214 protein-coding genes, 5 tRNA genes, 1 other RNA gene and 3 pseudogenes (1 of these 223 only partly in view) are annotated in these 226,680 nt (G+C 67.7%); 120 read left to right on the top strand and 103 right to left on the bottom strand.

The genetic code is table 11. The features are described from left to right. Window positions 1-393, top strand: partial view of a peptide-methionine (S)-S-oxide reductase MsrA gene (msrA, locus tag ACFWAY_RS04085; protein WP_378509860.1) — the 3' portion only. Its footprint begins 318 nt before the window's first position; the window shows 393 of its 711 coding nt (coding positions 319-711); its start codon lies beyond the left edge, outside the window; the stop codon is at window positions 391-393. Window positions 394-402: 9 nt separating this feature from the next. Here the strand turns inward: msrA and ACFWAY_RS04080 are convergent, their stop codons facing one another. Further along, the gene (locus tag ACFWAY_RS04080) at window positions 403-870 is read right to left on the bottom strand and encodes a DUF1772 domain-containing protein (protein WP_378509859.1); all 468 of its coding nucleotides are present in this window, start codon (window positions 868-870) and stop codon (window positions 403-405) included. A gap of 2 nt (window positions 871-872) precedes the next feature. After that, a complete protein-coding gene (locus ACFWAY_RS04075; protein WP_378509858.1) occupies window positions 873-1,703 on the bottom strand; it encodes an NmrA family transcriptional regulator in 831 nt (276 codons plus the stop codon). Window positions 1,704-1,783: 80 nt separating this feature from the next. On the opposite strand from ACFWAY_RS04075, the gene ACFWAY_RS04070 reads away from it, so the two are divergent. Both ACFWAY_RS04070 and ACFWAY_RS04065 read left to right on the top strand, forming a co-directional pair. Next, the gene (locus tag ACFWAY_RS04070; RefSeq protein WP_378509857.1) at window positions 1,784-2,725 is read left to right on the top strand and encodes an AraC family transcriptional regulator; all 942 of its coding nucleotides are present in this window, start codon (window positions 1,784-1,786) and stop codon (window positions 2,723-2,725) included. Window positions 2,726-2,833: 108 nt separating this feature from the next. Then, window positions 2,834-3,427 (top strand): hypothetical protein, encoded by a 594-nt coding sequence (locus tag ACFWAY_RS04065; RefSeq protein ID WP_009477090.1) that lies wholly within the window; start codon window positions 2,834-2,836, stop codon window positions 3,425-3,427. Window positions 3,428-3,433: 6 nt separating this feature from the next. Here the strand turns inward: ACFWAY_RS04065 and ACFWAY_RS04060 are convergent, their stop codons facing one another. Together ACFWAY_RS04060 and ACFWAY_RS04055 are read right to left on the bottom strand one after the other, a co-directional pair. Continuing rightward, complete coding sequence (locus ACFWAY_RS04060) at window positions 3,434-3,745, bottom strand: DUF3303 domain-containing protein (RefSeq protein ID WP_378454457.1); 312 nt, start codon at window positions 3,743-3,745, stop codon at window positions 3,434-3,436. Between the two features lie 26 nt (window positions 3,746-3,771). After that, window positions 3,772-4,185 (bottom strand): ester cyclase, encoded by a 414-nt coding sequence (locus ACFWAY_RS04055; protein ID WP_378509856.1) that lies wholly within the window; start codon window positions 4,183-4,185, stop codon window positions 3,772-3,774. A 180-nt stretch (window positions 4,186-4,365) separates the two neighbouring features. Between ACFWAY_RS04055 and ACFWAY_RS04050 the strand changes: the two are divergent. Continuing rightward, a pseudogene (locus ACFWAY_RS04050) lies at window positions 4,366-4,599 on the top strand (RidA family protein); the annotation flags it as partial. Here ACFWAY_RS04050 and ACFWAY_RS04045 read toward each other — a convergent pair. After that, a complete protein-coding gene (locus ACFWAY_RS04045; RefSeq protein WP_378454455.1) occupies window positions 4,596-5,525 on the bottom strand; it encodes an LLM class F420-dependent oxidoreductase in 930 nt (309 codons plus the stop codon). The pseudogene ACFWAY_RS04050 and the gene ACFWAY_RS04045 sit on opposite strands and share 4 nt — an antisense overlap. 41 nt (window positions 5,526-5,566) lie before the next feature. On the opposite strand from ACFWAY_RS04045, the gene ACFWAY_RS04040 reads away from it, so the two are divergent. Continuing rightward, window positions 5,567-6,433 (top strand): S49 family peptidase, encoded by an 867-nt coding sequence (locus ACFWAY_RS04040; protein ID WP_378509855.1) that lies wholly within the window; start codon window positions 5,567-5,569, stop codon window positions 6,431-6,433. Here ACFWAY_RS04040 and ACFWAY_RS04035 read toward each other — a convergent pair whose 3' ends face one another. Further along, entirely contained in the window at window positions 6,434-8,215 is a 1,782-nt protein-coding gene (locus ACFWAY_RS04035) for a hypothetical protein (protein ID WP_378509854.1), read from the bottom strand. A 456-nt stretch (window positions 8,216-8,671) separates the two neighbouring features. Here ACFWAY_RS04035 and ACFWAY_RS04030 point away from each other — a divergent pair, with 456 nt between their 5' ends. Genes ACFWAY_RS04030 through ACFWAY_RS04020 form a run of 3 tightly spaced genes read left to right on the top strand, consistent with a single transcriptional unit; the run spans window position 8,672 to window position 11,376 of the window. Next, window positions 8,672-9,667, top strand: a complete 996-nt coding sequence (locus ACFWAY_RS04030) for a DUF4328 domain-containing protein (RefSeq protein ID WP_378509853.1) — start codon at window positions 8,672-8,674, stop codon at window positions 9,665-9,667. Continuing rightward, window positions 9,664-10,428 carry a glycerophosphodiester phosphodiesterase gene (locus ACFWAY_RS04025; RefSeq protein WP_378454451.1) on the top strand — a complete coding sequence of 255 codons (765 nt, stop codon included), beginning with the start codon at window positions 9,664-9,666 and terminating at the stop codon, window positions 10,426-10,428. The genes ACFWAY_RS04030 and ACFWAY_RS04025 overlap by 4 nt, the downstream gene beginning before the upstream one ends. A gap of 33 nt (window positions 10,429-10,461) precedes the next feature. Continuing rightward, on the top strand, window positions 10,462-11,376 hold the full coding sequence (locus ACFWAY_RS04020) for a DUF5926 family protein (protein ID WP_378509852.1): 915 nt from the start codon (window positions 10,462-10,464) through the stop codon (window positions 11,374-11,376). Window positions 11,377-11,445: 69 nt separating this feature from the next. Here ACFWAY_RS04020 and ACFWAY_RS04015 read toward each other — a convergent pair whose 3' ends face one another. Then, window positions 11,446-11,991 (bottom strand): ferritin, encoded by a 546-nt coding sequence (locus ACFWAY_RS04015; protein ID WP_378454449.1) that lies wholly within the window; start codon window positions 11,989-11,991, stop codon window positions 11,446-11,448. A gap of 228 nt (window positions 11,992-12,219) precedes the next feature. On the opposite strand from ACFWAY_RS04015, the gene ACFWAY_RS04010 reads away from it, so the two are divergent. Then, a complete protein-coding gene (locus ACFWAY_RS04010; protein ID WP_378454448.1) occupies window positions 12,220-13,410 on the top strand; it encodes a lipase family protein in 1,191 nt (396 codons plus the stop codon). 9 nt (window positions 13,411-13,419) lie between these two features. Here ACFWAY_RS04010 and ACFWAY_RS04005 read toward each other — a convergent pair whose 3' ends face one another. The 4 genes from ACFWAY_RS04005 to ACFWAY_RS03990 all read right to left on the bottom strand — a co-directional run bounded on the left by ACFWAY_RS04005 (window position 13,420) and on the right by ACFWAY_RS03990 (window position 17,088). Then, on the bottom strand, window positions 13,420-13,971 hold the full coding sequence (locus tag ACFWAY_RS04005; protein WP_378454447.1) for a ferritin: 552 nt from the start codon (window positions 13,969-13,971) through the stop codon (window positions 13,420-13,422). A gap of 23 nt (window positions 13,972-13,994) precedes the next feature. Next, window positions 13,995-15,203, bottom strand: a complete 1,209-nt coding sequence (locus ACFWAY_RS04000; RefSeq protein ID WP_378509876.1) for an LCP family protein — start codon at window positions 15,201-15,203, stop codon at window positions 13,995-13,997. Window positions 15,204-15,467: 264 nt separating this feature from the next. Continuing rightward, window positions 15,468-16,286: a CPBP family intramembrane glutamic endopeptidase gene (locus ACFWAY_RS03995; protein ID WP_378454446.1), complete on the bottom strand. Its 819-nt coding sequence runs from the start codon at window positions 16,284-16,286 to the stop codon at window positions 15,468-15,470. Between the two features lie 37 nt (window positions 16,287-16,323). After that, window positions 16,324-17,088, bottom strand: a complete 765-nt coding sequence (locus ACFWAY_RS03990) for a DUF2470 domain-containing protein (protein WP_378454445.1) — start codon at window positions 17,086-17,088, stop codon at window positions 16,324-16,326. 116 nt (window positions 17,089-17,204) lie between these two features. On the opposite strand from ACFWAY_RS03990, the gene ACFWAY_RS03985 reads away from it, so the two are divergent. Genes ACFWAY_RS03985 through ACFWAY_RS03970 form a run of 4 tightly spaced genes read left to right on the top strand, consistent with a single transcriptional unit; the run spans window position 17,205 to window position 20,996 of the window. Next, window positions 17,205-17,897, top strand: coding sequence for a hypothetical protein (locus ACFWAY_RS03985; protein WP_378454444.1), 693 nt, complete (start codon window positions 17,205-17,207; stop codon window positions 17,895-17,897). A gap of 36 nt (window positions 17,898-17,933) precedes the next feature. After that, window positions 17,934-18,869, top strand: a complete 936-nt coding sequence (gene pheA / locus ACFWAY_RS03980; RefSeq protein WP_378509851.1) for a prephenate dehydratase — start codon at window positions 17,934-17,936, stop codon at window positions 18,867-18,869. Further along, window positions 18,866-19,537, top strand: a complete 672-nt coding sequence (locus ACFWAY_RS03975) for a histidine phosphatase family protein (RefSeq protein ID WP_378454442.1) — start codon at window positions 18,866-18,868, stop codon at window positions 19,535-19,537. Before pheA ends, ACFWAY_RS03975 begins: the two co-directional genes overlap by 4 nt. Window positions 19,538-19,592: 55 nt before the next feature. After that, window positions 19,593-20,996: a lipase maturation factor family protein gene (locus ACFWAY_RS03970; protein ID WP_378454441.1), complete on the top strand. Its 1,404-nt coding sequence runs from the start codon at window positions 19,593-19,595 to the stop codon at window positions 20,994-20,996. Window position 20,997: 1 nt separating this feature from the next. Here ACFWAY_RS03970 and ACFWAY_RS03965 read toward each other — a convergent pair whose 3' ends face one another. The 5 genes from ACFWAY_RS03965 to ACFWAY_RS03945 all read right to left on the bottom strand — a co-directional run bounded on the left by ACFWAY_RS03965 (window position 20,998) and on the right by ACFWAY_RS03945 (window position 24,960). Then, window positions 20,998-21,792 (bottom strand): ESX secretion-associated protein EspG, encoded by a 795-nt coding sequence (locus ACFWAY_RS03965; protein ID WP_378509850.1) that lies wholly within the window; start codon window positions 21,790-21,792, stop codon window positions 20,998-21,000. Then, window positions 21,789-23,012 carry a PPE family protein gene (locus ACFWAY_RS03960; RefSeq protein ID WP_378509849.1) on the bottom strand — a complete coding sequence of 408 codons (1,224 nt, stop codon included), beginning with the start codon at window positions 23,010-23,012 and terminating at the stop codon, window positions 21,789-21,791. Before ACFWAY_RS03960 ends, ACFWAY_RS03965 begins: the two co-directional genes overlap by 4 nt. Window positions 23,013-23,046: 34 nt before the next feature. Further along, the gene (locus ACFWAY_RS03955; protein WP_378509848.1) at window positions 23,047-23,352 is read right to left on the bottom strand and encodes a PE family protein; all 306 of its coding nucleotides are present in this window, start codon (window positions 23,350-23,352) and stop codon (window positions 23,047-23,049) included. A 149-nt stretch (window positions 23,353-23,501) separates the two neighbouring features. Continuing rightward, window positions 23,502-23,852, bottom strand: a complete 351-nt coding sequence (locus ACFWAY_RS03950; protein WP_378454437.1) for a metallopeptidase family protein — start codon at window positions 23,850-23,852, stop codon at window positions 23,502-23,504. A gap of 1 nt (window position 23,853) precedes the next feature. Continuing rightward, window positions 23,854-24,960 carry a septum formation family protein gene (locus ACFWAY_RS03945; protein WP_378454436.1) on the bottom strand — a complete coding sequence of 369 codons (1,107 nt, stop codon included), beginning with the start codon at window positions 24,958-24,960 and terminating at the stop codon, window positions 23,854-23,856. Window positions 24,961-25,041: 81 nt separating this feature from the next. Between ACFWAY_RS03945 and ACFWAY_RS03940 the strand changes: the two genes are divergently transcribed. The 4 genes from ACFWAY_RS03940 (at window position 25,042) to bfr (ending at window position 27,598) form a co-directional block, all read left to right on the top strand. After that, entirely contained in the window at window positions 25,042-25,461 is a 420-nt protein-coding gene (locus tag ACFWAY_RS03940; RefSeq protein ID WP_005260455.1) for an ankyrin repeat domain-containing protein, read from the top strand. 33 nt (window positions 25,462-25,494) lie between these two features. Next, window positions 25,495-26,751 (top strand): serine--tRNA ligase, encoded by a 1,257-nt coding sequence (gene serS / locus ACFWAY_RS03935; protein WP_378509847.1) that lies wholly within the window; start codon window positions 25,495-25,497, stop codon window positions 26,749-26,751. 90 nt (window positions 26,752-26,841) lie between these two features. Beyond that, window positions 26,842-27,021, top strand: coding sequence for a bacterioferritin-associated ferredoxin (locus ACFWAY_RS03930; protein WP_378454434.1), 180 nt, complete (start codon window positions 26,842-26,844; stop codon window positions 27,019-27,021). Between the two features lie 91 nt (window positions 27,022-27,112). Beyond that, a complete protein-coding gene (gene bfr, locus ACFWAY_RS03925; protein ID WP_072938629.1) occupies window positions 27,113-27,598 on the top strand; it encodes a bacterioferritin in 486 nt (161 codons plus the stop codon). A gap of 79 nt (window positions 27,599-27,677) precedes the next feature. Here the strand turns inward: bfr and ACFWAY_RS03920 are convergent, their stop codons facing one another. Both ACFWAY_RS03920 and ACFWAY_RS03915 read right to left on the bottom strand, forming a co-directional pair. Next, entirely contained in the window at window positions 27,678-29,258 is a 1,581-nt protein-coding gene (locus ACFWAY_RS03920) for a Rieske 2Fe-2S domain-containing protein (protein ID WP_378509846.1), read from the bottom strand. A gap of 99 nt (window positions 29,259-29,357) precedes the next feature. Then, the gene (locus tag ACFWAY_RS03915; RefSeq protein WP_378454432.1) at window positions 29,358-30,185 is read right to left on the bottom strand and encodes a hypothetical protein; all 828 of its coding nucleotides are present in this window, start codon (window positions 30,183-30,185) and stop codon (window positions 29,358-29,360) included. Window positions 30,186-30,274: 89 nt separating this feature from the next. Between ACFWAY_RS03915 and ACFWAY_RS03910 the strand changes: the two genes are divergently transcribed. From ACFWAY_RS03910 to ACFWAY_RS03900, 3 genes are read left to right on the top strand one after another with little or no spacing between them, the layout of a single operon-like run. Next, window positions 30,275-31,030: a lysophospholipid acyltransferase family protein gene (locus ACFWAY_RS03910; protein ID WP_378454431.1), complete on the top strand. Its 756-nt coding sequence runs from the start codon at window positions 30,275-30,277 to the stop codon at window positions 31,028-31,030. Between the two features lie 11 nt (window positions 31,031-31,041). Beyond that, window positions 31,042-31,773 (top strand): lysophospholipid acyltransferase family protein, encoded by a 732-nt coding sequence (locus tag ACFWAY_RS03905; protein ID WP_378509845.1) that lies wholly within the window; start codon window positions 31,042-31,044, stop codon window positions 31,771-31,773. Between the two features lie 44 nt (window positions 31,774-31,817). Beyond that, a complete protein-coding gene (locus ACFWAY_RS03900) occupies window positions 31,818-32,639 on the top strand; it encodes an HAD family hydrolase (protein WP_378454430.1) in 822 nt (273 codons plus the stop codon). Window positions 32,640-32,670: 31 nt separating this feature from the next. On the opposite strand, the gene ACFWAY_RS03895 is transcribed toward ACFWAY_RS03900, so the two are convergent. Further along, window positions 32,671-34,782, bottom strand: a complete 2,112-nt coding sequence (locus ACFWAY_RS03895) for an N-acetylmuramoyl-L-alanine amidase (RefSeq protein WP_378509844.1) — start codon at window positions 34,780-34,782, stop codon at window positions 32,671-32,673. Between the two features lie 236 nt (window positions 34,783-35,018). Here ACFWAY_RS03895 and ACFWAY_RS03890 point away from each other — a divergent pair, with 236 nt between their 5' ends. After that, window positions 35,019-36,593: a SpoIID/LytB domain-containing protein gene (locus ACFWAY_RS03890; protein WP_378509843.1), complete on the top strand. Its 1,575-nt coding sequence runs from the start codon at window positions 35,019-35,021 to the stop codon at window positions 36,591-36,593. On the opposite strand, the gene ACFWAY_RS03885 is transcribed toward ACFWAY_RS03890, so the two are convergent. Then, window positions 36,590-37,714, bottom strand: coding sequence for a glycosyltransferase (locus ACFWAY_RS03885; protein WP_378454427.1), 1,125 nt, complete (start codon window positions 37,712-37,714; stop codon window positions 36,590-36,592). The genes ACFWAY_RS03890 and ACFWAY_RS03885 overlap by 4 nt on opposite strands. A 147-nt stretch (window positions 37,715-37,861) precedes the next feature. Here ACFWAY_RS03885 and glf point away from each other — a divergent pair, with 147 nt between their 5' ends. The 14 genes from glf to ACFWAY_RS03815 all read left to right on the top strand — a co-directional run bounded on the left by glf (window position 37,862) and on the right by ACFWAY_RS03815 (window position 60,593). Beyond that, window positions 37,862-39,079: a UDP-galactopyranose mutase gene (gene glf, locus ACFWAY_RS03880; protein ID WP_378454426.1), complete on the top strand. Its 1,218-nt coding sequence runs from the start codon at window positions 37,862-37,864 to the stop codon at window positions 39,077-39,079. After that, on the top strand, window positions 39,076-40,992 hold the full coding sequence (locus ACFWAY_RS03875) for a glycosyltransferase (RefSeq protein WP_378454425.1): 1,917 nt from the start codon (window positions 39,076-39,078) through the stop codon (window positions 40,990-40,992). Before glf ends, ACFWAY_RS03875 begins: the two co-directional genes overlap by 4 nt. After that, window positions 40,973-41,491 (top strand): phosphatase PAP2 family protein, encoded by a 519-nt coding sequence (locus ACFWAY_RS03870; RefSeq protein ID WP_378454424.1) that lies wholly within the window; start codon window positions 40,973-40,975, stop codon window positions 41,489-41,491. The genes ACFWAY_RS03875 and ACFWAY_RS03870 overlap by 20 nt, the downstream gene beginning before the upstream one ends. Then, on the top strand, window positions 41,488-42,393 hold the full coding sequence (locus tag ACFWAY_RS03865; RefSeq protein WP_378454423.1) for a decaprenyl-phosphate phosphoribosyltransferase: 906 nt from the start codon (window positions 41,488-41,490) through the stop codon (window positions 42,391-42,393). Before ACFWAY_RS03870 ends, ACFWAY_RS03865 begins: the two co-directional genes overlap by 4 nt. Window position 42,394: 1 nt before the next feature. Then, window positions 42,395-44,314: a flagellar motor control protein ZomB gene (gene zomB, locus ACFWAY_RS03860; protein WP_378509875.1), complete on the top strand. Its 1,920-nt coding sequence runs from the start codon at window positions 42,395-42,397 to the stop codon at window positions 44,312-44,314. A 339-nt stretch (window positions 44,315-44,653) separates the two neighbouring features. Next, a complete protein-coding gene (locus ACFWAY_RS03855) occupies window positions 44,654-45,664 on the top strand; it encodes an alpha/beta hydrolase (RefSeq protein WP_378454422.1) in 1,011 nt (336 codons plus the stop codon). Between the two features lie 286 nt (window positions 45,665-45,950). Continuing rightward, window positions 45,951-46,946, top strand: a complete 996-nt coding sequence (locus ACFWAY_RS03850; RefSeq protein ID WP_378454421.1) for an alpha/beta hydrolase — start codon at window positions 45,951-45,953, stop codon at window positions 46,944-46,946. Window positions 46,947-47,077: 131 nt separating this feature from the next. After that, a complete protein-coding gene (locus ACFWAY_RS03845) occupies window positions 47,078-48,982 on the top strand; it encodes an alpha/beta hydrolase-fold protein (protein ID WP_378509842.1) in 1,905 nt (634 codons plus the stop codon). Between the two features lie 126 nt (window positions 48,983-49,108). Beyond that, window positions 49,109-49,684, top strand: a complete 576-nt coding sequence (locus ACFWAY_RS03840) for a DUF732 domain-containing protein (protein WP_378454419.1) — start codon at window positions 49,109-49,111, stop codon at window positions 49,682-49,684. Between the two features lie 6 nt (window positions 49,685-49,690). Further along, window positions 49,691-50,671 (top strand): cutinase family protein, encoded by a 981-nt coding sequence (locus ACFWAY_RS03835; protein WP_378454418.1) that lies wholly within the window; start codon window positions 49,691-49,693, stop codon window positions 50,669-50,671. Between the two features lie 193 nt (window positions 50,672-50,864). Further along, complete coding sequence (locus ACFWAY_RS03830) at window positions 50,865-51,854, top strand: LLM class F420-dependent oxidoreductase (protein WP_378454417.1); 990 nt, start codon at window positions 50,865-50,867, stop codon at window positions 51,852-51,854. 186 nt (window positions 51,855-52,040) lie between these two features. Beyond that, window positions 52,041-53,936 carry a long-chain-fatty-acid--AMP ligase FadD32 gene (fadD32, locus tag ACFWAY_RS03825; protein WP_378454416.1) on the top strand — a complete coding sequence of 632 codons (1,896 nt, stop codon included), beginning with the start codon at window positions 52,041-52,043 and terminating at the stop codon, window positions 53,934-53,936. 103 nt (window positions 53,937-54,039) lie between these two features. Then, window positions 54,040-59,052 (top strand): polyketide synthase Pks13, encoded by a 5,013-nt coding sequence (gene pks13, locus ACFWAY_RS03820; protein WP_378509874.1) that lies wholly within the window; start codon window positions 54,040-54,042, stop codon window positions 59,050-59,052. Next, on the top strand, window positions 59,049-60,593 hold the full coding sequence (locus tag ACFWAY_RS03815) for an acyl-CoA carboxylase subunit beta (protein WP_005248832.1): 1,545 nt from the start codon (window positions 59,049-59,051) through the stop codon (window positions 60,591-60,593). Before pks13 ends, ACFWAY_RS03815 begins: the two co-directional genes overlap by 4 nt. 71 nt (window positions 60,594-60,664) lie before the next feature. Here ACFWAY_RS03815 and ACFWAY_RS03810 read toward each other — a convergent pair whose 3' ends face one another. The 4 genes from ACFWAY_RS03810 to ACFWAY_RS03795 all read right to left on the bottom strand — a co-directional run bounded on the left by ACFWAY_RS03810 (window position 60,665) and on the right by ACFWAY_RS03795 (window position 68,703). Next, window positions 60,665-61,639, bottom strand: coding sequence for a hypothetical protein (locus ACFWAY_RS03810; RefSeq protein WP_378509841.1), 975 nt, complete (start codon window positions 61,637-61,639; stop codon window positions 60,665-60,667). Window positions 61,640-61,756: 117 nt separating this feature from the next. Next, the gene (locus ACFWAY_RS03805; RefSeq protein ID WP_378509840.1) at window positions 61,757-65,080 is read right to left on the bottom strand and encodes an arabinosyltransferase domain-containing protein; all 3,324 of its coding nucleotides are present in this window, start codon (window positions 65,078-65,080) and stop codon (window positions 61,757-61,759) included. A gap of 66 nt (window positions 65,081-65,146) precedes the next feature. After that, a complete protein-coding gene (locus ACFWAY_RS03800; RefSeq protein ID WP_378509839.1) occupies window positions 65,147-68,383 on the bottom strand; it encodes an arabinosyltransferase domain-containing protein in 3,237 nt (1,078 codons plus the stop codon). 59 nt (window positions 68,384-68,442) lie between these two features. Beyond that, window positions 68,443-68,703 carry a helix-turn-helix domain-containing protein gene (locus tag ACFWAY_RS03795; protein ID WP_378454412.1) on the bottom strand — a complete coding sequence of 87 codons (261 nt, stop codon included), beginning with the start codon at window positions 68,701-68,703 and terminating at the stop codon, window positions 68,443-68,445. A 54-nt stretch (window positions 68,704-68,757) separates the two neighbouring features. Between ACFWAY_RS03795 and map the strand changes: the two are divergent. Then, window positions 68,758-69,520 (top strand): annotated as a pseudogene (gene map, locus ACFWAY_RS03790) (type I methionyl aminopeptidase). A 7-nt stretch (window positions 69,521-69,527) separates the two neighbouring features. On the opposite strand, the gene ACFWAY_RS03785 reads toward map, so the two are convergent. Beyond that, entirely contained in the window at window positions 69,528-71,318 is a 1,791-nt protein-coding gene (locus ACFWAY_RS03785; protein ID WP_378509838.1) for a glycosyl transferase, read from the bottom strand. A 214-nt stretch (window positions 71,319-71,532) separates the two neighbouring features. Between ACFWAY_RS03785 and ACFWAY_RS03780 the strand changes: the two genes are divergently transcribed. Next, on the top strand, window positions 71,533-72,234 hold the full coding sequence (locus ACFWAY_RS03780; RefSeq protein ID WP_378454409.1) for an MspA family porin: 702 nt from the start codon (window positions 71,533-71,535) through the stop codon (window positions 72,232-72,234). Here ACFWAY_RS03780 and ACFWAY_RS03775 read toward each other — a convergent pair. The 4 genes from ACFWAY_RS03775 to ACFWAY_RS03760 all read right to left on the bottom strand — a co-directional run bounded on the left by ACFWAY_RS03775 (window position 72,231) and on the right by ACFWAY_RS03760 (window position 76,716). Further along, window positions 72,231-72,506, bottom strand: a complete 276-nt coding sequence (locus ACFWAY_RS03775; RefSeq protein WP_378454408.1) for a hypothetical protein — start codon at window positions 72,504-72,506, stop codon at window positions 72,231-72,233. The two genes, ACFWAY_RS03780 and ACFWAY_RS03775, sit on opposite strands and share 4 nt — an antisense overlap. A 111-nt stretch (window positions 72,507-72,617) precedes the next feature. Next, window positions 72,618-74,510, bottom strand: a complete 1,893-nt coding sequence (locus tag ACFWAY_RS03770; protein ID WP_378509837.1) for a galactan 5-O-arabinofuranosyltransferase — start codon at window positions 74,508-74,510, stop codon at window positions 72,618-72,620. An 11-nt stretch (window positions 74,511-74,521) separates the two neighbouring features. After that, window positions 74,522-75,283 (bottom strand): decaprenylphospho-beta-D-erythro-pentofuranosid-2-ulose 2-reductase, encoded by a 762-nt coding sequence (locus tag ACFWAY_RS03765; RefSeq protein WP_378454406.1) that lies wholly within the window; start codon window positions 75,281-75,283, stop codon window positions 74,522-74,524. Continuing rightward, on the bottom strand, window positions 75,283-76,716 hold the full coding sequence (locus ACFWAY_RS03760) for an FAD-binding oxidoreductase (protein ID WP_005248821.1): 1,434 nt from the start codon (window positions 76,714-76,716) through the stop codon (window positions 75,283-75,285). The genes ACFWAY_RS03765 and ACFWAY_RS03760 overlap by 1 nt, the downstream gene beginning before the upstream one ends. A 98-nt stretch (window positions 76,717-76,814) precedes the next feature. Between ACFWAY_RS03760 and ACFWAY_RS03755 the strand changes: the two genes are divergently transcribed. The 3 genes from ACFWAY_RS03755 (at window position 76,815) to ACFWAY_RS03745 (ending at window position 79,526) form a co-directional block, all read left to right on the top strand. Beyond that, window positions 76,815-77,291 carry a GtrA family protein gene (locus ACFWAY_RS03755; protein WP_112301596.1) on the top strand — a complete coding sequence of 159 codons (477 nt, stop codon included), beginning with the start codon at window positions 76,815-76,817 and terminating at the stop codon, window positions 77,289-77,291. Between the two features lie 123 nt (window positions 77,292-77,414). Further along, window positions 77,415-78,317 carry a PIN domain-containing protein gene (locus tag ACFWAY_RS03750; protein ID WP_378509836.1) on the top strand — a complete coding sequence of 301 codons (903 nt, stop codon included), beginning with the start codon at window positions 77,415-77,417 and terminating at the stop codon, window positions 78,315-78,317. A 171-nt stretch (window positions 78,318-78,488) separates the two neighbouring features. Then, window positions 78,489-79,526, top strand: a complete 1,038-nt coding sequence (locus ACFWAY_RS03745; protein ID WP_378454404.1) for an alpha/beta hydrolase — start codon at window positions 78,489-78,491, stop codon at window positions 79,524-79,526. Here the strand turns inward: ACFWAY_RS03745 and ACFWAY_RS03740 are convergent, their stop codons facing one another. The 3 genes from ACFWAY_RS03740 to ACFWAY_RS03730 are packed head-to-tail and all read right to left on the bottom strand — an operon-like array spanning window position 79,527 to window position 82,119. Then, entirely contained in the window at window positions 79,527-80,603 is a 1,077-nt protein-coding gene (locus ACFWAY_RS03740) for a S1C family serine protease (RefSeq protein ID WP_378509835.1), read from the bottom strand. Between the two features lie 28 nt (window positions 80,604-80,631). Further along, window positions 80,632-81,039: a PPOX class F420-dependent oxidoreductase gene (locus ACFWAY_RS03735; RefSeq protein ID WP_378454402.1), complete on the bottom strand. Its 408-nt coding sequence runs from the start codon at window positions 81,037-81,039 to the stop codon at window positions 80,632-80,634. Window positions 81,040-81,099: 60 nt separating this feature from the next. Then, window positions 81,100-82,119, bottom strand: coding sequence for a LacI family DNA-binding transcriptional regulator (locus ACFWAY_RS03730; protein ID WP_378454401.1), 1,020 nt, complete (start codon window positions 82,117-82,119; stop codon window positions 81,100-81,102). Between the two features lie 352 nt (window positions 82,120-82,471). Here ACFWAY_RS03730 and ACFWAY_RS03725 point away from each other — a divergent pair, with 352 nt between their 5' ends. The 9 genes from ACFWAY_RS03725 to ACFWAY_RS03685 all read left to right on the top strand — a co-directional run bounded on the left by ACFWAY_RS03725 (window position 82,472) and on the right by ACFWAY_RS03685 (window position 93,751). Continuing rightward, on the top strand, window positions 82,472-83,983 hold the full coding sequence (locus ACFWAY_RS03725; RefSeq protein WP_378454400.1) for a sugar ABC transporter ATP-binding protein: 1,512 nt from the start codon (window positions 82,472-82,474) through the stop codon (window positions 83,981-83,983). Next, complete coding sequence (locus tag ACFWAY_RS03720) at window positions 83,980-85,035, top strand: ABC transporter permease (protein WP_378509834.1); 1,056 nt, start codon at window positions 83,980-83,982, stop codon at window positions 85,033-85,035. Before ACFWAY_RS03725 ends, ACFWAY_RS03720 begins: the two co-directional genes overlap by 4 nt. Next, window positions 85,025-86,074, top strand: coding sequence for an ABC transporter permease (locus tag ACFWAY_RS03715; protein WP_378509833.1), 1,050 nt, complete (start codon window positions 85,025-85,027; stop codon window positions 86,072-86,074). The genes ACFWAY_RS03720 and ACFWAY_RS03715 overlap by 11 nt, the downstream gene beginning before the upstream one ends. 70 nt (window positions 86,075-86,144) lie before the next feature. Then, window positions 86,145-87,221 (top strand): rhamnose ABC transporter substrate-binding protein, encoded by a 1,077-nt coding sequence (gene rhaS, locus ACFWAY_RS03710; RefSeq protein ID WP_378450861.1) that lies wholly within the window; start codon window positions 86,145-86,147, stop codon window positions 87,219-87,221. 8 nt (window positions 87,222-87,229) lie between these two features. Next, window positions 87,230-87,592, top strand: a complete 363-nt coding sequence (locus ACFWAY_RS03705) for an L-rhamnose mutarotase (RefSeq protein WP_378450860.1) — start codon at window positions 87,230-87,232, stop codon at window positions 87,590-87,592. Window positions 87,593-87,598: 6 nt separating this feature from the next. Next, window positions 87,599-88,780, top strand: a complete 1,182-nt coding sequence (gene rhaI, locus ACFWAY_RS03700; RefSeq protein WP_378450859.1) for an L-rhamnose isomerase — start codon at window positions 87,599-87,601, stop codon at window positions 88,778-88,780. Further along, a complete protein-coding gene (locus ACFWAY_RS03695) occupies window positions 88,780-90,225 on the top strand; it encodes an arabinose isomerase (protein ID WP_378450858.1) in 1,446 nt (481 codons plus the stop codon). Before rhaI ends, ACFWAY_RS03695 begins: the two co-directional genes overlap by 1 nt. A 29-nt stretch (window positions 90,226-90,254) precedes the next feature. Next, on the top strand, window positions 90,255-92,294 hold the full coding sequence (locus ACFWAY_RS03690) for a bifunctional aldolase/short-chain dehydrogenase (protein WP_378509832.1): 2,040 nt from the start codon (window positions 90,255-90,257) through the stop codon (window positions 92,292-92,294). Continuing rightward, a complete protein-coding gene (locus tag ACFWAY_RS03685; RefSeq protein ID WP_378509831.1) occupies window positions 92,294-93,751 on the top strand; it encodes a rhamnulokinase family protein in 1,458 nt (485 codons plus the stop codon). The genes ACFWAY_RS03690 and ACFWAY_RS03685 overlap by 1 nt, the downstream gene beginning before the upstream one ends. A 14-nt stretch (window positions 93,752-93,765) precedes the next feature. Here the strand turns inward: ACFWAY_RS03685 and ACFWAY_RS03680 are convergent, their stop codons facing one another. The 4 genes from ACFWAY_RS03680 to rfbA are packed head-to-tail and all read right to left on the bottom strand — an operon-like array spanning window position 93,766 to window position 96,628. Then, the gene (locus tag ACFWAY_RS03680) at window positions 93,766-94,575 is read right to left on the bottom strand and encodes an enoyl-CoA hydratase (RefSeq protein ID WP_378509830.1); all 810 of its coding nucleotides are present in this window, start codon (window positions 94,573-94,575) and stop codon (window positions 93,766-93,768) included. A gap of 22 nt (window positions 94,576-94,597) precedes the next feature. After that, window positions 94,598-95,104 carry a polyketide cyclase gene (locus ACFWAY_RS03675; protein WP_378450854.1) on the bottom strand — a complete coding sequence of 169 codons (507 nt, stop codon included), beginning with the start codon at window positions 95,102-95,104 and terminating at the stop codon, window positions 94,598-94,600. Between the two features lie 58 nt (window positions 95,105-95,162). Beyond that, the gene (locus ACFWAY_RS03670) at window positions 95,163-95,750 is read right to left on the bottom strand and encodes a dTDP-4-dehydrorhamnose 3,5-epimerase family protein (RefSeq protein ID WP_378509873.1); all 588 of its coding nucleotides are present in this window, start codon (window positions 95,748-95,750) and stop codon (window positions 95,163-95,165) included. Between the two features lie 2 nt (window positions 95,751-95,752). Further along, window positions 95,753-96,628, bottom strand: coding sequence for a glucose-1-phosphate thymidylyltransferase RfbA (rfbA, locus tag ACFWAY_RS03665; protein WP_378509829.1), 876 nt, complete (start codon window positions 96,626-96,628; stop codon window positions 95,753-95,755). 63 nt (window positions 96,629-96,691) lie between these two features. Here rfbA and rfbB point away from each other — a divergent pair, with 63 nt between their 5' ends. Next, window positions 96,692-97,696 carry a dTDP-glucose 4,6-dehydratase gene (gene rfbB, locus ACFWAY_RS03660; RefSeq protein ID WP_378450852.1) on the top strand — a complete coding sequence of 335 codons (1,005 nt, stop codon included), beginning with the start codon at window positions 96,692-96,694 and terminating at the stop codon, window positions 97,694-97,696. Here rfbB and ACFWAY_RS03655 read toward each other — a convergent pair. The 3 genes from ACFWAY_RS03655 to ACFWAY_RS03645 form a co-directional block, all read right to left on the bottom strand. Next, window positions 97,686-98,477: a class I SAM-dependent methyltransferase gene (locus ACFWAY_RS03655; protein ID WP_378509828.1), complete on the bottom strand. Its 792-nt coding sequence runs from the start codon at window positions 98,475-98,477 to the stop codon at window positions 97,686-97,688. The two genes, rfbB and ACFWAY_RS03655, sit on opposite strands and share 11 nt — an antisense overlap. A 10-nt stretch (window positions 98,478-98,487) precedes the next feature. Then, on the bottom strand, window positions 98,488-99,480 hold the full coding sequence (locus ACFWAY_RS03650; RefSeq protein WP_378509827.1) for a YbhN family protein: 993 nt from the start codon (window positions 99,478-99,480) through the stop codon (window positions 98,488-98,490). A 69-nt stretch (window positions 99,481-99,549) separates the two neighbouring features. Continuing rightward, window positions 99,550-100,269 (bottom strand): DapH/DapD/GlmU-related protein, encoded by a 720-nt coding sequence (locus tag ACFWAY_RS03645; protein WP_378450849.1) that lies wholly within the window; start codon window positions 100,267-100,269, stop codon window positions 99,550-99,552. Window positions 100,270-100,373: 104 nt separating this feature from the next. Here ACFWAY_RS03645 and ACFWAY_RS03640 point away from each other — a divergent pair, with 104 nt between their 5' ends. Together ACFWAY_RS03640 and ACFWAY_RS03635 are read left to right on the top strand one after the other, a co-directional pair. Then, window positions 100,374-101,474: a DegT/DnrJ/EryC1/StrS family aminotransferase gene (locus tag ACFWAY_RS03640; protein WP_378450848.1), complete on the top strand. Its 1,101-nt coding sequence runs from the start codon at window positions 100,374-100,376 to the stop codon at window positions 101,472-101,474. After that, window positions 101,474-102,439, top strand: a complete 966-nt coding sequence (locus tag ACFWAY_RS03635) for a Gfo/Idh/MocA family protein (RefSeq protein WP_378509826.1) — start codon at window positions 101,474-101,476, stop codon at window positions 102,437-102,439. The genes ACFWAY_RS03640 and ACFWAY_RS03635 overlap by 1 nt, the downstream gene beginning before the upstream one ends. Here ACFWAY_RS03635 and ACFWAY_RS03630 read toward each other — a convergent pair. Beyond that, window positions 102,429-103,385 (bottom strand): NAD(P)/FAD-dependent oxidoreductase, encoded by a 957-nt coding sequence (locus ACFWAY_RS03630; protein WP_378450846.1) that lies wholly within the window; start codon window positions 103,383-103,385, stop codon window positions 102,429-102,431. The two genes, ACFWAY_RS03635 and ACFWAY_RS03630, sit on opposite strands and share 11 nt — an antisense overlap. 86 nt (window positions 103,386-103,471) lie before the next feature. Between ACFWAY_RS03630 and ACFWAY_RS03625 the strand changes: the two genes are divergently transcribed. Continuing rightward, window positions 103,472-104,095 (top strand): helix-turn-helix domain-containing protein, encoded by a 624-nt coding sequence (locus ACFWAY_RS03625; RefSeq protein WP_378450845.1) that lies wholly within the window; start codon window positions 103,472-103,474, stop codon window positions 104,093-104,095. A 61-nt stretch (window positions 104,096-104,156) separates the two neighbouring features. Then, window positions 104,157-105,008 (top strand): SGNH/GDSL hydrolase family protein, encoded by an 852-nt coding sequence (locus ACFWAY_RS03620; protein ID WP_378450844.1) that lies wholly within the window; start codon window positions 104,157-104,159, stop codon window positions 105,006-105,008. On the opposite strand, the gene ACFWAY_RS03615 is transcribed toward ACFWAY_RS03620, so the two are convergent. Beyond that, window positions 104,980-107,163: a hypothetical protein gene (locus tag ACFWAY_RS03615; protein WP_378509872.1), complete on the bottom strand. Its 2,184-nt coding sequence runs from the start codon at window positions 107,161-107,163 to the stop codon at window positions 104,980-104,982. The two genes, ACFWAY_RS03620 and ACFWAY_RS03615, sit on opposite strands and share 29 nt — an antisense overlap. Before the next feature lie 82 nt (window positions 107,164-107,245). Here ACFWAY_RS03615 and ACFWAY_RS03610 point away from each other — a divergent pair, with 82 nt between their 5' ends. From ACFWAY_RS03610 to ACFWAY_RS03600, 3 genes are all read left to right on the top strand, one after another. Continuing rightward, complete coding sequence (locus ACFWAY_RS03610) at window positions 107,246-108,043, top strand: glycosyltransferase (protein WP_378450843.1); 798 nt, start codon at window positions 107,246-107,248, stop codon at window positions 108,041-108,043. A gap of 87 nt (window positions 108,044-108,130) precedes the next feature. Then, a complete protein-coding gene (locus tag ACFWAY_RS03605) occupies window positions 108,131-110,020 on the top strand; it encodes a glycosyltransferase (RefSeq protein WP_378509825.1) in 1,890 nt (629 codons plus the stop codon). Continuing rightward, complete coding sequence (locus ACFWAY_RS03600) at window positions 110,017-111,540, top strand: mannosyltransferase (RefSeq protein ID WP_378509824.1); 1,524 nt, start codon at window positions 110,017-110,019, stop codon at window positions 111,538-111,540. Before ACFWAY_RS03605 ends, ACFWAY_RS03600 begins: the two co-directional genes overlap by 4 nt. Here the strand turns inward: ACFWAY_RS03600 and ACFWAY_RS03595 are convergent. From ACFWAY_RS03595 to ACFWAY_RS03570, 6 genes are all read right to left on the bottom strand, one after another. Continuing rightward, window positions 111,512-112,387 (bottom strand): class I SAM-dependent methyltransferase, encoded by an 876-nt coding sequence (locus ACFWAY_RS03595; RefSeq protein WP_378509823.1) that lies wholly within the window; start codon window positions 112,385-112,387, stop codon window positions 111,512-111,514. The genes ACFWAY_RS03600 and ACFWAY_RS03595 overlap by 29 nt on opposite strands. Window positions 112,388-112,451: 64 nt before the next feature. Continuing rightward, window positions 112,452-113,534 (bottom strand): ribosome small subunit-dependent GTPase A, encoded by a 1,083-nt coding sequence (gene rsgA, locus ACFWAY_RS03590; protein ID WP_378509822.1) that lies wholly within the window; start codon window positions 113,532-113,534, stop codon window positions 112,452-112,454. Between the two features lie 158 nt (window positions 113,535-113,692). Further along, entirely contained in the window at window positions 113,693-114,604 is a 912-nt protein-coding gene (locus ACFWAY_RS03585) for a glycosyltransferase (protein WP_037228110.1), read from the bottom strand. Then, entirely contained in the window at window positions 114,601-115,497 is an 897-nt protein-coding gene (locus tag ACFWAY_RS03580; RefSeq protein WP_378450838.1) for an ABC transporter ATP-binding protein, read from the bottom strand. Before ACFWAY_RS03580 ends, ACFWAY_RS03585 begins: the two co-directional genes overlap by 4 nt. Before the next feature lie 11 nt (window positions 115,498-115,508). Then, a complete protein-coding gene (locus ACFWAY_RS03575) occupies window positions 115,509-116,381 on the bottom strand; it encodes an ABC transporter permease (protein ID WP_378450837.1) in 873 nt (290 codons plus the stop codon). 48 nt (window positions 116,382-116,429) lie between these two features. Further along, window positions 116,430-117,014, bottom strand: a complete 585-nt coding sequence (locus tag ACFWAY_RS03570) for a bacterial proteasome activator family protein (protein ID WP_378450836.1) — start codon at window positions 117,012-117,014, stop codon at window positions 116,430-116,432. Window positions 117,015-117,146: 132 nt separating this feature from the next. Between ACFWAY_RS03570 and ACFWAY_RS03565 the strand changes: the two genes are divergently transcribed. After that, window positions 117,147-118,349 (top strand): cysteine desulfurase-like protein, encoded by a 1,203-nt coding sequence (locus ACFWAY_RS03565; RefSeq protein WP_378450835.1) that lies wholly within the window; start codon window positions 117,147-117,149, stop codon window positions 118,347-118,349. Window positions 118,350-118,442: 93 nt separating this feature from the next. Here the strand turns inward: ACFWAY_RS03565 and ACFWAY_RS03560 are convergent, their stop codons facing one another. Then, entirely contained in the window at window positions 118,443-119,438 is a 996-nt protein-coding gene (locus ACFWAY_RS03560; protein WP_378450834.1) for an NAD(P)H-quinone oxidoreductase, read from the bottom strand. A gap of 123 nt (window positions 119,439-119,561) precedes the next feature. On the opposite strand from ACFWAY_RS03560, the gene ACFWAY_RS03555 reads away from it, so the two are divergent. Together ACFWAY_RS03555 and ACFWAY_RS03550 are read left to right on the top strand one after the other, a co-directional pair. Next, entirely contained in the window at window positions 119,562-120,044 is a 483-nt protein-coding gene (locus ACFWAY_RS03555) for a MarR family winged helix-turn-helix transcriptional regulator (protein ID WP_378450833.1), read from the top strand. 42 nt (window positions 120,045-120,086) lie between these two features. Then, window positions 120,087-120,174 (top strand) — tRNA-Ser (locus ACFWAY_RS03550). A 54-nt stretch (window positions 120,175-120,228) separates the two neighbouring features. Here ACFWAY_RS03550 and ACFWAY_RS03545 read toward each other — a convergent pair. Genes ACFWAY_RS03545 through ACFWAY_RS03530 form a run of 4 tightly spaced genes read right to left on the bottom strand, consistent with a single transcriptional unit; the run spans window position 120,229 to window position 122,708 of the window. Continuing rightward, window positions 120,229-120,591, bottom strand: a complete 363-nt coding sequence (locus ACFWAY_RS03545) for a TfoX/Sxy family protein (RefSeq protein WP_378450832.1) — start codon at window positions 120,589-120,591, stop codon at window positions 120,229-120,231. A gap of 3 nt (window positions 120,592-120,594) precedes the next feature. Then, complete coding sequence (locus tag ACFWAY_RS03540; RefSeq protein ID WP_378450831.1) at window positions 120,595-121,386, bottom strand: VOC family protein; 792 nt, start codon at window positions 121,384-121,386, stop codon at window positions 120,595-120,597. Window positions 121,387-121,410: 24 nt separating this feature from the next. Continuing rightward, the gene (locus ACFWAY_RS03535) at window positions 121,411-122,394 is read right to left on the bottom strand and encodes a TIGR03086 family metal-binding protein (protein ID WP_378509821.1); all 984 of its coding nucleotides are present in this window, start codon (window positions 122,392-122,394) and stop codon (window positions 121,411-121,413) included. After that, window positions 122,394-122,708, bottom strand: a complete 315-nt coding sequence (locus tag ACFWAY_RS03530; RefSeq protein WP_378450829.1) for an ArsR/SmtB family transcription factor — start codon at window positions 122,706-122,708, stop codon at window positions 122,394-122,396. The genes ACFWAY_RS03535 and ACFWAY_RS03530 overlap by 1 nt, the downstream gene beginning before the upstream one ends. A gap of 94 nt (window positions 122,709-122,802) precedes the next feature. On the opposite strand from ACFWAY_RS03530, the gene ACFWAY_RS03525 reads away from it, so the two are divergent. After that, window positions 122,803-123,435, top strand: coding sequence for a maleylpyruvate isomerase family mycothiol-dependent enzyme (locus ACFWAY_RS03525; protein ID WP_378450828.1), 633 nt, complete (start codon window positions 122,803-122,805; stop codon window positions 123,433-123,435). Between the two features lie 302 nt (window positions 123,436-123,737). After that, window positions 123,738-124,739 (top strand): alpha/beta hydrolase, encoded by a 1,002-nt coding sequence (locus ACFWAY_RS03520; protein ID WP_378450827.1) that lies wholly within the window; start codon window positions 123,738-123,740, stop codon window positions 124,737-124,739. Window positions 124,740-124,748: 9 nt separating this feature from the next. Here the strand turns inward: ACFWAY_RS03520 and ACFWAY_RS03515 are convergent, their stop codons facing one another. Both ACFWAY_RS03515 and hisC read right to left on the bottom strand, forming a co-directional pair. Further along, window positions 124,749-126,452, bottom strand: coding sequence for a bifunctional metallophosphatase/5'-nucleotidase (locus ACFWAY_RS03515; protein ID WP_378509820.1), 1,704 nt, complete (start codon window positions 126,450-126,452; stop codon window positions 124,749-124,751). 89 nt (window positions 126,453-126,541) lie between these two features. Further along, window positions 126,542-127,618, bottom strand: coding sequence for a histidinol-phosphate transaminase (gene hisC / locus ACFWAY_RS03510; RefSeq protein WP_378509819.1), 1,077 nt, complete (start codon window positions 127,616-127,618; stop codon window positions 126,542-126,544). 61 nt (window positions 127,619-127,679) lie between these two features. Between hisC and ACFWAY_RS03505 the strand changes: the two genes are divergently transcribed. The 3 genes from ACFWAY_RS03505 to ACFWAY_RS03495 all read left to right on the top strand — a co-directional run bounded on the left by ACFWAY_RS03505 (window position 127,680) and on the right by ACFWAY_RS03495 (window position 128,714). Beyond that, on the top strand, window positions 127,680-128,405 hold the full coding sequence (locus ACFWAY_RS03505; RefSeq protein ID WP_378450824.1) for a dienelactone hydrolase family protein: 726 nt from the start codon (window positions 127,680-127,682) through the stop codon (window positions 128,403-128,405). Between the two features lie 99 nt (window positions 128,406-128,504). Beyond that, window positions 128,505-128,596 (top strand) — tRNA-Ser (locus ACFWAY_RS03500). A gap of 45 nt (window positions 128,597-128,641) precedes the next feature. After that, window positions 128,642-128,714: transfer RNA gene (locus ACFWAY_RS03495), tRNA-Arg, on the top strand. 59 nt (window positions 128,715-128,773) lie between these two features. Here ACFWAY_RS03495 and ACFWAY_RS03490 read toward each other — a convergent pair. After that, window positions 128,774-129,247: an ArsI/CadI family heavy metal resistance metalloenzyme gene (locus tag ACFWAY_RS03490; RefSeq protein ID WP_378450823.1), complete on the bottom strand. Its 474-nt coding sequence runs from the start codon at window positions 129,245-129,247 to the stop codon at window positions 128,774-128,776. A gap of 93 nt (window positions 129,248-129,340) precedes the next feature. Between ACFWAY_RS03490 and ACFWAY_RS03485 the strand changes: the two genes are divergently transcribed. Continuing rightward, window positions 129,341-129,700, top strand: a complete 360-nt coding sequence (locus tag ACFWAY_RS03485; RefSeq protein WP_378509818.1) for an Rv2640c family ArsR-like transcriptional regulator — start codon at window positions 129,341-129,343, stop codon at window positions 129,698-129,700. Between the two features lie 16 nt (window positions 129,701-129,716). On the opposite strand, the gene ACFWAY_RS03480 is transcribed toward ACFWAY_RS03485, so the two are convergent. Further along, window positions 129,717-130,190: a hypothetical protein gene (locus tag ACFWAY_RS03480; RefSeq protein ID WP_378450821.1), complete on the bottom strand. Its 474-nt coding sequence runs from the start codon at window positions 130,188-130,190 to the stop codon at window positions 129,717-129,719. 86 nt (window positions 130,191-130,276) lie between these two features. Next, the gene (locus ACFWAY_RS03475; protein ID WP_378450820.1) at window positions 130,277-130,642 is read right to left on the bottom strand and encodes a YybH family protein; all 366 of its coding nucleotides are present in this window, start codon (window positions 130,640-130,642) and stop codon (window positions 130,277-130,279) included. 100 nt (window positions 130,643-130,742) lie between these two features. Here ACFWAY_RS03475 and ACFWAY_RS03470 point away from each other — a divergent pair, with 100 nt between their 5' ends. Beyond that, entirely contained in the window at window positions 130,743-131,654 is a 912-nt protein-coding gene (locus ACFWAY_RS03470; protein ID WP_378509817.1) for a LysR family transcriptional regulator, read from the top strand. Between the two features lie 3 nt (window positions 131,655-131,657). On the opposite strand, the gene ACFWAY_RS03465 is transcribed toward ACFWAY_RS03470, so the two are convergent. Next, window positions 131,658-131,900, bottom strand: coding sequence for an SDR family oxidoreductase (locus tag ACFWAY_RS03465; RefSeq protein ID WP_378509816.1), 243 nt, complete (start codon window positions 131,898-131,900; stop codon window positions 131,658-131,660). Here ACFWAY_RS03465 and ACFWAY_RS03460 point away from each other — a divergent pair. Then, window positions 131,869-132,910 (top strand): annotated as a pseudogene (locus ACFWAY_RS03460) (RNA-guided endonuclease TnpB family protein). The gene ACFWAY_RS03465 and the pseudogene ACFWAY_RS03460 overlap by 32 nt on opposite strands. Before the next feature lie 69 nt (window positions 132,911-132,979). Here ACFWAY_RS03460 and ACFWAY_RS03455 read toward each other — a convergent pair. From ACFWAY_RS03455 to ACFWAY_RS03440, 4 genes are read right to left on the bottom strand one after another with little or no spacing between them, the layout of a single operon-like run. Next, window positions 132,980-133,306, bottom strand: a complete 327-nt coding sequence (locus tag ACFWAY_RS03455) for an SDR family NAD(P)-dependent oxidoreductase (RefSeq protein ID WP_378509815.1) — start codon at window positions 133,304-133,306, stop codon at window positions 132,980-132,982. After that, on the bottom strand, window positions 133,275-133,424 hold the full coding sequence (locus ACFWAY_RS03450; RefSeq protein ID WP_378509814.1) for a hypothetical protein: 150 nt from the start codon (window positions 133,422-133,424) through the stop codon (window positions 133,275-133,277). The genes ACFWAY_RS03455 and ACFWAY_RS03450 overlap by 32 nt, the downstream gene beginning before the upstream one ends. Continuing rightward, the gene (locus tag ACFWAY_RS03445; RefSeq protein ID WP_378450817.1) at window positions 133,421-134,161 is read right to left on the bottom strand and encodes a fumarylacetoacetate hydrolase family protein; all 741 of its coding nucleotides are present in this window, start codon (window positions 134,159-134,161) and stop codon (window positions 133,421-133,423) included. The genes ACFWAY_RS03450 and ACFWAY_RS03445 overlap by 4 nt, the downstream gene beginning before the upstream one ends. Further along, window positions 134,158-135,609, bottom strand: a complete 1,452-nt coding sequence (locus ACFWAY_RS03440; protein WP_378509813.1) for an MFS transporter — start codon at window positions 135,607-135,609, stop codon at window positions 134,158-134,160. The genes ACFWAY_RS03445 and ACFWAY_RS03440 overlap by 4 nt, the downstream gene beginning before the upstream one ends. Before the next feature lie 208 nt (window positions 135,610-135,817). Here ACFWAY_RS03440 and ACFWAY_RS03435 point away from each other — a divergent pair, with 208 nt between their 5' ends. Next, the gene (locus ACFWAY_RS03435; RefSeq protein WP_378509812.1) at window positions 135,818-136,891 is read left to right on the top strand and encodes a D-2-hydroxyacid dehydrogenase; all 1,074 of its coding nucleotides are present in this window, start codon (window positions 135,818-135,820) and stop codon (window positions 136,889-136,891) included. Between the two features lie 21 nt (window positions 136,892-136,912). Here the strand turns inward: ACFWAY_RS03435 and ACFWAY_RS03430 are convergent, their stop codons facing one another. Then, the gene (locus ACFWAY_RS03430) at window positions 136,913-137,260 is read right to left on the bottom strand and encodes an SHOCT domain-containing protein (protein WP_378509811.1); all 348 of its coding nucleotides are present in this window, start codon (window positions 137,258-137,260) and stop codon (window positions 136,913-136,915) included. 28 nt (window positions 137,261-137,288) lie between these two features. Next, on the bottom strand, window positions 137,289-137,717 hold the full coding sequence (locus ACFWAY_RS03425; RefSeq protein ID WP_378450813.1) for a DUF6325 family protein: 429 nt from the start codon (window positions 137,715-137,717) through the stop codon (window positions 137,289-137,291). 183 nt (window positions 137,718-137,900) lie between these two features. Here ACFWAY_RS03425 and ACFWAY_RS03420 point away from each other — a divergent pair, with 183 nt between their 5' ends. The 4 genes from ACFWAY_RS03420 to ACFWAY_RS03405 all read left to right on the top strand — a co-directional run bounded on the left by ACFWAY_RS03420 (window position 137,901) and on the right by ACFWAY_RS03405 (window position 143,012). After that, window positions 137,901-139,139 carry a cation:proton antiporter gene (locus ACFWAY_RS03420; RefSeq protein ID WP_378509810.1) on the top strand — a complete coding sequence of 413 codons (1,239 nt, stop codon included), beginning with the start codon at window positions 137,901-137,903 and terminating at the stop codon, window positions 139,137-139,139. Continuing rightward, entirely contained in the window at window positions 139,136-140,704 is a 1,569-nt protein-coding gene (locus ACFWAY_RS03415) for an MFS transporter (protein WP_378509809.1), read from the top strand. Before ACFWAY_RS03420 ends, ACFWAY_RS03415 begins: the two co-directional genes overlap by 4 nt. 102 nt (window positions 140,705-140,806) lie before the next feature. Further along, window positions 140,807-142,120, top strand: coding sequence for a serine hydrolase domain-containing protein (locus ACFWAY_RS03410; protein ID WP_378450810.1), 1,314 nt, complete (start codon window positions 140,807-140,809; stop codon window positions 142,118-142,120). A gap of 88 nt (window positions 142,121-142,208) precedes the next feature. Next, complete coding sequence (locus ACFWAY_RS03405) at window positions 142,209-143,012, top strand: NAD(P)H-binding protein (protein ID WP_378450809.1); 804 nt, start codon at window positions 142,209-142,211, stop codon at window positions 143,010-143,012. A 15-nt stretch (window positions 143,013-143,027) separates the two neighbouring features. Here ACFWAY_RS03405 and ACFWAY_RS03400 read toward each other — a convergent pair whose 3' ends face one another. The 5 genes from ACFWAY_RS03400 to ACFWAY_RS03380 all read right to left on the bottom strand — a co-directional run bounded on the left by ACFWAY_RS03400 (window position 143,028) and on the right by ACFWAY_RS03380 (window position 146,188). Then, window positions 143,028-143,459, bottom strand: a complete 432-nt coding sequence (locus tag ACFWAY_RS03400) for a nitroreductase family deazaflavin-dependent oxidoreductase (protein WP_378450875.1) — start codon at window positions 143,457-143,459, stop codon at window positions 143,028-143,030. 53 nt (window positions 143,460-143,512) lie between these two features. After that, the gene (locus ACFWAY_RS03395) at window positions 143,513-144,169 is read right to left on the bottom strand and encodes a methyltransferase domain-containing protein (RefSeq protein WP_378509808.1); all 657 of its coding nucleotides are present in this window, start codon (window positions 144,167-144,169) and stop codon (window positions 143,513-143,515) included. Between the two features lie 61 nt (window positions 144,170-144,230). After that, a complete protein-coding gene (locus ACFWAY_RS03390; RefSeq protein WP_378509807.1) occupies window positions 144,231-144,497 on the bottom strand; it encodes a hypothetical protein in 267 nt (88 codons plus the stop codon). A gap of 126 nt (window positions 144,498-144,623) precedes the next feature. After that, the gene (locus ACFWAY_RS03385; protein WP_378450806.1) at window positions 144,624-145,028 is read right to left on the bottom strand and encodes a very short patch repair endonuclease; all 405 of its coding nucleotides are present in this window, start codon (window positions 145,026-145,028) and stop codon (window positions 144,624-144,626) included. Window positions 145,029-145,042: 14 nt separating this feature from the next. Then, window positions 145,043-146,188, bottom strand: a complete 1,146-nt coding sequence (locus tag ACFWAY_RS03380; RefSeq protein WP_378509871.1) for a DNA cytosine methyltransferase — start codon at window positions 146,186-146,188, stop codon at window positions 145,043-145,045. Window positions 146,189-146,368: 180 nt separating this feature from the next. On the opposite strand from ACFWAY_RS03380, the gene ACFWAY_RS03375 reads away from it, so the two are divergent. Together ACFWAY_RS03375 and ACFWAY_RS03370 are read left to right on the top strand one after the other, a co-directional pair. Then, entirely contained in the window at window positions 146,369-147,466 is a 1,098-nt protein-coding gene (locus ACFWAY_RS03375; RefSeq protein WP_378509870.1) for a hypothetical protein, read from the top strand. Continuing rightward, window positions 147,463-148,050 (top strand): putative glycolipid-binding domain-containing protein, encoded by a 588-nt coding sequence (locus tag ACFWAY_RS03370; RefSeq protein ID WP_005248751.1) that lies wholly within the window; start codon window positions 147,463-147,465, stop codon window positions 148,048-148,050. The genes ACFWAY_RS03375 and ACFWAY_RS03370 overlap by 4 nt, the downstream gene beginning before the upstream one ends. Before the next feature lie 48 nt (window positions 148,051-148,098). Here ACFWAY_RS03370 and ACFWAY_RS03365 read toward each other — a convergent pair whose 3' ends face one another. Next, complete coding sequence (locus ACFWAY_RS03365) at window positions 148,099-149,067, bottom strand: prephenate dehydrogenase (RefSeq protein ID WP_378509869.1); 969 nt, start codon at window positions 149,065-149,067, stop codon at window positions 148,099-148,101. Between the two features lie 49 nt (window positions 149,068-149,116). Here ACFWAY_RS03365 and ACFWAY_RS03360 point away from each other — a divergent pair, with 49 nt between their 5' ends. The 4 genes from ACFWAY_RS03360 (at window position 149,117) to ACFWAY_RS03345 (ending at window position 150,602) form a co-directional block, all read left to right on the top strand. Next, window positions 149,117-149,656, top strand: coding sequence for a tRNA adenosine deaminase-associated protein (locus ACFWAY_RS03360; RefSeq protein WP_378450804.1), 540 nt, complete (start codon window positions 149,117-149,119; stop codon window positions 149,654-149,656). An 11-nt stretch (window positions 149,657-149,667) separates the two neighbouring features. Next, window positions 149,668-150,126, top strand: a complete 459-nt coding sequence (locus tag ACFWAY_RS03355; RefSeq protein WP_005561213.1) for a nucleoside deaminase — start codon at window positions 149,668-149,670, stop codon at window positions 150,124-150,126. Between the two features lie 138 nt (window positions 150,127-150,264). After that, entirely contained in the window at window positions 150,265-150,456 is a 192-nt protein-coding gene (locus ACFWAY_RS03350) for a CsbD family protein (RefSeq protein ID WP_378450803.1), read from the top strand. 55 nt (window positions 150,457-150,511) lie between these two features. Continuing rightward, window positions 150,512-150,602, top strand: a tRNA-Ser gene (locus tag ACFWAY_RS03345). 135 nt (window positions 150,603-150,737) lie between these two features. Here the strand turns inward: ACFWAY_RS03345 and ACFWAY_RS03340 are convergent. After that, window positions 150,738-152,201 carry an FAD-dependent monooxygenase gene (locus ACFWAY_RS03340; RefSeq protein ID WP_378509806.1) on the bottom strand — a complete coding sequence of 488 codons (1,464 nt, stop codon included), beginning with the start codon at window positions 152,199-152,201 and terminating at the stop codon, window positions 150,738-150,740. Between the two features lie 220 nt (window positions 152,202-152,421). On the opposite strand from ACFWAY_RS03340, the gene ACFWAY_RS03335 reads away from it, so the two are divergent. Beyond that, window positions 152,422-153,105, top strand: coding sequence for a YceI family protein (locus ACFWAY_RS03335; protein ID WP_378450785.1), 684 nt, complete (start codon window positions 152,422-152,424; stop codon window positions 153,103-153,105). Here the strand turns inward: ACFWAY_RS03335 and ACFWAY_RS03330 are convergent. After that, on the bottom strand, window positions 153,037-154,005 hold the full coding sequence (locus tag ACFWAY_RS03330; RefSeq protein ID WP_378509805.1) for a sterol desaturase family protein: 969 nt from the start codon (window positions 154,003-154,005) through the stop codon (window positions 153,037-153,039). The two genes, ACFWAY_RS03335 and ACFWAY_RS03330, sit on opposite strands and share 69 nt — an antisense overlap. Before the next feature lie 134 nt (window positions 154,006-154,139). Between ACFWAY_RS03330 and ACFWAY_RS03325 the strand changes: the two genes are divergently transcribed. Continuing rightward, window positions 154,140-154,637, top strand: a complete 498-nt coding sequence (locus tag ACFWAY_RS03325) for an RrF2 family transcriptional regulator (protein WP_378450784.1) — start codon at window positions 154,140-154,142, stop codon at window positions 154,635-154,637. On the opposite strand, the gene ACFWAY_RS03320 is transcribed toward ACFWAY_RS03325, so the two are convergent. The 5 genes from ACFWAY_RS03320 to ACFWAY_RS03300 all read right to left on the bottom strand — a co-directional run bounded on the left by ACFWAY_RS03320 (window position 154,603) and on the right by ACFWAY_RS03300 (window position 158,607). Continuing rightward, window positions 154,603-155,355, bottom strand: coding sequence for an IclR family transcriptional regulator (locus ACFWAY_RS03320; protein WP_378450783.1), 753 nt, complete (start codon window positions 155,353-155,355; stop codon window positions 154,603-154,605). The two genes, ACFWAY_RS03325 and ACFWAY_RS03320, sit on opposite strands and share 35 nt — an antisense overlap. A gap of 16 nt (window positions 155,356-155,371) precedes the next feature. Then, entirely contained in the window at window positions 155,372-156,331 is a 960-nt protein-coding gene (locus tag ACFWAY_RS03315; protein WP_378450782.1) for a PDR/VanB family oxidoreductase, read from the bottom strand. A gap of 16 nt (window positions 156,332-156,347) precedes the next feature. Continuing rightward, entirely contained in the window at window positions 156,348-156,563 is a 216-nt protein-coding gene (locus tag ACFWAY_RS03310; RefSeq protein ID WP_378450872.1) for a hypothetical protein, read from the bottom strand. 18 nt (window positions 156,564-156,581) lie between these two features. Continuing rightward, the gene (locus tag ACFWAY_RS03305; RefSeq protein WP_378450781.1) at window positions 156,582-157,655 is read right to left on the bottom strand and encodes an aromatic ring-hydroxylating dioxygenase subunit alpha; all 1,074 of its coding nucleotides are present in this window, start codon (window positions 157,653-157,655) and stop codon (window positions 156,582-156,584) included. A 136-nt stretch (window positions 157,656-157,791) separates the two neighbouring features. Then, on the bottom strand, window positions 157,792-158,607 hold the full coding sequence (locus ACFWAY_RS03300; protein ID WP_378509804.1) for a class I SAM-dependent methyltransferase: 816 nt from the start codon (window positions 158,605-158,607) through the stop codon (window positions 157,792-157,794). 121 nt (window positions 158,608-158,728) lie between these two features. Here ACFWAY_RS03300 and ACFWAY_RS03295 point away from each other — a divergent pair, with 121 nt between their 5' ends. The 5 genes from ACFWAY_RS03295 to ACFWAY_RS03275 all read left to right on the top strand — a co-directional run bounded on the left by ACFWAY_RS03295 (window position 158,729) and on the right by ACFWAY_RS03275 (window position 166,342). Further along, on the top strand, window positions 158,729-159,331 hold the full coding sequence (locus ACFWAY_RS03295) for a TetR/AcrR family transcriptional regulator (RefSeq protein WP_378509803.1): 603 nt from the start codon (window positions 158,729-158,731) through the stop codon (window positions 159,329-159,331). A gap of 50 nt (window positions 159,332-159,381) precedes the next feature. After that, window positions 159,382-161,730: an MMPL family transporter gene (locus ACFWAY_RS03290; RefSeq protein ID WP_378450778.1), complete on the top strand. Its 2,349-nt coding sequence runs from the start codon at window positions 159,382-159,384 to the stop codon at window positions 161,728-161,730. 116 nt (window positions 161,731-161,846) lie between these two features. Then, window positions 161,847-163,580 carry an ABC transporter ATP-binding protein gene (locus ACFWAY_RS03285; protein WP_378450777.1) on the top strand — a complete coding sequence of 578 codons (1,734 nt, stop codon included), beginning with the start codon at window positions 161,847-161,849 and terminating at the stop codon, window positions 163,578-163,580. Continuing rightward, window positions 163,577-165,526, top strand: coding sequence for an ABC transporter ATP-binding protein (locus tag ACFWAY_RS03280; RefSeq protein WP_378450776.1), 1,950 nt, complete (start codon window positions 163,577-163,579; stop codon window positions 165,524-165,526). Before ACFWAY_RS03285 ends, ACFWAY_RS03280 begins: the two co-directional genes overlap by 4 nt. A 75-nt stretch (window positions 165,527-165,601) precedes the next feature. Continuing rightward, complete coding sequence (locus ACFWAY_RS03275) at window positions 165,602-166,342, top strand: IclR family transcriptional regulator (RefSeq protein ID WP_378509802.1); 741 nt, start codon at window positions 165,602-165,604, stop codon at window positions 166,340-166,342. Here ACFWAY_RS03275 and ACFWAY_RS03270 read toward each other — a convergent pair. Continuing rightward, entirely contained in the window at window positions 166,305-167,570 is a 1,266-nt protein-coding gene (locus tag ACFWAY_RS03270; RefSeq protein WP_378509801.1) for a multidrug effflux MFS transporter, read from the bottom strand. The genes ACFWAY_RS03275 and ACFWAY_RS03270 overlap by 38 nt on opposite strands. Continuing rightward, window positions 167,551-168,402, bottom strand: a complete 852-nt coding sequence (locus tag ACFWAY_RS03265; protein WP_378509800.1) for an alpha/beta fold hydrolase — start codon at window positions 168,400-168,402, stop codon at window positions 167,551-167,553. The genes ACFWAY_RS03270 and ACFWAY_RS03265 overlap by 20 nt, the downstream gene beginning before the upstream one ends. Before the next feature lie 102 nt (window positions 168,403-168,504). Here ACFWAY_RS03265 and ACFWAY_RS03260 point away from each other — a divergent pair, with 102 nt between their 5' ends. The 16 genes from ACFWAY_RS03260 to ACFWAY_RS03185 all read left to right on the top strand — a co-directional run bounded on the left by ACFWAY_RS03260 (window position 168,505) and on the right by ACFWAY_RS03185 (window position 181,896). After that, on the top strand, window positions 168,505-168,990 hold the full coding sequence (locus ACFWAY_RS03260) for a MaoC family dehydratase N-terminal domain-containing protein (RefSeq protein WP_378450772.1): 486 nt from the start codon (window positions 168,505-168,507) through the stop codon (window positions 168,988-168,990). Beyond that, a complete protein-coding gene (locus ACFWAY_RS03255; protein ID WP_378509799.1) occupies window positions 168,987-169,409 on the top strand; it encodes an acyl dehydratase in 423 nt (140 codons plus the stop codon). Before ACFWAY_RS03260 ends, ACFWAY_RS03255 begins: the two co-directional genes overlap by 4 nt. 79 nt (window positions 169,410-169,488) lie before the next feature. Then, window positions 169,489-170,778 (top strand): Rieske 2Fe-2S domain-containing protein, encoded by a 1,290-nt coding sequence (locus ACFWAY_RS03250; RefSeq protein ID WP_378509798.1) that lies wholly within the window; start codon window positions 169,489-169,491, stop codon window positions 170,776-170,778. A 123-nt stretch (window positions 170,779-170,901) separates the two neighbouring features. Further along, complete coding sequence (locus ACFWAY_RS03245; RefSeq protein ID WP_378509797.1) at window positions 170,902-172,248, top strand: M20 family metallopeptidase; 1,347 nt, start codon at window positions 170,902-170,904, stop codon at window positions 172,246-172,248. Next, window positions 172,248-173,198, top strand: a complete 951-nt coding sequence (locus ACFWAY_RS03240; protein WP_378509796.1) for a catechol 1,2-dioxygenase — start codon at window positions 172,248-172,250, stop codon at window positions 173,196-173,198. Before ACFWAY_RS03245 ends, ACFWAY_RS03240 begins: the two co-directional genes overlap by 1 nt. Window positions 173,199-173,212: 14 nt before the next feature. After that, window positions 173,213-174,085, top strand: coding sequence for an alpha/beta fold hydrolase (locus tag ACFWAY_RS03235; RefSeq protein ID WP_378450767.1), 873 nt, complete (start codon window positions 173,213-173,215; stop codon window positions 174,083-174,085). 86 nt (window positions 174,086-174,171) lie between these two features. Then, window positions 174,172-174,489, top strand: coding sequence for a hypothetical protein (locus tag ACFWAY_RS03230; protein ID WP_378509795.1), 318 nt, complete (start codon window positions 174,172-174,174; stop codon window positions 174,487-174,489). Further along, on the top strand, window positions 174,423-174,917 hold the full coding sequence (locus ACFWAY_RS03225; protein ID WP_378509868.1) for an NAD(P)-dependent oxidoreductase: 495 nt from the start codon (window positions 174,423-174,425) through the stop codon (window positions 174,915-174,917). The genes ACFWAY_RS03230 and ACFWAY_RS03225 overlap by 67 nt, the downstream gene beginning before the upstream one ends. 199 nt (window positions 174,918-175,116) lie before the next feature. Then, window positions 175,117-176,100 carry an ABC transporter substrate-binding protein gene (locus ACFWAY_RS03220; RefSeq protein ID WP_378450765.1) on the top strand — a complete coding sequence of 328 codons (984 nt, stop codon included), beginning with the start codon at window positions 175,117-175,119 and terminating at the stop codon, window positions 176,098-176,100. Next, entirely contained in the window at window positions 176,097-176,903 is an 807-nt protein-coding gene (locus ACFWAY_RS03215; RefSeq protein WP_378509794.1) for an ABC transporter ATP-binding protein, read from the top strand. The genes ACFWAY_RS03220 and ACFWAY_RS03215 overlap by 4 nt, the downstream gene beginning before the upstream one ends. Beyond that, window positions 176,900-177,736, top strand: coding sequence for an ABC transporter permease (locus ACFWAY_RS03210; protein WP_378450763.1), 837 nt, complete (start codon window positions 176,900-176,902; stop codon window positions 177,734-177,736). The genes ACFWAY_RS03215 and ACFWAY_RS03210 overlap by 4 nt, the downstream gene beginning before the upstream one ends. Window positions 177,737-177,747: 11 nt before the next feature. Then, complete coding sequence (locus tag ACFWAY_RS03205) at window positions 177,748-178,533, top strand: class II aldolase/adducin family protein (protein WP_378509867.1); 786 nt, start codon at window positions 177,748-177,750, stop codon at window positions 178,531-178,533. A gap of 163 nt (window positions 178,534-178,696) precedes the next feature. Further along, window positions 178,697-179,707 (top strand): NAD(P)/FAD-dependent oxidoreductase, encoded by a 1,011-nt coding sequence (locus tag ACFWAY_RS03200; protein WP_378450761.1) that lies wholly within the window; start codon window positions 178,697-178,699, stop codon window positions 179,705-179,707. 3 nt (window positions 179,708-179,710) lie between these two features. Continuing rightward, complete coding sequence (locus ACFWAY_RS03195; RefSeq protein ID WP_378450760.1) at window positions 179,711-180,031, top strand: ferredoxin family protein; 321 nt, start codon at window positions 179,711-179,713, stop codon at window positions 180,029-180,031. Further along, window positions 180,031-180,879: an alpha/beta fold hydrolase gene (locus ACFWAY_RS03190; RefSeq protein ID WP_378509793.1), complete on the top strand. Its 849-nt coding sequence runs from the start codon at window positions 180,031-180,033 to the stop codon at window positions 180,877-180,879. Before ACFWAY_RS03195 ends, ACFWAY_RS03190 begins: the two co-directional genes overlap by 1 nt. 120 nt (window positions 180,880-180,999) lie before the next feature. Beyond that, window positions 181,000-181,896, top strand: a complete 897-nt coding sequence (locus ACFWAY_RS03185; protein ID WP_378509792.1) for an IclR family transcriptional regulator — start codon at window positions 181,000-181,002, stop codon at window positions 181,894-181,896. 15 nt (window positions 181,897-181,911) lie between these two features. On the opposite strand, the gene ACFWAY_RS03180 is transcribed toward ACFWAY_RS03185, so the two are convergent. The 5 genes from ACFWAY_RS03180 to ACFWAY_RS03160 form a co-directional block, all read right to left on the bottom strand. After that, window positions 181,912-183,468: an AMP-binding protein gene (locus ACFWAY_RS03180; protein WP_378509791.1), complete on the bottom strand. Its 1,557-nt coding sequence runs from the start codon at window positions 183,466-183,468 to the stop codon at window positions 181,912-181,914. A gap of 4 nt (window positions 183,469-183,472) precedes the next feature. Then, entirely contained in the window at window positions 183,473-184,420 is a 948-nt protein-coding gene (locus ACFWAY_RS03175) for a zinc-binding alcohol dehydrogenase family protein (protein ID WP_378450756.1), read from the bottom strand. Window positions 184,421-184,448: 28 nt separating this feature from the next. Further along, window positions 184,449-186,794: a CoA transferase gene (locus ACFWAY_RS03170; protein WP_378509790.1), complete on the bottom strand. Its 2,346-nt coding sequence runs from the start codon at window positions 186,792-186,794 to the stop codon at window positions 184,449-184,451. 141 nt (window positions 186,795-186,935) lie between these two features. Continuing rightward, window positions 186,936-187,907, bottom strand: coding sequence for an ABC transporter substrate-binding protein (locus ACFWAY_RS03165; protein WP_378509789.1), 972 nt, complete (start codon window positions 187,905-187,907; stop codon window positions 186,936-186,938). 39 nt (window positions 187,908-187,946) lie between these two features. Then, window positions 187,947-188,738 carry an enoyl-CoA hydratase/isomerase family protein gene (locus tag ACFWAY_RS03160; protein ID WP_378450753.1) on the bottom strand — a complete coding sequence of 264 codons (792 nt, stop codon included), beginning with the start codon at window positions 188,736-188,738 and terminating at the stop codon, window positions 187,947-187,949. 255 nt (window positions 188,739-188,993) lie between these two features. Between ACFWAY_RS03160 and ACFWAY_RS03155 the strand changes: the two genes are divergently transcribed. From ACFWAY_RS03155 to dmpG, 3 genes are read left to right on the top strand one after another with little or no spacing between them, the layout of a single operon-like run. Beyond that, on the top strand, window positions 188,994-189,806 hold the full coding sequence (locus ACFWAY_RS03155; protein ID WP_378509788.1) for a 2-keto-4-pentenoate hydratase: 813 nt from the start codon (window positions 188,994-188,996) through the stop codon (window positions 189,804-189,806). After that, the gene (locus tag ACFWAY_RS03150) at window positions 189,803-190,735 is read left to right on the top strand and encodes an acetaldehyde dehydrogenase (acetylating) (RefSeq protein ID WP_378509787.1); all 933 of its coding nucleotides are present in this window, start codon (window positions 189,803-189,805) and stop codon (window positions 190,733-190,735) included. The genes ACFWAY_RS03155 and ACFWAY_RS03150 overlap by 4 nt, the downstream gene beginning before the upstream one ends. Further along, window positions 190,732-191,772: a 4-hydroxy-2-oxovalerate aldolase gene (dmpG, locus tag ACFWAY_RS03145; RefSeq protein WP_378509786.1), complete on the top strand. Its 1,041-nt coding sequence runs from the start codon at window positions 190,732-190,734 to the stop codon at window positions 191,770-191,772. The genes ACFWAY_RS03150 and dmpG overlap by 4 nt, the downstream gene beginning before the upstream one ends. A 32-nt stretch (window positions 191,773-191,804) precedes the next feature. On the opposite strand, the gene ACFWAY_RS03140 is transcribed toward dmpG, so the two are convergent. Continuing rightward, window positions 191,805-193,046, bottom strand: coding sequence for a hypothetical protein (locus tag ACFWAY_RS03140; protein WP_378509785.1), 1,242 nt, complete (start codon window positions 193,044-193,046; stop codon window positions 191,805-191,807). 5 nt (window positions 193,047-193,051) lie between these two features. After that, window positions 193,052-194,935: a sulfatase-like hydrolase/transferase gene (locus tag ACFWAY_RS03135; protein ID WP_378509784.1), complete on the bottom strand. Its 1,884-nt coding sequence runs from the start codon at window positions 194,933-194,935 to the stop codon at window positions 193,052-193,054. A gap of 106 nt (window positions 194,936-195,041) precedes the next feature. Between ACFWAY_RS03135 and tgt the strand changes: the two genes are divergently transcribed. Then, on the top strand, window positions 195,042-196,286 hold the full coding sequence (gene tgt, locus ACFWAY_RS03130) for a tRNA guanosine(34) transglycosylase Tgt (RefSeq protein WP_378509783.1): 1,245 nt from the start codon (window positions 195,042-195,044) through the stop codon (window positions 196,284-196,286). A gap of 43 nt (window positions 196,287-196,329) precedes the next feature. On the opposite strand, the gene ACFWAY_RS03125 is transcribed toward tgt, so the two are convergent. The 3 genes from ACFWAY_RS03125 to ACFWAY_RS03115 all read right to left on the bottom strand — a co-directional run bounded on the left by ACFWAY_RS03125 (window position 196,330) and on the right by ACFWAY_RS03115 (window position 198,986). Then, on the bottom strand, window positions 196,330-197,058 hold the full coding sequence (locus ACFWAY_RS03125) for a queuosine precursor transporter (protein ID WP_378450746.1): 729 nt from the start codon (window positions 197,056-197,058) through the stop codon (window positions 196,330-196,332). 129 nt (window positions 197,059-197,187) lie between these two features. Beyond that, window positions 197,188-197,823, bottom strand: coding sequence for an RDD family protein (locus tag ACFWAY_RS03120; protein WP_378450745.1), 636 nt, complete (start codon window positions 197,821-197,823; stop codon window positions 197,188-197,190). A gap of 158 nt (window positions 197,824-197,981) precedes the next feature. Then, complete coding sequence (locus ACFWAY_RS03115) at window positions 197,982-198,986, bottom strand: hypothetical protein (RefSeq protein WP_378450744.1); 1,005 nt, start codon at window positions 198,984-198,986, stop codon at window positions 197,982-197,984. 207 nt (window positions 198,987-199,193) lie between these two features. Between ACFWAY_RS03115 and ACFWAY_RS03110 the strand changes: the two genes are divergently transcribed. Beyond that, on the top strand, window positions 199,194-199,742 hold the full coding sequence (locus tag ACFWAY_RS03110; protein WP_378509866.1) for a DUF4190 domain-containing protein: 549 nt from the start codon (window positions 199,194-199,196) through the stop codon (window positions 199,740-199,742). On the opposite strand, the gene gluQRS is transcribed toward ACFWAY_RS03110, so the two are convergent. From gluQRS to ACFWAY_RS03095, 3 genes are all read right to left on the bottom strand, one after another. Continuing rightward, on the bottom strand, window positions 199,711-200,667 hold the full coding sequence (gluQRS, locus tag ACFWAY_RS03105) for a tRNA glutamyl-Q(34) synthetase GluQRS (RefSeq protein ID WP_378509782.1): 957 nt from the start codon (window positions 200,665-200,667) through the stop codon (window positions 199,711-199,713). The two genes, ACFWAY_RS03110 and gluQRS, sit on opposite strands and share 32 nt — an antisense overlap. Window positions 200,668-200,678: 11 nt before the next feature. Then, window positions 200,679-201,290 (bottom strand): TetR/AcrR family transcriptional regulator, encoded by a 612-nt coding sequence (locus ACFWAY_RS03100; protein WP_378450742.1) that lies wholly within the window; start codon window positions 201,288-201,290, stop codon window positions 200,679-200,681. 79 nt (window positions 201,291-201,369) lie between these two features. Beyond that, window positions 201,370-201,948, bottom strand: coding sequence for a dihydrofolate reductase family protein (locus ACFWAY_RS03095; RefSeq protein ID WP_378509781.1), 579 nt, complete (start codon window positions 201,946-201,948; stop codon window positions 201,370-201,372). An 83-nt stretch (window positions 201,949-202,031) separates the two neighbouring features. On the opposite strand from ACFWAY_RS03095, the gene ACFWAY_RS03090 reads away from it, so the two are divergent. Then, window positions 202,032-202,613 (top strand): TetR/AcrR family transcriptional regulator, encoded by a 582-nt coding sequence (locus ACFWAY_RS03090; RefSeq protein WP_378509780.1) that lies wholly within the window; start codon window positions 202,032-202,034, stop codon window positions 202,611-202,613. Here ACFWAY_RS03090 and ACFWAY_RS03085 read toward each other — a convergent pair. After that, window positions 202,597-203,265, bottom strand: a complete 669-nt coding sequence (locus ACFWAY_RS03085; RefSeq protein WP_378450870.1) for a lysophospholipid acyltransferase family protein — start codon at window positions 203,263-203,265, stop codon at window positions 202,597-202,599. The two genes, ACFWAY_RS03090 and ACFWAY_RS03085, sit on opposite strands and share 17 nt — an antisense overlap. A 53-nt stretch (window positions 203,266-203,318) precedes the next feature. Between ACFWAY_RS03085 and ACFWAY_RS03080 the strand changes: the two genes are divergently transcribed. Beyond that, window positions 203,319-203,906 carry a TetR/AcrR family transcriptional regulator gene (locus ACFWAY_RS03080; protein ID WP_378509779.1) on the top strand — a complete coding sequence of 196 codons (588 nt, stop codon included), beginning with the start codon at window positions 203,319-203,321 and terminating at the stop codon, window positions 203,904-203,906. Here the strand turns inward: ACFWAY_RS03080 and ACFWAY_RS03075 are convergent. Genes ACFWAY_RS03075 through ACFWAY_RS03065 form a run of 3 tightly spaced genes read right to left on the bottom strand, consistent with a single transcriptional unit; the run spans window position 203,890 to window position 206,833 of the window. Then, on the bottom strand, window positions 203,890-205,428 hold the full coding sequence (locus ACFWAY_RS03075) for a metallophosphoesterase (RefSeq protein WP_378509778.1): 1,539 nt from the start codon (window positions 205,426-205,428) through the stop codon (window positions 203,890-203,892). The two genes, ACFWAY_RS03080 and ACFWAY_RS03075, sit on opposite strands and share 17 nt — an antisense overlap. 38 nt (window positions 205,429-205,466) lie before the next feature. Further along, on the bottom strand, window positions 205,467-206,027 hold the full coding sequence (locus tag ACFWAY_RS03070) for a TIGR03086 family metal-binding protein (RefSeq protein ID WP_378450737.1): 561 nt from the start codon (window positions 206,025-206,027) through the stop codon (window positions 205,467-205,469). Continuing rightward, complete coding sequence (locus ACFWAY_RS03065) at window positions 206,024-206,833, bottom strand: helix-turn-helix domain-containing protein (RefSeq protein ID WP_378450736.1); 810 nt, start codon at window positions 206,831-206,833, stop codon at window positions 206,024-206,026. Before ACFWAY_RS03065 ends, ACFWAY_RS03070 begins: the two co-directional genes overlap by 4 nt. A gap of 154 nt (window positions 206,834-206,987) precedes the next feature. Between ACFWAY_RS03065 and ACFWAY_RS03060 the strand changes: the two genes are divergently transcribed. After that, a complete protein-coding gene (locus ACFWAY_RS03060) occupies window positions 206,988-207,503 on the top strand; it encodes a hypothetical protein (RefSeq protein ID WP_378450735.1) in 516 nt (171 codons plus the stop codon). Here the strand turns inward: ACFWAY_RS03060 and ACFWAY_RS03055 are convergent. From ACFWAY_RS03055 to ACFWAY_RS03040, 4 genes are all read right to left on the bottom strand, one after another. Further along, a complete protein-coding gene (locus tag ACFWAY_RS03055) occupies window positions 207,478-208,161 on the bottom strand; it encodes a YoaK family protein (protein ID WP_378450734.1) in 684 nt (227 codons plus the stop codon). The two genes, ACFWAY_RS03060 and ACFWAY_RS03055, sit on opposite strands and share 26 nt — an antisense overlap. 84 nt (window positions 208,162-208,245) lie before the next feature. Further along, on the bottom strand, window positions 208,246-209,205 hold the full coding sequence (locus tag ACFWAY_RS03050; RefSeq protein ID WP_378450733.1) for an alpha/beta hydrolase: 960 nt from the start codon (window positions 209,203-209,205) through the stop codon (window positions 208,246-208,248). A 189-nt stretch (window positions 209,206-209,394) separates the two neighbouring features. After that, window positions 209,395-209,482 (bottom strand) — tRNA-Ser (locus tag ACFWAY_RS03045). 59 nt (window positions 209,483-209,541) lie between these two features. Beyond that, a complete protein-coding gene (locus ACFWAY_RS03040; protein ID WP_378450732.1) occupies window positions 209,542-210,036 on the bottom strand; it encodes a DUF3558 family protein in 495 nt (164 codons plus the stop codon). Between the two features lie 124 nt (window positions 210,037-210,160). Between ACFWAY_RS03040 and ffs the strand changes: the two genes are divergently transcribed. Together ffs and ACFWAY_RS03030 are read left to right on the top strand one after the other, a co-directional pair. Next, an RNA gene (ffs, locus tag ACFWAY_RS03035) (signal recognition particle sRNA small type) lies at window positions 210,161-210,255 on the top strand. Window positions 210,256-210,298: 43 nt separating this feature from the next. Continuing rightward, window positions 210,299-211,597 carry an aminotransferase class I/II-fold pyridoxal phosphate-dependent enzyme gene (locus tag ACFWAY_RS03030; protein ID WP_378509777.1) on the top strand — a complete coding sequence of 433 codons (1,299 nt, stop codon included), beginning with the start codon at window positions 210,299-210,301 and terminating at the stop codon, window positions 211,595-211,597. 51 nt (window positions 211,598-211,648) lie between these two features. On the opposite strand, the gene ACFWAY_RS03025 is transcribed toward ACFWAY_RS03030, so the two are convergent. Together ACFWAY_RS03025 and fepB are read right to left on the bottom strand one after the other, a co-directional pair. Further along, entirely contained in the window at window positions 211,649-212,485 is an 837-nt protein-coding gene (locus tag ACFWAY_RS03025) for a DUF1206 domain-containing protein (protein WP_378450730.1), read from the bottom strand. Between the two features lie 86 nt (window positions 212,486-212,571). Then, on the bottom strand, window positions 212,572-213,582 hold the full coding sequence (gene fepB, locus ACFWAY_RS03020) for a Fe2+-enterobactin ABC transporter substrate-binding protein (RefSeq protein ID WP_378450729.1): 1,011 nt from the start codon (window positions 213,580-213,582) through the stop codon (window positions 212,572-212,574). A gap of 73 nt (window positions 213,583-213,655) precedes the next feature. Here fepB and fes point away from each other — a divergent pair, with 73 nt between their 5' ends. Then, the gene (gene fes / locus ACFWAY_RS03015; protein WP_378509776.1) at window positions 213,656-214,879 is read left to right on the top strand and encodes an enterochelin esterase; all 1,224 of its coding nucleotides are present in this window, start codon (window positions 213,656-213,658) and stop codon (window positions 214,877-214,879) included. 86 nt (window positions 214,880-214,965) lie between these two features. Continuing rightward, window positions 214,966-215,559 carry an HhH-GPD-type base excision DNA repair protein gene (locus ACFWAY_RS03010; protein WP_378509775.1) on the top strand — a complete coding sequence of 198 codons (594 nt, stop codon included), beginning with the start codon at window positions 214,966-214,968 and terminating at the stop codon, window positions 215,557-215,559. Between the two features lie 6 nt (window positions 215,560-215,565). On the opposite strand, the gene ACFWAY_RS03005 is transcribed toward ACFWAY_RS03010, so the two are convergent. Then, window positions 215,566-216,912 carry an ammonium transporter gene (locus ACFWAY_RS03005; protein WP_378450726.1) on the bottom strand — a complete coding sequence of 449 codons (1,347 nt, stop codon included), beginning with the start codon at window positions 216,910-216,912 and terminating at the stop codon, window positions 215,566-215,568. A gap of 210 nt (window positions 216,913-217,122) precedes the next feature. Between ACFWAY_RS03005 and ACFWAY_RS03000 the strand changes: the two genes are divergently transcribed. From ACFWAY_RS03000 to ACFWAY_RS02975, 6 genes are all read left to right on the top strand, one after another. Further along, the gene (locus ACFWAY_RS03000) at window positions 217,123-219,393 is read left to right on the top strand and encodes a DNA polymerase III subunit gamma and tau (RefSeq protein WP_378509774.1); all 2,271 of its coding nucleotides are present in this window, start codon (window positions 217,123-217,125) and stop codon (window positions 219,391-219,393) included. 85 nt (window positions 219,394-219,478) lie between these two features. Beyond that, entirely contained in the window at window positions 219,479-220,177 is a 699-nt protein-coding gene (locus tag ACFWAY_RS02995; RefSeq protein WP_378509773.1) for a hypothetical protein, read from the top strand. A 44-nt stretch (window positions 220,178-220,221) separates the two neighbouring features. Beyond that, complete coding sequence (locus ACFWAY_RS02990) at window positions 220,222-222,165, top strand: sensor histidine kinase (RefSeq protein ID WP_378509772.1); 1,944 nt, start codon at window positions 220,222-220,224, stop codon at window positions 222,163-222,165. Continuing rightward, on the top strand, window positions 222,162-222,836 hold the full coding sequence (locus tag ACFWAY_RS02985; protein WP_378450722.1) for a response regulator: 675 nt from the start codon (window positions 222,162-222,164) through the stop codon (window positions 222,834-222,836). The genes ACFWAY_RS02990 and ACFWAY_RS02985 overlap by 4 nt, the downstream gene beginning before the upstream one ends. A 339-nt stretch (window positions 222,837-223,175) precedes the next feature. Beyond that, on the top strand, window positions 223,176-224,390 hold the full coding sequence (locus ACFWAY_RS02980) for an acetyl-CoA C-acetyltransferase (protein ID WP_378450721.1): 1,215 nt from the start codon (window positions 223,176-223,178) through the stop codon (window positions 224,388-224,390). Between the two features lie 29 nt (window positions 224,391-224,419). Next, on the top strand, window positions 224,420-226,558 hold the full coding sequence (locus tag ACFWAY_RS02975) for a 3-hydroxyacyl-CoA dehydrogenase NAD-binding domain-containing protein (RefSeq protein ID WP_378509771.1): 2,139 nt from the start codon (window positions 224,420-224,422) through the stop codon (window positions 226,556-226,558). The last annotated feature ends 122 nt before the right edge of the window (window positions 226,559-226,680 follow it).

The following is a 226,680-nucleotide window of genomic DNA, read 5'->3' as shown; positions in this document are numbered from 1 at the left end:
CTCGTGGTCTTCGATCCCAAGGTGATCTCGTACGCCGAGATCCTCAAGGAATTCTGGGAGAACCACGACCCCACGCAGGGCATGCGGCAGGGCAACGACCAGGGAACGCAGTACCGTTCGGCGATCTACACGATCGACGAACAGCAGGTGGAGATCGCCGAAGCCACCGGTGAGGCCTTCGAGAAGAGGCTCGCCGACGCCGGATACGGGGCGATCACCACGGAGATCGCCCCGCTCACGCAGTTCTACTACGCCGAGGACTACCACCAGCAGTACCTCGCGAAGAACCCGGGCGGTTACTGCCCCGTGCACGCCACCGGCATCAGCTGCCCCGTCGGTCTGCTGAAGCAGGACGAGGTCCCGGCGCAGACCGACATCCTGCCGCCCTCGTAGCCTCCGGTCTCAACCGCGGGTCGCGGACCACGTGAGCACAGCGGACGCCGCGATGGCGCTGACGGTGCGCACGTGGTTCCACCCGGTCCAGCCCGACACGTAGTCGCGCCAGTACACCGCCGAGTCGGCGGCGGTGGGATCGATCGCGTCCAGCGCGTTGTTGTGCGGCACGTGGTAGACGATGGTCAGGACGATCCCCACGAGATACAGCGCGCAGGCGATCACCGCGTAGACGGCCGAACTGTCGTGCCGCACTATGCTGACGACCGCGAGCACGATCGACGTCAATGCGGTGCCGAACACCGCCGTCATGAACCAGAAGTTCGGCGCCTCGCGGTTGATCGCCTGCATTGCCGAGATGCCCTGAGCCGGTTCCAGGCGACCGAGCCCGGTCATGATGAACGTGGAGAACGCGAACATCACGCCGCCCACCACGCCGGCGCCCACCGCCGTGACGATCGTCAGATAACGCTCCATGGTCAGACCCTCCAGACACCGGCCGCTGCTGCGGCGCGGACGTAGTCGGTGAAGTCGCGGGGCGCGCGCCCGAGTGCGCGTTCGACCCCGTCGGTGAGCGATGCGTTGCGCCCGTCCAGCACTTCGTCGAACAGGTAGGTGAGCAGGCCGATCGCGTCGGACGGTACCCCCTGCCCGCCCAGGGCCGTCGAATACTCTTCCGAAGTGACTGGTGTGTACCGGATTTCGCGACCCGTTGCCTCCGAGATCGCGGCGACGGCGTCACCGAACGACAACAACCGCGGCCCGGTCAGCTCGTACAGTTCGCCGGCGTGGCCGTCCCCGGTCAGTGCGGCGACGGCGATCTCCGCGAGATCGTCCGCGTCGACGAAGGGTTCGAGCACGCGTCCGTCGACGGGTAGCGCGAGGTCGCCTGCGAGCAGTGAGTCGAGCATGAAGCTCTCGCTGAAATTCTGGCTGAACCAACTCGACCGGAGGATCGTCCACTCGGCTCCCGCCTTGCGGACGGCGAGTTCGCTGCGCTCGGCCTCGGTTTCACCGCGACCGGAGAGCAGGACGAGTCGCCGGGCCCCGTTCGCGACGGCCAGGCCCGCGAACTCCTCGACGACCTCCGCCGCTCCCGGTACCGCGAGATCCGGGTAGTAGGCGATGTACACCGAGGTGATTCCTTCGAGCGCCGGCCGCCACGTGTCCCTGTTCTCCCAGTCGAACGGGGGACGGCCGGAGCGGGAGCCGCCCCGAGCGGGCACGTCTGCGGCGGCGAGCCGGGCGAGGACGCGGCTGCCGACCTTGCCGGTGCCGGTGAGGACGAGTGTGTGCGGTGTCGTTGTCATGTCTTCAGTCAAGACGGCGTCGTCGAGACTTTCCATGGTTGAAACGCGCTGATACATACGCGAGCGTCTACGCTGGACTTGTGGATCCCCTCGCCGGTCTCATCAGTGGTCCCCGTGCCGCAGGAGCGTTCGTGCTCCGCTCGATCATGGAACCGCCATGGTCGCTGCAGATCGACGACCACGCACCGCTCAGCCTCGTCGCGATGGGCCGGGGCGAAGCGTGGGTCCTTCCGCACACCGGCGACCCGGTTCAGCTCACCGAGGGTGACGTCGCGATCGTCCGCGGACCCGAGCGGTACGTCGTCGCCGACCATCCGGACACCCCGCCGCACGTGATCATCAACCCCGACCAGAGCTGCACAACGCTCCGTGGGGAGCCGCTCGCCGAGGCGATGGACCTCGGGGTGCGAACCTGGGGAAACAGTGCGGACGGCCGCACGGTCATGCTGACCGGGACGTACCAGACCCCGGGCGAGATCAGCATGCGACTGCTGACCGCGCTCCCGGAACTCGTCGTGCAGCGCCGCGCCGACTGGGACTCGCGGCTGGTCACCCTCATGCACGACGAAGTGGTGCGCGACGAACCCGGACAGGAAGCGGTGCTCGACCGCCTGCTCGACCTGCTGCTGATCGCGGTGCTGCGCGCCTGGTTCGCGCGGCCGGCGGCCGAGGCGCCGTCGTGGGTACGGGCGCAGAGCGACCCGGTGGTGGGCAAGGCAATGCGCATCCTGCAGAACAACCCGTCCCGCCGGTGGACCGTGGAGTCGCTCGCCGCGGAAACCGGTATGTCGCGGGCTGCCCTCGCACGGCGGTTCACGGACCTCGTCGGCGAACCGCCCATGACGTTCCTCGCCGGCTGGCGGCTCTCCCTGGCCGCGGATCTGCTCCGCGAACCCGACGCCACGGTCGCGTCGGTGGCCCAGCGAGTGGGGTACGGGAGCGGATTCGCGCTGAGTGCGGCGTTCAAACGCGTGCGCGGAGTGAGCCCCAAGGAGCATCGTGAGATGGCGGGGAGCAGATGAGTGTATTACGGCACAGTGCCCAAAGACACACCGGATTAACTTGATCTTGTTTGCCTTGCGTACGACCCTGGATGGTAGGGAATTGTCGGCGAGAGGACCGGATCCGGAATGTGGAACAACTCTCAAGCGCGGGGGCTGCGTAAGCGGTCGGCCCGTCAGCGGCACAACCCGCTACTCCGGCGCTCGGACCGGATCGAGAACATGCTCACCCTCGCGGTCGTGGTGCTCGCGTTCGCGATGCTGCCCCTGGCCATCCTCGTGGGCGCCCGGACCATCGACAGTCAGCTGACGCTGGCGGAGAAGCAGGTCGCGGACTACCGCACCGTCTCCGCCACCACGCTCGCCGACTCCACCGGCGTGTCCGTCACCTCCGACGTCGCACCGTCGGGCGTCGACACCGCCCCCGCCAAGTGGACGTGGGGTAACGAAACCCGCCACGCCGACATCACCGTCGACCCCGCCACGCCGTCGGGAACGAAGGAAGACATCTGGGTCAACGCCGACGGCAACCTCACCACCGAACCGATGTCGCCGTCCGCGGCACGAGTGGCCGGCGTGATCGCCGGGCTGTTCACCTGGTTCGCGGTGATGATGATCGCGCTGTCCGGCTTCCTCATCTGCCGCGCCTCCCTGAACCGCGCCCGCGACGCGCAGTGGGACCGCGACCTCCGCCAGTTCCTGGATTCGACCACCAGGCACTGAGCCTGCTCAGCTGATCGAGCCCCTGAATTCGACCGCCTGCTGCGCAGCCTGCGTGGTGACGGCGATGTCGGCGACAGGGTAGACGTGGAACTCGAAGAAAGGTCCGAATTTCGTCGGGCCGTCCAAGACGTCGTTCGGGTCGTCCGCCTCGACGAAGGCGAATCCCCCGGTTCCGTCCAGGCGACCGAGGAAATGATGGAAGTTCGCCCCTTCCGCCGGCGTCCATCTCGCGAACACTTCGAGGCTCCGCCGCGCAGCTTCCTCGTTCTCGGCGGCGGACCCACCATTACGCAGCGTCCAGGTAATCACGTACTTCATCGCACCCTCCCGAGGGTGTGCCGGGATCAGCTCGCGGGGACCGCGCCGAGCTGCTGAAGGAATCCGAGCGTGTCCCACACCTGCCAGGTCTCGGCGATCTTGCCGTCGGCCAGCCGATGGATCGAGATCGCGTCCACTCGGATCTTGTTGCCGGTCGGCGCAATCCCGTTCATCTCACCGACGTGCGTTCCCGTGCCCGTCCAGCGCACGACGACGCGGTCACCGGCCGAGAACATCTCCTCGATGGTCCAGTGCCCGTCCACCCCGTCCTGGTAGGCCGAGATCGCCGCCACCATTCCCGCGGGACCCGGCCCACCCGGGACCTGGGGATCGTGCATCTCGTGGTCGCTGCTGAACAGCTCCTCCGCTATCTCGTTCTTTCGATCGTTGTTCATCTCCTCGTAGAATCGACGCACTACCGCCTCTTCCGCAGAACCCATGACAACCTCCGGCGTACTCGAGAGTCCACACGGCCGTTCCGGTCGTACTTCGAGCATTCCACCGGCGGAAAGGGAACGGAATGTTGCTGAGCGCGCCGAAAGACCCGAGCCGTCGTCGAGTGGAGGTGTGATGGGCGCGGAGTCCCGACTACGTGAACTGGGCCTGGTGCTGCCCCGAGAGTCCGTCGCGCGGTGGGCGATCTCGACCGCATCGGTGCGTGGCTCACCGTCACGGGGTTCGTCAACGCCGAGCCGGGCTACGACCAGACGACAGCGGTGCTCAACGGATTCTCCGAGGTGGTACTCGACGTGTTCGGCCCGGAAATCGGCGACCACGCCCGGACGGCGATCGGGGTGGCCGCGCTGCCCCTGAATCTTCCGGTCGTCGTGGCCGCCGAACTCGAGCTTGCCTAGCTCAGTTGCGGAACGACTTCGCTCGCGACCAGTTCAAGGTGGTCGAGGTCGCCGAGATCGAGGGTCTGCAGGTAGATCCGCTGCGATCCGGCCTCGGCGTAGCGGCCGATCTTGTCGACGAGCTCGGCGGGCGACCCGGCGAGGCCGTTCTCCCGCAGCTCGCTCACCTCGCGTCCGATGCTCGTGGCGCGTTTCGCGATCTCCTCCTCGGTGCGCCCGCAGCACAGGACGAGCGCGTTGGAATACACCAACTCGGTGGGGTCGCGATCGATCGCCTTGCACGCGAGCCGGACCCGTTCGATCACGTCCCGCGTCTCGTCGACGGACTGGAACGGGACGTTGAACTCGTCCGCGTACTTCGCGGCCAGCGCAGGGGTCTTCTTCTTGCCGGTGCCGCCGATCAGGACGGGCGGACCCTGCGGCTGCCGCGGCTTCGGGAGTGCGGGCGAATCCTTGACCGTCAGGTGCGTCCCGTCGTAGGAGAAGGTCTCACCGAGCGGAGTGCGCCACAGCCCCGTGATCACCGCGAGGGATTCCTCGAGCCGCTCGAACCGCTCCTTCAGCGGCGGAAACGGGATGCCGTACGCCTGGTGCTCCCCCTCGTACCAGCCGGCGCCGATGCCGAGGTCGACGCGGCCGCCGCTCATCTGATCGACCTGCGCCACCGAGATCGCCAGCGGTCCGGGATACCGGAACGTCGCGGACGTGACGAGGGTGCCGAGCCGGATCGTGGACGTCTCCCGGGCGAGACCCGCCAGCGTGATCCACGCATCGGTCGGTCCGGGAAGACCCTCGGTGTTCATGGCGAGGTAGTGATCCGACCGGAAGAACGCGCCGTACCCGAAACGTTCGGCGGCCTGCGCCACCGCCAGAAGATCGTCGTAGGTGGCACCCTGCTGGGGTTCGGTAAAGATTCGCAACTCCATGTGAACCACTCTGCCCGATCCGTGATCGGTACGCTGATTTCATGGCCAAGATCCCACTGAACCTGCCGAAACCGCTGGCCGACAAGCTGCCCGACGCGTTCGGAGGCTCCAGCGCCGGCGTGGTGCCGGTGGTGCGGCTGCAGGGGATGATCGCATCCGGCGGCGCGGGTTTCGGGCGGGCGCTGAGCGCGGAATCCGTCGAGGAACCGTTGCGACGCGCGTTCACCACCCACGGTGCGAAAGCGGTGGCGCTGCTGATCAACAGTCCCGGCGGGTCGCCGACGCAGAGTGAATACATCGCCGCCCGCATCCGGCAGCTCGCCACCGAACACGAACTGCCCGTGCTCGCGTTCTGCGAGGACGTCGTCGCGTCCGGCGGCTACTGGCTGGCCTGCGCGGCCGACGAGATCTACGCGACCGCCACGTCGGTGGTCGGCTCCGTCGGCGTCATCTCGGCGGGCTTCGGGTTCTCCGAACTGATCGACCGGCTGGGCATCGAACGGCGGCTGCACTCGGCCGGCGAGGCGAAGGCCCGCCTCGACCCGTTCTTCGCGGAGAAGTCCGAGGACGTGCAGTGGCTCGAACAGATCCAGGAAGGCATCCACGACGAGTTCCGCGACTGGGTGGTGGGTCGCCGAGGGGACAAGCTGAAGGCGGACGGGACCGAGCTGTTCAACGGCGACGTCTGGCTGGGGCGCCGCGCCGTCGAGCTCGGCATCATCGACGGGATCGGCACACTGCGCGAGGTGGTGGAGAAGCGGTTCCCCGACGCCACCCTCGAGATGACCGGACCGCGCCGCTCCCTCTTCGCGAAGCTCGGGCTGCCCGCTGCGAGCTGGGACGAGGTGGCCGCCGCGATCGTCGGTGCGGCCAGTGCCCGCGTCGCGTGGTCGCGGTACGGGCGGTAACTACTTCGGCACGACGACCCCGACCGGGCCCGCGCCGATGCACAGCGACAGGTCCGGGGTCAGGGCGCTCACCCGCACGCTCCGACCGCTGCCGGTGAGCCGCACGAACACCGAATTCGGGCCGCGTTGCACCGGCACCCGCACCGGGCTGCCGACCTCCATCGCGACGGCGATCTCCCCGTCCGCAGTGGCCATGTAGTTGAGCTGCGCAGTCCACTCCCAGCCGGTCAGCGGTCCGTCGAGGGGAAGCGGGACGAAACTGCGCTGCTCCACCAGGTTCCCGCAGTCCGGGACGGGTCCGGGCTCGATCGCGCGCACCCACGTGACCTGGGCGTCGACCACCGAACCCGCGTCGTCGATCATCCGGAGGTCGGGGGTGCTGTCGGAGAACTCGGGGCGGTCCCGCAGCGGGGCGAGGACCCGGCTCACCAGGTTGTTCGGGTACGCGACCGGCAACAGCACCCAGATGGACGCGGGCTGCTGGAGGATCGGCGCGTCATCCCGCTCGGCGAGCGACGCACGCGCGGTCGCGAGGTAGGCGGTAGTCGGGTTCTCCTCCCAGCTGCGGGTGAACGTGTACGTCGACCACAGGCTGCTCGCGACGAACGCGACGACGGCGGTCACGGCCACCAGCGGCCGCACCCGAACCGGGTCGGCGCGTCGGCGGGGTGCCCGGGCGATCACCGCGACGGCGATCGCGAGAATCACCGCGGTGTCCGTGAAGTAGCGCAGGGTCTGCGCGAGTTCGTAGGTGGTGTCCGCGCCCCATCGGGTGACGACCATCGCGGTCACCGACAGCAGGAAGTACCCGGCCGTGAGGATCCACACCCAGCCGATGCGGCGCTTCAGCCGGACCGTCGTGACGACCGCCGCCATGAGGACCACCCAGCCGACCACCTCCAGCGCCGTCGACGGGGAGGCCCACGGGGGACTCGGAATCCACCGTTCCCACGTCCACGGACCACCCACGAACGTGGGCAGCAGCCCGAGCGACGTACCGTGGTGGAACAGTTCGAACGCGCGCGACGCACCCGCCCACTCCCACTGCGACGCGACGGTGGAGAAGTAGAACGCCGCCCACACCGCGAGCACCGCCGCCGACGGGATCCAGAGGGCCGCGCCTCGCCGCAGCGTCGACCGCACAGGCCGCTCCCGCCCGCCGACGTGCGCGAGCAGGGCCACGGTCGCGAACGCGGCGAACGGGACCACGACGGACTTCTCGAAGAACAGCAGCGACGCGATCAGCACCAGCGTGCCCGAGACCGCGTACCGCCGCCGTCCGGTGCGGCACACCTCGAGGGCGTCGCGCGCCACCCACGCCAGCGCGATCTGCAGGGGCAGTGCGTTGAGCGCCGCCGCCCACCAGGCGAACGCCGGCACAGTCAGCGGAGAGAACAGATAGATCGCCAGCGGAACCAACAGGACGGGTCGTGGACCGAGGATCGTGCGAAGTAACCGGAAGACCGCATACGACGCCACCGCCTGCAGCGCGATCATCGTCAGCATCGGCAGGATCCACTCATACGGCGCGACGCGCGTCGCGATACCCGCCACCAGGAAAGCTCCCGGCATCAGGTGACCGTCGTGGTCGTAGAGCAGCAGGTCGGCCGAGAGCAGCGGGAGGCTTCCGCCGCGTCCGGCGAGGATCAGATCGTCCCAGTAGAAATCGCTGTTGGCGGCTACCCACGTCCGCACGAGAAGTTGCACCACGACGAGGGCTGCCGCCACCTGGAGGACACGGGCGGGCCCGAGGTGCCACCGCGATCCGACGTCGTCCGTCATCGTTTTCCGAGATTACAGATCGGGTGGAACCAAACCGCGCCGGGCTGCGTCAGATCAAGTGTCGGGGCATTTTCGCCCGGCACAGGTGGGGGAGACGACGGCCGGTCCGGAGTTCTCGGGTCGCTTCGCGGGCGATCCGAACTGGAGGGGTAATTCCGGGCCGAGCCGTCGGTCACCGAGTCCGATTGTTCACCGAGCTGCGATGTCAAATTCATCCACCGTTGTGGACCGTTCATCCGAGGCTGTCAACAAACACGGATTCGCATGCGCTCTGACCTGTGTATAGGGACTACTCGCACTGTCCATAACTGTGTATGAACCTGTGGAAACTGTGGATAACTCCGCATTTCACGTGGTGCAGCTCACACATTCTCCCCAAAAAGGACGATTCGGTCGTGGGCTGCCCGCATTCGCGGGTCGTGACAGAATCGGCAATGTGAAGTGGGTGCGGAGGGCATGAGCGTCGTCGTTCAGGTGTGCGCGCGATGCGCGGCTCGGTGGCCGGTCCTCGGCTCCCCGGCGCAGTGGTGTCCCCGTTGCCACGGTGTGCTGCTCGCCCCCGTCCGCACCGACCAGCACCAGCCACCCGCGAGTCGGGGGTTCCGCTGGATCGCGCGATCCCCGCTGCGACGTAGCGGTCTCGCGGCCGAGCCGCCGACGACGAGCCCCACCCCGCACTACACCGAGATCCCCCGCTGGGGACTCCACGATCACGTCGAATCACCCTCCACGCGACGCGACTGGCCGGAACTGCTCGCCGGCAAGGCGGCCTTCTTCCTCACCCTCACCGCAGGCCTGTACGCGTTCGCCGTGATCGCCGAACTGGGCCGGTACGCCGTCCTCCTCCGCAACCGGACCCGGCTGATCGACCCCACCCTGCTCGCCGTGTCCGACATCGCGGTGTTCCTCGGCCAGGCCGGCGGGATGCTCCTCGCGCTGCTGTCGGGGATCGGCGGAGTGTGCTGGCTGCTGCGGATGCGTCGGCGCACGTTCGCCCGGGCCAAGACGTCCGACCCGCGCACCCCCACCGAGGTGATCGTCGGTTGCGCGGTGCCGGGCCTGAACCTGGTGATGCCGGGTGTGTACCTGCTCGAGGTGATCCGCCGCGATCCCCGCGCGGTCCTGCTGGTCCGAGCCTGGTGGAGCCTGTGGGTCTTCGGCGCCGTGCTCGTCGTCTTCAACTGGTTCTGGCGGTCCAGGCCGGGACTGCAGGCCATGGCGGACGGTGTCCTGCTGGCCGCGTTCACGGCGCTGGTCGCCTCCGCGACCGCCGTCCTCGCACTGATGGTGCTCCGGCGGCTCGAGGGCCGGACGCTCAAGGGGGCGAAGGAGCCCGTTACCCGCTGGGTGATCGCCACCGGGCCGCCGCCGCAGAAGGACGCCGAGAAGGCTGCGGAGAAGTCCGCCGAGAAGACGCCCGAGATCAGCGACCGGGAAGCCGTCGCGTCGTGAGCCCCGACCGGCGCGGACCCCTGGTAGTGGCGCACCGCGGCGCATCCGCAGCGATGCCGGAACACACGCTCGCCGCGTACGAGCTGGCGCTGGAAGAGGGCGCGGACGGGCTCGAATGCGACGTGCGGCTCACCCGCGACGGCCACCTCGTGTGCGTCCACGACCGCACTGTCGACCGGACGTCCACCGGGACGGGCGTCGTCAGCGAGATGACCCTCGAGGAGCTGGCGGAGTTCAATTACGGCACGGAAGACGAGCCGGCCGAACTCCTCGAGCTGAGCGCGCTGATCGCACTCACCCTGGACTGGACGGCGCGCCCGGTGAAGCTCTTCATCGAAACCAAGCATCCCGTGCGTTTCGGCGGTCTCGTCGAGAGCAAGGTGCTCGCCGAACTGCAACGCTTCGGCATCGCCGCACCCCCGTCCGCCGACCACTCCCGCGCCGTCGTGATGTCGTTCTCCGCCGGAGCGGTGTGGCGGATCCGCCGGTCGGCGCCGATGCTCCCGACCGTGCTGCTCGGCGAATCCGCCCGGTACCTCGGCGGGGGCGCCGCGACCACCGTCGGCGCCACCGCGGTCGGTCCCTCGGTGAAGACGCTGCACGAACACCCGGACATCGTCGACAAGGCCGCCGCCGCAGGGCGCGCCACGTACTGCTGGACCGTCGACAACCGCAGCGACGTCGAACTGTGCCGCGAACTCGGGGTCAGCTGGGTGGCCACCAACCACCCCGGCCGCACCAAGAAGTGGCTGGCGTCCTGACCGGACCGGCGTCGGCGTGTAGGTTTTGGCGTCGTGGCAAAGAAGAGCAAGAGAAACAGTGGTCCGAAGCCCGACAGTGCCCGCGCCGAGAAGCTCGCGCAGCGGCAGGCGGAACGGGAGAGCGCCGCAGCGGCCGTGACCCGGCCGTTCGAAGGCCTCGCCGCCGAATGCGATCTGGTGGCGCTGCGCGAGTTCGTCCCGTCGGCGACCGCCCCGCTTCCCGTCAAGGATTCGTCCCGTCCGGTGACGCTCGCGACCGTGCTGCCCGGTGCCGTCGCGGCGCTGGTCCGCGACGAGGGTGAAAGTGCCACCGGGTTCGTCGGTGTGCAGGTCCAGGCGCATTCCGCGGATCTCGGCGCCGATCTGGCCGCGTCCGTCGACTGGGTCCGTGACGCCGCGGCCGGCGAATCGCTGGCCTCAGCCAACCCCGGATCCGAGACCCCGGCACTGGCCGACGTGATCGACGCGGACGCACCGCTCGACATCACCGTGCACCAGGATTTCAACTGGTGGATTCCCGAAGGCGTCGAGCCGGCCCCCGAGGTCGCGACCACCGTGCAGCACGCGAATGCGGCGATCATGCCATCCGCACGAGTCGAGGCCGAGGGTGTCGTCGCGGCGTGGTGGGTCGATGCGGGCCAGAAGGCGCACATCCGCTGGGTGCGCCCGGAAAACGAGGACGATCTGATGCTGGCCCTGGCACGCGTGCACGCGACCGGCGGCCTGCACCTCGGTGAGGGTTCCCGCTACGCCGGGTCGTTCCGGACACACGGTCTGCTGGTCCCGGTGTTCGACCTGGACCGCGAAAAGCATGCGAACGAGTGGGCCGCCGCCACCGTCGAACTCGGTCAGCGTCTGGCCGAGGCGCTCGCCGTCGACGCGCCGCTCACCACCGAGGAGCGACGCGCCCGCGACGGACTGCGTGGCCGCCAGGTCACCCTGCGATAGGGCCCTTCGCGCCCGTGCGCCTTTCTGGTAGCTACCACAACCAGAAAGGCGCACGGGCGGCGGAGCCGCCTAAATGGAGCCGCCGGCTGCGTGCGGTGCCCCGGACGTGTCTGCGACGCCGCTCATCTCGCGTGCGACGAACTCCTCGAGATCGAACAGGTTGCTGCCCGCGCGGTCGGCGATGGTCAGCAGCGTCGTCATGCTCGCGACCTCCTCGACCTGCTCCTTGAGGAACCACTGCATGAACTGCTCGCCGAGGTAGTCGCCCTCCTCGCGGGCGGTGCTCGCCAGCTGCACGATCTGCTCGGTGACCGACTGCTCCTGAGTCAGGGCGAGTGCGATCGGCTCGCGTGCGTTGTCGAACTGGCCCTTCGCCGCGTCGACACCCGACAATTCCACGGAGATGTCGCGATCGAGGAAGTACTGGACGATCATCATGGCGTGGTTGCGCTCTTCGACGGCCTGCTTGTAGAAATGCTTGGCCAACTGCGGCAGGTCCGCATTGTCGAAATAGACGGCAGTCGCGATGTACTGGTGTGACGCGTTGAATTCGTTGCGAATCTGGTCGTGAAGCAGAGCGTGGAATTTCGTCTTGTGCGCGTCAGTGGAAGTCATGAAATGGATAATATCGCTGGTCAGAGCGGGTGTCATCCAAGTTCAACCTAATTTTGGGAAGCGTTCCCAAACTAAAGTCAACCTAATTTCGGGACCATTTTGATGTCATTTTCCTAACCTGAACTGGCGACGGATCCCCGACGGGAACGGGGCAAACCACGTCGGCGGGCACCCGTCCGTGTATAAAATTCACAGCGTTCTGACGGCGCGGCCCGGAGGGGCAGGCACATGTTGAGACGACCCGGTGCATGGATAGCGTTGATCCTCGGTGCCCTTTTCCTGGGGGCGACGATTCCCGCCCCGGCGCAGGCCGACCCGCTGTATCCCTGGCCGGATCCCGACTCCTTCTATCTCGCTCCGGCCGACCTCGGGGTCCTTCGTCCCGGCGACGTCGTGCGGACGCGGCGGATCGACACCTGGATGTACGCGAATTCGGACGGGTGGCAGATCGCGTTCCGGTCGACGAACTCGACGGGGCATCCGATCCTGGCCGTCACGACGGTTCTGCTTCCCCGCGGTGTCGCGAATCCTCCGCTCGTGTCGTATCAGGCGATCGTGAATTCGCTCGGAACCAAATGTGCCCCGTCACACTCGTTGTTCAATCTGGAACTGCAGGAGTCGCCGGGCCTGTATCTGGGTCTGCAACGCGGCTGGGCGGTCTCGGTGCCCGATCATCTCGGCCCGACCGGCGCCTACGGTGCCGCGAAGCTCGGGGGAATGATCACCCTCGACAGCGTCCGGGCGGTGCAGCGGGTGGCCGAACTGGGGTTGTCGCACAGCCCGGTGGCGCTGGCCGGATATTCGGGTGGGGGAATGGCCAGCGCGTGGGCCGCGGCGCTGGCACCGAGTTACGCGCCGGAGCTGAAACTCGACGCGGTGGTGGCGGGTGGGATTCCCGCGGACCTCGAGCAGATGGCCCAGGGCCTGGGATTCAATCCGCACCCGGGGTTCGGGCTCGCGTTCGCTGCCGCGATCGGCTTGGAACGTGAATACCCGGACCAGCTACCGATCTCGTCGCAGCTGAACGCGACCGGGCTGTGGCTGCGCGAGTGGATGTCGAACGAATGCCGCCGGTTCCTTCTGTTCCACGGCGCCTTCCGCAGCGCCGGACAGCTGGCTGCCACCACCAGCCTCATGGCGAGTTCGGGCGCGCACCAGGTACTGCGCGACAACAGCCTGCGGTACTTCGAGGGTGTCCCGACCGCGCCCCTCTACCTGTGGCACGGAACCCTCGACGGGTTGACGCCATTCGATTCGGTTGCCGAGACCGCGCACCGCTACTGCGCCGCCGGCGCCCGACTGACGTTCGTCCCGTACGAGATATCCGAGCACATGACGACGGCAGTGGTGGGCTTTCCGGACGCGTACGAATACGTGGCCGCGCGGTTCCGCGGCGAACCGGCGCCCACCCGCTGCTGACCCGAAGGGTCAGACGCCGCCGCCTGCGCTCTTCGGCGCACCCGGCCGGATCGGTGAGTTCCCGCTCATCTCGCGGGCGATGAAATCCTCGATGTCGAACAGATTGTCGCCGGCACGTTCGACGATCGTCAGGAGCGTGTGCATGCTTGCGACCTCCTCGACCTGTTCCTCGAGGAACCACTGGACGAACCGCTCACCCAGGTAGTCGCCGGTGTCGCGGGCCGTCCGGGCGAGCTTGGTGATCTGTTCCGTGACGACGCGTTCCCGTTCCACCGCCAGTGCGACGGGGGCGCGCACCGAATCGAAATCGGTGACCACGTCGTCGATGCCGGGGACTGTCACTTGGAGGTTGTTGTCGATCAGGTACTGGATCATCATCAGCGCGTGGCCGCGTTCCTCGGCGGCCTGGGAATAGAACCGGCGAGCGAGTTGCGGGAGATCGTGCGAGTCGAAGTAGACGGCCACCGCGATGTATTGCTGGGATGCGGTGAACTCGTTGCGGATCTGCTGCTGCAGAAGGGCATGGAACTCGCTGGGTGCTTTCGGCGCCGGTTGCGTCATGGGTGTCAGTTTACGGCCGTGCGTCACGGTCCGGTGGTGACCAGTTCGGCCGGGACCTGACGGTCGTTCGCCAGCGCGTCGAAGAACTGGGACGCCCGGTCGTGATCCCAGAGCAGCACGTTTCCGGCTCCGTCCACGTCCTCGAACCCGCCGACGGGGACGGTCGTGGTGATCATGTCGCCGCGTACCGCCCAGGCGAGTGCGGCGAGGTTCCAGATGTGGTCGCTCTCGTCGACGCGCAGCGATGCGGCGGTGTCGGTGACGAGGGGCCAGACGCGGAACGGGTTGAGCCACGTCGCGGGACTGGTGGCCTTCGACATCAGGGCCGCCATGAACATCCGCTGATGGTTCATCCGGTCGATGTCGGCGAGCGCGGTCGCGCGGCTGCGGACGAAGCCGAGGGCCTGCGCCCCCGACAGTTCCTGGCAGCCGGGCGCGAGGTTGATCCCCGCGAGCGGGTCGTCGATGGCGGTGTCCAGGCACATGTCGACGCCGCCGACCGCGTCGACGATGCCGGCGAAACCGCCGAACCCGATCTCGGCGTAGTGGTCGATGTGCAGACTGGACGCCTCCTCGACCGTCTGGGTCAGCAGTTGCGGACCACCGAACGCGAACGATGCGTTGATCTTGTCCTCGCCGTAGCCGGGGATCGACACGTACGAGTCGCGCGGGATGCTCACCATGGTCGCCGGGCCGCCGCCGCTGGGGACGTGCACCACGATGATGGTGTCGGTGCGGTCGGGGCCGCTGTTGCCGCCGGTCGACAGTTGCTGTTCCTGCTCGGGGGTCAGCCCGGTGCGGCTGTCCGAACCGACGAGCAGCCAGTTCGTGCCGGGGGTGTCGTCGATCCGGCCGGGGTAGTCGGCCAGCGCGTCGATCCGGTTCAGCGAACTGTCGAGGTAGTAGGTCATGCCCGCGAGCGCCAGGACCAGCACCAGGAACAGGATGCCGATGCGTCGGCCCCAGTTCTGCTTGCGTTTGGGGCGTCGCTGTTGCGGGGGCTCCGGGGTCCGCGGCGGCGCGAGCGGCGGCGGTGGTGGTGGCGTGCGAGGGGGAAGCCGGTCGGGCACCCGTGACGGCGGTGGCGGCGCGTCACGGTAGGGCTGCGGCGTCTGGGTGGGCGCGTAGCCGCGCGGACCCTGCGGCGGCGCCGACCGGGACAACTGCGGTTCGGGGGCCTGCGACCACGCCTGCTGGGGCGGCGGGCCGCCCCGTCCGTCGCGGCGGATCACCTGGGTGCCCTCCGGCGGCTGCGCCGGGGGACCCTGCCGGGGAGCGGGGTGTCGCGGGCGGGGCGCAGGAGGTCCCTGTTGCGGGGGACCCTGCGGTGGCACCCGCCGCGTCTGCGGAGGAACCCGCTGGTCGGGCGGTGGCATTCGGCGGTTCGGGGGCGGCGGCACCTGCTGCCCGCCCTGCGTCCGCCGGGGCGGACGGGGCGGCAGCGGAGGATAGGGGGCGTCGCCGGTCACCCGCACGACTTTACTGGTCCGGCCGGATTACGGAATCCAGCCGACGTGCCCGCGCAGGGCGGCGTAGCCGACGAACGCGACCGAATCGATGGTGGCGTGGGCGATCACGAGAGGCCACAACCGTCCAGTCTTCTGCCAGTACCGGCCGAACACCAGACCCATGGCGACGTTGCCCAGCCCGCCGCCGAAACCCTGGTAGAGGTGGTATGTCCCCCGGAGCACCGCCGACGCGAGGAGTGACGAATTCTCGCTCCACCCGAGCTGCCGCAGCCGGGTGATCAGATATGCGACGACGAGCACTTCCTCCGCGCCGGAGTTCGCGATTGCCCACAGGATCAGGGCCGGCAGCCGCCACCAGTGATCTCCGATCGTGCTGGGCACGACGGTGAGGTTGGCGCCGATCGCGCGGGCCAGCAGGTAGAAGCCGAGCCCGGGCAGACCGATCAGTGCGGCGAGCCCGACACCCTGCGTCGCGTCGGGACGCCAGCGGAATCGGCCGAGCCCGACGGCGCGCGGGCCGAGGCCGCTGCGCCACAGGAGATACAGACCCAGGGCGCCCCAGGCGAGGAGTTTCACGACGCCGAGCAACTGCCGGGCCACATCGATGATCTGGTTCTCAGCGCGGGCGAGGTTGAGGGCGACGGCCTGATCGGCGAGGTTGCCCGGGGTCAGCAGCGATTCGGACAGTGACAGCAGCCCCGACAGTCCGCTCGTCCCGAACGTGACGAGCAGGACGATCGTGATCTCGATCCACAGGGCCCGGCGCTCGCTCCCGGTGACCGGCGGAGCGGCCGGTTCGGGTGAGGCAGGCCGTATCCAGGAGGCGAGCGTTGCACGCGAGATCACGCGGCACACGCTAGCGTGCGCCGAACCGGAATGCCGATCAGCCGCGCGCGCGGAGTCCGTTCACGAACGGGCATCCCACCAGCAGCCGGATCGCCCTGCTCAGTGCGACGGCGTCGTCGACCGGCGCGGAGAACGGCATCCAGATGTCGCGGTCGCCGTGGTCGTTCTCGACACGCAGTCGCAGTCCGTACCGGTCGATGCCCAGGGGGCGGACGCGTCCGCGTCGCATGTGGGGCGGCAGTTTGCGGGACAGCATGTCGATGAGGTCGCGGTGGTCCTCGTCGAGATGCTGGAGCCACGCGGTCTCCATTTCCCAGAACGGGTCGGGCCGGGCGGCGAGCAGATCGTCGAGGGCTACGGGTTCGGCGCCACTGGTATCGGCGACCACCGCCGATTCGAGGCGGAGTTGCAGCAGCGTCGCATCGTGCCCGACGTCGAGAAGTCCGGGGTGCGGGTATTCGGACGCCACCTCGTCGGCCAGTGTGCGGGTGTGTGCCTCGCACAGCGCGTGGAGGTTGCCGCGCAGCCAGACGAGCGATCGCACGGGCTCACGCAGGGCGAGCGGCGAGTTGTCGGTCAGCTCCAGCACGGCGGGGATTCCGCCGCCGCCGGCGAGCCAGGACAGCGTGGCGGCCGCCGATTCGGTGGGCACCGCGACGACGACGTCGCCGCTGGACCGCAGGTGGTGAACCGACGTGACGGTCGGTGCGCTGCCTTCGACGGCGAGTACCGCGTCCTGGGTCCGTGCGCACGAGCTACGCACACGCTCGGCGGTGGACGGACCGGTGGTCGTGACGGGCATGGAGCCTCCTTCAGGGTTCCGCGATACTGAGGTAACCCTAACCTAATGTGACCGCGTCGGCGATGGCAAGACCCCGAGACGAATCCGGTCCACGAGGTGGGCATTACGGTGGGGAGGTGGCTATACCCCTCTCCCTCGGCGTCCCGCGTTCCCGCGGACCGCAGTCGTTGCTCGCGGAACTTCTCAGCGGGAACCAGGACACGAGCCCGGCCGCAGGCGGCGCACTCGGACCGCGGGTGGTCCCGGCGTCGGCACTGCTCGACGCCGTCGGGACCGACGCCGGCCGCGTCATCGTGCATCTCGACGTCGACCCGTCCGTTCTCCGCACCACCGAGCAGGCGTCCTACGAGGCGGTCCGGTTCCACCTCGACTGCCCCGCGGACCAGCTCGGCGACGCGGTAGTGCTGCGGCTGCCCTCTCCGCTCGCGGTGTTCGTCACCGCAGACGGAAGCGACGACCCCGGTCTCGCCGAGACGGCGCAGCAACTCGCGGACGCCGGCCGCATCCCGGGCCTCGCGAGCGGACACTCGATCGGCGAGGTCGCCGACTTCCTGGCCGTCCTCGCGCACGCGGACGTCGGATACGTGGCGAGGGCCCGTGACACGGGCGAGGTGCTCGCGCTCCTGTCCGGGACCGTTGCGTCCCTTCGCGGCGACGACGTGCGGGCCGCGCTCGCGGCACCGGATCCGACGAGGCTCACCTCGCTGATCCCCGAGGCCGCGGAGGCCGTCCGCGAAGTCCTGCTGGGGGTCGAGGTGCACGACCCGGCGCTCGTCGCCCGTGAGCTGGCGGACGCGGGTCTGCGGTAAACATTCACCGTCAATGCGCCGGAGCGTCGACGCTCGGTGCGTAATCTCGTAGGCGTGCCAAAGATCGCGTATTTCGGACCCTCGGGAACCTTCACGGAGATGGCGCTCGCCCAGATCGAGGCCGCGGGTGCCTTCGACGGCCCGGTCGAGCGGGTGGCCGCGACGAGTCCGCCCGCCAGCCTGGCCAAGGTGCGCGACGGTGTCGTCGACGGTGCCGTCGTTCCCATCGAGAGCTCCGTCGAGGGGGCCGTGGTGCCCACCCTCGACTCCCTCGCCCTGGGCGACCGCCTGCAGATCGTGGCCGAGACCGAACTCGACGTGGCGTTCACGATCCTCGGCAGGGCGGGCATCGAACGGCTCGACCAGGTGCGCACCGTGCGGGCGTACCCGGTGGCGGCCGGTCAGGTGCGAATCTGGCTGGAGGAGAACTGCCCCGGCGCCGAACTCCAGACGGCGTCCTCCAACGCAGGCGCCGCCGAGGACGTGGCGAACGGCCTCGCCGACGCCGCAGTGTCCACCGCGCTCGCGGGCGAACGGCTCAGGCTGCGCAGCCTCGCCGACGGGGTCGCGGACGAGAAGAGCGCCCGCACCCGATTCGTTCTCGTCACCGCCCCGACCCGGGTGCCCGCACGCACCGGCGGCGACCGCACCTCGGCCGTCCTCGAACCCCACAACACCCCCGGCTCCCTCGTCGGTGTGCTCTCCGAATTCGCAACGCGCGGAATCGATCTCATCCGGATCGAATCGCGCCCGGTGCGCACCACCCCCGGCTTGTACCGCTTCTTCGTCGACTGCATCGGGCACATCGACGACCCCCTCGTCGCCGAGGCGTTCCGTGCCCTGCACCGCAAGTCGCACGTGCGGTTCCTCGGGTCCTGGCCCGCGGCGAACCCCAGCGGCCCGCCGCCGCCGTCCGACGAAGACGCAGCGGACTGGATCGAACGAATCCGTCAGGGAGAGAGGGAATCGTGAGCGGCAAGCTGATCCTGGTCCGGCACGGGCAGACCGAGGCCAACGTCGAGCGCAGGCTCGACACCCGGCTGCCCGGTGCCCGGCTGACACCCGAAGGGCTCTCCCAGGCCGAACGGCTGGGCACCGAACTCGCCGCCAGGGCGACGACGGCCGCCCTCGTGTCCTCGCAGGCACTGCGCGCCCGGCAGACGGCGCGCTTCGTCGAACTCGCGTCGGGCATCGCCGTCCAGGTACGGGAGGGATTGCACGAGGCCCAGGCCGGTGAACTCGAGGACCGCAGCGACGAGGAGTCGCACAAGCTGTTCATGAAGACGTTCCACCTGTGGCACACCGGCGAGCTGGACGCCCGGGTTCCCGGCGGGGAATCCGCTCAGGACATCCTCGAACGGTATGTGCCGGTCGTGGACTCCCTGCGGGAGCAATACCTCGACGACCCTGCGGAATCGGGAGACGTCGTGCTGGTCAGCCACGGCGCCGCCATCCGGCTCGTGGCGGCGCAACTCGCCGGGGTGCCCGGGCTGTTCGCCGCCAACAATCATCTGGCGAACACACAGTCGGTGGAGCTGACGCCGCTCGCGGGCGGCGGCTGGGAGTGTGTGCGCTGGGGAACCGTCGAGCCACCGTTCGAGCACCGGGTGATCCCCGGCGCCGACGACCCGATGGGGTGACGTCGTTGCGCGCACCCTGGGGTTGCGCGACGATGGAGGAAACCGTCCTCGAGGAGTGACGGCGGTGGATTGGTTCGTTGGCGATGACTACTCGCTCGGTCGGCTGCTCGTCACCGAGGGGCTCGCCGCGATCTACCTCGTCGCGTTCGTGGCCGCGAGAAACCAGTTCAGGCCGCTCGTCGGAAGCAACGGGATGCTGCCCATCCCGGTCTTTCTCCGCGCCGTCACGTTCGGACGTTCACCGAGCATCTTCCATTTCCACTACTCGGACAGATTCTTCGAGGCGATCTGCTGGACCGGTGCCGGACTGTCCCTCACCGCGCTGCTCGGTCTGACGCAGGTCATCCCGCTCGCGGCGTGCATGCTCGTGTGGTTCGCCCTGTGGGTGCTCTACCTCTCAATCGTCAACGTCTCCCAGATCTGGTACAGCTTCGGCTGGGAGTCGTTGCTGCTCGAAGCGGGTTTTCTCGCGATCTTCCTGGGCAATGCCTCGGTCGGTCCGCCGATACTCGTGCTGCTCGTGCTGAGGTGGTTGCTGTTCCGCCTCGAATTCGGGGCCGGGCTGATCAAGATGCGCGGCGACCGATGCTGGAAAGACCTCACCTGCCTGTACTACCACCACGAAACCCAGCCCATGCCCGGACCGTTCAGCTGGTACTTCCACCGGCTGCCGAAGCCGCTGCACAAGGTGGAGGTGCTCGGCAACCACGTCGCTCAGCTGGTGGTGCCGTTCGGGCTGTTCGCGCCGCAACCGGTCGCGGCCGTCGCCGCGACGGTCATGATCGTCACCCAGCTGTGGCTGGTGGCGAGCGGTAACTTCTCGTGGCTGAACTGGACGACCATCGTGCTGGGACTGTCCGTCATCCCGGACAGCGTGTACGCGAAGGTGCTGCCCTTCGACGTCCCGGCCGCCGGCGACTCGGCGCCGATGCCCTTCGTCGTGCTGGTGATCGCGGTGACCGCGCTCGTCGTCGTGTTGAGCTACTGGCCGATTCGCAACATGATCTCCCATGGACAGCGCATGAATGCGTCGTTCAACAAGTGGCACTTCGTCAACACGTACGGCGCGTTCGGCAGCATCACCCGGGTGCGTTACGAGGTGATCGTGGAGGGCACGTCGGACGCACACGCCAGTGTGCGTTCCGAGTGGAAGGAGTACGGCTTCAAGGGGAAACCGGGAGACGTTCGCCGGCGGCCGCGCCAGTTCGCGCCGTATCACCTGCGGCTCGACTGGTTGTTCTGGTTCACGGCGATCTCGCCCGGCTACGCCGAACCGTGGTTCCGGGGTTTCGTCGAGAGGCTGCTGCGGAACGATCGCGACACGCTGAAGCTGTTGCAGTACAACCCGTTCCCCGAGGAGCCGCCGAAACACGTGCGTGCGCGCATGTACCGGTACGAATTCACCACCTGGAAGGAGCGCCGCGAGACCGGCGCATGGTGGAAGCGGCAACCGGTGTAGGTCAGTGGAGCCGGTCGGCCAGCGACTCCAGCGCCTGCCGCAGGCGCTGCGGGGTGCCGGGGCTGAGCGACGACCACGCCACCCCGTGCGCGGAGACACTGGACGTGCCGACGATACGCCCGGCGCGGGTGTCGAAGACCGTGACGGGTCCGCCCACGGGATCGTATCGTCCGTCGCCGTAGACGATTCCGACGATCTCGGCGTAGGTGGTGCAGCCGGCCATCGCGTTGCCGAGGACGATCGCGTCGCTCGCGGTCACCCCGAGTGCGGTGAGGGCGGCCGCGAGCGACTTGCCGTCCCCGCCTTGATCGAAGGCTTCGCCGAGCTGGACCGTGGGTGCGTTGACGACGCCGACGTTCATCGGGTCCGCGACCCCCAGCGCTCCGATCACAGAGGCGAAGATGTCGGCGCCCGCATCCTGGACGACGTACGTGTCGCCGGCGCGCAGGGTCAGCACCGCGAGGGCATCGCCCTGGGAGATGCACAGTCTCGAGATGCTGCCGTCGACGTACCAGCGCAGGGCGATCTCCCACAGCGGTCGGGCGAGAACCCGCAGGCGGTCGGCGAGTTCGGGGTGAACCCCGCCGCCCGAGAGCAGATCCCGGGCGGCGAGGGTGTCGACGGCGCCGCGGAACGCTGCGTCCCTGGCGTTGTACGTGTCGTACCGCGGGGTGGCGTCGACCACCACCGGCAGCACGTCGAGTGCGAGCGTGTCGACGAGATAATCCATTTCGTCGAGGCTCAGGGTCACCGCCGGGAGGGTCGGTACGCCCGGCTGGGTGCCCAGATCGATCACCGTCCGGACTCCCGGTGGTCGGGGTTCGCGCCGATGACCGAGGGAATGACGGTGCGTCCGTCGGAGAAGTGTTCGAAGTTCTTCAGGTAGTCGGGGGTCTCCCGCTCGTCCTCGTCCTGCGAACCCGCCCCGGCCGCGCCCGCTCCGCGCCCGACCGTCATCGGTCCGCTACCGGTGGCGCCGCGCGCCGCCGCAGCCGGGTTCACGTCGGCGCGAACGTCTCCGATCACCCCGCCGGGTGCGGTTGCCGGTGCGCCGGGTGCGGTTGCCGGTGCGCCGGGCCGTGCGCCCTGGCTGCCGTCCGTCTTGCCCCAGCCCTCGGGCAGTGTCGCCCCGCCCGCGGCGCCCGCACCGATCGCACCGACCGAGGTGCGGGCTGCCGCAGCGCTGGTCGAGGCAGAGCCGCCGCCGTACGCGCCTCCCGACATCATCGGCGCACCGCCCACCATCGGGGTGACGCCGCCACCGGTGACCGCGGACAACGCCGCGCCGCCGATGTTGCTCGCCGCCGACGTGGCGGTGGAGACGGTGGTGCCCGCGATGCTGCCGACCTGGGACGCGGCCGTGGTGACGGCCGGGTTCTGGCCGGCGGCCATCAGTGCGGCAGCGGCGGCACGCGTCGGATCGAACTCTCCGTCGGACGGGATTTCGTCGAAACTCCCGACCTCCTTCGAATCGGCCTTGGTGACGATACGAGGGGGCTGCCTGTACGCGCGTGTGAGCGCCAGGATGTTCGACGCGGCCTCGTAACCCTCCATCACGAGCCCGGCGCGAATATCCATCGCGCGGTCCGCGGCTTCGGCGGCCGCGGCGGTGCCGTTGAGCGCACCGCCTGTCGAATACGCCGTGGCCTTCGCGGTCTTCACGGCGACGATCTCGGGGATGCTGGGCATGATGAGCGCGGCCGTGGTGTAGGCGCCCGCTTCGAGCCCCGCCTTCACGGCGGTGTCCGCGGCGAGTTCGGCACATTCGGCCGTCCACACCGTGAACGGCGTGATCTTCGCGAGCGCCGCGACCGCGGACACACCCTGCCAGCCGGCCGCGAGTTCGGCCATCACGCGGACCAGCGTGAGGTTGGCGTCGACGAAGCTCGTGGACAGTGCCGCCCACGCCGCGCTCGCCACGCTGAGCGGCACCGGGCCCGCGCCCGCGGCGAGGGTGGTCGAGTTGACGGTTGCCCCTCGGGGCAACCAGATGACACCTGTCAGTCCCATGGTCATGTCTGGTCTCCTAGTGGTCTCGAGGCGCCGGCCATCACATGCCCGCAGCGAGGGACGCGCCGAGCGCAAGGTCCTCGGCGGCATACAGCGCAGCCTGGGTGCGGAGCGTGTTCGCGGTCTCGCGCATCTCGAGAATGCCCTGGGCGACAGCAGGAGTGAACGTGTTGGCAACGGTGCCGAAGTAACCGGCCGCGTGCAGCGAGACCTCTTCGCTCCCGGACGGGAGCACGCGGATGGCCGCGGAGTTGAGAGCGACCGCTGCCTCGAGACGCGCGGCGAGCGCGTCGAGTTCCACGGCTGCGGCGACAAGAGCTTCAGGTGCGACGTGCAGAGCTGGCATAGCGTCGAACTCCTTCTTGACCTAGGCAGGCGGAAGGCAGTTGCCCCCCGGCAAACGAACTGCATGTGCAGCTGTCCCTACACACTTGGACGCTGCACCGCGCTCTTCGGTTCCCCCCGATCCCGAGAAATTCTTCTCGGGAAAACCGTTCATCCCCAGCCGAGCTCGTGCAAGCGATCTTCTTCTATCCCGAAGTAGTGCGCAACCTCGTGTATCACGGTGACGGCCACCTCGTGGACGACTTCCTCCTCCGAACTGCAGATTTCGAGGAGGGCGTCGCGATAGACGGTAATCGTATCGGGCAGCGATCCGCCGTAATGGCTGTCCCGTTCCGTCAGCGCGATGCCGTGGTAGAGGCCCAGAAGAAACGGGTCCTCGTCGTTGCGGTCGTCGACGAGGACGACGACGTTGTCGATCGCGGCCGCGAGCTGGGGTGGGATCAGATCGAGTGCGTCGCCCACCAATTCCTCGAATCGGTCGGGCGTCATGCTCACCGCCACATCAGTTCCCGGGGACCGGAGCTGCGCCGGGAAGCGGCGTCGGCATCGACCTGCCATCCGGGACCGGCGGCGGCGGCACGGGTGCCGCGCCGTTGATGAGGATCTCGCCCTTCGCCGAACCGGTGATGGTCGAGAAGCCGCCGGCGTCGGTCTCCTTGCCCACCGAGCAGTTCACCCGCCTGCTGCCCGCGAGCCAGCTGTCGAGTTCCAGGTTGTCCCAGAACAGCGTGAGCGTCTTGTTCCGCAGCGCGTCGGCGGAACCGAGGTACTCGTTGGCGGCCTGCGTGCACACGCCTTCGAGATACTTGTCCTGGTCTTCGACGGACGGCATCGAGGCGGGGAACTGGGTGGCCAGATCGACGACGGAGATCACTTCGAAGGCGTGGGGTTGCGCGCAGTCGACGGGATCGGTGGGCACGTTCTGGTTGATTCCGATGCAGGTGCCCGGATCCCAGATGTTGGATTGGTCCTGCTCGGCCACCCTGCCGGTGAACGGCAGCAACGTCCCTGCGGTGCTGGAGAATTGGAGGCCGCACCGCAGTGTGCGCTCGCCCGCCGCCCAGCCGGACTCGCTGGGGAACATGAGACCGACGCTGAACTTGCCGTACGGATCGAACTTCGCGCCGAGGTAGGTGTCGACGGCGGGCACGCAGTGTTCGTCGCGCAGCGCGGCGAACCGCAGCGCACCCGGGTAACGCGAACCCGGACCGAACTCGGCGCCCGGATACACGCTGAGATCCAGCGGCGCCGCCACCTCGAACCGGTGCTCCTCCGAGCAGTCGACCTTCGCGACGTCCTTCCGGTCTTCCTGCGGATCGTTCGACGGAGTCCAGTCGAGGCAGTCGCCTGCCGCCGCCGACGCGAACGCGTCGCCCTCCACCGAACCCGTCGCCTGCGGTCCGGAACCGGGCGAGTGCGTGGGGAGGTTCTCGCTGCGGTTGAAACCGCCGGCGATCGCGAACGTGGCGATCGCCGCCACCACGGCACCTGCCGCGACGGCCGCGAGCGCGCGACGCGTCGTGGTCGCGGACATGCTGCGGGGCGCCTTCTCCGGTTGCCCGGCGTTCTTCGGCTGGGGGTCGGCGCCGTTCGACTGATCTGAGGACATCGATTTCCATAATGCCTGTTCCGATCGTGGAAGCAGAACAACTCCCGCAATCGGCTCGAACCTGGCGTAACTTCGACGACCATGAGTGACGATCCTCAGCACTCCGCCGAGCCGGTGGATCCTGAACTGCAAGAGCTCGCCGGGCGTGTGTTCGACACGGCACGATCCGGCGACGCCGTGTCCTTGGCCACGTACCTCGACGCGGGTGTCCCGGTGAACCTGGCCAATCAGAACGGCGACACTCTGGTGATGCTGGCCGCCTACCACGGTCACGCCGTGGCCGTTCAGGTTCTGATCGACCGCGGCGCCGACGTCGACCGGCTCAACGACAAGGGACAGTCTCCGCTGGCAGGGGCGCTGTTCAAGGGTGAGGACGCCGTTGTGCGGACCCTCGTCGCCGGTGGTGCCGACGCCACGACCGGCCACCCGACCGCCGTCGACGCCGCCCGCATGTTCGGCCGCGAGGACCTTCTGAGCCTGCTGGAACCGAAACCGGAGTGAGCCGCTCCGCGGCGCCCGGTAGGGTTTGAAGCCGTGATTGACCTGAAGTTCCTCCGCGAGAACCCCGACGCCGTCCGCGAGTCGCAGCGCACCCGTGGCGAAGATCCCGCCCTGGTCGACGCATTGCTCGAGGCCGACGCCTCCCGTCGCGCCGCCGTTCTCGCCGGCGACAATCTGCGTGCCGAGCAGAAGGCGTTCGGCAAGAAGGTCGGGCAGGCGTCCCCGGAGGAGCGTCCGGCGCTGCTCGAGGGGTCCAAGGAACTCGCGGCCAAGGTCAAGCAGGCCGAGGCCGAGCAGCACGAGGCGCAGGCCGCGCTCGACGCCGCGCACCGGGCGATCTCCAACGTCGTCCAGGAGGGCGCCCCCGCGGGCGGCGAGGACGACTTCGTCACCCTCGAGACGGTCGGCGACATTCCCACGTTCGACTTCGAACCCAAGGACCACCTCGAGCTGGGTGAGTCGCTGGGGCTGATCGACATGGAGCGTGGCGCGAAGGTCTCCGGCGCCCGCTTCTACTTCCTCACCGGCTTCGGCGCGATGCTGCAGTTGGGAATGCTGCAGCTGGCCGCGCAGAAAGCGATGGCCAACGGCTTCCAGATGATGATCCCGCCGGTGCTGGTGCGACCGGAGATCATGGCGGGAACCGGGTTCCTCGGCGCCCACGCGGACGAGATCTACCACCTCGCCGACGACGATCTATACCTCGTCGGCACGTCCGAGGTCCCGCTGGCCGGGTACCACTCGGGAGAGATCCTCGACCTCGCCGACGGCGCCAAGCGGTACGCAGGCTGGTCGACGTGCTTCCGCCGCGAGGCCGGCAGCTACGGCAAGGACACCCGCGGCATCATCCGGGTCCACCAGTTCGACAAGGTGGAGATGTTCACCTACTGCAAGCCCGAGGACGCCGACGCCGAGCACCAGCGCCTGCTCGCCTGGGAGCGCGACATGCTCGCCGCCATCGACGTGCCCTACCGCGTGATCGACGTGGCCGGCGGCGACCTGGGGTCGTCGGCGGCCCGCAAGTTCGACTGTGAGGCCTGGGTGCCCACGCAGCAGGCGTACCGCGAGCTCACCTCGACGTCCAACTGCACGACGTTCCAGGCGCGTCGTCTCGGTGTCCGCTACCGCGACGAGAACGGGAAGCCGCAGACGGCCGCGACCCTCAACGGCACCCTCGCCACCACCCGGTGGATCGTCGCCATCCTGGAGAACCATCAGCAGTCCGACGGCACCGTGCGGGTGCCCGAGGCGCTCGTGCCGTTCGTAGGTACGGATGTTCTGAAACCGTAATGCGCTGCACCGAGATTTTGGGAAGGCTACCCTTGCGCGAACGCTGGAATGATGTAACCCTTACCTAATCGAGTTGGTAAGGAGCTCCACATGTTCGTGTGCATCTGCAAGGCAGTGACGGAAGATGAAGTGCATGAGCACTGCGCCGCCGGAGCTGACAGTGCGGATGCGATCGGTGAGCGTTGCGGCGCCGGGTGGGGATGTGGAACCTGCGTCGATCGGTTGAAGGAGATTCTGGAGCGATCAGCCGTCAGCAGCGCGGCCGCGTGACGAAACTGCAGCACAACTGAATCCCGCGATCCACTACATCGCAGATACTGCCAGTGGTACGTTCGCCTCAACCGGGGCGAACGGAGAAGTCATGCGTGGCGACGACGAGATCATTGCTCTTCTCAACGAACAGCTGACCAGTGAGCTGACCGCGATCAATCAGTACTTCCTGCACTCCAAGATGCAGGCGAATTGGGGATTCACCAAACTGGCGGACAAGACGCGGGCGGAATCCATCGAAGAGATGACGCACGCCGAGATCCTGACCGACCGGATCCTGTTCCTCGAGGCGCTGCCGAACTATCAGAAGCTGCTGCCGCTGCGTATCGGTCAGGACCTGCGTGAGCAGTTCCATTCCGACCTCTCCATCGAGGTCGAGGTGGTCGAGCGCCTGCGTCCGGGAATCCAGATGTGCCGGGAAAAGGGCGATGCCACGTCGGCGAAGCTCCTCGAGGGGATCCTCAAGGAAGAAGAGGATCACATCGACTACCTGGAGACGCAGATCGAACTGATGGACAAGATGGGCGACCAGCTCTACATGGCCCAGCTCGTCGATCAGCCGCCGACCGTCGGCTAGGCCGAAAACCGGATCACTGCCGGGTGAACGTATCCTTCGACGCCGCAGATGCGCCGACGGGTACATTCGCCCGCCGCGGTCAGAGCTTCGTGGACCGCAGCTCGTGTCCCTTGGACGTCTTGCAGCGCCCCGATTCGAGGTCCCACTGCCAGCCGTGCAGGTTGCAGGTGAGGTTGGTGCCGTCGACGACGCCGAACTTCGACAGGTCGGCCTTCAGGTGCGGGCAGCGTCGCTGGATCTCGTACCCGCCGAGTTCGATCGACGCGGAGTCGTCGTGGGCCTCGGCGAACCAGCCGTCGGCGTACGCGATCCGCTCGTCGGTCAGGCACTTGAAGAACGTGTAGAGGAATTCGTTGTACCCGCCGACGCGCCACGCCTCGAAGCGGGTGGACAGGAAGATGGTGTTCACCCAGTCGGGCTCGTCGTCGCGCAGCACCGTGCGCACCAGCTCGGGGGCGATGCGGAAGCCGTAGCGGTACTTGCCGTCCTTCTCGCCGCGCGGACGAACGGTGCGCTGCGGGAAGTCGAGGACGACGGTCTCGTCGCCCATCACCAGCCCGACCGGGTAGCCGATACCGTCGCAGATCAGGTCGGACTGCTTCATGATCGGCTCGAACTTCGCCTTCAGCGCCTCCAGCAGCGGCTCACCCTCGGCGGGGGCCCACGTCGCCTTCTCGGCAGCGAGGACCGGCGCCATGCGCTTCGCCATGTCCTCGATGTACGCGGCCTTGCCGGAGAAGATCTTGTCGACCTCGGCGTCCGGGATCGGGTGCGTCAGCGTCAGCTCGCCACCCTTCAGGTCAGCGGTCGACCCCGGGATCATCAGGATGCCGCCGTCGTTGCCGTGGATCCGCATCTGCTCGAGGAACGTGATCTGGTCGGGGAAGATGTTGCCCTCGTCACCCCGATCGTCGTTCAGGTAGCGCAGCGCGTCGTCGAGGAACACCGGCGGTCCGGCGGACGGCACCACCCAGGTGGCCGCGACCTGCTCGATGTAGCTGCGGCAGCGGTCCATGCCGCGCTGACGCTTCTGCTTGCCGAAGTTGGCCTTCGTCTTGGTGGGGATGTCGTAGACCATCGGGTACCAGATGGCGCCCGAGTACTGCAGCAGGTGGATGTCGATCTTGCCGAACTCGTCGTGCAGGACGTCCATGTCGACGGGGCGTGCGTCGTTCATGTTGAAACACGTGGTCTCACCGTCGGACACCACGAGACCCGAGTCGCCGATCGGACCGTCGGCGGGGGCGCGCAGGGCGATGATCATGATGTCCAGGTCACCCGGCGCGAGCGGAGCCTGCGGAGCGACCTCGATTCCAGCGCCGTTGATCCTGTGCTTGACGGAATCCTCGGTCTCGAAGAACTTGTGGAAGCCCAGCGCCTCGAGCTCCCGCTTGAGGTCCGGCACCGGGTAGTCGGGGAGCAGCACCGTCGCGTCCTTGTTGACGTGCTTGCTCAGGTTCTCCGGGTCGAAGTGGTCCTTGTGCAGGTGCGACACGTACAGGTAGTCGCAGTTGCCCAGGGCGTCCCAGTCGAGCTGGGTGTTGTCCGGGAACGGGAACCAGGACCCGAAGTACGCGGGGTTCACCCAGGGGTCGCACAGGATCGAGCCTGCCTCGGTCTGGATGTGGAATCCGGCGTGTCCGACGCTGGTGACCTGCACTGGTATGCCTCCTGGGAGCTGAGCGACTGTTCCAGAGTAGGCGTTCCCCCCAGGTGAGTGACAATGCGCGCTCCAGCACACATCGCCACTCACGTGCTGTCAGGTCACTTCGCCCAGGCAGTAGCCGTCGGGGCCGATGGACAGCGTGACCTGCCTGGTGCTCGTCGCACCGGACACGTCGGTGACGGGAACGGCCACTTCCAGGTAGTCGCCGCGGACCGGTGTGGCGGTCATCGCGTCGGCGGCGAACGCCGTGGTCCCGGCCAGGACGTCGGGGTCGAGCTGGAGCGGCGGCCGGCCGCCGTTGCCGGTGCCGGACGGGTCCCACGGGCTGAAGCCGGGGCAGATCAGCGGGTAGGCGGTCTCGGTGTCCGCCCTGTTCACCGGCGCGCCCGATTCCCGCGACAGGAATCGGGTGACGGCGTACTCGGCGTCGGTGGGCGTGTAGAAGTCGACGGTCCCGGCGGGGTGGACGTGCGGGCAGGCGTAGCCGGACGCGATCTCGCTGCGTTTGGCGGACACCGTGGTGCCGCCGCCGGTCCACGACACGGCGAACTGTCCGTCGACGCCGGGTTGCGCGAGCGCCTCGAGGATCGCGGACGTGTCGGCGTACTGGTCGGCGGCCTGGGCGGGCGGCAGCGTCCAGCATTTCGCGGGGACGGTGTCGGGCCGGGTGACCAGGTCGGCGGCCCAGGCACGGACGGCGTCGACCGCTGCGGGGTTGCCGGGCACCTCACCGACGATCACCTGCGGCACCGGGGCAGGCGGTGCGGTGGTCGTGGGCTCTGCCGCGGTCGTGGGCGCGGAAACGGTGTCGGCCGGGGGCTCCTCCGTCGGGATGCCGGACTGCGAATCGCACGCCACCCCCGCGCCGAGGATCACCGCGACGACCGGCGCGATGAGCGCCCTCCTGCCCCTGCCACCCATCTCCAGCGCGCCCTTTCTCTCGACTCCCCACCGAATGTCCGTCCCCGACGGCGGGCCAGATCGCGGATACCCGGCTACGCTAGCCGATTGTGGAACCCGTCTACCGAACCGTCATCGGCATTGCCCGCACCGTATTCGCCCTCGAGGGGCTGAAGTTCACGGTCAAGGGCGATCAGCACATTCCGTCGACGGGTGGGGCGGTGATCGCGATCAATCACACCGGCTACATGGACTTCACCTACGCCGGACTTCCGGCCCGCAGGGTGAAGCGGTACGTCCGCTTCATGGCGAAGAAGGAAGTGTTCGACAACAAGATCTCAGGCCCGATCATGCGCGCGCTCAAGCACATTCCGGTCGACCGGGCCGCCGGTTCGGATTCGTACAAGGCGGCCGTCGACTTCCTGCGCCGCGGCGAACTGGTGGGCGTCTACCCGGAGGCCACCATCAGCCGGAGCTTCGAGATCAAGGAATTCAAGTCGGGTGCCGCGCGCATGGCGATCGAGGCGAATGTGCCGATCGTCCCGGTGGTCATCTGGGGTGCGCAGCGGGTGTGGACCAAGGGGTTCCCGAAGCGGCTGGGCCGCACGAACACTCCCATCTCGATCGCCGTCGGCGAGCCGATCCAGCCGTTCGAACCCGCATCCGAGCTGACCGAGAAGCTGCACGCCACGATGACGACGATGCTCGCCGACCTCCAGCAGGGCTACGACCACCCGGCCGGCGAGTACTGGGTGCCCGCGCGCCTCGGTGGCAGTGCGCCGACGCTCGACGAAGCGAACAAAATGGACGCTGCCGACGCCGAGGCGAAGGCGCAGTCCCGTCGGGCCCGGGAGACCGGTAGCTAGAGAAGGTGGCGGTGGAGCCTGTCTACACGGCTGTCGAGTCGACGGCCAAGGCGTTGTCCCTGTTCCAGGGGTTGAGGGTGACGCGAGTAGGCCTCGACAACATCCCCACCGAGGGTGGTGCGGTGCTCGCGGTCAATCACACCGGATACCTGGACTTCGTGCAGTTGGCACTGGCGGTCGGTGCGGTGGACCGCAAACTGCGGCTCATGGCCAAGGCTGAACTCGCGAACAACAGGGTGATGGCGTTCCTGATGCGCGGGTGCGGGGTCATCCCGGTCGACCGGACCGCCGGCGCCGGTGCCTACCTCGCCGCGGTGGAGCGGCTGCGCGAGGGCGAACTGGTGGGCGTCTACCCGGAGGCGACCATCAGCCGGAGCTTCGAGATCAAGGAACTGAAGTCGGGTGCGGCGCGCATGGCGATCGACGCCCGGGTGCCGATCGTGCCCGTCATCGTGTGGGGCGCTCAGCGAATCGCCACCAAGGGGCAGCCGAGACAACCTGGGCGGCATCGTTTCCCGGTGACCGTCGAGGTCGGCAGGCCGATCGAGCCGCGGGAACCGGCGGAGGCCCTCACCGACACCCTGCACACGGAGATGGACGCGATCCTGCGCCGGGTGCAGGACGGATTCGACCATCCGGCGGGCGCCTACTGGGTGCCCCGGCGACTCGGCGGCAGTGCGCCGACGATCGAGGAGGCCACCGAGATGGACCGCCGCGAAGCCGAGGAACGCCGGGCCCGGTAACGGCCGCCGGTCGGCGTCGCGGACCCGGCAGGCAGAATGGCTGGGTGAGCCCAGACCGACCGAGCCTTGTAGCGTCCGATGTCGACGGCACCCTGATCGGGGAGGACGAGCGCATCAGCGCCCGCACCCGCGACGCCGTCGCGTCGGTGGTCGCGTCGGGAACTCCCTTCGTGCTGGCCACCGGCCGGCCCCCGCGCTGGATCCATCCCGTGGTCGAGGGCCTCGGTTACGCGCCGCTCGCCGTCTGCGCGAACGGCGCCGTCATCTACGACAGCGACAGCGACCGCGTGCTCAGCGCCGCGACCCTCGACGTGGAGACTCTCACCTGGCTGTCGGAGATCGCGCTCCGCGTGCTGCCCGGCGCCGGGCTCGCGGCGGAGCGCGTCGGGGTCAGCGCGCACGACGCCGCGACACCGCAGTTCGTGAGCTCGCCCGGGTACCAGCACGCCTGGCTCAACCCCGACAACACCGAGATGTCCGAGAACGAGGTCGTCGCGGCCCCCGCGGTGAAGCTGCTGATCCGGGTGCCGGAAATGTCCAGTCAGGCGATGGTCGACGCGCTGGCGCCGCACATCGGTCGCCGGGCCGACGTCACGTTCTCCACCGACAACGGGCTGATCGAGCTGTCGGCGTCGGGAATCACGAAGGCGTCGGGTCTCGCGCTGGTAGCGGAACGACTCGGCGTGACGGCGTCGCGGATCGTGGCCTTCGGTGACATGCCCAACGACATTCCGATGCTGAACCTCGCGGGCCGGGGTGTCGCCGTCGAGAACGCGCACCCCGACGCCAAGGCCGCCGCCGACGAGGTAACGGCCACCAACTGGGACGACGGGGTCGCGAAAGTACTCGAACGCTGGTGGTCCTGAGACCACCAGCGCCCGAGAGGGTGAAACCCGATCAGCCGGCCGGTACCGGTGCCGGCTCGACGGGAGCAGGAGCGGGCTCGGCTGGAGCCGGCGGAACCAATGCCGGGTCCGCGGGCGGTGCGACCGGAGCTGCGGCATCGACCGGGGCACCGTTCGCGTAGGCCTCCGCGTAGGTGTCGTTGTAGGTCTTCAACACCTTGGTGACGATGCCGGTGATCTCGTTGAAGATCAGCGAACCGTTCTCGAAGTCGGTGCGCAGACCGCCCGGGATCGCGTACTCGTCACTGGTCGGCAGGCCCAGTTCGCCGTTGTCGGCTCCGAGGTTCTGCCACGTCTTGAAGATCTGTCCGAGGACCGCCCACACACCGCCGTTGGGCGAGGTGAAGATGGCGCCGTTGGCGAACTGTGCGCCCGAGTTCCCGGCCTTCGCCTGCAGCAGTCCGCTGAGGGCCTGGCCGAGCCGGCCGGTGTCGCCGCCTTCCGCCACCCACTTCTGGGCGACCGGCGACGGGTCGGTGAGCCGCAGCAGTTCGTTGACCAGGGCGGGGAGTCCGGCGCCGAGGCTGGAGCTGGCGTCCGTGCCGGGTCCGCCGGAGGGCGCCGGAGCCTCACCCGAGGGTGCGTCCGAGGCCGGCGACGCGTTGCCGCCACCGAGGCTGGCCGCCGCGATCTGCCTGATCTCGTCCATGTGTGAGTACGCCGCGTCGCCCGGGCAGGACGTGTTGCCGACATCGCGGTGCGCGAAGATCACCGGAAGATCGACCGCCTCACCCTCCGCGTAGGGAGTGAATTCGGTGCCCTCGGAGTACATCGTCGTCTCACCGAGCGGGTCGAGTCCGGCCTTGCCGAGCTTCCAGCCCAGGAACTTGCCGACGGCGTCGAGGGTGGCCTGCGGCGGATCCTCGGACGAGAAGTCGCCCATCATCGCGACTCCGGTGGTGTTCTCGTTGAACCCGCCGGCGTGCGCGCCCTGGACCGGACGGTCGAGACCGCCCGCGCGACCCTCGAAGATCTGGCCGTACTTGTCGACCAGGGCGTTGTAACCGATGTCGCACCAGCCGAGCGTCTGCGCGTGATAGGCGTAGATCGCGCGGACGATCTCCGCCGATTCGGCCTTCGAGTAGTCGTTGGCTCCCGCGGTGTGATGCACGGTGGCACCGCCGATGAAGTCGTCGTAGTCGGGATCCTGGCACCGGATGGACTCGTCGGCGCCCCACTGCTGGCGGCTGATGACCTTGGGACCGCCGCTGTCGAGCGGGCTCGCGATGTCGCCGAGCGTCGCGTCGCCGGGGCCGCTGCCCGGTTCGATGAGTACGGCCGTGACGTCGTCGGCGCCCGCGCGTGCGGGCTGCTGCCGCAACGGCGTGTTGACGGCGGCGGGGGTGTAACCGAGCGGTGCGGCCCCGGGGGCGGGAGCCGGCGCGGGAGCAGGGGCTTCGGGTGCCGGGGCGGGAGCGGGAACCGGGCCGGGCGCGGGTGCGCCTGCCGGTGCGGGCGTCGAGGTGGGGGTCAGGATCTGGATCGCCTTGGTCAGCCCGACGTAGACGGGTTCGGTGGCGACCCTGCCGTCCGACGCCGCCTTGTCGGTGCGGCGCGTGTCGATCATGTCGGGGGAGACCCATTGCCCCCACGTTCCGTCGGCCTGCAGCGCACGGACCTTCGACTCCGCGGACGCGAGGGTTTCGGAGGTGAGCGCCACCATGCTGAACGGGGTGTCGCGGGACAGTTCCTTGACGATCGCGCCGGGCTGCTGATCGGCCGGGGGCAGGATCGCGGGGTCGGAGACGTCACCCGGGGCGGGGATCTTCAGTGGGATCTGCAGGTTCGGTATCTGGATTCCGCCGGGGAGCTGCACGTTGCTGGGGATGTGGAGGTACGGCGGGATCTTCAGGTTCCGGAGGTCGCCGATGTTGACGTCGGGCAGGGGCAGCCCGGTCAGTTCCTTCAGCGGAATCACGATGTCGGGGATCTGCGACAGCACTACCTGGGCGATCTCGGTGGACACTGCGGAGTTGGAGGTTTCGTTCGTGGATTTGACGTCGGAGGGTGCGCTACTGATGCCGTAGACCGCAACGGGACTTGCGACAGCCAGAGCGGCGACAGCCCCGAGGACGATCGAGGGCTTCGGTCGACGGTGCGGCAAGGGGGACTCTCCTCAGTTGTAGTTTCCTGCGAGCGACCTCGCGTGTCTGCAACTCGTGATACTCGTGTGACTGAAGAGGCTGTTGTTGCTAACTCCAACCACTCTTGCCACACTAGTCCCACAGGTCCATAACGCTCAACCTTACATTGAGACTTTATCCCGAATTCCCCGGACCCGCTGAGACGAGGTGCACGCCCCGTCTCAGCGCTCGTTGTTCAGCGATGAGGAGTGCAGTGATGGCGAAGACCGAATTCGGGGTTCGTGCAGGTAGACCTGCCTGGACCCGCAGGAGGCGGTACATCGCGGGCCCTCCCGCCCCGCGCGGATTCAAGGCAAGAGTCCTGCGCGCGTCGGCGCTCGGCATCGCACCCGTCCTCGTCGTCGGCGCCGTCACCGGCGTCGTCGTGCATCTGCGCTCCTCCAGCCAGGACATCCGGGCAACCGTCGCCTCCGACACGCCGTTCACGCTGTCCGGGCACGGCAACGGCCACGGCCGCGGAATGGGCCAGTGGGGCGCCTACGGATACGCGAAGGATCAGGGATGGGCGGCCGAACGCATCCTCGGCCACTACTACGGCGGCACCACACTCGGCACCCTCGCCGACGCACAGATCAGCGTCCGGCTGCAGGCGCGTGACGATCAGCCACTCGACGTCTACTCCGACGCCGGCGCCGTCGTCGCGGGCAAGCCCGTCGGACCGGGGGAGGCCGTCCACCTCACGCCGACCGCCGACGGCGGCGCCAACGTCGTGGTCACCCGCGGATGTGCAGGCGAGGTCCTGTGGCAGGACGCCACCGACCACCCGTGGGTGGACCCGATCGACCTGACCCCGGACCGTCCCGCGAACGAGCACCTCAAGCTCTGCGCCGGTGACACCCCCTACCGCGGAGCCCTCGGGGTCGCGCTCGACGGCGCCGCCGTGCGCACCGTCAACGTCCTCGACATGGACGACTACCTCCTGGGTGTCGTGCCCGCCGAGGCGAAAGCCGGCTGGGCCGACACCGGTGGGGCCGAGGCGCTTCGGGCGCAGGCCGTCGCGGCCCGCTCCTACGCCGCCGCCGAGAACCGGGAAGAGTACGCGAAGACCTGCGACACCCAGAGCTGCCAGGTGTACGGGGGTTCCGCGAAGGAAGACCCGCGGACCACCGACGCCGTCCGTTCCACCAAGGGCATGATCCTGACGAAGGACAACAAGCCCGTCGCCGCCGAATTCTCTTCGTCGACAGGTGGATACACCGCAGGCGGCGAGTTCCCGGCCGTCGAGGACCAGGGCGACACGGTATCGCCGAACCACGACTGGACCGTAACCCTCACCGCGGGCGACATCGCGTCCGCGTTCAACGTGGGGGAACTCGAATCGTTCGAGGTGGTCACCCGCAACAACTTCGGAGTCGGCGGCGGACGCGTCACGGGTGTGAAGGTGGTCGGATCGTCGGGCACCGCCGAGGCGACGGGCGCCGAGGCGAGGTCGAAGCTGAAGCTCAAGTCCGACTGGTTCACGGTCGGTGACGGACTCGGCGTCCCCGCGCCGCCGGCCGCTCCCGAACCCGAGTCCACCCTCGCGTCCGCGGGTGAGGACGAGGACACCGTCGGCACCACCGAGGGTTCGCCGATCGCCGAGAAGTACAAGGAACTCGGCGGCGTCAACAGCACGCTGGGAGCGCCGATCGGTCCCGAGCTGATGCTGCCGTCGGAGGCTGGGAAGTTCCGGATGTACACCAACGGAACCATCATCTGGACGAAGAAGCTGGGCGCGCAGGTGATCGACGCCAGTGTGCTGCGCGAGTGGTTACCGACGGGCGGCAGCTAGCCGGAGCAGAGCGGACCGGTCCCCTCGAGCACGGCGAGCATCCCGTCGACGGACTCGCCCCAGCCGAAGTCCTCGGCCCGCCGCCGGGCCGACGCCCGGCGCGTGCGCGAGGGGATCGCGAGAATGCCGCTCACCGCTTCGGCGAACGCGGGACCCCGGTCCCGGGCCAGGGCGCCGCAGCCGGGTGTGATGATCTCGGCGAGCGCCGACGACTGTGACGCGACCACCGGGGTGCCCGCCGCCAGCGACTCGAGCGCCGACAGGCAGAACGTCTCGTGCGGTCCCGGCGCCAGCGACACGTCCGCCGACGCGAACAGCGACGCCAGGCGGCCCTTGTCGCTGATGAACCCGGTGAAGTGCACGGGGAGCCCACGCGCCCGGTACTGCAGCGCCTCGCGCCGCGGCCCGTCCCCGGCGATGACGAGCCGGGCGTCGTGACCCTGCCGCCGCAACAGCCGGACGGCGTCGATGCTCCGTTCCACCTGCTTCTCCATCGACAGCCGGCCGCAGTGCAGAAGGAAACGCTGCGCCGGGTCGGCGAACGAGTCGCGCATCACCTGGTCGTGTTTGCCGGGGTGGAACATCGTGAGATCCACACCGAGCGGAACCCGGTGCAGGTTTGGGGCCCCGATCCGGGTGAACTCCTCGCTCGCGAAGTCCGTCGTGCAGACGACGGCGTCGTAGTTGCGGGCCATCCGTCGGTTCGCGACATCGGCCCAGCCGCGGGCCACGCGGCGCGGAGCGAGCTGGCCGAGCAACCGGTCGAGGCGTTCGTGTGACACGACCACACTGCGCACCCCGCGATCCCGGGCCCAGCCCCCGAAACCGCGCAGTGTGAGCCGGTCGGACACCTCCAGGACGTCGGGCCGCAGACCGCTGACGACGTCGGCCACGCGCCGCGGATTGACCACGCGATAACCCCCGGTCGCGGGGATGACGGGAGCAGACCGGGTGATCCGCAGGACCCCGCTCGGCAACAGCTCCTCGCAGTCGCGCTGACCTGGGACGACGAGGATCACCTCGTGGCCGCGTTCGACGTACCCCTGACCCCAGTTGTGGAGGGCGGTGCGAAGCCCACCCGACCGCGGTCCGTAGAAGTTCGCCAGCTGGACGATGCGCACCCGCTCATCAAGCGCGATCGCCGCGTCGGCGGGAACAACGAGGCCTGCAGAACCAGTGAATACAGGGAGAACTCCTCGTGTGTGCCGAGGGGGTGCTTGCCCCCCTTGGCCGCGCACGGGCGGCGGAGTCGCTTACCCTGGTTCATCGTGACCGCTGCAACCCCAGAGACAACCGCCCCTGGCCGGTACGACCTCATCGTCGTCGGCTCCGGATTTTTCGGACTGACCGTCGCCGAGCGTGCAGCAACACAGCTGGGTAAGCGTGTGCTGGTGCTCGACCGTCGTCATCACCTGGGCGGAAACGCCTATTCGGAGGCCGAGCCCGAGACCGGCATCGAGATCCACAAGTACGGTGCGCACCTGTTCCACACCTCGAACAAGAGGGTGTGGGACTACGTCACCCAGTTCACCGAATTCACCAGCTACCAGCACCGCGTGTTCGCGCTGCACAAGGGGCAGGCGTACCAGTTCCCGATGGGGCTGGGGCTGGTGTCGCAGTTCTTCGGGCGCTACTTCACCCCGGACGAGGCGCGGAAGCTGATCGCCGAACAGTCCAGCGAGATCGACTCGGGGTCTGCGTCCAACTTGGAGGAGAAGGCGATCTCCCTGATCGGGCGGCCGCTGTACGAGGCGTTCGTGCGCGACTACACCGCCAAGCAGTGGCAGACGGACCCCAAGAACCTGCCCGCGGGCAACATCACACGACTGCCGGTGCGGTACACGTTCGACAACCGCTACTTCAACGACACGTACGAGGGCCTGCCCGTCGACGGCTACACCGCGTGGCTCGAGAACATGGCGAAGGACCCGAAGATCGAGGTCCGGCTCGAGACCGACTGGTTCGACGTCCGCGACGACCTGCGCGCCGAGAGCCCCGACGCCCCCGTCGTCTACACCGGCCCCCTCGACCGCTACTTCGACTACTCCGAGGGCGAGCTGGGCTGGCGCACCCTCGACTTCGAGACCGAGGTACTCGAGACCGGTGACTTCCAGGGAACCCCGGTCATGAACTACAACGACGCCGACGTGCCCTTCACCCGGATCCACGAGTTCCGCCACTTCCACCCGGAGCGGGACTACCCGAAGGACAAGACGGTCATCATGCGGGAGTTCTCGCGGTTCGCGGAGAGCAAGGACGAGCCGTACTACCCGATCAACACCCCCGACGACCGCGCGATGCTCGCCGCCTACCGCGACCGCGCGAAGGAGGAGATGGCGTCGAGCAAGGTCCTGTTCGGTGGCCGTCTCGGCACCTACCAGTACCTGGACATGCACATGGCGATCGCCAGCGCGCTGGCGATGTTCGACAACTCCCTGCGTCCGCACTTCGAATCCGGTGCGGCCCTCGTGGGGGATGCCGAATGAGCGCCCGACATCTGCTCGAATCCGAGAAGGTCACCGAAGACGCCCCGTTACTCGGCAAGTCGCTGCTGCAGCGGGTGATCCTGCCGCGCGCCGGCGAGCCGCTCGACGTCCGCACCCTCTACCTGGAGGAGGCGAAGACCAACAGCCGCCGCGCGCATTCGCTGTCGCGCACGTCGCTGTCGGTCGGCGCCGAGGCGGAGGCGTCGTTCTGCACCTACTTCAACGCGTTCCCGGCCAGCTACTGGCGCCGGTGGAGCACCCTGAACTCCGTGGTGCTGCGTCTCGAGCTGTCGGGGCACTGCCGCATCGACGTGTACCGCTCCAAGGCCGACTCGTCGCGCATCCACGTCGAGGGCCGCGAGTTCCAGGACGGCGACGCCGCGCTGGAGTTCGAGATCGAACTCGCCCCGTTCGAGGACGGCGGCTGGATCTGGTTCGACATCACCACCGACACCGAGGTCGTGCTGGAGAGCGCCGGCTGGTACGCGCCGGTCGACGCCCCCGGTGCGGCCACCGTCGCCGTCGGCATCCCCACGTTCAACCGGCCGACCGACTGCGTCAAGGCACTGACGGCGCTGGCGTCCGACGAGCTCGTCATGGACGTGGTCAAGGCCGTCATCATCCCGGACCAGGGCACCCGCAAGGTCAGGGACGAGCCCGGCTTCACGGAGGCCGCCGAAGCGCTCGGCGACCGGCTCGCCATCCACGACCAGGCGAACCTCGGCGGGTCCGGCGGCTACAGCCGGATCATGTACGAGGCGCTGAAGACCACCGACTGCCAGCACATCCTGTTCATGGACGACGACATCGAGATCGAGCCCGACTCGATCCTGCGCGCACTGGCGATGTCGCGGTTCGCGAAGTCGCCGATGCTCGTCGGCGGACAGATGCTGAACCTCCAGGAGCGCAGTCACCTGCACTCGATGGGCGAGGTCGTCGACCGCAGTATTTTCATGTGGACGGCCGCACCGAACGTCGAGTACGACCACGACTTCTCCCGCTACCCGCTGAGCGACCGCGAGAACTCCCGGCTGCTGCACCGCCGGATCGACGTCGACTACAACGGCTGGTGGATGTGCATGATCCCGCGGCAGGCCGCCGAGGAACTCGGTCAGCCGCTGCCGCTGTTCATCAAATGGGACGATGCCGAATACGGTCTGCGTGCCCGAAATGCCGGCTACCCGACCGTCACCATGCCCGGTGCCGCGATCTGGCACATGGCGTGGAGTGACAAGGACGACGCCATCGACTGGCAGGCGTACTTCCACCTGCGGAACCGGCTCGTCGTCGCGTCGCTGCACATGCCGGGCAACGGCCGTGGACTCGTGATCAACACCGTCAAGGCCACGATCAAGCACCTGCTGTGCCTCGAATACTCGACCGTCGCGATCCAGAACCAAGCCATCGCCGACTTCCTGCAGGGCCCCGAGCACATCTTCGAACTGCTCCCGACCGCGCTCGGCAACGTCCACGCGATGCGCAAGGAGTACCCGGACGCCGTCGTGCTGCCGTCGTCGACGAGCCTGCCGATGCCCTCCGGTGAGGAAGTCGGCGCGGTCGGCCTGCCGACGAACCCGCTCGCGAAGATCGTGCGCCTCGGCAAGGGCCTGGTCCACAACGTGAAGCCCGCGCACGAGCAGCACCACGAGCGTCCCCAGCTCAACGTGCCCACAATCGACGCGCGCTGGTTCCTGCTGTCGCAGGTGGACGGCGTCACCGTCACCACCGCGGACGGGCGAGGAGTGGTCTACCGCAAGCGCAACCCCAAGCTGGCGCTCGCGCTGCTGAAGGAAGCGATCCGGCTGCGCCGCGAACTGGCCCAGCGGTTCCCCGAACTCAAGCGCGAGTACCAGGACGCCGTTCCTGCGCTGACCAGTAAGGAGAGGTGGGAACGTGTCTTCGGCATCAAGTGAGATCCAGATCCTGCAGGCCGTCCAGTCGACGATCGCGAGCCGTCCCGGCGTCGTCTCGACCGCACGGGGTATGTCCCACTTCGGTGAGCACGCCCTCGGGTGGGTGGCCGTTGCCGGCATCGGCGCGGCGCTCGACAAGCCTCGCCGCCGGCAGTGGGCGGGAGTCGCGGTGGGTGCCGTCGGCGCCCACGCGGCGTCGATCGTGATCAAACGCATCGTCCGCCGCCCCCGGCCGAACGACCCGTCGATCCAGGTCAACGTGTCGACGCCCAGCAAATTGAGCTTCCCGTCGTCGCACGCGACGTCCACCACAGCGGCTGCCGTGCTGCTCGGCCGTCTCACCGGGCTACCCTTGCCTGCGTTGTTGGTACCGCCGATGCTGCTCTCCCGGCTCGTTCTGGGAGTGCACTACCCGACCGATGTGCTCGCCGGATCTGCCCTGGGGGCCGCCTCTGCGGTCGCGGTGCTGAAGGCCGAGCAGAAGTTTGGAGAGAAATGAGCGAGGAACCGGCCGTCGTCACCGGACCCCCGACATCCCTGGCGGCAGGCATCGTCAAGGCTGTCCGCCCGCGTCAGTGGGTCAAGAACGTCCTGGTACTCGCAGCTCCCATCGCAGCGGGCACTGCGACGGAATCCGACGTCCTGCTTCCCGTCGCACTCGCCTTCGTGGTGTTCTGCATGGCAGCGTCCGGCATCTATCTCGTCAACGACGCGATGGACGTCGAGGCCGACCGCGCGCACCCCACCAAGCGATTCCGCCCCATCGCGGCGGGTGTGCTCCCCGTCAACCTGGCGTTCGGGATGGCGGTCGTGCTGCTCGGCGGGTCGCTCGCCCTGTCGTTCCTCGCCAACTGGCAGCTGGCGGTCGTGATGGCCGTCTACATCGGCATCCAGCTGGCCTACTGCTTCGGTCTCAAACACCAGGCCGTCCTCGACATCTGCATCGTCTCGTCCGGGTTCCTGCTGCGTGCCATCGCCGGTGGTGTCGCCGCAGAGATCGCACTGTCGCAGTGGTTCCTGCTCGTCATGGCATTCGGTTCGCTGTTCATGGCGGCCGGTAAGCGGTACGCCGAACTGCAGCTCGCCGAGCGCACCGGTGCGAAGATCCGCAAGTCCCTCGAGAACTACACCACGACGTACCTGCGTTTCGTCTGGACGCTCAGCGCCACCGCGGTCGTGCTCTGCTACGGACTGTGGGCGTTCCAGCAGGACGACCTGAAGGCCACCAACTGGTACGCCATCTCCATGGTGCCGTTCACCATCGCGATCCTGCGTTATGCCGTGGACGTCGACGGCGGCGAGGCGGGGGAGCCCGAGGAGATCGCGCTGGGCGACCGCGTGCTCCAACTCCTCGCGATTGCCTGGATCGGAGTGGTGGGTGTCGCTGTCTACCTCGTCTGACTTGGTAGGAGGCGCCGAGGACTCGGACGCCGCCGCGGAGCGGACCACCGAACGCCACCGGAAGGCCATCCTCTCGAGGGTGGTCTTCCTCGGGGGTGTGGCCATCTCGGCCCTCCTGATGTTCTGGGGCGCCTGGGAACGGAGATGGATTGCCGACGACGGCCTGATCGTGCTGCGCACGGTCCGCAACCTCCTCGCAGGCAACGGTCCGGTCTTCAACTCGGGCGAGCGTGTCGAGGCCAACACCAGCACCGCGTGGACGTACATCGTCTACGCGTTCAGCTGGCTCTCCCAGGCCCGGCTCGAATACGTCGTCCTGACGATCGCGCTGATCCTGTCCACGGCGGCGATCGTGCTCGCCATGTTCGGCACCGCGCGCCTGTACCGCGGTGGGTCCTTCGCCGGCGGCGGCACGCTGTTCCTGATGCCCGCCGGTGTGCTCGTCTACATCGCGGTGCCCCCGGCCCGCGACTTCGCGACGTCGGGTCTCGAAAGCTGCCTCGTCATCTTCTGGATCGCGCTGCTCTGGCTGCTGCTGGTCCGATGGAGTCAGGCGGCCACGCCGTCCACCACCTCGGTGCTCGTGCTCTCGTTCATCGCGGGCATGGGGCCCCTCGTGCGCCCCGAGCTGGCGATCCTGGGTGTGCTGTCGCTGGCGATGATCTTCCTCGCGCCCGGTCTCACCTGGGTGGTGCGCGTGGCGATGGTGTTCGTCGCCGGCATCGTTCCGGTGGGCTACCAGATCTGGCGCATGGGCTACTACGCCCTCCCGTACCCCAACACCGCGGTGTCGAAGGACGCCGGCGGCGCCAAGTGGTCGCAGGGTTTCGCCTATCTCTGGAATCTGCTCGGCCCGTACCTGCTGTGGCTGCCGCTGGTTTTCCTTTTCGCCGGCGCCGTGATCGCCTGGCGCGGCCGGGACAAGTCCATCGAAGATGGTGTTCGTCACACCGAGGGGAATCGGCTGACGCGCCTGCGCGGATGGCTGCGGACGCAGAATGCCGTCGTCGTCTTCATTCTCGCGAGCGGGCTGATCCTCGGTCTGTACTCGTTGCGCGTCGGCGGCGACTTCATGCACGGCCGCGTTCTTCTCCCCGTTCTGTTCTGTTTCATCGTTCCCGTCGCCGTAATTCCTGTGCGAATTCCGGACCGGGTGGCGTGGGGGCGTAACAGGGAATCGTCGATTTTTCTCGCAATGGCTTTCCTGTGGGTCGGCACCGTCGTGTGGGCATTCTTCGCGTCGAACACGACGGGAATGCCGGAAGGTGTCGTTATCGGACGTTCCGGAATTGTCGACGAACGCGCCTTCTACGTTCTCAACACCGGTCATGCGCACCCGATTCGCGCGGACGATTATCTGGACTACCCGCGGATGCGCGCCATGGTCCAGACCATCTCGGACACCCCCGACGGCGGCCTGCTCATCCCGTCCGCCGACTACACGTACTGGTTCGTCGTTCCTCCGCCCCTTCCGATCCCGGACGGCGGCGCAGGCCACACCGTGTACTTCCTGAACCTCGGCATGACGAGCATGAACGTCGGCCTCGACGTGCGGGTGCTGGACCAGATGGGTCTCGCCTACCCGCTGGCGGCGCACACCGAGCGGTTGGACGACGGCCGTATCGGGCACGACAAGGCCCTCTACCCCGACTGGGTCGTGGTGGACACGGGAATGATCGACAAGCACCCGTGGATGCCCGGATTCCTCGACGAGGAATGGGTGACCGAGGCGCGGGTCGCGCTCACGTGCCCCGAGACTCAGGACCTGCTGACGTCGTACCGGTCGGAACTGACGTGGCCGCGATTCAAACAGAATTTCAAGGATGCGCTGCATTTCGCGAGTTATCGAATCGAGCGAGTGCCCGCATATGAAATTCAGCGATGCAATCTCGAGCCGCCCCTCCCGGAACCGGCCAAATAGGGCGAAACGGGCCGGGCGTGTGTCACTGCGGCGTCCCGGGCAGATCTCGATGTCGGAACATCAGATCTCGTTTGTGTAACGCGGGAGCTGTCGGCGACGATGTACGTCGATGATGAGTCATCGTTGACGGTGGTCTGGAAGTTCCCCGAAAAGCGCTCCGCGAGCGTTTGTCAGGGAACTTTGTGTGACATACAGTCCACCAAGCGCAGTGTGACTTGGAAGAGGTCCGCTGCCGACCCGGCTTCAATGCCCGGGCCGGCAGGTCGCCTGTTCCCCGACGGAATCCGCCGGAGCCGCCCAGTTGGCGGAGTCCGCAGACGAAGAGAGTGAGCAGTATTCATGCGTTTTGCCAGACCGAGGTTGTCTCAGCGCCTCAAGCAGCGTGCGATGGCCATCGGCGCCGTCGCACTGGTACTGCCTGTGGGCGCAGGAATCGCTGGTGGAGCCGTCGCCGCAGCAGCACCGACGCACGCGGGTCCCGCCAAGACCGCGCCGGCTGGTGGCTACGAGGAACTGTGGGTTCCCTCTTCCATGGGACCGATCAAGGTCCAGGTCCAGTGGGCAGCCCGCGGCGGTAGTTCCGCGCTGTACCTGCTCGACGGCCTGCGCGCCCGCAACGACCGCAACGCGTGGAGCTTCGAGACCAACGCGATCGACCAGTACCGCAACGACAACGTGACCCTGGTCATGCCCGTCGGTGGCGAGTCCAGCTTCTACTCGGACTGGTACTCGGCGAGCAACTTCAACGGCCAGCCCGTCACGTACAAGTGGGAGACGTTCCTGACGCAGGAACTGCCCGACTTCCTGGCGAACTACGGCGTCTCGCGCACCAACAACGCCGTCCTCGGCCTGTCGATGGGTGGCAGCGCCGCCCTGACCCTCGCCGCATACCACCGTGACCAGTTCAAGTTCGCCGGTTCGCTGTCCGGCTACCTGAACATTTCGGCTCCCGGCATGCGTGAGGCGATCCGCGTCGCGATGCTCGACGCCGGCCGCTTCAACGTCGACTCGATGTGGGGCCCGCCGTGGAACCCGGCGTGGCTGCGTAACGACCCGTTCGTGTTCGCGCCGCGTCTGAACGGCCTGTCGATGTTCATCTCGGCTGCCAGCGGTCTGCCCGGTGAGTTCGACCACCCGCGCGCTCCGATCGACTACTACAACACCGCCAACGGCATGGGCCTCGAGGCTCTCGCCCTGGCCAACACCCGCGCATTCCAGGTGCGTCTGGCCACCCTCGGTGTCCCGGCCACCTTCGACTTCCCCGCCAACGGCACGCACTCGTGGCCGTACTGGGGTTCGGAGCTGTTCAAGGCGCGCGGCCAGATTCTGGACACACTGGGCGCCTGGTGATCTGACACCACCTTCGTGGCGAAGGCCGCCCCGCCGATCCGGCGGGGCGGCACTCGTGCGCTCCGGAGTGCATGTGCCCGGACCGGGAACGTGAGGGGAAACCCTGGATTGCCTTCCCCCGGGAGTGCACAACGGAACGTTTTGTCAGTAAGGTGATCCCGTCGAGACGCCACCCGCGCAGCGAGCGCTGCGCGGGTGGCGTCTGTACGTGAGATTTTCACGAGAGTTATCGAGAGGTTGCCGCGGCCGCGGCGCGAGACGAAACAAGCGGAGGGAAGACGAGTTCATGCGAGTTGGGGGTTCGACGAGAACAAGCGGATGGGCCAGGCGTACCGCCGCCGCAATTGCTCTGGCGGTCGCACTGCCACTGGGCGTGACCATGGTGGGCGGAGGCGCAACCGCATCCGCAGCCTTCGACCCCGCGGCGCAGGACTTCTGGGTCGATTCCGCCATGGGACCGATCAAGAGCCGCATCTGGCGTGCCGCCGACGGCAACACCAACCGGGTCGTCTACCTGCTCGACGGTTTGCGCGCGCAGGACGATCTGAGCGGCTGGGAGGTCAACACCGACGCGGGCCCGTTCCTCGCCTCGCAGAACATCAACGTCGTCCAGCCGGTCGGCGGGCAGTCCAGCTTCTACTCCGACTGGTTGTCGAACTCGAACCTCAACGGCCAGAAGACCCCGTACAAGTGGGAGACGTTCCTCACTCAAGAACTTCGCGACGCACTGGCGAACCGCCTCGGGTTCCAGTCCACCCGTAACGGCGTCATCGGCCTGTCGATGGGTGGCAGCGCCGCCCTGACCCTCGCGGCCTACCACCCCGAGCAGTTCAACTACGCGGGCTCGCTGTCCGGTTACCTGAACATCTCGGCTCCCGGCATGCGTGAGGCCATCCGCATCGCGATGCTCGACGCAGGCCGTTACAACGTCGACGCGATGTGGGGCCCGCCGTGGAACCCGGCGTGGCTGCGCAACGACCCGTTCGTGTTCGCGAACAAGCTTCGTGACAACAACACCCGCCTGTGGGTGTCGGCCGCCAACGGCATTCCCGCTCCCGGCGGAGCCGCACCGACCGGATTCATGGACGTCTTCAACGCGAGCACCGGTGCGAGCCTCGAGGCACTGTCGCTGGCGAACACCCGTGCCTTCCAGGTCAAGATGGCCACCCTCGGCGCGAAGAACGTCACCTACAGCTTCCCGCCCCGCGGCATCCACACGTGGCGTTACTGGCAGCAGCAGATCCACGATCTGGCCGGCGACCTCGGCAACACGATCGGGTAGCTCGGAAGTAACAATTGCACCAGCTGTAACAGCGCGGCACTCCCACTCGTCTGTCGTTTGCGTGTAGAAAGAACCGGAACGCGAGGCCGTGCTCCGTGTTGGTCTCGACGCGCAGAGAGAGAGTGAACGTCATGCGAGTAGGCCTGTTCAGGGCAGAACGTCAGCGTTCGTCTGCCGGAAATGTTCGAAGGCGAACGCTGGCCTCGCTTGCCGCTGTGCTCGTGGTGCCGGTGGCGGTCGGGTTCACCCAGACCGCCACCGTCTCGGCTGCGCCGGTCGCCCATGCGGCGCCCGCCGCCGCGCAGGCTCCGGTGGCCACGCAGGCCCCGGGCGGCGCGACGATCCATCACGTCGACTGGCTCACCGACCGTCGCGTGGCGATCTGGATCAACTCTCCGTCGATGGGCGTGCCGATCCAGGTGCAGATGCTCCTTGCGCGCGACTGGAACTCGAAGCCCACCGAGAAGTTCCCGTCCGTCTACATGCTCGACGGTCTCCGCGCACAGGACAACGAGAACGGCTGGACCCTCGAGACCGACGCCGAGTCGTTCTTCGCCGACAAGAACATCAACGTCGTCCTCCCGGTCGGCGGCCAGTCCAGTTTCTACTCCGACTGGGTGGCCCAGGACAACGGTCAGAACTACCAGTGGGAGACGTTCCTCACGAAGGAACTGCCCCCGATCCTCGAAAGCGACTGGCGCACCACGCAGACGCGCGGCGTCATAGGACTCTCGATGGGCGGCACGTCCGCCATGTTCCTGGCGGCACGCAACCAGGGATTCTTCAAGTTCGCCGCGTCGCTGTCGGGCATGCTCACCACCACCGCGCTCGGTATGCCGCAGGCCGTCGCCTACGCGATGAGCGACGCGGGCGGGTTCGACGCGGACGCGATGTGGGGTCCCCCGACCAGCTCGGCGTGGGAGGAGCACGACCCCTACCTGCTGGCCGACAAGCTCAAGGGCGTCAGCCTCTACATCTCCAGCGGTAGCGGAACCACGGGCCCGTACGACCAGCCGTCCGGAATCCCGGGCGTCAGCACCAATTACGCGGGTATGGGGCTCGAAATCCTCTCGCGACTCACATCCCAGACCTTCGCGACCAAGCTCAACAAACTGGGCATCCCCGCCCAGGTCAACTACCGGCCGTCCGGCACACACTCGTGGCCGTACTGGCAGTTCGAGCTCCACCAGCTGTGGCCGCAGCTCGCCGGCGCCGTCGACGTCGAACCCGACAAGCCGGTGTGCACCACAGGCGGTTCCATCGCCGGGGTCGCCGGTGCGAACCCGTGGATCGGCGACTGCCTGACCCCCGAGTACAGCCTCGCGGGCGGAACGGTCCAGGACTTCCGCAACGGCCGGATCTTCGCCAAATCCGACACCGGCGCACAGCCGGTGGCCGGCGCCATCGGCGGCGTCTACCAGGCGACCGGTGGTCCGGGCGGGCCGCTCGGCTACCCGACGACACCCGAACTGGGCACCCCCGACGGTCGCGGTCGCTTCAACCACTTCGAGCACGGGTCCGTGTACTGGTCGCCGCAGACCGGGGCGCACGCCGTCCGCGGTGCGATCCGCGACGAGTGGGCACGTCAGGGCTGGGAGGGCGGACCGCTCGGATACCCGGTGGCCGAGGAAGTTCCCACGCCCGGCAAGGACGGCGCGGTGCAGGGCTTCGAGATCGGCGCCATGTACTTCAGTCCCGCGAACGGCACACACAGTGTGCAGGGAATGATCATGGGCAAGTACGCCGAACTCGGTTACGAGGGTGGGTGGCTCGGATTCCCGAAGACCAGCGAGATCGCGGTCAAGGACGGCGGCCGGTTCAACCAGTTCGAGGGCGGCAACATCTACTGGAGCCCGCTGTCGGGCGCTTGGTCCGTCGAGAACGGACCGATCTTCGACGCGTGGAAGAGCGCCGGGTACGAGGGCGGCCGGCTCGGGTTCCCGATCAGCGACAAGTTCGCCATCCCCGGCGGCGTCCAGCAGAACTTCAAGACCGGTTACGTCACAGTGATCGACAACAAGGCCGAGATTCACTGATGGCCGGAAAGCACTAGAAATCTCACGCGCAGCGGGCGGGGCCGGGTCCGGCGGACCAGGCTTCCGCCCGATCTGCGTCTGTACCCTGTCGAGAGACAACGACTTGGAAAGCAAGGACGGAAATAGATGCCGCAGCACTCACGTATCAGCACCACCTTCCGACGGGCGATCGCGGTAGGCGCGCTCGCCGTCGCAGCAAGCGGATTGTTGGTCGGGTGCGGTAGCGACGACTCCACGGCCACGTCGAACCCGTCCACCAGCGCCACGACGTCCGCTGCGGCGTCCAGCTCCGCCGAGAGTTCAGCGTCCGCCGCGCCCAGCGCGAGCGCCTCGGCCTCCGCCTCCGCGCCGGTGACCAGCCCGGGTCAGGCGGCGACGGCGCCGCCGGAGCAGCCCGAGGAAGTTCCGGGCGATTTCCCCGGCCCCAGCGAGGTCCCGGTCAGTACCGAAGGCCAGAAGTTCCTCGACGCGCTGAAGAGCAAGGGCATCGAGCCGGCCGCCGACGGCACCATGGCCGTGAGCACCGCCGACTTCATCTGCCAGGCCAAGGCCGAAGGCAAGAGCGACGCCGAAGCGATGGTGTTCGTCACAGCGATGGTCGGCACCGAGGCGTCCGCTGCCGGTCAGGAACTGACCCAGGAGCAGGCGACGGCCAACGCCCAGACCTACATGGATGTCGCCCACGCGACCTACTGCAAGTAGACGCCGATGTCGTTGACCGGGCGCGGAACGCGGAAGAAGAAGAGCAGCCTCCTGCGCAAGCTGATGGTGCTGATCGTTGTCCTGCTGGTGATTCTCGTCGCAGTGATCGCGCTCTGGTATCTCCTCGCCGGGCGGCTGCCCAAACCGATCCCGACCCCGCCCGGTCCCGAACGCCCCAACGCCCAGCCGGCGAGCTGTCCCGACGTCCAGGTGGTGGTCGTCCCGGGCACGTGGGAGTCCAGCCCGACGGACGACCCGTACAACCCGTCGGCCAATCCGGCGTCGCTGATGCTCAACGTGTCGCGGCCGCTGCAGGAGCAGTTCGAGTCGTCGCGCGCCGACGTGTACACGGTTCCGTACGTCGCGCAGTTCTCCAACCCGGTCGCCTTCCCGCCGGACGGGCAGCAGTCGTACAACAACAGCCGCGGCGCGGGCACGGCCGCCACCAACGACATCCTGATCCGTCGTCACGCAGAGTGCCCCCTGACCAGCTTCCTGCTCACCGGATTCTCCCAGGGCGCGGTCATCGCCGGCGACGTCGCGTCGAGTATCGGTGCAGGTGACGGTCCTGTTCCGGCGGATCTCGTACTGGGTGTCGGGCTCATCGCCGACGGTCGCCGCGACCCGGCCACCGCGACGAATATCGGCCAGCCGGTCACCGGCGTCGGAGCCGAACTGTCGCTGGCCGGTCTGCAGATCCCGGGAATCACCATGACCGGTCCCCGCCCCGGCGGTTTCGGTGGTCTCACCGACCGGGCGGTCGAGATCTGCGCCCCGACGGACGGAATCTGCGACGCCCCGGCGCAGGCGTTGAAACCGAGCAACTGGATCGGAAGCGGTCTGCGTCTGCTCGAGTACAACAACAACCCCGTCCACGCGATGTACAACTCGTACGTCGTCGACGACTCCGGCACGACGGCCACACAGTGGATCGCCGGATGGGCTGCCGAGAAGATAGAGGCCGCCCCGACCCCGGCCCACAGTTGATTTTGTGGCGGATGGGTTCACCGTGGTCGGTGAGCCGTGAAACGTCCCAAACAGATAGGCGAGACGCGTACTGGCCGGTAGTGTGCGTTTCTCGGCACCGGTAGAGTGCTGCACGTTGCGGCATCACCGGTGCCCGACCCCACCGATGTTCACGTCCTGAAACGCGGGCGTTTCACCACAGGAGAAGCTATTCATGAGTTCCGACGCCAGCTCGTTGCGTAAGTTCCGATTCGCGGCAGGCGGAGAGGGCAACGCGGACGAGGGCGGCGCGCGTCGGTTCGTCAAGCTCGCGCAGAAGGCCGAGGAACTCGGGTTCGACAGCTTCATGATCCCCGACCACCTGGGTAACCAGGTGGGACCGATCGCCGCTCTCGGAGCACTCGCGATCGCCACGGACAAGATCCGGCTCGGCACCGCCGTCCTCGCCAACGGCTTCCGGCACCCGGCGATCCTCGCCAAGGACGCCGCCACCATCGACGTGCTGTCGGGTGGCCGCCTCGAACTCGGCATCGGCGCCGGCTGGATGAAGGAAGAGTTCGACAAGGGCGGCATCGCCTACGAGCGCCCGGGCGTCCGGATCGCCAAGCTCGAGGAGACCCTGCAGATCCTCGACGTCTTGCTGCGCGGCCAGGAGTGCAACTTCGACGGCAAGTACTACCAGATCAAGGGCCTGACGGGCAGTCCGCGGCCCCGTCAGGGCCCGCGTCCCCCGATCGCCGTCGGCGGCGGCGGCCCCAAGATGCTGGCGCTCGCGGCCAAGTACGCCGACATCATCTCCGTGGCGACGCCGACCAGTAAGGAAGGCAAGCTCCTGCTCTCGGGTGTCACGCTCGAGAAGACGATGGAGCGCGTCGACCGGATCCGGGAAGCTGCCGGTGACCGGTTCGACGACATCGAACTGAACTGGACGATCACCACCATCGTCATCACCGACGACCGTGAGCAGACCGCCGAGATGGCGCTCGCCGCACTCGATCAGGGCTTCCCGCCCAACATCGAGGTCGACACCAAGCTGTCCGTCGAAGACATCCTGAGCTCGCCGTATCTCGCGATCGGGAGCTTCGAGGAGATCGCCGATCAGATACGTATGGTGCGAGAAAAGACGACAATGTCTTACGTCGGTGTGTTCCCCACACAGATGGATGCGTTCGCGCCGATCATCTCGCAACTGAAGGGCGAGTAGACGCAGCGAACCGAGGGCGGCGATGCCAATCTGTAACATATCGATGGTTTGGAATCGATGAACTTATTCGGGTGAGTGGCGTGTTACGTCATTCCCCGCGAGTTGTACAAGATCCGATTCGGCGAAGGAAGTCTGGGGCGCAGTCATGCCGGTGCATGCCTGTGTGATCGCTTCGGAGGAGATGGAATGAACGCGAAGTTCGATGATTTTATCGACGAGAAGGGCCATATCAGGCTCGAATCGGGAAGCACGCTGGTCGACTACGTCCAACGGCACACCCGGGAGAACTCGGACGAGCTGGCATACCGCTACATCGACTATTCGCGGGACAGAGACGGCGAAGCGCAAGAGCTGACCTGGGAACAGTTCGGCCACCGGCTGCGCGCCGTCGCGGCTCGCCTCCAGCAGGTCACCAAGCCCGGCGACCGTGTCGCAGTCCTGGCGCCGCAGGGTCTCGACTACGTCATCTCCTTCTTCGCCGCCATCCACGCCGGAACGATTTCGGTGCCGCTGTTCGACCCCGACGAGCCCGGCCACACCGACCGTCTGCACGCCGTCCTCGGTGACTGCACGCCTGCCGCCATCCTCACGGCCACCTCCTCCGCCGCGGGTGTTCGACAGTTCTTCCGGTCCCTCCCCGCCGCCCAGCGCCCCCGCATCATCGCCGTCGACGCCATCCCCGACAGCGTCGGCGAGTCCTGGGTGCGCCCCGAGATCGGTCTCGACGACGTCGCGTACCTGCAGTACACGTCCGGCTCCACCCGTGTGCCCGCCGGTGTGGAGATCACGCACCGCGCCGTCGGCACCAACGCGCTGCAGATGGTCGACTCCATCGAGCTCAACGAGAACTCGCGCGGCGTCACGTGGCTGCCGCTGTTCCACGACATGGGTCTGCTGACCGTCATCCTGCCCGCCCTGGGCGGCAAGTACATCACCATCATGAGCCCGCGCGCGTTCGTGCAGCGGCCGTACCGGTGGATCAAGGAACTGGCAGCGGTGTCGGACGGTGCCGGCACGTTCGCGGCCGCACCCAACTTCGCGTTCGAGCACGCGGCCGCTCGCGGTCTGCCGAAGAGCGGTGAGAGCCTCGATCTGAGCAACGTGATCGGTCTCATCAACGGCAGCGAGCCGGTCACCACATCGTCGATGCGCAAGTTCAACGAGGCGTTCGCGCCGTACGGTCTGCCGAAGACGGCGATCAAGCCGTCGTACGGCATGGCCGAGGCCACCCTGTTCGTGTCCTCGACCCGGCACTCGGACGAGGCCCGCGTCATCTACGTCGATCGCGACGAGCTCAACGCCGGTCGCGTCGTGAAGGTGGACCAGGACGCCGAGAACGCCATCCCGCAGGTGTCCTGCGGTTACGTCGCGCGCAGCCAGTGGGCCGCCATCGTCGATCCGGAGTCGCGCATCGAGCAGCCCGACGACCGGGTCGGAGAGATCTGGCTGCACGGTGAGAACATCGGCATCGGCTATTGGGGCCGCACCGACGAGACCGCCGAGACGTTCCACAACAAGCTCACCAACCGGCTCGCCGAGGGCAGCCACGCGGAGGGCACGCCCGAGGACGCCAACTGGATGCGGACCGGCGACTACGGCGTCTACATCGACGGCGAGCTGTTCATCACGGGCCGCGTCAAGGACCTCGTGATCGTCGACGGCCGCAACCACTACCCGCAGGACCTCGAGTACTCGGCGCAGGAGGCGAGCACCGCGCTCCGCCCCGGCTTCGTCGCCGCGTTCGCGGTCCCGGCCAACCAGCTGCCCGCCGTGGTGTTCGAGAACACGCACTCGGGTCTGAACTACGACGCGGGCGACTCCTCCGAGCAGCTCGTGATCGTGGCCGAGCGCGCACCGGGTGCGGGCAAGGCCGACCCCCAGCCCATCGCCGACACGGTGCGGGCGGCGTTGTCGAGCAGGCACGGGGTCACAGTGCGCGACATCCTGCTGGTGCCCGCGGGCTCGATTCCTCGTACGTCGAGCGGCAAGATCGCCCGCCGCGCGTGCAAGGCGAGCTACATCGAAGGCACCCTGCGCGGCGGATACACGCAGACGGCCTTCCCCGATAGCGTTTCCGAATAGTCCACTTCCTGACGGGTAGCTTGGTGAGTTGATGGCTGAAAAAGATGATGACCGGGTCGGGGCGAGCGAAGCGACGGGGAATGCCACCGGCAACACCGGTGACATGACGGTCGCGCAGCTGCGCGAGTGGCTGCGCAACTGGATTGCCGACGCAACCGGGCAACCGGTCGGTCAGATCACCGACGACCGCCCGATGGAAGAGTTCGGTCTGTCGTCTCGCGACGCCGTCGCGCTGAGTGGCGAGATCGAGGAATTGGTCGGCGTCACGCTCACCGCGACGGTCGCCTACCAGCACCCCACCATCGCGTCGCTGGCCACCCGCATCATCGAGGGCGAACCCGAGCAGCTCGACGACTCGGCGGACGCCGCGTACTACGCGTCGGTGCCGACGTCGGACGCGCACGACATCGCGATCGTGGGCCTGGCCTCGCGCTTTCCCGGCGCGGGAAAGACTCCTGCCGAGATGTGGCAGATGCTCGCGGAGGGCCGCGACGGCATCTCCGACCTGCCCGAGGGCCGCTGGGAGGAGTTCACCTCCGACCCGCAGATCAAGGCCGCCGTCGAGAAGGCCAACACGCAGGGCGGCTACCTCGACGACGTGAAGACCTTCGACGCGGAGTTCTTCGCGATGTCCCCGCTGGAGGTCGCGAACGTCGACCCGCAGCAGCGCCTCGCGATGGAACTGACGTGGGAAGCCCTCGAGCATGCCCGCATCCCGGCCAGCGAACTCAAGGGTGAGCAGGTCGGTGTGTTCATCGGCAGCTCGGCCAACGACTACCAGCTGCTCGCGGTCAGCGACCCCGTCCACGCGCACCCGTATGCGCTGACCGGTACGTCGACGTCCATCGTCGCCAACCGGGTGTCCTACTTCTACGACTTCCGCGGACCGTCCATCGCCCTCGACACGGCCTGCTCGTCGTCGCTCGTAGCGGTGCACCAGGCGGTGCGCTCGTTGCGGTCCGGTGAGTCGGATCTAGCGCTCGCCGGCGGCGTCAACATGCTCGTCGCGCCGCCCGCCACGCTGGGCTTCGACCAGCTGGGTGTGATGGCCCCCAACGGCCGCATCAAGGCGTTCTCCTCCGACGCCGACGGCATGATCCGCGCCGAGGGCGGCGGCCTCGTCGTCCTCAAGCGTCTCGAGGACGCCGAGCGTGACGGCGACGAGATCCTCGCGGTCATCGCCGGTAGCGCGGTCAACCAGGACGGCCGCTCCAACGGGCTTGCGGCCCCGAACCCCGACGCGCAGGCCGACGTCCTGCGCTACGCCTACCGCGACGCGGGCATCAACCCGGCCGGCGTCGACTACATCGAGGCGCACGGCACCGGCACCATCCTCGGCGATCCCATCGAGGCCGACGCACTCGGACGCGTCGTCGGTCGTGGACGCGCCGAAGACAAGCCCGCGCTGCTCGGCTCGGCCAAGACCAACTTCGGTCACCTCGAGGCCGCCGCAGGCGCCGCTGGCCTGATCAAGGTCGTGCTGTCGATGCGGGAAGACACCCTGCCGCCGACGCTGAACTTCGCCGGACCCAATCCGTACATCGCGTTCGACAAGGCGCACCTGCAGGTCATTCCCGAGGGTGCGGCGTGGCCGCGCTACACGGGCACGGCCGTCGCCGGTGTGTCCGGGTTCGGTTTCGGTGGCACCAACGCGCACGTCGTCGTGCGGGAGTACACCGGACCTGCCGTCGACGAAGCGGCCGAGCCTGTCGACACCGTCGTTCCCGCCGAGGAAGCGGTGGTCGAGACCGTAGAGGCTGTCGAGCCGACGGTTGTGCTCCCGGTGTCGGGTGCGTTGCCGTCGCGTCGTCGTCGTGCCGCCGCGGATCTGGCCGACTGGCTGGAGACCGAAGAGGGCAGCACCACTCCGCTCGCCGATGTCGCGCGCTCTCTGGCCCGCCGCAACCACGGCCGCTCGCGTGCCGTCGTCCTGGCGAAGACTCGCTCCGAGGCCGTCACCGGACTGCGCGCCATCGCCGCCGGGAAGCCCGGGCAGGGTGTGTTCTCGGCGGATTCGCCGTCGTCGAAGGGCGCCGTCTGGGTTCTGTCGGGCTTCGGTTCGCAGCACCGCAAGATGGCCAAGCAGCTCTACCTGGAGAACCCGGTCTTCGCCGCGGCCATCGACGAGGTCGACGCGCTGATCGAGGACGAGGCCGGCTACTCCATGAAGGAGAAGTTCCTCGACGACGCGATCGACTACGACGTCGAGACCTCGCAGGTCGGCATCTTCACCATCCAGATCGGGCTGGCGGCCCTGCTGCGTCACCACGGCGCCGAGCCCGAGGCCGTGGTCGGACACTCGATGGGTGAGGCTGCCGCCGCATACATCTCGGGTGGTCTGCCGCTCGAGGACGCGGTGCGGGTGATCTGCGCCCGGTCCCGCCTCATGGGTGAGGCCGAGGCCACGCTCGAGGGCGACGACATCCGTCTGATGGCGCTCGTCGAGTACAGCGCGGCCGAGATCGAGACCGTTCTCACCGACTTCCCGCACCTCGAGGTCTGCGTGTACGCGGCCCCGACGCACACCGTGATCGGTGGCCCCGAGCCCGAGGTCAACGCCATCGTCGCGCGCGCCGAGGGCGAGGAGAAGATGGCCCGCGTCCTCAAGACGAAGGGCGCCAGCCACACCTCCCAGGTCGATCCGCTGCTGGGCGAGCTGGCCGCGGAATTGGCGGGCATCGAGCCGACCAAGCTGAAGCTGGGCGTGTACTCGTCGGTCGACCAGGACACGTACTACCGCGCCGGCCACGAGCCGATTCACCGCGAGGAGTACTGGACCAAGGGTCTGCGCCACAGCGTGTACTTCACCAACGCCGTCCGCCTCGCCGTGGGCAGCGGGCACACCACGTTCGTGGAGTTGGCGCCCAACCCGGTGGCACTGATGTCCGTGGCCGCCACCGCATTCGACGCCGGTCTGCACGACATGCAGCTCATCCAGACGCTCAAGCGCAAGGAGGACGAGCCGCTCGGTGTCCTCGCCGCGCTCGCGCAGCTGTACGTGCACGGGCACGCCGTCGACCTGTCGTCGCTGCTCCCCGAGGGCGACTTCGCGTCCGTTCCGCGCACCGCATGGATCCGCAAGCCGTACTGGGTGGAGACCCGGATCGATTCCAGCGGCAACACCCGTGTCCCGGGTGCGCACGTGTCGCTGCCCGACGGCCGCCACGTGTGGGAGGTCCAGGCCGGCGCGGTCACCGACCTGCCTGCACTGGTCACCGCCGCCGCGTCGCAGGTGCTGTCGGACGTGACGCTCGCCGCATCCGTTCTGCACGCCCACGCGCCGGCGGAGGGAACGCTCACCACGACGCTCAACCCGCATCCGGGTGGCGCGTCGCTGCAGGTACACGCGAAGAGCGGCCCGCGCTTCACGCTGCTGTTCGACGCCGCCGTCGCGTCCGGCGAGGCTCTGCCCGAGCCCGTCTTCGCGGCCCCGGTGCAGTCGACCTCCCCGGTGGAGGAGCTGCCCGAGGTCGTCGAGGACATCGGTGAGAGGTGGGACCCGAACGGTTCGCAGACGCTCGAAGACCGTCTCGCGCTGATCGTCGCCGAGTCCATGGGCTACGCCCCGGAAGACCTGCCCGCCGAGATCCCGCTCATCGAGCTGGGCCTCGATTCGCTGATGGCCGTCCGCATCAAGAACCGCGTCGAGTACGAGTTCGACATCCCGCAGCTGCAGCTGCAAGCCGTCAAGGATGCGAACCTCATGGAGGTCGCCAAGTACCTGCGTTACGCGGTCGAGAACCGCGAAGAGGTGCAGGCGCTGGCAGACAAGCAGAAGGCCGAGAAGGAAGCGGAGGAGGCCGCGGAGGCCGACCGTGACTCCGAGGCCGCGGAGGCCGACCGTGACTCCGAGGCGGCAGAGGCCGACCGTGACTCCGAGGGCGCCGTGTCCCCGCTCGACGCCGAGGACACGTCCGTGGAGGCCGAGGCCGAGGCGATCCTCGCGGCCACCCCGGTCCAGGAGACGGTCGCAGCCCCCGAGGCAGCCGCCGTGGACGGCAAGGAAGCGGTCGCCGACGCGACCGGTTCCGATGTTCCGCCGCGCGACGCCGCCGAGCGTCTGACGTTCGCCACGTGGGCCGTCGTCACCGGCGAGTCCGCCAAGGGCATCTTCAATACGCTGCCGATCCTGAACGACGAGACGGCCGAGAAGCTGGCGGTCCGGTTGTCGGAACGCGCGAACGGTGAGATCACGTTCGACGACGTCCTCGACTCCACCACCATCGAGGAACTCGCCAACGTGGTGCGCGGATTCCTCGAGGATTCCGGCAAGATCGACGGGCTGGTCCGCGCGCTGCGGCCCCGCCCGGAAGGATCCGACGCCGTCCCCGTGTTCGTGTTCCACCCGGCCGGTGGTTCGACCGTCGCGTACGAGCCGCTGCTGAAGCGTCTGCCCGCGGGCACGCCGATGTACGGGTTCGAGCGCACCGAGGGGCCGATCGAGGTCCGGGCGGCCGAGTACCTGCCGTTGATTCGCGAGATCCAGGGTGACGGACCGTACGTGCTGTACGGCTGGTCGCTGGGCGGTGTGCTGGCCTACGCGGTGGCGAAGCTGCTGCGCGAGTCGGGCGCGGACGTTCGGATCGTGGGCCTGATCGACACGGTCATGGCCGGTGAGAAGGTCGAGGACACCCCGGACGAGATTCGCAAGCGCTGGCAGCGGTACGCCGCGTTCGCGAAGAAGACGTACAACGTGGACTACCCGCTGCCGTACGACAAGCTCGCTGCGGCGGAGAGCGACGAAGAGCAGATCAAGATCCTCACGGAACTGCTCAAGCTGAGTGGCACCAAGATTCCGGGCGGAATCATCGAGCACCAGCGCACGTCGTGGCTCGACAACCGGGCCATCCAGACCGCCGAGATCGAGCAGTACGACGGCGACGTCGTCCTGTACATGGCCGACCGCTACCACGACGACGTGATGAACCTGGAGCCCGCGTTCAAGACCCGGAAGCCGGACGGCGGCTGGGGCGAGGCGGTGAAGAACCTGGAGATCATCCATGTGGGCGGCGATCACATCCAGATCGTCGACGAGCCGTACATCTCGAAGGTCGGTGCCGACCTCACCAAGAAGCTGGCGGCGATCCAGGCCGCCGGAACCGGAGCACATCAGTGACCACGACAACCGCAGAGAAGCTTGCCGAACTGCGCGAAAAGCTCGAAACGGCAAAGGAACCCGCGGGCGAACAGGCGATCGCCAAGCGCGCGAAGAAGGGCATTCCGAGCGCGCGCGAACGCATCGACATGCTGCTCGACCCGGGAAGTTTCATCGAGGTCGGCGGCCTGATGCGCCAGCCCGGTGATCCCAACGCCCTGTACAGCGACGGCGTCGTCACCGGCCACGGGACCGTCGAGGGACGCCCCGTCGCGGTGTTCTCCCACGATCAGACCGTGTTCGGTGGATCCGTCGGCGAGATGTTCGGCCGCAAGGTCGCCGCGATCATGGAGTTTGCCGCCAAGATCGGCTGCCCCTGCGTCGGCATCAACGACTCCGGTGGAGCCCGGGTGCAGGACGCCGTGACGTCGCTGGCCTGGTACGCGGAGCTCGGCCGTCGGCAGGAGCCGCTGTCGGGGATGTGCCCGCAGATCTCGATGATCCTCGGCAAGTGCGCGGGCGGTGCGGTGTACGCGCCGATCAACACCGACGTCCTGGTGGCTACCGAGGAGTCGTACATGTTCGTCACCGGACCCGACGTGGTCCGGAAGATCACCGGCGAGGACGTCAGCCTCGAGGAACTCGGTGGCGCCCGGAACCAGGCCCAGTACGGCAACCTGCATCACGTGGCGGCCGACGAGAAGGCCGCGTTCGAGTGGGTGCGCAAGTACCTCAGCTTCCTGCCGTCGAGTTGCATGGAGAAGCCGCCGGTGGTCAACCCGGGTCTCGAACCGGAGATCACGGACTCCGACCGCGACCTCGACACGTTCATCCCGGACGCCGACAACGCCGGTTACGACATGCACGACATCCTGCTGCGGATCTTCGACGACGGCGAGTTCCACGAGATCGGCGGGCAGGTTGCGCTGAACATCATCACCGGCTTCGCTCGCGTGGACGGGCGCACCGTCGGGGTGATCGCGAACCAGCCGCTGGTCGCGGCGGGTGCGCTGGACGCTCAGGCCTCGGACAAGGCCGCGCATTTCATCCGCATCTGCGACGCCTTCGACATCCCGCTGGTGTTCGCCGTCGACACGCCCGGGTTTCTTCCCGGTCTCGAGCAGGAACGGATCGGCGTCATCAAGCGCGGTGGCCGGTTCATCTTCGCGTTCGTGACGGCGACCGTCCCGAAGGTGACCGTCGTGATCCGCAAGGCGTACGGCGGCGCGTACGCCGTCATGGGCTCGAAGCAGTTGGGCGCCGACATCAACTTTGCATGGCCGACCGCCCGCATCGCGGTGATGGGCGCGGAGGGTGCTGTCGACCTCATCGGGCGTAGGCAGATCGAGGCCGCGGGCGAGAACGCTCCCGCCGTCCGCCGGCAGCTGATCAACTTCTACAACGAGAACATCGCGACGCCGTACATCGCGGCGGAGCGTGGCTACATCGACGCCGTCATCGAGCCCGCCACCACCCGGCTCGAGATCCGTAAGGCGCTGACGATGCTGCGTGACAAGAAGGTACAGCGCAACCCGCGCAAGCACGACCTGATGCCTCTCTGATTCGCCGCCGCCCGCTCGCCCGATGTCGCACAGTCTGATTGCACCACTGTGACATCGGGCGCGGCAGGGGCTCATGCCGACCGCAGCTTCGGTTCGGTGTGGACGAACACCGGCGGCCGGGGGCGTGACGCCGCCAGCGTCTGCGCCGCACGGAGATCCGCGAGCACCGTCGCCGGGTCGGCCTGTATCTGCTTCGGCAAGTGCGTCACGACGATGATTCCCTCGCGCTGCATCCGCGCCCGCCGCCTCATCGTCGCCTGGTGGAGTTCGGGCGAGAAGTGGTACTTCAGCGAGTCGATCTCCCAGGCGACGGCCACGTCGTCCAGCCAGCCGTCGGGACGGGCGATCCACAGCCCGGCGGCGGACAGCACGTCCACGTTGTGCCGCATCGGCGCAAGACCGCTCGTCGCATACACCTTCTGCGCGTGAACCTCGGCGACGGAATGCGCGTCTTCGCTCAGTTCGCGCAGGACCGCCCGGGGCAGGCGGCTCCCGCGGTCGCTGCCCTGCGCGAGTTCGCGCACCAGTTCGTCGACGGTCACGTCGCCGCGCTGGATGCCGCCGGCGAGGAGCGCCCGACAGCTGTCCGCCTGGGGCGTGCGACGTCCCGCGTCCAGGAGGCTGCGCGCCGGGGGAGCGAGCCGCAGGAGCCCCCGGTGGACGGGTGCGGGCATGCGCCACGTCCGCTCGACCTTCACGTACGACCAGTCCCGGCGATGCCGGGTGGACGGGATGAGCAGCAGCACGTCGTTACGGGACGCCGGCGAGGTGTAGCCGTATGCGGCGAGGGCGGCGTGACCCGACAGCAGCGCGTCCGGACCGCCGTATTCGAGCGCCGCCAGATTGCGCTGCAGCGTCGTCGGCGGCCCGTTGTGCAGCAGGACCACGCCGGGGAGGATCCGCTGCCAGGGACCGCCGTCGGTGCAGCGTGCGGAGATGGTGCCCTTCGCGACCCCCAGCCGCTCCAGGGTGGCCGCCCGGACCACACCGTCGCGGCTGACGGCGGCTATCGCAGAGAGATCTTCGGCCCAGGTTCCTCGTCGCATGGGTCCGAGCATGCCGTGGGCGAATCGGACCGGCGCCCGAAAGCCCACGTCGGAAATTGCCCTGTGGATGGACGGAAGGTTGTGGACAACTCCGCGGGCCGCGCAAGCAAGCTGGGCCTACGGGCTGCTGTACACCCGCAGGGTGCCCGGCTTCCACAGTCCGGACCGGGTGGCGGTCTCGGTGTCGACCGTGGCCGCGGTGGCGTCCGGGTAGTACCGGTTGAAGCGCTCGAGGGAGCCCCAGTCGCGACCCCAGTCGTCCCGCATGTAGGTGGGGATGGCGGTGGCGCTGGCGAGCAGTTCGGTGAAGCCGAGGGGGCCACCGTTCTCCGGGGACTGCCAGGTGTCGGTGGAGCTGACGGCCAGCGGGCGGTCGGGGAGGATGCGGTAGTTCGGCATCTCCGCGACACCGTACTGGTGGTCGAACGGGCGCTGGCACGGGAACTGCAGTCCGACGGCCCAGTCCAGCAGCACCGGCTGCGAGCTGCCGATCGTCGAGTTGAGGGTCTCGAGCTTCGGAACCCGCGGCGGGGTGAAGGCCAGCCACTGGTCGCCGGTGAGGTTGGGGTCGTTGGCGACGATCCGCACGGAGTCGGCGTCGGGGGACAGTTCGCTGATCGGGACGCGCAGGTTGCGCCAGGACGGCGCGGGCCCGATGTCCTTGGGCAGGTAGGTGCCCTGGGCCTGGACGGTGCCGTCGGGCTGACGCTTGCCGTATTCGAGGAGCAGCGACTGACCGTAGGTGAGGGCGCCGGTCGAGTCGACCGACCAGATGCGGCCCGCGGCGGACATGACGATCAGCGGGGTGTCGTCGCTGCGCTCGGGGAGTGCGTACCAGCTGGACGACAGCGTCGCCGGTTCCTGCACGCCTTCCTGGTAGCTGCCCATGACGGGGGTGGTGCCGGGGTCGAGTCCGAACGGAAGCTTGGCGGTGCTTCCGTTGACGCCGACGTTTCCGGTGCCACCGCTGGTTCCGGCGCTCGATCCGGTCTCGAAGGTGGGCCCGACGCTCTGGTTGTCGGTGTTGCCCATGCCCTGCTTGACCTCGACGTAGTCGGCGGTCAGGTCGGACGGCACGCCGTTGGGGGAGAAGCCGACGGGATCGGCTCCGCCGAGCGGGTCGGCGGGGTTCGCCAGCGGCTGCGCGGGATCGTTGATGGGTGTGAGGTTTCCGCCGTTGGTGTCGCCTTCGACGAGGACGTCCTCGGCGAGTCCGCACGTCTGCCCGGTGAGGGAGTCGAAGTTCGACCGTGCCAGGGAGTACGCCGGGTACTGGGAGACGGCGCCCTTCAGGAGCGAGAGGACTTCGAACAGCACCATGATGCCGGCGACGACGGTGAGCGGGGCGGCCGCGAATTTCCTGATCCGCCTGCCCTTCTCGGTGTTGGCGCGGGCGGGTGGCGCGGCGAATCCCTCACGCAGGTACTGCCAGGCGGCCAGTGCGACGGCCAGCCCGAACAGGACGAGGAAGAACGTGTTGGACTGGCGGCCGCCGATGGAGACGGCCTTGTCGAACCACGGCACGCCGTAGCTCGAGACGTACCAGTAGCCGTTGATGCCCGCGAACGTCAGGGCCAGCATCAGCAGCAGGCCGGCGAGGAAGATCGTGCGGTTGCGGCGCGACCGCAGCGCGGACGCCGACACGGCGACGGCGGTGAGTGCGGCCAGGGAGCCGGCGATGCCCGCGTACGCCCCGAAGTGGTGGGTCCACTTGGTGGGGTTGAACATCATGAAGAAGATCGTGCCGAACACGACACCGAGCAGACGCCACGACGGGCCGGTGGCGGCACCGGGAATCCGCTTGCGGCGCAGCAGGATGAACAGCGTCGTCAGCAGGCACAGGATCATCGTCAGGAACGCGAAGCGGCGAGCCACCGAACCGTCGACGGTCGGGACGAAGAGGTAGTAGTAGCGCAGGAAGTCCTTGTACCACTCGAGGTTCGGGCCGATCAGGGTGCGGACCCGGGTGGCCTCCATCACCGCGGCGACCGTCTGGTCGGCGAACACGACCACCAGGACGATCGTGCCCGCGGCCACGATCGGAGCCAGCAGCGGCAGCGTCCCCACCTGGCGGTGGCGCTTGACGACGATCCGGACGAGCGGGCGGGCGCCGGCGAGCAGGGCGGCCACACACATCAGTCCCGTCGGGGCGGCCGCGAGAGTGAACGCGCCGATCAGGACGGCGACAGCCGCGGGGAGAAGACGTCCGGTCGCGATGGAACGCTCGATGGAGCACCACGTGAGCAGGGCGCCGAGCGCCACGATGGGCTCGGGCCGCAGGCCGTTGTTGTAGGGCAGCCAGAACGCGAGGAAGACTAGTCCGCCGGTCCACAGTGCGACCTTGTTGCGCCGGACGGACCGGCCGAGGCGGGGAGCGACCTCCCGGCTGATCACCATCCAGCACAGGATGCCGGCGATGAGGGCGGGCAGTCGCATGAACGGGCTGGCCGTCGAGATCTTGGCCATCGCGGCCAGCACGTCGTAGTACCAGCCGAACGGCGCCTCGGGGACACCGAACCAGCGGAAGTAGTTGGCCATGTAGCCGGCGTGGTCGGAGACCCGGGCCATGGTGAGCAGGTAGCCGTCGTCGGACGTATTGGCGCCGATGAAGTGCCACAGCACCAGCGTGCCCACGACGATCGTGTCGAGTCCGGTGAACTTCCACCAGTGCGACGGCAGGAAGTTGCGGTGCCCGCGCCCGTCCGTGCCGTCGAGGCGGCCGAGGGCGACCAGCGCGATGGCCGTGGCGAGGAGGGCCACGATCATGGCGACGAGCTTGATCAGCGTGGGGCTCGACGAGAACCGGGAGTCCACGTTCATCGTGAACGACAGGCCCGCCGGCGCCGCCCCGTCGCGGAGGTCGCTGAACACGCCCACCACCTGCGGGCGGAGGTCGCCGGTGAGGGAACCGGCGATCGGGTCACCGGTCGGAGTGGTCAGACCCACGAACTCGGCGGACGTCGCGTCGATGTTCGACGTGATGCGGATCTCGGTGCAGGCGCCCGACTGCACCTGTGCGCGCGGTGCCGTCGCGATGGTGACGTTGCGGTCGAGCACGTCGACGGACTTGTCCGACACCCGCACGAACATCGCATTCAGTGCCGCACCCTCGCCCTGCGCGGGGGCGGTGGCCAGCAGGATTCCGCCCTGCGGGGGGAGCCCGGCCACCGCGGAACACGGGATCGCCGCCGACAGGTCGACCGGGACCTGCGACATCAGCGGTGCCTCGAGGTCGCCGACGACGCCGTTCTCCGGCCAGTTCACCGCAGCGGTGGTCTGCTGTATCGGCATGAACGGAGTTGCCACTGCCAGCACGAACCCGATGAGGCCGGTGACGATGGCGATCAGGCGAGCGGTCCGGTACTCACTCCGCCGGTCCTGGCGAGCAGGCGGCGAAGTGGATTCGGGATCGGAGACGGAAGTTGTCAGAGCGTCGGGCACGGTTGTCGATGGTATGTCAGGAACCTGAGTAGGCATATTGCCGCCTACCAGAGGGTAGGGGCACTTCTAGTAGTAACGCACCGGTCCGGCCGACCAGGTACCCGACCTGGTCACCTGTTCGGATTCGACCTGCGCGGGCGTCGCCGACTCGTCGAGCGGTGTATACCGCTCGAGCGAGCCCCAGTCGCGGTCCCAGTCGTTCGACAGGTAGGTGGCCAGGGTGCTCGCCGACAGCAGCTGGTCGGTCCAGCCCAGTGGGCCGCCGCCGAACTTGTCCTGCCAGGCATTCGTGGACTCGGCGCCGATGCGGTCGGGGAGCACACGCCACTGCGGGACCTCGGCGACGCCGTAGCGGTGGTCGAAGGGGCGCTGGCAGGGGAACGCGAGGCCGACGGCCCAGTCGAGGAGCACGGGGTCGCTGGAGCCGACGACGGTCTGCAGAGTCTGCATCGTCGGCACCCGGGGCGGCGTGACCGCCAGCCACTGGCCGGGGTCGGTGTCCGGGTCGTCCGCGACGAGCCGGACCGTATTCGCCTCGGCGGGCAACTGGTCGAGCGGCACGCGCAGGTTGCGCCACGACGGGGACGGCCCGATGTCGATCGGGTCGACGGTGCCGAGCGCGGTGACGGACCCGTCGGGGCCGGTGACCCCGTACTCGACCTTCAGGCTCTGGCCGGGGGTGACGACGCCGTCCGCGTCGACCGACCGGATGCGTCCGGCGGCCGAGATGGTGAGGATCGGTGCGTCGTCGCTGCGGTCGGGCAGCCCGTACCAGCCGGTGGTGAGGGAGGCGGGTTTCTGCTCCCCGCCCTGCTGGTAGCTGCCGAGAACCGGGGTTCGGGCGGGATCGAGGCCGAACGGCAGCGTCACGGTGCTGCCGTTGACTCCGGCGGTGGCCTCGGTGCCGCCGCCGGTGCCGGAGCTGGTGCCCGTCGTCGTCTCGTCGGTCTCGGTGTCGACGGTGTTGGCGCCGCCGGTGGCGATCTTCTCGGAGTCGGCGGTGAGGTCGTCGGCGATGCCGTTGGGGGTGAAGCCCTCCGCGGAGGTCGTGCCGAATGCGCCTGCGCCGTTCGGGTCGGTGACCGGGGTGAGCTGCTGCAGCAGGGCGGCGGTGGGGTCGGTCTCGACGAGGACCTCGTCGGCGAGCGCGCACGAGTTGCCGGTCACCGACTCGATGTTGGCCTTCGCGATGGAGTAGCCGGGGTACTGCGCGACGGCCCCCTTCAGCAGTGACAGCACCTCGAACAGGACGACGGCACCGGCCGCGACGGTCAGCGGCGACGGCGCGAGCATCCGGGCACGCTTGCCGTTGGGCTTCTTGCCGCTCTCGTACGGTTCGCGGACGTGGTACCAGGCGGCGAGGAGCAGCGTGAGCACCGTGAGGCCCAGGAACAGTGTGGAGAAGCCCTTGCCCGCGATCATCGGCGGCTTGTCCCACCACGGGACGCCGTAGCTGGACACGTACCACCAGCCGTTGGAGCTGGTGAACGCAACCGCGAGGATGAACAGGACACCCGCGGCGAACAGGGTGCGGTTCCGTTTGGAGCGGATGCTCGCGGCCCCCACCCCGACCGCGGCGAGCACCGCGACCGAGCCGGCGAGACCCGCGTACACACCGAAGTGGTGCGTCCACTTGGTGGGCGTGAACATCATCAGCAGCAGTGACGCGAACACGATGCCGAGGATGCGGCGGGACGGTCCGATCGCGGTTCCGGGCACCTTCCCCTTGCGCAGGATCAGCATCACGCAGACCACGACGCACAGCAGCATCACGAACACGCCGAATCGGCGGGCCAGCGAGCCGTCGGGCGAGATCCCCATGAGCGAATCCCAGCGCAGCCGCTCGTCGAACCACGCCACGTTGGGGCCGAGGGCGGTGCGGACGCGCGTCGACTCGAGCACCGTCGCCAGTGTCTGATCCGCGAAGACGGCGACCATCACGACTGTTCCCGCGGCGAGGATCGGCAGGATCTGGGACGCGAATCCCACCCGGTGGCCCCGTGTGATCACGATCTGCAGGATCGGCCGCGCACCCGCGATCAGGGCGGCGATACAGATCAGGCCGGACGGTCCGGCCGCGAGGGAGAACGCGGCGATGAGCACGGCGACGGCACCGGGGAGTAGTCGTCCGGTGGCGATGGCGCGCTCGATCGAACACCACGTGAGGAGGGCGCCGAGCGCGATCACCGGTTCGGGGCGCAGTCCGTTGTCGTACGGCAACCAGAACGCCAGGAAGACCAGTCCGCCGGTCCAGAGGGCAGTTCTGTTGCGGCGCACGGCCACCCCGAGGCGGGGAATGACCTCCCGGCTGATCACCATCCAGCAGAGCAGCGCGGCGAGGAGCGTCGGCAGCCGCATCCACATGCTCGCGGTGCTCACCTTCGCCAGCGCCGCGAGGAGTTCGTACGACCACCCGAACGGCGCCTCGGGGACGCCGAACCAGCGGAAGTAGTTGGCCATGTAGCCGGAATGCTCCGACACCCGCGCCATGCCGAGGAGGTAGCCGTCGTCGGACGTGTTGGCGCCGACCACGTGCCACAGCAGCAGCGTCCCGATCACGACGGCGTCGACACCGGTGAACTTCCACCAGTTCGCGGGCAGGAAGCGGCGGGCGCGGCGGCCGTCGATGCCGTCCACGCGGTGCAACGCGTACAGCGACGTCAGCGTCGCGAGGACGCACACGATCATCGCCAGCAGTTTGAGCAGGGTGGGGCTGGACGAGAATCGGGAGTCGGGGTGGACGTGCACGTTCAAACCTGCCGGCGCCGCCCCCTGCAGGTCGGTGAACAGGCCGACCATCTGCGGACGCTGATCGCCCTCGACGGAACCGGCGAGTGGTTCGGCGGTGCCCGTGATCTCGGCCGACGTCCGCCGGTGGTCGGACGTGACGGTGAGGGCGGTGCAGCCCTGGAGATCCGCGGCGTCTGCCGAGATCAGGGAGATGCCGCGAATCGTGACATCGACCGTGCCGCCGGCGCCTCCCTTCACGACGAGGCCGTTCTTCTCGAAGTCGGGCGCCCGATTCGGGAGCGTGGAGACGACGGTGCCGCCGTCGGGTCCGAGTTGCGTGAACACCGTGCAGGGCACGTTCACCTGCATGTCCAGCGGCGTGTACGAGACCAGCGGCGCCTCGACGCTGTTCAGGGTGCCGTCCTGCGGCCAGTCGATCGTCGCGGCGTCCTGCTTCACCGGCAGGAACGGGGTGGCCAGCGCGAGCACGAACCCGATCAGGCCGGTGACGATCGCGATGAGCCGGGAAGTGCGGATGGTCCGAAGGTCAGGCAGCGGGGGTTGGGACGGCACAGAACGATGTTAGGCGATTGTGGCTCCGCCACCCGTGAGTACTTGTTAACGCCCGGCGGTTAATAAGTACTCACGGGACCGAAGGTCACGACCGCGGCGACGTCGTCGAGGGAGAGGTCGAGAACCCGGGCGACCGCGGCGATCGTGAAGAACGCGGGTGTCGCGATGCGTCCGGTCTCGATCTTGCGCAGGGTTTCGACGGAGATGCCCGCGTCGAGTGCGACCGCGACCATGCTCATGTCTCCCCGCGCGGATCGCAGCAGCTCACCCAGCCTCTGCCCGCGTTCGAGTTCCTCTGCTGTCAACGGCACACGCACCATATGTCATATAGTAATACCGGTATAGAAATTGGATCCAGGCGTGGAGGGTGAGTCGTGGTCGAGTTGAAGACGGCGGCCGAGGTGCAGGCGATGCGCGCGGCGGGCCGGGTGGTGGCCGACGCTCTGGCCGCCGTGCGTGAAGCGGCCACGATCGGGGTGACGCTCCAGGGCCTCGACGCGGTCGCCGCCGCAGTGATCCGCGACGCGGGGGCGGAGCCCCTGTTCCTGAACTATCACCCGAACTGGGCGCCCAGCCCGTTCCCCGGGGTCATCTGCGCGAGCGTGAACGACGCGGTGGTGCACGGAATTCCCGGCGAGTACCGACTCCGCGACGGTGACCTCGTCAGCATCGACTGCGGCGCCAGACTCGCCGGCTGGTGCGGGGACGCCGCCGTGAGTTTCGTCGTGGGAACGGCGGACCCGGCCGACGTGGCACTCGTCGAGGCCGCCGAAGCCGCTCTCGCGCACGGCATTGCGGCCGCCCGGCCGGGAAACCGGTTGGGCGACATCGGTGCCGCAATCGGACTGTTCGCCCGCGGCGCGGGGTACGGGATGCTCGCCGACCACGGCGGGCACGGCATCGGCAGGCAGATGCACGAAGATCCGCACGTGCCCAACGAGGGGCGCGTCGGCAAGGGAATGCTGCTGCGTCCGGGGATGGTGCGCGATCGAACCCATGCTCATCGCCGACGGCACCGACGACTACCGGCACGAGGCCGACGGCTGGACGCTCCGCACGGCGACGGGCGCCCGTGCCGCGCACAGCGAGCACACCGTCGCCATCGGTGAGGACGGGCCGGAAGTGTTGACGCGGTAGGGCTTTCCTACGTCAGCGCTCGCACGTCCCACACCCACACCCCGTCGACCGGCTTCGCGGGCGACCCGACGAGCTCCTGGACCGTCTCGCGCAGAACGCGATCGTTCTGGGTGTGCGGTAGAACCAGGACGTCGGCGTTCCAGAACTTCAGGTCCGTCAGTGCCTGGGCTTTCGTCGCCTCGTCGATGGCAGGCACCTGGCCGGACGACTGTGCGGACGCGAGCAGCAGCGCGGTGGGGCGGTCGTCGGGCCCGTACTTACCCTGCTCCTCGCTGCCGGCCGGACCGACGAAATACCCACCGGCGATGGGGAATCCGAGATCCTGCTCGGTCTGCCAGCGCAGCATCCGCGCGTTCTCCGGGGAGGGGAGCGGCACCGTGACGACCGAGCCGTCGGTGACGTACTCCCGCCACGTGCCGTCGGCGAAGAAGCTCGGTGCGGTGTCGCGCTGCACGACGGCGAGCGGGGTGGGCGTCAGCGGAAGCAATGCCACCGCGAGCCAGCCGACCCACAGCAGGGTGGTGGTCCGCTGACCCTCGCGGGCGGACGCCAGGGCGCGGTCGGTGCCCAGCGCGAGCAGCAGGGCAGCGGCGGGCAGGCAGCCCATCGCGAAGCGCGATTCGAGAACGGATTCGAGGAGCGGCAGGTGTGAGATCAGCGTCCACGGCAAGGGAATTCCGGTGTCCCAGCCGCCGATCGTCAGCGACGTCCCGAGCGACAGGACGCCCATCACGGCCACCGTCGCGGCCGCGGCGCGAGCCAGCGGCATGCGCCACAGCCACAGGGCCGACAGGCCGAGGAGAATCAGCAGGGGCCAGCCGAAATACGCGTTCTCCTCGGTGGCGTTCATGCTGAACTCGGCGGACCCTGGCTCGCCGGCCAGCGAGGACGTCGGAAAGCTGGTGAACGCTTCGGTGTCGTTGCCGACCGGGCCGTGTTCGATCGCCCGGTAGCTGTCGGGTCCGAAGAACTGCCACCACAGGGGCACGGCGGCGATGGCCAGCGCGATGCCGCCCGCGATCGCGAAACCCTTGATGCTGTGCTTGGCCGCAACGAATGCCGCTCGCGGACGCGACGCCGCGAAGGCGGCACCGAAGACCGCGAACGCCAGCGCGTAGATCAGCAGGGGTTCTTCGCCGAGGAATATCTGGTAGGCGATCAGCAGGCCCAGTACGATGCCGTCGCGCACCGAGCGTGCCCCGCTGCCCAGTCTGATCACGGCCAGCGCGATGAAGGGCAGCAGGAACAGGGCGACGAAGTTGGGGTGCCCGTTGGTGTGCGAGATCAGGGCGGGTGCGAAACCGCACAGGCCGCCGCCGACGGCGGCCGCGAGTCGCGACGACACGACATGCCGCGAAAACACCCAGTACCAGGCAATTGCCGTGCCCGACAGGCCAAGTGTGAGCGCGAGGGTGAAGGTGACGTTCGGTCCGAACAACAGCGTGACGGGCGCCAGCGGAATGCTGATGCCGAACATCGCCGTGTTGCCCATGAGGTTGACGCCCAGCGGGTAGTTCTGCAGGTCGCTGGAGAGCGGATTCTCCAGATGCACCATTGAGCGGGCCGCGACCGCGAAGAACCACTCCCACATCGTCTGGTCCTGGCCGCTGCGCACCAGATAGCCGGTCCCGAGGTGTTTCCACTGGCGGGCCAACACGAATGCCGCGAGGCCGACGTAGAAGACGACCACCGCGGCATCCGCCGGGTGCGGCCGGAGACGGGAGCGGAGAGGGCGAGCGGTGGTGCTGGTGCTCTCTGCCTGCCGAGTGGTCTCGACCTGGGTGAGTATCTCAGTCACGCAGCAGCGCCTCCGGTTCTCGGGTCGATGTCAATCGTCCGAGGGTACCGGAGGTCGCTGAGAGCTTCCTGGGTTGCATTCGCGTGATTGTTGCGTGTATCACATCAAGTTGATTTGTGAACTTCTGATCAATACAGGGATATTCTCCTGCCCCACTGGTTACGCTCAGCATGCTTTTTCGTATCGGTTGCAGTGCACTCTGAATGGGGTCGGCATGACGGACATCAGCACATCTCGATTTGGGTACAAACGGTTTACACGGACAGTCGCAGTCGCAGGTATTGCGGTGCTTGCCATGGTCATGGGCAACGGCACGGCCTCGGCCGGCGTGGACAATTCCAGCTCCGTGATCGACGCAAAGGGAAATCGCATCGAAGTCGTGCAGGGCGACACGGTGTATCAGGTCGTACCTCCGCTGGACGGCGTACCCACCAGCGTGGAGTTCTTCCACAACGGTTACGCCGGGGTCGCCATCACCGGACCGAACGCGGAGGAGTTCGAGGGAACTCAGCTCACCGTCGGCTATCAGATCGGTTACCCGGTCGCACTGGCGGGCGCGACGATCGTCCTGAACACGCCCGGACTCGGGTTCGCGATCGGGTCGAGCAACGGAATCAACCTGGGACTCGTCCCGGACTTCACGCTGGACCTGAACGCAGGGACCAACGCGGAACTTGCCGGTGACATCATTCCGTCGCAGGAACTCGACATCGACCTGGAGCCCGGTGGAATCACCACCGTTCCGATCCTCGAGGGTCAGGAGTTCGACGGATCGGCGGCTGTGGTCAGGATGCAGGGAGTTCATGGCTCCATCTCCGGTGCTCTCGGGCCGGTCACCATCCGTCCGTACGCTATGGCGGTCACTTCGAACGGTGACACCGTGATGACTTACGGTGTGCCGCAGAAGCTCAACTAGGCAGCCCGCCCGACAGGGTGCCTGACAGGGGTCGCCGGACTGATGTCCGGCGACCTTTGTCGACTGACATGGACGGCGATGTCGCCTGTGATCCACACGGCGGCACCGAGCAAGGCGATCACGAAAAGCACCCAGTGCCCGACGTAGACACCGACGATCGTTCCGATCGTCACGGCGAGTCCGGCATGCACGACCACATCACCGCCGGCGGTGCCGAGAAGATAGTCTTCGGCACCGCTTCCGGCACGTCGAGGCTCCTCTGCATCCGGCATGACCGCTCCTCGCGACGACCCGACAATTCCCCTCGGGGAACGGAAAATACCCGTTTCCCTGATTGGGTGCGGAATTCCCGCTGTAGGGCGAGATAAACTTGAACAGACCGATCAGTTTCTTGTGACGACCACGAACGGTCCGGTCTCCGACACCGTGAATCGCGGGTCGTCGAACAGTTCCTTCGGGAACGTGACGGTGTAGCGGCGCACGTTGGGATCGTTGGGATACACGTCCTCGGCGAGACGCAGCGTGTACCCGTCGGGGCCCTGGCGGAACACGAACGCGTCGGGGGCGCGCCACGGTGCCGCGTCGAGTGCGGCCACCAGCTGATCGGGCGTCTCGAGCTCGCTCCACTCCGCGATCACCCGTGCGCGTCCGGCGAAGTCCGCCAGGGGATTCGAGTAGTGCGACGTCAGTGCCTGGAACCCGAGGTAGGGGTAGAAACTGAGGAAGCTGGTGTCGGCGGTGAGGACCACGGTGTCGTCGCGGTCGCGGGGGACCTGCGCCTGGACCAGTTCGTCGACTGCGGCGTAATGGGCGGCGGCGCCCGGTGGGCGCTGGTCGGCGCGTTCGCCGTTGCCGTCGGTGTCGGTGTAGGCGACGGCGATGTCGGAGTCGAGGAACTTGGGGATGTTCTGGACGAACGACAGCGCGCCCAGCACGCCGATCACCAGGACCGCCCCCTTGACGCGCGGGTTGTCGCTGGTCGCGAGCACGAGCCATCCTGCGAATTCGACGAATCCGAAGACACCTGCCGCGCCGAGCAGGACGATCAGCACAGGCTCTAGCCGGAACGAGAGAAGGGTGCTGCCGAGCACCGTGAACGCCATCGACAGCAGCGACCACAGGTAGATGGCCACCACCCCGACGCCGAGTGCCTGCGCGCGCCGCGACGTCGACGCGCGGGCGACGAGCCAGATGGTGCCGAGCAGGCACAGTGCCCCGGTGAGGGAGAAGTGGATCATCGGCAGCGGTAGATGCGCGCCTGCCTCGGGCAGATAATGCAGCGCTGTTCCCGACGCCGCGGGCGAACCGCCCACGACCTTCAGCAGATACGGTAGCCAGACGGTCAGTGCGAGAAGCCCGGACACGGCGGCGATCACGATCAGCCGGACCAGCGGATCGATCGCCGCCCGCCACGACTTCTGGGCGCGTATCCGCAGGGTCGCGGCCAGCAGTGCGAGCAGGGTGATCGCGAAGGCGGCGAGTCCGAGATACAGCGTGTAGAACGTGGCTGCGAGGCCGAGGAACAGTCCGGTGCCGATCACGGCGCCCCAGCCGCCGCGTCCGTCGACACGATTGAGCCCGCCCCAGGCGAGGACGAGTGCGGGACCGATCAGCAGGGTGATGACGGCGCCGTACGGTTCGGGTGACCCGTAGGCCAGAACGAGTGCCGTGGTCGCGAGGGACACGACGATGGCCAGGTCGTGGCGGATCAGGTTGCTCCACAACACCAGTGCCACGACGGCGGCGACGGCGAGTGATCCGATCGCGTACGGCTTGAACGCTTCCCAGCCGTCCATGCCGAGGAGGTTGGCGACGCGCCCGCCCATCCAGAACCAACCGGCCGGGTAGTACGGCGGCAGGTCGGCGTACGTCATGTCGCGCAGCGCCGCCGAGTCGGTCAGCCGCGTGAGGTACTCGGTGCGGAACTCCTGGTCGACGGAGACGCCGTGCAGGTAGAGCTTGGTGGCTGCGAGAGGCAGACCGAGGGTGACGGTCACGAACCCGGACAAGCTCGCCCACGACAGCAGCCGGGCGAACCGCGGAGCCCGGTGCAGTCGCACGAGCAGCACCGACACCGCGATTCCCGCGATGGCTACGACCTGGCCGACCGTCGTGACGGCCTGGGTCACGTTGGACGAGTTGAACGCCGGCCACTGCACCCGCGCGAACGCGAACAGTCCGACCGCCGCCACCACTGCGGCCACGACGGCCCCCAGCAGCATTTCGACAGCTGTCGACAGGGACCGTCGGGCCGGTGCTACGTCTGCTTCCGTCACAAGGGCGAAGCTTAGATGGGCAGCTTCTTGAAGATCGGTCGCGGGATGTGCCGCAGGATCATCATCACGTAGCGGAAGGCGCCGGGCGCCCACACGAGTTCCTTGCCCTTCTCCGCCGACGTGACGGCGAGCTTGGCCACGTCTTCCTTGTTCACGGTGAGCGGGGCTTCCTTCACGTCCGCGGACATGCGGGTGCGGACCTGGCCGGGACGGATGACGAGGACGCGCGGACCGAACTCACGCAGTGCCTCACCGAGTCCGAGGTAGAAACCGTCGAGTCCGGCCTTGGTGGATCCGTACACGAAGTTGGAGCGGCGCACGCGCTCGCCTGCGGCGGACGACATGGCGATGATCTGGCCGAAGCCCTGTGCCTTCATCTTCTCGCCCACGAGCACGCCCACCGACACCGCGGCCGTGTAGTTGACCTCGGCGATCTGGACGGCCTTGCGCTGGTTCTGCCACAGTTCCTCGGCGTCGCCGAGCAGGCCGAACGCGACGATGGCGACGTCGACGTCGCTCTTGGCCCACGCTTCGTCGATGACCTTCGGGTGGCTCTCGGTGTCGACGGCGTCGAAGTCGATGACGTCGACGGCGTTGGCGCCGGCCGCCTTCAGTTGGGCGACGGCGGCATCGCGACCGGGATCACCCGGCAGTGCGGCGAGGATCACCCGCATCGGCGCCTTCTTCAGGTACTCCGCGCAGATGGCGAGGCCGATCTCGGAGGTGCCACCGAGCAGCAGGAGAGTCTGGGGGTTCCCGACAGCGTTGATCACTAGAGTTCCAACCTTCTGGACATATCGGAGGCGAAGACATTGGTGGGGTCGTACTTGCGGCGGGTGGCGATCCACTCGTCGATCCGTGGGTACATGGCGTGGAAGGTCTCGGCGGTGGTGCGCGAGTCCTTGGCCGTGTAGAGGCGGCCGCCGAACTTCAGGACACGCTTGTCGAGTTCGGTGACGAACTCGTTCAGGCCGGGCTTGATGCGGAAGTCTACGCAGATGTTCCAGCCCGGGATCGGGAAGCTCAGCGGGGCCTGGTTGCCCTCGCCGAACAGCTTGAACACGTTGAGGAACGAGTAGTGCCCCGACTTCTGGATGTCGCGGATGATGGCCTTGAACTCCTCGACCGCGGTGGTCGGCACCACGAACTGGTACTGCAGGAATCCGTTCGACCCGTAGGCGCGGTTCCACTCACCGAACATGTCGAGCGGGTGGTAGAACTGCGTCAAGTTCTGAACCTTGTCGCGGTAGGTGCCGGACTTCCGGAACCACAGCTCGCCGATCATCGAGAAGTTGAACTTGTTGGCGAGGCCGTTCGGGAAGACGTCCGGGAACGTCAGCAGCTGCGGGGCGTCGAACGCGAGGGGGTTCTTCTGCAGCTTGGCCGGCAACTGGTCGAGCTTCGCGAGCGAACCGCGGGAGATCGCGGCGCGGCCCAGCTTCGGCGGCGCCGCGATGGCGTCGAACCAGGCGCTCGAGTACTCGTAGTTGGATTCGCTGCCGTCGCTGTGCAGCGCGATGGTCTCGTCGAGCGTCTGGGTGACGTCGCCGTCGGCGATGAAGTACGCGGTCTCGGTGGGCGTCATCTTGATGGTGGCCTTGAGGATGATGCCCGTCAGGCCCATACCGCCGATCGTCGCCCAGAACAGTGCGCCCTTGGGGTCGTTGCGGCCGCCCTTCGGCGTCAGCGTGCGCACCTTGCCGTCGGCGGTGAGCAGGTCCAGCGACACCACGTGGTTGCCGAAGCTGCCGGCGCTGTGATGGTTCTTGCCGTGGATATCGGAGCCGATGGCGCCGCCGATGGTGACCTGCCGGGTACCCGGCAGCACCGGAACCCACAGACCGAACGGCAGGGCCGCCTTCATCAGCTGGTCCAGGTTGACGCCGGCGTCGACCTCCACCAGGTGGGTGTCGCGGTCGATGCGGTGGATCTGGTTCAGCGCATTCATGTCGATGACCAGGCCACCGGCGTTCTGCGCCGGGTCGCCGTAGGAGCGGCCGAGGCCGCGGGCGATCACCCCACGCTGCAGGTGAGCGGGCTTCGACTCGTTCTGCTCCGCGACCTGGGCGACCGCTCGCGCGATCACCTCCACGTCGGGAGTGGACAGCACCTGCGCGGTGGTGGGCGCGGTGCGTCCCCATCCGGTGAGGGTGCGGGTCTGTGTGGGGAGCGCCTGGGTGGGCGTCTCTTCTGCTGTCGTGGACATCGAGGTAGAGGGTACCCGGACGCCGACCCTGCGGGCCCCTGCGTGCATATCGACCGCGGGCGGTCGACAAGTACTCGCGGGGCGCTAGCCTCGTCGTCGTGTCAGAAACCCAGCCGAGTCACGAGCACGAACCGCACGTTCCGCTCCCCGTCGAGATCCCCGTCACCGAGAACATCGCGGACGACGCACTGGACCTGAAGACGCAGATCATCCGTTTCGTCCTGACCGGTGGATTGTCCGCGATCGTCGACTTCGGCCTGTACTTCCTGCTGTTCGAGGTGGTCGGGCTCCCCGTGAACGTGGCGAAGTCGATCAGCTTCATCGCGGGCACCACCACCGCGTACCTGATCAACCGCCGGTGGACGTTCAAGGCCGAACCGAGCCGCGCCCGGTTCGTGGCGGTCGTCATCCTCTACGCGGTCACGTTCGCAGTCCAGGTGGGCCTCAACTGGGTGATGTACCACGCATTCCCCGACGAATGGTGGCGTCTGCCGCTCGCGTTCGTCATCGCCCAGGGCACGGCGACGGTCATCAATTTCGTCGTGCAGCGCGCGGTGATCTTCAAGATCCACTAGGACCGCTGCCGGCAACCACACGGCAATGCCCTGACGGGTGCTGCGATGACCCCGATCCGGGTGTTTGGGTAACGACTCAGCAACTTCTCTGGCGCTGCAGGCGTGTTCGGTGAGAATCGATCAATGCTGATTGTTCTCGACACCTCGGCCGTCACACGAGACGCGCGCTTCGAGACGTTCGTCCGCGACGCGCTCGACCAGGGCAGCCGGGTACTCGTTCCCCGCCTCGTCCTCGTCGAGGTCGCACACCGGTACCAGCGGGAATCCGTCGCGATGATCGACGCCCTCACCGTCCAGGCGCGGATGTACGACCGGCTCGGGCTCCGGGAGGACCTGTCCGTCTTCGTGGACGCCGCCCGGGCCAAGGCCGACGGGTACGTCGACTCGCTCGCCCGGCAGCTGGAGGCGATGGGCTGCGACGTGATCGAGCCGGCGCACGCATCGCACCTCGAGATCGCCGGTCGCGAGTTGCAGCGTCGTCGCCCGTATGTGGACAAGAAGCGGCACGGCTACACCGCCACGGTGAACTGGCTGACGGTCCTGGACATCGCCGATCGCCGCCCGTCCGAGGACGTGGTGTGGGTCAGTGCGAACTCCCGGGCGTTCGGTAGCGGCGAATCCTCGACGTGGCACGACGAGATCTGGGCCGAACTGCAGGAACGTGGTCTCGGGCACCGGGTGCGGTGGGTGGTCGAGCTCGACGACGTGGAACTCCGCGAAACCGATCTGCCCCGCCGCGAGCGGGTCTTCGAGCCGGTTGTCGCGCCGCTGCCCGTGGCCGCGGTGCCGGCTCCGCTCCCGCCCCGGGCGCCCGTAGCAGCTCCCGACCCCGTGGAACCCCCGGCTCCCGCCCCGGCCGCGGCGCTTCCTCCGGTGCACGTGGCACGACCCCGGGTGGCGCCGCAGCGGATCCTGCCCTCGGGCAACGCGGACGCCGTCGGACGCCGCGGCATCGGCAGGATGATGGGTGGCCGCAAACGCAAGGTCACCGTGGTGGAGGAGCTCGACGACCTCGATTTCGGCTGAGCCGACCGCCGAAATGGCCCACTTGCCACGCCCGCGATAACGATTCGGGCAAAGGGGATAACGACTTGGGGCCGAAGGCACCATGAGTGACACACGACGGTGGCGGGTACTCCAAGGTTGAAGTTACGTATCCGTCAAAGGCGACGGGTATCGGCGACCAGGGGAGAAGGCATGAAATCTGTGCCGAACGACCGCAAGCCGTCCGCGCAGCAGCGGAGCGGGACACCGACCGTCCAATATCGTTCGGGGGCGAGGCTCGCGGGGCCGAGTATCGAATCCCAGGTTCTCTACCAGGCGTGCAGGTGGTTTCTCCGGCCTGTGGTGCGGATGGCACCGATCAACGAATCGGCGATTCGCAGGGCCGCGTTGCTGGACATGGCGGCGGGGATCCGTCCCGCTTCCGGTATTCGCCGCCAGAAGGTGCGACTGCCCGGATTCGACGCGGAGATCGTGCGCGCGCCGGGGGTGTCACCGGATCTGAGTGACGGCGTCGTCCTCTACCTGCACGGCGGCGGCTTCCTGTGCTGCGGGTTGAACACGCACCGGCCGGTGGTCGCGACGATCGCGAAGCTGACCCGGCTGCCGGTGATGCACGTCGGCTACCGGCAACTGCCCGACACGAACATCAGTGGTTCGGTCGACGACTGCCTGACGGCGTACAAGTGGTTGCTGGAGAACGGAGCCCGCGCGGGCGGGACGGTGTTCGCCGGTGATTCGGCGGGTGGGTTCCTCGTCTTCGCGACTGCGCTGAAGGCCCGCGAGGAGGGCGTCGATCTGCCCGCCGGCCTGGTCGGACTGTCGCCGCTGCTGGACCTGGACTGCGCCGACAAGCTGGTGCACGCCAACGCCGCCCGCGACGTGTTCGCGCCAGTGGAGGCGCTCGTCACCATCGGCAAGCTCGGCGGCGAGGTGGACGGCGTGCTCGACCCCGCGCTGTCGCCCGTGAACGGGGCTCTCGAGGGTCTGCCGCCTGCGCTGCTGGTCGCCGCAGAAGGCGAGGTGCTGCGGTCGGATTCGGAGCTGATGGCGTATCGGCTGAGCGCTGCGGGTGTTCCGACGACGCTGCAGATCTGGGACGGCCAGGTGCACGCGTTCCCGGCGTTGTGGCCCGGTCTGCCGGAAAGCCGTGCGGTGCTTCGGCGTATCGCGCGTTTCGTCGCGATGCGTGTGCGGCCGGAGGACGGTGTCGCCCGGGACAAGACGGCCTGACTACCGCGGCGGGCCTTTCTCGAGCACGATCGTCGTCGATCGCTGGTGTCCGCTCTCGTCGAACCAGCGCACCGCGACCTCGTCGCCGGGGTGCCGTCCGATCATGTGTTCGCTGAGATCGTTCGAGGACCGGACGGGTGTTCCGTCGAATTCGGTGATGACGTCTCCGATCTCGATACCCGCGTCGTCGGCGGGGGTGCCGATGCTGACCCAGAGCACTTCGGCGCCCCGATCGTCGTCGGTGACGCTGATCCCGAGGAGAGGGGTATCGCCGATGTGCACGGTGGCGGACGTGGTTCCGGCGCGGACCTGATCGACGATCGTCATCGCGGTGTCGATGGGCACCGCATACGATCTCGGCTGGGTGGGAGCGGGTTTCGCGGGGTCGGAGTCGGCGTTGCCCGCAGTGTTGACACCGATGACAGCGGCGGTGGTGTCGACGAGGGGGCCGCCGGAGTCGCCGGGACGTACCGCCGCGTCGATCTGGATCAGCCCGTTCAGTCGGTTCCGGGAACCGTCGGTGGAACTGCGGGCGGTGATCGTCTGCTCGACGTCGGTCACGAACCCCCGGGCCGCCACCGGAACTCCGCCTCCTTCCGCGTTACCCACCGCGGTCACCGGGTCACCGATGCCGACGGTGGTGTCCTTCGCGAGGATCGCGGCCGGGAGGTCGCTCGCGCCCTGGAGTCGGAGTACCGCGATGTCGCGCGAACTGTCGTACCCGAGGACGTCCGCGACGTACTCCGCACCGTTGCCCAGGCTCACCGCGCTGATGTCGAGGGCGCCGTCGATCACGTGATGGTTGGTGAGGACGACGCCGTCGGGGGTGAGCACGATCCCCGTTCCCGCGGTTTCGACGAGGCCCGAATCCGCGACGAGGGTGACGATCGCCGGGATCACCCTGGCCTCGACCTCCTCCGGGGCCAGGACCACGGGCGGGGGCGGGGGAGGCGCGGCGGGCTGGGCGACCGTCGCCGCGGGCGGTCCCGGTTCGCGGACCGGTGGTGCGCTCAGCAGCAGGCTGCCGATCACCGCCGTGGCCAGGGCGAGGACCGCTGCGGCGCGGGGCGTCGTCATGCCCGGTTGTCGTCGTCGCGGAGTCGATTCAGGACTGTTTCAGCGACCCCCAGCCGTGCCAGGTGTCGATCTCGATCCAGGCGCTGACCCGTTTGCGGTCGCGGACGGGGTACGGCTTGCCGGTGTAATGCGTGGCGAGGCGGTCGATGTCGGCGAGTTCGCCGTCGTCGACGAATTCGGTCACCCGGCCCTGGACGCTGACGTGGGTGATCCAGTCGTCGGGGTCCATCGCGGTGAGGCTGACGCGGGGGTCGCCGCGCAGGTAGTCCAGGCGTCGACGCTCGGCGTCCATGTTGACCATTACCTTGCCGTCCTCGAACAGGTACCAGGTGGCCACGGACACGGGCTGGCCGTCGGGTCGGATGCAGGCGATGGTGGCGTAATTGGGCCGAGCGAACATCTCGGCGGCTTTCGGTGTCAGAGGTGGCTTCGACATGTCCGAAAGATACCCCGGGGGCCTTCGGCTCGGTGCGTGGTTGACGAGTCCGAGCCCTCGTCAACCCCGCACCGGGCAGGCGGCCGTGGACTCGCGGACGACGAGGGTCGGGGTGAACGAGAGCTGCTGGTGGCGGTGGGTGTCGGGGTTGTTGACCTGATCGAGCAGGAGCTCGGCCGCCGCTCGACCCAGTTCGTTCCGCGGCTGGGCGACGGATGTCAGCGGCACGGCCGCGCCGGCGGCGTAGTCGATGTCGTCGTACCCGACGATCGCGAGGTCTTCGGGCACGCGCTTGCCGTGCTGGATGAACTCCTGGAGCACACCGAGTGCGAGCAGATCGTTGGCGCAGAATGCCGCCGTGGGCCGCTCCTCCGCCGGCATCGCGAGAATTTCACGGGCCGCGTGGGTGCCGGCCTCGATGCTGAGGGATCGGGTGGCGACGGTGCGCATGCGTGTGCTCGCCGATTCCGCGACGGCGCTGAGCGCCCCGTCCCGTCGGTCGCGGACCTGCCTGATGCTGTCGGGCCCGCCGACGAACACGATGTTCCGATGCCCCTGCTCCATGAGGTGGCGAGCGGCGATCCGGCCGCCGTGGACGTCGTCGACGGCGACGGAGGATCGGCCGGGTGTGCGGGACCCGCGGTCGAGCAGGACCACCGGTGTGCCCTGGCGGTCGAGGTTGGCGAGCATCGGGGTGCTCTCACCGGTGGGGCAGAGCAGGATCCCGTGGACGCGTTGTTCCATGAGCTGGCCGAGCTGCCGGTTCTCGCGTTCTTCCGATTCGCCGGTGCTGATCATGACCATCAGCAGCTCGTTCGCCTCGGCGACCTCCTCGGCTCCGGACGCAACGTCGACGAAGAAGGGGTTGCGCGCGTCGAGGACGACGACGGCGAGCATCCGCGACTGGCCGGCGCGGAGTTGGCGGGCGGCGTCGTTGCGGACGAAGCCGAGCTGGGTGATGGCCGCATGCACTCGTTGACGGGTCGCCTCGGACACCAGTTCGGGGTGATTGAGCACGTTGCTGATCGTCCCCATCGAGACGCCCGCGAGCGCGGCGACCTCGCGCATGGACGCTGCCATTCGATTCCCCCTTCAGCCGGCTCGTTCGACCGCGCACATTCTCGTTCGACCGCGCACATTCTCGTTCGACCGCGCACATTCTCGTTCGACCGCGCACATTGTCGCGTCGGTCGTTGCCCGAGAACGATCCGGCGCTCTTGAATCGCTTCAGACTCAGTATCGCCGTCCGCGGTGGCGGAATCAAGACCGGCTCCCAGGCGAGACGATGAGAGACGGGTAGTAATGGACCTGGCGTGCTTTTATAACGATAAGGTCACGGTGGTGACCGGCTTTGCCAAACCTCTTGACTTGTGGCGTCAATCACTTCTAGCTTCATAAACGAGAAATGAACCGTTTCAATCGGAGGTGCTGAATGAGCGTCCCCCCTGCGGTGCCGTTGCTGGAAGTTCGGGACGTCACCAAGTCCTTCGGCAACGTCGCTGCTGTTCAGGGTGTGTCGTTTCCGCTCTACGGCGGCGAGGCACACGCCCTCGTCGGAGAGAACGGTGCAGGCAAGTCGACCATCGTGAAGATGCTCGCCGGCGTGCACGGCCCCGACACCGGATCGCTCCTCGTCGGCGGCGAGGAAGTGTCGCTCGGGTCGCCCTCGGATGCCAAGGCCCGGGGCATCGCGGTCATCTACCAGGAGCCGACCCTGTTCCCCGACCTCACCATCGCGGAAAACATCTTCATCGGCACCCAGCCGCGGGCCCGGTTCGGGATGATCGACCGCGGCGCGATGAACACCGCCGCCCGCGCACTGTTCGACCGTCTCGGTGTCCCGATGGACCCGGACCGGCTGGCCAGCGGACTGTCGATCGCCGATCAGCAGCTCGTCGAGATCGCGAAGGCGCTCTCCACCGACGCCAACGTCATCGTCATGGACGAGCCGACCGCGGCGCTGTCCGGCAACGAGGTCGAGCGGCTGTTCAAGGTCGCCCGGTCCCTCTGCGCGTCCGGTGCGGCGGTCATGTTCATCTCACACCGCTTCGAGGAGATCTTCGCGCTGTGCCAGCGGGTCACCGTGATGCGCGACGGACGGCACATCTCCACCGCCGAGCTGGCGGGACTGACGGTCGACGACCTCGTCCGCAGCATGGTCGGCCGCGACCTCGGCGCGCTGTTCCCGAAGATCGACGTGGAACCGGGCGCCGTCGTCCTCGAGATCGAGAACCTGTCGCGAGCCGGGGTGTTCTCCGACATCAGTTTCCAGGTCCGGGCCGGTGAGATCGTGGCGTTGTCCGGGCTGGTCGGTGCCGGCCGGTCCGAGGTCATGCAGTCGGCGTTCGGTGTGGACCCCCGCGACAGCGGAGACGTCCGGGTACGCGGCAAGAGCCTGCGCAAGGGCAACCCGAAGGCCGCGATGCGCGCCGGAATGGCGCTCGTCCCGGAGGACCGTCGCCAGCAGGGCCTGATCCTGGACATGTCGATCGAGCGCAACGCCACATTGACGCGGTCGTCCGCTCTCGCGCGGTTCGGCTTCCTCGTCGGGGGACGTGAGCGTCGGTCGGCATACGAGTGGACGAAGAAACTGCAGACCAAGTACGCGCGCATCACCGACCCCGTCGGCGTGCTGTCGGGTGGCAATCAGCAGAAGGTCGTGCTCGCCAAGTGGATGGCCACCGCGCCGAGCGTCCTGATCGTGGACGAGCCCACCCGCGGAATCGACGTCGGTACCAAAGCCGAAGTGCACCGGATCATCTCGATGCTCGCCAGTGAAGGCGTCGCCGTCGTGATGATCTCCTCCGAACTGCCGGAGGTGCTCGGAATGGCCGATCGCGTCCTTGTGATGAGGGAAGGACGAATCGTGTCGGAACTGAGCAGGTCCGAGGCCGACGAGGAGAAGATCATGTTCGCTGCAACGGGTTCGGAGGCCGCCGCATGAGCGCACCCACCCGCGTCGCGCCTGCAGGTGCCGCGAAGCCATCGGTGAAATCGGACGGGGGGACGTCCCTGATCGAGAAGGTGCTGCAGGTCCGTTCGCTCGGCATCCTCGCCGCGCTGATCGTGCTGGTCGTGATCACCACGATGCAGAACAGCAATTTCCTGTCCTCTCAGAGTATTCGCGACATCCTGCTGGCGGCATCGATCGTCGGAGTTCTGGTGGTCGGGCAGACCGTCGTCATGATCACCAAGAACATCGACCTCTCGGTCGGTTCGGTTCTCGGCTTGTCGGCGTTCGCCGCGGGCAGTGTCATGCAGGGGCCCGACGGCGTGCCGATCGTGTTCGGCATCCTCGCCGGAATCGTGGTCGGCGCGATCTGCGGACTCGCCAACGCGCTGCTGGTGCGGTTCGGCGGAGTTCCCGCCCTGGTCGTCACGCTCGGCACGATGTACATCTTCCGGGGCATCGCCTACCTGTGGGCAGGCGGCGAGCAGATCACCGCCGACGAGATGCCGTCGAACTTCCTGAAGCTGGGCACCGCAACACTTCTCGGTGTCCCCGTGCTCGTCGTCGTCGCGGTGGTGGCGGTGATCCTCGCCGGGGTGTATCTCCGTCGGTACCGCAGTGGCCGCGACCTCTACGCCATCGGGTCGAACGGCCACGCCGCCGAACTCGCGGGCATCACCGTCGGCAAGCGCATCCTGCTCGCCTTCGTCTTCTCCGGGGCCATGGCCGGAATCGCCGGGGTCATGTTCGCGGCGCGTTTCGGCACAGTCGACGCCGCCGCCGGATCCGGCTACGAACTCAACGTGATCGCGGCCGCCGTCGTGGGCGGTGTGGCCGTGGTCGGCGGCGTCGGCACCGTCTGGGGCGCCGCGCTCGGCGCGCTGCTCCTGACCACCATCAACAGTTCGCTGCCCGTTCTCCAGATCAACCAGTTCTGGCAGCAGGCCATCGTCGGTGCGCTGATTCTCGTCGCCATCGCAGCCGATCGGCTGCTCGCGGTGCGTGCCGCACAGCAACTTCGGAAGAGGAGCGCCCATGTCGACTGACACCATCGAGCCGGCGACGACCGCACAGCCGGACACCGCAGGTCGGACGTCGACGGTCGGCCGGGTCCGCGAGTTGCTCGCCGGCTGGGACTCGGCGATCATCGCCATCACGGCCGTCGTGCTGGTGGTCGCGTCGGTCACCAACCCCGACTTCGGGAGCAGCCGGAACTTCGCGTTCCTCGTCCTCGATCTGGCGCCGATCTTCCTGATCGCACTGCCGATGACGTTCATCATCATCGCCGGCGAGATCGACCTGTCGGTGGCGAGCGTCCTGGGGCTGAGCGGCGCCGCGATGGGCTGGATGTGGAACAACGGCTTCGCCATCGAGATGATCATCCCGATCTGCATCCTGCTCGGCTGCGTCCTCGGTGCCCTCAACGGTTTCCTGGTCGCGAAGCTGGGACTGCCGTCCCTGGCCGTCACGATCGGCACCCTTGCCCTCTTCCGTGGGCTCGCGTTCGTCCTCCTCGGTGACCAGGCGGTATCCAACTTCCCCCGCGCGTACACGTCGTGGGTGACGGGAACGGTCGGCGGCACGTCCATCCCCAATCTCGCCATTCCGCTGGTCGTGGTGGCTCTGGTGTTCGCGGTGATCCTCCAGGCCACCCCGCTCGGCCGCGACATCTACGCCACGGGCGCCAGCGACACGGCCGCACGCTTCGCCGGGATCGACGGGGCGCGGCTGAAGTTCTGGCTCTACGTGGTGTGCGGCGCGGTCGCCGCCCTCGCCGGAGTGCTGTGGAGTCTGCGGTACTCGAGCGCCCGGGCCGACAACGGATCCGGTCTCGAACTCGCCGTGGTCGCCGCGGTGCTCCTCGGCGGTGTGTCGATCTTCGGCGGCAAGGGCCGGTTGGCCGGCGTGCTCGCCGCGGTGGTGCTGCTCGCCACACTGCAGAATGCGCTGCGCCTCGAGGACATCTCGAACGAGGCGCTCACCATCGTCACCGGCGTTCTCCTGATCGTGGCGGTTCTGCTGCCGAACCTGCTGAAGACCGTGCGGGCGTCCGCGCAGCGTCGAAAGCTGCAGAACCCCTCCTGAATTCCCCTGCTCCACAGCTCTTTCTCACTTCAGCGTTCGCAGTGACGCGAACACGAGGAAAGGATCCACCATGACCCGATTCCGCCGGACCTTCGTTCCCCTGGCGGGGATCGTCGCAGTCTCGATCGGACTGACGGCCTGCGGCGGCACCACCCAGGATTCGGCGTCGAACTCGGGCGGTGGCGACCGCGCCACCGGTACCGCGAACCCCGACGCGCCGATCCAGGACGGTCTGCAGGTCGCGTTCCTCCCCAAGCAGCTCAACAACCCGTACTCGGACATCGAGGTCGGGGGCGGCAAGACCGCAGTGGAGGAGTTCGGCGGCGAGTACAAGCTCGTCGGCCCCAACGATGCGAGCGCGTCCTCGCAGGTGTCCTACATCAACACGCTGATCCAGCAGGGCCAGAACGTGATCAACATCGCCGCGAACGATCCGAACGCCGTGTGCCCGTCGCTGAACCAGGCCCGCGACGCCGGCATCAAGGTCGTGACGTTCGATTCGGACGCGGCCGAGGACTGCCGCGACCTGTTCATCAACCAGGCCACCACGCAGGGTGTCGGTGAGACGCTCGCGAAGATGACGAGCGAGCAGATCGGCGGCACCGGCAAGATCGCGGTGCTGTCCGCCACCCCCAACGCCACCAACCAGAACGCCTGGATCGAGGTGCTGAAGGCCGAGCTCGCGAGCAAGCCGGAGTACCAGAACATCCAGCTGGTGGCCACGGTGTACGGCAACGACGACGACCAGAAGTCGTTCCAGGAAACGCAAGGCCTCCTGCAGACCTACCCCGACCTGAAGGCGATCGTATCGCCCACGACGGTCGGCATCGCGGCGGCGGCGCGCTACATCTCGTCGTCGAGCTACAAGAGCAACATCGTGCTCACCGGCCTCGGCACCCCGAACCAGATGCGGGAGTACGTCAAGAACGGCACCGTCAAGGAATTCGCCCTCTGGGACCCGACCAACATCGGCTACCTCTCCGCCTACGCCGGTGCCGCACTGGCATCCGGTCAGATCACCGGCGCCGAGGGACAGAAGTTCACGGCGGGCAAGCTCGGCGAGTACACGATCGGCGCCGGCGGCGAGGTCGTGCTCGGCCCGCCCACCGTGTTCGACGCGAACACCATCGACCAGTACAACTTCTGAACCGTCCGATGACCAAGTACTGCTTCACCCTGCAACTCCGGCCGGACCGGATCGACGAGTACGTTCGCCGGCACGCCCAGGTCTGGCCGGAGATGCTCGAGGCACTGAAAGCCAGCGGGTGGCACAACTATTCGCTGCACATCCGGCCGGACGGGCTGATCGTCGGCTACGTCGAGTCGGCCGATCTCGAACAGGCGCAGGCGGCCATGGCGCGCACCGACGTCAACCGGCGGTGGCAACACGACATGGCGCCGTTCTTCGAACTCGACGGTGTGGCCCCCGACGAGGGATTCACGCTCCTCACCGAGATCTTCGACCTGGACGCCCAGCTACACACCCATCTCGACCACACGATCTCCACCGAAGGATGATTCACCATGACGGCAACTGACACTCGGCGCACGGCCGGCGACATCTCCGCCCTCGCCGACTTCGGAATCGAAGTGCCCAGTTGGGCATACGGGAATTCCGGCACCCGGTTCAAGGTGTTCGCCACGGCCGGCGTCCCGCGGGATCCGTACGAGAAGATCGAGGACGCCGCACAGGTGCACCGTGTGACCGGGGCGGCGCCGAGGGTGTCGCTGCACATCCCGTGGGACCGCGTCGACGACTTCGGCAAGCTCGCCGCGTTCGCCGCCGATCAGGGGGTGTCGCTGGGGGCGATCAACTCCAACGTGTTCCAGGACGACGACTACAAGCTGGGGTCGCTGACCAACGCCGACCCGAAGATCCGCGCGAAGGCCGTCGCCCACCACGTCGAGTGCATCGACGTCATGCGGGCCACGGGCTCGAAGGATCTGAAGCTGTGGCTGCCCGACGGCACCAACTACGCCGGCCAGGATTCGATCCGCGCCCGGCAGGATCGGCTCGCCGATTCGCTGCAGAAGATCTACGCCGAACTCGACGACGATCACCGCCTGCTGATCGAGTACAAGTTCTTCGAGCCGTACTTCTACACCACCGACATCCCCGACTGGGGAACGTCGCTGCTGCACTGCCTGGCGCTGGGCGAGAAGGCGCAGGTCGTCCTGGACACCGGCCATCACGCGCCGGGCACGAACATCGAATTCATCGTCGCCCAGCTGATCCGGCAGGGACGGCTCGGCGCCTTCGATTTCAACTCCCGCTTCTACGCCGACGACGACCTGATCGTCGGATCCGCGGACCCGTTCCAGCTGTTCCGGATCATGCACGAGATCGTCCGGGCGGGCGCGCATCGCCCGGACTCCGGGGTGAACTTCATGCTCGACCAGTGCCACAACATCGAGCCGAAGATCCCCGGCCAGATCCGGTCGATCATGAACGTCCAGGAAGCCACGGCCAAGGCACTGCTCGTCGACGGGGACGCACTCGAGGCGGCCCAGCAGTCGGGTGACGTGCTCGGTGCCCACGCGGTGCTGATGGACGGATACAACACCGACGTCCGGCCGCTGCTGGCGGAACTGCGTGAATCGCAGGGCAGGGAAGCCGACCCGATCGGCGCGTTCGCCCGCTCCGGATACCTGGAGCGGATCGAGCACGAGCGGGTCGGCGGAAACCAGGCGAGCTGGGGCGCGTGATGACCGATACGACGACGGACGCCGTGCCCGCCCGCCTCGAACGCGTGCGTCCCCGGAAGACCCGGCTGGGGCTGGTATCGGGTGGGCTCGGCGCCTACTGGCCGCAGTTCCCAAGCCTCCGGGGTGTCCTGCAGGAGTCCGCCCGGTACGTGACGGGCCGATTCGAGGAGCAGGACTGTCAGGTCGTCGATGCCGGGTTCGTCTCGGACCCGCAGGAGTCCGCCGTCGCGGCCGAGACGCTGAGGCAGGCCGACTGCGACCTGGTGGTGATCTTCCTGACCACCTACCTGACGTCGTCGATGGTGCTGCCGATCGCGCAGCGGACCAACGTACCGGTGCTGCTGATCGATCTGCAGCCGACCGAGGCGATGGATCACGCGAACACCGACACGGGGACGTGGCTGGCCTACTGCGGGCAGTGCCCGCTGCCGGAGGTCGCGAACGTGTTCCGGCGCAGTGGCATCGACTTCCGGTCGGTGTCCGGGTACCTGCACGACGAGAACGCCTGGCGGCGCATCGACGCCTGGGTGAGTGCCGCCTCGGCACGGGCCGCCCTGCGGCACGGCCGGCTCGGGCTCATGGGTCACCTGTACCCGGGGATGCTCGACATCTCGACCGACATGACCCTGTTGTCGTCCCAGTTCGGCGCGCACGTGGAGGTGCTCGAATTCGACGACCTCCGGGTACGGGTCGATGCGGTCTCCGATCGCGAGACGGCCGACCGTGTCGCGCTCGCGAAAGAGGTTTTCGCGCTTGATGATTCGGTGAACGCGGACGATCTGGCCTGGGGAGCCAGGGTCTCCGTCGGACTCGACCGCATCGTCGCGGACTTCGCTCTCGACGCCATGGCGTACTACCACCGCGGGCTCGACGGTGAACTGCACGAACAGCTCGGCGCCGGAATGATTCTCGGAGCGTCCCTGCTCACCGCCCGCGGTATTCCGCTGGCCGGGGAGTACGACATCCGCACCGCGGTCGCGATGCTGGTCTCGGACCGGATGGGCGCCGGTGGATCGTTCACGGAATTGCAGGCACTGAACTTCCGCGACGGCGTCGTCGAAATGGGTCACGACGGACCGGCCCATCTGCAGATCTCGTCCGCCGAACCGCTGCTCCGCGGTCTCGGTGTCTATCACGGCAAGCGGGGGTACGGCGTCAGCGTCGAGTTCGACGTGACACACGGGCCCGTCACGACCTTCGCGGTCGGGCAGAACCGCGACGGCTCGTACTCGTTCATCGCGTCCGAGGGTGAAGTGGTCCCCGGACCGCTCCTGGCGATCGGCAACACCACGTCCCGGGTCGACTTCGGCCGGGACCCGGGGGAGTGGACGGACGAGTGGAGCGCCACCGGGACGGGTCACCACTGGGCGTTGTGCGTCGGGCACCGTGCCGGCGCGATCAAGGCCGCAGCAGAGTTGCTCGGCATCGAATTCATCCGGGTCTGAAGTCAAGAATCTCGAGGGAGAAACAAGAAGTGAACGCCACGAGCACCATTGCCGAACTGATCGCACGGTCCAACAGACTGGGTGCCGACGCTCGGAACACCAACTACGCCGGCGGCAATACCTCCGCCAAGGGCACCGACGTCGACCCCGTGACCGGCGCCGAGGTGGAACTCGTCTGGGTGAAGGGTTCCGGCGGAGACCTCGGCACGCTGAAGCCCGCCGGTCTCGCCGCGCTGCGTCTCGACCGGGTCCGCGCCCTGACCGACGTCTACCCGGGCCTCGACGCCGAGGACGACATGGTCGCCGCATTCGACTACTGCCTGCACGGCAAGGGCGGTGCCGCGCCGTCGATCGACACCGCCATGCACGGTCTGGTGAACGCGCCGCACGTCGACCACCTGCACCCCGATTCCGGCATCGCGCTCGCGACCGCCGCGGACGGTGAGGAGCTGACCCGCAAGTGCTTCGGCGACCGTGTGGTGTGGGTGCCGTGGCGCCGCCCCGGTTTCCAGCTGGGCCTCGACATCTCGGCCATCGCGGAGGCGAACCCGCAGGCGATCGGCTGCATCCTGGGTGGTCACGGCATCACCGCGTGGGGGTCGACGAGCGAGGAATGCGAGCAGCGTTCGCTCGAGATCATTCGCACGGCCGAGCAGTTCATCGCCGACAACGGCCGCGAGCAGCCGTTCGGTCCCGCGATCGCGGGCTTCGGGGCACTGCCTGCCGAGGAGCGTCGCCGCCGCGCCGCCGCACTGTTCCCGCTGTTGCGTGGACTGGCCTCCACCGATCGCCCGCAGGTGGGGCACTTCACCGACAGCGAGGAGGTGCTGAACTTCCTGGCGGCGCAGGAGCATCCGCGTCTCGCCGCGCTGGGCACGTCGTGCCCGGATCATTTCCTCCGCACCAAGGTCCGGCCGATGGTCCTCGACCTGCCGCCGGCCGCGTCGCTCGAGGACGTCACCGCGCGACTGCGTGAACTGCACGCCGCCTACCGCGAGGACTATGCCCGGTACTACGACGAGTACGCGGAGCAGGGCAGCCCGGCGATGCGCGGTGCCGACCCGGCAATCGTCCTGGTCCCCGGCGTCGGGATGTTCTCGTTCGGCGCGAACAAGCAGACCGCGCGGGTGGCGGGCGAGTTCTACGTCAACGCGATCAACGTGATGCGCGGCGCCGAGGCCATCTCCACGTACCAGCCGATCGACGAGCGGGAGAAGTTCCGCATCGAGTACTGGGCCCTCGAGGAGGCGAAGCTGGCGCGCCTGCCGAAGCCGGCGCCGCTCGCCACCCGCATCGCCCTGGTCACCGGTTCGGCGTCGGGAATCGGCAAGGCGATCGCGCAGCGCCTCGCCGCGGAGGGTGCGTGCGTCGTCATCGCCGACCTCGACCAGGCGAAGGCGGCCGAGGCTGCTGCCGAGATCGGCGGCAGCGACGTCGCCGTGGGGGTCGCAGCGGACGTGACCAGCGCCGACCAGGTCGCCGCGGCGTTCGAGGCCGCGGTCCTGGCGTTCGGCGGAGTCGATCTCGTCGTCAACAATGCGGGGCTGTCGATCTCCAAGCCGCTGCTCGAGACCACCGAGAAGGATTGGGACCTGCAGCACGACGTGATGGCGAAGGGCTCGTTCCTGGTGTCGCGGGAGGCGGCGCGGGTGATGACCGCCCAGGCGATGGGCGGCGACATCGTCTACATCTCGTCGAAGAACTCGGTGTTCGCCGGGCCCAACAACATCGCGTACTCGGCGACGAAGGCCGACCAGGCGCACCAGGTGCGTCTGCTCGCGGCGGAGCTGGGCGAGTACGGCATCCGCGTCAACGGCATCAACCCGGACGGTGTGGTGCGGGGTTCGGGCATCTTCGCCGGCGGCTGGGGCGCCAAGCGGGCCGCCGTGTACGGCGTCGAGGAGGAGAAGCTGGGCGAGTACTACGCGCAGCGCACCCTGCTCAAGCGGGAGGTGCTGCCCGAGCACGTCGCCAACGCGGTGTTCGCGCTCACCGGCGGCGACCTCACGCACACGACCGGACTGCACATCCCGGTGGATGCCGGTGTCGCTGCGGCGTTCCTGCGCTGATGGACGCGTTCGCCGCGATCGACCTGGGTGCCTCCAGCGGGCGGGTGATGCTGGGCGGCGTCGCCGACGGCGTGATCACCCTCGACGAGGTTGCGCGTTTCCCCAACCGCCCGGTCCGGCTGGGTGGATCGCTGCACTGGGATCTGGCCGGCCTCTATCGGGGTGTGCTGGACGGGCTGCGGGCCGCGGCAACGGAGGCCGAGGCCCGCGGTGACGTCCTCGTGTCGATCGGAATCGACACGTGGGCGGTGGATTACGGGCTGCTCGGCGGTGACGGCTCCCTCCTCGGGATGCCGTACCACTACCGCGACCAGCGGACGTGGGGCATCGCGGCCGGGGTGCGATCGTCGATACCGGATCGGGAGTTGTTCGAGCGCAACGGCATCGCGCAACTGCCGTTCAACACGGTGTACCAATTGCTGGCCGAGCGGGAGAGCGGCGCGCAGCGGCTCGACGTCGCGGAGCAGTTGCTGATGATCCCCGACCTTCTGGCGTACTGGCTCAGCGGGGTTCGCGCAGGCGAGGTGACCAACGCGTCCACCACCGGTCTGCTCGATCCGGTGAGCCGCGACTGGGACCGTGTGCTGGTCGGGCGGCTCGGTCTCGACGACCGTGTGCTGCCCCCGTTGGCGGAACCCGGTTCAGTGATCGGGGCCGTTCGGCCCGACGTCGCCGACGAGATCGGGACCACGGACCGTCCCCCGACGGTGGTGGCCGTCGGCAGCCACGACACGGCGTCGGCCGTCGTCGCGGTACCCGCGGCGAGCACGCGGTTCGCGTACATCGCGTCGGGGACGTGGTCGCTGGTGGGGGCGGAACTGCCCGGCCCCGTGCGCACCGAGGACGTGCGGGCGGCCGGGTTCACCAACGAGGCCGGCGTCGACGGCACCACCCGGTTGCTGCGGAACGTGATGGGCATGTGGCTGGTGCAGGAGTCTATGCGGCAGTGGCAGGCGGACGGGCTGGAGGTGTCACTGCAGGAACTGCTGGAGGACGCCGCCGCGCTGACCGACCTCGGCTCCGTCGTCGACCCGGACCTGCCGGTTTTCCTGCCGCCGGGCGACATGCCCGCCCGCATCGCCGCCGAATGCGCGCGGACGGGTCAGCGCGTTCCGGAGGGCCCGGCCGAAGTGATCCGGTGTGTGCTGGACAGTCTCGCGGACGCGTACCGGCGGTCGGTGCAGTCGGTCGTCGAGCTCACCGGCACGCCGATCGATGTGGTGCACATCGTCGGCGGCGGATCCCAGAACGCCCTGCTGTGCCAGCTGACGGCGGACGCCACCGGGCTGCCCGTCGTCGCCGGACCCGTCGAGGGTTCCGCCCTCGGCAACGTCCTGGTGCAGGCACGGGCGGCCGGTGTGCTGTCCGGGGGACTCGCCGAACTGCGTGCGGTCGTGTCGAATTCGTTCAGCCTGCGCGAGTTCGCGCCGTCGGCGGTGCGGTTGTCCCGGGCCTGACGCCTGTCTCTGCCCTAGCGCCGGTCCCGGAACCGGGGTTCGCGCTTGTCCTTCCGCGCGGCGGTGGCCTCCTCGAAGTTGTCGGTCAGCAGCCGCACCAGCAGCTGTCCGAGGCCCTCCTGGTGGATGTGGGCTTCGAGTGAGGCGGCGTCGAGCCCGGACCACAGCGTGCGCTTCGTCAGCTCCAAGCCCGGCCGGGAGAACCTGGACATGCGCTCGGCGAGGTCGAAACATTCGTCCAGGAGGTCCTCGCCGGGCACGCACCGCGACACGAGTCCGATCCGCTCGGCCTCGTCGGCGTGCACGTCCCGCCCGGACAGCATGATCTCGAACGCGCGGGACGAACCGATCGCCCGCGGCAGCAGGTAACTCAGGCCCAGCTCACTCGCGGTCAGGCCGTTGTTGATGCCGGCCGCCCGGAAGTAGGCGTCGTCCGCCGCGATCCGGATGTCGGAGGCGAGCGCCAGGCACAGGCCGCCTCCGATGGCCGCGCCGTTGACGGCGCTGATCACCGGCTGATGCATCCGGCGGAGCGAGAGCACCACGTTGTCGAGCATCTCCATGGCCCGCAGGGCGACGGTCGGCGGGGTGAGGCCGTCGACGTGGGGGAGCGTGCCCGAGGACCTCTGGTCGGCGCCGGAGCAGAAGCCGCGGCCCGCGCCGGTGATCACCACTGCGCGCACCGAGTTGTCGTTGCTGATCTCCTCCAGCGCGTCGCGGAACGGGATCATCACGTCGAACGCCATCGCATTCATGCGTTCCGGGCGGTTGAGCGTCACCAGGGCGATGCCCGGCCGGGGATGGTCGACGACGACGAAGTTCACGCCCTCGATACTAGAACACGTTTCAATTCTCTGGATCGATTTGTGGTCGCGGACGTCCGGGGGCGACCGTGCGCGCGAGGATGCCGAGCGTCGCGCGCAGGGCGTTCTCGGAAATCACCGGGAAGATCCCGGACTCGCGCCAGACCGGGTCGATGGACGACCAGTCGTAGAACGACGTCACCATTGTTCCCTCGTCGATCGGATCGAGCCGGTAGCCGTACACGTGCCCGATCTGCGGCCGGATCTGCCCGAGGACCTTCCAGGAGATCTCCCGGTCGGGCACGAATGTCTCGATCGTCACCGTCACGTCGTAGAGACCGAGGTCGAAGTCGTTCAACGCGTCGCGGTCCATGTGCACGACGAACGTGTCGCCCGCCGCCGTGACGCGGTCCCCTTCCGCGGACATCAGCATCCCGGAACTATCGATCGCCACATGTCCCTCGGGATCGCAGAGTAGACCGAAGATCGTCGCCGGGTCCGCGGCGACAGCCCGCCGGACCTCCAGCCGCTCGCTGATGTCAGTTGTCATGTCCGCATCCTGCCACCCCCATGTGAGTGGCATCGAGTGCTCGGGCACGCAAAAACACTCACATGGGGAAGGTGGGCAGCACTCCGGCGTCCATGGCCTGCTTCAGAGACGGTGCGGCCGAATCCTTCTCGGACAGCTGGAACATCAGCGGGCGGCCGTCCCGGCCCACCGTGGGCCAGTCGATTCCCAGTTCGGGGTCGAGTGGATGAAGGTCGTGGTCGAGGGCCGGGGTGTACTCGATCGAGCACAGGTACATCACGGTCGACGCGTCCTCGAGCGACAGGATCGCGTGGCCGACACCGGCCGGAAGGTACACGGCGCGGCGGTCGACGTCGTCGATGAGCACCGAATCCCACTGCCCGAACATCGGCGACCCGACCCGCAGGTCGACGATGACGTCGAGGAACGCACCCTTGACGCAGGTGACGTATTTCGCCTGTCCGGGCGGGTTGTCGGTGAAGTGGATGCCGCGCAGGACCCCGGCGGCGGACACCGAGCAGTTGGCCTGCGCGAGTTCGAGGGTGTGCCCGACGGCGGCCTCGAACTCCGAGCCCTTGAACCATTCGAGGAACACGCCGCGGTCGTCGCCGAACTGCCGCGGGGTGATCTCCCAGGCGCCCGGAACCTTCAGTTCCCGATACTCCACTGTCACCAGTCCTTGCCGCGCTCGAGGAGTTCGACAAGATAGTCGCCGTACCCCGACTTGCCGAGAGTTTCGGCGCGGGCACATAATTCGGCGTCGGTGATGAACCCGCGGCGCCACGCGACTTCTTCCGGGACGCCGATCTTCAGTCCCTGCCGGTGTTCGAGCGTGCGCACGAAGTTCGACGCCTCGAGCAGCGAATCGACGGTGCCGGTGTCGAGCCACGCGGTTCCGCGGGGAAGCACCTCGACCTGCAGCCGTCCGGACTGCAGGTAGGCCTGGTTGACGTCGGTGATCTCGTACTCGCCGCGGTCCGACGGCTTCAGGTCGCGCGCGATCGAGACGACGTCGTTGTCGTAGAAGTAGAGCCCGGGGATCGAGAAGTTCGACTTCGGGGTGGCGGGCTTCTCCTCGATCGAAATAGCTCGGCCCGTGTCGTCGAATTCGACCACACCGTAGGAACTGGGATCGGATACCCAATAGGCGAACACGGCGCCGCCGTCGATGTTCTCGAAGCGGTTCAGCCGGGAACCGAGGCCGGGGCCGTAGAAGATGTTGTCGCCGAGCACGAGCGACACGGACTCGTTGCCGACGTGGTCGGCGCCGAGCACGAACGCCTGCGCCAGGCCGTTCGGTTCCTCCTGCACCTTGTACGTGAGGTTCACCCCGAACTGGGAGCCGTCGCCGAGGAGCCGGCGGAACTGCTCGGCGTCGTGCGGGGTGGTGATGACGAGGATGTCCCGGATGTTGGCCAGCATCAGGGTGGAGAGCGGGTAGTAGATCATCGGCTTGTCGTAGACCGGGACCAGTTGCTTGCTCACTCCGAGAGTGATCGGGTGCAACCGGGACCCGGTGCCGCCTGCCAGGATGATTCCGCGCATGTGCGCAGTGTTCCAGTGTTCGCGTCGGATAGAAACTCGGGCGCCCCACTAGGGTGGGTGCACATGAGGCTTCTCGTGACAGGCGGCGCCGGGTTCATCGGTGCGAACTTCGTGCACCAGACGGTCGCCGAGCGGCCCGACGTGCAGGTGACGGTGCTCGACGCGCTGACGTACGCCGGCAACCGGCGGTCGCTCGACCCGGTGGCCGACCGCATCGAGTTCGTGCACGGCGATGTGGCGGATTTCGCGCTGGTGGACCGTCTGGTCGCGGACTCGGACGCGGTGATCCACTTCGCCGCGGAATCGCACAACGACAATTCGCTGGCCGATCCGACGCCGTTCGTGCAGACGAACGTGATGGGCACGTTCTCGCTGCTGCAGGCCGTCCGCGCCCACGACGTCCGGTATCACCACATCTCCACCGACGAGGTGTACGGCGACCTCGAACTGGACGACCCCGAGCGCTTCACCGAGTCGACCCCCTACAACCCGTCGAGCCCGTACTCGGCCACCAAGGCGTCCAGCGATCTGCTGGTGCGGGCCTGGGCGCGGTCGTTCGGGGTGCGGGCCACCCTGTCGAACTGTTCCAACAACTACGGTCCGTACCAGCACGTCGAGAAGTTCATTCCGCGCCAGATCACCAACCTGATCGACGGGGTGCGCCCCCGGTTGTACGGCAGCGGGAAGAACGTGCGCGACTGGATCCACGTCGACGACCACAACGCGGCCGTCTGGACGATCCTGGACAAGGGGAGTCTCGGTCAGACGTATCTGATCGGTGCGGACGGCGAGGTCGACAACCGGACCGTCGTCGGAACGCTGCTCGAGCTGTTCGGCCGCGATGCCGGCGACCTCGACTTCGTCACCGACCGCCCGGGCCACGACCTGCGCTACGCGATCGACTCGACCCGGCTGCGCACCGAACTGGGTTGGACGCCGCAGTACAAGGATTTCCGCAGCGGGCTCGAGGCCACGGTGCGGTGGTACCGCGACAACGAGTCGTGGTGGCGGGCGCAGAAGGAATCCGCGGAGAAGGCGTATGCGGCCACGGAATCCGTCATCGGCTGACGGTTCCGCGGAACGCCCACGCTCTCGCCGTCAGTGCGATGCGGCCCGCGTCGTCGCGCCGCAAGCGGGTATCGAGCAGGTCGCGAAGCTCGTCTCGGCGCCCGGCGGGGAGGGACGAGCAGTATCCGGGCGCGGGCCCTTGACCGCCCAGAAATGGGCGCCAGAAATCGTCGAAGCCGGCGAACACGGTGGGAATGTCGAGCGGGTGCACTTCCACCCCGGCCAGACCCGCGGTGGCCAGTGCGTCGCGGAGAGGCTGCGGCCGGCAGAGCGGGAAGCGGACGCCCTCGTCGAGGTTCGCGGCCGCCTCGTCGAGTTCGCGTGCGGCGTCCCAGAATGCGCGAATCATCTGCATCCCGTCGGCGTAGTCCCACACGTACCCGGCGACCGTCCCGCCGGCTCGCGTGACTCGGCGCATCTCGGCGAGCCCCTCGATCGGGTGGGGAACGAAGTTGAGGACCAGCCCGGACACCACCCGGTCGAACTCGCCGTCCCCGGCGGGGATGGATTCGGCGGTGCCCGACCGGACGTCGAAACGGGGATCGTCCGTGCGTGCCCGAGCCGACGCCGCGAAGGGCTGTGACGGTTCGACTCCGACCACCCTGACCGGATCCGCTGTGCGGAGAACGGTGTGGGCGAGGGCGCCGGTCCCGCAACCCACGTCGCACCATGCGCCGCCGGGGCCGGCGGCCAGCCACCGCAGGAACGCTGGCGCGACCAGCCTGCTCCAGCGGCCGATATAGAGCTCGTACGCGGGATCGATCTCCCAGGCATCCGTCATCGCGGTCTCCTCACGACGGCTGCGGTACCCGGGAATCCTCGTGAACGAGGGCGTTGCGCAGCGAACGAGAACCGGCGATCGCGGCGACGAAGCCGGCGAGCACCTCGCACAGCGTGAACACCAGGCGTGACGCGAGAGCCAGCCCGAGCGCGACCCCGCTGTCCATGAACGGGGACAGGGCCGCGACGACGACGGCCTCGCGGACCCCGATGCCGGATGGCGCGACCACCACCAGCACGCCGGCGCACATGCCGAGGGCGATCGCGCCGATGCACTGCACCAGGGTGCCCGCCTCGGATCCCGCCGAGCTCGCCGCGAGGAACCAGAGGTGCACGCCGTAGAGGACCCAGCTGACGGCGCACCAGCCGAGGGCCCGCCCGATCTTGTGCATGGTCAGCTGCCGCTGCAGCGGGGCGCGCCGCAGGATCCGCAGGGCCAGGTTCACCAGCCGGGTGAGGACCGGGGGATAGCAGCATACGAGGGCGATCGGGACGAGAACGATCACCGCGACCGCCGCGACGGTGCTGATGTGGAACAGGGCGGGCAGCGCCAGCAGCCCGACGACCAGCGCCGACGTGATGCTCAGCCCGACGGTGACGAGGACGGCGACGAATCCGTTGGCCCGCGACACCCCGGCCCGGCGCACGAGCTCGGTCTGGAGGACGAACGCCCACACGCTGCCCGGCAGATACTTGCCGAGCTGACCGACCAGGTAGCAGCGGGCGGCGTCGAACGCGGGAATCGGGTGTTCGAGGGCGCCGAGCGCGTGCTGCCACGCGCGCACCGCCGCGCCCATGCCGAGGAAGACGAACACCGCGGAGACGACGAGTGCCCACCAGTCCAGCTGGGTGATCGTGTCCCTGACCTCGGCCCACTGCGATTTCACGGCGAACACGATGGCGACGACTATCGCGAGGGTGACGAGGATCCGCAGCGCGTTCGTCAGCACGGCGCGACCGCCGCGGTCCGGGACGATCTCGGGATCGGCGTCCACGAGAACCACCCCCTCACCGGCAGTGCGCTGCGGCGGTGCAGCGTTCGTTTCCGACGATAGCAATCGGAGGGCGCCGGATCAGGAAACGAGCGGTTTCACCGCCAACTCCCGCCACCAGGCGAACGCGTCGGCGAGCGAATGCGGGAGTTCCACGTCGTCATCGAGGCGCCCCTTGGCGTACAACTTCGCCACGGCCGCGATGTCTCGGTCGGCGATCCCGGCGCGGCTCATGCCCACCCGGTTGGTGCCGCGCAGGGCGGCGGGGTTGCCGAACACCGTGGCGAACGGCGGAATGTCCTTGGCGACGACCGATCCCATTCCGACCATTGCGCGCGCACCGATCACCCGCCGCTGATGCACCACCGCGCTCATGCCGAGATTGACCCCGTCGGCGAGGGTCACGTGACCGCCGAGGGTGCTGGACGGCGAGAGGACGCAGTCGTCGCCGATCCGGACGTCGTGCTCGACGGACGTGTGGTTCATGACGAATCCGCCGCGGCCGATGGTCGTCGGCCGCTCGGCGCCCTGCTGGACGGCGCTCATCTCCCGGATCACGGTGCCCGCGCCGATCACGACACCCTGATGCGGGCTGACCTCCGTCCACGTGCGGGGATGCGTCTTCCCGATCCACTCCGGGGGCGCCCCGAGCGTCGCGTGGGCGCCGATCCAGCAGTCGTCGCCGATGTCGAGAGGTCCGGTGAGGACGGCATACGGTCCGATGCTCACACGGTCCCCGACAGTGACGCCGTCGCCTATCACGACGGTCGGGTGGATCTCGCAGTTTTCACCGATGGTCATGAAAGTTTCGGATTCCTTCCAGGAGCCGTGCAGACCGTGGGAACCTTCAAGAGGGTGCAATCTGTGAAGACGGTGTGAACGCACGTCAATCTATCGGAGGAACCGTGATCGCGATCTCGAGTATCTCTTTCGGAGAGGACGTCGAGCGCGAGGTTCTCGACACCCTGCGATCCGGGATGGTCGCGCAGGGACCGAAGGTCGCGAGGTTCGAGGAGGGGTTCGCCGAACTCGTCGGCACCCGGCACGCCGTGGCCGTGAACAGTGGCACCACCGCGCTGATCGCGGCACTGCGGGTGCTGGATCTCCAGCCGGGCGACGAGGTGCTCACCACCCCGTTCACGTTCGTGGCCACGCTCAACGCGATTCTCGATTCCGGCGCGACGGCCCGGTTCGCGGACATCGGGGAGGCCGATTTCGCGCTCGACCCCGACGTCGTGGCGCAGTGCGTGAACGACCGCACCCGGGTGCTGATGCCGGTGCATCTGTACGGGCAGACCGCGGACATGGGTGCGCTGATGCCGCTGGCCGAGACCCGGGGCCTCGCTGTGGTCGAGGACGCCGCGCAGGCGCACGGTGCCACGTTCGACGGCAAGGGTGCGGGCAGCTTCGGACTCGGCTGCTTCTCGTTCTATGCCACCAAGAATCTCACCACCGCCGAGGGCGGCATGGTCACGACGGACGACGACGCGGTGGCCGACCGGTTGCGCGTGCTGCGGAATCAGGGCATGCGACGCCGCTACGAGTACGAGATGGCGGGCCAGAACTTCCGGATGACGGATCTGCAGGCCAGTCTCGGTTTGCCGCAGCTGGGTTCCTATCTGCAACAGGTGGAGTCGCGCCGGCGCAATGCGGAGGCACTGCGGACCGGTCTGAAAGACGTCGAAGGTCTCGTTCTGCCGTCGGAACTCGCGGGCCGTGGGCACGTGTGGCACCAGTTCACCGTGATCCTCGCGCCCGATGCACCGATCGACCGCGACACCCTCGCGCAGCGCCTGGGCGATCGGGAAGTCGGCAGCGGGGTCTACTACCCGAGAACCGTCTACGACTACGACTGCTACCGCGAGCATCCCCGGGTGATCGCCTCGCCGACGCCGGTCGCGACGTCCGTGGCCCGCCGGTGCCTCAGCATTCCCGTCCACGCCGCGCTCTCCACCGACGACGTCGACCGGATCGTCGCCGCGGTGCGCGAGGCGATGGAGGCGTGATGACGTCCACGCGACCGCGGATCGCCCTCATCGGATCCGGCAGGATGGGTTCGCTGCACGCCCGCGTTCTCGCACAGTCCTCGCTGTGTGACCTCGCCCTGCTCGTGGAACCGCGAGAGGAACACGGGCGGGAGGTGGCCGCACGGTTCGGTGCCACGTGGGCTGCGGATTTCGACGACCTGGACGGCATCGACGCCGCCGTCGTCGCGGCGGCGACACCCACCCACTACGAATTGGCGGGCCGCGTCCTCGACCTCGGCAAGCCCGTGCTCGTCGAAAAGCCGCTCGCCGCAACGTACGAGGAGAGCACCGATCTGGTGAAACGCGGCGCCGCGACGGGTGTCCCGCTGATGTGCGGCCTGCTCGAGCGGTTCAACCCGGCGGTCCGGACGGCCCGCGAATTCGCCGGTGACGTGTGGCAGGTCAACGGAATCCGGCACTCGCCGTTCGTCTCCCGCATCCCCACCGGCGTCGCGACCGACCTGCTGATCCACGACGTCGACCTCGCGATCGGTTTCGTCGGATCACCGCCCGTCGGTGTGAAGGCCGAGTTCGGGTACTTCCACGACAGTTCGCGGCGCAACGAGGCCGAGGACTGCGCGGAGGCGGTGCTGCGTTTCGAATCCGGTGCGGTGGCCACCATCTCGGCCAGCCGGGTGAGTCAGCGGAAGGTCCGGCAGTTGTCGCTGCTGGAGCCGGACCGCCTGATCGAGATCGATCTCCTGCGCCGCGACATCACCATCTACCGGCACATCGACGACGACCTGCCCGCCGACCGCGACGGCTACAAGCAGCAGACGGTGATCGAGATCCCCACCCTCCGCTACAGCGACGAACCCCTCGCCGCCCAGCTAGCGCATTACGTCGGGCTGATCGGCGGCGAGGGGGATGCCGACGCGGAACGTGACTCGATCCTGCCCGCGCATCGCGTGGTCCACGAGGCGACCGTGTCGGCTACCGGCTGAGCGCTCCGGCCACCGCCAGCCGGGTGTCTTCCGCGATGAGGTCGGCGTTGAGAGCTGCCGCGGCGCTCAGACCGGCCCCGGCCGCGACGATCACCTGCGCCTTCGGGTCTGCGACGTTGCCGGCCACCCATACCCCCGGAACCGCGGTGGCGCCGGTCGCGTCGGCGGCGACGGCGGTGCCGATCACGTGCCCACCCATCTCCATCTCGGTGGTGTCCAGGCCGAGGCTGGTGAGGAAGTCGGCGCGCGCCCTGAACAGGGGAGGGACCACCACGGCGGTGAGGGGGAAGACCTGACCCGTGCGCAGCCGGACACCGGTCAGCCGGTCGCCCTGCACCTCGAGTCCGGCGACACGTCCGTCGATCATGGCGATACCGCGTGCCGCGAGCTGCTCGTACTCCTCGCCGGTGGGTTCGTTCGCGTCGTTCAGGAACAGTGTCACGTTCTCGGTCCACTGCCGCCACATCAGCGCCTGGTGCACCGCCAGCGGACTGCCGGCCAGGACGCCGACCGGCTGGTCTCGGACCTCCCAGCCGTGGCAGTAGGGGCAGTGCAGGACGTCCCGTCCCCATCGCTCGGCCACCCCGGGGATGTCGGGGAGCACGTCGACGAGGCCGGTGGTCACGAGCAGTCTCCGCGCCCGCACGGTCGCGCCGTCGGCGAGCGTCACCCGGAACTGGCCGTCCCCGACGTTGTCGGCGGACGTGACGGTGCCGGTCACGATCTCGCCGCCGTACCCGGCGACCTCTTCGCGTCCGATGGCCAGTAGTTCACCGGGAGGGGTGCCCTCTCGGCCGAGATAGTTGTGAATGTGCCCGGCCGGTGCGTTGCGCGGGGAGCCGGCGTCGATCACGAGCACCGATCGGCGTGCCCGCGACAGGGCCACAGCCCCGCCGAGTCCGGCTGCGCCGCCGCCGACGACCACTACGTCGTAACTGTCTTCCATCGCGTTCTCCTTCGTTCGTCGACCTCGTGACGTCCACTGTCCGGGGAGCCCGCGAAACTGGCAAGCAAGTTTGCCGCTGTGGCAACATGGTGTGTGTGAACGACGACGTACCCGATCTGGACGGGGTCCTCGATGCCGTGGGACCGCGGCTGAAGGCTCTCCGCCAGCAGCGCGGCGCGACCCTCGCCCAGCTGTCCGAGTCCACCGGGATCTCGGTGAGCACCCTGTCGCGGCTCGAGTCCGGCCAGCGGAAACCCACCCTCGAGCTGATGCTGCTCCTGGCGCGGGCCCACCAGCTGCCCCTGGACGAACTCGTCGACGCACCCGCCACCGGCGACCCCCGCGTCCATCTGCGGCCCCTCGAGCGCAACGGCTCGACGATCATCCCGCTGACCCGCAGGCCCGGCGGGATCCAGGCGTTCAAGCACGTGATCCCGCCGGGTGACCCGAGCGGCATCCCGAACCTGCAGGTCCACGAGGGCTACGAATGGCTGTACGTCCTGTCCGGCCGGCTGCGACTGCTGCTCGGCGAACACGACGTGATCCTGACGCCGGGGGAGGTCGCGGAGTTCGACACCCACGTCCCGCACTGGTTCGGCAACCCCGGACCGCAGCCGGCGGAAATCCTCAGCCTGTTCGGTCCCCAGGGCGAGCGGGCGCACGTCCGCACGGTCCCGCGGGGAACGGCAGCCGAGCGCGACCGTCGGTAGAATTCGTCCGGACCGGTGACGAGCGCTCCCTCCGAGGCGCAGGACGTGATGGGGAGGCCCCGTGCGACGCTGGATTCTCGGTGTTCCCGTAGCGGTCGTGATTCCGCTCCTCGCCGGCTGTTCCACGACTGTGGCACCGCCCGTGGCACAGCCGCAGCCACAATCGCCGCCCGCGGGCGCAACTCTCGTGGGCCTGGGGGATTCCATCCCGGCCGGTGACGGATGCCCCGGTTGCACGCCGTTCGTGGAACTGTTCGGCGATCAGCTGTCCGACGACGACGCGCTGCCCGTGCAGGTGGCCGACCTGGGTGTCGGGGGCTGGACCAGTACCGATCTGCTCGATTCCCTCGAGCCAGGCCAATACGACGCCGACGCCGTCCGTGACGCCGACCTCGTCACCGTCACGATCGGCGCCAACGACTTCTACACCGAACTCGACGACTACCTGGGCGGCGACTGCGGTGGCGATGACGGGCTCGGCTGCTTCGAACCCGTCCTGCCGCAGCTGCAGACCACGCTGACGTCCGTGCTCGACCGCATCGCCGAACTGCGGGCCGGTCAGCCGACCGCGGTCCTGGTCACCGGGTACTGGGACGTCTTCCCGGACGGCGACGTGGCCCGCGAGTTGTACGGCCCGCAGTTCCTCCGGGACAGTGCCGTGCTGACGTTGCGCGCAAACGACGTCATCTCGGAGGTCGCGGGTGCGGAGGGCGCCACCTACGTCGACCTGTTCAGCACGTTCAAGGGGACGTGGGGCGACGGAGATCCCACCGGGCTGCTGGCCGACGACGGCGACCACCCGAACCAGATCGGCCACCAGCTGATCGCCGACGCGTTGTCGTCCGCGGCGGTCGCGCAATCCGGCTCCACCGAGGCGTCCGCGTTCACGTCGTCCGGGTGGTCGCCGCGCTGAGCTTCCGCCGGCGTACCACCGGATCGACGACGGACAGGATCAGCACCACGACCGTCGCTCCGCCGAATGCCGCGACGGACAGGTTCTGCCGCGGCGGCCGGAACGTCACGACCAGTTCGTGGTCACCCGGCGGCACCGACACCTCGAGCAGACCGTGCCAGCCCGCGGTCGCGTCCACCGGCTCGCCGTCGACGGTGGCCGAGTAGCCGGGCCACGCGAGGCGCGCGAACGAGACGGTGCCGCCGCTGCCTGCCACCCGCACGGTCTCCGTCGCCGCGCTCGAGTCGGACGAGAGCACCCGGACGCCGTCGGACGCGAACGACACACGCCCGGGCAAGGGCAGCGGCCGGTCACGCTGCAACACCGTCCGCGAGTCGCTGCGTTCGGTGACGTGCCAGCCGGGTGGGGGCGGTGCCGTCTCCACCTCGGGCACGAGCCCGTGCTCCACCACGAGCGTCGACACCCGCAGGTAATCGATCAGCGGGATCGGGATGTCCGCGTTCACCGGCCGCCAGAGCGCCCCGTACACCCCGGGGCAGACGGCGCCGCGGTAGTCCATGCACAGGGCTTCCTGGAACTCGGTGAACCCGATGCCGGTGTAGGCGTTGATGCTGCCCTCGGCGGACGACGCCATGATCTCGTTGCCGAACAGGATCCGGCCTGCGGTGACGTCCTCGTGGGACGTGTCGTCCAGGTCGGCGAGTTGCAGAACGGTGCCCTGGTAGCGGTCCGTCTGCTCGGACAGCACCGACGTACTCGCCGGGTCGACGCGGCTGCCGCGCTCGACGTCGCGGGTGAGGGACCACACCTGCGCGGCGGTCACCACCACGGTGCCCAGGACCAGGGCGGCGACGAGAGCATTCGGGCCCCGAGCGCGCCAGGCGGTGTACGCGAGCACGCACAGGGCCGCGACGAGCAGCGCGAACAGCGTGTGTCGCAGCGTCAGGGCGGGGGAGGACGAGAATGCCAGGTAGAAGCCCAGCACGATCAGCAGGGCCGACGCCGTCGCCCGCTGACGCACCCGGCCGCGGGCAATGCCCAGCGACAGCGCGAGCGACAGGCCGATCACCACGCACAGGTACAGGTACTCGACCAGCCGGATCGGCCACCGGAACATCCCGACGTTCGACGGTCCGAACGTGAAGAGGAAGTAGACGACCGCGATGACGCCCAGACTGATCAGCGGTCGCCCGTGCGCGCGACGGAACTGCGAGGACGCGAACAGCGCGCGGATCCGGCCCCACGGCAGCCACGGCAGCAGCGGCAGCACGAACCACGCGAGGTACAGCGACGGGATCACCTCGACGGGACCCCCGAACGTCATGATCACGGGGAGATACGACGGGCTGCTCATTCCCGCGGGGCCGCCGATCTGCGGCTGCAGGAACGTGTCGTTGAAGATGCCGGTGCTGCCGGCGCGGGTGGTGACGTCGACGCTGAGAAACAGTGGCAGGTACGTCACCAGCGCGGCGGTGCCCGCGCACGCGCCGGTGATCACCAGCACGACCAACCGGAAGAACTGCCGCTGTGCGAGCAGGCCTATCCCGATGCCGAGGAGAACGACCACCGCGCCCAGCGCGGCGTACGGGTTGCCCATGCTCACCGTCAGTGCGCCGATCACGAAGGTGACCACAGGGTTCGTGCGCCCGCGGGAGAGGCGGAGCGACGACCACCAGAACAGCGTCACCCACGCGACGGCCATCATCCCGGACGGCCAGCCCGCCGCCTCGTAGAACAGGGTGAAACCGCTGAAGGGAATCGTCAGTCCGGCGAGGATCGCGGAACCGCGACGGGCGTCGTATTCGCGGCACAGCAGATACGTGGCTAGAGCGAACAGCGCCAGGAACTCGGCCATGATCACGAACGCCGCGACGGACAGGTTCTCGAATCTCGCGGCCAGGATGTAGTTGGCCAGGTTGACCGGGTTGTAGAGACCGTAGGCGGCCTCACCCGCATAGTTCCCGCCGATCCAGGCATCGGGATTGACGGTGAGCCACCGCCCGGCCAGGAGTTCCGTGCCGATCCGGTGCCAGGACGGCACGAACGACTCCAGCATGTCGCCGCCGTAGTAGAAGCGGTCGTACACGATCCGCGGAATCGTCGCGATGGCCGCGGCAGCCACCGCGACCGCCAGTGCCACCATCCACTCGGGCATGCGGTGTATCGATCGGGTGAACGTCGAAGACACGGACGCGGAGGGTGCCACGGACTCCGAGCCTACGAGTTAGGCTGCGCCCGTGCGCCTTTTCGGTTGTTCCCACGACCAAAAAGGCGCACGTGCGCCGAAGGCGCTGTCGGTCGTCGTCCCCGCTTACAATTCGGCCGCGGTCATCGAGCAGACCGTCCGCCGGGTGGCCGAACGACTGGCCGGCCACGACGTCGAGATCATCGTCGTGGAGAACGGATCCACCGACGACACCGTGGACATCTGCACCCGCCTCGCCGCCGACTGGACGCCCGGACCTGTGTCGCTCACCGTCCTGCGGAGCGAGAAGGGCATGGGCAATGCGTTGCGGACGGGAGCGGAGGCGAGTCGCGGCGCGCACGTGCTGCTGACCGCCGACGACCTGCCGTTCGGGTTCGACGACCTCGACGGCGCCGAGACGTTCGCCGCCGGCCACGACGGCCGGCTGCCCGAAGTCGTGATCGGTTCCAAGGCCCACCCCGACTCGCAGGTGCGGCGCGGCGCCCTTCGGGGCACCCTGACGTGGGGTTTCGCCGCGCTGCGGCGCGTGGTTCTCGGGATGCGCACCGGCGACCCGCAGGGCACCGTTTTGATGGACGGCGACCTGATGCGGGGACTGGTTCCCGACCTCGTCGAGCCCGGGTTCCTGTTCACCACCGAACTCGTCTACCTCGCGGAGCGGGCAGGCATCGTGCCGGTCGAGGTCCCGGTGCGTCTGAGCGACGATCACGACAGCCACGAAACCCGCATATCCAGGGCCGATGTGCTCGCCATGGGGGTGGGACTGTTCCGGCTGCGGGCCCGCCACCGGGACGGAGGTCGTCTCGCACGGTCGGGGAGCGCGTCGTGAGGTTGATACCCTGCGAACCGAGAAGAGGATCGTGCCGTCGCCGTGGCGCGGTCCAGCCCACCTCTCGCGGGGAACAGTAGGAGCACTATGAACGAGTCTGCGTCGGTAGCACCTGTGGACGGGAGCACGGCCGCGGTACGGAGTGCTCTCACCGAGCATCGCGCACCCGACCGCCTCGTGGTGGCGCGAGGTCTCTTCACGGGACCGACCACCCGGGTCAAGGACGACCTGTACGCCAGGATCGTCAAGGGCCGCGCCCACCGCGAGCGCTACGTCGTGCACCTCGAGAAGGGCGCGACGGTCGACACCGACACCTACTTCGGCCGGTTCGCGGCCAGCTACTACCAGCGCTGGACCACGGTCACCGACGTCACCGTCGGGTTCCACCACGAGGCCGACGGGCGCGCCGTGGTGGCGCTGCGCGGCTCCGATTCGGGCGGCAACTCCCGCATCCTCGCGACGACGGACATCGACGGCTCGGGCACGGCGACGCTGTCCACGAAGCTGGACGCCTACCTCGACGGCGGCTCCCTGTGGGTCGAGTTCACCGCCGTCGACGGCCCCCTCGCCGTGAGTGAACTGGAGTGGACCGTCGCCGCGCCGCCGGTGATCCGTCCCGCCGCGATCGCGATCTGCACGTTCAACCGCGCCGACGACTGCGCCGAGACCGTCGCCGCCATCGCGAACGACTCGACGATGTCGTCCGGCATCGACGCCGTGTACGTGGTCGACCAGGGCAGCGACCACGTGTCGGACCGGGAGAAGTTCACCGAGGTCGCCGAGATCCTGGGCGACAAGCTCGTCTACCTGCGGCAGCCGAACCTCGGCGGGGCCGGCGGATTCACCCGCGGCATGTACGAGGTGTCGGGCATCAACGAGCACGCCAACCTGATCCTGATGGACGACGACATCCTGTGCGAGCCGGAGTCGATCCTGCGGATGAACGCATTCGCCAACGTCACCACGGAGCCGACGCTCGTCGGCGCGCAGATGCTGTACCTGATGAACCCGGAGCACCTGCACGTCAGCGCGGAGGAAGCGGACCTGTCGAAGCTGAAGGCGGGCCGCTGGGCGGCAGGGTCGCGGCACGACATCAATCTGCTCAAGAAGAAGCAGCACAAGCGCGTCGACGCCGGCTACAACGCGTGGTGGTCGTGTCTGATCCCCGCCGAGGTGGTCGCGCAGATCGGGCTTCCGCTGCCGATGTTCTTCCAGTGGGACGACATCGAGTACGGCATCCGCGCCCGCGCGGCCGGGTTCGTCACCGTCACGCTGCCCAATGCCGGTGTGTGGCACGCGGACTTCCACTGGAAGGACCGCGACGACTGGGCCAAGTACTTCAGTATCCGCAACTCGCTGATCGCTGCCGCGCTGCACAGTGACTTCGACGCCAAGTCGTTGAGCACGCGGATGGCGCGGGAGATCACCCAGTATCTCGTGTCGATGCAGTACGGGCTGGCGTACACCATGATTCGTGGTATCGAGGACTTCCTCGAGGGCCCGAAGGTGCTCGAGGACGGCGGTCAGGCCGTGCTGGCGTCGATCCGGGAGGAGCGCAAGCGGTTCCCCGAGACCGTCAAGCATCCCGCGACGAACATTCCCGGTGTCCGCAACTCCGACCTCGTCACCCGGTACGCCGGTTTCGAGCCGGACAAGAGCAAGATCGACCTCGTCCTCGCCAAGCGGGCCGCGTACCAGTGGCTCGGCCGCACCCAGCACGGTGTCGCGAGTATCCCTGTGGCCGAGGCGCACTGGTGGCACGTGTCGCTGTTCGACACCGCCGTCATCACCGACGCCTCCCAGTCCGGGGTGCGGGTGCGCCGCCGCGACAAGGAGACGGCCCGTGAGCTCACGGCCCGGACCGCGAAGCTGATGAAGCGGTTCCGCGAGGACGCGGCGTCGACGCAGCGCCAGTACCGGGACGCGTTGCCGCAGCTCACCAGCCGGGAGAACTGGGCTCGCCTGTACGGTAAGTGACGTTGGCCGGACCGTTGCAGGCCCGCGATATACGTGGGCTGCTCCGGGATTCGTTCCTCGTCTTCGCTGTCGGTGTGGTGCTCGGCGCGGCGTGGAGTTGGCGTCCGTCGTTCTGGTACGACGAGGTCGCGACGCTGTATTCGAGTCAGCGGTCCCGGCCCGACCTGTCGAATCTGCTCGGCCACATCGACGCCGTGCACGGGCTGTACTACGTCGGGATGCATTACTGGTTCGCGGTGTTCGGTGCCTCGGAGTTCTCGGCGCGGTTCCCGAGCGCCCTGGCCGTGGGCGCGGCGGGCGCAGGGGTGGTGGTGCTCGGTGCGCTGATCTCGACCAGGCGGGTGGCGGTGCTGTCCGGGATCCTGTTCGTGATCCTGCCAAGCGTCACGTGGGCTGCCGCGGAGGCCCGCGGGTACGCGGCCACAGCTGCCGCCGCGGTCTGGCTGACCGTGATTCTCCTTGCGGCACTGAGGTTCCGGCGCTGGTGGCTTTGGGCGCTGTACGCTGCCGGCCTGGCAGTGTCGATCGTGTTGTTCGTCTACCTGATCACCCTCGTTCCCGCGCACCTGCTGACGATCCTGCTGCTGCGCGAGGCCCGGCGGTCCTGGCTCGGATGGACGACGGCCACGGCCGCGGGGGCGGTGGTCGCGGCGCCGTTCGTGGCGCTGGTGCGCCGGGAATCCGTCCAGGTGGCGTGGATCCCGCCGCTCGACGACCATCTGCCGCGGGCCGTCGCCGAGTACCAGTGGTTCGTCGGCGCACCGTGGTTCGCGGTGCTGTTCGCCGTCCTGGTGGTGGCCGGGTTCGTGGCGCTGGTGCGCGGTCACCGGCTGCCCCCGGTGCTGTCCGTCGCACTGCCGTGGATCGCGGTGCCGATGGCGGCGCTGCTCGCGTATTCGCTCCTGCGCAGCCCGGTGTATCTCCCGCGGTACTTCACGTTCACGACGCCCGCGGTGGCCCTCGCCGGCGGACTCTGCCTCGCTGCCCTGACCCGGAAGTGGTGGCAGTCCGCCGCGGTGCTCGCTGTGTTCGCGGTGGCCGCATCGCCGAGTTATCTTCAGCAGCGCGAGCAGTGGGCGAAACCCAGCGGCATGGACTTCAGCACCGTCAACGGTTTCGCCGTGGAACACCTCCGCCCCGGCGACTGCGTGCTGTTCGACAAACCGGCGTGGAACCCCACGTCACTGCGACTCGTGAAGAACGTGCGGCCGGAGGCATTCGACGGCACCCGCGACATCGGGCTCGGAATCACGGCCGCGAGCAGGGGGTCGCTGTGGGACGACGAACTCGCCGTCCCCGACGTCGCGGGCGCGCTCGACTCGTGCTCCGTGGTCTGGTTCTTCACCGACTACGAACGCGACAGCGAGCGCATCATCCGGCACACGTCCAACGAGGTGTGGACGCTGCCGCCGTTCCACTTCGAGACCACCGAGGCGTTCGCCGCGCTCGCGCGGTCCGGACTGCGGATCGACGAACGCGCGACGTTCAACGTCACGCAGGCGGTGAAGTTGGTGCGGTGATCCGCGCGACCACCTGCTCGTGGTTCGCGGTGTAGCTCAGGTACTCGAAGCCGATGCCGGTGCGGTCGACGAACTCCGTCCACGCCAGGTACTCGTGCTCCTGCCAGCCCGGGAAGTTGAAGAACTCGTCGAACACGATCACCGTGCCCGCGACCAGCCGATGTTCGAGCCGGTCGAGCACCGACTTCGTGGACGAGTACAGGTCGGCGTCGAGGTGCACGAACGACACCGGTCCCGGGTGCTTCTCGAGGAAGCCCGCCAGCGTGTCCTCGAAGAGTCCGGGCACCAACTGCGCGCCCCGCACCTGCGGCAGTTTCTCCTGCGCGAACTCCCCGGCCGGGAATCCGGTGCGCCACGTCTGCGGCAGACCGGAGAACACGTCGAACCCGAACACCTCGTGCTCGGCGTCCTTCAACTGTTCGACGATGATCCGGAGCGTGGTGCCCGACGCCACCCCGAACTCGAGGGCCAGCCCCTCGACCTCCACCTGCGACAGTCCGTAGCGTAGCGTGTCCTGCGGATTCCAGAACACGGGCGCCTTCGGCATGTGTTCGAGCACGAACGCCGCGGCCTCCTTCGTGGCCCGCACGTCCAGCGCCTGCGTGATGTCGCGGCGCGCCTGCTGCTCGAGTTCGCCGAGCCGCTGCTGGACGTCGGAGATCTCCATGCGGGCATCGGACAGCTCGGACAGCACCCGCGCGAGTTCCTGATTGGTCGCGCTCAGCTCGGCCAGGGTCTGGTCGTGCTGGTTCTCGACGAGCTCGCGGGACCGCCGATCCGATTCGGCTACCACCTCGGACATGGCACGTTGAAGCTTGAGACGGGCCTTTCTCCGAAGATCGAACATATACCCATGTTGCCAGTCCGCATCCCGGCTCACCGCTCGAACCGGGATGCGGTTCGGACCCGTGTCAGTGACCGCGACTGCGGTACATCTGCCGTTGCCAGCGGGCGATGCTCTTCCACTCGCGTTCGCGCTCGGCCCGCAGTCTCGCGTCGGTGCGCGACGCGATCCACCCGTTCTCGCGAATCAGTTTGCGGTAGCTGGCAAGCCTGCGCTCGGGCAGTTCGCCGCGCTCCACCGCATCGAGCACCGCGCAACCGGGTTCGGTCCCGTGCGAGCAGTCCGCGAACCGGCACCGCGCCGCGAACTCCTCGATCTCGGGAAACGTCTTGTCGATGCCGTCGGCGGCGTCCCACATGCCGACACCCCGCAGTCCCGGCGTGTCGATCAGGGCGCCCCCGTAGGGCAGCGGCAGGAGTTCACGGTGCGCCGTCGTGTGACGTCCCTTGTGGTCGCCCTCGCGGACGCGTCCGGTGGCGAGCACGTCCTCGCCGAGCAACGCGTTCGCGAGCGTCGACTTGCCCGCGCCGGACGGTCCGATGAGCGCGACCGTCCCGTCGATCACGGCGGTGAGGACGTCGATGCCGTCGCCGCTCTCGGCGCTCACCGCGAGCACGGTCGCACCCGGCGCCACCGCTGCCACCTCCGCGGTCGCGAGGGAAACATCCTGCACGGTATCGGATTTGGTGAGCACGACCACCGGCTGGGCGCCGCTCTCCCACGCCAGGGCCAGCAGGCGTTCGATGCGTCCGAGATCGAGGGCGGTGTCGAGTGCCGCGGCGATCACCACCGTGTCGACGTTGGCCGCGAGGAGCTGGCCCTCCGACCGGCCGGACGCGGACGACCGGACGATCGCGCTGCGCCGGGGGAGCAGGTCGGCGACGGCGATCTCGTCGCCGTGACGGTGAAGCGTCAACCAGTCGCCGGTGCAGAGCGGGTGCTCGCCGGCGAGTGCGCGGACGATGCCCGCGGGCGCGGCGACGTCGCAGCGACCGCGGTCCACGCGGATCACCCGCCCGGGTTCGCGACCGTCGGCCGGATAGTTGTCGAAGGTATCGGAAAGTGTGTCGTTCCAGCCGTAGGGCAGGAGTTGTCCAGGGTCGAACATGGTGGGTGTGATCCTCGGGTCGATGAGTGCCGACCGGACCACTGCACGGGTTCGGTCAGGCGAGGGGGAAGGGGGAGTGGACGCATACGGCGTCGACCGACGAGACAGTCATCGAACACTCACTCCTTCGCAACATATCGGGATCTTTTCGACCGGAACCCCACGATGCTCCCACCCGGCGGAACCCGGGCGCAACCGAATTACGGCCGCTCGAACCGCTCCTGACGGCCCAGCTTCCGCAACCGCATCCACTCACGCAGACCCTGCGGATCGCGCCGCGTGACGAGGAAATACCACCCGAACCGCACCCACTCCTGCGGCAGCAGCTTCCGCATGCCCGGCTGGGACAACAGATAGCCGCGATTGCGGTACGTGAAGAACCGTTTCGTCTCGTTGTCCGGGTACTGCGTGTGCATCCGGCCGCCGAGGATCGGCTTGAACTCCTCCGCGCCGTTCGGGTGCACGTACGCCGTCTGCAGGCAGGTGCCGAACGGCAGCCCCGACCGCACCAGCCGGCGATGCACCTCCACCTCGTCGCCGCGGACGAACAGGCGCAGGTCGGGAACGCCGACCGTATCGATCGCCGACGCGCGGAACAGAGCGCCGTTGAACAGCGACGCGATACCGGGCAGCAGGTCGGCGGAGTCGTCGCCGTCGGCGAACAGTTCGGAACGCAGCCGTCGCCACTCCACACCGCGGCGCAGCGGGAACGCGAGACGGTCGGGGTCGTCGATGTCGCAGACCACGGGGGAGACCTCGGCCAGGCCGTGCCGCTGCGCGCAGTCGAGCAGCGTCTCCAGGACCTTCGGTCCCTCGGGCCGTCCGTCGTCGTCGGCGAGCCACACCCAGTCGGCGCCGAGCGAGAGGGCGTACAGGATCCCCAGCGCGAAACCGCCGGCGCCGCCCAGATTGTGCTGCGAACCGAGGTAGCTGGTGGGGATCCCGGATGATTCGACGAGCTCACGCACGTCGTCCTCGGCGGCGTTGTCCACGACCACCAGATGGTCCAGCGGACGCGTCTGCGAGCCGAGGACCTTCAGCGATTCCGCCAGCAGTTCGCGGCGCTTGTGGGTGACGACGACACCGACGATCCGCTCGGCAGCAGCGCTCACGCGGACTCCGCCTCGGCTTCCGCGGCCGTGCGAACGGGACGCTCGTTCGATCTGTCGCTACGGGCGTCCCGTTCGGCCGAAGCGGTGATCCCGGACTTCTCCCGGTCCAACTCGTAGATGACGTGGCGGACGTGGTCGGCGGCGTCGTCACCCTCGTACGCGCGGACGACGTCCTCGATGCCGCCCTGCTGCCGGATCCGACCGTGGTCGATCCACATGGCCGTGTCGCAGAGCTGGGCGAGGAACTCGTTGGAGTGGCTGGCGAACACCAGGATGCCGGAGCGCTCCACCAGCGCCTGCAGACGCACGCGCGCCTTCTTCATGAACTCCGCGTCGACGGCGCCGATGCCCTCGTCGAGCAGCAGGATCTCCGGGTCGATGCTGGTGACCACACCCATCGCTACGCGCACGCGCATACCGGTGGAGTACGTGCGCAGCGGCATCGACAGGTATTCGCCCAGCTCGGTGAAGTCGGCGATCTCGTCCATCTTCGCGAGCATCTGCTTGCGGGTCTGCCCGAGGAACAGTCCGCGGATGATGATGTTTTCGTAGCCGGAGATCTCGGGGTCCATGCCCACGCCGAGGTCGAAGACCGGGGCCACGCGGCCGCGGATGCTTGCGCTGCCGCGGGTGGGTTCGTAGATGCCGGACAGCAGCCGCAGCAGCGTCGACTTGCCTGCGCCGTTGTGGCCGACCAGGCCGATCCGGTCGCCTTCCTTCAGCGACAGGTTGATGTCGCGCAGGGCCTCGACCACCACGACGTCCGAATTGTTGCGCCCGATGGATCCGCCGGCCTTGCCGAGGAACGCCTTCTTCAGCGACCGGGACTTGGCGTCGAAGATCGGGAAGTCGACGCAGGCGTCCCGCGTCTCGATACTCACGTGTTCTGTCATTGATCAGACCCCTAAACCCAGTAGGGCACACGGGCCCGGTACTTGCGAAGCGCGAGGATGGCGGCGGTCCATCCGACGACGGTGATGGTCAGCACGATGTACCAGTGGTACGCCTGCTGGTCCTGACCGATCATGGGGGCGCGCACGATGTCGAGGTAGTGGAACAGCGGGTTCAGCTCGGCGAGCTTGACGCGCTCGGCGGCCTGCCCGCCCTGCGCCTCGAGGCTCTGCGTCGTCCACATGATCGGGGTCAGCACGAACAGCAGCAGCGTCATGCTGCCCAGGATCGGCGCGATGTCCCGGTACCGGGTGGAGAAGATGCCGAACATGATCGACACCCACGCCGCGTTGACGACGATCAGCGCGATCGCCGGGATCGCGGCCAGCGACATCCAGGTCAGGTGCCGCCACACCCCGAACGCGAACAGCATGATGACGTAGATCACGAGGTTGTGGGCGAACAGCAGCAGTTGCCGCCACACCAGTCGGTAGACGTGGACGCTCAGCGCCGACGGCAGCTGTTTGATCAGCCCCTCGTTGGCGATGAACACCTCGGATCCCTCGAGGATGCTCGCGCTGATCAGGTTCCAGACGATCAGACCCACGGTGACGTACGGCAGGAACTCGTCCAGCGGGATGTCCAGCAGGGCGGAGTACAGGATGCCCATCGCCGCGGCCTGCACACCGGTCGCGATCGTGATCCAGAACGGGCCGATCACCGACCGGCGGTAGCGCTGCTTGATGTCCTGCCAGCCGAGGCTCAGCCACAGCTCGCGCTGAGCGAAGCCGTCCCTGAGGTCCTTGAACGCGCGACGGAAGGTCTGCGAATCGGACGTCGGGAGCGGGCCGCCTGCGGCCTCGGTTTCGATAGCGGATGCTGACACGGGCACCGAGCCTACCGGGAGTCGAGTTCCATGCTGTTTCGCCCGTTGCTACAGGTACTGGCCGGTACCGCTCGACTGCGACCCCGGATCGTTGTTGTGCGCCCCGTGCGGGTTGCCCATGCTGATGCCCGGAGGCAGGGCTCCCTGACGCATCTGCTCGAGCTGCGAGCGGGCCGCCATCTGCTGGGCGAACAGGGCCGTCTGGATGCCGTGGAACAGTCCTTCGAGCCACCCCACCAGCTGCGCCTGCGCGATGCGGAGTTCGGCATCGGTGGGGACGGTGTCGTCGGTGAAGGGCAGCGTGAGGCGTTCGAGTTCGTCGCGCAGCTCGGCGGCGAGGCCCTGCTCGAGCTCGCGGATCGACGACTTGTGGATCTCCTTCAACCGGTTGCGGCTGGCATCGTCGAGCGGTGCCGCGCGCACCTCCTCGAGGAGCTGCTTGATCATGGTTCCGATGCGCATGACCTTGGCCGGCTGCTCCACCATGTCGGCCACCGACTCCGTGCCGTTCCCGTTCTCGACCCCCGCAGTTTCGGAGCCGTCGGGCTTGGCCGCGGCCTCGGCGACGGGGATGGCCATGGGCTGACCGTCGGGGCCGATCACGACGACGTGTTCATTCTCCGAGTTCGTCATGCCTCCATCTTGTCTGTTCCCGCTCGGCAGTGCGAAGGTGCGTCCGATTTGGGCCGTTCCATCTTTGTTGCACTCCACAACAATCGATGGCTGGCTTCGACCGTATTGACTTGGGGTCTTAGAGTGTCGGGCATGGCTTACGACGTTGCCCGCGTTCGGGGACTCATCCCCTCACTCGGCGACGGTTGGATCCATCTCGATCCGCAGGCCGGCATGCAGATTCCGGACGCGGTGTCGCGGACTGTCTCCACGGCCTTCCGGGCGTCTGCCTCTTCGTCGACCGGGCGACATGTGTCCAGCCGGCGCAGTGCGGCGGTACTCGATGCGGCCCGAGCAGCCGTCGCCGACCTGGTCGGAGGCGATCCCGCCGGGGTCGTGCTCGGACCCGACCGATCCGTTCTCCTCGCCTGGCTGGCGGAGTCGCTGAGCACGCGACTCGGCCTCGGAACCGGGCTGGTGCTCTCCCGCCTCGACGAGGAAGCGAACGTCGCGCCCTGGCTCAGAGTCGCCAGCCGCTACGGCGCCCAGGTGCGGTGGGCGGAGGTCGAGATCGAGACGTGCGAACTCCCCAGCTGGCAGTTCCAGGACCTCATCACCACCACGACGCGTCTCGTCGCACTCACCGCCGCCTCCCCGATCGTCGGCTCGGCGCCCGACGTCCGCGTCGCCTCGGACCGCGTCCACGAAGTCGGTGGACTGATGGTCGTCGACGCGATCGGCGCCGCCCCCTACGCGCACGTCGACATCAACGAACTCGGAGCGGACGTCGTCGCCGTCGGTGCCACCTCCTGGGGTGGACCGCAGGTCGGGGCACTCGTCTTCCGCGACCCGACCCTCCTCGACCGCATCCCCGCCGTGTCGCTCAATCCGTACGCGCGGGGTGTCGAACGTCTCGAGGTCGGGGTGCACCAGTTCGCGCTCCTCGCCGGCCTCACCACGTCGATCGACTTCCTGGCGAATCTCGACGAGTCGGCTACCGGTTCCCGGCGTCAGAAGCTCGAGGCGTCCATCAGCTCGCTGCAGAACTACCAGGACACCCTGTTCGACCACCTCATGTCGTCGCTGAAGCGGCTTCCGCAGGTCATGGTCATCGGGCGCTCGCCCAGCCGGGTTCCGGCGCTCAGCTTCACCGTCGCCGGAGTGTCGGCCGACAAGGTGGCGTCGCACCTCGCCGACAAGCGCATCGCCACCGTCAGCGGCGTCCACGGCGGCTCTCGGCTGCTCGATGCACTGGGCGTCAACGACGAGGGCGGCGCCGTCACCATCGGTCTCGCGCCGTACACCACCCGCCACGAGATCGACCAGCTCGTGAAGGAGCTCGCCACCCTGGGCTGAGCAGACTCGCCGCCCTGCTGCGCCCGATGTGACATCGGTTCCGCCCAAGTGGACGAATGTCACATCGGGCGACGACGACAGCCGGGCAGACCGTCAGTTCCGCGGGATCGTCAGGATCACCTTGCCGACGGTGTCCGCCGAGTCCAGCAGTTCGTGCCCGCGCGGCGCCTCGGTGATGGGCAGTTCCGCCGAGACGATGGGATGGACCGCGCCCTCCGCGATGAGCGGCCACAGCCGCTTGCGGACGTCGGCGACGATGTCGGCCTTGCCCTCGTGTCCCGACTCGGCCCGCCCCCGCAGTCCGGCCGCCGTCACGTGGCCGCGCTTGGACAGCAACTTGCCGAGGTCCAGTTCGCCCTTGCGGCCGCCCTGCATGCCGATGACGACGAGCCTGCCGTCGGCGGCGAGCACGTCGACGTTGCGGTCGAGGTACGAGCCGCCCATGTTGTCGAGGATCACATCGGCGCCGTGTCGGTCGGTCGCCTTGCGGATCTCGTCGACGAAATCGGCTTCGCGGTAGTTGACGAGGATGTCGGCGCCGAGTTCGCGGCAGCGCGCCAGCTTCTCCTCGGAGCCGGCGGTGACGGCCACGCGGGCCCCCAGCGCGACGCCCACCTGAATGGCGTGCGTGCCGATGCCGCCGCCACCGCCGTGCACCAGCAGCACGTCGCCGCGGGACAGTCCGGCGCCCATCACGACGTTCGACCACACCGTGCACGCGACCTCCGGCAGTGATGCGGCGACGAGCAGGTCCACCCCTTCGGGGAGCGGGAGAAGCTGCGACGCGGGGACAGCCACCTTCTCCGCGTATCCGCCGCCGGCCAGCAGCGCGCACACCTGGTCGCCGACGGACCACCCCGACACTCCCTCGCCGAGTTCGGCGATCGTGCCGGAACATTCGAGCCCGAGGACGTCGCTGGCTCCGGGCGGTGGGGGATAGAACCCCTGACGCTGCAACAGGTCGGCGCGGTTGACGGCCGTCGCGGCTACGTCGAGGAGGACGTGACCGGGTGGAAGTTCCGGGTCCGGCTGCTCCGCCCACTTCATGACTTCGGGGCCGCCCGGTTGATCGATCGTGATCGCATACATGGGGACGACGCTAGCGAAATGCGTCGGCGCCCGGTGGCGGTGAGCGATCACAGCGGCGCGTTCGGCGTTTCCGGGGACCGCACGCTACTGGAAAGTAATGTCTCACTACTAGACTGTGAACCTGTGACAGCAGAAACCTCCGACGCCGAAGCCGCGACCAACTGGTTGACCCCGGCCGAGATGCGCGCCTGGCGCGGTTACATGGACGGCAATCAGCGGCTGATGGACGTCCTCAACCGGGATCTGCAGGAGAAACACGATCTCTCCCTCGCGGACTACCGCATTCTGGTGCTGCTGTCCGAGTCGCCGGACGGTTCGCTGCGCATGAGCGACCTCGCGGACGGCGTCCTCTCCTCCCGCAGCCGCCTCACCCACCAGATCCGGCGGATGGAATCGCAGGGCATGGTCACCCGCGACACCTGCCTCGAGGACGGCCGCGGAGTGCTCGCCGTCATCACCGACGAAGGCCGCGCCCGGCTGGCCGAAGCGGCCCCCACCCATGTGGCCGGGGTGCGCAGCAACCTCGTCGATCTGCTCACCAAGGCTCAGCTCAAGGTTCTCGCCGAAGTGTTCGAACGCGTCGACAAGGCGATCGGCGACCGCTGACCGGTTGCCCGCCGGCGCCTCCGTACCGATAAGATCGCCCACGGAAGCGTGGCAGAGCGGCCGAATGCACTCGCCTTGAAAGCGAGCGTCGTGAAAGCGACCGGGGGTTCAAATCCCTCCGCTTCCGCCAACGACCGGCAGCCCTGATCTGGTTTCTTTCCAGGTCAGGGCTGTTGTCGTATCTCTACCTCTTCCGGGGTTTCGGCTGCTTCGGCGGCAGTGCGCCGATCTCGGCGATCGCGCGTTCCACCCACGGTGTGGCGCGGTCGGGGGTGCCACGCCACCGATCCGGCAGGGCGAGATACTCGCGCAGCGGCTTTTCTCCCGGACCGAACGGGCCGACGCCGTCCGACGACGCCAGCTCGTCCTTCGCCTGCTCGGTGAGGAACCTCAGCCCGACTTTCGGTCCGAGGAGCCCGGCGAACATGTTGCCGTTGACGAACGCGCCCAGGTTGCCGAACATCGGCTTCACCTCGACACCGGGGGTGTCGGGAATCAGCGATCGGAAGAACTGTTTGTCCTCCTCGGAGGGTTTGGGCATCTTCACGGCCTACTGATCCTGACGTTCCTCGGGCGTCATGATGCTGAAGATCGCGCCCTGCGGGTCGGTGACAGCGGCCATGCGGCCGACGGTGGGGATGTCCATCGCTTCTTCGACGATCGTGCCGCCGAGTTCGACGACCTTCGCAGCACTGGCGTCGACGTCCTCGACCGCGAAGTACACCCGCCAGTGGTTCGGCGTGCCGGGCGTCATCGGCTCACCGCATCCACCGACCTGATCGTCGCCGACCTCCAACAGCGTGTAGGTGTACTCCGGTCCCATCGGCATCTTCGACGAGGTGATCCCGAAGACGCTGTTGTAAAACGCGAGCGCCTTGTCGACGTCGCCGGTGTTCAGTTCGTTCCACAGGCATGTGCCCGGGTCGCCGACGAGGGTGGCGCCGATGTGCTTGTTCGCCTGCCACAGTCCGACGGCCGCCCCGGTGGGGTCGGTGACGAACGACATGCGGCCGGCTTCCCCCACGTCGAACGCCGGCATCAGAACCTGACCGCCTGCGCCGGGGACCTTCGCGACCGTCTCGTCGACGTCGTCGACTGCGATGTAGGTGTTCCAATTCGCCGGCGCCCCGGCTGCGGCCGCGTCGGGTTGTAGTGGCGCAATCGCGGCCACGTTCTCGCCGCGCACGGTGGCCATCGAATAGACGGGGCCCTCGGGCATCGGCCGGTCGTCGTACTCCCAGCCGAGCAGTTCCGAATAGAACTTCTTGGCCGCGTCCTGATCGCTGGTTTGGAGGTCTACCCAGCTCGGTGTTCCCTGGGCGTATTCCGACTTGGTGGGCATGACTGGACCTTTCCGTGTGAGGTGTCAGGCCGCCGGGACGGGGTGGCGGCCGGTGTAGGCGATGAGCCGGGTGACCGCGTCGCTGGTGTGCGGGGCCGGTACGGGGTCGTCGAATCCGACGACCTTCCTGCCTTCGGGCGTGATGATCTTGTGTGTCAGCGACAGCACGTATTCGGCGAGAGGCTCGGATACCGCCACCTCAACTCCGGTCGCTGCCGCGAAATCCCAGGCGTGAACGAGGAATTCGATGGAGAGGATCCCGGTGGCGACAGTGGCGGGGATGTCGTTCGGCCCGATCGTCACCGTGCCGTCCAGGCCGCGACTCCGCCACGCCTCCAGTGCAGGTTGGGCGAGGTCGGCGATTCTGGCCTCGACGGGTTTGCCGGGGTCGTCGTCGAACGTCGCGCCCGCCGCGCCACCGAGGGCCGTGATCGAACCGACGAGATGATCGGCGAGCTGCGAGACGGTGAACTCGGTGCACGCCGTCTGCTTGGACATGTCCTCGGCCGTGACGTCGCGCAGGACACGTTGCACGACCGCCAATGTCGCCTCCGCACTGGACAGTTCGTCGAGCGGATCGGGTACGGCCGCCCAGTCGTCGGGTCCGGCGTCGCTCTTCTGCGCGGCGGCGACGAGACGGTCGAGGTAGTGGTTCCAGCCCTCCGCGTGGCGGACGGCCTGTTCGTTGGTGAGCCCGTCGTGCACGAGTCGCACCTCGGTCCCGCCTGCGGTGGGGGTCAGGGTCACCGTCACGGTGGACGCTCCCGGTGGGAGTTCGTCGTCGCCTTCCCATCCCCACGTGTACACCACCCGCTTGCCGGGCACGATCTCGCGGAAGGTGCCCGCGGCCGAATGTCCGGGAACGACGGTCCACCGGTACTCGCCACCTGCCTGCAGGTCGACGCGGGCCGCGACGGTCTGCCATCGCCGCAAGCGTTCCGGTCGGGTGACGAGGTCGAACGTGGCGTCCGGGTCCAGCGGGACGACGACGGTCTTGTCGAATGGCATCAGCTGTCTCCTTTGGAAGCTGCTTCGTCGGTGGCGTCCGCGACGAGGCGGTCGAGTTCGTCGATCCAGAAGGAGTCGAACAACATGCGGAGTTGCGCGAGTCCCTGCGGGTCGAGCCGGTAGTACCTGAAGCGTCCGTCCTTGCGAGCAGTGACCAGCCCGGCCTCGGTGAGCACCCGGAGATGTTGCGAGATCGCCGACCGGCTCGCGGGGAAGTGTGCGGCGAGGTTGTTGACGGTCTGTTCACCTGATGTCAGCAGTTGCATGAGGCGTCTCCGGGTGGGCTCAGCTGCGACTTCCAACTGATCGAGCACGATCCATACGTTAGTCGTGACTAACACGTTGTGCAATGGGTCTCGCCGCAGCGGTCGTGAGGTGGGAGAATTCATAGCGACGAGGGAGTGAGAAATGACAACGTCAAGCCCCTGGCCCACGATTCACGACGAACGCCGCGCACTGGTGGACGACCTCGAACCGCTGACCGATACACAGTGGTCGACGCCGTCGCTCTGCGAGCGGTGGACTGTGCGGGACGTGTTCGCGCACATGACGGCGACGGAGAAGATGACGCCGCCGAAGTTCGTCGGAAAACTCGTCGGGTCGGGATTTCGGATCAACACCATGTTCGACAAGGACATCGCACACGAAGAGGAAGGAACACCGGCGGAGTCGCTCGACGAGTTCCGGGCGCACATGAGTGACTCCACGCATCCGCCCGGCCCGATCGACGCCATGCTGGGCGAGATGATCGTCCACGCCGAGGACATCCGCCGACCGCTCGGCATCGCACACGAGTACCCGATGGACGCGGTCGTCCGCGTCGCCGACTTCTACAAGAACTCGAACCTGCTGATCGGGTCGAAGTCCCGGGTCGCGGGACTGACGCTGCGGGCAACCGACACCGACTGGACCACCGGATCGGGGCCCGAGGTCTCCGGCCCGATGCTGGCGCTCGTGCTGGCGATGACGGGTCGCCGCGCCGCCCTCGACGAACTCGGCGGCGACGGTCTCGACCAGCTGAAGTCCGCCCTGCCCAAGTAACGGTCCGGCATCCACAGCCGCACCCCTCCCGCGCCGTATCCGGGCGCGAGAAGGGGTGCGGCTGTGTGAAACGGGTGCCCCTGCCGAGGTCGGATGAGCCGGGACAACCGATCGAAATCCCTGCTCACAGGGTTGGGCGCACCCAACGGTCGAGCGCCTCCCCCCGGCCGCGAACTGTGGTGACTACAACGTGATCACGCTGGAGCACACAGCTGTCACAAAACCTCTAAGCTCTTGTTGACCGGACGCATTTTGTACTGTGCAATCGGGGTCCACACAGTCCGGGGAAGAGGGATTTCTTTATGCGTCGCGAAGCAATGGCTGCCGTCGGTCTGGCAGTGTCACTGACCCTCATGGGGCCGGCGTTCACTGCTGTGGCCGACCCGGCACCTGCTCCGGTCGCGCCTCAGGGAGGTGGCGTCGCGAGCGTCGACAAGATCGTCCCGCTCACCGGCACCCGCAGTGCCGTCTTCATCAATTCCCCCGCCATGGGCCGCGTCGTGCAGGTGCAGGTGCTGCATCCCGCCGGCGGCGGGTCGAGGCCGTCGCTGTACCTGCTCGACGGGGTCAGCGCGGGGGCCGAGTCGGACTTCCGGGAGAGCACCTGGACGCAGAAGACGGACGTGGTCCAGTTCTTCGCCGACAAGAAGGTCAACGTGGTGCTGCCGGTGGGCGGCACCGCCAGCTACTACACCGACTGGCAGGCGCCCGACCCCACGCTCGGTGTCAACAAGTGGGAGACGTTCCTGGCCAACGAACTCCCGCCGATCATCGACAAGAACTTCAGCGGCAACGGCGTCAACGCCGTCGCGGGTGTGTCGATGGGCGCGATGGGCGCCGCCAACCTCGTCACCAGGCATCCGCAGCTCTACCGCGGACTCGCCGCCTACAGCGGATGCCTCGACAACTCCCAGCCCAGCTCGCGGGACTCGGTGCGGGGCACGGTGGCGTTCAAGGGCGGGAACCCGGCCAACATGTGGGGTCCCGACACCGATCCGGCCTGGACCGCTCACGACCCCTCGGTGAACGCCGAAGCCCTGCGCGGCAAGCAGATCTACATCTCGACGGGCAGCGGGCTCCCCGGACCGTACGAGATCAGCGGTGACATCGCGTCCACGATCGCGGTGGGCGGACCCCTCGAGGCGGCGGCGAACGTCTGCACGCAGACGTTCCAGCAGCGCATGACCCAGCTCGCGATCCCGGCGACGTTCGTCTACCGCCCCGTCGGCACGCATTCGTGGCCGTACTGGCAGGACGAACTGCGCACCTCGTGGCCCGTCCTGAAGAGCGCGCTCGGCGTCTGATCGGCGTCCCTATCCGGCGACGGTGATCCGGTCGGTGTTGGGTGGCGTCACCGGTGAATTCGTCCCCAGATATGCCGTGAAGGCGTCGAGGTCGCAGCCCGCGTGCACGGCGTCGGCGCGGACACGGAAGGCGTCGAAGCCGTCGCCGCCGTCGGCGAGGAACTTGTTGACGGCCACCCGGTAGGTGCCCTCGGGGACGACGGCGTCGCCGTTTACCCGGATGTCCGAGATGCGTTCGCCGACAGTCGCCGAACGGTTCATGGTGTACGTCAGCGAACTCGACGGGGCGAGGATCCGTTCCGTGATCGTGCCGTCTCCGCGCGGCTGGAACTGCTGCTCCAGCGCAGTTTTCAGGGTCGCGCCGGTGACCGTCAGGACCTCGAGGGTGTTGCCGAAGGGTTGAGCGGCGTAGGTCTGCCCGTATGTGACGGCGCCGTCCGGGCCGCCGCGCAGCAGATCCTCGCGGAGTCCGCCGGGGTTGGTGAGTGCCATCTGGGCGCCGTGCCCGGAACCCGCCGCCCACTGGGCGTCGGCGACGACGTTACCGAGGGTGGACTCGCCGCTGCGGGTCTCGTCGCGGGTGAGGTCGCCCGTCAGCGACGCCACGCGCGCCGCACCGATCTCGGAGGCCCGGGCGGCGGCATCGTCGGCGAGCGCCTGGATGTCGGGGTCCGACGGGATGTCGTGGGTGACCACCTGATTGAACGCGGACGCGCGGTCGCGCAGGACGTCGCGGGTGGTGCGGTCGATCGACACGTCGACCACCGAGACGATCCGGCCGTGCGACGCGCCCTGCATCATGACGCGCGGGTTCCCCATCGGGTCGGGAAGCGAGCAGTTGTACTGCTGGTGGCTGTCAGCCGTGAAGATGACGTCGACCTTCGGGGACGCGCGCAGCGCGAGATCCCGTGCGGGTCCGGACGTCACCTCGCACGAGTTGGGACCGTTGTCGGCGGCGGGTTCGACTCCCTTGTGCATCAGCAACGCGATGGCCCGCACGCCGAAGAAGTCGAGGAGATCCGCGGTCCGGTCGACGGCGGCGAGTTCGTCCGTGAAGCGCAGCCCTCCCACCCCCTCCGGGGTCACCATTGTTGCGGTGTCGGCGGGCATGGTCGCGATGACCCCGACCGGGATTCCCTCGACGTAGTTGACGGTGAACGGCAGGGTCGCGGGCGCGCCGTCGTCGAATTCCATGTTCGCCGCGAGGAGCGGGAAGTTCGCGCCCTCGAACGTGTTTCCGAACCGGCAACCGTCGATGGGATGGCAGCCACCGGTCTGCATCCGCCGGAACTCCGTGTATCCCTCGTCGAGTTCGTGATTGCCGATCGCGGACGCGTCGACGCCCATCCTGTTGAGCAGCTGCACGGTCGGTTCGTCGTGGAACATCGCGGATTCGAGCGCCGACGATCCCCAGTTGTCACCCACCGAATACAGCAGTGAATGGGTCGCCTGGCCGCGCAGCTGGTCGACGTACGCGGCCAGGTAGGCGGCGCCACCGGCGGGGACAAGTGAGCCGTCGGCTTGCTTCACCTGGCTCCGGACGCCGGGCGGCGGTTCGAGGCTGCCGTGGAGGTCGTTGAAGGCGAGGAGCCGGACGGAAACCGCAGCGTCCTGCGCCTGCGCCGCGGACAGCCCCGACGTCACCGAGATCGCCAGCGCCATTGCCAGTCCGGCAGCCGGCACAGCGGTGCGGAGCGCGGCGCGGCGACGCATATGGGGGCTCCCTTCGGCAAAACCTCACTGAGTCTGCCAACAAGGAGTCACGGGCGTTGTGCCCGTGGGTAACGTTTACGTCTCGAGCGTTACGCCCGGACCGCGACGTTCGCGATCGAGCGCGCCTCGGTGCTCGTCGCGAAGGCGAGGAACGCGTCGTTCTCCTCGGGATCGCCGATCGTGATCCGCACCCCGTCGTCGCCGTACGGCCGCAGCAGCACACCGGTCTCGGCGCTGGCGGCGGCGAACGCTCCGGAGGGCGTGCCCAACGGGAGGTAGACGAAGTTGGCGGCCGATTCGGGCACCTCGTACCCGGCGGCGAGCAGGGCGTCGCGCACCCGGTTGCGCTCGGCGACGACGCCGTCCGTGCGTGCCAGCAGCTCTCCGGACGCGGCCAGCGACGCGATGGCCGCGGCCTGCGCGACGGCGTTGACCGCGAACGCGATGTGCACCTTGGTCAGCGCGGTGACGACCGCGGGATCGGCGACCGCGTACCCCACGCGGATGCCGGCGAGGCCGTAGGCCTTGGAGAACGTGCGCAGCACCACCACGTTGGGGCGTCCGCGGAACAGGTCGATGCCGTCGGCGTCGGACCGGTTGTACTCGAAGTAGGCCTCGTCGAGGGCCACCAGGACGTCGGCGGGAACGGCGTCGAGGAACCGCTCGAGCTCGGCCTTCGTCAGCGCGTTGCCGGTGGGGTTGTTCGGGTTGCAGACGAAGATCAGCCGGGTGCGGTCGGTGATCGCGGCCAGCATCGCGTCGAGGTCGTGACCGTGGTCGGCGGTGAGCGGAACCTTGACGGGCGTCGCCCCGGCCACCAGCGTGACCACGGGATAGGCCTCGAACGACCGCCACGCGAAGATGACCTCGTCACCGTGGTTGCACGTGGCCTGCACCAACTCCTGGCACAGGCTCACCGAACCGCAACCCGCGGCGATGTTCTCGGTGGCCACCCCGAGGTGATCGGCCAGTGCCGTGATCAGGGCGACGTGACCGTTGTCCGGATAGCGGTTGGCGTTGCCGACGGCGTCCGCGATGGCGTCGCGCACACTCGGCAACGGACCCAGCGTGGTCTCGTTGCTCGCCAGCTTGATCGCGCCCGGAAAGTTCTTGCCGGGGATGTAGGCCGGGATCGTGTCGAGGTCTGCCCTGGTTCGCGGAGTCACCAGGCGATTATGCGCCTCCCGATCCACTGCGCCGACGCCCCCTTCGTGCCAAGGTAGGAACATGTCGGGATTCTTCAGGGACAGTGCAGCCCTGCGGACGTCCGCAGACGCGCCGGAAAACCCTCAATTGCGTGTTCCGCTCACGGCAGTGGAACCGGAAGGTCCGGCACGGGGCGGGATCGTGGTCCTGCACGAGTCGCGCACGTTCAGCGAACCTCTCCTCGATCTGATGCGCTCGCTCGCGATGGAGGGGTGGGTGACGGTAGCGCCGCACCTCTTCCACCGGGAACCGGCGCCCAGCGATGTCGAGGTGTTCGGCGAATCCCTGTTCGCCGACTTCGACGCCACCTTCGACTGGCTGATCGCGCGGGGCATCTACGCCGACTGTGTGGGCGTGCTGGGTTTCGACGACGCCGGGACCGCCGCCCTGCTCGTCGCCACGACGCGTCCCGTCGGCGCCGCCGTGAGCGTCGCCGCCCGCGGGATCGTCGAGCCGCTGTCGGAGGAGGCGCCTGCGCTGGTGCACGCCGCCCCCGACCTGAAGGCCCCCTGGCTCGGTCTGTACGGGGAGGACGATCCGTCCACGCCACCCGATCAGGTCGAGCTGCTGCGCGACGCCACCGCCAAGTCCGACGTCGCAGGGCTCGTCGTGAGTTATGCCGGGCTCGCGCACCGGGCCGACGAACCGCCTCAGGTGCCCGACGGCAAGGACGACGACCCGGGCGCCCAGGCCATCGTCGACGCGCAGCGGCGGATCTTCGACTGGTTCGACAGCCACCTGCGATAAAGCGGCCATCCGTATGCTCTGACCAGCCGTTTTGCCTTTGTGGTGGAAAGGTGTGTAATCTTTCGCACCGGCGGTCCGAAGGGATCGGAACCACCCCAGGGAGGCGTGCCAGAGCGGCCGAATGGGACTCACTGCTAATGAGTTGTCCCTTTTACGAGGGACCGGAGGTTCAAATCCTCTCGCCTCCGCCACACCGGGCCTAGTCGGCCGGTGCAAGCTAGACAACTGAAGAACATGCGCCCGTAGCTCAACGGATAGAGCACTTGACTACGGATCAAGAGGTTAGGGGTTCGAATCCCTTCGGGCGCACAAAGAAACCCCGTCAACTGCAGTGATGCAGCTGGCGGGGTTTCTCTTTGTCGGCCGGGCTAGCAGCAGGACGTGCCCGCGGTGGCCTTCTCCCCGTCCGCGGCGGTGCCGCAGCAGGTGGCCCCCTCGGCCTCGGGGTCGAGGTGCCGGGGGCTCGACCCGAACGTGTCGGAGTCGGCGAGCACGGTGTAGACCTCCCACTTCTCGCCGGCGGGGCCGGTGACCCACACCTTGTCCTGGGTCGCGAAGCAACAGGTGGTGCCGATCTCCTCGTCGGTGAACAGGCCTTCCCCGGTCAGCCGCGCGATCTCCTCGTGCACCCGGGCGCTCGATTCGACCTCGACGCCGAGGTGGTTGATGGTGCCGCCCTCACCGGGGTTCTCCAGCAGCACCAGCTTGAGGGGTGGCTGCGCGATGGCGAAGTTCGCGTATCCCGGCTTCAGTTTCGCCGGTTGTGTATCGAACAGTTTCGAGTAGAACGTGACTGCTTCCTCCAGATTGTCGACATTGAGGGCGAGCTGGGCGCGGGACATGACAACCTCCACCTGTGTGACATATGTCGAATTACTTTCATTCCTAGAATCCCACCTTTTTGACATATGTCAAGAACCGGGGAGGATGGAGTCATGCCCAAGACGTTGCCGGTCGTAGATGTCTCCGCACCGATCTGCTGCGCGCCCGTCTCGGCCGCCCCGATGACCGACGAGGCCGCCCTGCACCTCGCGCTGCGCCTCAAGGCGCTGGCCGACCCGGTCCGCATCAGGCTGATGTCGATCCTGCTGACCGCGAGCGACGGCGAGGTGTGCACGTGCGACCTCGCGACCGGCGTGGGCCTGTCCGAATCGACCGTCAGTCACCATCTCGGCCAGCTCAAGAAGGCGGGAATGGTCCAGCCCGTCCGCCGCGGCATGAACGTCTTCTACAGTGCGCAGCCGGACGCGCTCGACGCGCTGCGGGTGGTCCTCGACCCCAACTGCTGCACCTGACGCCGACCGGGACCGGTCACGACGTTCGCGTGCTCGATTCGAGACCGATCGTGGTGGTCGTCGAACCGAGACCGATCCGTGGCCAGCCGGCGGTGACCGCGATGAATCCCGACGTGGGTATCGCATCCAGCCAGTAGTTCGGTTCGGTGCGGTACTCGGGGGGCCCGCTCCGGCACGGCTTCGACGCCGCCGCCGGATGGTAGGGGTCGGCCTCACCTTCGATGTCGTCGACGCGTGCCCGCACCGAGAGATAGGACCACCGTGTCGAGGGATCGTCGGGGTCGGACAGCGAGCGGGTCTCGTACTGCGCCAGCTCCGCGGGCCTGCCCGTCGCGGTCAGGGCCATCCGGAGGTGGAGGCCGTCCGGGAACGCCACGACCTCGAACAGCTCGAGCGTGAGGTGGTCTTCGGTCGTGAGGAGCAGGGGGCCGTGCACCCGGTGTCCTCCGGTGGTGGGTGGTGCTACTGCCGGCCAACGCGGTCTGCGCATGACCTCTATCGTCCCACCGATCCGAATGCAGATGCAATGGTGGACAACGAAGTTCATGCCGTGTAGGGGCCGGCACGGCCGTGACCTCAGCTGGTGGGCGGGACGAACTCCGGCTGGTCGAGCAGTCGGAGCCAGGTTCCGTCCGGTTGCCTGCGGACGACCTGCGCCCGCGCGCCGGATCCGTCCTTGGGTGGGGTGGACGTGAGCGCGATGTCGTCACTGATCAGCGTGGGGAGCGGTGTCTCCGGTTCGAAGTGCGGCGCGTTCGCGAGCACCGACTCCCATAATTTCTGGATGGCTGCCCGGCCGACCGTCCGGCTGCCGGGCGGATACGCCATGACGGCGTTCTCCTCGTACAGGGCGGCGACTCCGGCCGCGTCGCCGGCATTGCTGCGCTCGACGAACAGTCGGGTCAGATCTTCGGGGTTCAGGGCCTTCTCGTAGTCGGACACGGAAATCCTTTCGTGGGTGAACTGCTCTCACATCCCACAATGGTGTCGCCGCAACCGGAAGTCCAACAGATAGTTCTGCTGAATACTAGAATTACTGCTTATGGAACTCAGGCAGCTCGAGTACTTCGTCGCGGTCGCCGAGGAAGCGAACTTCACCCGCGCCGCGGAACGCGTCCACATCAGCCAGTCGGGGATCAGTGCGCAGATCCGGCAGCTCGAGCACGACGTCGGCGCCACGCTGATCGACCGATCGAGCCGGACCGCGACGCTCACGTCCGCGGGAGAGGCGGCGCTCGGGCACGCCCGCGCGGCACTCGCCTCGGCCGACGCGATGCGGCAGGCCGTGGACGACGTGAACCAGCTGATCCGGGGCCGGCTCGTCGTCGGGATGGTCACCGCCTGCACGGTGAAGCCGCTGTTCGACGCGCTGTCCGCGTTCCACGTCGCGCACCCGGGAATCGAGATCACGCTGACCGAGGACAGTTCCGACCGCCTCGTCGAACGTGTCCGCGCCGGTGCGATCGATCTCGCCCTCGTCGGCACCGCGACCGCCCCGCCGGAAGGTTTGGATGCCTTCCCGATCATCAGCGAGGGTCTCGTCGCGGCCGTGCCGCCCGGGCACCCGCTGTCCGGGCGTTCGCGCGTCGCCCTGGCCGAACTCGGCGACCATGCGATCGTATGTATGCCGACCGGAACGGGGATCCGAACGGTCTTCGACCAGGCGTGTGCGGCCGCCGGCCTCCGCCCCGACATCGCCCTGCAGGCGAGTGCGCCCGACGCCGTCGCCGACCTCGCGATCCGCGGACTGGGGATCGCGATCCTCAGCGAGTCGATGGCGACGGATTACCGAGGGCGGTTGACGGCGATCGCACTGGACGACGTCGACATCCCGGCCGTGCTCGCGCTGGTCTGGAAGAGACTCGGGGGCCCCGCGCTCCGCGAACTCGTCCTGCACACCCGCCGCGCCTTCGGTGAACTGCAGACCGAACCGGCGGCCGCGGTCGGCGGGTAGTCCTCAGACCACCGACGTCATCCCGCCGTCGATGAAGATCACCTGACCGTTGACGTACCGGGATCCGTCCGACGCCAGCCACACCGCGGGACCCACGAGATCGTCCGGGGTGCCCCACCGGCCTGCCGGCGCGCGGCCGCGGAGCCACGCGTCGAACTCGGGGTCCGGGATAGCCGATCTGGGTTTGTCGGACAGTGTGGCAAGTGTCTGGGTTATGGCGGGGAGGGTGGTGAAGCGGGCGTTCAAGTACCGCTTCTATCCGACTGCAGTGCAGGCTGATCAGCTTGCTCGGACGTTCGGGTGCACCCGGTATGTCTACAACCGGGCGTTGGCCGAGCGCTCGCGTGCCTGGTCGCAGGAGCGGCGGCGGGTCACCTACGCGGACACCTCGAAGATGCTCACCGGATGGAAGCGGGACACCGAGACCGAGTGGTTGTCGGAGCCGTCGAAGGGGCCGTTGCAGGAGGCGCTGCGGCAGTTGCAGGGGGCGTTCGACAGGTTCCTGGCGCAAGCAGTCCCGCTACCCGCAATTCAAGAGGAATGGCCACTCGAAGGATTCGGCGACCTACTACTCGAACTGCTTCACCTACCGCGGCGGGCAGCTCCGGTTGGCCAAGCAGTCCGAACCCCTGGATATCCGGTGGTCGAGGCCGTTACCGGAGGGGGCCGTGCCGTCGCAGGTGACGGTGTCGCGCAATGCTCGTGGTCAGTACTACATCTCGATCCTCCAACCCCGCCACGAGCGCACGGACCGTGAGCGGCTGGCGAAGGCGCAGCGGGAGCTGGCCAAGAAGCAGAAGGGGTCCCGGAACCGGGCCAAGGCCCGACTGAAAGTCGCGAGGATTCATGGCCGGATCGCCGATCGGCGCCGTGATTATCTGCACAGACTCTCCACTCGACTGGTGCGCGAAAATCAAGTGATCGCCATCGAGGATCTGAGTGTGCGAAACATGGTCAAGAATCGGTCGTTGTCTCGGGCGATCTCCGATGCGAGTTGGTCCGAGTTCCGGTCGATGCTCGAATACAAGGCCGACTGGTACGGGCGGCGGGTGGTGGCGATCGACCGGTTCTATCCCTCGTCGAAGACCTGCTCGGTGTGCGGGGAGGTCGCGTCGACGATGCCGCTGGACGTGCGGGAGTGGACGTGCCGATGCGGCGTCGTCCACGACCGGGATGTGAACGCGGCGAGGAATATTTTGGCCGTCGGACTGACGGTGGCAGCCTGCGGAGACGGTGTGAGACCACCTCGCACCTAACGTGTGGGGCGGCAACTGTCGGTGAAACAGGAACCTCGAGACGTGAGTCCCGAGGGGATTCTCGGTCGTTCACGGCCGAGAGGACGTCAAGATCTTCCCGCTCCCGCGGGCGATCTGGAACCGTGCGACCGCGCGCCCGACGAGAAAGGCGCTGGTGAGGTCTGTCGTGAGCACCCTGTTCCAGTCCTCGAGGGTGACGTCGAGCAGCGGCTGACGATGTTGCAGCGCAGCGTTGTTCACCAGGATCTCGATCGGCCCGACCTCCGACTCGATCCGCTCGACGGCGTCGGTCACCCGCTCGGGATCCGTGACGTCGAACGCGTACGCGTGGACACGGGTCTCGCCGAACTCCTCGCGGAGCCGCTCACGTGCCTGTGCGAGGAGTTCGGCCGACACCCCGTTTGAGGACGATCGTGGCGCCCGCCTCGGCCAGGCCCCGCGCGAGTGCGTAGCCGATTCCCCGGCTCGAACTGGTGACCAGGGCGATGCGCCCGGACAGATCGAGGAGATTCACAGCGCACGCACCGGGTTGCCGAGCGTGCCGATTCCGCCGAGCGAGATCTCGGCGCGGTCGCCCGGTTTGACCGGGCTGAACGTGAACGGGCAACCCGTGAGCACCACGTCTCCCGGACCGAGGGTCAGATACCGGGTGAGATGGACCAGTTGCTCGGACACGTTCCAGGCGAGCTGCCGCGTGGACGCCTCCGCCACGGTCGCGTCGTTGACGCGCACGGTGATCGGAACGTCCTCGGAGCCGAGATCTGTCTCGATCCACGGTCCCAGCGGGGTGAAGCCGTCGCCGTGCTTCGCCTGGGTGAGCTTGTCGTCCAGCGCTATCTGCTCGACGGCGGTGACGTCGTTGCCGATCGTGTATCCGAGGATTGCGGATGGGACGTCCTCGGGGCGAAGCCGGCGGCACATGCGCCGGATGACGACGGCCAGCTCGCCCTCCACGTTGACCTGCCCCAGCCCTTCGTCGACGACGATCGGATCCTCGGGGCCGATCACCGTGCGCGTCGACTTCATGAATGCCTGCAACGGCAGGTCTCGATCTCCGGGTGCGCCGTTGTGGGCCATCCCGAGCAGGACCCGCGGTTCGGCGGGCGCGAGCAGCCGCGCGCCGTCGAGGTCGTGTGCGGGTCCGGTGAACGTCAGGGTGTCGGCGTACGGATCCGTCACCTCGTGCCAGCGACCGTCGCGCTGGCACACCGGCCGTGGTCCGGAGTCGGTGGCGATGCGGGCCAGCCTCATGCGTCGACCCGATCCTTCGACTCGGTGGCAACGGCATCCGGTCCGTGGACCGGATCGGCCATCGCGTCCCAGGCGAGCGCGAGGTCGCGGCCACGGGTTTCGGGCGTCACGAACGTGGTGGCGAACGTGATGACGCTGAGGATCAGAACGTAGATCGCGAGCGGCACCCACGAGTTGTTGAGCAGCGACAGCAGCAGTGCGCCGACGAAGGGTGCGATGCCGCCGGCGAGGATGGCGCTCGTCTCCCGGGCGACCGCGACGCCGATGTAGCGGTGGCGATTTCCGAACAGTTCGGGCAGGGCCGCGCACTGCGCGCCGAGCATCACGTTGACGCCGATCCCGTAGCTGACCGCGAGCGTCGCCACCACGAGATACGGGGGGTTGCCGAGCGAGAGCAGCCACCACGACGGGACCGCGAGGACGAGCTGCAGCGCCGCACCGAACCGGTACACCCGCATCCGGCCGAAGCGGTCCGACAGCGCGCCCGAGAACGGGATGACGAGCATGCCGATGGCGGCGCCGCAGGCGATGGCGAGCGGTCCGATCGACTTGCTGACACCCACCACCGTCGTCACGTAGCTGATGCCGAGGGTCTGGAAGATGTACGAGCCGCCGTTCTCGGCCATCCGCAGGCCGATGCCGCGGAGCACGCTGGGCATCGAGCTGCCGATCAGTTCCCGGAACGGGCTCTCGCTGATCTGATCCTGCTTCTCCAGCTTGACGAACGTGGGGCTCTCCTGCATGCGGAGCCGGATGAACACGGCGACCGCGATGAGGAAGACGGACGCGAGGAACGGCACCCGCCACACCCAGGCGAGGAGGAGTTCGCGATCGATCTGGCCGAGGATCGCGAAGACCCCGGACGCCATCAGGGTGCCCACCATGATCCCGACGAACGGGAGTGCGGAGAAGAATCCGCGGCGCTCGGTGGGCGAGTACTCCGCCATCAGTGTGGTGGCACCGGCCTGCTCGGCGCCCGCGCCGAAGCCCTGCAGCAGTCGCAGCGCGACCAGCAGGATCGGGGCCCAGATGCCCACCTGCGCGCCGGTCGGCAGGACGCCGATCAGCGTGCTCGCGCCGCCCATGATCGCGATCGTGATCATCAGGACGGCCTTGCGTCCGAGGCGGTCCCCGAGGGCGCCGAAGAACAGGCCGCCGACGGGCCGGGCGAGGAAGCCGACGGCGTACGTGCCGAAACTGGCCATCAACGCAGCCGACGCACCCATGGCGGGGAAGAACAGCTGGCCGAATATCAGTGCCGATGCCAGGCCGTACAGGGCGAAGTCGTAGTACTCGAGCGCACTGCCGATGGAACTGGCGAGCGTCGCGCGCTTGAGGTTCGCGGCGTACTCCGGGTCGTCGGAGGCGCGGACCGGTCGGGTGGATTCACTGCTGCCTTCCGGCATCTTCGAGTCTGCGCCTACTTGAATCTTCGATTCTGGGGACATCTTCTGCTCCGTTGTGGGACGGGACCACGTCGAGCGCGGTCACAAACAGGTCGGTGTAGTGACCCAGGTCACTGGCGTGCCGAGGACGATACCGCGCGGGACGCTATTTGTCATACGTAACGAAAATTATTGACTGAATCACATGATTAGTGCAGAGTTTTTATCCTGAACATATGGTCAGCATCGGCCCGTAGCGAAGGAATCTGCAGTGAGTGCACACGACCCGAAGCCACTCGACGGGCGACTCCGCGTCGTCGCCGCGACCCCCGTGAGCGAAGAGGTCATCAGCCTCGTCACCCGGGCGGAACCGCGCATCGACTTCATCCGCGAGCAGGATCTGCTGCCGCCCTCCCGGTTCCCGGGTGATCACTCCGGCGATCCGTCGTTCTCCCGGACCACGGAGCAGCAGAAGGCCTTCGACGACCTGGTCGATTCGGCGCAAGCCCTGTACGGCGTGCCCGACGAGAATCCCGCGGCACTGACGAGGACGGCAGGCGTCAACCCCGGACTCCGCTGGGTGCACACGATGCCCGCCGGCGGCGGGGCGCAGGTGAAGGCGGCCGGCCTCACCGACGAGCAACTCGACCGCATCGCGTTCAGCACCTCCGCCGGTGTGCACGCGGAACCGTTGGCCGAGTTCGCCGTCTTCGGCCTGCTGGCCGGCGCCAAGACTCTCCCGCGCCTGCTCGCCCAGCAGCGCGACAAGGTGTGGAGCGGCCGGTGGGCCATGGGAACCGTGGCCGGGCAGCGCATCGTCATCGTCGGGCTGGGCAGCATCGGCCGCGCGACGGCACTGAAGCTGAAGGCTCTCGGCGCCACCGTCGTGGGAACGAGCAGGCGCGACACCGCGGTCGAGGGTGTCGACGAGATCGTGCACCCCGATCGGCTGGCCGATGTGGTCGGAGACGCGGACGGCATCGTCGTGACGCTGCCCGGAACCAGCGCCACCGAAGGTCTCGTCAGCGCAAAGGTATTCGGCGCGGTCAAGCCCGGCGTGACGGTGGTGAGCGTGGGCCGGGGCACCGTCGTCGACGAGGTCGCCATGACCGCCGCGATCGAGGACGGGCGGGTCGGGTTCGCCGCGCTGGACGTGTTCGCGTCCGAGCCCCTGGCGTCGGACAGTCCGCTGTGGGCTCACCCGAACGTGCTGGTCAGCCCGCACACCGCGGCGTTGAACCCCGCGGAGGATCGCCTCATCGCGGACCTGTTCGCGCGCAATGCCACCCGGTTCCTCGACGGCGAGGAGCTGATCAACCGCGTCGACACCGTCGAGTTCTACTGACGATTCGGCATTACTGCGTCCTCAGGACTGGAGCAATTTCGCCTTCGCTGCCGTGAACTCCTCGTCCGTGAGAACGCCGGCCTCCTTCAGGCGGGCGAGTTCCTGGATGCGGGACACCAGGTCGTCGCCCGCGGGTGCCGGTGGAGGCGGAGGTGCCTGCTGGGCGTACTGCTGTTGCGCTGCTTGCTGTTCCGCGTACTGCTGCTGGGCTGCCTGGTCGATCCGCTCCTGTTCCTCCGACTGCTTGTTGGCGGCGCGCCGGTTCATCGCGTTCGACGTCGCCCGCGCGGTGCCGGTGATGACCGCCGTCCGGGCCACCGTGCCGAGCAGCCCGGGACGTCCCATGCGGCGTGGACCCCTGAAAACCATGATGTGCTCCGTTTCTGTGGGTGACGAGTCAGACCGCGGCGGCGATGGCCGCCTCGACCACCTCGCGCGGGATGTGCAGGTGGAGAGCTACCTCGCCACCGGCCTGCCGGGAGGCGGCCGCGACCTTCCGCGCCCACGTCTGCTCGTACACGATCGCCACCGCGGACGTGCCCGGCTCCAGTGATTCGCGCACCACCTCGAGGTCCTCGTCGCTGATCAGGGCCTTGGCTTCGAGGGACAGGGCGGCGAGGCCGATGCTGTCGAGGTCCTCGTCCACCTCCACCTGGCGCAGCGTGCCGTCGGTTCCCTTGGAGATGAACACGAGATCGAGAATGGTGACCACTCCCTGGGCGACGACGTCGCGGAATGTGTCGATCACCTGGGGATCGGCCCGCTCGCCCGGAAAGGTGAGGAAAAGAAACGCGACCGGACCGACATCTTCAGCTGTATTCGACATCATCTCTCCCTGCGCTGGGGTGCCCTGGTGTCGATGATCGCCATCGGCCGGGAGTTGCGCATCATCCACGACGGGTGATTCCGCGCGGCGGCGTTCATCCGTCACGGATGATGTCCCGTGGTCCGGGCTCTGTGAGGCTCGGACGCAGTGCTGTGTCCGGTGGTTCGAGAGACGGGGTGATGCATGCCTTCCGTGGGAGCGTCGCTTTTCTGGATCGTGGCATGCGCCGTGATCGCCCCGCTGCTCGCCGGGTTGTTTCCCCGGAAGCTGGTGCCAGAGGTGGTACTTCTGCTCGTCGCCGGGATCGTCATCGGCCCGCACGTCTTCGACCTGGCGGTCGAGGGCAGCGAGATCGAGCTGCTGCGCGACCTGGGGCTGGGGCTGCTCTTCCTGCTGGCCGGGTACGAGATCGACACGGCCGAGATCACCGGTCGCGGCGGCAGGCGGGCCTTGCTGACGTGGCTGGTCTCGCTGGCCCTGGCGTTCGCTGTCGTGTCGCTGCTGAGCGTCGTCCACGTGGTCGACGCCGGAACCGCGGTGGCCATTGCCATGACGTCGACAGCGCTCGGCACGCTGCTCCCGATCCTCCGTGACGCGGGCGCCCTCGACACCCGGCTGGGCCGGACGATCCTCAATCACGGTGCGTTCGGCGAACTCGGACCCGTCGTCGCCATGGCGGTCCTGCTCGGCTCCCGCGGGTCGGTGGCGTCCATCGTGGTCCTCGGACTGTTCACGGCCGCGGCGGTGCTGGTCGCGTTCATCCCCGCCCGCGTGCGGCGGGAGGGTTCCCGGATCACCGCGATCATCCGGTCGGGATCGGAGACGACGTCGCAGACGACGGTCCGGCTGACCATGCTGCTCCTCGTCGCACTCACCGTGCTGGCGGCGTCGTTCGGGCTCGACACGATCCTCGGTGCCTTCGCGGCCGGGTTCATTCTGCGGCGGGCCACACCCGAAGGCGACGTCACGCTCGAAACGAAGCTCGACGGCCTCGCGTTCGGGTTCCTGATCCCGATCTTCTTCGTGACGTCCGGGATGGCGATCGACGTCGCCGCGGTGGCGTCCGAACCCGGCGTCCTCATCGCGTTCGTCGTGCTGATCCTGTTGGTGCGGGCAGGCCCGGTCTACGTCGCCGGCAGGTTCGACCGGGGCGCCGACGGCACCGATCCACCCTTCACCGTCCGTGAACGCACCCAGCTGGCGCTGTATGCGGGAACCGGTCTGCCGCTGATCGTGGCCGTCACCGGCGTGGCCGTCGACTCCGGTGACATGACGTCCGCCAACGCCTCCGTGCTCGTCGCGGCCGGCGCGATCACCGTCCTCCTCTTCCCGCTCACGGCGTCGCTGCTCGCATCCAGCCCCCAACCGGCGGCCCACACGCCGAGCCCACGAGGAGACCAGAACCCCGGGAGCAGACAGTGACTCGAACCGAAACGACGCAGGCGCCGGCCCGAGCGACGCTGATCCTCGCGACCCTCATCCTCGTCGCCGCCGTCGCCAACCTGAACCTGTCCGTCGCGAACGTCGCGCTCCCCGACATCGGCCGCGCCTTCGACGCGAGTCAGACGCAGCTGAACCTCGTCGCCGTGGCGTACTCCCTCGGGCTCGCCGCGTCGGTCCTCTATCTGGCGGCGCTCGGCGACCGCTACGGGCGCAAACAGCTGCTCGTGCTCGGCATGGCGCTGTCGCTGCCGGCGTCGGCGATCGCGGGATTCGCCGGGAACTTCGAAATACTGTTCCTCGCACGTGTTCTCGGCGGTGTCTCCGCCGGGCTCGCGTTCCCGACCACCCTCGCGATCATCACCGCGCTGTGGTCGGGACCGCCCCGGACCAAGGCGATCGCACTGTGGTCGGCCCTCGGTGGCGCGATCTCCTCGCTCGGGCCGATCGTGTCGGGCGCGCTGCTCGAGCAGTTCCATTGGGGCTCGGTGTTCCTCGTGACCCTTCCGCTCGCCGGTCTCGCCCTCGTCGCCGCCATCCTGTGGGTGCCCGCCCACGTCAACGAGACGACCGATCCCGTCGACAATCTCGGCGGCATCATCTCCGTCGTCTTCATTGCCGCCCTCATCCTCGCGATCAATTTCGCACCGGTGGACGGCTCCGGGGCGCTCGCTCTCGGTCTCGGGTTGATCGCCCTCGCCGCGGGAGCCGCGTTCTTCCTGCAGCAACGGCGGGCGGCGCACCCGCTGTTCGATCTGCACATCGCCGCCCGCCCGACGTTCTGGGTGGCCGCCGTCGGCGGGGTGATCGTGTTCGGCGCGTTGATGGGTGCGATGTTCATCGGGCAGCAGTTCCTGCAGAACGTGCTCGAGTACTCCACGCTCGCCGCCGGATCCGCGATCATCCCCGCCGCCGTCGCGATGGTCATCGTCGCACCCCGTTCCGCGAAACTCGTCGAATCGCACGGAGCCCGGTTCACACTGCTGCTCGGCTACCTGTTCGTCGTCCTCGGACTGGTTGTCGCGCTGGTGTGGTGGGACGAAAACGCGACCTACTGGTGGGTGGCCCTCGCTTATGCGTTCGTGGGCATCGGGGTCGGGTTCGCCGGGACCCCGGCGTCGCGGTCGCTCACCGGTTCGGTGCCGGTGTCGCGGGCGGGCATGGCCTCCGGCACGTCCGACCTGCAACGCGACCTCGGCGGCGCGATCATGCAGTCGATCCTCGGCGCGGTGCTGACCGCCGGTTACGCGAAGTCGCTGTCGGCCACGATCGCCGCATCGCCGGACTCGAGCCAGATCACCCCGGAAACCCAAGCGGCGCTCACGAAGTCGTATTCGAGCGCCGAAGTGCTCGCGGAACGCTACCCGCAGTACGCCGAGCAGATCATCGCCGCCGCCCGCAACGCCTTCCTCGACGGCGACGATCGCGCGTACCTCGCCGCGATCCTGGTGGTGTGCGCCGGGGCCGTGGTGGTGTTCTTCTTCTACCCGCATCGCGACGACGAGAAGCGGCTGCTGGCCGAATACGGGACCGAGAGAGCGCAGTAGGGCGAATGTATCGCCGGTCGCCTCAGAAGCGCCGAAAGGTACATTCGCCCGGCGGGCGCGGAGTAAATTCGCGAGAGGGGCACCTCGACGACGGGACGCACGATGACAGCTCAGGTCGTGACCAGGACGAATCGGCGACGAGGCCTCGCGGCGGCCGCAGCGGCACTGCTGCTGGTAGTGCCCGCGGCATGCTCCGACGATTCCTCCTCCACGGGCACCTCCGCCACCTCCACGACGACGCAGGCGGGAACGCCGAACGCCGGAGCGGACGCACAGATCGACCCCGGTGTCGCGGACCGGCTCGACGAGGCGATCGAGAAGACGATGTCGATGGCCGCGATTCCCGGCGCGATCGTGGGCGTGTGGGGGCCTGACGGCAACTATGTGAAGGCGTTCGGCGTCGCCGACAAGACCACCGGCGCACCGATGGAGACCGACTTCTACCACCGAATCGGCAGTGTGACAAAGACGTTCACGGTCACGGGTGTGCTGCAGCTGGCCGACGAGGACAAGCTCGCTCTCGACGATCCGATCTCGAAGTACGTGGCGGGCGTGCCGCTGGGTGATCAGATCACGCTGCGCCAGCTCGCCCGGATGCAGAGCGGGCTGGCCAACTACTCGGCCAACGAGGACTTCCAGAAGGCGTTGCTCACCGACCCGCAGGCGGCGTTCACCCCGCAGCAACTGCTGGACTACGCGTTCGCGCAGCCCGCGTCGTTCCCACCCGGGCAGGGATTCGAGTACTCCAACACGAATACGACACTGCTGGGGCTCGTCGTCGAAAAGGTCAGCGGACTGCCGCTCCCGGAGTACGTGACGCAGAAGATCGTGCAGCCGCTGAAGATGGCGGACACGAGCTTCCCGACCACCAACACGTTCCCCGAACCACACGCACAGGGCTACACGGAGCAGACCTTGGACGACAAGGAAGCCGTGGCCACCGATTGGAATCCGTCCTGGGGATGGGCGGCGGGCGCGATGATCTCGACCCTCGACGACCTGCGGATCTGGGCGCCCGCGCTGGCCACCGGCACACTGCTGCAGCCGGCCACACAGGCGCAACGGCTCGAGACGGTGAACGCACCGGGTCTGGCATCCGACGTCGGCTACGGGCTGGGCATCTTCGACGTCGCGGGCTGGATCGGGCACAACGGCAGCCTCCCCGGGTACCAGACGGTCTGCGTCTACCTTCCCGAGCAGGAGACCACCCTCGCGATCATGATCAACACCGACGTCCCCTACCAGGGCAGCGAACCGAGCACGGCGCTGGCGGGGGCCGTCACGGAGATCATCTCGCCGGAACACGTCTACAAGCTCAGTGCCGGGGTGCAGAATTCGGACGCGTCGTCCCCGGCCACGCCGACGCCCTCGGTGACCCCGGCAACGTCCTCGACGTCCGCCCCGCCGACCAGCTGACCTCATGTGAGTGGCAAAGCGTGCGCGAGCACACTTTGCCACTCACATGTCTTGCCGCGGCGGCGCCGCGCTCAGTAGCGTGCAGGGCATGACGATTCTCGTGACGGGGGCAACCGGGAACATCGGCAGAATGCTCGTCGACCACCTGCTCGCACGCGGTGCGACGGACGTCCGGGCCCTCACCAATCATCCTGACAAGGCGCAACTTCCGGACTCGGTCACCGCCGTCGAGGGATACCTCCGCAGACTCGAGAGCCTGCCCGCGGCGTTCGAGGGCGTCGATTCCCTTTACCTCGCACCGACTCCCGACACCGCCCCGGACGCGCTCGCCCTGGCGAAGCAGGCCGGAGTCCGGCACGTCGTCGACCTGTCCGGTCCCCACGACGGCCACTGGGGTGACGTCGCACGGGCCGTCGAGGTGTCCGGCATCGAGTGGACGCACCTCTGGCCCGGCGAGTTCATGGAGAACGCGGGAATCCTGGCCCCGCAGATCGCCGCGGGAGACACCGTGCGTGAGCCGTACCCGACGGCGGCGAACGCGCCGATCGCCATGGACGACATCGCCGAGGTCGCGGCCGTCGCTCTCCTCGAGGGCGGGCACGTCGGCGCGTCGTACGAACTCACCGGTCCCGAGACGATCACCCGCGCCGACCTCGTCCGAGAACTCGGCGCCGCGCTCGGCCGGAACATCGAGTACCGGCAGGTGTCGCTGGACGAGGCCGTGGACGTCCTGACGCCGGCGATGGGGGAGTACGCCCGCTGGTACCTGGACGGGATGGCGAGCCTGGTCGACGCTCCCCAGCAGGCGAATCGCCTCGTCGAGCAACTCACCGGACGCCCGGCAACCACCTTCGCGCAGTGGGCGTCGGGGCACGTCGACGAGTTCCGGTGAGGCCGTACCGGCGAGTCAGCGGTTCGGGGTGAGCGCGATGACGGGAATCGGCCGGTCCGTCTTCTTCTGATAGTCGCGGTACCGGCCGTGGTTGATCTCGTTCATCGTCGCCCACATCCGGTCGTAATCCGGGTCGCCCGGCAGAACTTTCCGCGCCACCACGGTGATGTGGTCGCGCCCCACCTGGATCTCGCAGGTCGGCGCGGCCAGCACGTTGTGCATCCACGCGGGCGACGTGGGCGCACCGCCCTTCGACGCGACGACCAGAAAGCTTGCGCCGTCGCGGCCGTACGTCAACGCGGACGTGCGCGGCTGCCCGGACTTCCGGCCGACACTGTGCAGCAGCAGGGTCGGCATCCCGAACAGCAACCGATGCCCCACCCATCCGCCGCTGCGTTCGTAGACGAACTGATGCAGCTGAAGGACTTTCACGAACAGGTCGGCCACGGCGTCCTCGTCTCGGCACTCGGAACAGATCGTGCCCACACAGTAGACCGTCGTCAGGCCCGGCGGACCGCGTGCAGAACGGTGTCGTGAATGGTGACCGGTTGCCCCTCGGGGTCGCGCGCTTCACGCGAGGGTGCCGCCGACACCAGAATCTCCCACTCCGCGGGGTCCAGTACGGCAGCGACCTGTTCCGGTGTGAACAGCATGTCGGGAACGTTGGGCCGCCCGACGGACGTCTCCAGATCGGAAGGGTGATGTCCGACGACGAGAAGCCGCCCGCCGACACGGACCGCTCCGGCCAGGCGACGGTGCAGGGCCTCGCGGGCAGGCCCGGGCAGATGCATGAAATGTGCCGACACCAGGTCGAATCGGCGGGCCGGCGGCTCCCACGACAGGATGTCGGCCTGCTCCCACGTCGTCCGGTCCGCGATGTCGGCACCGGCTTCGGCGGCCCGTGCGGCAGCGCGTTCCAACGCCACCGTCGACACGTCCACTCCGGTGACGTTCCACCCGCGGGCCGCCAGCCAGAGCGCGTCGGCGCCCTCGCCGCTGCCCACGTCCAGCGCGCTGCCCGGGGTCACGTCCGCGACCTGCTCGACGAGGTGCGGGTTGGGGTTGCCGCTCCACACCGCGGTAGTCGAACGATAGCGCTCGTCCCAGAACTCCTGGCTGAAGAAATCGGCCGTGTCCGGTGCCTGCTCGTGGGTCATGCTCCCACTGTGGCCGCCGGGCCCGTCGAACCGGGAATCCGGTTGCCGGAACGGCAACCGATTACGGGCTGTGGAACGTATAGATGCGGCAACCGCTCATGTTCGCGGCCGACACGACCCCGTCGGCACGCGCAAAGTCGCCCTTCGCGGCGAGGTTGTTGGCGAGGGCGGCCTGGTCGTCGCAGAAGCTCTGGTCCGTCGGGTTGGCTGGGGGGTTGCTGATGTAGGTGTCGCCTGGTGCAGCCACGGCAAAGGTCGCCGGACCGACGAGTGGGACGGCCGCTGCTGCAAACGCAATGGAGGCCGCCGCGAGTATACGGCGGATCATCATGCGCCTCCGAAGGGGTTCGAATGGTTGCTGATGACACCATCCTGCACCGATCCGCGGCGGGCGACCATACCCCTAGGGGTGGAATATGTAACACCTCCACCGCCACGGTCGGCGAAGCGGGGGTCACGCGTCGTCCAGTGCTTCCTGGACCCTGTCCGCGGCGACCACCGGATTCTCGTGCTCCCAGATCCGCACCACCGTCCACCCGGCGTCGGTCAGCCTCGTGTCGGTGTCACGATCGCGGGTGACGTTCCCGGCGAGTTTCTCGGCCCACCACTGCGCGTTGTTCTTCGGGAACGTGGCGTGCTGCGGGCAGCTGTGCCAGAAGCACCCGTCCACGTACACGGCCACCTTCCGTCGCGGAAACACCAGGTCGGCGCGCCGCCGGACGCCCTTCATCGGCGCCCGGTCCACGTAGTACCGGACCCCGCGCCGGTGCAGTTCCCGGCGCAGTGCGAGTTCGGGTGCGGTGTCGCGACGCCGCTGCGCCCGCATCCGGGCGCTGGTCGCGGGATCGGTGGCGGGCATCGCGGGTCCGTCCGCTACGCGGCGGCCTCGGGGAAGCCGCCCATGCGGTCGAGGTGGCTCTCGACGTCGTCGATGAACCCGGGAACGAAACGTAGATTGCCCATCCGCGCCCGCTTCAGGAAGCCGGCGGTCGCGCGCGCCGACAGTAACCGGGTGTCCTCGAGGAATCCGCTGAGATCCTCGTACGGCTCCTGCACCGGCCACGTCGAGGTGTGCACGCGGAACGCCTGACGATTGCTGCCCCACGCTGCCACCGGCCACGCGTCGCCGGGCTTCATCGGCGTCTCGATGCCCCGCTCGTAGTCCGCCGGCTCGAGCAGACGCCGGCCGACCCACGACGCCATCCGCACACTCACGGCGTTGCCCACCAGCTTCCACCGATGACTGTTCCGCAGACCGGGGACCAGCGCGGCGGGCGCCGTCCAGTCGGGGTCGAAGCCCTGCAGGCGTTCGGCGTCCATGAGTCCGGGCGTCACGATCTCGCCCGACGGCAGTCGCACGGCGGGCGGGCTCGCGATACCGACGGACGAACCGCCCTTCAGCGTGGGGACGGCATTGACCGCCCACCCGAGACCGCGGGTGCCCTCGGTCCAGTAGAAACCGCACGGGAAGTCGGCGTGGTCGTCGACGGGGCGTTCCCCGGCGTCCTCACCGAACAGCACCGCACGCGGGTCCTCCGTGCGCGAGGCGAGCATCAGGACCCGCTGACGGCGCTGGGGGAGCCCGAACGCGCGCGCATCGACCACCCGGTACGCCCACATGTAGCCGAGGTCCTCGAGGGCGTCCGTGATGTGTCTCATAGCAGCCCCGCGGCCCAGCTGCAGCATGAACGGCACGTTCTCGATCAGGAGCCAGCGCGGACCCTTCTTCCGCTTCACCAACCGGAACACCTCGTCGACGAGGCCGGAACGCGAACCCGTGATGCCGGCGGTCCGGCCGGCCTGCGAGAGGTCCTGGCAAGGGAAACCGGCGGCGACGAGTTCGATGTCCTGAGGGAGGGAACGCAGCTTGGTGACGTCGGAATGCACAGGGACGTCCGTGAATCGGGTACGCAGAACCGCCTGGGCGCCCGGGTCGATCTCACAGAGCAGTTCGGTGTTCCAGCCGTGCTCTCTCAGACCCAACTCGAGCCCGCCGATACCGGCGAACAGGCCCACCATGCTCCCGGTTGACGTCACGGCACCCTTCCTCACGAACCAGTCACCCGAGAACGTTACTCGAGATCTGTGCCCGCTTTGACCAACGACCCGTGAGTACTTATCAACGGCGGGGGGTTAATAAGTACTCACGGGTGGCGGAGCCACCTAGACTTCCTGTAGGTGGGAGCACAGGGAGGCGCCATGATCTCGGGTTTCCGGAACCGGTCGCACCTCCTGCGCGACGCTCAGGGCAGCGGCCTCGTCGAAGCGTTCGTGATCATCGGGATCGTCACGATCCTGCTCACCCGCGCCTACCTTCACCTCACCGGTTATCCACAGGTCGGGGGCTCGTCGCTGCACATCGCGCACGTCCTGTGGGGCGGATTCGGGATGGTCGTGGCGCTCGTGACCGTGTTCTCGTTCCTCGGGATGAAACCGCGCGTCCTGGGCGTCGTGATCGGCGGCATCGGGTTCGGATTGTTCCTCGACGAGATCGGCAAGTTCGTCACCAAGTCCAACGACTACTTCTACCGGCCGTCCATCGCGATCATGTACGTGGTGATCGTCGTGTTGCTGCTGGTCAACCGGTCGCTGCACGACGTCCGGCCGCCGACCCCGACCGAGGATGTCGCCAACGCGGCCGCCATCGCGCTCGCCGGCCTGGACCGCGGCCTGGACCGCGCACGCCGGGACCAGGCGCTGGCGCAGCTGCGCCGGGCGGCCGCCGCCGGCGCGGACGAGGCGACGCTGACGTCGGTCCGGGATCTGCTCGCCCACTGCCCGGACCGGAACGGCCGGACCGTGCCCACGGCCCGGGAGCTCGCCCGGCGCGCGACCCCCGCGTTCGCCAAGGGTCCCGGCATGCTCTGGACCGCGGCCGTACTCCTCACCCTGTTCTCCACCCTGGGACTGCTCAGTGCCGTGATCACGCTCGACGACGACCTCCGCGGCGACGAGGGGACGGACATCACGACGGTCGGCCAGCTCACCGGGTCCGCGATCGCGTTCGTCCTCTGCTGGTCGGCCATCGTGCGACTGCGGAACGGGAAGCTGTGGCCGCTGCAGTTCCTGCGGGCCGCGGCCCTGGTCACGGTGCTGCTCACCGAGGTATTCGACTTCGTCGCCCAGGAGTTCGGGGCGCTGCTGAACGTGGCGGTCGGACTCGGCGCCCTCGTCGTCTTCTCGTCGCGCATCGCGGTCACGGAACGAGCCCGGGCACTGGCTCTCGACAACTCTGCTGCAACGAAACTCGGCCCGTTGCCACCCCGGGAGCCGTCGTCGCTTACCGTAGACAGGTGAGCATCCAAGCCTCCGGTGCCTCGACCTGGCCCGCAGTACTGACGTGGCGGGCGGACAACGCACCCCGAATGGAATCGGTGCGCGTCCAGCTCAACGGCGACCGCATCAAGGCAGCAGGCCGGATCATCGGCGGCGAGTGCCCCGAGCATCCGGCGTTCAGCGCGTCCTACGACCTCGTCACCGACGAAAGCGGCGTCACCCGCCGGCTGTCGCTGCGGACGTCCGTCGCGGCCGGCGAGCGGCAGATGTCGATCAGCCGGGACGAAGAGGGCACGTGGATGGTGGAGCACGGCGCCAACCACCAGCGGTCCACGTTCGACGGCGCCCTCGACGTCGACATGGTGCTCAGCCCCTTCTTCAACGCCCTGCCCATCCGGCGGTACGGACTGCACCTCGGATCCGAGGACGTCGAGGTCCCCGTCGTCTACGTGAACCTGCTGGACCTGCGGGTCGAGGGCGCGATCCTCACCTACAGCAGCGGTCCGGACGGCATCCACGTGCTGTCGCCGGTGTCGAGTTCCTCGGTGACCGTCGACCGCGACGGGTTCATCATCGACTACCCGGGCCTGGCCGAACGGATTTAGGCGCTCCGCGCTCGTGCGCCTTTTGGTAGCTCCGGCAACCAGAAAGGCTCACAGGCGGCGGAGCCGCCCTCCTCGCCGACCCGCATCACGCATGTCGTCGATCCAGCCTTCGCGGCCGGGAACGATGCCGGTGATTTCCCACGTCTCCTGGTTGTCGTACGTCAGGCGAGCGGTGTGACCGGCCTCGACGAGCGTCGCCGCCGACGACTGTTCCGCCAGTTCGGTCCGCGCGTCCTGCAGCAGTACCAGCGCCTCGTCCAGGGCGATCAGCAGGGCGTCCCGGTTGCCCTCGCACATGGCCCGGACGAGTCCGGGGGCACTGCCGGCCACGCGGGTGCCGTCGCGGAACGAGCCGGCTGCCAGGCCGAGCGCCAGCGGTCCGCCCCGGGCACCGGTGATCGCGAGGGTCTCGGCCAGTAGGTGCGGCAGGTGTGAGATGCGCGCGACCGCCCGGTCGTGTTCGGCGGACTCGGCGGGCACGACGACGGAACCGCAATCCAGCGCGAGCTGCGCCACCTGCGTCCAGATGGCGGGGTCGACGCCGTCGTCGGTGCCGACCACCCACACGGCCTCCCGGAACAGGTCGGCGCTGCCGACGCTCCACCCGGACGCCGACGTTCCCGCCATCGGGTGCCCGCCCACGTAGCGGTCGGCGAGTCCCTGACGGGCAGCCGCCGCCGCGACCTCCGCCTTGACGCTGACGACGTCGGTGATCGAGCAGTTCGGTGCGTACAGGGCGATCGCGGTGAGAGTGGCGGCGACGGCGGGCACGGGGACCGCGATCACGATCAGCGCCGACTCGGCCGACGCACGCTGGAGCACCGCAACCAGATCGGTGTCGGCGTCGAAACCGTCCGCCCGGGCGGCGTCGACGGACGGCGCGGATCGGTTGTGACCCCACGCTTCGCGGCCCGCCCGGACCGCCGCACGCAGCAGTGAACCGCCGATCAAGCCCAGGCCGAGCACGCACACCGGGGGTGCGGAAGGGGTATCAGACACCCGAACAGGTTGGCACATTCGAGTGCGGACTTCATTTACCGGCACCCCGCGGGCTACCGTTGCGCTCATGGGTGCACAGCGCGCGGAAAACAACAGCGCCTCGTCGGATCGGGCAGAGGATCTGGAGGGCTTCGGTGTCGCGGTAGTACACGAGGACGGCCGGTGGAAGGTCAAGGCCCTCACTTCGGCTGCTCTGACCAGTCTCAGCGTCGCGGAGGAGGAGCTTCGAGCCCTCCGTAGCGCGGGCGCGTTCTTCGGTCTGCTGGACGTGGACGACGAATTCTTCGTCGTGCTCCGGCCTGCGCCGTCGGGAACTCGTCTGCTGCTGTCCGACGCCACTGCCGCCATCGACTACGACATCGCCGCCGACGTTCTCGAGGCGCTCAACATCGAGGTCCCGGACATCGATCCGGACGACCTCGACGACATCGAGCCGTGGGAGGAAGGGGATCTGTCGTTGCTCGCCGACCTCGGTCTGCCCGAACCCGTTCTGGCTGTCATCACGTCCGAGACGGACCTGTATCCCGACGAGCAGCTCGGGATGATCGCGCAGCGGCTCGGGTTCACCACGGAGCTGGCCGGGGTTCTCGACAAGCTTCCCCGGTAGTTCCACGCGCCGTGACTCTTCAGGACGACGAGCGGATGATCCGCGCGGCGATCGAGGCGGCCCGCGCCGCCACCGATGCCGACGTGCCCGTGGGTGCGGTGGTGTTCGACGCCGACGGTGTCGAGGTGTCGCGGGCCGTGAACTCGCGGGAGGCGATGTCGGATCCGACGGCCCACGCGGAGATCATCGCGTTGCGGGCCGCCGCACGGGTGTACGGCGACGGGTGGCGCCTCGAGGGGGCGACGCTCGCGGTGACGCTGGAGCCGTGCACCATGTGTGCGGGCGCGCTCGTGCTGGCCCGGATCTCCCGGGTCGTGTTCGGGGCGTGGGAGCCGAAGACCGGCGCCGTCGGCTCGCTGTGGGATGTGGTCCGTGACCGCCGTCTCACCCACCGACCGCAGGTCAGGGGCGGTGTTCTCGAGGACGAATGCGCCGGAATCCTCGAAGACTTCTTCCGTGAACGGCGCTGACCGGTTTCAAACTCTTTCGTGGGGTACTCGACACAATGTGGCCGGGTCCGCATGACCCGTGCTTCTCTGGAAAAAGGCGCCGACGAGGCGCCGCCGGACCCGTCCCCGGGTTCGAAATCGGATTCACGGAGGTATCTCGTGGGAATCGCAGACAAAGCTTCGAACAAGGCGGAAGACCTCAAGGGCCACGCGAAGGAAGCCACCGGCAAAGCCACGGGCGATCCGGACCTGCGCGACGAGGGCAAGGCCGACCAGGCGTCGTCGGCGGTGAAGGATGCCGGCGAGAAGGTCAAGGACGCCGCCAAGAACCTCAAGGACAAGCTGACTTAAACGGCTTCACCTGGCGATTTCGGGCTCGGGCGTCACATCCGGTAAAGTCACCGGCGGTGGCGTGTCCGAGCGGCCTAAGGAGCACGCCTCGAAAGCGTGTGACGGGTAACCCCCGTCCGAGGGTTCAAATCCCTCCGCCACCGCCAAAGCTCCCCACCTGCACACGCAGGTGGGGAGTTTTTTTGTGCGTCCGTGCCGGGATTGTTCGTCAGCGTGTCCTGGAGGGAAGGGTCACAGACATGCGCATCGACTCGGCTCACCGCCGGCCCTGGGGATGATTGTCATCGGCTCGACAACCCGGGGCCGAACCAGAGGGTGAGCGCGTCTGTCAGCCCTTGGTCGGTTCCCTGTCCCACCCAGCCGACATATCCATCCGGGCGGATCAATACTGCGGTAGGGGGTGCCACGTCGCCGACGATGGGCAGTCGCCAGGCGGCGGTGCACCGGGCATCGACCAGGCGCACTCGCTCGGCCCATGGGGTGACGTCGAGGTGGCCCGGCTCGGCGAGGTTGAGCAGTATCGGCTCGGCGTCGTGGAGGAGCGTGAAGACCCGTGACGGACCGTCTCCGGTGTCGAGGTCGAGGTCTGGCATGCGACGTCCGAGGAGGGGATGTCCCTCCCCGAGGTCGTAGGCGATGTCGAGGCCGTGGATGAGTGCGGCGACGTGCTTGCGAGGCTGATCCATCGACATCAGTTCGTTGACGGTTTCAGCAAGTGCCGCGGTCCGTGCGTCCTGGCGCTGCAGGACTGTTTGTGCCATCGAGTGCGCGAGCGCGCGGGCACCGACCGGGTGCCGCTCCGCGTGGTAAGTGTCCAGTAGGGATTCGGGTGAGATGCCATCGACCACCTGTGCGAGCTTCCACCCAAGGTTGACGGCGTCCTGGATGCCCAGACCGATCCCTTGACCGCCGGCGGGATAGTGGATGTGGGCGGCATCGCCGACGAGCAGCACGCGCCCCTTCCGATAGGTCGCGGCCTGCCGGGTCGCGTCGGTGAACCTGGAGATCGAGGTTGGTGTGTGGATTCCGAAGTCTGTTCCGTACACCGCGTCGAGAGCATCGCTGAGGTCGGTCAATGTGGGTTCGTCCCCCGAGCTCAGCTGCCGCTGCGTCGTGATGACACGGTAGGTGCGCCCGTCTTCCATCAAAGTGAAGCCGTGGACCCCGGTCTCGTCTTGACGGATACCGGACGGGGGTTCCTCGGATACTTCCACTTCGGCGATCAGGTTGCTGCGGGTCGCGTCCCAGCCGGGGAAGTCGATACCCGCAGTCTTGCGGATCACGCTGCGGCCGCCGTCAGCGCCGACGAGATACTTCGCTCGGACCTTCTCGCCATCAGCGAGGCCGACATCGACACCGGTTTCGTCCTGGACGGAACCGACCACCTCACGGCCGCGATGAACGGGCACTCCGAGCTGGTCGATCCAGCCCTCGAGGATCGGTTGCATCCGTCTCTGCCACAGGCCGAGCCCATACGGGTGCCGCGTCGGAAAGTCGCTGATATCCAGAACTGTGCTGCCGAATCGGGCGGTCTGCGCCGTCTGCCCCGCCGCCAGGAATCGATCGGCGATCCCACGCTGGTCGAGGATCTCGATGGTGCGGGAGTGGAAGCCACCCGCACGGGATTCCGTCAATTCTCCTGTCGGGCGCCGCTCCATGATCGCCACATCAACGCCCGCCAGGGCCAACTCACCGGCCAGCATCATTCCGGCCGGACCGCTCCCCACGACGATCACATCTGCCATCTCGTCCCCTTCTCGTGATGCCCCGCTGATGGGCACAGCCGAGCAGCGTATGGCACACCACGGGTCTTGCGGCAAGACCTCCTCGCGGCGATATCCTGAAAGTGCGGCGGTGCGGGTCGACGGCGGCTACATCGATTCCATCGTCCCGTGACCGTTGTTCACAGTGCTCTCCCAGGTCGTGCCGAGTGACATCCATTGAAGCTGCAACTAGCCTGATCTCATGAAAAAGCTGTGGTGGTTGGTCGGCGCAGTCGTCATCGTCGTGATCGCGGTGCTGGTGGGCCCGTGGTTCTACGGCCAGTTCATCGCAGAGGACGACGCACCGGCGGCCTCGGTGTCGACCGAGGGCGCGGAGGCGGCCACCGGATCGGTCGACGGGCAGTGGACCGTCACGCCGGGTCAGGGCTCCAACCAGACGGCCGCGGGGTACACCGTCCACGAGATACTCAACGGCGCCAGCGTCACGGTGGTCGGGTCGACCGGCGACGTGACCGGCAACGCGACCGTCGAGGGCGAGAAACTCACCGCGGGCGAGGTGACCGTGCAGGTGGCGACCATCGCGACCGATCAGTCCCGCCGCGACAACCAGTTCCGCGGCAACGTGATGGACACGAGCACGTTCCCGACCGCCACGTTCACAGTCGATTCCCCCGTCGATCTGTCCGGGCTGCCTGCGGACGGTTCCGTGGGGACGGTCACCGCCCAGGGCACGTTGACGCTCAAGGGGCAGTCGCGTCCGGTGTCCGTCGACATCGACGTGCTGCGCTCCGGCGACGACCTCATCGCCTCGGGCAGCATCCCGGTGACCTGGACGGACTTCGGTGTGACGCCGCCGTCACTGGGCTTCGTGACCGTGGACGGCAACGGCACGGTCGACTTCCTCGTCAGTTTCGCGCGTTCCTGACGGCGCCCAGCCGGGCGGCCCGAACACGTAGCCGAGCTTGTCGCGCCACGACGACGCCCGGCGCCAATCCCGGACGATGGCGCCGTATTCGTGGGACTGCAGTTTCCAGATGTTGTAGGTGCCCACCGGTTTGGTGAGTCCGTAGGTGGGGCGGTGGGTTTCGGGTTGGAATGTGCCGAACATCCGGTCCCACACGATGAGGATGCCGGCGTAGTTGCGGTCGAGGTATTCGGGGTCGCAGCCGTGGTGGACGCGGTGGTGTGAGGGCGTGTTGAACACGAACTCGATGGGCCGGGGCAGCGTGCCGATGCGCTCGGTGTGGACCCAGAATTGGTAGACGAGGTTCACGGAGAATCCGATGAACACCATCCACGGCGGAATGCCGATCAGCGGCAACGGAATCCACATCAGGATTTCGGCGCTGTTGTTCCACTTCTGGCGGAGCGCGGTGGAGAAGTTGAAGTACTCACTCGAATGGTGCGCCTGGTGCGTCGCCCAGATCAGGCGGATGCGGTGCGCCATCCGGTGATACGCGTAGAACAGCGCGTCGACGCCGAGGATGAGGATCACCCACGTGTACCAGGTGTCCGCAGGTAGGTGCCACGGCGCGAGGTACACCCAGATGGCGGAGTACCCGATCAGGGCCAGCAGCTTCCAGAACGTCGTCGTCAGGATGGACACGGCGCCCATCGCCACGCTCGCCCGCGCGTCGCGGCGCTCGTAACCTCCGCGCACCGGGCGGGACCGACCGTCGGGGTCGAACGTCGCGTCCTCGAGGTTCCGGGCCGCGAACCATTCGATGGCGAGGAACAGCACGAAGGCCGGGATGGCCAGCGTCACCGGCTCGTGCAGGGGCGTCAGCAGCGTCGAATTCCACGCCGACGTCACGGTCTCCCACATACTGCTTTCCTCCACACAAGACGATCGTCCAGTTCAATGTACTCCGCGGTGACAAGTGTCACTATCCAGCTCGCACGGTCGTCCGGTGCGGGGGTGAGTTGCCCGTTTTCATACTTGGATGGTAGGAATTCGGTGTGCACATCACCGCAAAGGTGGACTACGCCGTGCGGACGCTGATCGAACTGGCCGCTGCCGGGCCGTCCCCGTCCAAGGCCGAGTTCCTGGCACAGTCGCAGACCATTCCGCACAAGTTCCTCGAGGCCGTCCTCGCCGACCTCCGGCGCGGGGGACTGGTCAACAGCAGACGCGGACCCGACGGCGGCTACTGGCTGGCCCGTCCGGCGGAGGACATCACGATCGCCGACGTCATCCGGACCGTCGAAGGTCCGCTGGCGTCGGTGCGGGGGGAGCGCCCCGAGGACGTCGACTACTGCGGGCCGGCGGCCAAATTGCAGGACGTGTGGATCGCGGTGCGGGTGAACCTGCGGGCCGTGCTCGAGAACGTGAGCCTGGCGGACGTGGCGAACGAGCAGCTACCGGGTTTCCTCACCGCGCTGACGTCCGACCCGGGGGCCTGGGAGCGTCGAACCCGCCCGGTTACGACGGCTGACGAGGGCGCAGCGCGCGGCTGATCGTCCGGCCGGCCGCACGCACCAGCGGGACCAGCGCGTTCAGCGACGCGTTCTCCGCCGACACCACCAGCGACACGGCCGCGACCGCCGTTCCGGGTCGTTCGAAGATCGGCGCCGCGACGGAGACAGCGTCCAGGGTCACCTGACGATCACTGATCGCGACCTCGGATCGGCGGATCTCGGCGAGCGTCCGTCGCAGTACGACGGGGTCGGTGACGGTCCGGTCGGTGAACTTCTCGATCGGCCCGGTCAGCACCTGCTCCTGCACGTCGGCGGGCATGTACGCGAGCAGGGCCAGGCCGATGCCGGATGCCGTCAGCGGGAACCTGCCGCCGACGCGGGTCTGGACGGGCACGGCCTTCTGCCCGGCGATGCGTTCGACGAACACGACCTCGGTGCCCTCGGCGATGCCGAGCTGGACGTTCTCCCGCGTGATCTGTGACAGGTCCTCCATCACCGGCATCGCCAGTTCGCGCAGCATCGTGCCGCGCGGGGCGAGCGACGCGATCTCCCACAGCTTGAGCCCGACCGTGAAGCGGCCGCTGCTGTCACGTTCGAGGGCGCCCCATTCGATGAGGTCGCTGGTCAGCCGGTGCACGGTGCTGAGCGGGTACCCCGACTTACGTGACAGATCGCTGAGGGTCAGCCGCGGCGTGGTCGGGGTGAAGAGCTCGAGGAGCCGCAACGAGCGAATGGTCACCGATCCGGTGATCGCCATTTGCTCGTTCTCCGTCTCACAGTTCCAGCGTCAGGCGTGGACAGCTCGCACGCGAGACGCAAATCATCATGGTGTCGTTGGCGGCCTGCTCGTCCGCTGTGAGCAGGGAATCCCGGTGATCGACAGTACCGCCGAGCACGGCCGTCTCGCAGGTTCCGCACGTCCCTTCCTCGCAGGACGACAGCACCTGGACGCCTGCGGCGGTGACGGCCTGCAGGATCGACTGCTCGGGTGCCACCGTGACGGTCTTGCCGGTGAGTGTCAGCTCCACCTCGAACCCCTCGGCCCGGACCGGCTCCTCGAGATCCTTGGCCGCGAAGCGTTCGATGTGCAGCGCGCCGGACGGCCAGCTGTCGCAGTGACCGGTGACGGCGTCGAGCAGTGGCGCGGGCCCACAGCAGTAGACGAGGGTGTTGTCCCGGACGTCGCCGAGCAGTCCCGGTAGGTCGATGAGGCCGTGCTCGTCCTCGGGGTGCACGACCACCCGGTCGCCGAACCGCTCGGCGAGTGCGTCGGCGAACGCCATCGAACTGCGGCTGCGCCCGCCGTAGACGAGGGTCCAGTCGGCGCCGGCGTTCTCCGCGGCGTGCGCCATGGTGAGGATCGGCGTGATCCCGATGCCGCCCGCGACGAACACGTACCGCGGCGACGGCTCGAGCTCGAAATGGTTGCGCGGTCCCCGGACCGTGACGCGGTCGCCCTCGCTCAGCTTGTCGTGCACGAACTGCGAGCCGCCGCGGCCCATCGCCTCCCGCAGCACGGCGACGCGCCAGATCCGATTGTCGGCCGGGTCGCCGCACAGCGAGTACTGGCGGGTGAGCTCCGGCGTCAGCACCAGATCGATGTGCGCACCCGGCGTCCACGTGGGCAGGTCGGAGCCGGACGGGTCGCGGAACTCCAGGACGACGACGCCGTCGGCGCCGGTGGTCCTGGTGGTCAGCTCCAGCTCGAGTACGGGTTCGGGTGGGATAGGCATGGCGGTCTCTCCGGGGTCAGACGGGAACGGAAGCGGATTCCGGCGCCGCGGGCAGCGGCGTGGCGGGCACCGGCGGATCGGCGGGGTGGTGTCCCTCGGGGTGGGCGAGCAACCACTCCCAGAGGGCGGCGGGTTCTTCCGCCACGTGGCGCGCGCCGCAGTGGCACTCGCCCTCGAGCAGGTCCGACCCCGGAAGCCAGACAATGCGCATCACGTTGGTGCCGCGGAGCATCCTGGTGGGTTCCACGGCTCAGCCCACCGCCGCGGCGGTGACGGCCTGCGGCGCGTCGACCAGCTTCTTCAGGATCCGGCGTGCGCCGAGGCCGCCGGCGTCGATGTTGATCGACAGTTCCTGGTAGCCGTCCTTCTCCGTGTCGAGGGCCTGCTGCAGGATGTTCAGAGCCACGACGTCCTGCATCACGACGGTCCGGTTGTTCTCGGCGAGGAATGTGGTGACGGCGTCGTCGCCGAGCGCGAAGTCGCGGGCAACGGCCCAGAAGTCGAGGGTGGAATTCTCCGTCGACGGAGTGATCGCGTAGACGATCTCGCTGTGGAACGCGTGCGGGTCGGTGCCGTCGTCGCCGGGCAGCGGTGCGCCGATCGGGGCGATGCGGCTGTGCAGCAGGTACAGGCACGGCGGCGTGTACTCGATGTCCTGCCAGCGGGTGATGCGTCCCTCGATGCCGGTGGACTTCGAGTAGAACGGCGGGCACTCGGCGTCGTCCATGTGCCGGGACACGTAGATGACGTTCCGGTCCTCGTCGATCTCCGTGGTGATCGGGGTTTCCGCAACCTCGGGAGTACCGATGTAGCCGCCGTGCAGGTACGTCTCGTGCGAGAGGTCCATCAGGTTGTCGACGAGCAGGCCGTAGTTGCAGTCGATCGGTTCCATGCCGGACACCACGGTGTAGTCGGGGGAGTCCATCCACGGTGCGCGGGGGATGCGGGTCGGGTCGCCCTGCTCGGGATTCTCGGGGTCGGCGATCCAGACCCACACGAACGAGTCCTGCTCGACCACCTGGTACGAGCGCAGCCGGGCGGTACGGGGAACACGCGCCTGGCCGGGCACGAACACGCAACCGCCGTCGCTGCCATAGGTGAAACCGTGATAGCCGCAGACCACCTTGTCGCCGTCGAGCCGGCTCGGCGCCTCGGACAGCGGGTAGCGGCGGTGCACGCACCGGTCGCTCATCGCGACGGCCTCGCCGGCCTCGGTCCGCCAGAACAGGATCGGCTCCTCGCAGATGGTGCGTGAGAACAGTTCGCGTCCGACCTCACGGCCGTAGGCTGCGACGTACCACTGGTTGCGGGCGATCGTGGACATGTGGGCCTCCGGAATATGCTGGGCTGCTGCGTTATTCGTGACGCCGGACTCGGTGAGGCGTCAGCGTCGTCTCCACCACTGTGCGGCACCGGAGGTGATCCACCGCACTCGGTTTCCGAATGTCGGAAGGGTTTCGTCAGGGCTTGCGAACGAGATACGCGAACATCGTCACCGACATGTGGAAGTCGCCGCTGCGGGCGGCGGCGTTCAACTGGTCCAGCAGCTCGACGCTCTGCACGTCGGTGATCGCTCCCTCGGCGATCGCGGCGGCGGTCATCATCTGGACGAGTGGGCCGGTCACGTCGCCCGGATCCTGGATCAACGCCTCAGTGCCGATGTCCTCGACGACGAGTCCGGCGGACGTGAGCTGCCCCGAGAGCAGCCGTCCGGAGTGCGGGTTCGCGGTGTGGGACAGCATCACGTCCATGATCTTCTGCAGGATCAGGGGATCGCCGGGGTGCATGATCGCCGTGCCCCAGTCGCTGTCGACGATGACGCCGCGCCCGCCGGGGCGCAGAACGCGGGCCACTTCCGCCGCCGCGCGGTCCGGCTCGCTCAGGTGCTGGAACACCCGCTCGCACCGCACGACGTCGAGGCGGTTGTCGGGGAACGGCAGCGAATACGCGTCGCCGATCACGAACTGCGCGGTCGAGCCCTCCGCCTCGGTCCGCTCCCGGGCGAGGAGGGCCATGCCGGGATTCGGATCGAGCCCGATCGCGCGACCCGACGCGGTGACCGCGGCGGCGAGGGCACGCGTCTCCGACCCCGTGCCCGATCCGATGTCGAGAGCGCTTTCGCCCGGCTGCACCTGCAGGGCGGCAAACGACCACTCGCGCAGTCGCCGGATTCCCGGCCGCGCGGCTTGCATGTCGAGGACGGCGGCGAGTTGGTCCAGGGCGGCGCGGTCGATCTCGTCCGCCCGGAACGACAGTGGCGCCGTCGGATCGGACATGAATCCACCGTAACGCCGCGGTGACTCCCGACACAGTGCTGCGCGAACTGTGGGCAAGAACATAAAAGTTGCACTCTCACGCAAATTTGCAGAGCTCTGCAAGTTCTGTACCGTTGGAGTAGTGATTTCGGAAATCGGATTGCGGGACCGCAAGAAGGCCGCCACGCGCGCAGCCCTCAGCGGCGCCGCCGCACGCCTGGCCCGCGCGCTGGGCATCGAATGCGTCACTGCCGACGCCATCGCGTCCGAGGCGGGAGTCTCGACTCGGACGTTCCACAACTACTTCTCCAGCAAGGAGGAGGCGGTACTCGCGCACTTCGAGCAGTCCGTCCACGACTGGGTGGACCTGCTCCGCGCCCGTCCCGAGGACGAGCCGATCTGGGATTCCCTCGAGTACGTGGTGGTCCAGATCGTCACCGATCCCGCGAAATCGCTCGAAGAGACCGCGGTGATGATGGAACTCGTCGAGACCAGCCCCGCGCTGCTCGCGAAGAAACTCGAAGTGCACCTGCGCGTCACCCGTTTGGTCGGTGAGGTGATCGCCGAACGTACGGGCACGAACATCGACACCGACCTCTACCCCAACCTGCTGCACCTGGCGGTCGGATCGGCGTGCAAGGCGTCGCTCGACCTGTGGATGAGCGGCAAGTCCGGCGCGAGCGGGCCCGAAGAACTGGTCCGCGACGCCATGCGTCAACTCCGTCAGGGAATCCCGCAGCCGTAACCGGCTGCCCCGAAACACCCTTCGTTCCACCGACTCAGAAGGAGTCTCTCGTGGCCACCTATCTCTATCGGATCGGCAGATTCGCCTACCGGCGAAAAGGCGCGGTCCTCAGCGTCTGGTTGGTGATCCTGGTCCTCATGGGCGTCGGGGCGGCAACGCTGTCCGGGCCCACGAAGGACTCGTTCTCCATCCCGGGCACCCCCGCACAGCAGGCGCAGGACCTGATGGCCGAACGCTTCCCCGAGGCCGCGGGCAGCGACCCGATGAACGCCGTCAGCGCGCGCTACGTGTTCGCCGCTCCCGAGGGGCAGACCCTCGAGAGCGAGCAGAGTCGGCAGGCGATGGACGCGGTGCTCACCAAGGTGCGCGGCATCGAACAGGTCCAGGACGCCGCCAAGGTCGATCCCGCCACCGCCTCGGGTGCCGACGCCGCGAAGGCGCTGGTCAACCCCGTCACCGCGAACGAGCAGCTCGTCGAGATGGCGAAGTCGACCGCGGCCGACAAGGGAATCGGTGAAGAGGCCGCCGTCGCGAACGCACAGGCACTGTCTCCGCTCAACGCCGACAAGACCGTCGGCTACGTCGAGGTGCCGTTCAAGGGCGGCATGGGGGACGTCGACCAGGCTCTGCGCGACCAGATCTCGGCCGCTGCCGACGCCGGCCGCAACGCCGGGCTGACCGTCGAGATCAGTGGTTCGGTCGCCAACGAAGCCGAGCCGCCCGGCGGCGCCACCGAACTCGTCGGCATCGGCGTGGCAGCTGTCGTGCTCGCGCTGACGTTCGGCTCGCTCGTCGCCGCAGGTCTGCCGTTGATCACCGCGATCATCGGCATCATGATCGGCAGCCTCGGGATCACCGTCGCCACCGGCTTCACCGACCTCAGCTCGATGACGCCCACGCTGGCCATCATGATCGGCCTGGCCGTCGCCATCGACTACTCGCTGTTCATCGTGTCCCGGTTCCGGCACGAACTCACCCTCACGGACGACCGCTCGGAAGCGGCCGGACGCGCCGTCGGCACCGCCGGTTCCGCCGTGGTGTTCGCCGGTCTCACGGTGATCATCGCCCTGATCGCGCTGCGCGTCGTCGGGATCCCGTTCCTCTCCGACATGGGTGCCGCCGCCGCGTTCACGGTGTTCATCGCCGTCTCGATCGCCTTGACGCTTCTGCCCGCGATCCTCGGGCTGTTCGGGAAGAAGGCGTTCGCAGGCAAGATCCCGTTCCTCAGCAGTCGTGACCTCGAGGACGACGAGGGCAAGCCGAGCCTCGCCCTGCGATACATCAGTGCCGTGGTCCGCCGGCCCGCAATTCCGCTGATCGCCGGCGTCGTGGTGCTCGGGGCGCTCGCGATCCCCGCGGCCGGCCTGAGCTTGGCCCTGCCCGGCGAGGGCACCGGCGACCCCGCCACCAGCTCCCGGCAGGCCTACGACCTCGTGAGCGAAGGCTTCGGACCTGGCAAGAACGGTCCGCTGCTCGTCGTCGTCGACGCCAAGGACGTCACCACCGGCACGCCGTCGGAGGCGTTCGGTGAGGTCGTGAAGACCATCACCGCGCAGGACGACGTGTCGAACGCTCAGGTCGTCGGCGTGAACAAGGCCGGCGACACCGCGCAGATCCTGGTGACGCCGAGCAGCGCGCCCAGCGATCCGGCCACGATGGACCTGGTGAGCAACATCCGCGGTGCGGAGGCAGATCTGCACGACTCGATCGGCGTCAACTACGGCGTCACCGGGCAGACCGCGCTCGAAGGCGACGTGTCCGACACGCTGCAGGACGCGCTGATTCCGTACCTCGCGGTGGTCGTGGGCCTGGCCTTCCTCCTGCTGCTGCTCGTGTTCCGCTCGCTGCTCGTGCCGCTGACGGCCACGCTCGGCTTCCTGCTCAGCGTCGCGGCCACGTTCGGTGCCACCGTTGCGGTGTTCCAGGAGGGCTGGGGCGGCATCATCTCCAACCCGCAGCCGATCGTCAGCTTCATGCCGATCTTCCTGATCGGCGTCGTGTTCGGTCTCGCGATGGACTACCAGGTGTTCCTGGTGACCCGGATGCGGGAGGAATATGTCCACGGCGCGACCGCGAAGCAGGCCGTCACCGTCGGCTTCAACCACGGTGCCCGGGTGGTCAGCGCCGCCGCGGTCATCATGATCTCGGTGTTCGCGGCCTTCATCGCCGAGCCGAACTCGTTCATCAAGTCGATCGGCTTCGCCCTGGCGGCGGCCGTGTTCTTCGATGCCTTCGTCGTGCGCATGGTGATCATCCCGTCCGTGATGGCACTGCTCGGCGACAAGGCCTGGTGGCTGCCGAAGTGGCTGGACAAGATCCTGCCCAACGTCGACATCGAGGGCGAGAAGCTGAAGAAGGTCCTGCACGACGCGGACGAATCGCTGCAGCCCGTCCGGTAGGCGCTTCGCGCCCGTGCGCCTTTCTGGTAGCGGCTGCTACCAGAAAGGCGCACAAGGCCGTAGGCCTTCTGTTGGTAACCTTCGGACATAATGACGACCCGCCAGGATAGCTGCCCATGTTGAATGCCCTGCTCACCACGTACCTCCGCCCGTACAAGCGGGAGCTCACGGCGGTCGTCCTGTTCCAGCTGGTCGCGACCGCGGCCGCCCTGTACCTGCCCAGTCTGAACGCCGATCTCATCGACAACGGCGTCACCAAGGGCGACACCGCGTACATCCTGTCCACGGGCGTCATGATGCTGCTCGTCACCGTCGTGCAGATCATCTGCTCGATCGGTTCGGTGTTCTTCGGCGCCCGGGCCGCAATGGGTTTCGGGCGCGACGTGCGCCGCGCCGTGATGCATCAGGTCGGGAGCTTCTCGTCCCGCGAATTCGGCCGCTTCGGCGCGCCGTCCCTGATCACCCGCAACACCAACGACGTGCAGCAGGTGCAGATGCTCGTCGTTATGAGCTGCACGATCCTGGTGATGGCGCCGATCATGTGCGTCGGCGGTGTCGTGATGTCGATCCGGGAGGACGCCGGGCTCGCCTGGATCCTGGCGGTCACCGTGCCGGTGCTCGCGCTGTCCATGGGTTTCGTGATTTCGCGGATGGTGCCCGCGTTCCGGGAGATGCAGACCCGCATCGACGGCGTCAACCGGGTGCTCCGTGAGCAGATCACCGGTATCCGGGTGGTGCGGGCGTTCGTCCGCGAGCGCTCCGAGGTGGCGCGGTTCGGCGACGCGAACGAGCAGCTCACCCAGACCGCCCTGCGGGTCGGCAGGTTGACGGCGGTGATGTTCCCCCTCGTGATGGTCATCGCGAACATCACCAGTGTCGCCGTCATCTGGTTCGGCGGCCACGAGATCAACAGCGGCACCATGCAGGTCGGCTCGCTGACCGCGATGCTCAGCTACATCATGCAGATCCTGATGTCGGTGATGATGGCGTCGTTCATCGCGATGATGGCCCCCCGCGCCACCGTCTGCGCCGAACGTATCGGCGAGGTGCTCGACACCGATTCCACCGTCGTGCCGCCGGTCGACGCGGTCACCGTGCTGGAAAACCCCGGTGTGGTGGAACTGCGCGACGCCCAGTTCAAGTTCCCCGGCGCCGACGAACCCGTGTTGCGCGACATCAGCTTCCGCGCCGAACCCGGCAAGACCACCGCGATCATCGGCGGCACCGGTTCCGGTAAGACGACGCTGCTGTCGCTGATCCCGCGCCTCATCGACGCCACGTCGGGTTCGGTCACCGTGTCCGACACGGAGGTGCGCCGCATCGACCTGGACGTCCTGCGGTCCGGCATCGGACTGGTTCCGCAGCGGCCGTACCTGTTCTCGGGCACCGTCGCCACCAACCTGCGGTACGGCAAACCCGACGCCACCGACGACGAGCTGTGGCGGGCACTGGAGATCGCGCAGGCCGCCGATTTCGTCCGGGCGATGCCCGAGGGTCTCGACACCCCGATCGCGCAGGGCGGCACCACCGTCTCCGGTGGTCAGCGGCAGCGGCTCGCGATCGCACGTGCGCTGGTCCGTCGACCGTCGATCTACCTGTTCGACGATTCCTTCTCCGCCCTCGACCTCACCACCGACGCCCGGCTGCGTGCGGCGCTCAAACCCGAGACCTCGGACGCGTGCGTCATCGTCGTCGCCCAACGTGTCTCGACGATCGTGGAGGCCGAGCAGATCGTGGTCCTCGAGGACGGCGCGGTGGTCGGAATCGGCACGCACGACCAACTGCTCGCGACGTGTCCGTGTTACGTCGAGATCGTCGAATCCCAACGATCGGTCCAGGAAGCACTATGAGCGATCGCGCAACCACCACCACCGCCGAAAGGCCCGCCGGCCCGCGTATTCCGGGACCGGTCGCTCCGGGTGCCCCGGGATCCAAGCCGAACGACCTGTGGCCGTCCACCAAGCGGCTGCTGAGGCGGCTGCGTCCCCACCGGATCGCCGTCGGCATCGTTTTCCTGGTGGCTGCCGTGTCGGTGGTGCTCACCTCGATCGCGCCGCGCATGCTCGGTCAGGGCACGAACCTGATCTTCGACGGCATCATCGGCGCGCAGTTGCCCGCCGGGATGTCGAAGGACCAAGCCGTGGCCGCGCTGCGGGCCGACGGTCAGAACACGTTCGCCGACATGGTGTCCGGCATGGCCGTCGTGCCCGGTGTCGGCATCGACTTCAGCGCGCTCGGCCGGGTTCTGGCGATCGTGCTGGCCCTGTACCTGGGGTCGGCGGTGTTCATGTGGTTGTCGGGTTTCCTGCTGAACATCATCGTGCAGGGCGTCGTGAAGAACCTGCGCGCCGAGGTCGAACGGAAGATCCATCGACTTCCGCTGCGCTACTTCGACTCCCATTCCCGCGGCGACCTGCTGAGCCGGGTCACCAACGACATCGACAACGTCTCGCAGTCGTTGCAGCAGACGATGAGTCAGCTGATCGTGTCGGCGATGACGGTGATCGGCATCCTCGTGATGATGATCGTCATCTCGCCCATGCTCGCGTTGATCGCGGTACTGACGGTGCCGCTGTCGATCCTGGTGACCGCCCAGATCGCGAAACGGTCCAAGACCCACTTCGTGTCGCAGTGGAAGTCGACCGGAGCCCTCAACTCTCACGTGGAGGAGGCGTACACGGGCCACGAACTGGTCACCGTGTTCGGCCGCAGCCGTGAGGTGGAGGCCCGGTTCGAGGAGCAGAACGAGGCGCTCTACCAGGCCAGCTACCGGGCCCAGTTCATCTCGGGTCTGATCATGCCCGCGATCATGTTCCTCGGAAACCTCAACTTCGTGGCCATCGCCGTGCTCGGTGGCATGCGGGTGGCGTCCGGCACGATGAGCCTCGGCGACGTCCAGGCCTTCATCCAGTACTCGCGCCAGTTCACCCAGCCCCTCACCCAGATCGGGGCCATGGTCAACCTCATGCAGTCGGGCGTGGCGTCCGCCGAGCGGGTGTTCGCCATCCTCGACGAGGACGAGGAGGAGCCCGACCTCGCCGAAGCGCCGACGCCGTCGGAGCCCCGCGGCCGGGTGGAGTTCTCGGACGTGTCGTTCAGCTACTCGCCGGAGAATCCGCTGATCGAGAACCTGTCGCTGGTGGCGGAACCCGGTCAAATGGTCGCCATCGTCGGACCCACCGGCGCCGGCAAGACCACACTGGTCAACCTGATCCTGCGGTTCTACGAACTCGGCGGCGGCAAGATCCTCCTCGACGGCGTCGACATCGCCGAGATGTCGCGCGACGACCTGCGGTCCCGCATCGGCATGGTGCTGCAGGACGCGTGGCTGTTCGGCGGCACCATCCGCGACAACATCGCGTACGGACGTCCCGACGCCACCGAGGAGGAGATCCAGGCGGCCGCGCGGATCAGCTACGTCGACCGGTTCGTCCACTCGCTGCCCGACGGCTACGACACCGTCATCGACGAAGAGGGCAGCAACATCAGTGCCGGTGAGAAGCAGTTGATCACCATCGCCCGCGCGTTCATCTCGCAGCCGTCGATCCTGATCCTCGACGAGGCAACCAGTTCCGTCGACACCCGCACCGAATTGCTGGTGCAGCACGCGACCGCGGTTTTGCGCAGCGATCGCACGAGTTTCGTGATCGCACACCGGTTGTCGACCATCCGCGACGCCGACCTCATCGTCGTCATGGAGGACGGTCGCATCGTCGAGCAGGGCAGCCACGACGACCTGCTCCTCACCCGCGGCGCGTACTACCGCCTGTACAACAGCCAGTTCGTCAGTGCGTAAACGCCTGTGAGTACTTGTTAACCACGGGCGGTTAATAAGTACTCACAGGTCAGGTCTGTTTGGAGGCGCCTGGCAATGCAATCGGTACTAGGCAAGGCGCGGTTGCTGCTCGAAGCGTTCGATGTGGAATCGGGGGCTCTGTCGCTCACCGAATTGTCGCGGCGCAGTGGAGTCGCCAAGGCTACGACGCACCGGCTCGCCAACGGTTTGGTGGAGTGGGGTCTCCTCGAGCGGGTCGGGACCAAGTATCGCCTGGGACTCCGCCTCTTCGAGCTGGGACAGCTGGTGCCTGCGCAACGGATAATCCGTGACGCGGCCCTGCCCTTCCTGCAGGAGTTGCACGCTGCGACCGGTGCGACCGTGCATCTTGCGATCCGGGACGGCCTCGATGTTCTCTACGTCGACAAGATTTCGGGGCACGGGGCCGTCGAAATGCCGTCACGCCTCGCCGGGCGCCTGCCGCTGTACGTCACGGCGACGGGGAAGGCGATCCTCGCGTTCTCTCCGCCCGCCCTCGTCGAGGAGGTCGTCGAGAGCGGACTTCGTCCGATCACCCCGCGCTCGGTCGCGTCCGCGGCACACCTTTACCGCCAGCTCGAGAGCGTCCGGCAGAACATGATGGCGGTCGAGATCGAGGAGATGCTGCTCGGCGTCGCCAGCATTGCGGTGCCGGTGTTCAGCCGTTCGGTGCTGGTGGGCGCGGTCGGACTGTCCACCTCCACCTCCCGGATGAACCTCGACAGGCTGACCGGCCCCTTGACGTCCGCGGGCCTCGGGATCAGCCGGACGCTGCACTCTCTCGAGCGTTCGGCGTAAGTATTCGCGCTCCGAAGCCCCGGCCCACCGATGCCAGGGCGACGAAGCCGAGTGCTGCCGACGCCGTCATCGCGATTGCCACCGCGAGGCTTGTGTTGCCGAGTACGCCGACCACGGGGGCAACGACGGCCGCAGCGCCGAACTGTGCGAAACCGACCATTGCGGCGGCCGTCCCGGCAGCCTGCCCGTGACGCGACAGCGCCAGTGCCGGCGCGTTCGGCATCACGAACCCGGTCGCGCAGAGAAGCGTCAGGACCGGGAGTGCAAAGCCGAGGAAGCCGCCGGTGTCGGTGGCTGCCAGGGCGATGAAGCCCGCGCCGACGGCGGTGCTCACGAGAAGTGAGACGACGCTGATGCGGAGTGGCGACCACCTGTCGAGTAGGACCACGTTGAGTTGGGACGCACCGATCAACACCACCGCGCCGGTGGCGAAGGCGAAGCCGTACGACGCCGGGGCGAGTCCGAACTGGTCTTGCATCACGAAGGACGAACCGGCGATGTAGGCCCACAGGACGGCCCGTCCCAGCCCGCACACCAGCGCCAGTACGACGAAATGGAGATCACGGCTCAGCGTGAGGTAGGTCGTCGCCACCGGAGCTATCCCGCGTGCCGAGCGAGATGAAGGTGGAAGGGTCTCCGGCATCGCGTACCCGCCCAGCAGCATCATCAGGATGCCGAGCCCGGCGAGAACCAGGAAGACCCCCTGCCACGAGACCGCGGTCAGGAGGAGGCCGCCGACCGAAGGAGCGAGGATCGGCGCGACCCCCATCACGAGCATCAGCCGGGACAGGACGACCGCCGCGGCGCGACCGACGAACAGGTCGCGGACGACGGCCATCGCGATGACGCCCGTCGCGGCGGCGCCGAATCCCTGAAGGGTTCGCAGGGCACCGAGCACCGTGATGGAGGGAGCGAAGAAACATGCGACCGATGCGCCCACATGAAGGACCGTGCCCACGACGAGCGGACGGCGCCTGCCGTAGATGTCCGACAACGGGCCGACGACGAGCTGGCCGATCGCGAGGCCGATCAACGTGCCCGTCAGGGTGAGTTGCACTGCGGCATCGGTCGTGTGGAAGTCGGCGGTAATCGTCGGCAGGGCCGGGAGATACATGTCGACCGTGAACGGCCCGAGGGCGGTGAGCACCCCGAGGATCAGTACCAGCCGGAGCCGGCTTCCGCCGTCGGGAGGCGCGTCGGCCTCGGCATCACGGATGCTGCTGGTCAAGGAAGCCGGTCACAGCGGAGTAGTAGTCGTACGGACGTTCCTCTTGGAGGTGATGTGATGCTTTGTCCATTACGTACAGGTGGCCGTGCTCGATCATGCGGGCCAGCATCAGGGGGTAGTCGGGGGTGAGGAAGGCGTCGTTCATTCCCCAGGCGAACAGCACAGGGGCCGTGATCATCCCGAGTTCGGCGGTGAGGTCCTGCCACTCACCTCGCGGGTTGTCCGACGCCGCGGCGAGTGCCATTTCCTCGGGGTCGAGGCTCTGCTCGTAACGCATGTCGAGGGTCTCTTCGGGGAGCTTGTCCCCGTCGAACCACTCGAGTCGAGTGATCAACTGGCGCATCTTCTCCCGGGTCGGTCCCTCGCCGCCGTAGTAGACGTCCCGGGCGGTGCGTCCACGGTGGCCGTTCTCCGGCAAGGGAGCGAGGGGTCCGTAGAACACGGGCATGCTGCCGGTGATCACCAACGCACGAACGCGGTCGGGGTACTTGGCTGCAAGATTGAGGGCGATCGTCCCGCCCCAGGAGTTGCAGACGAAGTCGGCGCGGGCGATCCCCAGTTCGTCGAGGAGGGCAACGATCTTCGCGGCGTGGAAGCCCCACATCGGACCGGTGATAGTGCATTTGTCGGACTGGCCGTACTGCAGGATGTCCACGAGGATCGCCCGACGATCGCGCGCGAACAGGGGGGCGACCGGTCCGAAGTCGGACCACGCAGTGCATCCCGGTCCGCCGCCGTGAAGGAAGATCGTGGGGTCTCCCTCACCGAGGTCGTGGTAATGGAATTTCACGCCATCGGCGCTGGCGTACAAGCTGTTCGGTGGTTTTGGCATGTGTCCACCTGACCGGATGAAGCCGTCCGTGGGAAGCATCGGGGTCCGCTGGGCGGTCCCGGTCTGTGGCTCGGTGGCGCGGCACGGCCCTAGCGTCGGCGCATGAGACCAGACTTGAGAGCCGCCGAAGACCGCGCCGGAGCCATCGTCGGCACGGTCGAGTACCGGGATCTCGGCCCACTACGCGCACAGGAGACAGTCGCGTTCGCGCGTGCATGCGGTGAGGTCGACCCGCGTCTCCTCGACCCGGATTCCGCAGGTTTCGAAGTGCATCCCCTGTATCTGCCCAGCGTGCTCCGGGGGCCCGGCGGAGGCGTCGCTGCCGAATACCGGGCCGACGGCATGTTCCGGGACGAGGTTCCCGGGACCGACGGACTGGACGTGCGGCTGATGGCGGGCGGGCAGAGCGTCACCTTCCACCGCCCGGTTCCTCTCGGCGATCCGATCACGGTGCGCCGCAGCCTCGACACGGTGGAACGAAAGGGCAGGCCGGGCTCGGACTTCCTTCTCCTGACAGTGTCGAAGACCTACCGTGCGTCCGGTGCGGGCGATCTCGCGACCGTCACCGAAAGGTTCATCGTCCGATGATCGCTGAATTCGGAGGCGACGCCGAGGTCGGGCAGAAGATCGGATCCATTGCTCAGCAGACGAATCCGGTGCTCCTTCTCCGGTTCGGCGCAGCCACCCACAATGCCCACCGCATCCACTACGACCCCGAGTACGCCAGGATCGAGGGGCTCGACTCCCCGGTCGTGATGGCGCAGTTGCAAGGGGCACTGTTCTTCCGGGCTGCCGCGCTGTTCGCCGGGGAGCCTGCAGCCGTCGTCTCCGTCGGATGGCGCAACCGCGCACCCGCGTACGTGGGCTGCGAACTCGTCGTCACCGGCGTCGTCCGCGAGATCTCGGACGGGCTGATCACACTCGATCTCGAGGAGCGCGCCGCAGACGGCACCCTGTGCGCGGTCGGGGAGGCGGTGGTGATCGCAAACATGAAACCGGTCTGCTGAGCGAACCGGATCCGTTGGCGGTCGAACAGTGTTCACCCAAGATCGCACTATCAAACATCTCGTGTCGAGAGGACTTCACATGACTGGTGTCGAGGCGCCGGAAGCCACGCAGGCGTTCCCGGAGCGGCCGCGTGCGGCCGGTCGGCAGGACTGGACGGCGTGGCCCAAGTACAACGCGGCGGGTAGTGGGTACCGGGGCTACTGGTACCCCGTCACCTGGTCCAGTCACATCACGAAGGACCCGAAGAGCTTCACGATCTGCGGAGAGAAGCTGGCAATCATTCGTGACGCGGGGAAGGCGTACGCACTCCACGACCGTTGCCCGCATCGCGGTGTGCCGCTGTCGGAAGGCGACCAGCAGTTTCCGGGAACTGTGAGCTGTCCGTATCACGGATGGACGTACCGCCTGACCGACGGCAAGCTTGCCGCGGTCATCACGGACGGGCCGGACTCGAAGATCTGCGGCAAGCTGTCGGTGCAGACGTACGCGGTCGAGGAGCGGCTCGGACTCGTCTGGGTGTACATCCCCATCGCGAACGAGCCGGCACCGTCGATCGACGACCAACTGCCGCGTGAACTGGTCGAGAACGCCGGGATCGTCGGTGGGCGCATTCAGCCGCGCGAGGGGAACTGGCGTTTCGCCTGCGAGAACGGCTTCGACGAGGGGCATGCGAAGTACCTGCACCGCACGGCGCTGTGGAGGCTGTTCAAGCCGATGCCGACCTGGAACATCACCAGCATCGTGCCGGAGGGTCGCTGGATCTTCCGGGTGCAGGACGAGGTGTACTGGGAGGCCGACTTCCCCGGCGTGGGGAAATGGACCAACAAGCGGTGGTGGAAGAAGAAGCCCGACGAGAGCAAGGTGTCGCAGATCGGCAACGTCGGTGCCGGACTCCAGGTGAATCCCGTCATCGCGGCACAGAATTTCCCCGGGTTCGCGTCGCTGTCCATGCCGGGCGTGCTCCGCATCGCATACCCGAACTTCATTCATTACGAGTTCTACGTGCCGGTCGACGACGACCGTCACCAGTACGTCGGATTGATGGTGAACTTCGTCTCCGGGGCCAGGAAGACGCTCGGGTTCTACCTGAAGTATCTCGGCGCCATCCGCTGGCTGTTCCACGGTCAGTTCTCCGGTCAGGATGCGTGGATGGTGGAGGTCACCGATGCGCCGCCCGAGAAGCTGTACCGGCCCGACGTGTCGCTGACCACGTGGCGCAACCTCGCCGAGGAGGAATACTCCGAAAAACTTTCGGCTGCGGCGAAATTCGTCCCCGAACCGGCGGTCCGGGCCCGTGAGCGGAGAGTGCCCGCATCTCGTGGCGGTGCAGCAGCCAAGTCCGCGGACCCCGTGAAAACCAGCGAGTAGAGGAAGTATCATGCTCAAGAATCTGATCACTCTGATTGCCGGTGGGGCCGTCGTCGCGGGCGTGCCGATCGCATGGCGGTTCATCGCGACACGCAGCAACACCCAGGTACATCAGGTCAATCGATGACGGTCGGACAGGTGGATGCGCTCGCCGGCCTCGATGCGCAGCGCCGGCGATGGACGGAGCAGGCGTGCTCGCACGTCGACCGTGACCGTCTTCGCGAACTGCTGACCGGACTCGTCGACATTCCCAGCCCGACGGGAGACGAGGCTCCGTTGGCTCGGCACATCACCGCGACGCTCGAGGCGTCGGGGATCGAGTCGCACACGATGTATCTCGATGATCGGCAGGCGAATTCGTGGGGACGCGTCCGCGGGAACGGCACTGGGCCGGATCTGTTGCTGTATACCCCGATCGACACGGTGACCAGTGGTAACCCGGAGGAAGATCTTCCCTGGGCGGGGGAGTCGCTGCGCGCCGACATGCTTCCGCGCGCCGTCGCCGACGATGACTACGTCATCGGACTCGGCGCCTCGAATCCCAAGGGACACGCGGCCTGCGTGATGGCCGCCGGGGAGGCCATCCGCGCGGCCGGCATCCCACTGTCGGGCGATCTCCTGCTGGGGTTCGGTGCGGGTGGAATGCCGACGAATGCCCGCCCCGGCGTGGGGAACCCGCGGCGAAACACCGGACAGGGTGTGGGCTGTTCCTACCTGCTCGAACAGGGTGTGAGGGCCGATTTCGCGCTGATCGCCAAGCCGGGCTGGACAGTGTCCTGGGAGGAGGTCGGCCTCGCCTGGTTCGAGATCACCGTGCACGGCAGCCACACGTACGTGGGCTCCCGCCACCGGCTGCCCTACCGGAATCCGGTTGCCCTGGCCGGTGCAGTGGCCACACGACTCGAGGAGTGGTTCCCCAAGTACTCGCAGGCCCACCGAGACGGCCTCGTTATGCCCCAGGGGATGGTTGCGAATATCCGGGGCGGGTGGGAGCGCACTGCCTCGTTCACGCCGGAGAACGTCCGGATGATGGTGGATCTTCGGCTCAGCCCGCGCACCACACCGAGCGCCGCCAAGCGCGAGCTCGTCGCGGCTGTGCGGGAGATTTCCGATGAACTCGGCGGAATCCGGATCGATGTGGAACAGGTCCTGTCGATTCCGGGTGAGGGCTCGGATCCACAGATGTGGTTGTGCCGCAGCGCCGTCGAGGCGTGGGAAGCGGTGGAAGGCGCCCCGCACACGGAGTTCCACGACGCGAGCGGTGCTACGGATGCGAACATCCTTCGCGGGCGCGGGATCCCCACCGTGCGTGTGGGGATGCCGAAGGTGGTGGATGCGCCTTTCGAGGTGGACTTCGCGATGGGGATGAACACGGTGGACCTCGGGGAGGCGGAGAAGCTCACCAGATATCTCATCCGTGTCGCCCTCGACACGGTCACCCGCTCGCTCGACGAAGTAGGAGTGGACTGATGGCGAAGATCGTGCTGGGTGTCGGGGCGTCCCACAGCACCCTGATGAACACTCACTGGGAGGAGACCACCCACAAGGCCGAGGCCGAGCGGTTCCGCGACGCGCTGTACGCCACGAGGGACCGGATCGCGGCCGCGAGACCCGATGTGGTGTTGATTCTCGGCTCGAACCACTTCCGTGGATTCTGGCTCGACCTCATTCCTGCGTTCACTCTCGGTGTCGGCGAATGTAATTCGAGCGGTGAGTCCGGGACCCCACAGGGCCCGCAGAAGGTCGATGTCGACCTCGCCCGGCACCTGGCGAACGAATTGATCGAAAGTGGACGGTTCGACCTGGCGTACTCGGCCCGCCTGCAGATCGATCACGGCCAGTCCCATGCGATCCAGTACCTGCTCGACGGTCTCGACGTGCCGATCGTCCCCCTCGTGGTCAACGTGTTCGCGCCGCCGCTGCCGACGTTCGAGCGGTGCGCGGAACTTGCCGCCGCCTTGCGTGCGGCGATCGCCGACTACCCCGCCGACACACGGGTCGTCGTCGTCGCCTCCGGCGGTCTCTCGCATCGGCTCCCGTGGCCGGACTGGCGTGACCCGCACGGTGAGGACGAGGACTTCATGGTCCAGGCATGGCTCGACGGCCGGGAGAACTGGTCCGACTACGACGTGCGCCGCCGACAGATCATCCGGGCCGCGGAGGCCGCTATCACCCCGGAGTTCGACGATCACATCCTCGACCTGTTCACCGCGGGAAAGGCGTCGGAACTGGCCGGCTACTCCACGAGCGAGATCGAGGAGCAGGCAGGCAACGGCGCGCAGGAACTGCGGACGTGGCTGATGATGGCCGCGATGATGGACTACATCCCCGCCGAACGCCTTGCCTATGAGGCGATTCCGGAATGGCTCACCGGAATGGGCGTTGCCGTGCTCGACCCCTCCCATTCGTACTCACCGTAGCGAAGGATTCAACAATGACAATCTGGAACGAACTGGCCGGACTGGACTTCACACTGAAGACGGTGGACGCCGCCGGAGTGCCGACGCGCTCGCTTCAGGCGGGCTCCGGCGACGAGGCGGTGGTGTTCCTGCACGGCACCAGCGGCCACCTCGAAGCGTTCGCCCGCAACATCGCCGCGCACGCGCCGTACTACCGATGCCACGCCATCGACATGCTCGGGCACGGCTATACAGGTAAGCCGGACTACGCCTACGAGATCCCTCGATACGTGGAGCATCTCGTGAACTACCTGGATGCCGTCGGACTCGACCGGGCCCACCTGGTGGGCGAGTCGCTCGGCGGCTGGGTCGCCGCTCATCTGGCGAGCGAGCTGCCGGATCGTGTCCTCTCGCTCCAATTGCTCGCTGCGGGAGGCACAGTCGCGAACCCTGCCGTCATGGAGCGCATCAAGTCCTCGACAACCAAGGCGGTCCAGAGCGACGACATCGAGCTGACCCGGGCCCGGCTGCACCTCCTCATGCACGACCCGGCGGACGCGACGGAGGAACTGGTCGAGGCACGCCATCGGATCTACCATCAGCCCGACTTCGTTGCGAACATCCACAACCTGCTGTCGCTGCAGGAGATGGACACTCGTCAGCGAAACCTGCTGCGTCCGGATCGGCTGGCGAAGATCCAAGCGCCGACCTTGGTCGTATGGGGTCACGACAATCCGTTCGGTGACGTCCCGGAGGCGCAGAAGATGGCCGAGGACATCCGCGGAGCTCAGCTGCAGCTCTACCCCGAGTGCGGGCACTGGCCGCAGCACGAGCAGGCGGCGCTGTATAACCCGCTGAGCCTCGAGTTCCTTGCGAAGGCCTCCGCCCAGGCGAAAGCGCCTGCCTGAGCTCACCGAGCCGTGCACCACTGGCCGGCCACGCATTCCGCGCGTGGCCGGCCAGTCGTGCATACGAGACGAGAGTGGGACGATCGGTGAATCGCATCCTGGTGCTGGCTGCCGACGAGGACGATGGGCTGGGTTCGGCGATCCGGCGTGCGGTCGGCGACACGGATTACGTGGTTCGTCCGAGGTTCCGTACCGTCGGTGAGTTACGCGAACTGCTGCCGGAGGCCGACATCGTCGTCGGCGACTGGAGCGGCGCGCTGCCGCTGGGCTCCGCCGAGGCAGCTCTCGCGCCCCGGTTGAAGCTGATTCAGCAGCCCGGGGTCGGCGTGAACTCGGGATCGTCGGCTTCGGTGAGATCGGGCGCCGGTGCGCGGCGCTGTTCGCGGCATTCGGATGCGACGTAGCGTATTCGGCTCGCACCCCTCGCCGGGACGGGACAGCTCGCTTCCTGCCGTTGCGGGATCTGCTGAAGACAGCAGAAGTGCTGGTCGTGGCCGTGCCGTTGACCGAAGAGACGCGTGGGCTGATATCGGCGGCAGCGCTGTCGACGCTCCGGAGCGGGGCGCTCGTCGTCAATGTCTCACGCGGGGAGGTGGTGGACGAGACCGCACTCGTCGCGGCACTGCGTTCGGGAACGGTGGCGGGCGCCGCACTCGATGTGTTCGCGACGGAGCCGCTCGACCAGGGCAGTGAACTACGGACCCTCGACACCGTCCTGCTGAGCCCTCACATCGCCGGTGGCAGCGCTACCGCGCGGCAGCGGATCTACTCGATGACGGCCGACAATGTCGCACGAGTGTGCGCGAGAGACAGCCCCAGGTGGACGGTGTAGCGAGAGCCTGAAGCGGTCGATGTTTCGTCGTCGTTTCCGGAAACTGCACTGCACCGTGGCCGAATGTTGCATCGAAGTAAGTTTTGCACCGGGGTCCGCATGGTGGACCGAGATGATTCTCGGGCCTGGTCAGCGCGGTTAGGTTTCTTCATGCACGCCCGCATTTGCGGCCCAGATCACAGAACGAAGGTGTCGGTACATGGCCTGGCGATCACAACTCGGCAAGACTGCCCTTGCGTCGGCAGCACTGCTCCTCACGGTCACGATCGGTGGGTGCAGTCGCCCCGCAACCCAGAGCACCGCGGATTCGGCCGGCGGCGGACCGATCAGGATTGCTGTCGGGATCGACGCCTCGTATGCGCCGTTCTTCGTGGCCGACCAGGAGGGCATGTTCGCGGACGCGGGTCTGGATGTGCAGCTGGTGCAGTTCGGCCGTGGCGGTGAAGCGGTCGACGCCCTCTCGACGGGTCAGGTTCAGCTCGCCGGAAGCTCCGATACGACCACGATCGCCCAGCTGCGCCAGAACCCGTCACTCCGGGCCATGTACTCGTACGAGGCCTCCGGCGACTACATCAAGGTCGTCCTGCGGAACGGGGTGAACTCGGCGGCCGACGTCGAGAAGATGGGTATCGTTCCCGGACTGAGCCAGATCTCCACGGACAAGTATCTCGAGGCCAACGGCGTTCCGGCCGGTTCGGTCGAGATGATCACGGCCACCCCTACCGACATGCCCGCGTTGCTCAGCCGGGGCGACATCGACGGCTTCGTGATGTGGGAGCCGTGGCCGGCTGCCGCCCTGGACCAGGGCACCGGGCATGTCGTCGCGCGGACCGGGGACTACGACTGGTTCTACCATCAGTGGACGATCACCACGCAGCCGTGGCTCGACGCGAACGAAGACACCGCCCGCACAGTGGCCCAGGTCCTCGACAAGGCAACCGAGCGGGTCGAAGCAGACCCTCGGGTCGCCGCCGCAGCGACCAGGTCGGCAGTCAATGTCGGTGAAGATCAGACGATTGCCGCGATCGACGAAATCGATTTCGCGGTCGAGAATCTCACCACGAAGGATATCGAGTCCGCCCAATCCGTCGTCGACTTCTACGAGAAGATCGGCGTCCTGACCGAACAGCCGGACCTCGCCTCGGCGATGCTCCTCGACTGGTACAAGGAGAGTGCGCAATGAGCGTGGCAACGATCAAGGGTGTTCCCGTCGAAATACGTGATCTGGGAATCAGTTTCGGCGCCGCAGAGATCGTTTCCGGTATCGAACTGGATGTGCAGCCGGGAGAGTTCGTCTGCCTCCTCGGCCCCAGCGGCTGCGGAAAGTCGACGCTGCTGTCCTCCATGGCAGGCTTCGTCGACCCCAGCGCGGGTGAGATCATCTGCGCTGGCGAGGAGGTGCGGGGAAGTAACGCCCACGCGGGCATGGTGTTCCAGAGCTCGGAAGCGCTCTTCGAGTGGATGACCGTCAGCCAGAATGTCGCCTACGGCCCGCGCATGCACGGCGCCGGCAAGGCCGAGCAGGCAAGGATCGCGGCCGAGTATCTGGCGATGGTGGGTCTTCCCCATGCGGGTGCGAAGTTTCCGTCGCAGCTGTCCGGGGGCATGCGCCAGCGGGTACAGATTGCCCGCGTGCTGGCCAATCAGCCTTCCCTCGTCTTGATGGACGAGCCGTTCGGTGCCCTCGATGCGCAGACCCGCCAGGTGCTGCAGATCGAGCTGGACAAGATCTGGCGGCACACCGGTTGCACCGTCGTCTTCGTCACCCACGACATCGACGAGGCACTCACGCTCGCCGATCGAGTGGTGGTCATGTCTGCGGGACCACGGGCGCGCATCAAGAGCGTCTATGAGGTGAATGCGCCGAGACCGCGCGACCGAGCCCATCCGGACGTGATCGATCTGTACGAACAACTACGTGACGACATTCGCGCCGAAGTGGTGGCGTCGTTGCGCAACCAGGGGATCGAGGAGGACCAGCTATGACCGCCGTTGTCCAGGGGCCGGCCGTGCCGACCCGCAGCGTGAAAGCGAAACGTGCGCAGAAGCGGTCGGTGGGCGTCGCCGGTGCGGCGGCCCGCACCGGGTTGCTGTGGGTGGCCTCAGGTGTGATCGGTCTCGGAATCTGGTCGTTCCTGGCGTGGTGGTACGGGCCGACGACCATCGCCTCGCCGATCGAGGTGTGGACGGCCGCGGTGGAACTCGCGGAGAGCGGCGTGCTGTGGACCTCGATCTGGGCGTCTGCACAGCGGATCCTCGTCGGATGGAGCCTCGGTGTCGTGATCGGTGCCCCGATCGGAATCCTGATGGGGCGCATCAACATCGTGCGTCAACTGCTGGATCCGTACATCGAGTTCTTTCGGTTCATCCCGCCGATCGCGTTCGTGACGCTCGCGGTGGTGTGGTTCGGCATCGGCGAGACCTCGAAGGTAGTGCTCATCTTCTACACGTCGGTCTTCATCGTCACGGTCAGCACCATCGCGGCCACGGTTGCGATCAGTGAGAACAAACTTCAGGCCGCGACCAACCTCGGCGCAAACAAACTGCAGCTCATGAAGACGGTCGTGCTGCCGTCGTCGGTTCCGGGCATCGTCACGGGAGCTCGGCTGGCAATGGGCAACAGCTTTCTCACCATCGTGTCCGCCGAGATCGTCGCCGCTGATCACGGGATCGGCTCGATGATCTGGCAGGCCCGCAACTACGGTCGCATCGACTGGACGTTCGTCGGAATCATCGTTCTCGGCATCATGGGCTTCATCTTCGACCGTATCCTGCGGATGTTCTCGGCGAAGTTCCTCTCTCGCTACGGTGTGAAATAGTAAGGGGCGCACTGAATCAGTCACCCACCATCGCCGAGCTCGCCGGCATTCCCGGCCCACCGGAATATCACGATCTCGAGCAGGAGCGACGCCGCCGCAAGATCGCGGTCATCGGCGGATACCGAATCCTGTCGCGATTCGGTCTCGACGAGGGCATCTCCGGTCACATCACGGCGCGCGACCCGGAACGGACCGACACCTTCTGGACGGCGCCCTTCGGACGTCATTTCTCGCAGGTGATGCCCGACGAACTGTTGCACGTGGACTCGGACGGCACGATCCTCTCCGGTCACGGAATGCTCAATCGGGCCGCGTTCGTCATCCATTCCAAGGTGCACGACGCCAGACCCGACGTGATCGGCGCCGTCCACGCCCACGGACTGCAGGGCAAGGCGTTTTCCTCACTGCACCGGTTGCTGTCGCCGATCACGCAGGACGCGTGCGCGTTCTACGACGACCATTCGCTCTACGAGGAGTATCACGGGGTCGCGCTGGACGAGGAGGAGGGCCTGCGTATCGCGGGCGCACTCGGATCCGGCAAGGCGGTGATCCTCACCAACCACGGTCATCTCACCGTAGGCACGTCGGTGGAGAGTGCGGTGTGGTGGTACGTGTCTATGGAGCGTTCGATGCAGGCTGAGCTCGCGGCCCGAGCCGCCGGTGATCCGGTTGAACTGCACGACAAGATCGCGGCCCAGACGTACGAGGCCGTGGGTACCGAGAAGGTGGGCTGGTTCGCCTACTCCACCATCATTCAGAAGATCGCGGCCGAGGAGCCTGAGGTCTTCGCAGCATGACCTGAGTCTCAGCTCGGTTACTCGCACACTTCGAGCGGATCTGCCGGCCCACATTTCCGGGCGGCAGGTCCGCTCTGTCGTGTCCCGGCGCCGCAGTGAACACAGTCTGCTCACCGGACCGATTTCATTTGTTCACTACCGCAGGATGATTAGCGTTCCGGACATGACTACTACGCCCCTCGCGTCGACCGGAACCGAGCTCGACGTCGACATTCTGATCATCGGCGCCGGGCCGGCCGGACTCTACGGAGCGTATTACGCGGGCTTCAGAGGTCTTCGGGTCGCCGTCGTCGACGCACTTGCGGAGCCGGGCGGTCAGGTGAGCGCCATGTACCCCGAAAAGGCGATCCTCGACATCGCAGGCTTCCCTTCCGTGCGAGGCAGAGATCTCGTCGAAGGTCTACTCGCGCAGGCTGATCAGTTCGGCCCCACCTATCTGCTGGGGGAGCAGGCGCAGAGTCTCACTCACGACGCAGCGGGTAACGCAGTGGTCGGCACCAGCAAAGGCCGGTCCATCACGGCGGGGGCGGTGATCGTCACGGGCGGCATCGGCACCTTCACTCCACGTCCGCTGACGAGGGGACTCGATTTCCTCGACCGCGGTCTGAGTTACTTCGTGCCGGACCTGTCGGCTCACGTCGGCAAGGACGTGGTGATCGTCGGGGGCGGCGACAGCGCGTTCGACTGGGCGATTCACCTGGAGTCGATGGCCCGCTCGGTCACCTTGGTGCATCGTCGCGACAAGTTCCGGGCACACAAGTCGACCGTGGCCAAGGTATACGACAGCTCGGTGCAGGTGCTGGTCAACGCCGACGTGTCGGACGTGCGCGGCAACGGCTGGATCTCCGAGGTCGACATCGCCCACAAGCTCGACAAGACCACGACCACGATTCCCGCCCAGTCCGTCATTGCGGCACTGGGTTTCACGGCAGACCTCGGTCCGATGGCGGAGTGGGGGATCGATATCGACACTCGCCACATCGTTGTCAACACGCGCATGGAAACCAACGTGCGGCGCGTGTACGCAGCCGGTGACATCACCGAGTATCCCGGCAAGGTCCGCCTCATCGCCGTGGGTTTCGGCGAGGCCGCGACCGCCGTCAACAATGCCGCGGCCGTACTCGACCCGGAGGCGGAGATCTTTCCCGGACATTCCACCGAGCAGGAAGGCTGAACAATGGCTTTTGTCATAGGCGAGGCATGCATCGACTACACCGACCGCTCGTGCATGGAGGAATGCCCGGTCGACTGCATTTACGAAGGCGAGCGCAAGCTCTATATCAATCCGAACGAGTGCATCGACTGCGGGGCCTGCGAACTGGCGTGTCCCGTGGAGGCGATCACAGTCGATCGCAAGGCGGAGCCGGGTTTCAAGGAAGACAACAAGAAGTTCTTCCTCGACATCCTGCCGACCCGCGCGGAGCCGGTGGGTAACCCCGGCGGTGCCGCGAAGATCGACGTGGTCGGCGTCGATACGCCGATGGTCGCGTCGTACTGATGGGCACGGACCTCCGGTTCGCTTATGCGGACACCTCTTTCGGTCAGGTGCACTACGCAGAGCAGGGCGACGGGCCGGTGCTGCTTCTCCTGCACCAGACGCCTCGGTCCTGGGACGAGTTTCGTGAATTGATTCCCCTGCTCGCCATCGATCGCAGGGTGATCGCGATGGACATGGTGGGTTTCGGCGCCAGTGCCCCACTGCGGGCGCCGCAGACCATCGAGGCCTTCGCGCGTGGCGCCTGGGAACTGCTGGACTCGCTGGGTGTGGACCGCCTCGTGGTCCTCGGACACCACACGGGTGCTGCGGTGGCCATGGAAATGGCGGCCGCGCACAGCGACAGACTCGATGCGGTGGTTCTGTCGTCCTGTCCGTGGGCCGACGAGAACTATCGGACCGGACATTCCGGGAGCGGGGGAGTCGACCGGGCGCAGCGAGCCGAGGACGGTGCGCACCTGCAGACCCTGTGGGAGCTGCGTCGTCCGTACTATCCCGAGCCGGCCGCCGGACTGCTGGACCGGTTCATCCACGACGCGCTCGCGCCCGGGGTCGACCCGGCCGAGGGCCACCGGGCGTGCGCCCGATACCGGATGGAGGACCGCATCGGATCGGTGGCGGTACCTGTGCTCCTGATCTGCGCCGGCAAGGACCCGTTCTCGATGCCGAACGTCCCCACCCTGCGCTCGCGACTCGCGGCGGCGCCGTCAGTCGACTGCGTCGTGATCGAGGAGGGCACGGTGGCCCTCATCGAACGCGAGGCGGTGGCCGTCGCGTCGGCGGTGCGTGAATTTCTCGCATCGATCCAGGTCGGGGCGCCGAATGTAAACTCTGTGGAACGGGTCCACTGAACGGACCGTGTGGCGTGCGTCTCAGGTGGTCGGTCCCGTAGCGTCGCGACATCAGGTGGGCACAGCGCACCCAGGAAGTCGATCGACCGTACTGCTCGCCAGACTCGCCAGGAGGCACCCATGACGACAGCCGCACGGAAATCCGTCGAACTCGGATCGGTAGTACCCATCAAGTCGGCCGGACAGCCGGCTTCCGCAGACCTGTCGTCCGTCCTGGGTAAGGCGCGTCTGATCCTGGATGCCTTCGACAGCGACCACAGCGACCTGTCGCTGACCGAGCTCGCCCGTCGCAGCGGTGTCGCGAAGGCGACGGTGCACCGGCTGGCCGGGGAACTGGTCGAGTGGGGTCTCCTCGAGCGTGCGGGTACCAAGTATCGACTGGGGCTGCGACTGTTCGAGCTGGGTCAGTTGGTGCCTCGGCAGCGCATCCTGCGCGATGCGGCGCTCCCGTACATGGAGGATCTGCTCCTCGCGACTCAGGAGACGGTGCATTTCGCGGTCCGCGACGGTATCGACGTCCTGTACATCGAGAAGATCATCGGGCATCGCGGACTCAACCAGCAGTCGCGGGTCGCGGGCAGGTTGCCTCTCTACTGCACGGCGACCGGAAAGATGATCTTGGCGTTCTCGCCGCAGTCCGTGTTCGACGAGGTAGTCGAGCAGGGCTTCACCGCGTTGACCAACCGCACCACGATGTCGGTCGGCGTCCTCCGTCAGCAGCTCGACCGCATGCGCAACGACCAACTCGCGGTCGAGGTGGAAGAGACCCGTTTGGGCTACATGAGCGTCGCCGTGCCGGTCTTCAGCGGACCGCGCACCCTGGCCGGTGCTCTCTCTGTCACGGCGCCCACTGCCCGGCTGAACGTCAGCCGGATCACCGGCGCCCTGCGGACCGCCGGCGTGGGCATCACCCGGACCCTGCATGCGATGAAATGCGCGCACTCCCCGGGCGAAGCGGCTACCCGTGACGTGACCTGCAGTCCGACGATGTGCTCGTTCAACGGGTGCGGAAAATGACGTCGACCGGCGAACTCAGCGGTCTCTGAGCGGCTGATACCCCTGCCGTTCGGCGTCCCAGGTGTCCTCGCAGACGCCCCGGGAACGGAGTTCCGGTTTGCGCACCTTGCCGGTCTCGGTGAGCGGGAGCGAATCCACGAGGTCGATGTACCGGGGGAGTGCGAAGTAGGCAAGGTGTGCCTCGGCGAAGCGCAACAGGTCCGCGGGCTCGAGGGTGATTCCCTCGCACGGCACCACCGCCGCCATCACCTCGTCCTCGGCGAGCGCGGACGGCACGGGGAACACGGCCACCTGCGAGACACCGGGATGCTGCGACAGTACCGACTCGACCTCGGTCGCCGACACATTCTCGCCGCGGCGTCGGATGACGTCCTTGATACGGTCCACGAACCGGAACCAGCCGTCCGGTTCACGGATCACGCGGTCACCCGTGCGCACCCAGGAGCCTGCGGGTGGGGTGGGATCTCCCAGGTATCCGTCGGCGAATCCGCCGTTCCGCAGACTGCGAACTACCAGCTCCCCGGGGGCCCCGTCAGGTACCACCACGCCGTTGGCGACGACGGTGGCCTCGTATCCGTCCATCACCCTGCCGAGGTATCCGGGCCGCCGCCTGCCCGGAAGCGTCCCCAGGACGAGGTTGGTTTCGGTCGACCCGAAGCCGTCGACGAGTTCGATTCCGAAGCGCTCCCGGAACGGCTCACACAGGTGCGCGGGCGTCGCGGGAGACAGCGAACGCGTCACGCGGTGCGCACGATCCGCCGCTGACGGCGGTTGGTTCATCAGCATGGCCACCATCGCGCCGAGGAGATAGATCACCGTCGCACCGCACTCCTCGACCTGTGTCCAGTGCCGACTCACCGAGAACCTTTCGCCCATGACAAAAGTGCCGCCCCATACGAGCGCCGCGAACAAAGCATTGATGGCGTTGGTGTGGAAGAGGGGAAGACAGTTGTAGAGAACATCCTCGGTTCCGAGATCGAGCGACCGGCCGACGCCCTCGCCCCACCAGAGGAACTGGGCGTGCGGGCACCGCACACCTTTGGGCATCCCGGTGGTGCCCGAGGTGAAGAGTACGGCGGCGATATCGAGTGCGCCGACGGGTGCCGGGCCACACAGTGGATGCGCGGCTCCGGGGTCGGCGTGCGGAGCCGCCGCGGATCCGAGGACCCAGCGCTCGCCCGCGAATCCTGCCGAATCCACTCGTTCGAGAAACTCCGGCTCGACCAACAACCGCCCCGCGCCGGACTCGTCGAGCACGTGCTTCAGTCCGTCGCCACGCAACGCGATGTTGAGCGGCACCGCTGTGGCGCCCAGCCAACTGCAGCCGAGGAGCAGATCGATGATTTCGATACGGTTGGCCGACATCGCGGCGACCCGGTCGCCGCTGCGAACGCCGTGCCGGAAGAGAGAAGCGGCCATCGACGCTGCCCTGCCGACGAGTTCGCGGTAGGTGACCTGGACGTCTCCGGCGCGGAGTGCAACATGATCGCCGAAGACCTCGGCCCTGGCGATCAGCAGTGCCGGGATGGTCATCGCCTCGGGGAGGTGCGGCTCCACTTTCTCTACGGGCATGACGTCAGGGTACGACTACGGCGCGCCCGGCCACTTTGCCCTCACGCATCGACTGCAGGGCGTCGGCAATGTCGTCGAGTGCGAATTGCTGCACCGCGAGCTGCAATTCGCCCGCCACGAGTCGGCCGATCAATTCTGGGGCGAGCTCCGCCTGCCGTGCTCCCTTGCGCATCATGTTCACCGGCAGAAGCTGTACGTCGCTGAGCAGCCAATTGGGGAGGTCGAGAGTGAGTTCGGTTCCCAGCGTGTATCCGATGAGCGCAGCCCGACCGCCGGGCGTGACGCGCTCGAGGAGCGGCGGGAGGGAGTCACCCGCGAGGGTGTCGATCAACACTTCGGCGACGGGTTCGTCGCCGAGCGCCTTCGCCAACTCGGCACCGCGACCGACGACCGGCCGCACACCGGCGGGAAGCAGATCCACCTGATCGGGCCGGGGCACGATTCCGATCACCTCGGCGGCGCCGGCGAGCTGAGCGAACTGGGCGGCCATCGACCCGACCGCACCCGACGCGCCGGACACCATCACCCGTTCCCCGGCGCAGACCTTCGCGACATCGTTCACGGCGACGTATCCGGTGGTGCTCGGCAGGAAGAACGTCGCGGCCATCTCCGGCGCGAGACCGGAATCGAAGGGCGTGAAAACCTTGTCTGCTGCGACGAGGTACTCGGCCCAGCATCCGTTCTTGAACAGGCCGATGCCGCCACCACGCACGAGCACCCTGGTTCCGGGTGCGAACGTGTCCGATTCGACCACCGTTGCAGCACCGTCGGTGCCGCCGATGTGGGGCAGCGGGGGCTTGACGTTGAACTTCCCGCTCGCGACGGTCATATCGAGGTGGCCGAGCGCCGCCGCATCGATGCGGACCAGCGTCTGCCCCGTCTCCCGGGTGGGGGTGTCGATTTCGTCGATGACAGGGGCCTGACCGAAATTGTGTAGCCGCGCGGCGCGCATATGTCTCCTTCGGATGAATGTGCGGGTTTCAGCAGAGAATTGCGTTCGCACGCAAGTCGGCGATCTTGTCGTTCGAGTACCGCAGTACGCCGCCGAGAACCGCGTCGGTATCGGCACCCAGAAGGGGTGCGGCACTGCGTACTTCGCCGGCCGCGCGATCGAGGCGGACAGGTACCCCCTCGTGCAGAAAGGCGCCCGCGCGGGGGTGTGTCCGTCGTACGAAGAAGCCGCGGTCGCGCAGATGAGCATCAGCCTCGACCAGGTCCCTGCCGTCCTGCACGGTGCCCGCGGGCACGCCCGCGCGCTGCAGCATCTCGGTGACTGCCTCCGCGGGCAGCGTCCTGGTCCACGCCGTGACGGCCGCCGCGATCTCCGGGTTCCGCACCCGGCGTTGCCCGGCCGTACGAAAGCCCTCGGCATCCGACCATTCCGGGCGTTCGATCAACTCGCACAGTGAGCGCCAGTCGGACTCGTCCCGCACGGCGATTGCCGTCCAGCGGTCCGGGCCCAGACAGCGGAACACCCCATGGGGCGCATACTCGGCGTGAGCGTTTCCGTTCGGTTCCGGCAGCCGGCCCGTGCCGGTCGACTGGATGACGCTGGTCCCCATGTGTGCGGCCATCGCCTCGAGCTGCGACAGGTCGACGTGCTGCCCTCGGCCGGTGTGATCCCGGTGCTCGAGGGCGGCCAGGGTCGCGGTCGCAGCCTGCAACCCGGCCACGATGTCGCCGTGACCGTAGATGACGCCGACGACGTCTTCGGAGCCCCATCCTGTCAATGCCGTCAGTCCCGTACTGGCGGATACGATGTCCGCGTACGACACCCAGCTGCTGCGCGGACCCGTGTGGCCCATGCCGGACATCGAGACGTACACGATATCGGGACGCAGTTCGCGGAGCCGCTCGTATCCGAGCCCCATCTTCTCCATCACGGAGGAGCTGAAGTTCTCGATCACGAGATCGCTCTCGGCGATCAGGTCGGCGAGCACCGCGAGGCCTTCGGGTGAGCGGGTATTGAGGGTGATGCTGCGTTTGTTGCGGTTGACGTCGTTGAAGTAGCCACTGGTATCGGGATCGTCGTGCGGACCGCGGGACAGGTGCATGGCGGGTGCGAACCTGGTCGGGTCGGGCCGCCCCGACGATTCGACCTTGATGACCTCGGCACCGTGGTCGGCGAGGATCCGGGTGCAGTAGGGACCGGCGAGAACCCAGGTCAGGTCGAGCACTCGGATCCCGTCGAGGCTGCGCCTCCCTGGTTGCGTCCCTTCTGTGGGTGGTACTGCGGGAGTGCGAGATTCGGTCGCCAGCGACTGGTCTGAGCCGAGTCCCGGGACGACGAGCTCACGGACCCGCCGACCCTCGGGGAACGCGAATCCGAATCCGAGATCGCGGGTCACCCCGTCGTCGGACACTACGTCGAGGAAGAAGTCACGATCGTTCAATTGGGGGTTGATCAGCAGTTCGGCGGGGCCGTCCACCGCGGCCCACGGAAGTTTGCGGTCCTGCGCGCGGACGGCGAACTCCTCCTTCGGCCATTTCGACAGAAATCGCTGCAGAACCTCGAAGAGGTGATCCTGGTGGGTTTTCCGTTCGACGGGGTCGCTCCAGCGGGGGTGATCCAGGTCGTCCTGGACGCCTTCCTCGATCAGCCACTGCAGGGTGGCATCCCACATTCGGGGACTGCCGCCGAGTCCACCCCCGAGAAACCCGTCGGCGGCGCGGAACAATCCGTGCGGGACCAGCGGGTGCACGCGGCCCGGCCGACCGGGAATGCGGTCTTCGTGCACGTACGCGAGCGTCGCCGCCTCGAGGCTTGCCGCCACGCATTCCTGGGCCGATATGTCGATGAACGGCGCGGGGCCGAACCGCCTGGCCCGCAGGCCGAGCAGGGCGCCGATCGCCGCGTTGACGCCGGCGAGTTGCTCGGCTTGGCCCTCGGGCAGCGAGAGTGGGGGACCGTCGGGCTCGCCGACCTGCGCCATCATCCCGCCCGATGCCGCTACCGTGAGGTTCGTTGCCGCCCAGGTCCTCCGCGGGCCGGTGATGCCGAACGGTGTGACCCGCACGTGGACGAGTGAATCATGTTGGGAAACAGATGGTTCCGAACCGACAGTGCTGCCGTCGAGGAGAATGTCCGCCCCCGCGATCAGTTCGTCGAGTACGCCGCGATCGGCGTCGGTAGACAGGTCGAGCACGACCGAGCGTTTGCCTCCATGCCAATGGGCGAAGGCGTATCCGTCGAGTTCGCGGCGCGTCGGATCGCCCTCCGGCGGCTCGACGAGAATGACCTCGTACCCGAGCCCCACGAGGACCCGGCCCGCGAACCGGGCGAACGGGCTCGACAGTTCCACGACGCGAATAGCGGATTCGACCACGGTTGCTCCATTCCGTACTGGTATGCGTGCCCTCCGTCCGGGAGCGTGGGATAGACACTATGACCAGGCCGAGCGGAGGGGCATCATTCTGTTCTGCTGACCGGACCCGTACCGGTCCGGTCAGCAGAGTGGTCGGCGCAGCTACTGCGTGTTCTGGTCGAACCAGCCGCTCAGCAGGACTTCCTGCGGATCTATGTCACCCGGGATCTTCCCCTGAGCGCGGAAGAAGTCGACCAGTTGCCGTGCCTGCTCGATGTCGTCGGGAGTGAAATCGCGTCCGCGGAAGTCGATCTGGGTGACCTGGTTACGCACTTCGGCCGGATCCATCTGGATTGCTTCGGCTACCGCCTTCGCGGCCCGGTCAGGATCTGCGTCGACGATGTCTGCGGCCTGCGCTATCACGCGGAACACGCGGCCGGCGAGTTCCTCGTGGGTGCTCAGCCAGCTGTCCGACGCGATCAGCCATTGCGAGTACTTGGCCCCGAAGTCGCCCGTCGTCCCGGCGACGTGACTTCCCGAGTCGACGGCTTGCGTGACCCAGGGATCGAACGAGATGAACCCGTCGATGTCGCCGCGCGCGAGAAGCGCGGGCTGTTCGGGCGGACTCGTCGTCACGAGGTTGACCCCGGCGGGATCGAGTCCCAGACTCCGTAGATACCGGTCGGTGAAGTACAGCCCGATGCCGGGGAAGACCCCCATGGTCTTGATCGAGTCGGGCGTGACGCCGTCGCGGAGAACGACCTGGAAGTATCGATCGGACTCCTCGTACACACCCAGCGCACGCAGCCCGGGATTGCCGGCCATGACGGTGAGCGCAGTCGAGTTCGCGTTTCCGGACAGTTCAGACATGCCGGCGACGACGTTCTGTGCACCGGCAGCGCCACCCTCGGTCTGGATGACCTGTACATCGAGGCCCGCTGCTTCGAACATCCCTTCGCGGTCGGCAAGGAAGATCGGTGCATAGGACGGGTCGACACCCACCGAGATACGCACCAGGTCGCCCGCGGTGGTGGCCGCCGTCGTGGCGGGACGGGTACACGCCGTGGTGGCGACGGCGACGGCGGCGAGCGCCGCCACGGCCGCTACCCCGCGTCGCCAGAAATTGGTCTTCATGCGGTTCCCTTCAGAACATGGTGTGTCACGGTGTTAGTGTCAGCGCCCGGTGAAGGTGGGCGCCCGTTTGTCGAGGAAAGCCTGTAGTCCCTCGGCGGTGTCAGCGGTGGCGATGAGCTCGAGCACGGCGGAGAATTCGACGTCCAGCGCCTGGTCGAGGGGCAACGTCCGGCCCTCCTCGACGACGCGCTTGAGCAGGCCGATCGTCCGGGTCGGCTTGTTCGCGAGCGAGTGTGCGGTCGAGCGGATGTGCTCGTCGAATTCCGCGTCGGGGACAACCCGGTCCACCAGTCCGATGCGCAATGCCTCGGCGGATGTGAGCCGAGTACCTTCGATCATCAGCAGTTTCGCCCGGTGCGCACCCAGCAGCCGTGGCAGTCTCTGACTGCCACCCGCGCCCGGGAACAAACCGAGCGATATCTCGGGAAAGCCGATGGTCGCGGATTCCGTCATCACCCGCATGTCGCAGGCCAGAGCCAGTTCGGCACCGCCGCCGAGGGCATGACCGTTCAGGGCTGCGACGACGGGCTTCGGGGCGGTCTCGAGCAAACGCTGGACGTCGACCCATGGGCGCATCGCGCGTTGGGTGGCCTCGGTGAGATCGCGCATGACGGCGATGTCCGCGCCGGCGACGAAGAACCGGCCCGTGCCTCGGAGGACGATGCACCGAACGTCCGGGTCGTCGGCGAGCGGCGGAAGCACCTGCAGGAATTCCGCGATCAGCGCGGGGTTGAAAGCGTTGGCCGGCGGGCGGTCGATGGTGATGGTCGCGATTCCATCCGACACCGCGGGTCGTAGGAAGGCGGAGGTGAGTCTCGATGGCTCTGGCATCAGGTGCATACCTCGATGTGTAGAAGTGACGGTCGAACAGTTTCGTTGAGGAGTCAGTATCGACTCATCCGTCGGTCTGCAACACGAATGAGGTTCGGTGAGTAAACCGAGGGACAGATCCGGTGAGTGTCCGCGCCGCGTGACCGGTCAGCTGAGCGGACCGAGTGCGTTGACCGGGCAGTCCGGCTGGGGCACGTTGCCACTATCTCCCGAGCGGTAGAGGCGCGGGACCAAATCTGACGGAGGCGCGAATCGATGACCAGCCCATCGACGGTGGAGTTCGGGCATATCGCGGAGGCTGCGGCGCGGTTGTCGACCGCACAGCGTGACGGTGTGCCGTGTGCGCCGGTGCGAGACCTGATCGGCCGCTCGGATATCGCGGCAGCGTATGCGGTGCAGTCACGCATCGTCGCGGACTTCGTGGCAGGCGGCCGAACGCCCGTCGGCCGCAAGATCGGATTGACGTCGCCCGCGGTTCAGGCGCAACTGGGAGTGGATCAGCCCGACTTCGGGGTCTTGTTCTCGGATATGAACTGCCCGGTGGCGGAACCGGTCGATGTGAGCCGGCTGCTGCAGCCGAAGGTCGAGGCCGAGATCGCGTTCGTCCTGAGTGCGAACGTCGATGTGGAGGTGGACGCAGTCACCGTACGTACGTATGTGGAGTGTGGTGTGGCCGCCCTCGAGATCGTGGATTCACGTGTTGCGGCGTGGGACATCACCCTCGGCGACACCATCGCCGACAACGCGTCCTCGGGACTGTACGTACTGGGAGATCGGGTTGCCGCATCCGAGTTGCCGGACCTGACCGCGATTGCGATGTCGATGGCCGCGAACGACACCGTCGTCTCGCACGGTAGGGGTTCCGACTGTCTCGGCTCGCCGTGGGCGGCGTTGGCGTGGTTGGCGAACACGTCCCGCGAGCTCGGCTCGCCCCTCCGTGCCGGTGAGGTGGTGCTGTCCGGCGCACTCGGACCGATGGTGCCCGTCGCACCCGGCGTCACCTACACGGCGACGATCAGCGGTATCGGCTGTGTGTCCATCTCTTTCACGTCTGGAGCATCACTGTGAGCACGAAAGTGGCGATCATCGGTCCGGGCAACATCGGCACCGATCTGCTGATCAAGATCAAACGGCTGGCCGAAGGTGAACTCGAGGTTCTCGCGCTCGTCGGAATCGACCCGACCTCGGACGGGCTCGCGCGCGCGGCGCGTCTGGGGGTCGGCGCAATCTCCACGGGTGTGCAGGGGCTGATCGACCACCCACGGTTCGACGAGATCGAGATCGTCTTCGACGCCACGTCCGCGAAGGCGCACGAGTTCAACGAGAAAATGCTGCGTCCCTTCGGAAAACGCCTGATCGACCTCACGCCCGCGGCGATCGGACCGTACGTGGTGCCGTCGGTGAACCTCGACGAGCACCTCGAGGCGCCGAACGTCAACATGGTCACCTGCGGCGGTCAGGCAACCATCCCGATCGTTGCGGCCATTTCGCAGATTACGCCGGTGTACTGGGCCGAGGTCGTGGCGTCGATCGCATCCAAGTCGGCAGGACCGGGAACCCGGGCGAACATCGACGAGTTCACCGAGACCACGTCGGAGGCGATCGTGAAGGTCGGCGGTGCCGCGCGCGGTAAGGCGATCATCGTGCTGAATCCGGACGAGCCGCCCCTGATCATGCGGGACACCGTCCTGGCGTTGGTCGGGGAGGACAGGAAGACCGAGATCGTGGCCTCGATCGAATCGATGGTGGCGAAGGTGGCCGCGTATGTTCCGGGGTATCGGCTCAAGCAGCAGGTTCAGTTCACCGCGGTCACCGAGTCGACGCTCACTCTGACCGATCACGTCGGTCCGCTGTGGAAGGTCTCGGTATTCCTCGAAGTCGAGGGCGCCGCGCACTATCTTCCCGCGTACGCGGGCAACCTGGACATCATGACCTCGGCGGCGCTCGGTGTGGCCCGAGAGATCGCAGCTCAGACGAAAGAAAAGGTGGTTTCGTGACCGTCGAGACGCGCGAGTACGTCACCGAGGGGGCGGCTCTCTACATCCAGGACGTGACCCTGCGAGACGGGATGCATGCGATCCGGCACCGGATCACTCCCGCGAACATTGCGGCGATTGCCGGTGCTCTCGATGGGGCGGGCGTCGATGCGATCGAGGTATCGCACGGAGACGGACTGGCCGGGCATTCGCTTACCTACGGTCCGGGCTCGCACACCGACTGGGAATGGCTCGAAGCAGCGGCGTCCGTGCTGAAGTCGGCGAAACTGACCACACTCCTGCTCCCCGGCATCGGCACGATCGACGACCTGAGGCGGGCGCGCGACATCGGGGTCGCATCCGTTCGAGTGGCCACGCACTGCACCGAGGCGGACGTCTCCGCCCAGCACATCGCGACCGCACGCGAACTGGGCATGGACGTGTCCGGGTTCTTGATGATGTCCCACATGGCATCACCGCAGGAACTTGCGGCACAGGCCCGGTTGATGGAGTCCTACGGCGCACAGTGCGTGTATGTGACCGACTCCGGTGGCCGGCTGACGATGGGCAGCGTTCGGGATCGAGTCCGTGCCTACCGGGACATCCTCGAGCCGAGTACTCAGATAGGGATCCACGCACACCAGAACCTCTCGCTGTCCGTCGCGAATTCCGTCGTCGCGGTCGAGGAAGGTGCGATCCGCGTCGATGCGTCCCTGGCCGGGCATGGTGCCGGGGCCGGCAACTGTCCGATCGAGCCTTTCGTGGCGGTGGCGGACCTGTCCGGTTGGAAGCACTCGTGCGACCTGTTCTCGCTGCAGGACGCGGCCGACGACCTGGTCCGGCCCCTGCAGGACCGGCCGGTGCAGGTGGACCGGGAAACGTTGACCCTCGGGTATGCAGGGGTTTACTCGAGTTTCCTCAGGCACGCCGAGAATGCCGCGGCGACCTACGGTCTCGATACCCGAGACATCCTCGTCGAGGTGGGCACGCGAGGCCTCGTCGGCGGACAGGAAGACATGATCACCGATGTCGCCCTCGATCTGCGCAACCGCCTGTGAGTACTTATTAACCGCCCGTGGTTAAGAAGTACTCACAGGCACGCAGTGCTTCCCCCGGCTTGGAACGTGGCGGTGTCGCAGTAGGCGGAGCGCGGATAGTACGGACCCATCGTGGTGGCGGGGTCGGTGTGATTGCTCTGCGACGCCTGCACCGACTGTGGGTAGAAGGCGTCGGACGGCAGCATGTACCGCAGGAACAGCACCTTCTTCGCGACGTCGGTGGAACCCCAGGGGATCACGGTGACGGTCGGGTCGGACGCGGCGCGGGCGGGGACGTCCTGCGGTGCGGCGACGACGTACGTGTAGTTGCCGTCGCCGTCTGTGCGTGTCTGGAAGTCGGCGGCGCACGCGACGACCGGGTACGGCGTCACCTGATCGTTCTGGCACATCGACCAGTACCGCACCTGCCGGCCGGGTGCCGTGACGGGTTGGCCGGCACGGGTGTCGGGGAACGTCGGCGCCCGGCCCTGCACGACGACGATGCGTCCGGGCCGATACGTCAGCCCCGCCCCGACATACTTGTTGTCGCCGTTGGGAAACAGGCCCGACGTGCTCGCGGGGTTCACGAACGTCGCCTCGGGCACGTTGCCGGGGAACGCGCCGGACGCGGCGCCGGCGATGATCTGGTCGAAACCGGCCTCCGCGACCTGTCCGAGTGGGCCGTTGTCGTAGGCGGAGGGATCGAATTCGGATCCGCACGTCGGCACCGGCGCCGTCCGGCCCCCGAACGTCAGCGTCACGTCGGGTAGCGGAACGCCGCCGGTCGGCGATGCCGGGTCGTCGGGCACGTACACCCGGATGATGAGGAAGCCGACGGGTACCGACTGCGCATCCGTGCCGTCGGGCAGGGCCTGAATCTGGTTGCGCGAGTGATCGGCCGGACCGGTCACGACCGTCGCGTGCCAGCGCTTCTGGGTTGCGGGCAGGGCACCGGCGGCGGCGTCGGCGAACGGGTTTCCGCTGCCGGGGTCGGGTCCGATCTGGTTGTCGCGCAACGTGTCGACGGTGTCGAAGTTCGTCCCGTACGTGTTGAGGGAGAAGTAGCGGGCGGCCGGGTAGGTGCCGCTCAGTTCGATGGTGTCGCCGGGCCCCAACGCGTAGGGCAGAACCCAGTACGTCGCGTTGGCGTCGGGGAAGGCGACGTCGAGCACGGTCGAGTTGGACATGAACTGCCATGCGCACTGCGCCGTCGGAGGGGGCGCCGCGGACGCGAGGGAGGCCCCACCGGACCACAGCAGCAGAACCAGTACGGCGGCAACGACTCTCTCGGCCATGGCCGTCAGAACACCTCCCCGAACGCGGTCAGCTTGTCGATACCCTCGCGGTCGATCTCGCCGGGCGTGTACCGGTTGATCAGCTGGATGTAGGCGAGGTACCGGGCCATCGCGTCGGCACCCTGCTGAGCGAACGCCGGGGGTAGCGGCGCGGCGAGCTGAGTCGGCAGGTACTGGGTCATCAGCTGGGCGGCCATGGCCGGACCGCGCGGGTCGTGATCGAAGGTGTTGTCGAGTTCCGCCCGACCGCGTTCGGTGGCGTAGTCGTAGAACTCGTACTGGAACGACGCCGGGTCGACGTAGGCGGTGGGCCCCAACCACTTCGAATACACCGCGACCTTCGCCTCGGGGGTGCGCAACACGTAGATGTGGGTGGGGGAGTTGTTCCAGTTGATCCCCTGCGGTGCGTGCTCGTTGGTGGCGAGGACGACGTGGTCGCGGCCGGCCGCGGCGTTGCTCCGCAGCAACGGCATGAGGTCGATGCGTTCGGCGTACGTGGCGAACAGGTCTCCGGACATCCAGTTCCGGTCGCCGTGCCCGAGCGTCGCGAGCAGCGGCACCACGTCGACGCTCGACGTGAACTGGCCGCGTGGGGTGTCGGTGTCGCCGGTGAATCGCCCGGTCGGGTCGGCGACGATCAGCGGGATGTGGAACGCCTCGTCGTAGGCGGTGGACAGCTTGCCGGCGACGAAGCCGTGCGCCCCGGCGTATTCGCCGTGATCGGACGTCATGACGAAGACTGTGTTCGCCGCGACGTCTTCCGGTAGCGAGTTGATCACCGTGCCGATGTGGTGATCGACCATCGACAGCACGTTGGTGTAACTGTCCAGGGCCCGCTCCCAGTACGTGTACGGCGCGAACGCGATGTGACGGTCGGGATCGGTGCCCTGACCGTAGGGCTGGAGGTAGTAGTTCGACAGATTCTGGACGTCGTCGGTGACGCCGCCCCACACCAGGGCCTGGAACTCCCGCGCGAACACCTGGGTGCTCGGTTTCGACTGCAGCGCCTTCTCGGGTTCCCAGTTGGGGGGCACGGACGGATAACCCAGCCGTGGAGGGTCGCTCTCGGCGGTGGTCACCGACCAGGCCCGGGCGGGGCTGAGCGGGGGAACGTTGTTCGCGTACAGCGACTGATACCGTTCCGCTTCCGTTCCGGCCCAGAAGAACTGCTGGTCGTGGGGATTGACGAAGCTCGCCGTGAGGCAGAACGGGCCGTCCCCGGGTTTACGCGTCGACAACCACGCCGCGGCCTGGTGGGCGATGTGCCCGTCGAATTCGAATCCCTCACCGTTCAATCCGATGATGTCGGGCATGGTCAGTCCGTCGAACCCGTACTCCTCGAGGTAGCCGGGGGCGAGCCCCGAGTCCTCGTCGGGCGACGGCGACAGATGCCACTTGCCGACGTACGGCGTGACGTAGCCCGCCTGCCGCAGCAGCTTGCCGTACGTCGGGAACTCCCTCCCCATCGCGGGCGACGGGACGGGGGACGCCCGATTGCCGGTCCGCGTCTGCAACATCCAGTTCTGCAGCGGATACAACCCGGTGACGAAACACGCACGGCCGGGGCTGCACGCCACCCCGGCCGAGTAGTGCTGCGTGAACTTCACCCCCGGCGCCCACAGCTTGTAGAGGTTGGGCATGAACCGCTGCAGGAACTGGTCCGCAGTGCTGATCCCGGCCGGAAATACCTGGGGAAACCGCATCTCGTCGACGACGATGAACACGATGTTGGGCTGCACGTAATTATTCGGCTGGCGGCGCAGCGGTAGCTCCGACGCATCCGCCCGACGGTCGAAGAGGCCCGACATCACGGTCACCCCGCCGGCGACCGCCGCACCCGAGAGAAACGTTCGCCTGTCGATCCGATGGCCGGCCTTCTCCTCGCTCATGGCGGTTCCTCCGGTCGAAGGGATGGGATCGTCACACTCTCTGTACCCATTTTCGAACGAAGTAGTGATGTGTCGTCGGAAATGTCGCCCGTGATTGGATACATCCGTGAATGCCGTAGTCCCGACCCCGCCCGATCCGTTCTTCACCGTCGGTACCCGACTCGAGGGACAGCTGGGCCGGACCGGAACCATTCACACCCCGCACGGCGACATCGCGACGCCGTCGTTCGTGGCCGTCGGCACCAAGGCCACCGTCAAGGCGGTGCTGCCGGAGAGCATGACGGAGCTGGGCGCGCAGTCGCTGCTCGCCAACGCGTACCACCTGTACCTGCAGCCCGGGCCGGACATCGTCGACGAGGCCGGGGGTCTGGGCAAGTTCATGAACTGGGACGGCCCGACGTTCACCGACAGCGGCGGATTCCAGGTCATGTCGCTGGGCGTCGGGTTCAAGAAGGTCCTCGCGATGGAAGCCGTCGGGGTGCGCTCCGACGACGTCATCGCCAAGGGTAAGGAACGCCTCGCGACCGTCGACGACGACGGCGTCACGTTCAAATCGCACCTGGACGGGTCGCGGCACCGGTTCACTCCCGAGGTGTCGATGCAGATCCAGCACCAGCTCGGCGCCGACATCATGTTCGCGTTCGACGAGCTCACCACACTGCTGAACACCCGCGGCTACCAGGAGCAGTCGGTGGAGCGGACGCAGGCGTGGGCGGTGCGCTGCATCGCCGAGCACGAGAAGCTCACCGTGGAGCGCTCCCACCGCCCGTATCAGGCACTGTTCGGGGTGGTGCAGGGCGCGCAGTACGAGGACCTGCGGAGGCAGGCGTGCCGGGGGCTGGAGTCGATCACGGGCGAGAGCGGCCGCGGCTTCGACGGGTACGGCATCGGCGGGGCGCTCGAGAAGCAGAACCTGGGCACCATCGTCCGCTGGTGCAACGAGGAATTGCCCGAGCACAAGCCTCGGCACATGCTCGGCATCAGCGAGCCGGACGACTTCTTCGTGGCCATCGAGAACGGCGCCGACACGTTCGACTGCGTGAATCCGTCACGCGTCGCGCGCAACGCCGCGATCTACCACCCGGACGGCCGGTTCAACATCAACACCAGCCGATTCCGTCGTGATTTCACGCCCATCGACGAGAACTGCGATTGCTACACCTGCGCGAATTACACCAGCGCCTACATTCACCATTTGTTCAAGGCGAAGGAGATGCTGGCGTCGACGTTGTGCACGATTCACAACGAACGCTTCACCGTCCGGTTGGTCGATCAGATCCGCGCCAGCATCGAAGGTGGCTACTTCGACGAGTTCAAAGCCGACACCCTGGGCCGCTTCTACCGCACGTGAGTGGGAAAGCGTCCTCGGGCACACATTCCCACTCACGTGGGGGTCAGAGCTGGTAGGTGGGTTCGCGCTTCTTCACGTAGGCGATGACGCGGTACGTGATCGGCATGACCAGTACCTCCACGAGGGTCTTCCACAGGAAGCCGACGATCACGTAGTTGACGAAATCGCTCCACGTGCTGATGCCGATCGCGCCGGCGGCGATGGAGCAGAAGATCAGGGTGTCGGCGAACTCACCGACGATGGTGGAACCGATGAGCCGCGCCCACAGGTGCTTCTCCTTGGTGCGCTCCTTGATGAGGACCAGCGTCACCGAGTTCAGCATCTGCCCGACGAAGTAACCGGCCAGCCCGGCGAGCAGCAGTCGCGGGTAGACGCCGACGACGGACCGCAGCGCTTCCTGGTTCTCGTAGAAGTCGGCGGACGGCAGTTCGATGAGGAGCCAGAAGCAGAACGCGGCCAGGATCAGGGCACCGAAGCCCAGGTAGATCGCGCGACGCGTCGACTTGAACCCGTACACCTCGCTGAGCACGTCGCCGAGAATGTAGGCCAGCGGGAACAGGAAGAAGCCGCCGTCGGTGATGATCGGCAGGATCTGCAGCGGCCCGAGCGTGAGCGACGAGTCGGCGAAGAATGCGACGCCTTTCGTCGCGCAGATATTCGAGATCAGCAGCGTCGCGGTGAAGAGGGCAACGAACGTCGGGTAATACCCCCGGCTGACGTGCGCGAACGACGCGTGGTCGTCTTGTTTGGTCTGCTGATCTGAGGCTGTCACGCAGCAATCCAAGCACCTGCAGGTGGAGGGGCGCGAATCAGGAACGGGTGAACGTACCTTTTGTCCGATCTGACGCGACGAAAGGTACGTTCACCCGCACGGTAGGACGTGGTTCGGACTAGCCCGGGACTAGCCCTGGACGACGCGCGTGCCGCCGGCCAGTTCGTCGTGCTTGCCCTGCTTGGTGGGGCTGCCGTTGATGGTCACCCCGATGACGATCGCGGCGACGACACCGAGCAGTCCGAACAGGAACCCGAGGAGCGGAAACCCGCCGAGTGCGGACAGGACGTAGAAGCCGTTCCTGGTCAGCGACTGCTGCTGGGTGGGGAGTCCGCCGTTCGGCCCCTCGACGCGCAGGCCCAGAATCTGCTTGCCCAGGGTCTGCCCCTTCGTCGTTTCGAGGAAGACGAAGTAGCCGACGGCGGCGGCCGCGGTGAGGATCGCGCCGAGGACGCTGCCCAGGAAGTTGCCCAGCACCAGCGCGAGGACGGTGCTGACCACGGCCATCGGGATGCCGACGATCAGGCCGTCGATCACCCGCGCGCCGAGGCGGGGAAGAAGTTCACCGGGGCGGGACGGGTCGAACCCGAAGTCCGGCTGCGCGAACGGCTGGGTGCCGAACTGCTGCGCCGAATCGAACTGCGGCGGTGCCCCGAACTGCTGTCCGTACTGCTGCTGCTCCGCCCCGTTGTTGTGCGGTTGCCCGTACTGCTGCCTGCCGAACGGCTGTTGTCCCTGGCCTGGATCGAATCCACCGGTAGTCATGTGTTCCCCCTCGAATCTCGAGTCCTGAATGTCTCGGATGACGCCTGAGCACCTTACGCAAGGGGTGGGAGTGACTCGAGTGACGGGAGTAGCAAAACGGGTGAGCGTACTTTCCGTCCTCGAAGACAGGAAGCACGCCCACCCGTGGGAGCGAGCGGTCAGGCCGCGACGTAACGGCCGGTGAGCACGCGGTACGCGTAGGTCGACGCGATGATCGTGATCGGGATCGAGACGAGAAGTCCGACGCCGCAGAGGATTGCACCGACGATGTTGATGCCGACGAGAGCGAGGGCCAGCAGCAGCACCGGGCCGACGTTCTGCGAGATCACGCGGAAGCTCGACTTGATGCCGGTGATCGCGTCCTCGTTCTGATCGATGACGAACTGCAGCGTCCACCAGGTCAGGAAGATCACGATGAGACCCGGGATGATGAGCAGGACGAAACCGATGGTGGTGGCCACACCGATGATCACGCTGGCGATGATGATCGCCCCGACGTTGGTGAACTGGAAGAACGACCCGAAGGCCGGCTTGTTCCCGTCCACCTCGTGCAATGCGCCCCGCACGAGAGCCGCATTGATCAGGTAGCCGACGATGGTGGTGACGATCGTGCCGACGATGCGCCACACCGAGAAGGCCGCGCTCATGTCGGACGACGTGCTGAAGCCGCCGAAGACGAGGTTCAGCACCACCTGGATGATGGCAGCGATCAGCAGGATTCCGATCCAGATGAGCGCGTTGTCCTTGAACTTGTTCCAGCCGTAGCCGATCGCATCGCCCACGGAGAACTGCCCCGGCGTCTGCCCGGGCGTGCCGTAACCCGACATCGGCGGGGGCGGCGGATAACCGCCGGGCGGCGGTCCCTGCGGCGGCGGCGGGTAATTGCCCTGCGGCGGCGGGTAATTTCCGCCGGGCGGGGGTCCTTGCGGCGGCGGGTAATTACCGGGGGGCGGTGGATAGTTTCCGCCGGGCGGGGGCGGGTAGTTTCCGCCGGGCGGCGGTGGCGGATATCCGCCGGGCGGCGGTCCCTGCGGCGGCGGCGGGTAATTCCCCGGGGGCGGCGGATAACCACCGGGCGGCGGTGGAGGATTGCCCTGCGGGGGGTATCCGCCCTGGTCACCACCTTCAGGTTTGTCGTTAGGGTCGTATCCACCAGTCGTCATGTGATCCCCTCAGCAAGAGTTGAATGCTCGCGCGTGACAGTGCGAATAAACACTACGTGGACAATCCTTTACTCGCCTCCCTTTGGTCTGCTTCTTCTCCTGCGGTTTTGATGCTTTACGCTGGTTATCGTGACTAATTCTGGGGGATCGGACGATTCGAATCCGTACGACGGGCAAACACCACCCACTTACGGCGAGGTTCCCGGCTTGCCGCGGGACGGATACGGGGTCGACGAATCCGGTTACCCCACCTATTCGGCGCCCACCGAGAAGTACCCCGACTATCAGCAGCCGGGCGCGTACGGGACTTCTCCGAATCCGTATGCCTCGCCCAATCAGAATCAGTACGGCGGCGACCAGTACGGGGCTCCGAACCAGCAGTACGGGACGCCCAACCCGTATGCCGCCCCGAATCAGTACAGCGCCCCCAACCTGTACGGGGCTCCGGGCCAGTACGGCGGTCCCGCCCCGCAGTACGGCGCACCGAACCCGTACGGCGCGCCCTACCCGCGGCCGCTGGGGACGAACGGTCTCGCGATTGCGTCGCTGATCACGTCGATCGTCGGTGGATGTTTCTACGGCCTCGGCTCCATCGTCGGCATCATCCTCGGCATCATTGCGCTGGGCCAGATCAAGCAGTCCGGGCAGGAGGGCCGGGGACTCGCGATCGCCGGAATCGCCATCGGCGGTGCCTACGTCGTCGGCTGGATCCTGTTTTTCGTGATCATGGTGATTGCGGCGGCGTCGGGAGCCTGACCACCCACGGTTCGCGGTGCAGGCGGGCCGGGTCGAACCGGTCGAGGAGTATCCCGAGATCGACGACCTCGCCCGGTTCCGCGAGCCCGAGTGACGTCGCCAGCACCCCGAGGACGTCGCTCGGGTTGCGTCCCAACGCTTTCTGGTCGGTGAGGGTGACGGCGCCGTCGCGTTTCGCGAGCCGTTTGCCGTCCTCGTTGAGTGCGAGGGCCACGTGCGCGTAGGTGGGGGCGGTCAACCCGAGCAGCCCGGCGAGGTAGGCCTGGCGGGGCGCGGACGAGAGCAGGTCGTCGCCGCGCACCACCTGATCGATTCCCTGGGCGGCGTCGTCGACGACCACCGCGAGGTTGTAGGCGGGTGTTCCGTCGCCGCGACGCAGCACGAGATCGTCCACCATGCCGGAATAGCTGCCGTGCAGGACGTCGTCGATGGTGAACGAGGTGACGCCGGCGCGCAGACGCAGCGCGGGTGGTCGTCCGCCTGCGAGCCGGTCTGCGCGTTCGTCCGGCGTCAGGTTGCGGCAGGTCCCCGGGTAGGCACCCTGCGGTGCGTGCGGCGCCGACGCCGCTTTCAGGATTTCTCTTCTCGTGCAGAAGCACTCGTACGTGAGGCCGGCGGCGTGGAGTTCGGCGATGGCCGCGTCGTACCGCGGCAGTCGGTGCGACTGCGAGACGACGTCGCCGTCCCAGTCGAGGCCGAGTTCCGCGAGGTCGGCCAGTTGCCGGCCCCGGGCGCCCTCGCGGACGCGGTCGAGGTCTTCGACGCGCATGAGGAACCGCCGGCCGGTGGACCGGGCGAACAGCCACGCCAGCACGGCCGTCCGCAGGTTGCCGAGGTGCAGGTCGCCGGACGGGCTGGGCGCGAACCGTCCCGCACCCTCCACCCGATGTGACAGCGGCTCACTTCGACGAGAGGGATGTGACATCGGCCGAGGGGTCAGCTGGCCAGTTCGATCGACGACGACGGCACGACGTCGGCGCCCTGCAGAATCATGCCGATCTGAATGTCGAGGGCGTGCTCGAGGTACGCGGGCGGGTACAGCGCCGGACTGCCGATCGCATCGAGGGCGAGGCCGTCGACTGTGGCGAGGAGAAGCGCCGCACGGGTTTCCGCCTCCGGGGTGCCGATTCCGATGAGCACGGCGGACAGTCCGGTGCGGATGGTGAACAGGGTCTTGCGCCGGATCTCGGCGAGCGACGGGGAGGTCGCGGCCCGGACGGCGAATGCCGCCATGACGTGCGCCTCCCGCGACCGCGCCTCGTCGAGCGGCAGCAACTGGGACATCGCGCCGAACAGGGCCCGGGCGGGATCCCCGCCGCGCTCGACCTCCGACAGTCGGGCGAGCAGTGTGTCGACGAAGGTTCGCAGGGCGAACGCGAACATCTCGTCCTTCGTGGAGAAGTGGTGCTGCACGGCTCCGATGGACACACCCGCCCTCTTGGCGACCTCGCGCACGCTGGCGCCCTCGAGACCCGACTCGGCCGCGACGTCGAACAGGGCTGCGGCCAGGCGTTCGGGGCTGGTGGACGAGTATCGGCGTTCGCGCATGCCTCGAACATTACTGACGTATTGAATCAATACACGCGTCAGGCGCCCGTGTTGCCTCGAGTGGCGGGTGTGACTTCGGTTATCGGCGGACGTACGTCAGGAAAATCATCCCGCTCTCGAAGGCGCGGCTCGCGGCCAGCCGGAACCGCTGGGGGCCGAATTCGCCGTCGAACAGCGGAATGCCGGTGCCGATCGCCACGGGATTGAGCTTGATCCGGAGCTCGTCGATCTCGGGCTGCACTGCGGCGGCGAGCTTGCCGCCGCCGCACAGCCAGATGTCCTTGCCGTCCTCCCACTTGAGTTCGCGCACCTTCTCGATCGGATCGCCCGAGACGATCTCGACGTCCGGGTCGGGCGACTCGGTGATCGTGGTCGAGAAGACGTACTGCCGCAGGTGCGCGTACGGGCTGGTCACGCCCAGGTCGAGGCCGGGCTGGTAGGTGGCGCGGCCCATGAGCAGTGTGTCGAAATGTTTGTTGGGGGCATCGATTCCCAGTGGTGCCCGCATGTGGGTGGGAACCGTCTCGGGGTACTCGGCGATCATCACGGGCATGTGGTCGCCGTCGATCTCGAAGATGGTGCCGGTGGGGTCCGTGCCGTCGGCGCCGGCGACGAATCCGTCGATGGTGGCGGCGACGTAGTAGACGAGCTTTCGCATGTGAGTCCTCCCATGGTCGGTAACTACTCCATTTGTAGTACTATGACTGCAGTGGTTGCAAGTCCTTTTGTCGAGGAGTGTCGATGGCGCAGAATCCGGAACGACGTGGGGCGCTCGTGAACGCCGCGATCGAAGTGCTCGCGCGAGAGGGTGCGCGCGGCCTCACCTTCCGCGCAGTCGACATCGAGGCGAGCGTCCCCAAGGGGACGGCGTCCAACTACTTCGCCAGCCGCGACGACCTGTTCGACCAGGTCGGCAAGCAGATTCACGAGCGGATGGGCCCCGACCCCTCGGTCATCGAGGAAAGCGGTCGCAAGCCGCAGAATCTCGAGCTCGCGATCGAGTACATGCAGGGGCTGTTCGGCAGGATCACCCGCGACCGCACCGGCTATCTCGCGCTGCAGGAATTGCGCCTCGAAGCGGTCCGGCGGCCCGAGTTGCGGACCACGCTGACGCGCACGATCGCCGAGAATCTGGAGCGCGACATCGGGTTTCACCTCGACTCGGGACTGCCCGGTGATCGCAGCACCGTGCTGATGCTCTACCTAGCGATGAACGCGCTCATCGTCGAGCACCTGACGCTGCCCGGCGTGCTCGAGGGGGTCGACACGGAGCGGCTCGTCGCCGATCTCGTGACGCGTGCCGTCGCTACGCCGGACGCCTGAGCGCGTAGTCGTCCACGTACTCCTGGCCCGACAGTGTCATGAGGGCGTGCATCAGCTCGTCCGTCGCGGCCCGGACGACGTGCCGGTTGTCGCGTAGCTCGGAGAATCGGGAGAAGTCGAGCGGTTCGCCGACGGTCACCGTCACCTTGCCGAACCGCCACATCCGCGATCCGACGGGGTTGACCTGCCGGGTGCCGTGCATGGCGACGGGCACGACCGGGGCGCCCGTTGCGAGCGCGACCCGGGCGATTCCGGTCTTGCCCTTGTGGAGTCGGCCGTCGGGCGACCGGGTGCCCTCGGGGTAGATTCCCCAGACCTTGCCGTCGCCCAGGATCTTTTTCGCGGTGTTCAGCGCGGATTCCGCCGCGGAGGCCCCGGACCGGTCGATCGGCACCTGGCCGGCCGCGGTGAAGAACCAGCGTTTTGCCCGGCCCTTCGCGCCGCCCTCGGTGAAGTACTCGCTCTTGGCCACGAACGTGATGCGCCTGCGCACCATCAGGACGAGGAAGAACGAGTCGACGACGGTGAGGTGGTTGCTCGCCAGGATCACCGGACCCGACGCCGGAATGTGGTGCGTGCCGTCGATCGTGGGCCGCCCGAAGATCCGCAGCACCGGTCCGATCAGCACGTACTTGAAGATCCAGTACCACACGGTGAACTCCTGACTCGGGCGCCAAAGTGGAGTAGACATTGTCTACTACCGCAATGATAGACACTGTCTACATGAGTGGAGAAGCACAACCCCTGCGCGTGCGGCTGATCGACTGCGGCCGCGAATTGCTGGACGAGGGCGGCATCGACGCCGTCGGGCTGCGCGCCGTCGCCCGGCACGCGGGTGTCTCGCACGGCGCGCCGCGACGGTATTTTCCCACCCACAAGGCGCTGGTCGCCGCGATCGCCGCATCGGGATTCGCCGCGCTGTCCGATGAACTCCGGTCGGCGATCGCGTCCGAGGCCGATCCCCGCGCACGCGTGCGGCGGACGGCACGGCAGTACCTCTCCTTCGCCGACACCCACCGCACCTTGTTCGAATTGATGTTCCGGCACGACCTGCTCGAGGGGTCGGGAGAGGACCTGCGGCAACACTCGAAACCCCTGTTCGAGACGGTCGTCGCACTCGTCGCGGACGCAGGCGCCGCGGACCCGCATCTGGTCGCGTTGAACCTGTGGACCCAGCTGCACGGGGTGGCGACCCTCCGCGTCACCCGCAGCATCGACGTGATCGTCGGCGACTTCGACGTGGAAAGTTTCGTCGCGCAGCTGATCGACCTACATCTCAGGGCGTGGGCATGACGGCGCGCGGGAGGTCGGCCCGCAGCTCCACATCGGTGACGAAGTCCCCGTCACCGGGCTGGTAGCGACGCTGCGGATCGAAGTCCTCCACCCGGAAGCTGTCCAGCGTTGGAGAGTGCGTCGTGACGGCGAGCGTTCCGCCGTCGAGATCGAACTGCAGGAGTCGCTGGAACCCGGTCTCCCGGCGGCTGTCCACCGTGAAGTACTGGTAGTCGGCGAGCAACTCCACGACCTTCCGGTCCGTGTCGCCCACCTTCCGATCGGCGACCGTCGTCTGCCCGTCGACGTGTCCCGCGAGGACAAGGAACACCGTGTCGAACGGAACGACGAGCCGGTTCCAGATCTGCTGTCCCGCACTGCTACCGATGTCGCCGAATCCGCTCATCCGCAGCGAGCCGTCCTCGTCCAGGTAGTAGTGGCTGCCGATCACCACATTGCGGTCCGGGTGGTCGGCGAGCACGTCCTCCGCCCACTGCAGCACGTGCTCGGGCGGGTTGTAGCCGATGTAGAGCATCAGGAACTTCGCGCCGGCGATGTCGAGCAGGTCGTAGTGCGCCGAATTGTCCGTGTCCGTGACGGATTCGCCCCAGTACGGCTGGTCGCGGTACCGCCACGGCCCGAAGAACTCGTTGTAGAGGGCGTGGTTCTTCTCGTGCTCGCCGGGAATGAGCCGTCCGCCGACGTTCCACAGGTTGTCGTGGTTGCCGGGCAGGACGCCGTAGGGAATGCCGGCCTCTTCGAGCGTCGCCATCGCCTTGTCCGCGACCTCGAACTCGGGCCGGGCGCGGGACTCGGGTGCTCCCGGACGAATCCAACTCTGGACGAGGTCGCCGGTGTGCATGGAATACGCGATCTTGCGTTCGGCGGCGTTCTCGGCGGTCCAGCGGGTCATGTCGAAGTACACCTGCGGCCGGTCCCGCGACACGTACTGGGTGTCGGTGATGTGCTGCAGCGCGAAGTCGTACGCGTTCGGGTCGGCGAACTGCTGATCGGCTGTCGCGTTGGCCTCGCGGAAACTCCGGTCCCGTCGCGGACCGTCGATGACGAGGATCTGCGCGGAGTCCTCGCCCTCGATCCGGGTGGTCAGAGTGACCGGAGCGCCCGGATCGGACGGTTGCGCCGTCGCGACCGGCTCACCCCAGCTCTCCTTCTCGTCGTCCCACACGTGCATCGCGAGGTCGTCGAGATTCACCGAACGCCCGTGCCAGGTCACGTCCGTGCCTGCGGACTCCGGGCCGAACCGGACCTCGTACCGCATGTACGGGTACTCGTCGAAGCGGTGGCTCGTGGCCGACATCCCGTCCGACTCCTCACCCGGAACCCGCTGTGAGGGAGCGGCCTCGCCGGTGGCCCCGGCGAACATGACCGCGGATGTGAGGGGCGCCGAGGTGACGAGGCCACGCGCCGGCAGCCCGGACGCGCCCCGGGGTTCGGGATCGGCCACCGCGACCACGTCACCGCCGAGCAGCACCGCGGCGAGTGACACCGCCGTCAGCGCGGCAATCCTGCCCGGCACGCTCATGACCCGAGGTTACAAGCGCGACCGGGCAGGCGCTCGGGTCAGGCCTTGCGGCCGAGGAAGGCCAGGACCCTGGTCTGCTCGTCGGCGTCCGCGGGGACGTTTACGGCGGGGCCGCACACCCCGGCCGTCCGGATGCTTTCGCCCAGCTGCTCCGCCACCCCACTCACCCAGGTGAGGTCATCGGCGGGGATGGTCTCGTCGAGGCCGGTGGCCCGGGCGAGGTCCCAGCCGTGGACCACCAGGTCGAAGCAGTAGAAGCTGTCGATGGTCTTGCCGAGGTCGGTGCGGCCGAAGTGCCCGTCGTACTCGCGACTCACGAGAGCCGGGTCGTTCAGGATCTCCTGCATGCCGTCGCGCGTGGCCGCCCACGCGGCAACCGGGTCTTCGTCGACGGACGGCGGCTCCGGCAGTTCCAGATCGACGACGGTGACGATGTAGCGCTGCGTGTCGATCACGTGCCGCACGACGTCGCGGGCCGTCCAGCCGTCACACGGGGACGCGTCGTCCCAGCGTTCGGCGGGCACGGATTCGACTCGCTTCGTGAACTTCGCGGCGAGGTCGCGGTAGTGGGCTGCGGGGGTTTCGGTTGTCGAGGTCATGCTGCCGATTCTTCCCCCGTCCGGGGCCCGAGGGCTTGAACATTTCCGACATCGACGACGGATTCCGTCCCGTGCCAGTCGGGGGCCTCACTGGCGAGGAGGTCGGACGGGGTGAGCGAGGAGATCCGCCGGCATTCCCGCGACAGGTGCGCCTGGTCGCTGTAGCCGACGGTGGCGGCGAGTTCGGCGAGTCCGGTCCGCGTCCCCGACTGCGCCAGCGCCATGAACCGTTGCAGCCGCAGGATTCCGCGGAGGGTCGCGGGCCCGTATCCGAACGCGTCGTTGCATCGCCGCTGCAGTTGCCGCTCCGTGACGGAGGCGGCGTCGGCGAGCGCGCCCACGTTCCACGAGTGCCGGGCGAGAGCCTGCCGGACGGTGCCGATCAGCGGGTCGGCCTCCGGTCCGCGGTTCCGCCACGCGCGCACGGCGTTCTCGAACAGGGCGATTCGTTCCGCGTAACCGGGCGCGTTGTCGAGCCGGTCGGTCAGTGTCCGTTCCCACGCGGACCCGAGCACGTCCCCGAGTCCGACGCGGATGTTGCGAACCTCGGCCGCCGACGTCCGCAGCAGATGCGAGGCGGCGCCGGGACGGAAACGGACGCCGACGGATTCGGTGCCCGGCGGCAGCGTGAACGACCACGCCGTGGTTTCGGGACCGCACACGCGGATTCCCACACCCCGGATCCACAGGAGGTCCATGCACGCGTCCGGCACCAGCAGATGCTCGCCCTGAATGCGCGCGGACCACCCGCACACCAGGGTGTCGGTGAGGTCGGGCGACGGTGAGGTCGGCGTGTACCAGCCCATGCACAGGAGCCTAATCACGGATACCGACACGTGCGGGCCGGTCAATCGCCCGAAGTGCCCGCACCGGCACGCAACTCGAGGTGAACTGTATGCACGGGTCCGCAGAGGTTCCCTGAAGGCCCGCCACTTCGCCGTCACAGAGAACGAGGACTCCATGAGACGAACATGGGCGCTGGCAGCGATCGCCGCCGTCAGCCTGACCTTCTCGAGTTGCGCCTACGACAGCACCGATTCCGGCGACACGGGCGGCAACGCCCCGGTGTCGGCGACGCCGACGTCCCCGCCCGCCGCGCCCGGAACACCGATCCTGAAGATGGGACCGACGACGCTCGGCGAGGTAATGGTCGACGACGGTGGCATGACGGTCTACGTGTACGACAAGGATGAGGTCGGCTCCGGCGCCAGTTCGTGCCGGGACACGTGCCTGCAGTCGTGGCCGCCGGTCACGTCCGTCACCGAGAACCCGACGGTCCAGGGGTTGCAGGAAGTCGTCATCGACACCATCCCGGCGGCGGACGGCACCCATCAGCTCACCGTGAACGGTCGCCCCGTGTACCGCTACAAGGACGACAACGAACCCGGGGACGCATACGGGCAGGCGGTCGGCAGCGTGTGGTGGACCCTCGACTCCGCCGGCAACCCGGTCACGACAACTGCGGGCGGCGAGTAGCGCGGTCGATCCTCAGATGGACGGTGACGGTCAGCGCTGTCGACAGCACGGCAGCGAACCACAGGGCGTCCAGCCCGATCCAATGGTGCGCGAGAGCGCCCGCCACCGCTCCCACCACCAGACCGGCCCACAACGCGAAATGTCGTAGCCACGCCCACCGCGGCCCGCCGAACAGTGCCCCGGCCAGCCGATGTCCCATCTTCACGAGGGCGCCCGTCATGTAGGTGAGACCGATGGTGACCTCGCCGTCGCGCTGGAAGAAGGAGTTCTCGGCGCCCATCGCGAGCAGCATCGCGCCGACGGCCACGGTGCTCGCGCCGACGGTCGCGGCCACCGCGCCGACGATCAGCAGTCCCGACACGACCGCGAGCACCGTCGTCCGGACGGGCAGGTGCCGACGATCGGACAGGTGCACGACCACGGCTCCCAGGGCACAGCCGAGGACGAACATGCCGATCACCGCGGCAGCCGTCGCCGCGTGCGCCCACGCGGCGTCCGCGAACCCGACACTGAACCGGGTGAGATTGCCGCTCATGAACGCGACGAAGAACCCGCCGAGCGTGATGAACCCCAGCGCGTCGACGTAGCCGGCCAGCGTGGACAGCGCCACCGCCAGCGCGAGCATCTGCCTGCTGTCGTCGATCGGCACACCACACATCAAACACCGCAGCCGACGACAGTGGCCCCCGATCCGGAGATCGGGGGCCACTGGGGCGTAGGTCAGGCGATCCGAACGCCTGGCTCAGGAGGTCCCGAGGGCGGGCGCCAGCGTGTTGGCCCAGGACTCGTGCAAGCGGTCCTGCCAGTAGTTCCACGTGTGGAGACCGTCATCGGTGATGTGGGTCTGCAGCTTGGCGCCTGCGCGCTGCGCCGCGGGCACGAAAACCTTGCTGCTCAGACCGGAGGCGGTCTCGAGGGGGACCGTCTGCGAGAACTTCACCGGGTCGAACGAGGCGCTGTCCGGGTCGACGGTCGGATCGCTGGCCGTCGAGCCTGCGCCCGACGAGATGTAGACGGACTTGCCGCGCAGCGCGCCGACGTTGAGCAGCGGGTCGTTGCGAAGCCACGCACCCGACGGCCAGAAGCCCCACATGTTCAGCGCGTTGCCACCCATCTGGGCGACGGACACCTGGATGCCCTGCGCGAAGCCGGGCGAACTGGCCGTCGGGTAACCGCTGTACGACGCGACCGCCTTGTAGAAGTCCGGGCGGTGAGTGGCCAGGTTCAACGCGGAGGTGCCGCTCATCGACAGACCCGCGACCGCGTTGTTCACCCCGTCGCTGCCGAACTGGGAAGCCATCACCGGGGGCAGCTCATTGGTCAGGAACGTCTCCCACTTGACACGGCCGAGCTTCGGGTCGTCGCGCTGCCAGTCGGAGTAGAAGGTGCCGCCGCCGCCGAACGGGATGACCACGTTGACGTGCTTGCCGGCGAAGAAACTCTCCACGTCGGTCTCGATCAGCCAGCCGTTGTTGTCGTCCGGTGCTCGCAGACCGTCGAGCAGGTACAGGGTCGGCGCGGGACCACCACCCGCGGCCTTGAGCACCTTGACGGGAATGTCCTTGCCCATCGACGGTGAATACACCGAGATCAGGGCCGAGTCGGCGTGGGCGACGCCGGTTCCGGCCAATACGGACACGAGGCCCGATGCCAACACTGCGACCAAGCCCACGATCAGTGCGCGGGTGCGACGAATCGCCATACGAATGTCCTTTTATCTCGAATCGACACACAGCACAGCGAACGCTGCACCGCAGACGATAACAGGAAGATAACGGGTTGCGCCCGCTGTGGCCAGGACTTTCGGCTCCGGCAGCCGGTCGGTCGTCGCTCTGAGGACCAAAAAAGGAACCCCTGTGAACCGCTTCTCAGCAGTTCACAGGGGTTCCTGTGGCGGAGGATAGGGGATTTGAACCCCTGAGGGCGTTAACCCAACCCGCGTTCCAGGCGAGCGCCATAGGCCACTAGGCGAATCCTCCGTGGAGGAGCATACCCAACGACGGCGGCTCACCGTTAAACGACCAGGTAGCCGCCCGTTCTAGGCCCACTTCAGCTGGGTGAGGGCATGCTCGGTGAGGGGGACGGACCGGTCGCAGGACGTGTCCGGGTTCGCGGTGGCGTCGAGACCGAATTTCGTCTCGATCGACAGGGTGCCCGAATCGGTGGTGACCTCGAGGATGCACTGGTACTTGCTCTCGGCGAGCGCCCGTGCCTCGAATCCGCCGACGTCGATCGTGCGCAGCGGGTCGACCGGTTCCGGCGCGCTCGTAGTGGTGATCGTCACGGTGTTCAGTGCCTCGGGCTTGCCCCACGTGCAGGCGCGACGTTCGGGACTGTCGGTGGCAGTGCCCTCGCCCGCACCTGCCGTGAGAAGCGGTGCGAGCGTCGCATCGTCCGCGAGCGTGCACGGCTCGGCCGCGTCCCAGCTCACCGCGTCCGACGTGGCTGCGTCGTCGCTGCCTCCGCCGCACGCCGACAGTGCTGCCACGACGGCGGCGAGCGTCACCGCATGTGCTGTCCTTCTGAGTTTCATCCCGATCCTTTGCCGACGGTGGCCGAATGCGGGGCGACGGTAGCACTGGCCGAGGTCAGAGGTGCGGCGTCGGGCCCGGGCCGGGGTGGATCCCGACCACGGCTCGGGGCCGTCTACACTCTGTGGTGGATCCCGCGCGGCGCGCATCCTGTGAACTCCCCCAGGGCCGGAAGGCAGCAAGGGTCAACGGGCTCTGCCGGGTGCGCGGGGTCCCCTATCTTTCGCATACCCGACCCACGATGTCGGTGAGAGGCCGCTCCTGATGACCAACCAGACCCAGATCGGGTTGATGAGCCATGAGGAACTACTTTCGGAGCACGAGCGCCAGACTGCGAGTTACGCGCAGCTGAAGACGGAGAAGCTCACGCTCGACCTCACTCGCGGCAAGCCCTCGCCCGAGCAGCTGGATCTGTCGGCGGCGCTGCTGACACTGCCCGGTGACGGCGACTTCCGTGACGGCAACGGCACCGACACCCGCAACTACGGCGGGCTCACCGGTCTACCCGAGCTGCGCGCCATCTTCGGTGAACTGCTCGGCATCCCCGTCGAGAACCTGCTCGCCGGCAACAACGCCAGCCTCGAGATCATGCACGACAACGTCGTGTTCGCCCTGCTGCACGGCACCCCCGACTCCCCGCGCCCGTGGTCGCAGGAGGAGAAGGTCAAGTTCCTGTGCCCCGCACCCGGTTACGACCGCCACTTCGGGATCACCGAGACCTACGGCATCGAGATGATCCCGGTCCCGATGCGCCCGGACGGCCCCGACGTCGGCGTCATCTCCGAGCTGGTGGCGAACGATCCGCAGATCAAGGGTTTGTGGGCCGTTCCCAACTACTCCAACCCCACGGGCGCGGTGTACTCGGAAGAGGTCACGCGGGCGTTGGCGTCGATGCCGACCGCCGCCCCCGACTTCCGGCTGTTCTGGGACAACGCCTACGCCGTCCACCCGCTGGTCGGCGAGACGGCGCCGTCGCTGGACGTCCTCGGGATGGCCGCGGAAGCGGGTAACCCGAACCGGCCGCTCGTGTTCGCGTCGACGTCGAAGATCACGTTCGCCGGTGCGGGCGTCAGCTTCTTCGGTTCCTCGACCGCGAACCTCGCCTGGTACCAGAAGTACCTCGGTAAGAAGAGCATCGGTCCCGACAAGCTGAACCAGCTGCGTCACCTGCGGTTCTTCGGTGACGCCGAGGGCGTGCGCGCCCACATGGAGAAGCACCGCGAGATCCTGGCGCCGAAGTTCGCGCTCGTCCTGAAGATCCTCGAGGATCGTCTCGGCGCGTCGAAGGTTGCGTCGTGGACGGAGCCGAAGGGCGGGTACTTCATCAGCCTGGACGTCGTCGAGGGCACTGCGAAGCGCGTCATCGCTCTGGCGAAGGACGCGGGGATCGCGCTCACCGCCGCCGGTTCGGCGTTCCCGTACGGCGTCGACCCCGAGGACAAGAACATTCGGCTCGCGCCGAGCTTCCCCTCGACGGAGGATCTGGACAAGTCGATGAACGGTGTCGCGACGTGCGTGCTGCTCGCGGCCACCGAATCACGCCTGGACCTGCCGAAGTCCTAGTAGACGACGTCCGGCCGCTCACCCTCGCCGGGTGAGCGGCCGGACGTGTCTCTACATCCTGGCGTACCGCGCCATCACGAAGCTGTACAGCCCGTACGCGGCGATGCCCAGTGCGGCGAGGACCAGGAGGAACTGTCCGAACGGCGCCGAGCCCAGGGTCTTCACCGCGCCGTCGATGCCGGTGGCCTTGGACGGGTCGGAGTTCAGGACCGCCACGATCACCAGCACTCCCGCACCCGCGATGACGAGGCCTTTGGCTACGTAGCCGACCACTCCCAGGGGCTCGACGAGCCTCGACGGGGTGCCCTTCAGATCGTCCAGGAAGTTCTTCGCCGCCCCCTTGTAGATGTGGTACCCGCCGATCGCGATGGCGACGAGGCCCACCACCACGAGGAGAGTCTTGCCTGCCCCGGACTCCATGAGGCGTGCACTCAGTCCGGCGTTCTGCTGGCCGCTCGATTTCCCGCCGCCACTCGCGAATTGGTAGGCCGAGAAGGCGAACGCGAAGTAGACGACGGCCAGGCCGAACGCCTTCGCGCGGTCCAGCAGGGACGTGTCGTCGCCGTCGGCTTCGGAATTCTCGGTGGCGTGGGGTCCGAGAACTGTTTCGGCGAGCCGCCACAGCGCCATGGCGATGAACGCGACCATCGCCACCCACAGCACGAGCCGGCCACCGGGTTTGGCGGCCAGCGCGCCGAGGGCCCCGGACTGATCGGCGTTGCCGCCGGTGCCGAACGCCAGCTGAACGATGATGTACGCGATCAGCAGGTGGACGAAACCGCTCATCACGTGGCCCGCGCGCGCGATCCGTTCGAAAGTGGTGCTGTCGGTTGCCTTGTCCACGGCGCGGCTCATCCCGCTGGCTCGATTCGTTTCGTTCTGGGCCATCGGGTGTCCTTCGGGGTCGTGCGAACGGACCGGAGTCCCTTGACCTAGAGGTACCCGGGATGGGCCGCGCCGACACGGGGTGAGCGCTATCGCACTGCGTTCGTGACCCGGTCGATCAGGTTGGACGCGCTGTAGTAGTCGAGGCGGAAGCTGTCCTTCCCGAGCCCGATCACCTGCTTCTTCTCCACGGACGGCGTCTCCCGCAACGTCGGATCCGCCAGGAACCTCTCGGCGTCCGCTGCTTCACCGATCACGATGAACGTGGTGTTGCCGGGCACCGCTCGCGGCAGGTTCTCCTGCCCGGCCGGCACGACGTCCTTGCGGCCGGCCATGATGCCCTTGTCGGAGGCGGTGAGGTCGGCGGGCAGCTCGGCGAGCGAGAATCCGAGGCGTTCCAGCAGGATGCCCTGCGCCGATTCGGCGGTGAAGATCCGCGACTCCTCCGGCGAGTTGTACGCGAGCACATTCACGGGGTTCGCCGCAGCGCCCTTGTCGCCCAGCGCCGACTTGGCGTCGTCGAGCTGCTGGTCGAACTTCGCGACGAGGGCGCCCGCCTGCTCCTCGGCCCCGATGGCCGCGGCGATCTGTCCGCTGAGGTCCTGCCACGACTTGTCGTCGTACCGCAGCACCACGACGGGTGCGATCTGCTTCAACGTGTCCACCCGGTCGAGTGCCGAGTCGCCGCCGGTGGAGGACACGAAGATGAGGTCCGGATCGGCGGCGGTGATCTTCTCGACGTTGGGTTCCCCCTGGTACAGCGTCTCGACGTCGCGCTCGGCGGCGATGTCGGCCCACTGCGTGAACAGACCGTTCTCGTCGGTCACGTCGCTCGGTCGCTGCGCGCCGGTGCCGATCAGCGGGGCGTCGAGGGCGAGCAGCGAGCCGGTGAGGGTGACGCTGGTGGACACGATCCGCTCGGGCTTCTGTTCGATGGTGACGCTGCCGGTCTCGTCGGTGACGGTGCGTGGCCAGCTCTGGTCGGACGCGGCGGTGGTGTCGGTGGTCGCGGCGTCGGAATCGGGATCGGACGAGCACGCGGCAGCGCCGATCCCGACGGCGAGGACAGCGACGGCTGCCAGTGAGCGACGAAGTTTCACGGTAAGGCTCTCTTTCGCACGGGTAAGGAAACTAATTTAGGCTAGCGTTACCTACATTCGAATGGGGAAGTGGATGCTGCAACGAGTGCCGGGACCCGAGCGTCGCGTCGTGCGCGCACGGTCGATCGACGACCTGACGCGCGACGACGTCCCCGCGTTCTGGGACCGTCTCGCCGCCGCGGGCAGTCCCGTGATCGAACCGGACGGGGCAGACCCCGGCTGCGTGGTCGCGACGTTCTGCTGGCGCGATCCGGAAGGCGACGAGCGCACGTCGCGCACGCGGCACGTCTACCTCGACGCCAACGGAATCACCGACCGCTCCCGCCTGGAACGTGCCGCGCTGTCGCGGCTACCCGGCACCGACCTCTGGTCCCTCTCGGTCGAGGTCCCCGAGAAGTGGCGGGGCGCTTACCGATTCATCCCCCGCGCGGAACCATTGACGGTTCCCGGCGACGTCCCGGGCTGCCAGTGGTGGCGGAGTGTGCTCGCCGACGCGCAGTCCGACCCGTTCAACCCACACCCGACGCGGGTGGCGCAGACCGGCGACAGCTCCGAGGTGGTGATGCCGGCGGCGCCCGCGCAGCGCTGGTGGACGGACCGGCCCGGCGGCGGCGCGCTCCACGAGACGACGTTCACGCTGTCGGGCACGCGACGGTCGGTGTGGGTCTACGAACCGCCCGGGCTCACTGCTCGGAATCGACCGGTCGTGGTGTTGCTGGACGGCCGGACATGGGCGGTCGACCTGCCGATCACGGGTGCCGTCGACGCGCTCGGACATGCCGGGCACCGGGTTCCGCTCGTCGTGATGGTCGACAGTGTCGGACCCGAACTGCGATCCGAGGAGCTCGGCTGCAGTCCCGCATTCGCTGCCGGTCTCGCCGGCGAACTGCTTCCCTGGTTACGGAGGGAATGGGACGTCACCGACGACCCGGCGTCGACGATCGCAGCCGGCTGCAGCCTGGGCGGACTGACCGCCTGCTACCTCGCGCTGACGTGCCCGCAGGTGTTCGGGTGTGCCGTCAGCCTGTCCGGATCGTTCTGGTGGCCAGGCTCGGGAGAGGGCGTCCCGTTCCAGGACCGCGTGCGCAGCACGTCACCGTCGAACAGCCGATTCAGCGTGGAGGTCGGGACACTCGAATGGATGCTCGCCGAACCCAACCGCGAGGTGCGCGACCTGTTGACCGGGACCGGCCACGACGTGCGGTATCGCGAGTTCTGCGGAGGCCACGACGTCCTGCACTGGCGCGACGGTCTCATCGGCGGAATGGCGGCGATGCTCGGCCCTACCCGGCAGTAATGCAGTGATGTGGATAACTCTGTGAATAAACCGCGCGTCGAGGTGAAGGGCGCACCGGCCCGATCGTGGGATGGCAGGATCGAACCATGGCACGCACGCTGAATCTGGTAGGGGATCCGGACGCCGACGCACTCCTGGCGAGTGATCCGCTGGCGTTGCTCATCGGGATGTTGCTCGATCAGCAGGTTCCGATGGAGACGGCGTTCGCGGGTCCGAAGAAGCTGGACGACCGGCTCGGCGGCCTCGAGGTGCACCGCATCGCGGAGATGGATCCGGAAGGGTTCGCGGCCGTCTGCTCGCAGACACCGGCGGTCCACCGGTTTCCCGGATCGATGGCCACTCGGATCCAGTCGCTGTGCGCGTTCCTCGTCGAGAACTACGACGGCAGCGTCGAGGGGTTGTGGACCAGCGGCGACCCCGACGGCAGAGAGGTCTTGAAGCGGCTGAAGGCGCTGCCGGGCTACGGCGACCAGAAGGCCCGCATCTTCCTGGCGCTGCTAGGCAAGCAGATCGGTGTGGAGCCGAAGGGCTGGCGTGAGGCCGCAGGCGACTACGGCACCGAGGGGTCCCGGCGTTCGATCGCGGACGTCGTGGACGACAAGAGCCTTCACGAGGTCCGCGAGTTCAAGAAGGCCGCGAAGGCCGAGGCGAAGAAGGCTGCGGCAGCGAAGAAGAAGTAGCCGCGGCTACTCGGAATCGGGCGGGTTCTGGTTCCGTTCGGCGTCCAGGTGCCGCCGGCGTTCGGCCTCGTGCATCCACGGGAAGACGCTGTTTCCCTGGCCGCCGCCGTGGGGTCCGTGCCCGAGCACACCGTGCTCGTAGGCCGATTCGGCGTGCAACGCGAGGTCGATGCCGGACGACTCGTCCTCCGCGCTCACCCGGAACCCGAAGATCCGGTCGATTAGTTTGCCCAGCGCGTACGTCACGCCGAACGCGTACAGGGCGACGACCACGACGGCCAGCATCTGCTTGCCGAGTTGCGCGAACCCGCCCCCGTAGAAGAGGCCTTCCGGCCCGCCGGTCATGACCTCGGTGGCCAGCAGGCCGATCAGGATGGTGCCTACGATGCCGCCCATCAGGTGGACTCCCACGACGTCGAGCGAGTCGTCGTACCCGAGACGGAACTTCCAGCCGACTGCGAACGAGCAGACCACACCGGCGACGGCGCCGACGACGAGTGCCCCGACCATGCTCACGGTGCCGCAGGAGGGGGTGATCGCGACCAGGCCGGCGACGACGCCGGAGGCCGCACCGAAGGTGGTGGGGTGGCCGTCCCGCTTCTGTTCGACGAGGAGCCAGCCGAGCAGACCGGTGCACCCGGCGACGAGGGTGTTCAGGAAGATCGCGGCGGCGGTGCCGTCGGCGGCGAGCGCGGACCCGGCGTTGAAACCGAACCAGCCGAACCACAGCAGGCCGACGCCCAGCAACACCAGCGGAAGGTTGTGAGGACGCATCGACTCGGACCGGAAACCGAGACGCGGGCCCAGCACCAGCGCCAACGCCAGGCCCGACGCTCCGGACACGATCTCGACGACCAGTCCGCCCGCGTAGTCGAGGGCACCGAACTGCGCGATCCAGCCCTGCGGGTTCCACACCCAGTGCGCGACGGGTGCGTAGACGACGAGGGCCCAGACGGGCACGAAGATCATCCAGGCCGAGAACTTGGCCCGGTCGGCGATCGCACCGCTGATCAGCGCGGCGGTGATGATCGCGAACGTCAGCTGGAACGTGGCGAACAGGATCTCGGGCACCTGCCCGTGGACGGTGGTGGGGTCGATGCCCACCATCCCCAGGTGCTCCAGCCCGCCGATCAGTCCGCCGCCGATGTCGTCGCCGAAGATGAGGGAGTATCCGGCCACCAACCACGCGACCGTGACCAGCGCGATCGACACGAAGCTCATCATGATCATGTTCAGTACGCCGGTGGAACGGACCATCCCGCCGTAGAACAGGGCGAGCCCCGGCGTCATCAGAAGGACCAGCGCGGTACTGATCAGAAGCCAGGCGGTTGCTCCGGCGTCGATTGCAGGCACGACATTCTCCTCACACCCCGGGACGAAACCCGGCGCGGAAAGTCACGATGACCGCGAGCGGTTTCGACCGTGATGCCGCTGCGTTGCGAACGTGTTACGCAATGCGGTCACGTTCGGATTTCTGCCTGTGAGTAGCGCCCCGAGCGGGTGCCGAGCGGGCGCTTCGACCACCCGGACCGGACTGTCGGGGACCGCCGGTAGTCTTTCCGCGTGGCCCTGTACCGGAAGTACCGACCCGCATCCTTCGCCGAGGTGGTGGGGCAGGAGCACGTCACCGAACCACTGAGCACCGCTCTCGACGCCGGACGGATCAACCACGCGTATCTGTTCTCCGGTCCCCGCGGCTGTGGCAAGACGTCGTCTGCCCGCATCCTGGCCCGATCGCTGAACTGCGTCGAGGGCCCGACCTCGACGCCGTGCGGCCAGTGCTCCTCGTGTGTGGCGCTCGGCCCCGGCGGATCGGGCAACCTCGACGTCACCGAACTCGACGCGGCCAGCCACGGTGGCGTCGACGACACCCGTGAGCTGCGTGACCGCGCGTTCTACGCGCCCGCCGAGTCGCGGTACCGGGTGTTCATCGTGGACGAGGCCCACATGGTCACCACGGCCGGTTTCAACGCGCTCCTCAAGATCGTCGAGGAGCCGCCGGAACACCTCATCTTCATCTTCGCCACCACCGAACCCGAAAAGGTGCTGCCGACCATCCGTTCGCGCACCCATCACTACCCGTTCCGGTTGCTCGCGCCGACCACGATGCGCGGGCTGCTGGAGAAGATCTGCCACCAGGAGAGCGTGCCGGTCGCCGACCCGGTGTATCCGCTGGTCATCCGCGCGGGCGGCGGTTCGCCGCGTGACTCGCTGAGCATCCTCGATCAGCTGCTCGCCGGAGCGGGCGACGAGGGCGTCACCTACCCACGCGCGCTCGCGCTGCTCGGCGTCACGGACGTCGCATTGATCGACGACGCCGTGGACGCGCTGGCCACCGGCGACGGTGCAGCGCTGTTCGGGACGGTCGACCGCGTGATGGACGCCGGGCACGATCCGCGCCGGTTCGCCGTCGACCTGCTCGAGCGCATGCGCGACCTCATCCTGATGCAGGCGGTGCCCGACGCCGCCGAACGTGGCCTGGTCGACGCGCCCGGCGACGTGCTCGAGCACATGCGCGCCCAGGTCCAGCGAATCGGTCCCGCCACGCTCACCCGCTACGCCGAGGTGATGCACGCAGGGCTCGGTGAGATGCGCGGCGCCACCGCCCCCCGCCTGCTGCTCGAAGTGATGTGCGCCCGGATGCTGCTGCCCGCGGCGTCCGATGCGGAGTCCGCTGTGCTGCAGCGACTCGAACGCGTCGAACGCGGACTTCCGCCCGCCGGGTCCGCGCCGGCCGTCGACGCGGCCGAGCGGCCCGCGGCGGCTCCTGCACGTGCGCCGCAACCGCCAGCCGAGCCGGAAGCGGAACCGAAGTTCCAGCGACCGTCGATGCGCCAGGCCGCGGCTGACACCGTGCCCCCGCCGCCCGAGCCGGAACCCGAACCGATGCCGCGGCCGGTTCCCGAGCCCGCACCGACACCCGTTCCCGAACCGGAGCCGCAGCCCGAACCGACGCCTGTTCCGGAGCCGACGCCGCAGCCCGTTCCCGAGCCGACGCCTGTTCCGGAGCCCGAGCCGACCCCTGTTCCCGCGCCGGAGCTCGAGCCGGCCCCTGTTCCCGCGCCGGAGCCCGAGCCGACTCCCGTACCGGAACCGACGCCTGTTCCGGAGCCGACTCCCGAGCCGGAGCCGCCGCTCGCCCCCGAGGTGGAGACGGAACCCGTCGCATCGGCCGGTCCCGATGTTGCTGCGCTGCGAGAGGCCTGGAATTCGCTGCGCGAGAAGGTGAGTCAGCGGAACAAGATCCTGCCTGCCATGTTGTCGGCGGCCACGGTGCACGACGTTCAAGGCACCCGACTGATTCTGGCGCACCCCGTCCCCAACCTGGGCGCTCGCATCGCGTCACCGCACAACGCTCAGGTGATCACCGAGGTGCTTGCCGAAATGTTCGGCGGCACCTGGGAAGTGGAGTATCAGGCCGGTGCTCCGACGGCCCCGCCCCCACCGGTCGCGAAAGCCGCTGCAGCGTCGACGAAGCCGGCAGGCGCCCCGCGGTTCTCCCGGCCCAGCCAGGAGAAGACCGCACAGCGCCCGCCGCAGCAGCAGTCCGACACGCGGCGCTCCGATGCGGGTCCGGGTGCGGGCCAGGCACGTCCGTCGTCCGAGCCGGACGACGACATTCCGCCGCCGGAGGCACCCGACTACCCGGACGATCCCGGGCCGATCGACTACGAGGCCTCGGCGACGACACCGCCCGTCTCCACACCCGAGGACGAGGAAGAGATGTTCGCGGAGGCAGCGGAACCCGCCGACCCCGCGACTCGCCGCGACCCGGAAGACGTGGCGTTCGAACTGCTCAAGGACATGCTCGGGGCCAAGAAGCTCGAGGGCTGACCCGAAGGGGCCGGCGCCGCCGGTCCCACCACATCGGGACATCCGCCCCTGGTGCCCGGGACGCCGGGTGGCCGATTCTCGTCCCATGAACACAGTGAACGTTCCAGACGGCGTGCAGAACGTGGTCCCGGCGACCGCGCGGCCGCGAAGTGCCCGGTGGTGGGCCTACATCGGGGTCCTCGCCGGCGTGGCCGGAATCGTCGGCATCCAGGCGAGCATGTCGATCGACGCGGTCTACGCGGAGGCGTCGGCCGGCGACGCGGTCGCCATCATGAACGGCCTCGCCGGACAGCGCACCGGGATCCTCGTCATGCACGTGTCGATCATGACGGCGGCGCTGCTGATCCTCGTCTTCGCGGCCGGTCTTTCCCAGCGACTGCGAGCTGCGTTGCCCGCCGAGAGCATCCTGCCGTCGGTCGCGGCGTTCGGTCTGGTCCTGACGTCATCGGCGTGCCTGCTGGGAACCGGGCTGACCACCGAGCTGGTGTTCGGTCTCGGTGACACAGACCAGCTGGTGCCGGAGTTCGCGGTGGTCGGCGGCCACTGGATGGGCACCATCCCGTGGTTGTGGGTGGGTGCGGGGGTCAGCGCGCTGGCGGTGGCCGTCGCACTGCTTCGCGGGCAGGCGGGCCCGCGGTGGATCGGCTGGGTCAGCCTGGTCCTGGGCCTGGTGACGGCCGTCATCGGAGTCTCGCCGCTGCAGTACCTCGCCGGGTTCACCGGACCGCTGTGGGTGCTGGTGAGCGCGATCGGTTTCGCTTTCGCCGACACCGTGCGCGAGTAGAGGAGATACTCGTTCGCATCATGGTGAAGCAGAAGGACACTCGAATGACCGAGGGGTCGGCAGGTGCGGGCGGTGCGCCCGTACCTGCTGCAGTCATGGCGATGTCCGCGTGGATTCTGGTCGTCCTGTCCGTGGTGGCGTTCGTCCGGGCCGATCCGGGCATCGATTCGAACCAGCTGTTCTTCCTGGTGGACGTCGTCGGGGCAGCGGTCTACGGGACCGTGGCCGGCGTCGTCCTCGCGCGGCGGGTGCACCCGGTGCCGATCATGATGGGGCTCACCGCGATCGGCGTGGGTCTCGCCGCGCTGAGCTACAGCTGTTCGCAACTCGCGCTCGTGCGTCCGGGGTTGCCGTGGATCGACGTGCTGTCGCCGCTGCAGAACACGGCGTGGATTCCCGGGACGCTCAGCCTGTTCCTGATCGTGCCGTGGCTGATCCGCGACCATCCGCTCGGTGTCGGCGCGAAACTCGGCGTCCTCGCGGGCACCGCGGCGACGGCCTGGTACTTCTGGTCCCGCACGTTCACCGGGATCCCCGCCGTGTGGGTGATCATGCCCGTCCTCGTGGTCGGCTTCGCGGCGGCAGCGGACTGCGGGTGGCGGTGGCGGCACGGCCCACCCGACGAGCGCGTCGGGCTCGGATGGATGTGCCTCGGCACGGCGCTGATGACGGCCGCGTACATACCGTTGGCGCTGCCCGCGTCGCTGCCGGGACTGTGGGTGCTCAACCCGTTGGTGCACTTGGCTGTTCAGGCGTTCTATCCGGTCGCGATCCTGGTGTGCATCCTGCGCCAGCGCATGTGGGGGCTGAATCTGGCTGTCAGCCGCGCGACGGTGGCCGGCACCCTGACCGTCCTGCTGCTGGTGCTCTACGTGGTGGTGGCCACGGTCGTGACAGCGCTGCTGCCCGAGGGAGATTCGGTGGGGGCGCAGGTGGTCGCGGCGGGTGTCGTCGCCGTCGCGGTGCAGCCGGTCCGGTTGTGGCTGCAGCGGAGGGTGCATCGTCTGGTCTACGGCGAGGGCGAGGATCCGGCGCGAGCCGTCCGGACGCTCGGCCGGCAGTTCGGCAGTGCCGAGACCCCGGAACAACTCCTGGAGGGACTGGCTGCAGGCGTGGGCGTCGCGTTGCGGCTCGAGTCCGTGTCCGTGCGGCGCACCAGCGGGGTTGCCGCGGTGTGGGGTTCGGCGACGGGGCACGCCGAGTCGGTGGAGTTGGTCCACCGCGGTGCGGTGCTGGGGACGATGGTCGTGACGGCGCCGCCGGGGGAGTCGCTGGGGGCGCGCACCCGCCGGTCGCTCACCGAGCTGTCGGCAGTGGTGACGGCCGGTCTCGTCGTGCTGCAATCGGCGGAGAACCTGCAGGAGGCGCGACGCCGGCTGGCGTCCGTGCGACTGGAGGAGCGGCAGATGATTCGCCGCGAACTGCACGACGGGCTCGGTCCGTCGCTCGCGGGTATCCGACTCGGCCTGCAGGGCGCCCGGAACCTGCTCGGCTCGGATCCGGCCGCCGCCGCGGAACTCATCGACGCGCTGCAGGAGCAACTCGACCATCAGGTGGAGGGGGTCCGGCAGCTGTCGCGCAGCATGTTCCCGCCGGTGCTCGACGAGCTCGGATTGGTCCCGGCGCTACACGAACTGGCAGCCAACCAGTCTCGCAGCGGCTTCCAGCTGCGGGTGCAAGCCGATCCGCCGCCGAGGTTGGGTGCCGAGATCAGCGCCGCGGCGTACGGGATCGTCGTCGAGGCCGTCACCAACGCGCGCAGGCACAGCGGCGCCGACGGCTGCCGGGTCGACGCCACGTTCGCGCGGGAGATGCTGACGGTCGTCATCCACGACGACGGGTGCGGGTTCGATCCGGCCGGGGGCGGCGGCGTCGGAACCCGGTCGATGCGGGAGCGTGCCCACGAACTCGGCGGCACGCTCCACATCGAATCCGGCCGTCCGACAGGCACGGTGGTCACGGCCCGGTTACCGTTGACCGCATCATGAGCGCAGGCACCACGAATTCCACCACCTCGTCCATCCGGGTCGCCGTCGTCGACGATCACCCGGTGTTCCGGCTGGGCATGGTCGCGTTGCTGTCGACCCTGGACGGCATGGAGGTGGCCGCGCAGGCCAGCTCCGTCGCCGAGGCGCTCGACGTCGTCGACGGGGACGTCGACGTGGTGCTGATGGACCTCGAACTCGGGGACGGCTCGGGGGTGGACGCCACCCGGCGGCTCGTCGAGCGGCATCCCGCACTGCGGGTGCTCGTGGTGACCATGCACGAGGACGACGAATCACTGGTCGCGTCGGTGCGCGCCGGGGCTCGCGGCTATCTGGTGAAGGGGGCCGATCCGGGGGAGGTCGAACGGGCGGTCCGGGCGGTCGCCAACGGTGAGGCGATCCTCGGCGCCGCGGTGGCGGCCCGTGCGATGAGCTTCATGGCCGCCTCACGCAGGGTGGGTCCCACGGTGTTTCCCGAGCTGACCGACCGGGAGCGTGAGGTCCTCGACCTCGTCGCCCGCGGCTACGACAACGCGAGCATTTCGCGGCGACTCGTGCTGAGCCCCAAGACGGTACGCAATCACGTGTCGAACGTGCTGGCCAAACTCGGTGTGCCCGACCGTCCCACCGCGATCGTCCGGGCACGGGACGCGGGTCTCGGTCTCGACGCCTGACCGCGCGGAGTCACACCGCCGCGGCAGTTTCAGGAGTGCGTCGCGCCGCACCCCGTGGGTGAGCGAGCCGGGACGCAGAATCGCATCCAGCCGGTGCTCGGCGAACATCCGGTGGTAGTGGTGCTGCGAACGGGGGGTGGGCGTCATTACAGCACGAAAAGGCGGGCCGGGCAGCGCGCCGATCGGCCGGGCGTGATCGCCTGGGTCACGATCCAGGATCGCTTCGGTCCTTCCTTCCGTTTTGCAACACGTTCTAAGGTGGACGTGCCGGGGTATGCCCCGTGCAGAGCGCCGTGTGCACGGTCGGCGTCGACGCAGATAAGGAAGGAACACTCCACAGTGACCACAGAGGCATTCATTTATGAAGCCATCCGCACCCCGCGTGGCCGCGGAAAGAAGACCGGTTCGCTGCACTCGGTCAAGCCGATCGCGCTGGTCACCGGCCTGATCGACGAGCTCCGCGCCCGCTTTCCCGACCTTGACGAGGATCGCATCTCGGACCTGATCCTCGGCGTCGTCACCCCCGTCGGCGACCAGGGCATGGACATCGCCCGCGTCGCGGTCAACGACGCCGGACTGCCCGACACCGTCGGCGGCGTCCAGCTGAACCGGTTCTGCGCGTCCGGCCTCGAGGCCGTCAACACCGCCGCGCAGAAGGTGCGCTCCGGCTGGGACGAACTGGTCATCGCCGGCGGCGTCGAGTCGATGTCCCGCGTGCCGATGGGCTCCGACGGTGGACCGTGGGCGCTCGACCCGGCCACCAACTACGACAACTACTTCGTTCCCCAGGGCGTGGGCGCCGACCTGATCGCCACCATCGAGGGCTTCTCCCGCGAGGACGTCGACGCGTACGCCGTCCGCTCGCAGGACCTCGCCGCGAAGGCGTGGACCGGCGGCTACTTCGCCAAGTCCGTCGTCCCGGTCAAGGACATCAACGGCCTCACCGTCCTCGACCAGGACGAGCACATGCGTCCCGGCACCACACTCGCGAACCTCGCGGGCCTCAACCCGTCGTTCGCCGGTGTCGGCGAGATGGGCGGCTTCGACGCCGTCGCGCTGCAGAAGTACCACTGGGTCGAGAAGATCAACCACGTCCACCACGGCGGCAACAGCTCCGGCATCGTCGACGGCGCCGCACTGGTCCTCGTCGGATCCGAGCAGGCGGGCAAGGACATGAGCCTGACCCCCCGCGCCCGCGTCGTCGCGACGGCCACCAGCGGTGCCGACTCCACGATCATGCTCACCGGCCCGACCCCGGCCTCGAAGAAGGTCCTCGCCGCCGCCGGTCTGACCGTCGACGACATCGACCTGTTCGAGATCAACGAGGCGTTCGCGTCCGTCGTGCTCAAGTTCCAGAAGGACCTGAACATCCCGGACGAGAAGCTCAACGTCAACGGCGGTGCCATCGCGATGGGTCACCCGCTCGGAGCCACCGGCGCCATGATCACCGGCACCATGATCGACGAGCTCGAGCGTCGTAACGCCCGGTACGCCCTCATCACCTTGTGCATCGGCGGCGGTATGGGCGTCGCCACCATCATCGAGCGCGTCTGACCGCCCGGACCATCAGGAGACTTGAAGCAGTGAGCGAGCAGAACATCATCAACTGGGAGCAGGACGCCGACGGTATCGTCGTGCTCACCATCGACGATCCCAACCAGGGCGCGAACACCATGAACGACGCCTACATCTCCTCGATGAAGGCGACCGTCGACCGCCTCGTCGACGAGAAGGACTCCATCACCGGTGTCGTCATCACGTCCGGTAAGAAGACGTTCTTCGCCGGCGGCGACCTGAAGAACATGATCAAGGTCGGTCCGGAGAACGCCGACGAGATCTACAGCCACAGCGTCGCGATCAAGTCGGACCTGCGCCGCCTCGAGACGCTCGGCAAGCCCGTCGTCGCCGCCATCAACGGCGCCGCACTCGGTGGCGGACTCGAGATCGCCCTGGCCACGCATCATCGCGTGGCCGCGGACGTGAAGGGCGTCAAGATCGGCCTGCCCGAGGTCACCCTCGGCCTGCTGCCCGGCGGCGGTGGCGTCGTGCGCACCGTCCGCATGCTCGGCCTGCAGAACGCGCTCATGCAGGTGCTGCTCCAGGGCCAGCAGCGTGGACCGGTGCAGGCCAAGGAGGTCGGGCTCGTCGACGAGGTCGTGTCCTCGGTCGAGGAGCTCGTGCCCGCCGCGAAGGCGTGGATCAAGGCCAACCCCGAGGGCGGCGTCCAGCCGTGGGACAAGAAGGGCTACCGGATCCCCGGCGGCACCCCGTCCACCCCGGCATTCGCAGCCAACCTGCCCGCGTTCCCCGCGAACCTGCGCAAGCAGCTCAAGGGCGCTCCCATGCCGGCACCGCGCGCCATCATGGCCGCCGCCGTCGAGGGTTCGCAGGTCGACATCGACAACGCGCTCCTCATCGAGGCCCGCTACTTCACGTCGCTGGTCACCGGCCAGGTCGCGAAGAACATGATCCAGGCATTCTTCTTCGACCTGCAGGCCATCAACTCCGGCGCCTCCCGCCCCGAGGGCATCGAGAAGACCCCGATCACCAAGGTCGGTGTGCTCGGTGCCGGAATGATGGGCGCGGGCATCGCCTACGTGTCCGCGAAGGCCGGTTTCGACGTCGTCCTCAAGGACGTCACCATCGAGGCCGCCAACAAGGGCAAGGCGTACTCCGAGGGCATCGAGGCCAAGGCACTCTCGCGCGGCAAGACCACCGAGGAGAAGTCGAAGACGCTGCTCGACCGCATCACGCCGACCGCCGACCCCACCGACTTCGCCGGTGTCGACTTCGTCATCGAGGCCGTGTTCGAGTCGCAGGACCTGAAGCACAAGGTGTTCCAGGAGATCGAGGACATCGTCGACCCGAAGGCCCTGCTCGGCTCGAACACGTCGACCCTGCCGATCACCGGCCTGGCGACGGGCGTGAAGCGCCAAGAGGACTTCATCGGAATCCACTTCTTCTCCCCCGTCGACAAGATGCCGCTCGTCGAGATCATCCGCGGCGAGAAGACGTCCGACGAAGCCCTCGCGCGCGTCTTCGACTACGTGCAGGCCATCCGCAAGACGCCGATCGTCGTCAACGACTCGCGTGGCTTCTTCACCTCGCGCGTCATCGGCACGTTCATCAACGAGGCCATCGCCATGCTGGCGGAGGGCATCGAGCCCGCCACCATCGAGCAGGCAGGCATGCAGGCCGGCTACCCGGCGGCACCACTGCAGCTGTCCGACGAGCTGAACCTCACGCTCATGCAGAAGATCCGCAAGGAGTCCGCGGACGCGCTGCTCGCCGAGGGCAAGGAACTGCCCGCCGACCCGGCGGGCGACGTCATCAACACACTCGTGGAGAAGTTCGACCGCAAGGGCAAACTCGGCGGCGCCGGCTTCTACGACTACGCCGACGGCAAGCGCACCGGCCTGTGGTCCGGTCTCCGGGAGAACTTCGGTTCCAAGGAACTCGAGGTCCCGTTCCAGGACCTCATCGAGCGCATGCTGTTCATCGAGGCCATCGAGACGCAGAAGTGCTTCGACGAAGGCGTGCTCCTCACCACCGCCGACGCCAACATCGGCTCCATCATGGGTATCGGCTTCCCCGCCTGGACCGGCGGTGTGTCGCAGTACATCCAGGGCTACGAAGGCGGCCAGGCGGGCTTCGTCGAGCGCGCTGAGGAACTCGCCGCCAAGTACGGTGAGCGCTTCACCCCGCCGGCGTCGCTGAAATAGGCGGCTCCGCCGCCCGTGCGCCTTTTTGGTTGCTGCAACAACCAAAAAGGCGCACGGGGCGGGGTATACAAAACATAGCCGGTATACACACGCAAAGAGGGTGTGTCTTATAAACAAATGAA

Origin of the sequence: Rhodococcus sp. NPDC059968, assembly GCF_042738615.1 — a bacterium.
In the GTDB taxonomy this organism is placed as follows: Bacteria; Actinomycetota; Actinomycetes; order Mycobacteriales; family Mycobacteriaceae; genus Rhodococcus_F.
Note: the sequence above shows the minus strand (reverse complement) of the source record. Positions and strands in the feature narration are given on the sequence as shown.

What these genes read in the sequence shown, in the direction of transcription:
- ACFWAY_RS04080 (WP_378509859.1), bottom strand. Translation starts at nt 870, where the DNA reads ATGGAGCGTTATCTGACGATCGTCACGGCGGTGGGCGCCGGCGTGGTG.
- ACFWAY_RS04075 (WP_378509858.1), bottom strand. Translation starts at nt 1,703, where the DNA reads ATGACAACGACACCGCACACACTCGTCCTCACCGGCACCGGCAAGGTC.
- ACFWAY_RS04065 (WP_009477090.1), top strand. Translation starts at nt 2,834, where the DNA reads ATGTGGAACAACTCTCAAGCGCGGGGGCTGCGTAAGCGGTCGGCCCGT.
- ACFWAY_RS04060 (WP_378454457.1), bottom strand. Translation starts at nt 3,745, where the DNA reads ATGAAGTACGTGATTACCTGGACGCTGCGTAATGGTGGGTCCGCCGCC.
- ACFWAY_RS04055 (WP_378509856.1), bottom strand. Translation starts at nt 4,185, where the DNA reads ATGGGTTCTGCGGAAGAGGCGGTAGTGCGTCGATTCTACGAGGAGATG.
- ACFWAY_RS04045 (WP_378454455.1), bottom strand. Translation starts at nt 5,525, where the DNA reads ATGGAGTTGCGAATCTTTACCGAACCCCAGCAGGGTGCCACCTACGAC.
- ACFWAY_RS04040 (WP_378509855.1), top strand. Translation starts at nt 5,567, where the DNA reads ATGGCCAAGATCCCACTGAACCTGCCGAAACCGCTGGCCGACAAGCTG.
- ACFWAY_RS04035 (WP_378509854.1), bottom strand. Translation starts at nt 8,215, where the DNA reads ATGACGGACGACGTCGGATCGCGGTGGCACCTCGGGCCCGCCCGTGTC.
- ACFWAY_RS04030 (WP_378509853.1), top strand. Translation starts at nt 8,672, where the DNA reads ATGAGCGTCGTCGTTCAGGTGTGCGCGCGATGCGCGGCTCGGTGGCCG.
- ACFWAY_RS04015 (WP_378454449.1), bottom strand. Translation starts at nt 11,991, where the DNA reads ATGACTTCCACTGACGCGCACAAGACGAAATTCCACGCTCTGCTTCAC.
- ACFWAY_RS04010 (WP_378454448.1), top strand. Translation starts at nt 12,220, where the DNA reads ATGTTGAGACGACCCGGTGCATGGATAGCGTTGATCCTCGGTGCCCTT.
- ACFWAY_RS04005 (WP_378454447.1), bottom strand. Translation starts at nt 13,971, where the DNA reads ATGACGCAACCGGCGCCGAAAGCACCCAGCGAGTTCCATGCCCTTCTG.
- ACFWAY_RS03990 (WP_378454445.1), bottom strand. Translation starts at nt 17,088, where the DNA reads ATGCCCGTCACGACCACCGGTCCGTCCACCGCCGAGCGTGTGCGTAGC.
- ACFWAY_RS03960 (WP_378509849.1), bottom strand. Translation starts at nt 23,012, where the DNA reads ATGACCATGGGACTGACAGGTGTCATCTGGTTGCCCCGAGGGGCAACC.
- ACFWAY_RS03955 (WP_378509848.1), bottom strand. Translation starts at nt 23,352, where the DNA reads ATGCCAGCTCTGCACGTCGCACCTGAAGCTCTTGTCGCCGCAGCCGTG.
- ACFWAY_RS03945 (WP_378454436.1), bottom strand. Translation starts at nt 24,960, where the DNA reads ATGTCCTCAGATCAGTCGAACGGCGCCGACCCCCAGCCGAAGAACGCC.
- ACFWAY_RS03940 (WP_005260455.1), top strand. Translation starts at nt 25,042, where the DNA reads ATGAGTGACGATCCTCAGCACTCCGCCGAGCCGGTGGATCCTGAACTG.
- ACFWAY_RS03930 (WP_378454434.1), top strand. Translation starts at nt 26,842, where the DNA reads ATGTTCGTGTGCATCTGCAAGGCAGTGACGGAAGATGAAGTGCATGAG.
- bfr (WP_072938629.1), top strand. Translation starts at nt 27,113, where the DNA reads ATGCGTGGCGACGACGAGATCATTGCTCTTCTCAACGAACAGCTGACC.
- ACFWAY_RS03915 (WP_378454432.1), bottom strand. Translation starts at nt 30,185, where the DNA reads ATGGGTGGCAGGGGCAGGAGGGCGCTCATCGCGCCGGTCGTCGCGGTG.
- ACFWAY_RS03890 (WP_378509843.1), top strand. Translation starts at nt 35,019, where the DNA reads ATGGCGAAGACCGAATTCGGGGTTCGTGCAGGTAGACCTGCCTGGACC.
- ACFWAY_RS03875 (WP_378454425.1), top strand. Translation starts at nt 39,076, where the DNA reads ATGAGCGCCCGACATCTGCTCGAATCCGAGAAGGTCACCGAAGACGCC.
- ACFWAY_RS03865 (WP_378454423.1), top strand. Translation starts at nt 41,488, where the DNA reads ATGAGCGAGGAACCGGCCGTCGTCACCGGACCCCCGACATCCCTGGCG.
- ACFWAY_RS03855 (WP_378454422.1), top strand. Translation starts at nt 44,654, where the DNA reads ATGCGTTTTGCCAGACCGAGGTTGTCTCAGCGCCTCAAGCAGCGTGCG.
- ACFWAY_RS03850 (WP_378454421.1), top strand. Translation starts at nt 45,951, where the DNA reads ATGCGAGTTGGGGGTTCGACGAGAACAAGCGGATGGGCCAGGCGTACC.
- ACFWAY_RS03845 (WP_378509842.1), top strand. Translation starts at nt 47,078, where the DNA reads ATGCGAGTAGGCCTGTTCAGGGCAGAACGTCAGCGTTCGTCTGCCGGA.
- ACFWAY_RS03840 (WP_378454419.1), top strand. Translation starts at nt 49,109, where the DNA reads ATGCCGCAGCACTCACGTATCAGCACCACCTTCCGACGGGCGATCGCG.
- ACFWAY_RS03835 (WP_378454418.1), top strand. Translation starts at nt 49,691, where the DNA reads ATGTCGTTGACCGGGCGCGGAACGCGGAAGAAGAAGAGCAGCCTCCTG.
- ACFWAY_RS03830 (WP_378454417.1), top strand. Translation starts at nt 50,865, where the DNA reads ATGAGTTCCGACGCCAGCTCGTTGCGTAAGTTCCGATTCGCGGCAGGC.
- fadD32 (WP_378454416.1), top strand. Translation starts at nt 52,041, where the DNA reads ATGAACGCGAAGTTCGATGATTTTATCGACGAGAAGGGCCATATCAGG.
- pks13 (WP_378509874.1), top strand. Translation starts at nt 54,040, where the DNA reads ATGACGGTCGCGCAGCTGCGCGAGTGGCTGCGCAACTGGATTGCCGAC.
- ACFWAY_RS03810 (WP_378509841.1), bottom strand. Translation starts at nt 61,639, where the DNA reads ATGCGACGAGGAACCTGGGCCGAAGATCTCTCTGCGATAGCCGCCGTC.
- ACFWAY_RS03795 (WP_378454412.1), bottom strand. Translation starts at nt 68,703, where the DNA reads ATGGTGCGTGTGCCGTTGACAGCAGAGGAACTCGAACGCGGGCAGAGG.
- ACFWAY_RS03780 (WP_378454409.1), top strand. Translation starts at nt 71,533, where the DNA reads ATGACGGACATCAGCACATCTCGATTTGGGTACAAACGGTTTACACGG.
- ACFWAY_RS03775 (WP_378454408.1), bottom strand. Translation starts at nt 72,506, where the DNA reads ATGCCGGATGCAGAGGAGCCTCGACGTGCCGGAAGCGGTGCCGAAGAC.
- ACFWAY_RS03760 (WP_005248821.1), bottom strand. Translation starts at nt 76,716, where the DNA reads ATGTCCACGACAGCAGAAGAGACGCCCACCCAGGCGCTCCCCACACAG.
- ACFWAY_RS03750 (WP_378509836.1), top strand. Translation starts at nt 77,415, where the DNA reads ATGCTGATTGTTCTCGACACCTCGGCCGTCACACGAGACGCGCGCTTC.
- ACFWAY_RS03745 (WP_378454404.1), top strand. Translation starts at nt 78,489, where the DNA reads ATGAAATCTGTGCCGAACGACCGCAAGCCGTCCGCGCAGCAGCGGAGC.
- ACFWAY_RS03740 (WP_378509835.1), bottom strand. Translation starts at nt 80,603, where the DNA reads ATGACGACGCCCCGCGCCGCAGCGGTCCTCGCCCTGGCCACGGCGGTG.
- ACFWAY_RS03735 (WP_378454402.1), bottom strand. Translation starts at nt 81,039, where the DNA reads ATGTCGAAGCCACCTCTGACACCGAAAGCCGCCGAGATGTTCGCTCGG.
- ACFWAY_RS03730 (WP_378454401.1), bottom strand. Translation starts at nt 82,119, where the DNA reads ATGGCAGCGTCCATGCGCGAGGTCGCCGCGCTCGCGGGCGTCTCGATG.
- ACFWAY_RS03725 (WP_378454400.1), top strand. Translation starts at nt 82,472, where the DNA reads ATGAGCGTCCCCCCTGCGGTGCCGTTGCTGGAAGTTCGGGACGTCACC.
- ACFWAY_RS03720 (WP_378509834.1), top strand. Translation starts at nt 83,980, where the DNA reads ATGAGCGCACCCACCCGCGTCGCGCCTGCAGGTGCCGCGAAGCCATCG.
- ACFWAY_RS03715 (WP_378509833.1), top strand. Translation starts at nt 85,025, where the DNA reads ATGTCGACTGACACCATCGAGCCGGCGACGACCGCACAGCCGGACACC.
- rhaS (WP_378450861.1), top strand. Translation starts at nt 86,145, where the DNA reads ATGACCCGATTCCGCCGGACCTTCGTTCCCCTGGCGGGGATCGTCGCA.
- ACFWAY_RS03705 (WP_378450860.1), top strand. Translation starts at nt 87,230, where the DNA reads ATGACCAAGTACTGCTTCACCCTGCAACTCCGGCCGGACCGGATCGAC.
- rhaI (WP_378450859.1), top strand. Translation starts at nt 87,599, where the DNA reads ATGACGGCAACTGACACTCGGCGCACGGCCGGCGACATCTCCGCCCTC.
- ACFWAY_RS03695 (WP_378450858.1), top strand. Translation starts at nt 88,780, where the DNA reads ATGACCGATACGACGACGGACGCCGTGCCCGCCCGCCTCGAACGCGTG.
- ACFWAY_RS03685 (WP_378509831.1), top strand. Translation starts at nt 92,294, where the DNA reads ATGGACGCGTTCGCCGCGATCGACCTGGGTGCCTCCAGCGGGCGGGTG.
- ACFWAY_RS03675 (WP_378450854.1), bottom strand. Translation starts at nt 95,104, where the DNA reads ATGACAACTGACATCAGCGAGCGGCTGGAGGTCCGGCGGGCTGTCGCC.
- rfbA (WP_378509829.1), bottom strand. Translation starts at nt 96,628, where the DNA reads ATGCGCGGAATCATCCTGGCAGGCGGCACCGGGTCCCGGTTGCACCCG.
- rfbB (WP_378450852.1), top strand. Translation starts at nt 96,692, where the DNA reads ATGAGGCTTCTCGTGACAGGCGGCGCCGGGTTCATCGGTGCGAACTTC.
- ACFWAY_RS03655 (WP_378509828.1), bottom strand. Translation starts at nt 98,477, where the DNA reads ATGACGGATGCCTGGGAGATCGATCCCGCGTACGAGCTCTATATCGGC.
- ACFWAY_RS03645 (WP_378450849.1), bottom strand. Translation starts at nt 100,269, where the DNA reads ATGACCATCGGTGAAAACTGCGAGATCCACCCGACCGTCGTGATAGGC.
- ACFWAY_RS03635 (WP_378509826.1), top strand. Translation starts at nt 101,474, where the DNA reads ATGACGTCCACGCGACCGCGGATCGCCCTCATCGGATCCGGCAGGATG.
- ACFWAY_RS03630 (WP_378450846.1), bottom strand. Translation starts at nt 103,385, where the DNA reads ATGGAAGACAGTTACGACGTAGTGGTCGTCGGCGGCGGCGCAGCCGGA.
- ACFWAY_RS03625 (WP_378450845.1), top strand. Translation starts at nt 103,472, where the DNA reads ATGGTGTGTGTGAACGACGACGTACCCGATCTGGACGGGGTCCTCGAT.
- ACFWAY_RS03615 (WP_378509872.1), bottom strand. Translation starts at nt 107,163, where the DNA reads ATGCCCGAGTGGATGGTGGCACTGGCGGTCGCGGTGGCTGCCGCGGCC.
- ACFWAY_RS03605 (WP_378509825.1), top strand. Translation starts at nt 108,131, where the DNA reads ATGAACGAGTCTGCGTCGGTAGCACCTGTGGACGGGAGCACGGCCGCG.
- ACFWAY_RS03595 (WP_378509823.1), bottom strand. Translation starts at nt 112,387, where the DNA reads ATGTTCGATCTTCGGAGAAAGGCCCGTCTCAAGCTTCAACGTGCCATG.
- ACFWAY_RS03580 (WP_378450838.1), bottom strand. Translation starts at nt 115,497, where the DNA reads ATGACAGAACACGTGAGTATCGAGACGCGGGACGCCTGCGTCGACTTC.
- ACFWAY_RS03570 (WP_378450836.1), bottom strand. Translation starts at nt 117,014, where the DNA reads ATGACGAACTCGGAGAATGAACACGTCGTCGTGATCGGCCCCGACGGT.
- ACFWAY_RS03565 (WP_378450835.1), top strand. Translation starts at nt 117,147, where the DNA reads ATGGCTTACGACGTTGCCCGCGTTCGGGGACTCATCCCCTCACTCGGC.
- ACFWAY_RS03560 (WP_378450834.1), bottom strand. Translation starts at nt 119,438, where the DNA reads ATGTATGCGATCACGATCGATCAACCGGGCGGCCCCGAAGTCATGAAG.
- ACFWAY_RS03540 (WP_378450831.1), bottom strand. Translation starts at nt 121,386, where the DNA reads ATGCCCACCAAGTCGGAATACGCCCAGGGAACACCGAGCTGGGTAGAC.
- ACFWAY_RS03535 (WP_378509821.1), bottom strand. Translation starts at nt 122,394, where the DNA reads ATGCCATTCGACAAGACCGTCGTCGTCCCGCTGGACCCGGACGCCACG.
- ACFWAY_RS03525 (WP_378450828.1), top strand. Translation starts at nt 122,803, where the DNA reads ATGACAACGTCAAGCCCCTGGCCCACGATTCACGACGAACGCCGCGCA.
- ACFWAY_RS03520 (WP_378450827.1), top strand. Translation starts at nt 123,738, where the DNA reads ATGCGTCGCGAAGCAATGGCTGCCGTCGGTCTGGCAGTGTCACTGACC.
- ACFWAY_RS03515 (WP_378509820.1), bottom strand. Translation starts at nt 126,452, where the DNA reads ATGCGTCGCCGCGCCGCGCTCCGCACCGCTGTGCCGGCTGCCGGACTG.
- ACFWAY_RS03505 (WP_378450824.1), top strand. Translation starts at nt 127,680, where the DNA reads ATGTCGGGATTCTTCAGGGACAGTGCAGCCCTGCGGACGTCCGCAGAC.
- ACFWAY_RS03490 (WP_378450823.1), bottom strand. Translation starts at nt 129,247, where the DNA reads ATGTCCCGCGCCCAGCTCGCCCTCAATGTCGACAATCTGGAGGAAGCA.
- ACFWAY_RS03485 (WP_378509818.1), top strand. Translation starts at nt 129,341, where the DNA reads ATGCCCAAGACGTTGCCGGTCGTAGATGTCTCCGCACCGATCTGCTGC.
- ACFWAY_RS03480 (WP_378450821.1), bottom strand. Translation starts at nt 130,190, where the DNA reads ATGCGCAGACCGCGTTGGCCGGCAGTAGCACCACCCACCACCGGAGGA.
- ACFWAY_RS03470 (WP_378509817.1), top strand. Translation starts at nt 130,743, where the DNA reads ATGGAACTCAGGCAGCTCGAGTACTTCGTCGCGGTCGCCGAGGAAGCG.
- ACFWAY_RS03445 (WP_378450817.1), bottom strand. Translation starts at nt 134,161, where the DNA reads ATGAGGCTGGCCCGCATCGCCACCGACTCCGGACCACGGCCGGTGTGC.
- ACFWAY_RS03440 (WP_378509813.1), bottom strand. Translation starts at nt 135,609, where the DNA reads ATGTCCCCAGAATCGAAGATTCAAGTAGGCGCAGACTCGAAGATGCCG.
- ACFWAY_RS03430 (WP_378509811.1), bottom strand. Translation starts at nt 137,260, where the DNA reads ATGGTTTTCAGGGGTCCACGCCGCATGGGACGTCCCGGGCTGCTCGGC.
- ACFWAY_RS03425 (WP_378450813.1), bottom strand. Translation starts at nt 137,717, where the DNA reads ATGTCGAATACAGCTGAAGATGTCGGTCCGGTCGCGTTTCTTTTCCTC.
- ACFWAY_RS03420 (WP_378509810.1), top strand. Translation starts at nt 137,901, where the DNA reads ATGCCTTCCGTGGGAGCGTCGCTTTTCTGGATCGTGGCATGCGCCGTG.
- ACFWAY_RS03410 (WP_378450810.1), top strand. Translation starts at nt 140,807, where the DNA reads ATGACAGCTCAGGTCGTGACCAGGACGAATCGGCGACGAGGCCTCGCG.
- ACFWAY_RS03405 (WP_378450809.1), top strand. Translation starts at nt 142,209, where the DNA reads ATGACGATTCTCGTGACGGGGGCAACCGGGAACATCGGCAGAATGCTC.
- ACFWAY_RS03395 (WP_378509808.1), bottom strand. Translation starts at nt 144,169, where the DNA reads ATGACCCACGAGCAGGCACCGGACACGGCCGATTTCTTCAGCCAGGAG.
- ACFWAY_RS03390 (WP_378509807.1), bottom strand. Translation starts at nt 144,497, where the DNA reads ATGATCCGCCGTATACTCGCGGCGGCCTCCATTGCGTTTGCAGCAGCG.
- ACFWAY_RS03385 (WP_378450806.1), bottom strand. Translation starts at nt 145,028, where the DNA reads ATGCCCGCCACCGATCCCGCGACCAGCGCCCGGATGCGGGCGCAGCGG.
- ACFWAY_RS03380 (WP_378509871.1), bottom strand. Translation starts at nt 146,188, where the DNA reads ATGGTGGGCCTGTTCGCCGGTATCGGCGGGCTCGAGTTGGGTCTGAGA.
- ACFWAY_RS03375 (WP_378509870.1), top strand. Translation starts at nt 146,369, where the DNA reads ATGATCTCGGGTTTCCGGAACCGGTCGCACCTCCTGCGCGACGCTCAG.
- ACFWAY_RS03365 (WP_378509869.1), bottom strand. Translation starts at nt 149,067, where the DNA reads ATGTGCCAACCTGTTCGGGTGTCTGATACCCCTTCCGCACCCCCGGTG.
- ACFWAY_RS03360 (WP_378450804.1), top strand. Translation starts at nt 149,117, where the DNA reads ATGGGTGCACAGCGCGCGGAAAACAACAGCGCCTCGTCGGATCGGGCA.
- ACFWAY_RS03340 (WP_378509806.1), bottom strand. Translation starts at nt 152,201, where the DNA reads ATGGCAGATGTGATCGTCGTGGGGAGCGGTCCGGCCGGAATGATGCTG.
- ACFWAY_RS03335 (WP_378450785.1), top strand. Translation starts at nt 152,422, where the DNA reads ATGAAAAAGCTGTGGTGGTTGGTCGGCGCAGTCGTCATCGTCGTGATC.
- ACFWAY_RS03330 (WP_378509805.1), bottom strand. Translation starts at nt 154,005, where the DNA reads ATGTGGGAGACCGTGACGTCGGCGTGGAATTCGACGCTGCTGACGCCC.
- ACFWAY_RS03320 (WP_378450783.1), bottom strand. Translation starts at nt 155,355, where the DNA reads ATGGCGATCACCGGATCGGTGACCATTCGCTCGTTGCGGCTCCTCGAG.
- ACFWAY_RS03315 (WP_378450782.1), bottom strand. Translation starts at nt 156,331, where the DNA reads ATGCCTATCCCACCCGAACCCGTACTCGAGCTGGAGCTGACCACCAGG.
- ACFWAY_RS03310 (WP_378450872.1), bottom strand. Translation starts at nt 156,563, where the DNA reads ATGCTCCGCGGCACCAACGTGATGCGCATTGTCTGGCTTCCGGGGTCG.
- ACFWAY_RS03305 (WP_378450781.1), bottom strand. Translation starts at nt 157,655, where the DNA reads ATGTCCACGATCGCCCGCAACCAGTGGTACGTCGCAGCCTACGGCCGT.
- ACFWAY_RS03300 (WP_378509804.1), bottom strand. Translation starts at nt 158,607, where the DNA reads ATGTCCGATCCGACGGCGCCACTGTCGTTCCGGGCGGACGAGATCGAC.
- ACFWAY_RS03285 (WP_378450777.1), top strand. Translation starts at nt 161,847, where the DNA reads ATGTTGAATGCCCTGCTCACCACGTACCTCCGCCCGTACAAGCGGGAG.
- ACFWAY_RS03280 (WP_378450776.1), top strand. Translation starts at nt 163,577, where the DNA reads ATGAGCGATCGCGCAACCACCACCACCGCCGAAAGGCCCGCCGGCCCG.
- ACFWAY_RS03275 (WP_378509802.1), top strand. Translation starts at nt 165,602, where the DNA reads ATGCAATCGGTACTAGGCAAGGCGCGGTTGCTGCTCGAAGCGTTCGAT.
- ACFWAY_RS03265 (WP_378509800.1), bottom strand. Translation starts at nt 168,402, where the DNA reads ATGCCAAAACCACCGAACAGCTTGTACGCCAGCGCCGATGGCGTGAAA.
- ACFWAY_RS03260 (WP_378450772.1), top strand. Translation starts at nt 168,505, where the DNA reads ATGAGACCAGACTTGAGAGCCGCCGAAGACCGCGCCGGAGCCATCGTC.
- ACFWAY_RS03255 (WP_378509799.1), top strand. Translation starts at nt 168,987, where the DNA reads ATGATCGCTGAATTCGGAGGCGACGCCGAGGTCGGGCAGAAGATCGGA.
- ACFWAY_RS03250 (WP_378509798.1), top strand. Translation starts at nt 169,489, where the DNA reads ATGACTGGTGTCGAGGCGCCGGAAGCCACGCAGGCGTTCCCGGAGCGG.
- ACFWAY_RS03245 (WP_378509797.1), top strand. Translation starts at nt 170,902, where the DNA reads ATGACGGTCGGACAGGTGGATGCGCTCGCCGGCCTCGATGCGCAGCGC.
- ACFWAY_RS03240 (WP_378509796.1), top strand. Translation starts at nt 172,248, where the DNA reads ATGGCGAAGATCGTGCTGGGTGTCGGGGCGTCCCACAGCACCCTGATG.
- ACFWAY_RS03235 (WP_378450767.1), top strand. Translation starts at nt 173,213, where the DNA reads ATGACAATCTGGAACGAACTGGCCGGACTGGACTTCACACTGAAGACG.
- ACFWAY_RS03220 (WP_378450765.1), top strand. Translation starts at nt 175,117, where the DNA reads ATGGCCTGGCGATCACAACTCGGCAAGACTGCCCTTGCGTCGGCAGCA.
- ACFWAY_RS03215 (WP_378509794.1), top strand. Translation starts at nt 176,097, where the DNA reads ATGAGCGTGGCAACGATCAAGGGTGTTCCCGTCGAAATACGTGATCTG.
- ACFWAY_RS03210 (WP_378450763.1), top strand. Translation starts at nt 176,900, where the DNA reads ATGACCGCCGTTGTCCAGGGGCCGGCCGTGCCGACCCGCAGCGTGAAA.
- ACFWAY_RS03200 (WP_378450761.1), top strand. Translation starts at nt 178,697, where the DNA reads ATGACTACTACGCCCCTCGCGTCGACCGGAACCGAGCTCGACGTCGAC.
- ACFWAY_RS03195 (WP_378450760.1), top strand. Translation starts at nt 179,711, where the DNA reads ATGGCTTTTGTCATAGGCGAGGCATGCATCGACTACACCGACCGCTCG.
- ACFWAY_RS03190 (WP_378509793.1), top strand. Translation starts at nt 180,031, where the DNA reads ATGGGCACGGACCTCCGGTTCGCTTATGCGGACACCTCTTTCGGTCAG.
- ACFWAY_RS03185 (WP_378509792.1), top strand. Translation starts at nt 181,000, where the DNA reads ATGACGACAGCCGCACGGAAATCCGTCGAACTCGGATCGGTAGTACCC.
- ACFWAY_RS03180 (WP_378509791.1), bottom strand. Translation starts at nt 183,468, where the DNA reads ATGCCCGTAGAGAAAGTGGAGCCGCACCTCCCCGAGGCGATGACCATC.
- ACFWAY_RS03175 (WP_378450756.1), bottom strand. Translation starts at nt 184,420, where the DNA reads ATGCGCGCCGCGCGGCTACACAATTTCGGTCAGGCCCCTGTCATCGAC.
- ACFWAY_RS03165 (WP_378509789.1), bottom strand. Translation starts at nt 187,907, where the DNA reads ATGAAGACCAATTTCTGGCGACGCGGGGTAGCGGCCGTGGCGGCGCTC.
- ACFWAY_RS03160 (WP_378450753.1), bottom strand. Translation starts at nt 188,738, where the DNA reads ATGCCAGAGCCATCGAGACTCACCTCCGCCTTCCTACGACCCGCGGTG.
- ACFWAY_RS03155 (WP_378509788.1), top strand. Translation starts at nt 188,994, where the DNA reads ATGACCAGCCCATCGACGGTGGAGTTCGGGCATATCGCGGAGGCTGCG.
- ACFWAY_RS03140 (WP_378509785.1), bottom strand. Translation starts at nt 193,046, where the DNA reads ATGGCCGAGAGAGTCGTTGCCGCCGTACTGGTTCTGCTGCTGTGGTCC.
- ACFWAY_RS03135 (WP_378509784.1), bottom strand. Translation starts at nt 194,935, where the DNA reads ATGAGCGAGGAGAAGGCCGGCCATCGGATCGACAGGCGAACGTTTCTC.
- ACFWAY_RS03120 (WP_378450745.1), bottom strand. Translation starts at nt 197,823, where the DNA reads ATGACTACCGGTGGATTCGATCCAGGCCAGGGACAACAGCCGTTCGGC.
- ACFWAY_RS03115 (WP_378450744.1), bottom strand. Translation starts at nt 198,986, where the DNA reads ATGACGACTGGTGGATACGACCCTAACGACAAACCTGAAGGTGGTGAC.
- gluQRS (WP_378509782.1), bottom strand. Translation starts at nt 200,667, where the DNA reads ATGTCACATCCCTCTCGTCGAAGTGAGCCGCTGTCACATCGGGTGGAG.
- ACFWAY_RS03100 (WP_378450742.1), bottom strand. Translation starts at nt 201,290, where the DNA reads ATGCGCGAACGCCGATACTCGTCCACCAGCCCCGAACGCCTGGCCGCA.
- ACFWAY_RS03095 (WP_378509781.1), bottom strand. Translation starts at nt 201,948, where the DNA reads ATGCGAAAGCTCGTCTACTACGTCGCCGCCACCATCGACGGATTCGTC.
- ACFWAY_RS03090 (WP_378509780.1), top strand. Translation starts at nt 202,032, where the DNA reads ATGGCGCAGAATCCGGAACGACGTGGGGCGCTCGTGAACGCCGCGATC.
- ACFWAY_RS03080 (WP_378509779.1), top strand. Translation starts at nt 203,319, where the DNA reads ATGATAGACACTGTCTACATGAGTGGAGAAGCACAACCCCTGCGCGTG.
- ACFWAY_RS03075 (WP_378509778.1), bottom strand. Translation starts at nt 205,428, where the DNA reads ATGAGCGTGCCGGGCAGGATTGCCGCGCTGACGGCGGTGTCACTCGCC.
- ACFWAY_RS03070 (WP_378450737.1), bottom strand. Translation starts at nt 206,027, where the DNA reads ATGACCTCGACAACCGAAACCCCCGCAGCCCACTACCGCGACCTCGCC.
- ACFWAY_RS03065 (WP_378450736.1), bottom strand. Translation starts at nt 206,833, where the DNA reads ATGGGCTGGTACACGCCGACCTCACCGTCGCCCGACCTCACCGACACC.
- ACFWAY_RS03060 (WP_378450735.1), top strand. Translation starts at nt 206,988, where the DNA reads ATGAGACGAACATGGGCGCTGGCAGCGATCGCCGCCGTCAGCCTGACC.
- ACFWAY_RS03055 (WP_378450734.1), bottom strand. Translation starts at nt 208,161, where the DNA reads ATGTGTGGTGTGCCGATCGACGACAGCAGGCAGATGCTCGCGCTGGCG.
- ACFWAY_RS03050 (WP_378450733.1), bottom strand. Translation starts at nt 209,205, where the DNA reads ATGGCGATTCGTCGCACCCGCGCACTGATCGTGGGCTTGGTCGCAGTG.
- ACFWAY_RS03040 (WP_378450732.1), bottom strand. Translation starts at nt 210,036, where the DNA reads ATGAAACTCAGAAGGACAGCACATGCGGTGACGCTCGCCGCCGTCGTG.
- ACFWAY_RS03030 (WP_378509777.1), top strand. Translation starts at nt 210,299, where the DNA reads ATGACCAACCAGACCCAGATCGGGTTGATGAGCCATGAGGAACTACTT.
- ACFWAY_RS03025 (WP_378450730.1), bottom strand. Translation starts at nt 212,485, where the DNA reads ATGGCCCAGAACGAAACGAATCGAGCCAGCGGGATGAGCCGCGCCGTG.
- fes (WP_378509776.1), top strand. Translation starts at nt 213,656, where the DNA reads ATGCTGCAACGAGTGCCGGGACCCGAGCGTCGCGTCGTGCGCGCACGG.
- ACFWAY_RS03010 (WP_378509775.1), top strand. Translation starts at nt 214,966, where the DNA reads ATGGCACGCACGCTGAATCTGGTAGGGGATCCGGACGCCGACGCACTC.
- ACFWAY_RS02995 (WP_378509773.1), top strand. Translation starts at nt 219,479, where the DNA reads ATGAACACAGTGAACGTTCCAGACGGCGTGCAGAACGTGGTCCCGGCG.
- ACFWAY_RS02990 (WP_378509772.1), top strand. Translation starts at nt 220,222, where the DNA reads ATGACCGAGGGGTCGGCAGGTGCGGGCGGTGCGCCCGTACCTGCTGCA.
- ACFWAY_RS02985 (WP_378450722.1), top strand. Translation starts at nt 222,162, where the DNA reads ATGAGCGCAGGCACCACGAATTCCACCACCTCGTCCATCCGGGTCGCC.